At 71.9% G+C, this 222,261-nt stretch carries 209 protein-coding genes, 6 tRNA genes, 1 pseudogene and 1 riboswitch (1 of these 217 cut by a window edge); of the genes and pseudogenes, 95 read left to right on the top strand and 121 right to left on the bottom strand.

Features of this window, described 5'->3' with window-relative positions:
• Window positions 1-129: 129 nt before the first annotated feature.
• Complete coding sequence (locus tag ACGFRB_RS11895) at window positions 130-819, top strand: DNA-binding response regulator (protein WP_393242108.1); 690 nt, start codon at window positions 130-132, stop codon at window positions 817-819.
• A 50-nt stretch (window positions 820-869) separates the two neighbouring features.
• Here the strand turns inward: ACGFRB_RS11895 and ACGFRB_RS11890 are convergent, their stop codons facing one another.
• From ACGFRB_RS11890 to ACGFRB_RS11880, 3 genes are read right to left on the bottom strand one after another with little or no spacing between them, the layout of a single operon-like run.
• Window positions 870-1,550 carry a DUF4291 domain-containing protein gene (locus tag ACGFRB_RS11890; RefSeq protein ID WP_393242105.1) on the bottom strand — a complete coding sequence of 227 codons (681 nt, stop codon included), beginning with the start codon at window positions 1,548-1,550 and terminating at the stop codon, window positions 870-872.
• A gap of 57 nt (window positions 1,551-1,607) precedes the next feature.
• The gene (locus ACGFRB_RS11885) at window positions 1,608-1,814 is read right to left on the bottom strand and encodes a DUF397 domain-containing protein (RefSeq protein ID WP_393242102.1); all 207 of its coding nucleotides are present in this window, start codon (window positions 1,812-1,814) and stop codon (window positions 1,608-1,610) included.
• A 9-nt stretch (window positions 1,815-1,823) separates the two neighbouring features.
• Window positions 1,824-2,687 (bottom strand): helix-turn-helix domain-containing protein, encoded by an 864-nt coding sequence (locus ACGFRB_RS11880; RefSeq protein ID WP_393242099.1) that lies wholly within the window; start codon window positions 2,685-2,687, stop codon window positions 1,824-1,826.
• 261 nt (window positions 2,688-2,948) lie between these two features.
• On the opposite strand from ACGFRB_RS11880, the gene ACGFRB_RS11875 reads away from it, so the two are divergent.
• Window positions 2,949-3,209: a hypothetical protein gene (locus ACGFRB_RS11875; protein ID WP_393242096.1), complete on the top strand. Its 261-nt coding sequence runs from the start codon at window positions 2,949-2,951 to the stop codon at window positions 3,207-3,209.
• 74 nt (window positions 3,210-3,283) lie between these two features.
• Entirely contained in the window at window positions 3,284-3,646 is a 363-nt protein-coding gene (locus ACGFRB_RS11870) for an ATP-binding protein (protein WP_393242094.1), read from the top strand.
• A gap of 108 nt (window positions 3,647-3,754) precedes the next feature.
• Here the strand turns inward: ACGFRB_RS11870 and ACGFRB_RS11865 are convergent, their stop codons facing one another.
• The 11 genes from ACGFRB_RS11865 to ACGFRB_RS11815 form a co-directional block, all read right to left on the bottom strand.
• Complete coding sequence (locus tag ACGFRB_RS11865) at window positions 3,755-4,279, bottom strand: DUF6879 family protein (RefSeq protein WP_393242091.1); 525 nt, start codon at window positions 4,277-4,279, stop codon at window positions 3,755-3,757.
• A gap of 31 nt (window positions 4,280-4,310) precedes the next feature.
• Entirely contained in the window at window positions 4,311-4,727 is a 417-nt protein-coding gene (locus ACGFRB_RS11860; protein ID WP_393242088.1) for a hypothetical protein, read from the bottom strand.
• 75 nt (window positions 4,728-4,802) lie between these two features.
• Window positions 4,803-5,246, bottom strand: a complete 444-nt coding sequence (locus ACGFRB_RS11855) for a glycine-rich domain-containing protein (RefSeq protein WP_393242085.1) — start codon at window positions 5,244-5,246, stop codon at window positions 4,803-4,805.
• Window positions 5,247-5,479: 233 nt separating this feature from the next.
• A complete protein-coding gene (locus ACGFRB_RS11850; RefSeq protein WP_393242082.1) occupies window positions 5,480-5,944 on the bottom strand; it encodes a DUF5753 domain-containing protein in 465 nt (154 codons plus the stop codon).
• Window positions 5,941-6,243: a helix-turn-helix domain-containing protein gene (locus tag ACGFRB_RS11845; protein WP_393242079.1), complete on the bottom strand. Its 303-nt coding sequence runs from the start codon at window positions 6,241-6,243 to the stop codon at window positions 5,941-5,943. The genes ACGFRB_RS11850 and ACGFRB_RS11845 overlap by 4 nt, the downstream gene beginning before the upstream one ends.
• Before the next feature lie 65 nt (window positions 6,244-6,308).
• The gene (locus ACGFRB_RS11840) at window positions 6,309-6,833 is read right to left on the bottom strand and encodes a DUF6879 family protein (protein ID WP_393242076.1); all 525 of its coding nucleotides are present in this window, start codon (window positions 6,831-6,833) and stop codon (window positions 6,309-6,311) included.
• The gene (locus ACGFRB_RS11835; protein ID WP_363000491.1) at window positions 6,820-7,038 is read right to left on the bottom strand and encodes a hypothetical protein; all 219 of its coding nucleotides are present in this window, start codon (window positions 7,036-7,038) and stop codon (window positions 6,820-6,822) included. The genes ACGFRB_RS11840 and ACGFRB_RS11835 overlap by 14 nt, the downstream gene beginning before the upstream one ends.
• Before the next feature lie 375 nt (window positions 7,039-7,413).
• A complete protein-coding gene (gene mmsA / locus ACGFRB_RS11830; RefSeq protein WP_393242072.1) occupies window positions 7,414-8,916 on the bottom strand; it encodes a CoA-acylating methylmalonate-semialdehyde dehydrogenase in 1,503 nt (500 codons plus the stop codon).
• Between the two features lie 14 nt (window positions 8,917-8,930).
• Window positions 8,931-10,850, bottom strand: a complete 1,920-nt coding sequence (gene iolD / locus ACGFRB_RS11825; RefSeq protein ID WP_393242069.1) for a 3D-(3,5/4)-trihydroxycyclohexane-1,2-dione acylhydrolase (decyclizing) — start codon at window positions 10,848-10,850, stop codon at window positions 8,931-8,933.
• On the bottom strand, window positions 10,805-11,635 hold the full coding sequence (gene iolB, locus ACGFRB_RS11820; protein WP_363000497.1) for a 5-deoxy-glucuronate isomerase: 831 nt from the start codon (window positions 11,633-11,635) through the stop codon (window positions 10,805-10,807). Before iolB ends, iolD begins: the two co-directional genes overlap by 46 nt.
• A 31-nt stretch (window positions 11,636-11,666) precedes the next feature.
• A complete protein-coding gene (locus tag ACGFRB_RS11815) occupies window positions 11,667-12,878 on the bottom strand; it encodes a PfkB family carbohydrate kinase (RefSeq protein WP_393242541.1) in 1,212 nt (403 codons plus the stop codon).
• A gap of 378 nt (window positions 12,879-13,256) precedes the next feature.
• Here ACGFRB_RS11815 and ACGFRB_RS11810 point away from each other — a divergent pair, with 378 nt between their 5' ends.
• The 4 genes from ACGFRB_RS11810 (at window position 13,257) to ACGFRB_RS11795 (ending at window position 17,625) form a co-directional block, all read left to right on the top strand.
• A complete protein-coding gene (locus tag ACGFRB_RS11810) occupies window positions 13,257-14,174 on the top strand; it encodes a sugar phosphate isomerase/epimerase (RefSeq protein ID WP_363000499.1) in 918 nt (305 codons plus the stop codon).
• A gap of 255 nt (window positions 14,175-14,429) precedes the next feature.
• A complete protein-coding gene (locus ACGFRB_RS11805; protein ID WP_361231774.1) occupies window positions 14,430-14,630 on the top strand; it encodes a MarR family transcriptional regulator in 201 nt (66 codons plus the stop codon).
• Between the two features lie 267 nt (window positions 14,631-14,897).
• The gene (locus tag ACGFRB_RS11800) at window positions 14,898-15,215 is read left to right on the top strand and encodes a heavy-metal-associated domain-containing protein (RefSeq protein ID WP_393242065.1); all 318 of its coding nucleotides are present in this window, start codon (window positions 14,898-14,900) and stop codon (window positions 15,213-15,215) included.
• Window positions 15,216-15,357: 142 nt separating this feature from the next.
• Window positions 15,358-17,625 (top strand): heavy metal translocating P-type ATPase, encoded by a 2,268-nt coding sequence (locus ACGFRB_RS11795; RefSeq protein ID WP_393242062.1) that lies wholly within the window; start codon window positions 15,358-15,360, stop codon window positions 17,623-17,625.
• Between the two features lie 593 nt (window positions 17,626-18,218).
• Here ACGFRB_RS11795 and ACGFRB_RS11790 read toward each other — a convergent pair.
• From ACGFRB_RS11790 to ACGFRB_RS11780, 3 genes are all read right to left on the bottom strand, one after another.
• A complete protein-coding gene (locus ACGFRB_RS11790) occupies window positions 18,219-19,508 on the bottom strand; it encodes a citrate synthase (protein ID WP_363000507.1) in 1,290 nt (429 codons plus the stop codon).
• A gap of 179 nt (window positions 19,509-19,687) precedes the next feature.
• Window positions 19,688-21,901, bottom strand: coding sequence for an ATP-dependent RecD-like DNA helicase (locus tag ACGFRB_RS11785; protein ID WP_393242059.1), 2,214 nt, complete (start codon window positions 21,899-21,901; stop codon window positions 19,688-19,690).
• A 75-nt stretch (window positions 21,902-21,976) separates the two neighbouring features.
• Entirely contained in the window at window positions 21,977-22,915 is a 939-nt protein-coding gene (locus tag ACGFRB_RS11780; protein WP_393242056.1) for a LysR family transcriptional regulator, read from the bottom strand.
• A gap of 206 nt (window positions 22,916-23,121) precedes the next feature.
• On the opposite strand from ACGFRB_RS11780, the gene ACGFRB_RS11775 reads away from it, so the two are divergent.
• Window positions 23,122-24,387, top strand: coding sequence for an MFS transporter (locus ACGFRB_RS11775; protein ID WP_393242053.1), 1,266 nt, complete (start codon window positions 23,122-23,124; stop codon window positions 24,385-24,387).
• A gap of 114 nt (window positions 24,388-24,501) precedes the next feature.
• Here the strand turns inward: ACGFRB_RS11775 and ACGFRB_RS11770 are convergent, their stop codons facing one another.
• From ACGFRB_RS11770 to ACGFRB_RS11760, 3 genes are read right to left on the bottom strand one after another with little or no spacing between them, the layout of a single operon-like run.
• Window positions 24,502-25,311: a sugar phosphate isomerase/epimerase family protein gene (locus ACGFRB_RS11770; protein WP_393242539.1), complete on the bottom strand. Its 810-nt coding sequence runs from the start codon at window positions 25,309-25,311 to the stop codon at window positions 24,502-24,504.
• Window positions 25,312-25,337: 26 nt separating this feature from the next.
• On the bottom strand, window positions 25,338-26,546 hold the full coding sequence (locus tag ACGFRB_RS11765; protein ID WP_393242050.1) for a dihydrodipicolinate synthase family protein: 1,209 nt from the start codon (window positions 26,544-26,546) through the stop codon (window positions 25,338-25,340).
• Window positions 26,543-27,700: a Gfo/Idh/MocA family protein gene (locus ACGFRB_RS11760; RefSeq protein WP_393242047.1), complete on the bottom strand. Its 1,158-nt coding sequence runs from the start codon at window positions 27,698-27,700 to the stop codon at window positions 26,543-26,545. Before ACGFRB_RS11760 ends, ACGFRB_RS11765 begins: the two co-directional genes overlap by 4 nt.
• Window positions 27,701-27,915: 215 nt before the next feature.
• On the opposite strand from ACGFRB_RS11760, the gene ACGFRB_RS11755 reads away from it, so the two are divergent.
• Entirely contained in the window at window positions 27,916-29,031 is a 1,116-nt protein-coding gene (locus ACGFRB_RS11755) for a LacI family DNA-binding transcriptional regulator (protein ID WP_393242044.1), read from the top strand.
• A 41-nt stretch (window positions 29,032-29,072) separates the two neighbouring features.
• Window positions 29,073-29,639, top strand: a complete 567-nt coding sequence (locus ACGFRB_RS11750) for a Uma2 family endonuclease (protein ID WP_393242041.1) — start codon at window positions 29,073-29,075, stop codon at window positions 29,637-29,639.
• Between the two features lie 36 nt (window positions 29,640-29,675).
• On the opposite strand, the gene ACGFRB_RS11745 is transcribed toward ACGFRB_RS11750, so the two are convergent.
• The 4 genes from ACGFRB_RS11745 to ACGFRB_RS11730 form a co-directional block, all read right to left on the bottom strand.
• The gene (locus ACGFRB_RS11745; protein WP_393242038.1) at window positions 29,676-30,152 is read right to left on the bottom strand and encodes an SAM-dependent methyltransferase; all 477 of its coding nucleotides are present in this window, start codon (window positions 30,150-30,152) and stop codon (window positions 29,676-29,678) included.
• A gap of 77 nt (window positions 30,153-30,229) precedes the next feature.
• On the bottom strand, window positions 30,230-30,793 hold the full coding sequence (locus tag ACGFRB_RS11740) for an AAA family ATPase (protein ID WP_393242034.1): 564 nt from the start codon (window positions 30,791-30,793) through the stop codon (window positions 30,230-30,232).
• Window positions 30,794-30,856: 63 nt separating this feature from the next.
• Complete coding sequence (locus ACGFRB_RS11735; RefSeq protein ID WP_393242031.1) at window positions 30,857-31,306, bottom strand: hypothetical protein; 450 nt, start codon at window positions 31,304-31,306, stop codon at window positions 30,857-30,859.
• Window positions 31,307-31,763: 457 nt separating this feature from the next.
• Entirely contained in the window at window positions 31,764-32,729 is a 966-nt protein-coding gene (locus tag ACGFRB_RS11730) for an EamA family transporter (protein WP_393242028.1), read from the bottom strand.
• 150 nt (window positions 32,730-32,879) lie between these two features.
• Between ACGFRB_RS11730 and ACGFRB_RS11725 the strand changes: the two genes are divergently transcribed.
• Window positions 32,880-33,812 carry a LysR family transcriptional regulator gene (locus ACGFRB_RS11725; protein WP_393242025.1) on the top strand — a complete coding sequence of 311 codons (933 nt, stop codon included), beginning with the start codon at window positions 32,880-32,882 and terminating at the stop codon, window positions 33,810-33,812.
• A gap of 254 nt (window positions 33,813-34,066) precedes the next feature.
• A complete protein-coding gene (locus ACGFRB_RS11720; RefSeq protein ID WP_393242022.1) occupies window positions 34,067-35,956 on the top strand; it encodes a glycoside hydrolase family 3 protein in 1,890 nt (629 codons plus the stop codon).
• Window positions 35,957-36,095: 139 nt separating this feature from the next.
• Here ACGFRB_RS11720 and ACGFRB_RS11715 read toward each other — a convergent pair whose 3' ends face one another.
• The 4 genes from ACGFRB_RS11715 to ACGFRB_RS11700 all read right to left on the bottom strand — a co-directional run bounded on the left by ACGFRB_RS11715 (window position 36,096) and on the right by ACGFRB_RS11700 (window position 43,010).
• Window positions 36,096-37,556, bottom strand: a complete 1,461-nt coding sequence (locus ACGFRB_RS11715; RefSeq protein WP_393242019.1) for an aminopeptidase — start codon at window positions 37,554-37,556, stop codon at window positions 36,096-36,098.
• 173 nt (window positions 37,557-37,729) lie between these two features.
• Complete coding sequence (locus ACGFRB_RS11710) at window positions 37,730-38,140, bottom strand: hypothetical protein (RefSeq protein ID WP_393242017.1); 411 nt, start codon at window positions 38,138-38,140, stop codon at window positions 37,730-37,732.
• Between the two features lie 178 nt (window positions 38,141-38,318).
• Window positions 38,319-42,353 carry an ABC transporter ATP-binding protein gene (locus ACGFRB_RS11705; RefSeq protein ID WP_393242014.1) on the bottom strand — a complete coding sequence of 1,345 codons (4,035 nt, stop codon included), beginning with the start codon at window positions 42,351-42,353 and terminating at the stop codon, window positions 38,319-38,321.
• 159 nt (window positions 42,354-42,512) lie between these two features.
• A complete protein-coding gene (locus ACGFRB_RS11700) occupies window positions 42,513-43,010 on the bottom strand; it encodes a hypothetical protein (RefSeq protein WP_393242011.1) in 498 nt (165 codons plus the stop codon).
• Window positions 43,011-43,161: 151 nt separating this feature from the next.
• Between ACGFRB_RS11700 and ACGFRB_RS11695 the strand changes: the two genes are divergently transcribed.
• The gene (locus ACGFRB_RS11695; protein ID WP_393242008.1) at window positions 43,162-43,536 is read left to right on the top strand and encodes a hypothetical protein; all 375 of its coding nucleotides are present in this window, start codon (window positions 43,162-43,164) and stop codon (window positions 43,534-43,536) included.
• 163 nt (window positions 43,537-43,699) lie between these two features.
• On the opposite strand, the gene ACGFRB_RS11690 is transcribed toward ACGFRB_RS11695, so the two are convergent.
• Window positions 43,700-43,912, bottom strand: coding sequence for a hypothetical protein (locus tag ACGFRB_RS11690; RefSeq protein ID WP_393242005.1), 213 nt, complete (start codon window positions 43,910-43,912; stop codon window positions 43,700-43,702).
• Complete coding sequence (locus ACGFRB_RS11685) at window positions 43,909-44,478, bottom strand: ATP-binding protein (protein ID WP_393242002.1); 570 nt, start codon at window positions 44,476-44,478, stop codon at window positions 43,909-43,911. The genes ACGFRB_RS11690 and ACGFRB_RS11685 overlap by 4 nt, the downstream gene beginning before the upstream one ends.
• 349 nt (window positions 44,479-44,827) lie before the next feature.
• Here ACGFRB_RS11685 and ACGFRB_RS11680 point away from each other — a divergent pair, with 349 nt between their 5' ends.
• Window positions 44,828-45,691, top strand: a complete 864-nt coding sequence (locus ACGFRB_RS11680) for a helix-turn-helix domain-containing protein (RefSeq protein WP_393242000.1) — start codon at window positions 44,828-44,830, stop codon at window positions 45,689-45,691.
• The gene (locus tag ACGFRB_RS11675) at window positions 45,688-45,885 is read left to right on the top strand and encodes a DUF397 domain-containing protein (protein ID WP_393241997.1); all 198 of its coding nucleotides are present in this window, start codon (window positions 45,688-45,690) and stop codon (window positions 45,883-45,885) included. The genes ACGFRB_RS11680 and ACGFRB_RS11675 overlap by 4 nt, the downstream gene beginning before the upstream one ends.
• Window positions 45,886-46,016: 131 nt before the next feature.
• On the opposite strand, the gene speB is transcribed toward ACGFRB_RS11675, so the two are convergent.
• Window positions 46,017-47,006 carry an agmatinase gene (gene speB, locus ACGFRB_RS11670; RefSeq protein ID WP_363000549.1) on the bottom strand — a complete coding sequence of 330 codons (990 nt, stop codon included), beginning with the start codon at window positions 47,004-47,006 and terminating at the stop codon, window positions 46,017-46,019.
• Between the two features lie 133 nt (window positions 47,007-47,139).
• Here speB and ACGFRB_RS11665 point away from each other — a divergent pair, with 133 nt between their 5' ends.
• The 5 genes from ACGFRB_RS11665 (at window position 47,140) to ACGFRB_RS11645 (ending at window position 52,846) form a co-directional block, all read left to right on the top strand.
• The gene (locus ACGFRB_RS11665) at window positions 47,140-48,744 is read left to right on the top strand and encodes a PucR family transcriptional regulator (RefSeq protein ID WP_393241993.1); all 1,605 of its coding nucleotides are present in this window, start codon (window positions 47,140-47,142) and stop codon (window positions 48,742-48,744) included.
• A gap of 157 nt (window positions 48,745-48,901) precedes the next feature.
• Window positions 48,902-49,279: a VOC family protein gene (locus ACGFRB_RS11660; protein WP_393241990.1), complete on the top strand. Its 378-nt coding sequence runs from the start codon at window positions 48,902-48,904 to the stop codon at window positions 49,277-49,279.
• A gap of 259 nt (window positions 49,280-49,538) precedes the next feature.
• Window positions 49,539-50,696 carry an acyl-CoA dehydrogenase family protein gene (locus ACGFRB_RS11655; RefSeq protein ID WP_393241988.1) on the top strand — a complete coding sequence of 386 codons (1,158 nt, stop codon included), beginning with the start codon at window positions 49,539-49,541 and terminating at the stop codon, window positions 50,694-50,696.
• Window positions 50,697-50,776: 80 nt separating this feature from the next.
• Window positions 50,777-51,688: an acyl-CoA thioesterase gene (locus tag ACGFRB_RS11650; protein ID WP_393242537.1), complete on the top strand. Its 912-nt coding sequence runs from the start codon at window positions 50,777-50,779 to the stop codon at window positions 51,686-51,688.
• Window positions 51,689-51,712: 24 nt separating this feature from the next.
• The gene (locus tag ACGFRB_RS11645; RefSeq protein ID WP_393241985.1) at window positions 51,713-52,846 is read left to right on the top strand and encodes a cation diffusion facilitator family transporter; all 1,134 of its coding nucleotides are present in this window, start codon (window positions 51,713-51,715) and stop codon (window positions 52,844-52,846) included.
• Here ACGFRB_RS11645 and ACGFRB_RS11640 read toward each other — a convergent pair.
• Window positions 52,836-53,618, bottom strand: coding sequence for a phosphatase (locus ACGFRB_RS11640; protein WP_393241982.1), 783 nt, complete (start codon window positions 53,616-53,618; stop codon window positions 52,836-52,838). The two genes, ACGFRB_RS11645 and ACGFRB_RS11640, sit on opposite strands and share 11 nt — an antisense overlap.
• A gap of 218 nt (window positions 53,619-53,836) precedes the next feature.
• On the opposite strand from ACGFRB_RS11640, the gene ACGFRB_RS11635 reads away from it, so the two are divergent.
• Entirely contained in the window at window positions 53,837-54,316 is a 480-nt protein-coding gene (locus ACGFRB_RS11635; protein ID WP_393241979.1) for a hypothetical protein, read from the top strand.
• Window positions 54,317-54,396: 80 nt separating this feature from the next.
• Here ACGFRB_RS11635 and ACGFRB_RS11630 read toward each other — a convergent pair whose 3' ends face one another.
• Together ACGFRB_RS11630 and ACGFRB_RS11625 are read right to left on the bottom strand one after the other, a co-directional pair.
• Window positions 54,397-55,341, bottom strand: a complete 945-nt coding sequence (locus ACGFRB_RS11630; protein WP_393241976.1) for a DMT family transporter — start codon at window positions 55,339-55,341, stop codon at window positions 54,397-54,399.
• Window positions 55,342-55,505: 164 nt separating this feature from the next.
• Window positions 55,506-56,132, bottom strand: coding sequence for a TetR/AcrR family transcriptional regulator (locus ACGFRB_RS11625; RefSeq protein ID WP_393241973.1), 627 nt, complete (start codon window positions 56,130-56,132; stop codon window positions 55,506-55,508).
• Between the two features lie 91 nt (window positions 56,133-56,223).
• On the opposite strand from ACGFRB_RS11625, the gene ACGFRB_RS11620 reads away from it, so the two are divergent.
• The 12 genes and pseudogenes from ACGFRB_RS11620 (at window position 56,224) to glmS (ending at window position 72,036) form a co-directional block, all read left to right on the top strand.
• The gene (locus ACGFRB_RS11620) at window positions 56,224-57,831 is read left to right on the top strand and encodes a carboxyl transferase domain-containing protein (RefSeq protein WP_363000564.1); all 1,608 of its coding nucleotides are present in this window, start codon (window positions 56,224-56,226) and stop codon (window positions 57,829-57,831) included.
• A 75-nt stretch (window positions 57,832-57,906) separates the two neighbouring features.
• Window positions 57,907-59,844 carry a biotin carboxylase N-terminal domain-containing protein gene (locus ACGFRB_RS11615; protein WP_393241969.1) on the top strand — a complete coding sequence of 646 codons (1,938 nt, stop codon included), beginning with the start codon at window positions 57,907-57,909 and terminating at the stop codon, window positions 59,842-59,844.
• A gap of 83 nt (window positions 59,845-59,927) precedes the next feature.
• Window positions 59,928-60,857, top strand: coding sequence for a hydroxymethylglutaryl-CoA lyase (locus ACGFRB_RS11610; RefSeq protein ID WP_393242535.1), 930 nt, complete (start codon window positions 59,928-59,930; stop codon window positions 60,855-60,857).
• A gap of 2 nt (window positions 60,858-60,859) precedes the next feature.
• Entirely contained in the window at window positions 60,860-62,020 is a 1,161-nt protein-coding gene (locus tag ACGFRB_RS11605) for an acyl-CoA dehydrogenase family protein (RefSeq protein WP_363000568.1), read from the top strand.
• A gap of 267 nt (window positions 62,021-62,287) precedes the next feature.
• Window positions 62,288-63,340 (top strand): ABC transporter substrate-binding protein, encoded by a 1,053-nt coding sequence (locus ACGFRB_RS11600; protein WP_393241967.1) that lies wholly within the window; start codon window positions 62,288-62,290, stop codon window positions 63,338-63,340.
• 3 nt (window positions 63,341-63,343) lie between these two features.
• On the top strand, window positions 63,344-64,210 hold the full coding sequence (locus ACGFRB_RS11595) for a siderophore-interacting protein (protein ID WP_393241965.1): 867 nt from the start codon (window positions 63,344-63,346) through the stop codon (window positions 64,208-64,210).
• A 192-nt stretch (window positions 64,211-64,402) separates the two neighbouring features.
• Window positions 64,403-65,851 carry a pyridoxal phosphate-dependent decarboxylase family protein gene (locus tag ACGFRB_RS11590; protein ID WP_393241962.1) on the top strand — a complete coding sequence of 483 codons (1,449 nt, stop codon included), beginning with the start codon at window positions 64,403-64,405 and terminating at the stop codon, window positions 65,849-65,851.
• Complete coding sequence (locus ACGFRB_RS11585; RefSeq protein ID WP_393241959.1) at window positions 65,838-67,157, top strand: lysine N(6)-hydroxylase/L-ornithine N(5)-oxygenase family protein; 1,320 nt, start codon at window positions 65,838-65,840, stop codon at window positions 67,155-67,157. The genes ACGFRB_RS11590 and ACGFRB_RS11585 overlap by 14 nt, the downstream gene beginning before the upstream one ends.
• Window positions 67,154-67,609 (top strand): annotated as a pseudogene (locus ACGFRB_RS11580) (GNAT family N-acetyltransferase); the annotation flags it as partial. The gene ACGFRB_RS11585 and the pseudogene ACGFRB_RS11580, both read left to right, overlap by 4 nt.
• A gap of 219 nt (window positions 67,610-67,828) precedes the next feature.
• Window positions 67,829-69,544, top strand: coding sequence for an IucA/IucC family protein (locus ACGFRB_RS11575; protein ID WP_393242533.1), 1,716 nt, complete (start codon window positions 67,829-67,831; stop codon window positions 69,542-69,544).
• A 282-nt stretch (window positions 69,545-69,826) separates the two neighbouring features.
• Complete coding sequence (locus ACGFRB_RS11570) at window positions 69,827-70,102, top strand: hypothetical protein (protein ID WP_361237495.1); 276 nt, start codon at window positions 69,827-69,829, stop codon at window positions 70,100-70,102.
• A 116-nt stretch (window positions 70,103-70,218) separates the two neighbouring features.
• Window positions 70,219-72,036, top strand: a complete 1,818-nt coding sequence (gene glmS / locus ACGFRB_RS11565) for a glutamine--fructose-6-phosphate transaminase (isomerizing) (RefSeq protein WP_363000577.1) — start codon at window positions 70,219-70,221, stop codon at window positions 72,034-72,036.
• A gap of 424 nt (window positions 72,037-72,460) precedes the next feature.
• Here the strand turns inward: glmS and ACGFRB_RS11560 are convergent, their stop codons facing one another.
• On the bottom strand, window positions 72,461-72,982 hold the full coding sequence (locus ACGFRB_RS11560) for a universal stress protein (protein ID WP_361237489.1): 522 nt from the start codon (window positions 72,980-72,982) through the stop codon (window positions 72,461-72,463).
• A 971-nt stretch (window positions 72,983-73,953) separates the two neighbouring features.
• Here ACGFRB_RS11560 and ACGFRB_RS11555 point away from each other — a divergent pair.
• From ACGFRB_RS11555 to ACGFRB_RS11545, 3 genes are all read left to right on the top strand, one after another.
• Window positions 73,954-75,225 (top strand): helix-turn-helix domain-containing protein, encoded by a 1,272-nt coding sequence (locus ACGFRB_RS11555; RefSeq protein ID WP_393241954.1) that lies wholly within the window; start codon window positions 73,954-73,956, stop codon window positions 75,223-75,225.
• 108 nt (window positions 75,226-75,333) lie between these two features.
• Complete coding sequence (gene orn / locus ACGFRB_RS11550) at window positions 75,334-75,942, top strand: oligoribonuclease (RefSeq protein WP_393241951.1); 609 nt, start codon at window positions 75,334-75,336, stop codon at window positions 75,940-75,942.
• A gap of 188 nt (window positions 75,943-76,130) precedes the next feature.
• Window positions 76,131-76,203 (top strand) — tRNA-His (locus tag ACGFRB_RS11545).
• A 144-nt stretch (window positions 76,204-76,347) separates the two neighbouring features.
• Here the strand turns inward: ACGFRB_RS11545 and ACGFRB_RS11540 are convergent.
• From ACGFRB_RS11540 to ACGFRB_RS11525, 4 genes are read right to left on the bottom strand one after another with little or no spacing between them, the layout of a single operon-like run.
• Window positions 76,348-77,379, bottom strand: coding sequence for a UDP-N-acetylmuramate dehydrogenase (locus tag ACGFRB_RS11540; RefSeq protein ID WP_393241948.1), 1,032 nt, complete (start codon window positions 77,377-77,379; stop codon window positions 76,348-76,350).
• 16 nt (window positions 77,380-77,395) lie between these two features.
• Window positions 77,396-78,433, bottom strand: coding sequence for a serine hydrolase domain-containing protein (locus ACGFRB_RS11535; RefSeq protein WP_393241945.1), 1,038 nt, complete (start codon window positions 78,431-78,433; stop codon window positions 77,396-77,398).
• Window positions 78,424-79,740, bottom strand: coding sequence for a UDP-N-acetylglucosamine 1-carboxyvinyltransferase (locus ACGFRB_RS11530; RefSeq protein ID WP_393241943.1), 1,317 nt, complete (start codon window positions 79,738-79,740; stop codon window positions 78,424-78,426). Before ACGFRB_RS11530 ends, ACGFRB_RS11535 begins: the two co-directional genes overlap by 10 nt.
• Before the next feature lie 5 nt (window positions 79,741-79,745).
• Window positions 79,746-80,495, bottom strand: a complete 750-nt coding sequence (locus tag ACGFRB_RS11525; RefSeq protein ID WP_363000588.1) for a hypothetical protein — start codon at window positions 80,493-80,495, stop codon at window positions 79,746-79,748.
• Between the two features lie 192 nt (window positions 80,496-80,687).
• Between ACGFRB_RS11525 and ACGFRB_RS11520 the strand changes: the two genes are divergently transcribed.
• The 4 genes from ACGFRB_RS11520 to ACGFRB_RS11505 all read left to right on the top strand — a co-directional run bounded on the left by ACGFRB_RS11520 (window position 80,688) and on the right by ACGFRB_RS11505 (window position 83,851).
• Window positions 80,688-82,070 carry a helix-turn-helix domain-containing protein gene (locus ACGFRB_RS11520; protein WP_393241939.1) on the top strand — a complete coding sequence of 461 codons (1,383 nt, stop codon included), beginning with the start codon at window positions 80,688-80,690 and terminating at the stop codon, window positions 82,068-82,070.
• Between the two features lie 176 nt (window positions 82,071-82,246).
• Window positions 82,247-82,456: a hypothetical protein gene (locus ACGFRB_RS11515; RefSeq protein ID WP_393241937.1), complete on the top strand. Its 210-nt coding sequence runs from the start codon at window positions 82,247-82,249 to the stop codon at window positions 82,454-82,456.
• Window positions 82,457-82,494: 38 nt separating this feature from the next.
• The gene (locus ACGFRB_RS11510; RefSeq protein ID WP_393241934.1) at window positions 82,495-82,914 is read left to right on the top strand and encodes a hypothetical protein; all 420 of its coding nucleotides are present in this window, start codon (window positions 82,495-82,497) and stop codon (window positions 82,912-82,914) included.
• Between the two features lie 97 nt (window positions 82,915-83,011).
• Window positions 83,012-83,851 carry an alpha/beta fold hydrolase gene (locus tag ACGFRB_RS11505; protein ID WP_393241931.1) on the top strand — a complete coding sequence of 280 codons (840 nt, stop codon included), beginning with the start codon at window positions 83,012-83,014 and terminating at the stop codon, window positions 83,849-83,851.
• Window positions 83,852-83,916: 65 nt separating this feature from the next.
• On the opposite strand, the gene ACGFRB_RS11500 is transcribed toward ACGFRB_RS11505, so the two are convergent.
• Together ACGFRB_RS11500 and ACGFRB_RS11495 are read right to left on the bottom strand one after the other, a co-directional pair.
• On the bottom strand, window positions 83,917-84,735 hold the full coding sequence (locus tag ACGFRB_RS11500) for a fused MFS/spermidine synthase (protein ID WP_363001692.1): 819 nt from the start codon (window positions 84,733-84,735) through the stop codon (window positions 83,917-83,919).
• A gap of 208 nt (window positions 84,736-84,943) precedes the next feature.
• A complete protein-coding gene (locus ACGFRB_RS11495) occupies window positions 84,944-85,456 on the bottom strand; it encodes a hypothetical protein (RefSeq protein ID WP_393242531.1) in 513 nt (170 codons plus the stop codon).
• Between the two features lie 429 nt (window positions 85,457-85,885).
• On the opposite strand from ACGFRB_RS11495, the gene ACGFRB_RS11490 reads away from it, so the two are divergent.
• Complete coding sequence (locus tag ACGFRB_RS11490; protein ID WP_393241929.1) at window positions 85,886-87,163, top strand: tetratricopeptide repeat protein; 1,278 nt, start codon at window positions 85,886-85,888, stop codon at window positions 87,161-87,163.
• Window positions 87,164-87,278: 115 nt separating this feature from the next.
• Here ACGFRB_RS11490 and ACGFRB_RS11485 read toward each other — a convergent pair whose 3' ends face one another.
• The 4 genes from ACGFRB_RS11485 to ACGFRB_RS11470 form a co-directional block, all read right to left on the bottom strand.
• Window positions 87,279-88,733, bottom strand: a complete 1,455-nt coding sequence (locus ACGFRB_RS11485) for a tRNA-dependent cyclodipeptide synthase (protein WP_393241927.1) — start codon at window positions 88,731-88,733, stop codon at window positions 87,279-87,281.
• A gap of 18 nt (window positions 88,734-88,751) precedes the next feature.
• A complete protein-coding gene (locus ACGFRB_RS11480) occupies window positions 88,752-89,093 on the bottom strand; it encodes a DUF6092 family protein (protein WP_393241924.1) in 342 nt (113 codons plus the stop codon).
• Window positions 89,056-89,613 carry a nitroreductase family protein gene (locus ACGFRB_RS11475; RefSeq protein ID WP_393241921.1) on the bottom strand — a complete coding sequence of 186 codons (558 nt, stop codon included), beginning with the start codon at window positions 89,611-89,613 and terminating at the stop codon, window positions 89,056-89,058. The genes ACGFRB_RS11480 and ACGFRB_RS11475 overlap by 38 nt, the downstream gene beginning before the upstream one ends.
• Window positions 89,614-89,905: 292 nt before the next feature.
• Complete coding sequence (locus ACGFRB_RS11470; protein ID WP_393241918.1) at window positions 89,906-90,520, bottom strand: histidine phosphatase family protein; 615 nt, start codon at window positions 90,518-90,520, stop codon at window positions 89,906-89,908.
• Between the two features lie 183 nt (window positions 90,521-90,703).
• On the opposite strand from ACGFRB_RS11470, the gene ACGFRB_RS11465 reads away from it, so the two are divergent.
• The 13 genes from ACGFRB_RS11465 to ACGFRB_RS11405 all read left to right on the top strand — a co-directional run bounded on the left by ACGFRB_RS11465 (window position 90,704) and on the right by ACGFRB_RS11405 (window position 100,427).
• Window positions 90,704-91,618, top strand: coding sequence for a phosphatase PAP2 family protein (locus tag ACGFRB_RS11465; protein WP_393241914.1), 915 nt, complete (start codon window positions 90,704-90,706; stop codon window positions 91,616-91,618).
• Entirely contained in the window at window positions 91,551-92,741 is a 1,191-nt protein-coding gene (locus ACGFRB_RS11460) for a hypothetical protein (protein WP_393241911.1), read from the top strand. Before ACGFRB_RS11465 ends, ACGFRB_RS11460 begins: the two co-directional genes overlap by 68 nt.
• Window positions 92,732-94,324, top strand: coding sequence for a hypothetical protein (locus tag ACGFRB_RS11455; protein WP_363000612.1), 1,593 nt, complete (start codon window positions 92,732-92,734; stop codon window positions 94,322-94,324). The genes ACGFRB_RS11460 and ACGFRB_RS11455 overlap by 10 nt, the downstream gene beginning before the upstream one ends.
• A gap of 194 nt (window positions 94,325-94,518) precedes the next feature.
• Window positions 94,519-95,802 (top strand): AAA domain-containing protein, encoded by a 1,284-nt coding sequence (locus ACGFRB_RS11450; RefSeq protein WP_393242529.1) that lies wholly within the window; start codon window positions 94,519-94,521, stop codon window positions 95,800-95,802.
• A gap of 100 nt (window positions 95,803-95,902) precedes the next feature.
• Window positions 95,903-96,094 (top strand): hypothetical protein, encoded by a 192-nt coding sequence (locus ACGFRB_RS11445; protein WP_393241907.1) that lies wholly within the window; start codon window positions 95,903-95,905, stop codon window positions 96,092-96,094.
• A complete protein-coding gene (locus ACGFRB_RS11440) occupies window positions 96,078-96,605 on the top strand; it encodes a DUF6879 family protein (RefSeq protein ID WP_393241904.1) in 528 nt (175 codons plus the stop codon). The genes ACGFRB_RS11445 and ACGFRB_RS11440 overlap by 17 nt, the downstream gene beginning before the upstream one ends.
• Entirely contained in the window at window positions 96,602-97,432 is an 831-nt protein-coding gene (locus ACGFRB_RS11435) for a helix-turn-helix domain-containing protein (protein WP_393242527.1), read from the top strand. The genes ACGFRB_RS11440 and ACGFRB_RS11435 overlap by 4 nt, the downstream gene beginning before the upstream one ends.
• A 123-nt stretch (window positions 97,433-97,555) precedes the next feature.
• Window positions 97,556-97,831, top strand: a complete 276-nt coding sequence (locus tag ACGFRB_RS11430) for a hypothetical protein (RefSeq protein ID WP_393241901.1) — start codon at window positions 97,556-97,558, stop codon at window positions 97,829-97,831.
• A gap of 181 nt (window positions 97,832-98,012) precedes the next feature.
• On the top strand, window positions 98,013-98,144 hold the full coding sequence (locus ACGFRB_RS11425) for a hypothetical protein (protein ID WP_363000620.1): 132 nt from the start codon (window positions 98,013-98,015) through the stop codon (window positions 98,142-98,144).
• A gap of 71 nt (window positions 98,145-98,215) precedes the next feature.
• Window positions 98,216-98,956, top strand: coding sequence for a hypothetical protein (locus ACGFRB_RS11420; protein ID WP_393241898.1), 741 nt, complete (start codon window positions 98,216-98,218; stop codon window positions 98,954-98,956).
• 128 nt (window positions 98,957-99,084) lie between these two features.
• Window positions 99,085-99,438, top strand: a complete 354-nt coding sequence (locus tag ACGFRB_RS11415; protein ID WP_393241895.1) for a hypothetical protein — start codon at window positions 99,085-99,087, stop codon at window positions 99,436-99,438.
• Between the two features lie 117 nt (window positions 99,439-99,555).
• On the top strand, window positions 99,556-100,335 hold the full coding sequence (locus tag ACGFRB_RS11410; RefSeq protein ID WP_393241892.1) for a bifunctional DNA primase/polymerase: 780 nt from the start codon (window positions 99,556-99,558) through the stop codon (window positions 100,333-100,335).
• Between the two features lie 18 nt (window positions 100,336-100,353).
• Window positions 100,354-100,427, top strand: a tRNA-Lys gene (locus tag ACGFRB_RS11405).
• 75 nt (window positions 100,428-100,502) lie between these two features.
• Here ACGFRB_RS11405 and ACGFRB_RS11400 read toward each other — a convergent pair.
• Window positions 100,503-101,843 carry a M6 family metalloprotease domain-containing protein gene (locus ACGFRB_RS11400; RefSeq protein WP_393241889.1) on the bottom strand — a complete coding sequence of 447 codons (1,341 nt, stop codon included), beginning with the start codon at window positions 101,841-101,843 and terminating at the stop codon, window positions 100,503-100,505.
• A 720-nt stretch (window positions 101,844-102,563) separates the two neighbouring features.
• Between ACGFRB_RS11400 and ACGFRB_RS11395 the strand changes: the two genes are divergently transcribed.
• Entirely contained in the window at window positions 102,564-104,342 is a 1,779-nt protein-coding gene (locus tag ACGFRB_RS11395; RefSeq protein WP_393242525.1) for a putative bifunctional diguanylate cyclase/phosphodiesterase, read from the top strand.
• Window positions 104,343-104,567: 225 nt separating this feature from the next.
• Here the strand turns inward: ACGFRB_RS11395 and ACGFRB_RS11390 are convergent, their stop codons facing one another.
• Both ACGFRB_RS11390 and ACGFRB_RS11385 read right to left on the bottom strand, forming a co-directional pair.
• On the bottom strand, window positions 104,568-106,349 hold the full coding sequence (locus tag ACGFRB_RS11390; protein ID WP_393241886.1) for a glycosyl hydrolase family 18 protein: 1,782 nt from the start codon (window positions 106,347-106,349) through the stop codon (window positions 104,568-104,570).
• A gap of 281 nt (window positions 106,350-106,630) precedes the next feature.
• On the bottom strand, window positions 106,631-107,737 hold the full coding sequence (locus ACGFRB_RS11385; RefSeq protein ID WP_393242521.1) for an LLM class flavin-dependent oxidoreductase: 1,107 nt from the start codon (window positions 107,735-107,737) through the stop codon (window positions 106,631-106,633).
• A 511-nt stretch (window positions 107,738-108,248) separates the two neighbouring features.
• Between ACGFRB_RS11385 and ACGFRB_RS11380 the strand changes: the two genes are divergently transcribed.
• Both ACGFRB_RS11380 and ACGFRB_RS11375 read left to right on the top strand, forming a co-directional pair.
• Window positions 108,249-109,007 carry an IclR family transcriptional regulator C-terminal domain-containing protein gene (locus ACGFRB_RS11380; RefSeq protein WP_363000630.1) on the top strand — a complete coding sequence of 253 codons (759 nt, stop codon included), beginning with the start codon at window positions 108,249-108,251 and terminating at the stop codon, window positions 109,005-109,007.
• Between the two features lie 131 nt (window positions 109,008-109,138).
• Window positions 109,139-109,212 (top strand) — tRNA-Lys (locus ACGFRB_RS11375).
• Between the two features lie 102 nt (window positions 109,213-109,314).
• On the opposite strand, the gene ACGFRB_RS11370 is transcribed toward ACGFRB_RS11375, so the two are convergent.
• The 4 genes from ACGFRB_RS11370 to ACGFRB_RS11355 form a co-directional block, all read right to left on the bottom strand.
• Entirely contained in the window at window positions 109,315-109,788 is a 474-nt protein-coding gene (locus ACGFRB_RS11370; protein WP_363000632.1) for a carboxymuconolactone decarboxylase family protein, read from the bottom strand.
• A 200-nt stretch (window positions 109,789-109,988) separates the two neighbouring features.
• On the bottom strand, window positions 109,989-110,579 hold the full coding sequence (locus ACGFRB_RS11365) for a lytic polysaccharide monooxygenase (RefSeq protein WP_363000633.1): 591 nt from the start codon (window positions 110,577-110,579) through the stop codon (window positions 109,989-109,991).
• A 345-nt stretch (window positions 110,580-110,924) separates the two neighbouring features.
• On the bottom strand, window positions 110,925-112,949 hold the full coding sequence (locus tag ACGFRB_RS11360; RefSeq protein ID WP_393241881.1) for an SPFH domain-containing protein: 2,025 nt from the start codon (window positions 112,947-112,949) through the stop codon (window positions 110,925-110,927).
• 26 nt (window positions 112,950-112,975) lie between these two features.
• Complete coding sequence (locus ACGFRB_RS11355; protein WP_393241878.1) at window positions 112,976-114,427, bottom strand: peptidoglycan-binding protein; 1,452 nt, start codon at window positions 114,425-114,427, stop codon at window positions 112,976-112,978.
• Between the two features lie 183 nt (window positions 114,428-114,610).
• Here ACGFRB_RS11355 and ACGFRB_RS11350 point away from each other — a divergent pair.
• Window positions 114,611-114,684: transfer RNA gene (locus ACGFRB_RS11350), tRNA-Lys, on the top strand.
• Window positions 114,685-114,785: 101 nt separating this feature from the next.
• Here ACGFRB_RS11350 and ACGFRB_RS11345 read toward each other — a convergent pair.
• The 3 genes from ACGFRB_RS11345 to ACGFRB_RS11335 all read right to left on the bottom strand — a co-directional run bounded on the left by ACGFRB_RS11345 (window position 114,786) and on the right by ACGFRB_RS11335 (window position 117,093).
• Window positions 114,786-115,445, bottom strand: a complete 660-nt coding sequence (locus ACGFRB_RS11345; protein WP_393241875.1) for a class F sortase — start codon at window positions 115,443-115,445, stop codon at window positions 114,786-114,788.
• Between the two features lie 4 nt (window positions 115,446-115,449).
• Window positions 115,450-116,364, bottom strand: a complete 915-nt coding sequence (locus tag ACGFRB_RS11340; RefSeq protein WP_393241872.1) for a hypothetical protein — start codon at window positions 116,362-116,364, stop codon at window positions 115,450-115,452.
• 180 nt (window positions 116,365-116,544) lie between these two features.
• Window positions 116,545-117,093 carry a YceI family protein gene (locus ACGFRB_RS11335; protein ID WP_393241869.1) on the bottom strand — a complete coding sequence of 183 codons (549 nt, stop codon included), beginning with the start codon at window positions 117,091-117,093 and terminating at the stop codon, window positions 116,545-116,547.
• A gap of 213 nt (window positions 117,094-117,306) precedes the next feature.
• On the opposite strand from ACGFRB_RS11335, the gene ACGFRB_RS11330 reads away from it, so the two are divergent.
• The gene (locus tag ACGFRB_RS11330) at window positions 117,307-118,086 is read left to right on the top strand and encodes an HAD-IIA family hydrolase (protein ID WP_363000641.1); all 780 of its coding nucleotides are present in this window, start codon (window positions 117,307-117,309) and stop codon (window positions 118,084-118,086) included.
• Window positions 118,087-118,168: 82 nt separating this feature from the next.
• Here the strand turns inward: ACGFRB_RS11330 and ACGFRB_RS11325 are convergent, their stop codons facing one another.
• The 10 genes from ACGFRB_RS11325 to ACGFRB_RS11280 all read right to left on the bottom strand — a co-directional run bounded on the left by ACGFRB_RS11325 (window position 118,169) and on the right by ACGFRB_RS11280 (window position 129,690).
• Window positions 118,169-119,776 carry an alkaline phosphatase family protein gene (locus ACGFRB_RS11325; RefSeq protein ID WP_393241865.1) on the bottom strand — a complete coding sequence of 536 codons (1,608 nt, stop codon included), beginning with the start codon at window positions 119,774-119,776 and terminating at the stop codon, window positions 118,169-118,171.
• A 256-nt stretch (window positions 119,777-120,032) separates the two neighbouring features.
• Window positions 120,033-121,148 (bottom strand): oxygenase MpaB family protein, encoded by a 1,116-nt coding sequence (locus ACGFRB_RS11320; RefSeq protein WP_393241862.1) that lies wholly within the window; start codon window positions 121,146-121,148, stop codon window positions 120,033-120,035.
• 167 nt (window positions 121,149-121,315) lie between these two features.
• The gene (locus tag ACGFRB_RS11315) at window positions 121,316-122,404 is read right to left on the bottom strand and encodes a 2-aminoethylphosphonate ABC transporter substrate-binding protein (protein WP_363000647.1); all 1,089 of its coding nucleotides are present in this window, start codon (window positions 122,402-122,404) and stop codon (window positions 121,316-121,318) included.
• 111 nt (window positions 122,405-122,515) lie between these two features.
• Window positions 122,516-123,313 (bottom strand): ABC transporter permease subunit, encoded by a 798-nt coding sequence (locus tag ACGFRB_RS11310; RefSeq protein WP_363000649.1) that lies wholly within the window; start codon window positions 123,311-123,313, stop codon window positions 122,516-122,518.
• Window positions 123,300-124,280: a 2-aminoethylphosphonate ABC transporter permease subunit gene (locus ACGFRB_RS11305; protein WP_393242519.1), complete on the bottom strand. Its 981-nt coding sequence runs from the start codon at window positions 124,278-124,280 to the stop codon at window positions 123,300-123,302. The genes ACGFRB_RS11310 and ACGFRB_RS11305 overlap by 14 nt, the downstream gene beginning before the upstream one ends.
• A 166-nt stretch (window positions 124,281-124,446) precedes the next feature.
• Window positions 124,447-125,613: an ABC transporter ATP-binding protein gene (locus tag ACGFRB_RS11300; RefSeq protein ID WP_393241858.1), complete on the bottom strand. Its 1,167-nt coding sequence runs from the start codon at window positions 125,611-125,613 to the stop codon at window positions 124,447-124,449.
• Complete coding sequence (locus ACGFRB_RS11295) at window positions 125,610-126,257, bottom strand: HAD family hydrolase (protein WP_393242517.1); 648 nt, start codon at window positions 126,255-126,257, stop codon at window positions 125,610-125,612. Before ACGFRB_RS11295 ends, ACGFRB_RS11300 begins: the two co-directional genes overlap by 4 nt.
• 113 nt (window positions 126,258-126,370) lie before the next feature.
• Window positions 126,371-127,492: a TIGR03364 family FAD-dependent oxidoreductase gene (locus ACGFRB_RS11290; protein ID WP_393241855.1), complete on the bottom strand. Its 1,122-nt coding sequence runs from the start codon at window positions 127,490-127,492 to the stop codon at window positions 126,371-126,373.
• A 192-nt stretch (window positions 127,493-127,684) separates the two neighbouring features.
• Window positions 127,685-128,476, bottom strand: a complete 792-nt coding sequence (locus ACGFRB_RS11285) for a GntR family transcriptional regulator (RefSeq protein WP_393241852.1) — start codon at window positions 128,474-128,476, stop codon at window positions 127,685-127,687.
• Window positions 128,477-128,526: 50 nt separating this feature from the next.
• The gene (locus tag ACGFRB_RS11280) at window positions 128,527-129,690 is read right to left on the bottom strand and encodes a hypothetical protein (protein WP_393241849.1); all 1,164 of its coding nucleotides are present in this window, start codon (window positions 129,688-129,690) and stop codon (window positions 128,527-128,529) included.
• Between the two features lie 261 nt (window positions 129,691-129,951).
• On the opposite strand from ACGFRB_RS11280, the gene ACGFRB_RS11275 reads away from it, so the two are divergent.
• Both ACGFRB_RS11275 and ACGFRB_RS11270 read left to right on the top strand, forming a co-directional pair.
• Window positions 129,952-130,548, top strand: coding sequence for a hypothetical protein (locus tag ACGFRB_RS11275; protein WP_393241846.1), 597 nt, complete (start codon window positions 129,952-129,954; stop codon window positions 130,546-130,548).
• Window positions 130,549-130,663: 115 nt separating this feature from the next.
• Entirely contained in the window at window positions 130,664-131,782 is a 1,119-nt protein-coding gene (locus tag ACGFRB_RS11270) for a Gfo/Idh/MocA family oxidoreductase (RefSeq protein WP_393241843.1), read from the top strand.
• 68 nt (window positions 131,783-131,850) lie between these two features.
• On the opposite strand, the gene ACGFRB_RS11265 is transcribed toward ACGFRB_RS11270, so the two are convergent.
• The 5 genes from ACGFRB_RS11265 to ACGFRB_RS11245 form a co-directional block, all read right to left on the bottom strand.
• The gene (locus ACGFRB_RS11265; RefSeq protein ID WP_393241840.1) at window positions 131,851-133,506 is read right to left on the bottom strand and encodes a choice-of-anchor A family protein; all 1,656 of its coding nucleotides are present in this window, start codon (window positions 133,504-133,506) and stop codon (window positions 131,851-131,853) included.
• A 165-nt stretch (window positions 133,507-133,671) separates the two neighbouring features.
• On the bottom strand, window positions 133,672-134,529 hold the full coding sequence (locus tag ACGFRB_RS11260; RefSeq protein ID WP_393241837.1) for a fumarylacetoacetate hydrolase family protein: 858 nt from the start codon (window positions 134,527-134,529) through the stop codon (window positions 133,672-133,674).
• Window positions 134,530-134,757: 228 nt separating this feature from the next.
• Window positions 134,758-135,513, bottom strand: a complete 756-nt coding sequence (locus tag ACGFRB_RS11255; protein WP_393241834.1) for a YidC/Oxa1 family membrane protein insertase — start codon at window positions 135,511-135,513, stop codon at window positions 134,758-134,760.
• Window positions 135,514-135,798: 285 nt separating this feature from the next.
• A complete protein-coding gene (locus tag ACGFRB_RS11250; RefSeq protein ID WP_361234476.1) occupies window positions 135,799-136,116 on the bottom strand; it encodes a DUF6412 domain-containing protein in 318 nt (105 codons plus the stop codon).
• A 105-nt stretch (window positions 136,117-136,221) separates the two neighbouring features.
• Window positions 136,222-136,761: a winged helix-turn-helix transcriptional regulator gene (locus tag ACGFRB_RS11245; RefSeq protein WP_393241831.1), complete on the bottom strand. Its 540-nt coding sequence runs from the start codon at window positions 136,759-136,761 to the stop codon at window positions 136,222-136,224.
• A gap of 105 nt (window positions 136,762-136,866) precedes the next feature.
• Here ACGFRB_RS11245 and ACGFRB_RS11240 point away from each other — a divergent pair, with 105 nt between their 5' ends.
• Window positions 136,867-138,312, top strand: coding sequence for an MFS transporter (locus tag ACGFRB_RS11240; protein ID WP_393241828.1), 1,446 nt, complete (start codon window positions 136,867-136,869; stop codon window positions 138,310-138,312).
• On the opposite strand, the gene ACGFRB_RS11235 is transcribed toward ACGFRB_RS11240, so the two are convergent.
• Genes ACGFRB_RS11235 through ACGFRB_RS11225 form a run of 3 tightly spaced genes read right to left on the bottom strand, consistent with a single transcriptional unit; the run spans window position 138,284 to window position 140,927 of the window.
• Window positions 138,284-139,876, bottom strand: coding sequence for a sodium:solute symporter family protein (locus ACGFRB_RS11235; RefSeq protein ID WP_393242515.1), 1,593 nt, complete (start codon window positions 139,874-139,876; stop codon window positions 138,284-138,286). The two genes, ACGFRB_RS11240 and ACGFRB_RS11235, sit on opposite strands and share 29 nt — an antisense overlap.
• Window positions 139,877-139,905: 29 nt before the next feature.
• On the bottom strand, window positions 139,906-140,136 hold the full coding sequence (locus tag ACGFRB_RS11230; RefSeq protein ID WP_363000679.1) for a hypothetical protein: 231 nt from the start codon (window positions 140,134-140,136) through the stop codon (window positions 139,906-139,908).
• Window positions 140,133-140,927, bottom strand: a complete 795-nt coding sequence (locus ACGFRB_RS11225; protein ID WP_393241825.1) for a class E sortase — start codon at window positions 140,925-140,927, stop codon at window positions 140,133-140,135. The genes ACGFRB_RS11230 and ACGFRB_RS11225 overlap by 4 nt, the downstream gene beginning before the upstream one ends.
• Before the next feature lie 63 nt (window positions 140,928-140,990).
• Here ACGFRB_RS11225 and ACGFRB_RS11220 point away from each other — a divergent pair, with 63 nt between their 5' ends.
• Window positions 140,991-141,998 (top strand): SEC-C metal-binding domain-containing protein, encoded by a 1,008-nt coding sequence (locus ACGFRB_RS11220; protein ID WP_393241822.1) that lies wholly within the window; start codon window positions 140,991-140,993, stop codon window positions 141,996-141,998.
• A 28-nt stretch (window positions 141,999-142,026) separates the two neighbouring features.
• On the opposite strand, the gene ACGFRB_RS11215 is transcribed toward ACGFRB_RS11220, so the two are convergent.
• Window positions 142,027-143,136, bottom strand: coding sequence for an MrcB family domain-containing protein (locus ACGFRB_RS11215; RefSeq protein ID WP_393241819.1), 1,110 nt, complete (start codon window positions 143,134-143,136; stop codon window positions 142,027-142,029).
• A 72-nt stretch (window positions 143,137-143,208) separates the two neighbouring features.
• Window positions 143,209-143,832: an ATP-binding protein gene (locus ACGFRB_RS11210; protein ID WP_393241816.1), complete on the bottom strand. Its 624-nt coding sequence runs from the start codon at window positions 143,830-143,832 to the stop codon at window positions 143,209-143,211.
• 183 nt (window positions 143,833-144,015) lie between these two features.
• Between ACGFRB_RS11210 and ACGFRB_RS11205 the strand changes: the two genes are divergently transcribed.
• The 3 genes from ACGFRB_RS11205 (at window position 144,016) to ACGFRB_RS11195 (ending at window position 145,742) form a co-directional block, all read left to right on the top strand.
• On the top strand, window positions 144,016-144,864 hold the full coding sequence (locus ACGFRB_RS11205) for a helix-turn-helix domain-containing protein (protein WP_393241813.1): 849 nt from the start codon (window positions 144,016-144,018) through the stop codon (window positions 144,862-144,864).
• Window positions 144,861-145,067, top strand: coding sequence for a DUF397 domain-containing protein (locus ACGFRB_RS11200; protein ID WP_393241810.1), 207 nt, complete (start codon window positions 144,861-144,863; stop codon window positions 145,065-145,067). Before ACGFRB_RS11205 ends, ACGFRB_RS11200 begins: the two co-directional genes overlap by 4 nt.
• A 111-nt stretch (window positions 145,068-145,178) precedes the next feature.
• Window positions 145,179-145,742, top strand: coding sequence for an HD domain-containing protein (locus ACGFRB_RS11195; protein ID WP_393241807.1), 564 nt, complete (start codon window positions 145,179-145,181; stop codon window positions 145,740-145,742).
• Here ACGFRB_RS11195 and ACGFRB_RS11190 read toward each other — a convergent pair.
• Both ACGFRB_RS11190 and ACGFRB_RS11185 read right to left on the bottom strand, forming a co-directional pair.
• Complete coding sequence (locus tag ACGFRB_RS11190) at window positions 145,730-146,197, bottom strand: NUDIX hydrolase (protein WP_393241805.1); 468 nt, start codon at window positions 146,195-146,197, stop codon at window positions 145,730-145,732. The genes ACGFRB_RS11195 and ACGFRB_RS11190 overlap by 13 nt on opposite strands.
• The gene (locus tag ACGFRB_RS11185; RefSeq protein WP_393241802.1) at window positions 146,184-146,960 is read right to left on the bottom strand and encodes a helix-turn-helix domain-containing protein; all 777 of its coding nucleotides are present in this window, start codon (window positions 146,958-146,960) and stop codon (window positions 146,184-146,186) included. Before ACGFRB_RS11185 ends, ACGFRB_RS11190 begins: the two co-directional genes overlap by 14 nt.
• Window positions 146,961-147,365: 405 nt before the next feature.
• Between ACGFRB_RS11185 and ACGFRB_RS11180 the strand changes: the two genes are divergently transcribed.
• The 6 genes from ACGFRB_RS11180 (at window position 147,366) to ACGFRB_RS11155 (ending at window position 151,291) form a co-directional block, all read left to right on the top strand.
• The gene (locus ACGFRB_RS11180) at window positions 147,366-148,268 is read left to right on the top strand and encodes a radical SAM protein (protein ID WP_393241799.1); all 903 of its coding nucleotides are present in this window, start codon (window positions 147,366-147,368) and stop codon (window positions 148,266-148,268) included.
• Window positions 148,269-148,329: 61 nt separating this feature from the next.
• Window positions 148,330-148,899 (top strand): hypothetical protein, encoded by a 570-nt coding sequence (locus ACGFRB_RS11175; protein ID WP_393241796.1) that lies wholly within the window; start codon window positions 148,330-148,332, stop codon window positions 148,897-148,899.
• Window positions 148,900-149,467: 568 nt separating this feature from the next.
• Window positions 149,468-150,025 (top strand): class IV adenylate cyclase, encoded by a 558-nt coding sequence (locus ACGFRB_RS11170; RefSeq protein ID WP_393241793.1) that lies wholly within the window; start codon window positions 149,468-149,470, stop codon window positions 150,023-150,025.
• A gap of 1 nt (window position 150,026) precedes the next feature.
• On the top strand, window positions 150,027-150,440 hold the full coding sequence (locus ACGFRB_RS11165) for an NUDIX hydrolase (RefSeq protein ID WP_393241790.1): 414 nt from the start codon (window positions 150,027-150,029) through the stop codon (window positions 150,438-150,440).
• 87 nt (window positions 150,441-150,527) lie between these two features.
• The gene (locus ACGFRB_RS11160) at window positions 150,528-150,836 is read left to right on the top strand and encodes a hypothetical protein (protein ID WP_361234455.1); all 309 of its coding nucleotides are present in this window, start codon (window positions 150,528-150,530) and stop codon (window positions 150,834-150,836) included.
• 59 nt (window positions 150,837-150,895) lie between these two features.
• Window positions 150,896-151,291: an NUDIX hydrolase gene (locus tag ACGFRB_RS11155; protein WP_393241787.1), complete on the top strand. Its 396-nt coding sequence runs from the start codon at window positions 150,896-150,898 to the stop codon at window positions 151,289-151,291.
• Between the two features lie 34 nt (window positions 151,292-151,325).
• Here ACGFRB_RS11155 and ACGFRB_RS11150 read toward each other — a convergent pair whose 3' ends face one another.
• The 4 genes from ACGFRB_RS11150 to ACGFRB_RS11135 form a co-directional block, all read right to left on the bottom strand.
• Window positions 151,326-152,594, bottom strand: coding sequence for a DUF445 domain-containing protein (locus ACGFRB_RS11150; protein ID WP_393241784.1), 1,269 nt, complete (start codon window positions 152,592-152,594; stop codon window positions 151,326-151,328).
• Between the two features lie 12 nt (window positions 152,595-152,606).
• Window positions 152,607-153,584: an ATP-binding cassette domain-containing protein gene (locus ACGFRB_RS11145; RefSeq protein WP_393241781.1), complete on the bottom strand. Its 978-nt coding sequence runs from the start codon at window positions 153,582-153,584 to the stop codon at window positions 152,607-152,609.
• A 133-nt stretch (window positions 153,585-153,717) separates the two neighbouring features.
• Window positions 153,718-154,497: an ABC transporter permease gene (locus ACGFRB_RS11140; RefSeq protein WP_393242513.1), complete on the bottom strand. Its 780-nt coding sequence runs from the start codon at window positions 154,495-154,497 to the stop codon at window positions 153,718-153,720.
• A gap of 199 nt (window positions 154,498-154,696) precedes the next feature.
• On the bottom strand, window positions 154,697-155,497 hold the full coding sequence (locus tag ACGFRB_RS11135; protein WP_363001708.1) for an ABC-2 family transporter protein: 801 nt from the start codon (window positions 155,495-155,497) through the stop codon (window positions 154,697-154,699).
• A gap of 273 nt (window positions 155,498-155,770) precedes the next feature.
• Between ACGFRB_RS11135 and ACGFRB_RS11130 the strand changes: the two genes are divergently transcribed.
• Window positions 155,771-158,314, top strand: a complete 2,544-nt coding sequence (locus ACGFRB_RS11130) for a transglycosylase domain-containing protein (protein ID WP_393241778.1) — start codon at window positions 155,771-155,773, stop codon at window positions 158,312-158,314.
• Here the strand turns inward: ACGFRB_RS11130 and ACGFRB_RS11125 are convergent.
• The 3 genes from ACGFRB_RS11125 to ACGFRB_RS11115 form a co-directional block, all read right to left on the bottom strand.
• Complete coding sequence (locus tag ACGFRB_RS11125) at window positions 158,292-158,612, bottom strand: multidrug efflux SMR transporter (RefSeq protein ID WP_363001710.1); 321 nt, start codon at window positions 158,610-158,612, stop codon at window positions 158,292-158,294. The genes ACGFRB_RS11130 and ACGFRB_RS11125 overlap by 23 nt on opposite strands.
• A 35-nt stretch (window positions 158,613-158,647) precedes the next feature.
• Window positions 158,648-158,711: riboswitch (guanidine-III (ykkC-III) riboswitch) on the bottom strand.
• 111 nt (window positions 158,712-158,822) lie between these two features.
• Complete coding sequence (locus ACGFRB_RS11120; RefSeq protein WP_361234439.1) at window positions 158,823-159,161, bottom strand: co-chaperone GroES; 339 nt, start codon at window positions 159,159-159,161, stop codon at window positions 158,823-158,825.
• A gap of 107 nt (window positions 159,162-159,268) precedes the next feature.
• The gene (locus ACGFRB_RS11115) at window positions 159,269-159,586 is read right to left on the bottom strand and encodes a DUF3618 domain-containing protein (protein ID WP_393241775.1); all 318 of its coding nucleotides are present in this window, start codon (window positions 159,584-159,586) and stop codon (window positions 159,269-159,271) included.
• A gap of 140 nt (window positions 159,587-159,726) precedes the next feature.
• Here ACGFRB_RS11115 and bcp point away from each other — a divergent pair, with 140 nt between their 5' ends.
• The 3 genes from bcp to ACGFRB_RS11100 all read left to right on the top strand — a co-directional run bounded on the left by bcp (window position 159,727) and on the right by ACGFRB_RS11100 (window position 161,928).
• Window positions 159,727-160,194 carry a thioredoxin-dependent thiol peroxidase gene (bcp, locus tag ACGFRB_RS11110; RefSeq protein ID WP_363000716.1) on the top strand — a complete coding sequence of 156 codons (468 nt, stop codon included), beginning with the start codon at window positions 159,727-159,729 and terminating at the stop codon, window positions 160,192-160,194.
• A gap of 183 nt (window positions 160,195-160,377) precedes the next feature.
• On the top strand, window positions 160,378-161,007 hold the full coding sequence (locus ACGFRB_RS11105; RefSeq protein WP_363000718.1) for an HNH endonuclease: 630 nt from the start codon (window positions 160,378-160,380) through the stop codon (window positions 161,005-161,007).
• 845 nt (window positions 161,008-161,852) lie between these two features.
• Window positions 161,853-161,928 (top strand) — tRNA-Leu (locus ACGFRB_RS11100).
• Window positions 161,929-161,972: 44 nt separating this feature from the next.
• Here ACGFRB_RS11100 and rdgB read toward each other — a convergent pair.
• The 4 genes from rdgB to ACGFRB_RS11080 all read right to left on the bottom strand — a co-directional run bounded on the left by rdgB (window position 161,973) and on the right by ACGFRB_RS11080 (window position 164,364).
• Entirely contained in the window at window positions 161,973-162,575 is a 603-nt protein-coding gene (gene rdgB, locus ACGFRB_RS11095) for an RdgB/HAM1 family non-canonical purine NTP pyrophosphatase (RefSeq protein ID WP_363000720.1), read from the bottom strand.
• An 18-nt stretch (window positions 162,576-162,593) separates the two neighbouring features.
• A complete protein-coding gene (locus tag ACGFRB_RS11090; protein ID WP_393241770.1) occupies window positions 162,594-162,995 on the bottom strand; it encodes a hypothetical protein in 402 nt (133 codons plus the stop codon).
• A gap of 107 nt (window positions 162,996-163,102) precedes the next feature.
• Window positions 163,103-163,834: a ribonuclease PH gene (gene rph, locus ACGFRB_RS11085; RefSeq protein ID WP_393241767.1), complete on the bottom strand. Its 732-nt coding sequence runs from the start codon at window positions 163,832-163,834 to the stop codon at window positions 163,103-163,105.
• A gap of 233 nt (window positions 163,835-164,067) precedes the next feature.
• Complete coding sequence (locus ACGFRB_RS11080) at window positions 164,068-164,364, bottom strand: PTS glucose/sucrose transporter subunit IIB (RefSeq protein WP_363000726.1); 297 nt, start codon at window positions 164,362-164,364, stop codon at window positions 164,068-164,070.
• A gap of 140 nt (window positions 164,365-164,504) precedes the next feature.
• Between ACGFRB_RS11080 and ACGFRB_RS11075 the strand changes: the two genes are divergently transcribed.
• Complete coding sequence (locus ACGFRB_RS11075; protein WP_393241763.1) at window positions 164,505-165,800, top strand: PTS transporter subunit EIIC; 1,296 nt, start codon at window positions 164,505-164,507, stop codon at window positions 165,798-165,800.
• 155 nt (window positions 165,801-165,955) lie between these two features.
• On the opposite strand, the gene ACGFRB_RS11070 is transcribed toward ACGFRB_RS11075, so the two are convergent.
• The gene (locus ACGFRB_RS11070) at window positions 165,956-166,708 is read right to left on the bottom strand and encodes an MBL fold metallo-hydrolase (protein ID WP_363000730.1); all 753 of its coding nucleotides are present in this window, start codon (window positions 166,706-166,708) and stop codon (window positions 165,956-165,958) included.
• A 207-nt stretch (window positions 166,709-166,915) separates the two neighbouring features.
• Here ACGFRB_RS11070 and ACGFRB_RS11065 point away from each other — a divergent pair, with 207 nt between their 5' ends.
• Window positions 166,916-167,470, top strand: a complete 555-nt coding sequence (locus ACGFRB_RS11065) for a type II toxin-antitoxin system PemK/MazF family toxin (RefSeq protein ID WP_393241759.1) — start codon at window positions 166,916-166,918, stop codon at window positions 167,468-167,470.
• A 193-nt stretch (window positions 167,471-167,663) separates the two neighbouring features.
• Here the strand turns inward: ACGFRB_RS11065 and ACGFRB_RS11060 are convergent, their stop codons facing one another.
• From ACGFRB_RS11060 to clpS, 7 genes are all read right to left on the bottom strand, one after another.
• Window positions 167,664-168,614 (bottom strand): cysteine synthase, encoded by a 951-nt coding sequence (locus ACGFRB_RS11060; protein ID WP_361234403.1) that lies wholly within the window; start codon window positions 168,612-168,614, stop codon window positions 167,664-167,666.
• 14 nt (window positions 168,615-168,628) lie between these two features.
• The gene (locus ACGFRB_RS11055) at window positions 168,629-168,907 is read right to left on the bottom strand and encodes a MoaD/ThiS family protein (RefSeq protein WP_363000735.1); all 279 of its coding nucleotides are present in this window, start codon (window positions 168,905-168,907) and stop codon (window positions 168,629-168,631) included.
• A 225-nt stretch (window positions 168,908-169,132) separates the two neighbouring features.
• Entirely contained in the window at window positions 169,133-169,252 is a 120-nt protein-coding gene (locus ACGFRB_RS11050) for a putative leader peptide (protein WP_363000737.1), read from the bottom strand.
• Between the two features lie 211 nt (window positions 169,253-169,463).
• Window positions 169,464-169,889, bottom strand: coding sequence for a Mov34/MPN/PAD-1 family protein (locus ACGFRB_RS11045; RefSeq protein ID WP_393241755.1), 426 nt, complete (start codon window positions 169,887-169,889; stop codon window positions 169,464-169,466).
• Window positions 169,890-169,986: 97 nt separating this feature from the next.
• The gene (locus ACGFRB_RS11040) at window positions 169,987-171,417 is read right to left on the bottom strand and encodes an amino acid permease (RefSeq protein WP_393241752.1); all 1,431 of its coding nucleotides are present in this window, start codon (window positions 171,415-171,417) and stop codon (window positions 169,987-169,989) included.
• Between the two features lie 339 nt (window positions 171,418-171,756).
• Complete coding sequence (locus tag ACGFRB_RS11035) at window positions 171,757-172,434, bottom strand: DUF2017 domain-containing protein (RefSeq protein WP_393241749.1); 678 nt, start codon at window positions 172,432-172,434, stop codon at window positions 171,757-171,759.
• Window positions 172,434-172,748, bottom strand: a complete 315-nt coding sequence (gene clpS, locus ACGFRB_RS11030) for an ATP-dependent Clp protease adapter ClpS (protein WP_363000745.1) — start codon at window positions 172,746-172,748, stop codon at window positions 172,434-172,436. Before clpS ends, ACGFRB_RS11035 begins: the two co-directional genes overlap by 1 nt.
• Window positions 172,749-172,839: 91 nt before the next feature.
• On the opposite strand from clpS, the gene ACGFRB_RS11025 reads away from it, so the two are divergent.
• Together ACGFRB_RS11025 and ACGFRB_RS11020 are read left to right on the top strand one after the other, a co-directional pair.
• Window positions 172,840-174,219, top strand: a complete 1,380-nt coding sequence (locus ACGFRB_RS11025) for a nicotinate phosphoribosyltransferase (protein WP_393241745.1) — start codon at window positions 172,840-172,842, stop codon at window positions 174,217-174,219.
• A gap of 298 nt (window positions 174,220-174,517) precedes the next feature.
• Entirely contained in the window at window positions 174,518-175,108 is a 591-nt protein-coding gene (locus ACGFRB_RS11020) for an isochorismatase family protein (RefSeq protein WP_361234384.1), read from the top strand.
• Between the two features lie 93 nt (window positions 175,109-175,201).
• Here ACGFRB_RS11020 and ACGFRB_RS11015 read toward each other — a convergent pair whose 3' ends face one another.
• The 4 genes from ACGFRB_RS11015 to ACGFRB_RS11000 form a co-directional block, all read right to left on the bottom strand.
• On the bottom strand, window positions 175,202-175,504 hold the full coding sequence (locus tag ACGFRB_RS11015) for a hypothetical protein (RefSeq protein WP_361234381.1): 303 nt from the start codon (window positions 175,502-175,504) through the stop codon (window positions 175,202-175,204).
• A 167-nt stretch (window positions 175,505-175,671) separates the two neighbouring features.
• Window positions 175,672-178,047, bottom strand: coding sequence for an immune inhibitor A domain-containing protein (locus tag ACGFRB_RS11010; RefSeq protein WP_393241740.1), 2,376 nt, complete (start codon window positions 178,045-178,047; stop codon window positions 175,672-175,674).
• A 398-nt stretch (window positions 178,048-178,445) separates the two neighbouring features.
• Window positions 178,446-179,168, bottom strand: coding sequence for an RDD family protein (locus ACGFRB_RS11005; protein WP_393241737.1), 723 nt, complete (start codon window positions 179,166-179,168; stop codon window positions 178,446-178,448).
• Window positions 179,169-179,314: 146 nt separating this feature from the next.
• The gene (locus ACGFRB_RS11000) at window positions 179,315-180,952 is read right to left on the bottom strand and encodes an RDD family protein (RefSeq protein ID WP_393241734.1); all 1,638 of its coding nucleotides are present in this window, start codon (window positions 180,950-180,952) and stop codon (window positions 179,315-179,317) included.
• A gap of 408 nt (window positions 180,953-181,360) precedes the next feature.
• Between ACGFRB_RS11000 and ACGFRB_RS10995 the strand changes: the two genes are divergently transcribed.
• The gene (locus ACGFRB_RS10995) at window positions 181,361-181,852 is read left to right on the top strand and encodes an SsgA family sporulation/cell division regulator (RefSeq protein WP_363000754.1); all 492 of its coding nucleotides are present in this window, start codon (window positions 181,361-181,363) and stop codon (window positions 181,850-181,852) included.
• Window positions 181,853-182,013: 161 nt separating this feature from the next.
• Here ACGFRB_RS10995 and ACGFRB_RS10990 read toward each other — a convergent pair whose 3' ends face one another.
• Window positions 182,014-183,534 (bottom strand): FAD-binding oxidoreductase, encoded by a 1,521-nt coding sequence (locus ACGFRB_RS10990; RefSeq protein WP_393241731.1) that lies wholly within the window; start codon window positions 183,532-183,534, stop codon window positions 182,014-182,016.
• A gap of 97 nt (window positions 183,535-183,631) precedes the next feature.
• Between ACGFRB_RS10990 and ACGFRB_RS10985 the strand changes: the two genes are divergently transcribed.
• Entirely contained in the window at window positions 183,632-185,071 is a 1,440-nt protein-coding gene (locus tag ACGFRB_RS10985; protein WP_393241728.1) for a tetratricopeptide repeat protein, read from the top strand.
• Between the two features lie 533 nt (window positions 185,072-185,604).
• Here the strand turns inward: ACGFRB_RS10985 and hppD are convergent.
• On the bottom strand, window positions 185,605-186,750 hold the full coding sequence (gene hppD, locus ACGFRB_RS10980) for a 4-hydroxyphenylpyruvate dioxygenase (RefSeq protein WP_393241725.1): 1,146 nt from the start codon (window positions 186,748-186,750) through the stop codon (window positions 185,605-185,607).
• A 101-nt stretch (window positions 186,751-186,851) separates the two neighbouring features.
• On the opposite strand from hppD, the gene ACGFRB_RS10975 reads away from it, so the two are divergent.
• The 8 genes from ACGFRB_RS10975 to ACGFRB_RS10940 all read left to right on the top strand — a co-directional run bounded on the left by ACGFRB_RS10975 (window position 186,852) and on the right by ACGFRB_RS10940 (window position 194,256).
• On the top strand, window positions 186,852-187,352 hold the full coding sequence (locus tag ACGFRB_RS10975; RefSeq protein ID WP_361238790.1) for an Lrp/AsnC family transcriptional regulator: 501 nt from the start codon (window positions 186,852-186,854) through the stop codon (window positions 187,350-187,352).
• Window positions 187,353-187,369: 17 nt separating this feature from the next.
• A complete protein-coding gene (locus tag ACGFRB_RS10970; protein ID WP_363000762.1) occupies window positions 187,370-188,017 on the top strand; it encodes an ABC transporter permease in 648 nt (215 codons plus the stop codon).
• A 172-nt stretch (window positions 188,018-188,189) separates the two neighbouring features.
• Window positions 188,190-189,440: a betaine/proline/choline family ABC transporter ATP-binding protein gene (locus ACGFRB_RS10965; protein ID WP_393242510.1), complete on the top strand. Its 1,251-nt coding sequence runs from the start codon at window positions 188,190-188,192 to the stop codon at window positions 189,438-189,440.
• Window positions 189,437-190,399, top strand: coding sequence for an ABC transporter permease (locus ACGFRB_RS10960; protein ID WP_393241721.1), 963 nt, complete (start codon window positions 189,437-189,439; stop codon window positions 190,397-190,399). The genes ACGFRB_RS10965 and ACGFRB_RS10960 overlap by 4 nt, the downstream gene beginning before the upstream one ends.
• Before the next feature lie 152 nt (window positions 190,400-190,551).
• Window positions 190,552-191,442 (top strand): glycine betaine ABC transporter substrate-binding protein, encoded by an 891-nt coding sequence (locus tag ACGFRB_RS10955; protein WP_393242508.1) that lies wholly within the window; start codon window positions 190,552-190,554, stop codon window positions 191,440-191,442.
• Between the two features lie 86 nt (window positions 191,443-191,528).
• Complete coding sequence (locus ACGFRB_RS10950) at window positions 191,529-192,179, top strand: ArsR/SmtB family transcription factor (RefSeq protein ID WP_393241718.1); 651 nt, start codon at window positions 191,529-191,531, stop codon at window positions 192,177-192,179.
• 269 nt (window positions 192,180-192,448) lie between these two features.
• Window positions 192,449-192,661, top strand: a complete 213-nt coding sequence (locus ACGFRB_RS10945) for a hypothetical protein (RefSeq protein ID WP_393241715.1) — start codon at window positions 192,449-192,451, stop codon at window positions 192,659-192,661.
• Between the two features lie 173 nt (window positions 192,662-192,834).
• A complete protein-coding gene (locus ACGFRB_RS10940) occupies window positions 192,835-194,256 on the top strand; it encodes an MFS transporter (RefSeq protein WP_393241712.1) in 1,422 nt (473 codons plus the stop codon).
• Here ACGFRB_RS10940 and ACGFRB_RS10935 read toward each other — a convergent pair.
• The gene (locus ACGFRB_RS10935; protein ID WP_393241709.1) at window positions 194,189-194,992 is read right to left on the bottom strand and encodes a S16 family serine protease; all 804 of its coding nucleotides are present in this window, start codon (window positions 194,990-194,992) and stop codon (window positions 194,189-194,191) included. The two genes, ACGFRB_RS10940 and ACGFRB_RS10935, sit on opposite strands and share 68 nt — an antisense overlap.
• A 759-nt stretch (window positions 194,993-195,751) precedes the next feature.
• Window positions 195,752-196,864 carry an acetylhydrolase gene (locus ACGFRB_RS10930; protein WP_393241706.1) on the bottom strand — a complete coding sequence of 371 codons (1,113 nt, stop codon included), beginning with the start codon at window positions 196,862-196,864 and terminating at the stop codon, window positions 195,752-195,754.
• 79 nt (window positions 196,865-196,943) lie between these two features.
• On the opposite strand from ACGFRB_RS10930, the gene ACGFRB_RS10925 reads away from it, so the two are divergent.
• Entirely contained in the window at window positions 196,944-198,083 is a 1,140-nt protein-coding gene (locus ACGFRB_RS10925) for an ArsR family transcriptional regulator (RefSeq protein ID WP_393241703.1), read from the top strand.
• 158 nt (window positions 198,084-198,241) lie between these two features.
• Window positions 198,242-198,889, top strand: a complete 648-nt coding sequence (locus tag ACGFRB_RS10920; RefSeq protein WP_393241700.1) for a DUF998 domain-containing protein — start codon at window positions 198,242-198,244, stop codon at window positions 198,887-198,889.
• Window positions 198,890-199,043: 154 nt separating this feature from the next.
• Here the strand turns inward: ACGFRB_RS10920 and ACGFRB_RS10915 are convergent, their stop codons facing one another.
• The 5 genes from ACGFRB_RS10915 to ACGFRB_RS10895 form a co-directional block, all read right to left on the bottom strand.
• Window positions 199,044-199,685: a helix-turn-helix domain-containing protein gene (locus tag ACGFRB_RS10915; protein WP_361233829.1), complete on the bottom strand. Its 642-nt coding sequence runs from the start codon at window positions 199,683-199,685 to the stop codon at window positions 199,044-199,046.
• Window positions 199,686-200,174: 489 nt separating this feature from the next.
• Window positions 200,175-201,962 carry a DEAD/DEAH box helicase gene (locus tag ACGFRB_RS10910; RefSeq protein WP_363000779.1) on the bottom strand — a complete coding sequence of 596 codons (1,788 nt, stop codon included), beginning with the start codon at window positions 201,960-201,962 and terminating at the stop codon, window positions 200,175-200,177.
• Window positions 201,963-202,070: 108 nt separating this feature from the next.
• Window positions 202,071-202,517 (bottom strand): type II toxin-antitoxin system death-on-curing family toxin, encoded by a 447-nt coding sequence (locus ACGFRB_RS10905; protein ID WP_393242506.1) that lies wholly within the window; start codon window positions 202,515-202,517, stop codon window positions 202,071-202,073.
• 5 nt (window positions 202,518-202,522) lie between these two features.
• The gene (locus tag ACGFRB_RS10900; RefSeq protein WP_393241696.1) at window positions 202,523-202,732 is read right to left on the bottom strand and encodes a hypothetical protein; all 210 of its coding nucleotides are present in this window, start codon (window positions 202,730-202,732) and stop codon (window positions 202,523-202,525) included.
• 129 nt (window positions 202,733-202,861) lie between these two features.
• A complete protein-coding gene (locus ACGFRB_RS10895; RefSeq protein ID WP_393241693.1) occupies window positions 202,862-204,343 on the bottom strand; it encodes an MFS transporter in 1,482 nt (493 codons plus the stop codon).
• Between the two features lie 202 nt (window positions 204,344-204,545).
• Here ACGFRB_RS10895 and ACGFRB_RS10890 point away from each other — a divergent pair.
• A tRNA-Cys gene (locus tag ACGFRB_RS10890) sits at window positions 204,546-204,620 on the top strand.
• Between the two features lie 110 nt (window positions 204,621-204,730).
• Window positions 204,731-205,114 carry a phage holin family protein gene (locus ACGFRB_RS10885; RefSeq protein ID WP_393241690.1) on the top strand — a complete coding sequence of 128 codons (384 nt, stop codon included), beginning with the start codon at window positions 204,731-204,733 and terminating at the stop codon, window positions 205,112-205,114.
• A 17-nt stretch (window positions 205,115-205,131) separates the two neighbouring features.
• Here ACGFRB_RS10885 and ACGFRB_RS10880 read toward each other — a convergent pair whose 3' ends face one another.
• The 9 genes from ACGFRB_RS10880 to ACGFRB_RS10840 form a co-directional block, all read right to left on the bottom strand.
• Complete coding sequence (locus tag ACGFRB_RS10880) at window positions 205,132-205,821, bottom strand: hypothetical protein (RefSeq protein ID WP_393241687.1); 690 nt, start codon at window positions 205,819-205,821, stop codon at window positions 205,132-205,134.
• Window positions 205,818-208,163 carry a hypothetical protein gene (locus tag ACGFRB_RS10875; protein ID WP_393241684.1) on the bottom strand — a complete coding sequence of 782 codons (2,346 nt, stop codon included), beginning with the start codon at window positions 208,161-208,163 and terminating at the stop codon, window positions 205,818-205,820. The genes ACGFRB_RS10880 and ACGFRB_RS10875 overlap by 4 nt, the downstream gene beginning before the upstream one ends.
• Window positions 208,164-208,174: 11 nt before the next feature.
• Window positions 208,175-208,597, bottom strand: a complete 423-nt coding sequence (locus tag ACGFRB_RS10870; protein ID WP_393241681.1) for a hypothetical protein — start codon at window positions 208,595-208,597, stop codon at window positions 208,175-208,177.
• Window positions 208,598-208,994: 397 nt separating this feature from the next.
• On the bottom strand, window positions 208,995-211,259 hold the full coding sequence (locus ACGFRB_RS10865) for a molybdopterin cofactor-binding domain-containing protein (protein WP_363001720.1): 2,265 nt from the start codon (window positions 211,257-211,259) through the stop codon (window positions 208,995-208,997).
• A 17-nt stretch (window positions 211,260-211,276) separates the two neighbouring features.
• A complete protein-coding gene (locus ACGFRB_RS10860) occupies window positions 211,277-212,785 on the bottom strand; it encodes a 2Fe-2S iron-sulfur cluster-binding protein (protein ID WP_393241678.1) in 1,509 nt (502 codons plus the stop codon).
• Window positions 212,782-213,669 (bottom strand): FAD binding domain-containing protein, encoded by an 888-nt coding sequence (locus ACGFRB_RS10855; RefSeq protein WP_363000797.1) that lies wholly within the window; start codon window positions 213,667-213,669, stop codon window positions 212,782-212,784. Before ACGFRB_RS10855 ends, ACGFRB_RS10860 begins: the two co-directional genes overlap by 4 nt.
• A 241-nt stretch (window positions 213,670-213,910) precedes the next feature.
• Window positions 213,911-215,716, bottom strand: coding sequence for a beta-N-acetylhexosaminidase (locus ACGFRB_RS10850; RefSeq protein WP_393242504.1), 1,806 nt, complete (start codon window positions 215,714-215,716; stop codon window positions 213,911-213,913).
• A gap of 304 nt (window positions 215,717-216,020) precedes the next feature.
• Window positions 216,021-216,308, bottom strand: a complete 288-nt coding sequence (locus ACGFRB_RS10845) for a DUF3039 domain-containing protein (RefSeq protein WP_361233861.1) — start codon at window positions 216,306-216,308, stop codon at window positions 216,021-216,023.
• 208 nt (window positions 216,309-216,516) lie between these two features.
• Window positions 216,517-217,077, bottom strand: coding sequence for a YqgE/AlgH family protein (locus ACGFRB_RS10840; RefSeq protein ID WP_361233985.1), 561 nt, complete (start codon window positions 217,075-217,077; stop codon window positions 216,517-216,519).
• Between the two features lie 366 nt (window positions 217,078-217,443).
• Between ACGFRB_RS10840 and murA the strand changes: the two genes are divergently transcribed.
• Window positions 217,444-218,784: a UDP-N-acetylglucosamine 1-carboxyvinyltransferase gene (gene murA / locus ACGFRB_RS10835; protein ID WP_361233864.1), complete on the top strand. Its 1,341-nt coding sequence runs from the start codon at window positions 217,444-217,446 to the stop codon at window positions 218,782-218,784.
• Window positions 218,785-219,045: 261 nt separating this feature from the next.
• On the opposite strand, the gene ACGFRB_RS10830 is transcribed toward murA, so the two are convergent.
• From ACGFRB_RS10830 to ACGFRB_RS10820, 3 genes are all read right to left on the bottom strand, one after another.
• Window positions 219,046-219,327 carry an HU family DNA-binding protein gene (locus ACGFRB_RS10830; RefSeq protein ID WP_003968811.1) on the bottom strand — a complete coding sequence of 94 codons (282 nt, stop codon included), beginning with the start codon at window positions 219,325-219,327 and terminating at the stop codon, window positions 219,046-219,048.
• 636 nt (window positions 219,328-219,963) lie between these two features.
• Window positions 219,964-221,379 carry an NAD-dependent malic enzyme gene (locus ACGFRB_RS10825; protein WP_363000801.1) on the bottom strand — a complete coding sequence of 472 codons (1,416 nt, stop codon included), beginning with the start codon at window positions 221,377-221,379 and terminating at the stop codon, window positions 219,964-219,966.
• 589 nt (window positions 221,380-221,968) lie between these two features.
• A protein-coding gene (locus ACGFRB_RS10820; protein WP_393241671.1) for a HelD family protein crosses the window boundary here: on the bottom strand, window positions 221,969-222,261 show its end. 2,068 nt of this gene lie beyond the right edge of the window; 293 of the gene's 2,361 nt are visible here — the last part of the coding sequence; the start codon falls outside the window, past its right edge; it ends in the stop codon at window positions 221,969-221,971.

Genomic DNA, 222,261 nt, shown 5'->3' with positions numbered 1-222,261 from the left:
CACGCCGGTGTGGCAGGGACTCGCCATCCTTTTCAGCAGGGGTTGTCACCGTGTGAAGTCGCGTGCGTACATGGAGTGGCACAGTCAGGAGGGTGGGGGTGGTCGACGGTGACAGATACCGCGGGATCCGTGACTCTCGCCCGTTCGGCGATGGGGCGCGGCGGCCCTGAACCCCAGCGCCCGCCGGGGCGCCCGGTCCGCGGCACCCGCCGGGTCAGCGCCGCGCTGGCGGGCCTCGCCGCCTCGGTCCGGCAGGAGCTGCTGACCTTCGACGACCCGGTCGCCTCCATGAGCCGCGCGATCCCCGAGCCGTTCCTGGAGCTGGCGGGAGCGTGCATGCGCGCGGCGGTGGACCGGGCCGCGGAGGTCCGCAGGATCGTTCCCCGGCACGCCGTTCCCCATGTGGCGGGAGCGGCGCGGATCCCGGGGCGGGCGCGGGTCATCGACACCATCCCGTTCAAGATGATCGTCGTCGACCGCGTGATCGCGGCCGTCCCCCTGGATCTGGAGATCCTCTACAACGGTCTGCTGCTCATCCGCGACCCCATCGTGGTCCAGGCGCTGGTCCGCGCCCACCACACCTCCTGGGACACGGGTCAGGAGCTGGTGGGGCTCGCCCCGCCCGCCCGCAGTCTCTCCCCCCAACTGCGCCCGGTCCTCGAAGCCCTCCTCGCCGGCCTGACCGACGAGACCGCCGCGGCGCGCCTGGGCATGTCGCCGCGTACGTACAGCCGCCGGGTCGGCGAACTGATGGCCGCCCTGGGCACCACGAGCCGCTTCCGGGCGGGCGCGGAGGCGGCCCGGCGGGGGTGGGTCTGAGGGTGCCGGGCCGGCCGGCCCGACCTCTCCGGTCGGCCTGATCTCTCCGATCACCCGGCGGTGGGGCCGACGATCCGGTCGAGCAGCCCGTCTTCGGCCGGGTAGGGGCGCTCGTCGGGCAGCAGCCGCGCGGCCTCGTCGGTGCGGCCGTCACGGACCAGGCCGTGGATCTGGTGGACGAGAGGGGTGACGTCGCGGATCGCGACCGTCCACTCGTCCGCGTACCGGCGCGAGGCCTCCCCGGCCAGCCCCAGCTGAAGCGAACGGTGGGGCAGCGGCCGCAGACGCAGATCCCGCTCGGGGTCCCACTGCACCCGCGCGGGCGCCCGCTTCAGCTCCCGCTGCCAGGTCGCCGGTGCCGGGTGCAGGCCCCGGACGTAGTGGGACAGGCAGGCGTTCCGCAGCGCCCACTCGAATCCCTCGCGGGTGATCTCGACTGCGAGTACGGTCTCCTGTCCCTCCTTCAGGCCCCAGCCGCAGCGGTAGGCCATCCACAGGAACGACGGCTTGATCCACGTCATCCGGTCCCGCTTCCACGCCGCCGGAAATCGTCCGTCCCGAGCCGCCGGCAGCCCGATCGCGGGCGTGTAGGCCTGGTAGACGGTCACCGTCGTGTCGGTGTGGACGGCCCGGATCTGGTGTTGGGGGATCGGGGCGGGGGTCGGGGAGTCGGGCTCGGGCGCGGGCGCGGTGGGAGCCTGGGGAGCGGACGGCGGTGGAGAGACGTGCATGGCCCCAGGGTGCGTCGGGACGCGCTCCCGGGGCCAGTCGATTTCGCCTACCGGCGATCAGCGCGAACTCTGGTCCTTCAGCTCTCCGACGAACAGCGCCCAAGCGCTCGCCCCGAAGGCCAGCTGAGGCCCCGCGTCCAGCTTGCTGTCTCGCACCGGCACGACGCCCGGCAGGTGGTCGGCGACCTCGACGCACTGGCCGTTCGCGCTGCTGTAACTGCTCTTGCGCCATGCCGACGCAACAGAGTCATGCTGCACTCTCATCACTTCCTCTCACCATCTCGCTTCGGCCACCTTAGCCAGCAGGTCGGCGCTGTCGTTCGGCCCCAGAGCCACTGCCTGAAGGTGCTCGAACATCAACCTATAGCGCCGGATCTCTGCCTCGGACTCCAGAAAGAGGTCCCCGGCAGGCGTGTCCAGGTAGACGAGTTCCGGGTCGTCCGCATCCGGGAAGTCCATGTGAACGAAGCTTCCGGTCATCCCTACGTGCGCGCCCTTCTCGAAGGGAATCACCTGGAAGGTCACACTCGGCTCCTCGATGAGCCGGAGCAGGTGCTGCGCCTGCTCCCGCATGACCTGTGCCCCTCCGACCTGGCGGGTCAAGGCGGCCTCGTCCACGATGGACCACAACTGGAGTGGTCGATCTCTGGTCAGCACCGCCTGTCGCTCCATGCGCGCTTGAACGCGCTGCGCGATCTGCTTCTGACTGGCCGTGGGCATCCCGCCCTTGATCACCTCCAGTGCGTAGCGCTCCGTCTGGGCGAGACCGGGAATGAACAGCGACTCGTAGTTCCGGACCGTCCGCGCCTCGGCCTCGAACCCGATGTACGCGGTGTATTCCTCCGGCAGTTCGGAGTGGTAGGGCCGCAGCCAGCCCTGGTCGTTCGATCTGCTCTGAAGAGCCAGCAGGTCCGCCCGCTGCCGATCGTCGGCTTGGTACAGATCCAGCAGGCCGACCAGAGTTCGCTTCTGAGGCCGGGACCGCGACCGCTCGATGCGGTAGAGCGTCACCTCGTTTATCCCGGTCCGCTCCGCCACGTCCTCACGTGAGAGCCCGGCCGACGCGCGGAGCTTCCTCAACTCGGCTGCCAGGCGCCGAAGTCGGACAGTCGGCGGACGAGGTCGCTTCTCCGGCATGCCACGGTCCCTTCTCTGCCGGTCGGTACCCCGCGAGTGTGCGGGGTCAACACGCCGACGCTCAAACCGACTCGAACGCGTTGGGCATTTCGCAATCCTTGCATTCTCAGCGAATGCGTATGCAGACTGTACGCACGGTCACGCACAGCTCGCGCAACGCAACGGCATGCCGACCGCGCTCGCCTGGACGTGAAACAGGAAGACCCCCGCGACCGTTGCACCGGTCCGGGGGCGTGGCCAACGCTTCGAAGGAGCGTCAACATGAGCGACTCTATCGTCCACCTCATCGGACTACTCGTACGACGGCTATTCCCCCGCCGGGGTGCCATCGGACTGCCGCCGACGGCACCCCTCGGGCCCCGAGCTATCGCGCAGCACCCCACTACCCCGCTCGCCCGCCCCCGCTTCTCCCCGCTGCGAGGTGAGGACAGCAGGCTCGTCCGCCCCTATCTCCTCGCCCATGAGGAACGCGGCGCCGAGGTCGAGATCTGCCTGATCAGCACCATGGGGGTGGCCTGGTGACCTCACCGTCCCCCACTCCCTGCGCCGGCGAGCCGATCGTCCTGAGGTGGACGCAGGGATCGAAGAGTGTCCCGATGGCCCGGCGCGAGCTGCGCAAGACACTGGCCGACTGGGGGCTTCTCGACATCGAGGACGCCGCCTCCCTCGTGCTCTCCGAACTCCTGACCAATGCCGTCCGGCACGCACACGTGCCCGGGCGGGAGATCGAAACGCGCTTCTTCCCGCTGCGCGAGGGGCTCCGGATCGAGGTCCACGACTCCTCGGAGCAACGGCCGTTGATGGACCTGCCCGAGGCCGGAGCCGTCGGCGGGTGGGGACTTCCCCTCGTGGACACGCTCTCCGACCTCTGGGGCGTCTCGGACCGCCAAGGGCCGGGCAAACTCGTCTGGGCCCACGTGATCGGTGACCCGGCGGGCGGCGCTCCCCCACTCTCCTGAGCACCCCCGCACCCCAACACACCACCCCAAGCGGCCCCGGCCTTCCGTCTCCTTCCTTCTGACGGACGGCCGGGGCCTCCCCTACGGCCCCTCGGGCCGGCCGGCGCCTCAAGCTCGAAGGATGTCCTTCACGTACTCGGCGAACGGCACCGACTCGGCCACCGCGATCCGCTGGTACTCGATGAAGGGAGACACGTCCCCCTCGAAGACCTCCCGACTGATCTGCGCCCCGTCCTCCTCGTAACGCATAAGGACGGCTTCCCTACAGTCGAACATCCAGAAATCCGGGATGCCTTGGAGTGGGTTGGGGCGGTCGGTCACATCGAGGATGCGGATGTCGTCCCCGGCCTCGGCATGCACACCGTAGAAGTAGCCGAACTCGAAGCGCAGATAGTCGGACAGCGGCCGGGTCACGATGTGTACCCGCCCGTTGCGCTTGCCTTCGGCGCGCTGGCGCGACACCCGCTCCGAGTACGCCGATCCGGTGTACGGAGTCGGTGCCCGCCCCTCCCGGAAGGCGGCGAACTCCTCGGCCTCCTGCGGAACGAGATACTGCGGCAGCGCTTCGAGCCGCCATGCCTCCCGTTCGATCCCGTCGAACCGGCGGCTCCACTCTTCACCGTCCAGGAACACGAACAACCTCCCTCTGCGAATCTGCGCCCCATCAGACCGTGGGCCTGGGGGCCACCATGGCGGGTGTGGTGCCTTCGACGGTCAGGTTTCCGGTCCACAGTTCGTACCGGTTGAAGTAGGCGCCGCCGAAGTCCACGCGCCGGCCGCCGGGCTCCAGTTTCCAGCCCGCTTCATCCCAACGGGCGAGAAGAGCACCGCAGATGAAGGCCCGATGGGCCTGCAACATGATCCATTTCCCCTTGTCCGTCTCGGTGGCGGTCTCCTTGTTCATGTCGGCCGCCAGTTGCCACAGCCGGGACCAGTCGACGCCCGGCGTCAGGGGGCCGACGACGCCGACCTCGCCGAGACTCCGTTCGTTCCAGTGGTGCGTGGCGTAGCCGAAGACGATTCCGGACATGAGGAAGACGCAGGTGCGGGTGCGGCCTTCCGCGCCGCTGATGTGGTGCATATCGTCGACTCCGATAGCGGTGTGGCCCGAACGTCTTCTCCACGTCCGGGCCACACCTCGTTCGAGTGGGTCAGGTCAGCAGCACGGGCCGTCGGAGCAGCAGGCGGGCTCGTTGCAGTTCGCGGCGATGCCCCACAGCGACCGGTCGACCGCGAACCCGGCGGCGGCGATCGCGCCGGTGACGTCGTACATCAGGCCCCGCGTGCGGGTCTTGGAGTTCGGGGCGTGGTGCAGATAGCGGCCGAAGTGCTCCTCGCACCAGGCGGCGTACTCCTGGGTGTGGAGCATGAAGGTGTGCCAGGCGGGGTCCACGGCCTTGCTGGGCGCCATGACGTGCTCCCGCTCCGTGGTGCCGGCCACGTAGAGGAACGCCAGCGCCTCGTCCATGATCCGCGCGGCCATGCCGGCGTCGAGGTGGTACTCGTCGGCGCAGAACGCCGTGAGTTTGTCGAACAGTTCGGGGGACACGAGGTCCCGGCCCTGCCGCAGAGCGACCGGCCTTTCGGGTGCGACCGTCATCGGAAGTTCCTTCCATGAGGGTGATCGGCACGTGCGGCCGCCCCAACCCCGCTACGCACGCCGCTGCGCACGCCGGGACTACACCGGGACGGAGTGAAGGCAGGACAGACGCGCCCCGTGGCATGGGTGCCGAACTCATGGGCGATCACGCTCACGCTCGCCACCGTCGCCGCCATGGCCTCCGCCTCTCTGTCGCCTTCCCGGAGAGCCTGACTCTTGGCGCGGGTTGTGATCTAGGGGCTTTCCTGTTGCCGCAAGAGTTCGTCGCGGACATGCTCGACCAGGTCACGCATGGAGTCGCCGTAGAGCGCCACGGCAGCGAACCGGTCGAAGGTCTCTGCGTAGAGCTGCACATCCTTGGGGTCGGTCGTCGTGATCTCCGAGTGGAACGTCTCCACGATCACGAGCCTGTCGTCATGAAGGCTGAAGCACGTCATGGGGAAGTCCGGCATGCGTATCCCTGCCGGAACGATGCCCACGGATACGTGAGGAAGCCGGGATACGGACACCAGTCGGTCGAGCTGGAGCGCCATGACGGTCGGCTCGCTGACAAGCCATCGCAGAACGTGTTCACAAATCAGGAACCGAAAGGACCGGGCGCTGTCGTGCAGAGCGGCTTGCCGCTCGATGCGCGCGGCAACCGTGCGCGCTCGTGTCTCATCGGGGAGCGCTGGTGGGAGTCCGAACACGGCCGTCATGTACTCAGGGGTCTGAAGCAGACCCGGGAGAGCTGCCCCTGGAACAATCTGAGCACACTCGTCCCGGCTTCGATGGCCTTGATGGTGTTCTGGTGTTTCCACGGACCCATACGACTCAGGAAGCGCCAGGCTGTCTCTTCCGTCGCTTCGGCGCGGGCCGCCGTGATGAACTCCTCTTTCGCCCCATCGGAGACGCCGAGAGCGTTCAGGACAAGTTCCACGTCCTGAACGGAGGGGCGGACCTTCTCGTTCTCGATCTTCGAGAGCTTGCCCGAAGACATGGAAGCCCTGCGGGCCACGGTTTGGCCGGTCAGACCCGACGCCTCCCGCAATGCCCGCAGGGCTCTACCAAGGGACTGGCTGTTCAGCGGTGCCGCTCCCAATAGGCCGCGAACGGGACGGCGGCCGCCTGGGCCGCGGACCGGTAGGCCAGGTACTCGGGCAGCCGGTCGGTGGGCAGCAGCTCGGCACCCACGAACGCGCCTGCCTCCGTGTAGTGCATGCGGTACACGTCGCGGTCGTCGAACAGCCAGAAGTCGTGATCCGGCAGGCCCTCCGCCGCCTGCTCGGCCCGATCGACGATCCCGATGGACTCGCCGGCCTTGATGTTGCCCGGGTAAGCGGCGAGTTCGTAGCGCAGGTATTCAGTGAGTGGTGACGCGAGGACATGAACGCGGGACACCTGCTTGCCCTGGTCGGTCATAGAGCGCACCCATGGGTTGTCCTCCCATTCGGGCCCCATGTCTTCGCCCGCGAAGAAGCGGCTCATCTCTTCTCGCTCGTCCTCGACGTCGTACACGTCGAGGGTTTCCAGCCGAAATGCGGTGCGCTCGAAGATTTCGAAGAGCCTGCCGAATTCCTCACCGGTCACCAAGTCAGGCACGGCCACCGAAGTACTCCTCCAGCATGGCGGCGGGGACACGCACGGCGGTCTCTCCGGTCGGCAGATCGAGCATGGCCAGTTCGGCGGGGTCGGTGATCACGTAGCCCTGGACGACATAGTCGCCCGTGGCCGTCTTGGTCCACAGGGTCGGGCATGAGCCTTTCCTGCAGCCCTGATCTCCGGTGAGTTTGCGCAGCGGAGCAGCGGTCATAGCTTCCCCTCGGGTCGTAGTGAGTGCCCTGATCGATGCTTCCTTCCTTCGGTAATCAAGGTCAAGACACCCGGCTTTCCAGAACAGGAAAGGCTCCCGGTGGTGCCCCCATCAAGCGTCGAAGACTCGCACAAAGTCGCTCACGTGAACGAATATCAAGAGGCAGCCGTAACCCCGGTGGTGATCCAGTCCACGGCCAGGAAGGCTCGACCAGCCCTCGGGGCGTCGTCCGTGCTCCGGACGATGCTCCCGTCCGCCTGCGATCACGGTCAAGGCGCCCCGGCTCCGGGCAGCAACTCCCGTCCGCCGAACAGAAAAGCGCGAACCCCCGCCGGCCGGAGGCCGCGGGGGTCCGCGAAGGTGACGCCGAGGGCGTCAGTGGTTGCGGGGGAAGCCGAGGTCCACGCCCGTCGGGGCGTCCGCCGGGTCCGGCCAGCGGGTGGTGACGACCTTGCCGCGGGTGTAGAAGTGGACGCCGTCGTTGCCGTAGATGTGGTGGTCGCCGAAGAGCGAGTCCTTCCAGCCACCGAAGGAGTGGTAACCCACCGGCACCGGGATCGGCACGTTGACGCCGACCATGCCCGCCTCGACCTCCAGCTGGAAGCGGCGGGCGGCGCCGCCGTCGCGGGTGAAGATGGCGGTGCCGTTGCCGAACGGGGAGGCGTTGATGAGGGCCAGGCCCTCCTCGTACGTCTCGGCGCGCAGGACGCACAGCACCGGGCCGAAGATCTCGTCCTGGTACGCCTTGGCCGTGGTCGGGACGTGGTCGAGCAGGGAGAGGCCGATCCAGTGGCCGTTCTCGTAACCGTCGACGGTGTATCCGGTGCCATCGAGGACGACCTCGCAGCCCTCGGCCGCCGCGCCGTGCACGTAGGAGGCGACCTTGTCGCGGTGGACGGCCGTGATGAGCGGGCCCATCTCGGAGGTCGGGTCGTTGCCCGGGCCGATCTTGATCTTCTCGGCGCGCTCGCGGATCTTCTGGACCAGCTCGTCGCCGACCGAGCCGACGGCGACGACGGTGGAGATCGCCATGCAGCGCTCGCCGGCGGAGCCATAGGCCGCGGAGACGGCGGCGTCGGCCGCCGCGTCGAGGTCCGCGTCCGGCAGGACCAGCATGTGGTTCTTCGCGCCGCCGAGCGCCTGGACGCGCTTGCCGTTGGCCGAGGCCGTGGTGTGGATGTAGCGGGCGATCGGGGTCGAGCCGACGAAGGAGATCGCGGTGACGTCCGGGTGCTCCAGGAGACGGTCGACGGCGATCTTGTCACCGTGGACGATGTTGAAGACACCGTCCGGCAGGCCGGCCTCGGCCAGCAGCTCGGCGATCTTCATGGCCGGCGACGGGTCCTTCTCGCTCGGCTTCAGCACGAAGGTGTTGCCGCACGCGATGGCGATCGGGAACATCCACATCGGCACCATGGCCGGGAAGTTGAACGGCGTGATGCCCGCCACCACGCCCACCGGCTGGCGGATCGAGGCGACGTCGACGCGGCTGGACACCTGGGTGGACAGCTCGCCCTTGAGCTGGGTGGTGATGCCGCAGGCCAGTTCGACGATCTCCAGGCCGCGGGCGACCTCGCCGAGCGCGTCGGAGTGGACCTTGCCGTGCTCGGCGACGATCAGCTCGGCGATGGCGTCGCGGTTGGCGTCGAGCAGCGCGCGGAACTTGAAGAGGATCGTGGTGCGCTGGGCGAGCGAGGAGGTGCCCCAGGTCTCGAAGGCGGCCTTCGCCGCGGCGACGGCGGTGTCGACCTCCTCGGCGGACGCGAGCGCCACCCGCGTGGTGACGGCGCCCGTGGCCGGGTCGGTGACCGGGCCCCAGTTGCCCGACGTGCCCTCGACGGTCTTGCCACCGATCCAGTGGTGGACGGTCTTCGTCATGACGAGTTACTCCTTCAGAGATGGCGGCGCCGGGCGGTGACGTGCCGTTCGTACTCCTCGCGGGCCCCGACCGCCGACGGGCGGGTCGACGTCGCGGCCACGGGCACATCCCACCATGCCCCGCCGGAGGGCGCGCCCGACACACTGTCTGCCGTTTCGGTCTCCGCGTAGACACATGTGGGAACCGTCGCCTCCCGGGCGTCGGCGAGAGCTTCCCGCAGGTCACGCACGGTGTGGGCGCGCAGGACGCGCATCCCAAGGGAGGCGGCGTTGGCGGCCAGGTCGACAGGGAGCGGCGGGCCGGTGAAGCCGCCGTCCTCGTCGCGGCGGCGGTAGTCGGTGCCGTAGCGCTCGGCGCCGACCGCCTCGGACAGACCGCCGATGGAGGCGTAGCCGTGGTTCTGGAGGATCACGACCTTGATCGGCAGTTCCTCCTGGACGGCGGTGACGAGTTCGGTGGGGTTCATCAGATACGTGCCGTCGCCGACGAGCGCCCAGACGGGCCGGCCGGGCGCGGCGAGGGCGACGCCGATGGCCGCGGGGATCTCGTAGCCCATGCAGGAGTAGCCGTATTCGACGTGGTACTGGTCGGACGACCGGGCGCGCCATAGCCGGTGCAGGTCGCCGGGGAGCGAGCCGGCCGCGTTGATCAGGATGTCGTCGGCGGTGACCAGGCTGTCGAGGACGCCGAGCACCTGGGTCTGGGTGGGGCGGGCGCGCGGGTCGGGCGCGGCGTAGGCGGCGTCGGTGCGCTCCTGCCAGTCCTGCTTGGAGAAGGTCCACTGCGCAGCGTCTTGCCGATGGCCTTGCTGATAGTCGCCGAGGGCCTCGGTCAGCGCGGTCAGTCCCTCGCGGGCGTCGGCGACGAGTGGCAGCGTCGCGGCCTGCTTGTGGGCGTCGACGCCGGCGATGTTGAGATTGAGGAAGCGGGTGCCGGGGCGGAAGAGGGTGCCGGAGGCGGTGGTGAAGTCGGTGTAGCGGGTGCCGACGCCGATGACGAGGTCACTGGTGCGGGCGAGCGCGTTGGCGGTGCCGGTGCCGGTGTGGCCGATGCCGCCGGCGTCGCAGCGGTGGTCCCACGGCAGGACGCCCTTGCCCGCCTGGGTGGTGGCGACGGGCAGGTGGACCCGCTCGGCGAGGGTACGCAGGGCGCCCTCGGCGGCGCTGTGCTTCACGCCCCCGCCCGCGATGATCATCGGACGCCTGGCCGACCTCACCGCCTTGACGGCCGCGTCGAGTTCGGCGGTGTCGGGCCTCGGGCGGCGGACGGTCCAGGTGCGTTCGGCGAAGAACTCCTCCGGCCAGTCGTACGCCTCCGCCTGTACGTCCTGCGGCAGGGCGAGGGTGACGGCTCCGGTCTCGGCGGGGTCGGTGAGGACCCGCATGGCGGCGAGCGCGGCCGGGATCAGCGCCTCGGGGCGGGTGACGCGGTCGAAGTACTTCGAGACGGGGCGCAGACAGTCGTTGACGGAGACCTCGCCCGCGTAGGGGACTTCGAGCTGCTGGAGGACGGGGTCGGCGGGGCGGGTGGCGAAGGTGTCGCCGGGGAGCAGGAGGACGGGCAGCCGGTTGACGGTGGCGAGGGCCGCCCCGGTGACGAGGTTGGTGGCGCCGGGGCCGATGGAGGTGGTGACGGCGTGCGTCTGAAGGCGGTTCGACTGACGGGCGTAGCCGACGGCCGCGTGCACCATCGCCTGCTCGTTGCGGCCCTGGTGGTACGGCATGAGGCCGGGGTACTCGACGAGCGCCTGGCCGATCCCGGCGACGTTGCCGTGCCCGAAGATGCCCCAGGTGGCGGTGATCAGCCGGCGCCGGACGCCGTCGCGCTCGGTGTACTGCGCGGCGAGGAAACGCACCAGGGCCTGGGCGACGGTGGAGCGCGAGCGCGTCACTGGTATCCCTCCGTGTGGTCGGGGTGGAAGCGGATCCGCCACTCCCGCTCGGGGCCGGGGCCGGCCATGACGTTCAGGTAGTAGAGGTCGTGTCCGGGCTGGGCGACCGACGGGCCGTGCCAGCCGTCGGGGACGAGGACGGCGTCGCCGGTGCGGACCTCGGCGAGGAGCTCGGCGCCGCCCGGGCGGGAGGGGGTGACACGCTGGTAGGCGTAGCCGTGCGGCGGGCCGGCCACCTCGTAGTAGTAGATCTCCTCCAGGACGGACTCCTCGCCGGGGAGGTGCTCGTCGTGCTTGTGCGGCGGGTACGAGGACCAGTTGCCGCCCGGGGTGATCACCTCGACGGCGATCAGCCGGTCGCAGGGGAAGACACCCGCCGCCGCGAAGTTGCGCACCTCGCGGGCCTGGCCGCCGGTGCCGCGCGTCTCGACGGGGACCTCCGGCGCGGGGCCGTAGCGGGCGGGGAGTCTGCGCCCGCACCTCGCTCCTGCCAAAGCGAAGCGGCCTCCCGCGCCGGAGGCGATCTGGACGCGGGAGTCCACGGGCACATAGGCGAAGTCCGAGACACCGTCGAACACGCTCAAACGGCCCGCGAGTTCAAATTCCTCCCCGTCTGCGCGCACCGTACCGCTCCCGGACAGGGGAAGCACCACCCATTCACGGACACCTGTCTCGAACTCGTGCGTTCCGCCCGGCGGCAGGTCGAGCACGCGCAGCGAGCTGTACGTCCAGCCGGCCCGCGCGGGGTCGATGTCGACGGCGTACGGGCCGCGGGCGGCGCTCCCGGCGGGGAGGTGGAGGTGTGACGGGCGGGTCGTGGCGGTCATGGTGGTGTGCCTACCCGTTGTCCCGGCGCGCTCACCGGCGGCGGGCCGGGTTCCGGGTGATCTCGGGGGCGGGGCCCCGGGGCGGCTCGGGGGCTTCCCGGGGATCTTCCCGGAGGTCGTCCCGGGGCGCGGGGTCGGGGATCGGTTCGAGGGGCGCCCGGCTGGTGGAGGCCGGGGGCTGTTCTACGGGCGCCCGGCTGGTGGGGGCCGTGGGAGGTTCTACGGGCCCCTGGCCGGTGAGGGCCGGGATCGAGCCGGTGCCGGCGGCCAGGGCGCGGGCGATCTCGTCCCCGGACGGCATCGCGGCCGAGCAGGCGAGACGTCCCGCGACGATCGCGCCGGCCGCGTTCGCGTACCGCAGTGTCCGCTCCAGGTCCCAGCCGGCCAGCAGACCGTGGACGAGCGCGCCGCCGAACGCGTCGCCCGCGCCGAGGCCGTTGACCACGTCCACCGGGAGCGGCGGTACCTCGGCGCGGGTGCCGTCGGCGGCGAGCGCGAGGACCCCCTTGGGGCCCAGCTTCACGACGGCGAGGCGCACCCCCGTGGCGAGCAGGGCCCGGGCGGCGGCGTACGGCTCGTGCTCGCCGGTCGCGACGGCGCACTCGTCGGCGTTGCCGACGGCGACCGTGGCGTGACGCAGGGCCTCCCGGTAGAGCGGCCGGGCCTGGTCGGCGGGGGTGTCGCCGTCGTCCCAGAGGGCGGGGCGCCAGTCCAGGTCGAAGACGGTGAACCTCTCCCGGTCCTGGTCGTCCTGAACGGTTCTCCCACCCCCTTCGGGCGCCTCGCCCCCTTCGGCCCGGGCGCGGAGCGCGGTCAGGGTGGCCGTCCTGCTGGGCTCGGCGCTCAGTCCGGTGCCGGTCATCCAGAAGGCGCGGGCGGCCCGGAGGGCGGGCAGGTCGAGTTCGCGCGCGCGGATCTCCAGATCCGGGGCCTTCGGGCGGCGGTAGAAGTGGATCGGGAAGTGGTCGGGCGGGAAGATCTCGCAGAAGGTGATCGGCGTGGGCTGGTCCGCGACCTCGGTCACCCAGCGCGCGTCCACCCCGTACCCGCGCAGTTCGCGGCGGAGGTACGTGCCGAACGGGTCGGCCCCGGTCCGGCTCACGAGCGCGGTGCTGCGCCCGAGCCGCGCCGCCGCGACGGCGACGTTCGCCGGGGATCCGCCGAGGAACCGGCCGAAGGTCTCGACCCGGTCCAGGCCCACTCCGGCGCGCAGCGGATAGAGGTCCACGCCGAGCCGGCCCATGGTGATCAGGTCGTAGGGGCCGTCGTGCGGGATCGCCCGCGGGTCTCCGTACGGCCCCTCGCGCACGCCGGTCCCGTGCGGGCCATGGTGCGGGCCATTGCGCGACTGGGCATATGCCTCACTTGACTGACCCTCAGGACGGTCATATGCCCCGTACGGCCTACCCTCCAGCGGGGCATATGACCGCTCGTTCGGCTCCGACGCCATGTCTGCCACCTCTCGCCACGGCCCCGTCCGCCCCTTTGGGCCCAGGCCCCAGATCTATCCACGCCCCCGGGCCGTGTCAACGTCTTCCCCGCCCTTGTGGGCGCGTGCCGCACCGCCCGGTGTCCCCGGGGTGCTTGACGCTCCGTCGCGGACGGCGTCAGGGTGGCGTTCATGACGAATCCGACGAACCAGACGCCGTCGTCCCGCATCCGGGTCGGCTCCGCCCCGGACTCCTGGGGTGTCTGGTTCCCGGACGATCCGCGGCAGGTGCCGTGGCAGCGGTTCCTCGACGAGGTGGCGGGCGCCGGCTACCGGTGGATCGAACTCGGACCGTATGGCTATCTGCCCACCGACCCCGCCGTCCTCGCCGAGGAGACCGCCCACCGGGGGCTGCGAGTCTCGGCGGCGACCGTGTTCACGGGGCTGCACCACGGCCCGGACGTCTGGGACCGCACCTGGCTCCACGTCGCCGAGAACGCCGCGCTCGCCCAGGCGATGGGCGCCGAACACCTGGTCGTCATCCCGTCGTTCTGGCGCGACGACAAGACCGGCGCGGTCCTGGAGGACCGCACCCTCACGGCCGAGCAGTGGCGGCAGCTGACCCGGCTGACCGAGCGGCTCGGCCGCGAAGTCCGGGAGTGTTACGGCCTGCGGATCGTCGTCCATCCGCACGCCGACACGCATCTCGACACCGAGGAGAACGTGACCCGTTTCCTCGACGCGACCGACTCCCGTGACGTGTCCCTGTGCCTGGACACCGGGCACTACGCCTACTGCGGCGGCGACAGCGTCAAGCTGATCGAGACCTACGGCGAGCGGATCGGCTACCTCCACCTCAAGCAGGTCGACCCCGGGGTGCTGGCCCAGGTGGTCGCCGAGGAGCTGCCGTTCGGACCGGCGGTGGCGCGGGGCGTGATGTGCGAACCGCCGGCCGGGGTGCCGGCGCTCGAACCGGTGCTGGCCGCGGCCGAGGCCCTGGATGTCGATCTGTTCGCCATCGTGGAACAGGACATGTACCCGTGCGAGCCGGACCGGCCGTACCCGATCGCCGAACGCACCCGCCGCTTCCTCCGCTCCTGCGGAGTCTGACCCCCGAGGCCGGCCGGCCCCCGGCCCGCCTCGCCACACAGGCGGCCTCCGTACCGCCTTCGTCACACATGTCTCCCTTTCTCGGTGTTTCTGTCACAAACAGCCGACAGCCGCGGTCCTCCCGAGGTGAGGATCCGTTCCCCGGGCACAGGCTCGGTGATCGCCCGTGATCACCGGTGACTCCCGGCGGCCTTCCCCGCGACGGCCTCCCCCGCCGTCGTGGCCGCCGGGCAGCACGCAGGAGAGGTGCCACGCATGACGGACAGAAAGCTCTGGTCGTACAAGGACATCGCCGCGCACATCAGGGTGCAGCCGGACACCGTCCGCTCGTACCGGAAACACGGCCTGCTGCCGACGCCCGACCACGTCGAGTCGGGCAAGCCGTTCTGGTACGCGGACACGATCCGCTGCTGGGTCGCGAACCGCCCCGGCAACCGCAGCCGCCGGGAAGCCTGACACTCCCGCCTTCCCGCACCCGGCACCCCGCTCTCCCGAGGCCTCGAACCGCCCACCCCCGCGGCACGGGGCCTCGCCTGACATCCCCGACGATCCGGCGCCTGCCTCCCCGACCGTCCGGCATCCGCTCCCCCGACCGCCCGGCGCGCCCGGCCCGGCGCCGCGATACATACCCCCTAGGGGTACAGTGGATGGTAAGTACGGCGTGCGGCCCGCGTAGCGCGGATCCGCGCACCCCAGTGCACCGCCTCGAAGAGGAGAAAGCCCATGACCGCCGAGACCAGGACCGAACTCCCGCAGGCCACCGCTTCCTGCTGCTCCCCCGCCGGCTCGTGCCACGGCGATGCGGCCGAGGCGGCGGAGACGGCCGGCGGCGTCACCACCGTCTACCAGGTCAAGGGCATGACCTGCGGCCACTGCGAGGGCGCGATCAACAGCGAGATCTCCGAGATCGAGGGCGTGTCCTCGGTCGCCTCGGTCTCCGCCACCGGCCTGGTCACCGTGGTGTCCGCCGCCCCGCTCGACGAGGAGGCCGTCCGCGCCGCCGTCGACGAGGCCGGCTACGAGCTGGTGGGCCTCGCCTGAGACCCCGGTGCGGACCCGGGGGCCCGCACCCCGGCCCCCGGGCCGCACCCGGCCGGACCCGTCCGGCCCGAGGCGCTCCGCGTCTCGCCTCCGCAGGGCCGTACGGTGACTACGTACGGCCCTGCTCCTGTTTGGAACCGCTATGACCTCCACGATCACCGAGCTCACGATCGGCGGGATGACCTGCGCGTCCTGCGCGGCCCGCGTCGAGAAGAAGCTCAACCGGATGGAGGGGGTGACCGCGAGTGTCAACTACGCCACCGAGAAGGCCCGCGTCGAACACCCCGTGGACATCCCGGTCACCGATCTGATCGCCACCGTCGTCAAGACCGGCTACACCGCGACCGAACCGCCACCCCCGGAGCCCGAACCTGAACCGGAACCGGCACCGGAATCGGCACCACCGGCGGACTCCGGCCCCGAGGCCAAGGACGGCACCAAGGACGACACCGACCCCGAGACCGCCGCCCTGCGGCAGCGGCTCACCGTCTGCGCCGTGCTCGCGCTGCCGGTCGTCCTCCTCGCGATGGTCCCGGCCCTCCAGTTCGACCACTGGCAGTGGCTGAGCCTCACCCTCGCCGCGCCCGTCGTGGTCTGGGGCGGGCTGCCCTTCCACCGCGCCGCCTGGACCAATCTGCGGCACGGCGCCGCCACCATGGACACCCTCGTCTCGGTCGGCACCCTCGCCGCCTTCGGCTGGTCGCTGTGGGCGCTGTTCCTCGGCGACGCCGGCATGCCCGGGATGCGGCACGGCTTCGACCTCACCGCCTCGCGCGAGCACGCCTCCTCCACCATCTATCTGGAGGTCGCCGCCGGGGTCGTCACCTTCATCCTGCTCGGCCGCTATCTGGAGGCCCGCGCCAAGCGCCGGGCCGGTGCCGCCCTGCACGCCCTGCTGCGGCTCGGCGCCAAGGACGTGGCGGTGCTCCGGCAGGGTGGGGAGGTACGGGTCCCGGTCGGCGCGCTGCGGGTCGGGGACCGTTTCGTCGTCCGTCCGGGCGAGAAGATCGCCACCGACGGCACCGTCACAGCCGGCGCGTCCGCCGTGGACACGTCCATGCTCACCGGCGAGTCCGTCCCGGTCGACGTGAGCCCCGGCGACTTCGTCACCGGCGGCTGCGTCAACGCCTCGGGCCGGCTGGTCGTCGAGGCCACCCGGGTCGGCGCCGACACCCAGCTGGCCCGGATGGCCAGGCTGGTCGAGGACGCCCAGAACGGCAAGGCGGAGGTGCAGCGGCTCGCCGACCGGATCTCGGCCGTGTTCGTGCCCGTCGTCATGCTCATCGCGCTGGGCACCCTGGTCGCCTGGCTGCTGCTGACCGGGGAGGTCACGGCCGCGTTCACCGCCGCCGTCGCCGTCCTGATCATCGCCTGCCCCTGCGCGCTCGGCCTCGCCACCCCGACCGCCCTGATGGTCGGCACCGGCCGGGGCGCCCAGCTCGGCATCCTCATCAAGGGCCCGGAGGTCCTGGAGTCCACCCGCAAGGTCGACACCGTCGTACTCGACAAGACGGGCACCGTCACCACCGGCCGGATGGAGCTGACGGGGACGCATGTGTACGGGGGCGCGTACGGCTCCGGCGGTACGGACGAGGCGGAGCTGCTGCGTCTCGCGGGCGCCCTGGAGCACGCCTCGGAGCACCCGGTGGCGCGGGCCGTGGCGGCCGGCGCGGTCGCGGTGGTGGGCGAGCTGCCCGTACCGAAGACCTTCGAGAACGTGCCGGGGCTCGGGGTGCGCGGCTCCGTCGACGGTCATCTGGTCCTGGTCGGGCGGGCCGCACTGCTCGCCGCCGAGGGGATCGAGGTGCCGGGGCAGGGCGCGCCGGGCGTGGTGCACGTCGCCTGGGACGGGCGGGCGCGCGGCACGCTGACGGTCGCCGACGCCGTCAAGGAGACCAGCGCGGAGGCGGTCGAGCGGCTGCGGGCGCTCGGGCTGCGGCCGGTGCTGCTGACCGGGGACGCGCGGAGCGTGGCCGAGCGGGTGGCGGCGGAGGTCGGCATCGGCGAGGTGATCGCCGAGGTGCTGCCCGAGGACAAGGTGGACGTGGTCCGCCGGCTCCAGGCCGAGGGCCGGGTGGTCGCGATGGTCGGCGACGGGGTGAACGACGCCGCCGCGCTGGCCACGGCCGATCTCGGCCTGGCGATGGGCACCGGCACGGACGCCGCGATCGAGGCGAGCGATCTGACCCTGGTCCGCGGGGATCTGCGGGTCGCGGCCGACGCGATCCGGCTGTCCCGGCGCACCCTCGCGACGATCAAGGGGAACCTGGGCTGGGCCTTCGGCTACAACGTGGCGGCGCTGCCGCTGGCCGCCGCCGGGCTGCTCAACCCGATGATCGCGGGGCTCGCGATGGCCTTCTCGTCGGTGTTCGTGGTGACCAACAGCCTGCGGCTGCGGCGTTTTTCCTGAGCTGTCCGGCCATCGGCCGGGGCGGCGGGCGGGGGCGGGCGACCCCTCCGCGAAATTGACCCGCCCGTGACGCCGCGAGACCTTCCCAAAGAGATCTAGATCACAGATATTGGGGGGTAACCATCTGGGCCGTTCGCGAGTCTAAGTGGGCGATGCCAAGAACGTCTTGGGGGACGTTCATGGGATGTCTTGGGGGACGTCCCAGGCAAGCGCGGCCGGGGCACGTGCACAGGGGAGCTTTGAGCGGCCCTCCCGTACGTACCCCGGCAGACCGCGCCGACCGGCGCCCGGCCCGGATCCCGTGGGGGGAATCCGCACCGGGATATGGGAAGCGCCCCGTTCGTCGACCCGTGGGGGGATCGACGGCGGGGCGCTTCCGCTTGTACGGCGCGGGGCCGGACCCAGGTGGGGTCCGGCCCCGGAACCTCGAAGCCTCAAGCCTCAAGCCTCACAGCGTCAGGTCTCAGATCTCAGACCTCAAGAACCTTCACCGGATGACGAAAGCCGCCGGCCGCGGCACGGCGGGCCGGGCTCCGTCACAGCCGGCTTCAGCAGGCCTGACCTCAGCGGGCCTGACTTCAGCGGGCCTGACTTCAGCGGGCCTCGACCGGGACGAAGTCGCGCTCGACGACGCCGGTGTAGATCTGGCGCGGGCGACCGATACGGGAACCCGGCTCCTTGATCATCTCGTGCCACTGGGCGATCCAGCCGGGGAGGCGGCCGAGGGCGAAGAGGACCGTGAACATCTCGGTCGGGAAGCCCATGGCGCGGTAGATCAGACCCGTGTAGAAGTCCACGTTCGGGTAGAGGTTGCGCGAGACGAAGTAGTCGTCGGAGAGCGCGTGCTCCTCCAGCTTGAGCGCGATGTCCAGCAGCTCGTCGGACTTGCCGAGGGCCTTCAGGACGTCGTGCGCCGCCGCCTTGATGATCTTGGCGCGCGGGTCGAAGGACTTGTACACCCGGTGGCCGAAGCCCATCAGGCGGACGCCGTCCTCCTTGTTCTTCACCTTGGTGATGAAGGCGTCGACGTCGCCGCCGTTGGCCTTGATGCCCTCGAGCATCTCCAGGACGGACTGGTTGGCGCCACCGTGCAGCGGGCCCCACAGGGCCGAGATGCCGGCGGAGATCGAGGCGAACATGTTCGCCTGCGAGGAGCCGACCAGACGGACCGTGGAGGTCGAGCAGTTCTGCTCGTGGTCCGCGTGCAGGATCAGCAGCTTGTTGAGCGCCGAGACGACGACCGGGTCGAGGTCGTACTCCTGGGCCGGGACCGAGAAGGTCATGCGCAGGAAGTTCTCGACGTAGCCCAGGTCGTTACGCGGGTAGACGAACGGGTGACCGATCGACTTCTTGTACGCGTAGGCCGCGATCGTCGGCAGCTTGGCCAGCAGCCGGATCGTGGAGAGGTGACGCTGCTCCTCGTCGAACGGGTTGTGGCTGTCCTGGTAGAAGGTGGACAGCGCGGAGACCACGGAGGACAGCATGGCCATCGGGTGGGCGTCACGCGGGAAGCCGCGGAAGAAGTTCTTGACGTCCTCGTGGACCAGCGTGTGCTGGGTGATCTCGTTCTGGAAGACCGTGAGCTCGTCCCCGGTGGGGAGCTCGCCGTTGATCAGGAGGTAGGCCACCTCCAGGAAGCTCGACTGCTCGGCGAGCTGCTCGATGGGGTAACCGCGGTACCGCAGGATGCCCTGCTCGCCGTCCAGATAGGTGATGGCGGATTTATAGGCGGCGGTGTTGCCGTATCCGCTGTCCAGGGTGACCAGACCGGTCTGGGCTCGGAGCTTCCCGATGTCGAAGCCCTTGTCGCCGACGGTGCTCTCGACCACCGGGTAGGTGTATTCACCGTCCGCGTACCGCAGTACTACAGAGTTGTCGCTCACGTCATCCCTCACCGACGTAGTGCCTCTTCTTCGAGGTGCCCTGACTGTCTCTACCATCCCCCATTTGGCTCAGGAGAGTGCACTCGGGGTCGACCATTGGGCCAATTGGCGGCACTCAGTGCCGCCAACCTGCATATCCTGCCCCCTTCGCCCCGGTTCCGAAAGCCCCTCGTGATCTTTCACACGAGAGCACCCCCTGTGAGCCGGTACGCGAGTGCGGTAAAGCGCCGTCCGGCGGAGACCGTACGGACGGCCTGGGCGATCGCCCGACGGGAGCCGACCAGCACCACGAGCTTCCGGGCGCGGGTGACGGCCGTGTAGAGCAGATTGCGCTGGAGCATCGTCCAGGCGCTGGTGGTGACCGGGATCACCACGGCCGGGTACTCGCTGCCCTGCGAGCGGTGGATGGTCACAGCGTAGGCATGGGCCAGCTCGTCCAGCTCGTCGAAGTCGTACGGCACCTCCTCGTCCTCGTCCGTGCGGACGACGAGCCGCTGCTCGTCCGGGTCGAGGGAGATCACGACGCCGACCGTGCCGTTGAAGACGCCGTTGGCGCCCTTCTCGTAGTTGTTGCGGACCTGGGTGACCTTGTCGCCGACCCGGAAGACCCGGCCGCCGAACCGCTTCTCGGGCAGGTCGGGGCGGGCGGGGGTGACGGCCTGCTGGAGCAGTGCGTTGAGCGCGCCGGCGCCGGCGGGGCCCCGGTTCATGGGGGCGAGGACCTGTACGTCCCGGCGCGGGTCGAGCCCGAACTTCGCCGGGATCCGCCGGGCGGCGACCTCCACGGCGACCCGGGCGGCGTCCTCGGTTTCTTCCTCGGCGAAAAGGTAGAAGTCCGTCAGACCGGTGGTGACGGGCGGGACGCCCGCGTTGATCCGGTGCGCGTTGGTGACCACCCCGGACTGCTGGGCCTGCCGGAAGATCCGGGTCAGCCGGACCGCCGGGACGGGGCTGCCGGGCGTGAGCAGATCCCCCAGGACCTCGCCGGCGCCGACCGACGGCAGCTGGTCCACGTCCCCCACGAGCAGCAGATGGGCACCGGGTGCCACCGCCTTCACGAGTTTGTTCGCGAGCAGCAGGTCCAGCATGGACGCCTCGTCGACCACCACCAGGTCGGCGTCGAGGGGGCGGTCCCGGTCGTACGCCGCGTCCCCGCCCGGCTTCAGCTCCAGGAGCCGGTGCACGGTCGACGCCTCGGCGCCGGTCAGCTCCGCGAGCCGCTTCGCGGCCCGGCCGGTGGGCGCGGCGAGGACCACCTTGGCCCGCTTGGCCCGGGCCAGCTCCACGATCGAGCGGACCGTGAACGACTTGCCGCAGCCGGGGCCGCCGGTGAGCACCGCGACCTTGCGGGTCAGCGCGAGCCGTACCGCCTGCTCCTGCTCCGGGGCGAGCGACGCCCCGGTCCGCCGCGCCAGCCAGGCCAGCGCCTTGTCCCAGTCCACGTCCCCGAAGCCCGGCATCCGGTCCTCCTCGGCGCCCAGGAGCCGGCGGACCTGCCCGGCGAGGGACAGTTCGGCCCGGTGGAACGGGATCAGGTACACCCCCGTCACCGGCAGCCCCTCGGGGCCGGGGACCTTCTCCCGTACGACCCCTTCGGGGTCCTCGGCGAGCTCCCCCAGACAGTCGATGACCAGGCCCGTGTCCACCTGGAGCAGCTTCACCGCGTCGGCGATGAGGCGTTCCTCCGGCAGGAAGCAGTGGCCCTGGTCGGTGGACTGCGACAGCGCGTACTGAAGGCCGGCGCGCACCCGGTCGGGGCTGTCGTGCGGGATGCCGACGGCCTGGGCGATCCGGTCGGCGGTGAGGAAGCCGATGCCCCAGACGTCGGCGGCGAGCCGGTACGGGAGGTTCTTCACCACGGAGATCGAGGCGTCCCCGTACTTCTTGTAGATGCGGACGGCGATGGAGGTCGAGACGCCGACGCTCTGGAGGAAGACCATGACCTCCTTGATCGCCTTCTGCTCCTCCCAGGCCGTGCCGATCAGCTTCGTGCGCTTCGGGCCGAGGCCGGGCACCTCGACGAGCCGCTTCGGCTCGGTCTCGATGACGTCGAGGGTGTCCGTGCCGAAGTGGTCGACGATGCGCTCGGCGATCCGGGGGCCGATGCCCTTGATGAGACCGGAACCGAGATAGCGGCGGATGCCCTGGATGGTGGCGGGCAGGACCGTGGTGAAGTTCTCGCAGGTGAACTGTCTGCCGTACTGGGGATGGGAGCCCCAGCGGCCCTCCATCCGCAGCGACTCCCCCGGCTGGGCGCCGAGCAGCGAGCCGACGACCGTGAGCAGATCACCGGCGCCCCGGCCGGTGTCCACGCGGGCGACGGTGTACCCGCTCTCCTCGTTGGCGTAGGTGATCCGCTCCAGGACCCCTTCGACCACTGCCAGATGGGACATGTGCCGACCGTATCGGAGGTCTCGGACACCACGCGGGGCCTGTGGACAACTCCGTGGGGCCTCCGCGGTGGGGCCTCAGCTTGAGGGCGTCCAGGGCGGGACCCAGGTGCCGTCCGGGGCCTTCGGGGCCGGGGGCAGGGCGGCGAGGTGGGCGCGGAGGCCGGCCAGGGCCGGGTGCGGGTTGTCGCGGTGCCACAGGAGCGAGTGCGGGTAGACGGGGATGGGGCCGGTCACCGGGATCCGGCGCAGGCCGTGGCCGGTGGGCCAGACCAGGCGGGTCTGCTCGCTCATGAACGTGGCCAGGGCCGGGGTGTCGGCGATGGTGTCGAGGAGCGCGTCGGAGCCGAAGTTGGGGCCGGTCGACTCGATGGTGAGGCCGAACTGTGCGACGAGGTCGTCGTAGTAGGCGGCCCACTCGGTGCCGGGGGCGATGCCGGGCATCCAGATCCGGTGGCCGGCCAGCTCCGGCAGGGACACCGAGCGGGCGGACGCCAGCGCGTGGCCGGGGCCGGTGAGGAGCTGGAGCGGCTCGTCGAAGACCCGGACGGAGGCGATGTCCGCGGGGAGCGGGTGGCCGGGCGCGCCGACGGCGCGGAAGGTCGCGTCGATCGTGCCGGACCGGAGGGCGGCCACCGCCTCGTCGATGCCGAACAGTTTCAGCACGTCGAGTTCGACGTCGGGGTGGAGCCGGTGGAAGTCGCGCATCAGGCCGGAGGCGGCGCCGCGCAGGTTGATCACGTCGACGCGCAGCGGACGGCGTCCGACGCGGACGGACAGGGCCGCGCGGTCGGCGACTCTCAGCAGTTCGCGCGCGTGGGGCAGGAATGCCTGTCCGTCGATGGTCGGCGCGGCGCCGCGCGGCGTACGGGTGAACAGCCGCACCCCGAGTTCCCGCTCCAGCGCGGCGACGCGCTTGGAGACGGCCTGCTGGCTGACGGCCAGCTCGGCGGCGGCTTCCTGGAACTGTCCCGCGTCGGCGGCGGCGACGAAGGTCCGAACGGTTTCGAGGTCCATGCCCTCACCGTAGGGGCACAACCAGTGGTTGTGGCGAGGGGGTCATTTGGTTGTTTGATCCTGGCCGGTGCCGCTCGCTTGGATGCGATCGAACGCTGATTGGTTGTAAGGGCGGGTGTGAGCGGCGAGAGGGGCCGGACGTGGATCGTGGGCGGCGGCGGGGTCGGGGGCCGGGGTCCGGGCCGAGGGCGGGCCGGCGGCTGGGGTTGGGGCCGGGACGGGGTCCGGGGCTGGGGCGGCCGTTCGGGTGGCTCTGGGGCGCCTACGGGACCAGCGCGCTCGGGACGTGGCTCGCGTTCGGCGCGCTGCCGCTGATCGCCGTCCGGGTGCTGGACGCCGGGCCCGCCCAGGTCGCGGCGCTGTCCTCGGTGGGGGCGGCGGTGGGGGCGGTCGTGGCGGTGCCGCTCGGGCCGTGGGTGGAGTTCCGCCGCAAGCGACCGGTGCTGATCGGGATGGACCTGGCGCGCTGCGCGGCGCTGCTGACGGTTCCCGCCGCGTACGCGCTCGGGGTGCTCACCTTCGTCCAGCTGCTGCTGGTGTCCGTCACCGTCGCGGCGGCCGACATCACCTTCCGGGCCGCCTCGGGCGCGTATCTGAAGACGCTTCTGCCGGCCGGGGACCTGCTCGCCGCGAACGCGCGGTTCGAGTCCACCTCCTGGACGACCACGATCGTCGGGCCACCGCTGGGCGGGGCGATGATCGGACTGCTCGGGCCGGTGGCCACGGTGGTGGCCGACGCCGTCAGCTATCTGCTGTCGGCCCTGGGCATCCGCGCGATCGGGGGCGGGGAGGCGCGGCCCGCGGCGCGCCCGGAGGGCGGCCGGATGCGGGCCGGTGAGCTGCTCGACGGGTGGCGGCACATCCTCGGGGACCCGAAGCTGCGCCCTCTCTTCTTCCACACCGCCCTGTTCAACGGCCTGGTGATGGCCACCGAACCGCTTCTCGCGGTCCTGCTGCTCGGCCGGCTCGGCTTCACTCCCTGGCAGTACGGGCTCGCCTTCGCCGTGCCCGCGATCGGCGGGCTCGTCGGGGCGCGGCTGGCCCGGCCGCTGGCCACCCGGTTCGGGCGGCACCGGGTCCTGGTCGGCTCCGGGACGCTGCGCGCGCTGTGGCCCGTCGGCCTCGTCTTCGTCGGGCCGGGGACCGGCGGGCTGCTCCTGGTGATGGCCGTCGAACTCGGACTGATCTTCTGGTGCGCGGTCTTCAACCCGGTCTCCGCGACCTTCCGTCTGGAGCGCACCCCGGCCGACCGGGTCGCCCGCACACTGACCGCCTGGTCGGTGACGACCAAGGCCACCACCGCGCTTCTGACGGCGGTGTGGGGCGTGCTGGGCTCCCTGCTCGGTCCGCGTACGGCTCTCGGTCTCGCCGGGGTGATCGTCCTCGCGACCCCGTTGCTGCTTCCGCACCGGTCGGCGGCGTCGGCGCCGGATGACGCGCGGGCGGCGGACCCGGCGCCGAGGGGGGTGTGAGGGGGCGGTCATATGCCTGACGGCAGCGGCGCGAGGGTCGGCATATGCCCCGACGGCACCGCCGGCAGCCGGGCATATGACCCACCCGGCTGCCCCTCTGCCCTCCCTTGCCTCTCACACCGCCAGGAACGCCCCGACCGTCTGCTCCAGAACCTCCACGCCGTCCCGTTCCCACAGCTCGTCGTTGAAGATTTCGACCTCGACCGGGCCGGTGTACCCCGCCTCGGCGACGAGCGCGCACCACCCGGGCAGGTCGATCGACCCGGTGCCGAGCCGGCCGCGCCCATGGAGCACCCCGGCCGGGAGCGGGGTGATCCAGTCGGCGAGCTGGAAGGCGTGGATGCGGCCCGCCGCGCCCGCGCGGGCCACGGCGGCGGGAGCCCGGTCGTCCCACCACAGGTGGTACGTGTCGACGACCACGCCCACCTGATCCGCCGGGAACTCCTCGGCGATCGCCAGCGCCTGGTCCAGGGTGGAGACGGCGCAGCGGTCGGCGGCGAACATCGGGTGCAGGGGTTCGACGGCGAGCCGGACGCCGCGCTCCGCCGCGTACGGGGCGAGCCGCCCGATCGCGTCGGTGATCCGGGCCCGGGCGGCGGCCAGGTCGCGACTGCCGGCCGGGAGCCCGCCGGAGACCAGGACGAGGGTGTCGGTACCGAGGACCGCGCACAGGTCGACAGCCCTGCGGTTGTCGTCCCACCAGTCGCCGCCGTCGCCCTTGCCCTTACCGGTGCCGGTGCCGGTGCCGGTGAAGAAGCCGCCCCGGCACAGGGTGCTGACGGCGAGTCCCGCGTCCCGGACGAGCCGGGCGGCGGCGTCGGCGCCGTACTCCTCGACCGGCGCGCGCCACAGGCCGACGCCCGGGACGCCGAGCCGGACGCAGTGGGCGACCAGAGCGGGCAGCGGAAGCCGGCGGACGGTCATCTGATTGACGCTGAGGCGGTCGAGGTTCACTGCGGTACTCCGTACACCGTGAGCAGGGCCCGCATCCGGGCTTCGGCCCGGGCCGGATCGGGGAACAGGCCGAGCCCGTCGGCCAGTTCGTACGCCCGCGCGAGATGCGGCAGCGAGCGGGCGGACTGCAGTCCGCCGGGCATCGCGAAGTGGCCTTGGTGGCCGGCGAGCCAGGCGAGGAGGACCACACCCGTCTTGTAGAAGCGGGTCGGCGGTTCGAAGAGATGCCGGGAGAGGGCGACCGTGGGATCGAGGAGCGCGCGGAAGCCGTCGGGGTCGCCCGTGTCGAGGAGCTGTACGGCCTCGGCCGCCAGTGGGCCGAGCGGGTCGAAGATCCCGAGCAGCGCGTGGCTGAATCCCTGGTCGTCGCCCGCGATCAGCTCGGGGTAGTGGAAGTCGTCGCCGGTGTAGCAGCGCACACCGGCCGGGAGGCGGCGGCGCAGGGCGACCTCGCGGCCGGCGTCGAGCAGGGAGATCTTGACGCCGTCGACCTTGTCGGGGTGGGCGGCGACGATCTCCAGGAGGGTCTCGGTGGCGGCGTCGGGATCGGCCGAGCCCCAGTAGCCTTCGAGTGCCGGGTCGAACATCGGGCCGAGCCAGTGCAGGATCACCGGCTCGGCGGCCTGCCGCAGCAGATGCCCGTAGAGCTCCTGGTAGTCCTCCGGGCCGGTCGCGGTGGCGGCCAGGGCACGGGAGGCCAGGAGGACGGCCTGGGCGCCGGATTCCTCGGCGACGGCGAGTTGCTCCTCGTACGCCTGGCGAATCCTCAACGTATCGGCTGATCCGTCGAGTTGGTCGGTGCCGACGCCGCAGGCGATCCGTCCGCCGACCGCCTTGGCCTCGGCGCCGGAGCGGCGGATCAGCTCGGCCGCGCCCGCCCAGTCCAGTCCCATGCCGCGTTGCGCGGTGTCCATCGCCTCGGCGACGCAGAGTCCGTGCGACCACAGATGGCGGCGGAAGGCGAGGGTGGCATCCCAGTCGAGGACGGCGGGCCCGTCCGGGGTGGCGTCGGCGCGCGGATCGGCGACCACATGGGCGGCTGCGAAGACGGTACGAGAGGCCGGCGACCCGGTCCCGGCGACCCCGGTGGACCCCGCAGCCCCGGCGGTCCTGGTGGCTCCGACTGGACGCGGGTCCCGGGGTGCGGTGCGCGGCTCGTACGCCCGTACGCCTCCGCCGTCCCGCCGGGGAAGGAACAGGGTCACAGCCTCACCTCGGGGACGTCGAGACGGCGGCCCTCGGCGGCGGACCGCAGGCCGAGTTCGGCGAGCTGAACGCCTCGCGCGCCGGCGAGCAGGTCCCAGCGGTACGGCTCTCCGAGGTGGATGTGGCGGAGGAAGAGTTCCCACTGCGCCTTGAAGCCGTTGTCGAACTCCGCGTTGTCCGGGACCACTTGCCACTGGTCGCGGAAGGACGTGCCCGCGACGAGCGGAAGATCCGGGTTCCAGACCGGCTTGGGCGTGGTGGAGCGGTGCTGGACTCGGCAGCCGCGCAGGCCCGCGACGGCCGAGCCGTGGGTGCCGTCGACCTGGAACTCCACGAGCTCGTCGCGGTGGACTCGGACCGCCCAGGAAGAGTTGATCTGGGCGATCGCGCCGCTCTCCAACTGGAAGATGCCGTACGCGGAATCGTCGGCGGTCGCCGTGTACGCCCGGCCCCGCTCGTCCCAGCGGCGCGGGATGTGGGTGGAGACCTGGGCGGTGACGGAGGTGACCCGGCCGAAGAGTTCGTGGAGCACGTACTCCCAGTGCGGGAACATGTCGGTGACGATGCCGCCGCCGTCCTCGGCGCGGTAGTTCCAGCTGGGGCGCTGGGCTTCCTGCCAGTCGCCCTCGAAGACCCAGTAGCCGAACTCTCCGCGTACGGAGAGGATTTCGCCGAAGAAACCGCCGTCGACGAGGCGCTTCAGCTTGCGCAGCCCGGGCAGGAAGAGTTTGTCCTGGACGACGCCGTGCCGGATGCCCCGGGCCTCGGCGAGCCGGGCGAGCGCGAGGGCGCCGGCCAGATCACCGGCGGTGGGTTTCTCGGTGTAGACGTGCTTGCCCGCGGTGATGGCCTTGGTGAGTGCGGCCACCCGCGCCGAGGTCACCTGGGCGTCGAAGTAGAGGTCGACGGTGTCGTCGGCGAGGACGGCGTCGAGGTCGGTGGACCACGCGTCGAGCCCGTAGCGCTCGGCGAGCACGCGCAGGGCGGGTTCACGGCGGCCGACGAGCACCGGCTCGGGCCACAGGGTCTCGCCGTTCCCGAGGTCGAGGCCGCCCTGCTCGCGCAGCGCGAGGATCGAGCGGACGAGATGCTGACGGTGGCCCATACGGCCGGTGACACCGTTCATGGCGATGCGGACGGTCCTGCGCGTCACGGTCGAGTCCCCTCCCCGGCGGGGTGCTCCGCTCGTCCGGGGCGACGGACGGCCAAAGCGCCCGGCCGGAGAGGCCGTCCGTGGTGGCCGCCCCGACGCGCGCCTCTGACGTACGCCCCTGGTGAGGGTTCCCGCCGGATGGAAAGCGCTTTCAGTCCCTGATGACGCTAGCCTGCCGACATCACCGTCGACAAGGGCCCGGAGGTTCCCCCGCGATGACCGTCACCCTGGCGGAGGTGGCCACCCGCGCGGGGGTCTCCCCCGCGACCGTCTCCCGCGTCCTCAACGGCAATTACCCGGTCGCGGCGGCGACCCGCGAACGGGTGCTGCGCGCGGTCGACGAGCTGGACTACGTCCCCAACGGCCCGGCCAGTTCGCTCGCCGCCGCCACCTCCGACCTGGTCGGCATCCTCGTCAACGACATCGCCGACCCCTTCTTCGGGATCATCGCGGGGGCGGCACAGAGCGCGCTGGGCGAGGACGCGGCAAGCCGGGGCGGGGGCGGAGTCGGGGGCGGGAAGCTGGCCGTCGTCTGCAACACCGGTGGCTCCCCCGAGCGCGAACTGACCTATCTCACCCTGCTCCAGCGCCAGCGCGCCGCCGCCGTGATCCTCACCGGCGGCTCCCTGGAGAACGACGCGCACCAGGCGGCGGTGACAGCCAAACTGACCCGGCTCGCCGAGGCCGGCACCCGGGTGGTGCTGTGCGGGCGCCCGCCACTCGCCGCGACCGGGCCCGGCGGGGCCGGCGGGGCCGGGGGAGCCGACGGGGGGCCGGGTGCGGGGCTGCCCCCGTTCGCCACGCTCGCGTTCGACAACCGGGGCGGGGCCCGTCGCCTCACCGAGCATCTGCTCGCGCTCGGCCACCGGCGGATCGGGTACGCGGCGGGGCCGGCCGGCCACACGACGACCCGGCACCGACTCGAAGGCCACCGCGCGGCGCTGCGGGCGGCCGGGGTAACCGAAGGCCCCACGACCCACGGCCCGTACGACCGGACCACCGGCTACCGCGCCGCCCACGAATTCCTGAGCCGGACACCGGACTTGACGGCCGTCGTGGCCGCCAACGACACCATCGCCCTCGGCGTCTGCGCTGCGCTGCGCGAACGGGTTCTCGACATCCCCGGCGACATCTCGGTCGCGGGCTTCGACGACCTGCCGTTCTCGGCGGACGCGGTACCCGCGCTGACGACCGTACGTCTGCCGCTGCACGAGGCGGGCGCCCGCGCGGGACGGCTCGCCCTCGGCGTGGCACCCGTCCCGCCGGGCGGTCTGGCGACGGTCCCGGCGGAACTGGTGGTGCGGGGAACGACGGCGAGGCCGAGGGGCTAGCCGCCCGCTACGGTAGGAAGCGACGGCACTCGGAGGCCCTCATGACGGCGATGGAGATCGGCACCCCGAGCGCGTGGGACGTGCTCGAAAGCGCCAACCTGCCCAACGGCTACCGCGTGGAGATCACGGCAGGAAAGATCATCATGACGCCGCAGGGGGAGCACCAGTGGAAGGTCATCCCGCACGCGGCCTCGCAGATCGACCGACAGCTCGCCGGTCACGGCGACATCCTTTCGAACGTCATGATCGATTTTCCGTCGATCCTCTACGGTTACGCCCCCGACCTCGCGATCATCGCTCCCGGTGCCGAGCGCAACAGCCGCGGCCGGTACGCGTGGCACAGCCTGGAAGCCGTGATCGAAGTCGCCTCCGCGAGCACACGGGACAATGACTTCCAGAAGAAGTTCCGCATGTACGCGGAGTGCGGCATCCCTCTCTACGTCATCGTCGACCCCTCGGACGGTACGTGCACGACGCACAGCCGCCCCACCCGTACGGGCACCTACGCCGAGCAGGACCGGATCCCCTTCGGGGAGGATCTGGTCCTGCCTCTCGAAGGACGCGAGATCGTCGTCGCGACGGACGGGTTTCCGCGCGACCGGCGGTAGAGCCCGCCCAGGCTCGACCCGGCGCCGGGAGACCGATCAGTAGTAGCGACGCATGATCTCGGTGGACCAGGCGGGCTGGGCGGTCGGGCCCTGGGGGCCGAACTCGGCCATGTACGGCTTGAGATCGAGCACCGGGGTGCCGTCGACCGCGTCCAGACCCTGCACATGGACGTCGAGGCCGCTGACGCGCAGGAGGCGGCAGCGCGAGACGCCGAGACGGTTGGGCCGGTTCTTCCCGCGCTGGGCGAAGATGCCGACCAGTGGCCAGTCGGTGTTGCCGCGCGGATGACGGGCTCCGGTCTCCACGCGGTCCTCGGGCACCCGGTCGAAGTGGTAGACGACCTCCAGGTGCGAGAAGGCGTCGAGTCCGGCCAGCGCCTCGGGGCCGAAGCGCGTGGCGTCGAGCCGGATGACGGCGGTGACGTCCGCCCACGCGTCGTCCCGGACTTCGCTCCGGCCGCCGACGACATGGGCGACGGGGTGGGTGAGGATGCCTTCGGCGGGCTGCCGCATGACCTGCCTCTTCTCTCGGGCCGGACGGGGTGGGGTTCGACGGGGATGGGTCAGGGCCGAGGCCGGGCCCGGCTGGGTCAGGCCAGGCCCGTCGCGGCCAGGACCGCCGACACCGTCTCCTCGACCGTCTGCCGCGCGTTGTCGATCCAGACACCCTCCCCCGACAGCTCGGCGCGCATCGCCTCGTCGAGGAAGGTCCAGTCGGTGGTCAGCCGCTTGTCGCGGGCGTTGTTGCGCTCCCACGCCACCACCGGGCCGGGGGCCAGGACGACCAGGTGGAACGGGACCCCCGCCGGCGCGTGCCGCCGGTAGTAGTCGAGGTGCGAGCGGCGGACGACCACGTCGTCCACGACCGGAAGGAACCCGGCGGCCGCGTAACTCCCGGCCAGCAGACAGGCGTTGCGGGCCCTCAGCAGGATCTGCCGGTCGGCCTCCGGATCGCTCTCGGGGCCGGGCCATCGGCCGCCCCGGACGATCAGCTCCTGGAGCCCGTCCACCTCGATGCGCGCGGAACGCTCGAACCGCGCGGCGAGGGCCGCCGCCACGGTGCTCTTGCCACTGCCCGGGATGCCGGCCAGCAGGACGACCCCGGGGGCGGGTTCGGGAGCGTCGACGACGATGTCGGCGAAGGAGAAGGTCATCCGGGGGGCCTTTCAGCTGCGGGCGGATCAGTCGGATCAGTGGGATCAGTGGGATCAGTGGGATCAGTGGGGCTTCACGCAGTATGCGGATTCCCCGGCGCCAGCGCTCAGGTATTCCGTCCGCAGGAGGTAGTCGGACGGACCGCAGTCGGCCTTGGCGGCGACCTGGTAATCGGCGTCCGCCGAGGTGCAGTCCAGCTTCCACAGCTCTTGCTCGGGCCACCGTGAGTCGTTGTGGACGCAGTCGCCCGCCGACAGACCCCGCAGCACGGCGGCGGCGCCGTCCGCCCCGTGACTCCCCTGGCCGCTGCGGCCCTCCTCGCCGCCCGCGAACAGCCCGATCAGGAAGAGCACCCCGATCATGGCCGCGAACAGCGCGATCGGGGAAAGGATCAGCAGCGCGGGCCAACGGCGCAGGACACGCCGTCCGGGGTCGAGAGGCTGCCTCTGGGCACCGTACGGCTCGGGCAGCCGGCGTACGGCCGAGCGGGCGCCGACGACGTTGGCCAGCACGATGAACGGGGTGATGAAGAACGAGAACGGACCCCACCAGCCGCCGCCAGGGTGCCGGAGGTCATCTTCCGGTAGACGGCCAGGCCGCAGGTCCGGCACAGGACGGCGCGCCGGATGAGCGTGCGCATCACGATGAGCATGCCCTGGTGCGCCCGGACGGTCACCGGCGCCGCGGGCTGCGCGCCGCACGCCTCGCACCACAGGGGCGCGGCGGCATGCGGCGGGAAGGGCTGCTGCCCGTTGGGCTGTTGCCCGTACGGCGGCTGCCCGTAGGGCTGTTGCGGGATGGGACCCGGCGGCCCGTACGGCGGCTGCGGGGCGGGGCCCGGAGGGCCGTACGCCTGCGGATGCCGCTGCGGCGGCCCGAACGACTGGGGCGGGTACGGCTGTTGCGGGTGCGGCCCCGGCGGCGCGCCGTACGGTGCGGGTGGCTGGTAGGGCGGCTGCTGCGGATGAGTCATGGAGCGGTTCCCCCGTTCGGCGACGACACCGGAACCCTGGCCTTCCACCCCTCTCCGCCGGCCTCGGCCTCCTGCCCGCCCCGAGGCTCAACGGGCTTGCGCCGCACGGAAGTCAGCGCCACACCTCCGACCAGCAGGGCCGCCGCGCACCAGCGCAGCGGGGTCACCGACTCGCCGAGGAACAACGCCGCCGAGGAGACGCCGAAGACCGGGACGAGGAGCGAGAACGGCGCCACGGACGAGGCCGGGTGGCGGCGCAGCAGCCAGCCCCAGGCGCCGAAGCCGAAGACGGTGGTGATCCAGGCGACGTAGACGATGACCCCGACGCCGGTCCAATCGAGCGCCCGCAGCGCGTCGAGGTCCCGCCGCGGCCCTTCGATCAGGAGGGACAGGCCGAGGAGCGGCAGGACGGGCACGGTGCTGACCCACACCATGAAGTTGAGCGAGTCCGGCGGGGCGGCCTTGCGGGTGAGGACGTTGGAGACGCCCCAGCAGACGGCGGCGGCGATGACGAGGGCGAAGCCGGTGAGGGCGCCCTCGGCCCCGCCGTGGGCGGACGCCTCGTCGACGGCGGCGACCGCGATGCCGGCGAGGGCCACGCCCATGCCGATCAGCTTGGTCCGGCCGGGGCGCTCACCGAGGGCGAGGAAGGCGAACAGGGCGGTGAAGACCGCCTGGATCTGGAGGACCAGCGAGGACAGTCCGGCGGGCGCGCCCAGGCTCATGCCGGTGAAGAGCAGCCCGAACTTGGCGACGCCGAGGGCGAGTCCGACGCCCACGATCCACTTCCACGCCACCTTGGGGCGGCCGACGAAGAAGACGGCGGGCAGGGCCGCGACGAGGAAGCGGAGGGCGGAGAAGAGCAGCGGCGGGAAGTGGTCGAGGCCGATCTCGATGACGACGAAGTTGACTCCCCAGACGGCGGCGACCAGGGCGGCGAGAGCGATGTGTGCGGGGCGCATACGAAGGAGCATCACCCGGCGCGAACATGTAGCACCAGCACGGATTCCTTCATGGTTGGATGAAGTACTGCTTCATCGTCGCTGGAAGAACCGGACCGAGAACCGGACCGAGAACCGGGAAGAGAACCGGAGAGAAGAGGGGGCACCGCGGTGCTGGATCTGGGACGTCTTCGGGCGCTGCACGCCGTCGCCGTGCACGGCACGGTCGGCGCCGCTGCCGCCGCCCTCGGCTACACCCCCTCGGCGGTCTCGCAGCAGATCGCCAAACTGGAGCGGGAGACCCGCACGACCCTGCTGGAGCGCGAGGGCCGGGGCGTCCGGCTCACCGACGAGGCACGCGCGCTCGCCGACACCGCCGAGCGGCTGCTCGCGCTGGTGGAGGAGGCCGAGGTACGGCTGGAGGAGGGACGCGGGCAGCCGGCCGGACGGCTGCGGATCGGCTGCTTCGCGAGCGGCGCGCGCGGGCTGATGCCCCGGGTGCTCGCGGAACTGGCGCGCCGTCACCCGGCCCTGGACGCCCGCCTTTCGGAGGTGGATCCGCATGTCTCGGTGGATCTGGTCGCGCGGGGCGTGCTCGATCTTGCCGTGGCACACGACTGGGACATCGCGCCGCTGCCGGTGCCGCCGGAGGTGGAGCAGGCGGTGATCGGTCCCGACCGGTGCGACATCCTCGTGCCGCGCGGGCACCGGCTCGCGGAGCGGGACACCGTACGCCGGGAAGAGTTGGCGGAGGAGCGGTGGATCACCCAGCCGCCGGGCACGGTGTGCCACGACTGGCTGATCCGGACGCTGCGGGCGACCGGGTACGAGCCGCTCGTCGCCCATCAGGCCGAGGAGAACCACACTCAGGTCGCGCTGGTCGCGGCCGGGCTCGGGATCGCGCTGGTGCCCCGGCTCGGGCGCGGGGCGCTGCCGCCGGAGGTGGTACCGCTCCGGCTCGACCCGGTCCCGACTCGGTGGCTGCGGGCGCTGTGGCGAACGGGTGCGGCCCGTCGGCCGGCGATCACGGAGACGGTGCGCACGCTCCAGGAGCTGTGGCCGGAGGTGGCGGAGACGCACGCGGCGCCTGTGGCGGCGGCCTGACGGGCCTCCGGCCCCCTGACAGCGATCAGCGGTCGCCGGGGGCATCGGTCGTACGTACGCGCGGTGCGCCACCCACACGTACCTCAGCCGCCCCTCCCGTACCGCTCTCGCGCCGCCTCCGCACCGCCTCCGTATCGCCTCCGTGCCGCTCGCCGCCGGAAGGATCTTTCTTCTGCCGATCCGGATCATTCTTGTGCGGATCCTTGACCTGGCAGTTACTTTCCGGCTATCCGTGCACCTTGGAAGTTTCTTTCATGGAAGGAGCACGAGTGCAGCACCGCGCCCCATCCCCCTCCAGACGTACTCTCCTCACGGTGTCCGCCGCCGCGGCCGCCGCCGTCACCGGTGTGGCCGCCCCGATCGCCCAGGCCGACACCCCCACCGCGACCACGGCCGGCGCTCCAGCCGGAGCCACCGGAACCACTTCCACCGCCCACGACCGGACGCTCCGCGCCCTGATCTCCCGCATGTCGCTGGAGGAGAAGGTCGGGCAGCTCTTCGTCATGCGGGTCTACGGCCATTCGGCCACCGCCCCCGACCAGGCCGACATCGACTCCAACCTCCGGGAGCTCGGCGTCCGCACCGCCGCCGAACTCGTCGAGCGCTACCACGTCGGCGGCATCATCTACTTCGCGTGGGCGCACAACACCCGCGACCCGCACCAGATCGCCGAGCTGTCCAACGGCATCCAGCGGGCCGGGCTCGCCCAGTCCACCCCACTGCCGCTGCTGATCGCGACCGACCAGGAGCACGGCATCGTCTGCCGGGTGGGCAAGCCCGCCACCCTGATGCCCGGCGCGATGGCGCTCGGCGCGGGCGGCTCGCACGCCGACGCCCGCAAGGCGGCGCAGATCGCGGGCGCCGAACTGGCCGCGGTCGGCATCCGGCAGAACTACGCACCGGACGCCGACGTCAACGTCAACCCGGCCAACCCGGTCATCGGCGTACGTTCCTTCGGCGCCGATCCCGATTCCGTCGCCGCGATGGTGTCCGCGCAGGTCAAGGGCTACCAGCAGGGCGGGGTCGCGTCGACCGCGAAGCACTTCCCGGGCCACGGGGACACCGCCACCGACAGCCACTACGGGCTGCCGACCATCACCCACACCCGTGAGCAGTGGGGCGCGCTGGACGCGCCGCCGTTCCGTGCCGCCGTCGCCGCCGGCATCGACTCGATCATGACCGCGCACATCGTCGTGCCCGCGCTCGACCCGAGCGAGGATCCGGCGACCCTCTCCCGCCCGATCCTCACCGGGATCCTCCGCGAGCAGCTCGGCTACGACGGCGTGGTCGTCACCGACTCGCTCGGGATGGAAGGGGTACGGACGAAGTACGGCGACGCGCGGGTCGCCGTACTCGCGCTCAAGGCGGGCGTGGACCAACTCCTCAACCCGCCGGACCTGTCGGTCTCCTGGAACGCGGTGCTCGCCGCCGTGAAGAACGGCGAGCTGACCGAGGCCCGTCTCGACGAATCGATCCTGCGGATCCTGCGGCTCAAGACCAAGCTCGGCCTGTTCAAGGACCCGTACGTCACCCACGCGGGCGTCGACCGGACCGTGGGCACGGCCGCGCATCTCGCGCACGCCGACCGGATCGCCGAGCGGACCACGACCCTGCTGGTCAACGAGGGCGGTTTCCTGCCGGTCAGCCGGCGCAGCCACCCCAAGGTCCTCGTCGTCGGCGCCGACCCGGCCTCGCCGTCCGGCACCACCGGACCGCCGACCGCGACCCTGACCGGCGCGCTGAGCGAACTCGGCTTCTCGGCCAAGGCGTTGTCCACCGGCACCACACCGACGGCCGCGCAGATCGACCGGGCGGTGGCGGCCGCCGCCGGGCAGGACCTGATCCTCGTCGGCACGTACAACCTGTCGGCCACCAGTCCCCAGCGCACCCTGGTGGACCGCCTGGTGGCGACCGGGGTGCCGGTCGTGACGATCGCCATCCGCAACCCGTACGACGTGGCCCACACCCGGGGCCAGCGCGCCACGCTCGCCACCTACTCCTGGACCGACGTCGAACTCCAGGCAGCCGTACGGGTGTTGGCGGGCCGGGTCGCTCCGCGCGGTCGGCTTCCCGTACCCGTGCAGAGCGCGGCCGACCCGGCGAAGACGCTCTACCCGGTGGGCTACGGCCTGTCGTACGCGTAACCGCCGACCGGAAGCGGACGCCCCACGCGCCGCGCCCGCACGCGAGCCGGCCCTCCGTCCGCCGGGGACGGAGGGCCGGCTCGTCTCTTGCCTCTTCAACGCCGCGCGTTTTAGGCGCTCTTCACGCCCCGCGCGGGAGTCACGGACGCAGGCCGTGCTCCCGGGTGGCGTCCTCGTCGACCGGCTGGTCGAGTCGGGCGTCGTAGCGGGCCAGCGGCTTGGCGGCGGCGACGGCGGGCGCGTCGACGCCGGCCCAGGCGAGCACCCGGGCGGTCGCGTTGGCCTTCTCGGCGGGCACGAGACCGGCGATGTTGGCGCCGTGGTTCATGCCCGGCGCGACGTACACGTAGCTGTCGCGCGCGCTCTTGTCGAGGTGGAACTTCTCGGAGCCCCACGGGTCGTTACCGCCGTAGACGAACAGCATCTGGTCCGCGTTCTTCCGCACCCAGTTGTCGACGTCGCGCATGACCTGCGGCTTGAACTTCATCGGGATCTCCTTCGGCACGAAGGAGCTCGCGGGCTGGTAGCCGTAGCGGCTCAGCCCGGCCAGGTGCGGCTGCTTGATGCTGGGCGAGCCCAGCTCGGTGGCCGCCTGGTAGTAGTACGGGGTGTAGGACTCCAGGTCCTGGTCGGTGTACGCGGACCAGCCCGAGTAGGCGTCGATCGTGTCGTAGACCTCGTCGTCGCTCGCGGTGGCGGCGACCGGGATCTGGTCGCAGACGTCCTGGCCGTAGTACTGCCAAAAGCCCCACACGAAGTCGAGGACGACGGCCTCGTACGCCTTGTCGAGCGAGCCGAGCGTGTTGAAGGTGGCGCCCTCGGACGCCGCCCAGGCCGCGTACTTCTTCTCCAGCGGCCCCCGGCGCAGCAGCGCCTCGCGCTGCATGTTGTTCAGCCGGTCGCGGCAGTCCTTGGTGCCGACGGTCTCGAAGAACCGGTCGTAGGCCGAATCCTCCTGGTTGACCACGTCGTTGGGCGCCACGTACGCGACGACACCGTCCATGTCCCGCGGGTAGAAGCGTTCGTAGTAGGTGGCCGTCATGCCGCCCTTGGAGGCGCCGGTGGACAGCCACTTCTTCCCGTAGATCGACTTCAGCGCGGTGAAGATGCGGTGCTGGTCGCCGGCGGCCTGCCAGATGTCCAGCTTCGACCAGTCGGCCGGCTCGGGGCGGGACGGCGAGAAGAAGCGGTACTCCATGGAGATCTGGTTGCCGTCGATGATCCGCGTCGGCTCGGTGCGGCTCGGCGTGGTGCTCAGCCCGTAGCCGCTGGTGCGAAAGACAGTGGGGCGGTCGGTGTCCTTGTGGAGGACCGAGATCCGCTGCTGGAAGGTGCCCGCCCACGGGCGCTTGTGGTCGATCGGCTGCTCGTAGTTGAGGACGAAGTAGCGGTAACCCGCGTACGGCTTCTCCTCGATGAGGCTCATCCCCGGGATCGCCAGCAGGCGGTCCTTGATGTCGGCGCTGACGGCCGCGTCCGCGGTCGCGGTCCGCCCGGCATCGGCCGCCTGTGTGTCGGCGGCGGTGGCCACCGTGGCCGTCGGGCCGACGGTGCCTATGACCACCGACAGCGACACGAGCCATCTCAGCGACTTGCGCATTCACCCTCCCCTGGGTTCACAACGGTGACGTGAACCTAGCGGGGACGGTGTCCGCACCGCCAGACCCGACGGCCACTTACCTCTGTATCAGCAGAGGATCCGGCCCCGGCCCGTGACGGCGTCGGCGGTGGCGTGGGCGGCCGTATCGGCAGGAATGGTGTCGGCAGGAGGCGTCAGCAGAGGATCCAGCCCGTGGCCTTGGAGCGGCCGTCGAGCGTGGCGGAGGCGCGTACACAGCGATTGAGGGCGTGGATGGTGACCGGTCCGGCCTGGCGGGCGAAGCGGCCCTTGTCGACGACGGCCCGGCCGCCGCGCGCTTGCAGCGACACCGACATGGGCCGCGGCGCGCCGGGCCGCTTGGCGACGGCGAGGGCGCAGACGTACGAGCGGGTGCGGTAGAGCCGCAGCTCCCCGGTGGCGAAGCCGATCACGCGGGTGGGCCGGCCCTGGCAGCCGGAGGCCGCTTTGGCGCTCCCGGCCCCCGGGTCGCCGAGGACGAGGGTGCCGGCGGCGAGCAGCAGGGCGAGCGGATACGCGGCGGCGCGGCGCCCTGCTCCCCGTACGCCCCCCACGCGCCCGCGCACGCGCGTTTCCCTCCGCACCCCCGCATACCTCCCTGTCTCGTACACACAGATGACGCACAGGAAGGCGAATCGGTTGCGCTCCGTGCTCACGCCGGGGGTACGAGGAGGGCGGTGCGTACGCTCCGTACACACCGCCCCTACGCACCGCCCTCCTCGTGACCTGACCCCAGGGGCGGCCTCAGCCGGTCTCGGAGGCCATCGCCCGGTCCTTGCCGTGGCCTTCGCCACGTCGGCCTCCGGCGCCCTCGGTGTCGGCGTCCTCGGCGCCCGCGTGCTCGTCCTCGCCGATGAAGGTGCGCCACAGCGTCGCGTACCGGCCGCCTTGGGCCAGCAGCTCGTCGTGGGTGCCGTCCTCGGCGACCCGGCCGTGGTCCATGACGACCACCCGGTCGGCGCGGGCGGCCGTGGTGAGCCGGTGGGCGACGATCAGGGTGGTGCGGGGCCCCGTGCCGGGGGTCTCGCCGTCCGCCGTACGGCGCCCGGCGAGCCGGTCCGTCGCCGCGTTGACCTGCGCCTCGGTGGCCAGGTCGAGCGCGGCCGTCGCCTCGTCAAGGAGCAGGACGTCGGGGTCGACCAGCTCGGCGCGGGCCAGGGCGATCAGCTGGCGCTGGCCCGCCGAGAGGTTGCGGCCACGCTCGGCGACCTCGTGGAGGTAGCCGCCGTCGAGCCCGGCGATCATGTCGTGGGCGCCGACCGCGCGGGCCGCCGCCTCCACCTCGGCGTCGCTCGCCTCGGGCCGCCCGTACGCGATGGCGTCGCGGACCGTCCCGGGGAACAGATACGACTCCTGCGGCACCACGCCGAGCCGGTGGCGGTACTGGGTCATGTCGAGCTCGCGCAGGTCGGTGCCGTCGGCGGTGACCCGGCCCGAGGTCGGGTCGTAGAACCGGGCGACCAGCTTGACCAGCGTCGACTTGCCCGCGCCGGTCTCTCCGACGAAGGCGACGGTCTGGCCGGCGGGTATCCGCAGGTCGACCTTGGTGAGCGCGGCCCCGTTGGTCTTGGTTCCGGTCTTGGTTCCGGTCTCGGTACCGGCCTTGGCGCCGGCCTTGGCACCGGTCTCGGCACTCGCGGCCGCCTCGCCGGCCGCGCCGCCGCCCCCGTACGCGAAGGACACGTCCTCGAAGGCGAGGTCGCCGCGCAGCGCCCGCACCGGGCGCGGGGCGGCGACGGCGGCGGTGGAGGTGGGCTCCTGGAGGAGTTCCTGGATCCGCTTGAGGGAGACGGTGGCCTGCTGGTAGCCGTCGAAGACCTGGGAGAGCTGCTGCACGGGCGCGAAGAACAGGTCGATGTAGAGCAGGTACGCGACCAGCGCGCCGGTGGTCAGCGTGCCCGCCTCGATACGGTGCGCGCCGACGATGAGGACGGCGGCGGAGGCCACCGACGACAGCAGGGTGACGAACGGGAAGTAGACCGAGATCAGCCACTGGCCGCGCACCCGGGCCGCCCGGTACTCGACGCTGCGCGCCGTGAACCGCTCGGCACCCGTCCGCTCGCGCCGGAACGCCTGCACGATCCGCAGCCCCGCGACCGACTCCTGGAGATCGGCGTTGACGGAGCTGATCCGCTCACGGGCCAGCTCGTACGCCTTCACGCTGGCGCGGCGGAAGAAGTACGTGGCGACGGCGAGCACCGGCAGGGTCGCGAAGACGACCAGGGCGAGCTGGAGGTCGAGGACCAGCAGCGCGACCATGATGCCGAAGAAGGTGACGACGGAGACGAAGGCCGTGACCAGGCCGGTCTGGAGGAAGGTCGACAGGGCGTCGACGTCCGTGGTCATCCGGGTCATGATCCGCCCGGTCAGCTCGCGCTCGTAGTAGTCGAGACCGAGCCGCTGGAGCTGGGCGAAGATCTTCAGCCGCAGGGCGTAGAGGATCCGCTCGCCGGTACGGCCGGTGACCCGGGTCTCCGTCGTCTGCACCACCCACTGCACGAGCACCGTGAGCAGCGCGAGCAGCGAGGCGGCCCAGACGGCGCCGATCGCCATCTTGTCGACGCCCTGGTCGATGCCGTGCCGGATCAGGATCGGCAGCAGCAGACCGGCGCCCGCGTCGATGGCGACCAGGGCGAGGCTGAACAGCAGCGGACGGCCGAAGCCGTGCAGCAGACGGCGCAGTCCGTACGACTTCTCGGGGGCCACGGCCCGGGTCTCGTCGACGTCCGGGGTGTCGTTGGCGGGCGGCAGGGCGGCGACGGCGGCGAGGAGTTCCGGGGTGGCGCCGGGCGTGCTCGCCTCGCGCTCGGCGGTCTCGTCGCGTACCCACAGGGTGGGCGTGATGCCGCGCTCGGCGTCGAACTCGGCGTCCAGTTCGGCGCGCAGCGCGCGGTCCTCGGGCGTGCCCGCGCCCGCGTCCTCGGAGTCGTCCACGGCCGGGGGCAGAGTGTGGCCGGGCGAGACCCCGCCGAGTTCGTCGGGGTCGGTGAGCAGCCGGCGGTAGAGCGCGGAACGCTCCTGAAGCTCCTCGTGGGTGCCGATGTCGGCGAGCCGGCCGCCGTCGAGGACGGCGATGCGGTCAGCGAGGTTGAGGGTGGAGCGGCGGTGGGCGATGAGCAGGGTCGTACGGCCCGCCATCACCGAGGTCAGGGCCTCGTGGATCTCGTGCTCGACGCGGGCGTCGACGGCGGACGTGGCGTCGTCGAGGACCAGCAGCCGGGGGTCGGTGAGGATGGCGCGGGCGAGCGCGACGCGCTGGCGCTGGCCGCCGGAGAGGGTGAGCCCGTGCTCGCCGACCTTGGTGTCGTACCCCTCGGGAAGTTCGGCGATGAAACGGTCCGCCTGGGCGGCGCGGGCGGCCGTCTCGATCTGTTCGCGGGTGGCGCCGGGGACGCCGTACGCGATGTTCGCGGCGACCGTGTCGGAGAACAGGAAGCTGTCCTCGGGGACCATGCCGACGGCAGCGCGCAGCGAGTCGAGGGTGAGGTCGCGGACGTCGTGGCCGCCGACGCGGACGGCGCCGCGGGTCACGTCGTAGAAGCGGGGCAGGAGGAGGGAGACGGTGGACTTGCCGGATCCGGAGGCGCCGACGACGGCGACGGTCTCGCCGGGGCGTATCTCCTGGGAGAAGCGGTCGAGGACGGCCTTCGCGCCGACTTCCTCATCCGCTTCTTCGGTCCCGAGCTCGCCCGGCTTGCCGTACGCGAAGGAGACGTCGTCGAACTCGACGGTCGCGGGGGCGTCCGCCGGCAGCTCCGTGGTGCCGTCGGTCATGGTCGGCTCGGTGTCGATCAGCTCCAGGACCCGCTCGACGCCGGCCCGGGCCTGCTGGCCGACGGTGAGGACCATGGCGAGCATGCGGACCGGGCCGACGAGGGAGGCCAGGTAGGAGGAGAAGGCGACGAAGGTGCCGAGGGTGATCTGGCCCTGGTACGCGAGCCAGCCGCCGAGCGCGAGCACGCCGACCTGACCGAGGGCGGGCACCGCCTGGAGGGCGGGGGTGTAGCGGGCGTTCAGCCGGATCGTCCGCAGCCGGCCCGCGAACAGCTTGCGGCCGGCCTCGCGGATCTTGCCGGTCTCCTGCTCCTCCTGGCCGAAGCCCTTCACGACCCGGACGCCGGTGACGGCGCCGTCCACGACGGTCGCGACGGAGGCCGCCTGCGCCTGCGCGTACCAGGTGGCGGGGTGCAGCCGGGAACGGCTGCGGCGGGCGATCCACCACAGCGCGGGCGCCACGGCGAGGGCGATGAGGGTGAGCGGGAGCGAGAGCGCGGCCATCACGCCGAGCGAGATGAGGAAGAGCAGGATGTTCCCGATGGTCATCGGGAGCATGAAGAGCAGGCTCTGAATCAGCTGGAGGTCGCTGGTGGCGCGCCCGACGACCTGGCCGGTCGACAGCTCGTCCTGGCGCCGTCCGTCGAGCCGGACGATCGTCCCGTACATCTCGGTCCGCAGGTCGTGCTGGACGTCGAGGGCGAGGCGTCCGCCGTAGTAGCGGCGTATGTAGGTGAGTACGTAGACGACGACAGCGGCGGCTATGAGCAGGCCGGTCCACATCGCGAGGGAGCCGGTCTTGGCGCCGATGACGTCGTCGATGATCACCTTGGTGATGAGCGGGACGAGCGCGAGCACGGCCATGCCGGCCAGCGACGACCCGAGCGCGAGCACCACGTCGGTCTTGTAGCGCCAGGCGTACCCCCACAGCCTGCGCGCCCAGCCCTGTTGCCGCGGGCGGTCCCCCGCCCGCTCCTGTGTCCGTTCCTGCCCCACGACGGCCACGCGGCGCCTCCCATCCTTGCTGGTCTACCGCAAGGCCCAACACGGCCGGGTTGGCTTTTCATCCCATCTTAATAATTACGTGGGAAGACCGGTCGAAGGTCCTAGGACCGGGGCGGGGCGCGAGGGGCGACCGGGCCGGGGCCTCGCACCCGGACAGGGTCACAGACAGCCACAGTCGGTGCCGTAGAGCAGCAGGAAGACCGCTGTGCCGGCGACGGCGGTGAATACGGTGGCACCGGCGGCGGCGAACCACCGGTAGCGGCGCGGCTTCGCAGGGGTACGGAAGGCGGACAAGGCGCCGTACGCCAGAAAGGCGCCGAGCGCTCCGGCGCCCGCGAGGGTGAGATTCGGGCTGAAGGACCAACTGATGTAGGCGAGCAGCGCGAGGGCGACGAGCAGTGCGCAGGCGAGTGCCTGGAGGATCAGGTCGGCGAGGGTCTCGCCCACCGTCTCCGTCAGGAATTCCCCGACGCCCTTGGCGATGACCTTGAGGTTGCTCTCGCCGTCCGCCGGGCTGCTGGAACTACCGGGGCCTTCCGCCTCGTCCCACGCGGTCGGACCGCCCCCGGCGCCCGCACCGGCCGTCTCCGCCGGGCCGGTCGGGTCGGCCGCATCGGTCGCGCCTCTCGCGTCGCCCACATCGGTCACATCACTCACGCCCACGGCGCCCTCCCCTTCCGAACACCCCCGTCCGACCGAAGAGACCCGATCGGGGCCGGGAGGGTTGACCCGGCATGGGTAGGACCCCGGTGCGGTCGCCGGCCGGCGGGCGTACGGCGGGACGGGAACGTGGCGGGAGAGGAAGCCGATGGCGCGGGTCGAGGACGGGAAGCCGTACGGGTGGGGGCGGCTGCATGCCGCCTTCCGGGTGCTGGAGGGGCTGGCCGGGGGAACCGCCCGGCTCGCGGAGCCCGCGCGGCGCCGGGAGACGATCGACAAGCCGCGGGTCACGGTGGTCCGGCTGCTGCGCGACACGAGCGAGCACATTCTGCTCGCCCGGGAGAAGGGCGGCGATCACGCCAAGGCCGCGGCTCAGGTCTACGCCGACATCGCCGAGCTGATCGCACCGGAGCGGATGTACGCCAAGAACCCGACGAAGGAGGAGATCGCCGAGTTCGAACAGGGGTACGAGAGTCAGCTGGCCCGCTACCGCGACCGCTGGGGCGCCCTCGTAACCGACTGATCCCCGGTGGCCCGGCCTGGGCGACTCCGAGTCTCCGGCGGGGGCGGCGCTCAGGAGCCCGTCCGGCCGCATGTGCGGCGAACGGCCAGGGGTGCCAGGCTGGCTGGCCGGCGCCCCTGACGCGTATGGCGGACGGAAGAGCGAGCCACGCGGACCGCGCCACTCACTCCGTACGGGCGCCGGAGACCCGGCGCGGCAGGGGATCGCGCCCCGGCTCCGGCCCTGGCTCCCCACCGCCCTCGGGGGCGAGGAGCGCGCCCACCAAGTCGACCAGCCCCTCCTGAAGCGCTTCGAGCCGTGAGGCGGCCCACTGGTCGTACAGATCAGGGGTGACGGGCCTGTCGGGCCCATCGGGCTCGCGGTGGGGAGCGGTCACGGCTTCGCCGCCGTTCCGGCGTCCAGCCCTCCGGCGTCCAGCTCGCACCAGACGCGCTTGCCGGTGGCGACGTACTCGATGCCCCACCGGTCGGCCAGGGCGGCGACGAGGCAGAAGCCGCGGCCGGACTCCTCGTCGTCGGCCGGCGGCCGGGGCGCGGGCACTCTCGTCCGGCCGACGTCCAGCACCACGACGCGGACGGTGGTCTCGGTGGTCCGGGTGACCGCCACGCCGATCCGCCGCGAGTCCGTGTGGACCACGGCGTTCGTGACCAGCTCGGAGACGAGGAGCCGGGCCGTTTCGGCCAGTTGCCCCAGCCCCCACGCCTCAAGGGCGCGGACGGCGTCGCGCCGGGCCGCGCCGGGGGCCGTCGGCCGGGCCTTATACCGGGCGAGGTAACCGGGCGGCCCCATCGAGGCCGGTGAGAGGTGATTCACAGTCGCCCTCGCGACGGCCTGGATGCTCCAACGGGCGGCGGGAGCGGGGGCATGCTCGCACTCGTGCTCACAAGCCAAGGTCGCGTCGGGGTGGGGGGTCATGGTGGTGACGGGAAGGGGCGCGGTCATCGCCGTTCCTCTGCGTGTCCAGCTGAGACGTGGGGGGGGGGAGCGGCGGCCACCGACCAAGGCCCGGCGACCGCCCGGATCGGGCGGCATGGGGGTACGCCCGATCTTGGTGACGGAGCGCCCTACACACCTGTGTCGCGACGAACCGCCACTCCTTCGCGAGAGCTAGAGTGCTCCCGAATCCGAGGGGTGAGCAACTGGCGCACCTACTCGAATTCCTGTTCACCATCGATGAGTTGAACCCCTCGCGAGCACCCTGCGACCCCAGCGCGGAAGGCGCGAACCCCAGCGGGTAAGGCGACCACCCATGGGTGACATGACGTCACCCGGCAAGGGAGAATGAGGAGTCATGCCGAACCAGAGAGCCAGGCCCACCCTGCGACGCCGCAGGCTCGGCGAGCAGTTGGCGGCGAAGCGTGTCCAGGCCGGCCTCGGTGTCGACGCCGCCTCGACACTGATGGGCTGGGACAAGCCCACCCTGTCGAAGGTCGAGAACGCCCGACGCCATATCTCCGTCAAGGAAGTCCACGACCTCCTCGGCCATTACGGCGTCACCGACTCCGCGTTCATCGAGGCGATGACCGCTCTCGCCCGTGACGCGGGAAAGAAGGGCTGGTGGGCCGGATTCGGTGACGTCGCCGGCGCGTACCAGGATCTTCTGAGCGTGGAAACCGACGCGGAGGGCATGCGTTTCTTCTCCCCGTCTCTGGTCCCTGGCCTGCTCCAGCGCGGCGGCTACGCCCGCCAGGTCATCAACGCCGCCGCGATCACCCGGACCGACGAGGACAAGGAAGCGCTCGCCCGCCTCCGGCTGGCCCGGCAGTCCGTGCTCGAACGCTCACCGAACCCGCTGCGTCTGTGGGCGGTGATCGGCGAAGCGGCACTGCATCAGCGCTTCCCCGACCCCGGCGCCATGCGCGAGCAGCTCAGCTATCTGCTGGATGTCTCTCACTGCAAGGGCATCACGGTCCAGGTGATGCCGCTCGACTGCCATGGACACCCGGGCATGGTCGGGATGTTCAGCATCGTCAACTTCCCCTCGCCCTGGCCCACCGTGGTCAACCTGGAGAACATCCGGGGCGGCACCTTCGTGGAGGGGACCACCGACGTGGCGGTCTTCGAGGAAGCCTTCGACCAGATCGTCGCCACCGCGCTGTCGCCCGACGCGTCGCGCGAGACCATCAAGAAGATCCTGGAGGAGAAACACTCATGACCGCCCCCGCCCCGGACAGCCCCGCCTGGTTCAAGTCCTCGTTCAGTGGTGGTGAGCAGGACTGCGTCGAGGTCGCGGACATGCCCGGCACCCTGTACGTCCGCGACTCGAAGGACAAGACCGGCCCCAACCTCGCTTTCGGCCCTGCGGAGTTCTCCGCCTTCGTCGCCTACGCCTCGACGCTGGCCGCCTGACCGCACGACTGTCCGACCGTCCGCACGCGCGACAGGCCCGCCTCCCTCCGACCGGATCGGTTCGGGGGAGGCGGGCCTGTCGCGCGTGCGCCGGGAGGCCGCTGCCCTGGCGGCCCGCGACCCGGTGTCCGTCAGGCGCGGGCGTCGCGGGCGGCGGCGATCTGGCGGGACATGATCGTGGTCAGCTCGTACGCGGTGTGGGAGGCGGCCACGGCGGTGATCTCCGCGTGGTCGTACGCCGGCGCGACCTCCACCACGTCCGCCGAGACCAGGTTGCAGGAGGACAACCCCCGCAGGATCTCCAGGAGTTCGCGCGAGGTCATGCCGCCCGCCTCCGGGGTGCCGGTGCCGGGCGCGTGGGCCGGGTCGAGGCAGTCGATGTCGATGGAGATGTACAGCGGGCGGTCGCCGATGCGCTGCCGCAGCTGGTCGGCGACCTCGTCGGCACCGCGCCGGTAGACGTCGGCGGAGGTGACGATGCCGAAGCCCATCTTCTCGTCGTCGGTGAGGTCCTGCTTGCCGTACAGCGGGCCTCGGGTGCCGACGTGCGAGAGGGCCGAGGTGTCGAGGATCCCCTCCTCCACGGCCCGCCGGAACGGGGTGCCGTGCGTGTACTCGGCGCCGAAGTAGGTGTCCCAGGTGTCGAGATGCGCGTCGAAGTGGAGCAGGGCGACCGGGCCGTGCTTCTTGGCGACGGAACGCAGCAGCGGCAGGGCGATGGTGTGGTCGCCGCCCAGGGTCATCATCCGGGCGCCGGTGGCGAGCAGATCGTCGGCGGCGGCCTCGATGGTCTCGACGGCCTCGTGGATGTCGAACGGGTTGGCCGCGATGTCACCGGCGTCCGCGACCTGCGCGAGCGCGAACGGGGAGGCGTCCTGCGCCGGGTTGTACGGACGCAGCAGCCGGGACGCCTCACGGATCGCGTTGCCGCCGAAGCGGGCACCGGGGCGATAGGAGACACCGGTGTCGAAGGGGACGCCGACCACGGCGACGTCGGCGGTGCCGACCTCGTCGAGCCGCGGCAGCCGGGCGAACGTCGCGGGACCGGCGTACCGAGGAACGCGGGACGAGTCGATCGGGCCGCGCGGGGTGCTCGCGTTCTGGTCGCTGCTGCTGCTCACGTCCGGTCCTCCTGAGGATGTCGGGATGTCGGGATGTCGGGATGTCGGGATGTCGGGGATCTCGGTCGGCACGACAGTAGGACGCCGGAGAGCGGTACAGAAGTGTAGGTTTCCTCCACTCTGGTGCTCTGCGATGTACGAAGGATCCACTCACGTGAACGCTCCGGAAGCCCCGGCCGCCCCGCCGGCCCCTCTGGTTCCCCTGGTCCCGCCTGCCTTCCCGCTCCCCCGGATTCCGCTGTCGGCGCTGCTCGGCGAGGCCGGGCTGGGGCTGCGGCTGCTCGCGGGGCCGCAGGACGCGGCGGACACGCCCTTGCAGGGGGTGCACGCCTCCGAGATGGCCGACCCGTACCCGTATCTCCTCGGCGGCGAACTGCTGCTGACGGCCGGGGTGCAATTCCCGACGGGTCCGGTGGACTTGGCGGACCCGGGGGACTCGGCGGACCCGGCGCGCTATGCCGCACGGGTGCGGCAAGCGGGGGCGGCGGCGCTCGGGTTCGGGGTGACGCCGGTGTACGACACGGTGCCGGCGGACCTGGTCGAGGCCTGCGAGCGGCTCGGGCTGCCGCTGATCGAGGTGCCTCCGCGGACCCCGTTCACGGCGGTGGCGCGGGCGTTGTGGGGGCTGATGGCGCGGGCCCGGACGCGCGAACTGGGGCGGGTGAGCGAGGCCCAGCGGTCCCTGGCGGCGGCCGCGGCCCGGCCCGATCCGGTGCCGGCGGTCCTCGGCGCGCTGGCGGCGCGGCTCGACGGGCGGGCGGTGCTGTTCGGGGCGGACGGTACGGAGTCGGCCGCGGCCGGACGCGCGGTGCCGCCGGAGACGGCGCGGGCGCTCGCGGAACTGGCGGGGGTGGTGCGGTCCCGGCCGCGCGGCCCGTCGTCGGCGAGCGACGGCGGGGGCGGCGGGGCCGGGCCGAGACTCACGGCGTACGCGCTGGGCGGCGGCGAGGGCGGGCTGGCCCTGGGCGTGGCGGCGGAGCCCGGGGCGCCGGGCGACCGGACCATCACGGGCCTCGCCGTCGTCCTCCTCTCCCTGCTGACCGCGCCGTACGACCGGGCCGCCGGCACCGCGGCCCGCGACACGGCCCTGGTCCGGCTCCTGCTCGGGGCCGCCCCGGCCGACGCGGCCCGCACCCTCGGTCCGGGCCCGTGGACCGTGGTCCACGCGCGCGGCGGCGACGGCACCCCGTTCGCGGCGACGGCGCTGGCGTCGGCGCTGGGCACCTCGCTCGTGGACCCGGGGAATGCCGGGGTGGAGGGCGCCGGGCCGGAGGGGGCCGGGCCGGCCGCCCCCGCCTCCGCCTCCGTACGGCTCGTCCTCCCCGCCACGCCGGTCCTGCCCCAGCCCGGCTGGACCCTCGGGGTGAGCGCCCTCGCCGAGGCGGACGGTCTCGTCGCCGCCGACGCGCAGGCGGCGCGGGCGCTGCGGCGCGCCGAGGCCCGCCGGGTTCCGGTCCAGCGGCACGTCACCGGCGGGCTGGCGGCGCTGGTGGACCAAGACGAGGCGGCGGCGTACGCCCGCGACCTCCTCGCTCCCCTCTCCCCCGTCCTCGCCGAGACCCTGCGCACATGGCTGTCGCTGCACGGGAGTTGGGACCGGACGGCGACGGCCCTGGGTGTCCACCGCAACACCGTCCGCCAGCGCGTCGGCCGTATCGCCACCCTGCTCGGCGGGCGCGACCTGGACGACCCGGACGTCCGGATGGAGCTGTGGTTCGCCCTCGGCCGTACGCCTTGACCGCCACGGCCGCCCCGACCGCCCCGACCGCCGTGATCAGCACGCTCAACTCGCCGCGCCCACCGGCCGGTTCGCCGAAACCGGCCCGACCCCGCCCCGATCGGTGAAGACTGACCACCCAACGGACCGGACCGCACCTCTCGAAGGGAACCCCGCCGTGGACTACCGCCTCGAACTGATCCCGCTCCCGGTCGCCGACGTCGACCGCGCCAAGTCCTTCTACGCCGACCGGCTCGGTTTCGCGGTCGACCTCGACTACAGCCCGGACGAGTCGTTCCGCGTCGTCCAGCTGACGCCGCCGGGGTCGGCCTGCTCGATCGCCCTCGGCACCGTCGTCGGCACTCCCCCGGGCTCGGTCCAGGGCCTGCACCTCGTCGTCGACGACATCCACGCCGCCCGGGCCGAACTGGTCGGCAAGGGCGTCGACGTCGCCGAGGTCGAAGCCCTGGGGGCACCGGGCAAGCCGACCGTCTCGTACGCGGCCTTCACCGACCCGGACGGCAACGGCTGGACCCTGCAACAGCTCCCCCGCTGAGCCGCGCGCCCGCGCACCCCGGCGCACGCACCCACCCTGCCCGAGCCCCGCCCCGGCGCCCCTGAGGCACCCCCGGAACGGCCTCAGGGTGCCCCCGGAACGGCCCCGGAGCGCCCCCGAGGTGCCCCCAGAGTGCGCGGCATCACTCTGGACAGCCTCGACAACTGGTCGGTAACTTGGAGTGAGCAAGCGCTTAGGCACCTGGCATGTCGTGTTGCCCGGGGCCCGGTGACAGGACAGGACCACAAGGAGGCGGCTCGTGCGCCGTACCGTATTCAACGAGGACCACGAGGCATTCCGGGAGACCCTGCGCTCCTTCATCGAGGCCGAGGTCGTCCCGGTCTACGACGAGTGGTTCGCCGCCGGCCAGGCGCCCCGCGACTTCTACTACAAGCTCGGTGAGCTGGGCCTCTTCGGCATCAACGTGCCCGAGGAGTTCGGCGGCGCCGGCCTGGACACGCACAAGTTCGAGGCCGTCCTGTACGAGGAGACCTCCCGCGCCGGCGTCACCTTCGGCGGCTCCAACGTGCACGTGCTGCTCGCGCTCCCGTACATCAAGATGCTCGCCGACGAGGCGCAGAAGCAGCGCTACCTGCCGAAGTTCGTCACCGGCGAGGAGATGTGGGCCCTCGCGATGACCGAGCCGGGCACCGGCTCCGACGTCGCGGGCATGAAGACCACCGCCAAGCTCTCCGAGGACGGCACCCACTACGTCCTCAACGGCGCCAAGACCTTCATCACCGGTGGCGTCCACGCCGACCGCGTGATCGTCTGCGCCCGTACCTCCGCCCCGTCCGCCGAGGACCGCCGCTTCGGCATCTCCCTCTTCGCCGTGGACACCAAGTCCGAGGGCTACTCGATCGGCCGCAAGCTCGACAAGATGGGCCTGCGCACCTCCGACACCGCCGAGCTGGCGTTCGTCGACGTCAAGGTCCCGGTCGAGGACCTGCTGGGCGAGGAGGGCAAGGGCTTCTCCTACCTCGGCCACAACCTGGCCTCCGAGCGCTGGGGCATCGCCTTCGGCGCGTACGCGCAGGCCAAGGCCGCCATCCGGTTCGCGCAGGCGTACGTGACCGACCGCACCGTCTTCGGCAAGCCGGTCGCGCACTTCCAGAACACCAAGTTCGAGCTGGCCGCCTGCCAGGCCGAGGTGGACGCGGCCGAGGCCGTCGTCGACCGCGCCACGGACGCCCTGGACGCGGGCGAGCTGACCCCGGCCGAGGCCGCGAGCGCCAAGCTGTTCTGCACCGAGGTCGCGCACCGCGTCATCGACCGCTGCCTCCAGCTGCACGGCGGCTACGGCTACATGAACGAGTACCCGATCGCCCGCCTGTACGCGGACAACCGCGTCAACCGGATCTACGGCGGCACCAGCGAGATCATGAAGTCGATCATCGCCAAGTCGATGGGCCTGTAGGCGCTCCCGTGCCCGACACGCACCCCTCGGTGGACGGGCCGGCCGGCCCGTCCACCGGCGCCCCGGCCACCCCGGAGGCTCTGGACGCCCCGGAGGCCCAGGACGCCCAGGACGCCTCGGAAGCCTCGGTCACCCCGGACGCTCTGGACGACCTGCTCGATCTGCTCGACCTGGAGCGGATCGAGCGGGACATCTTCCGCGGCGAGTCCCGGTCCGCGCTCGTCCCCCGCGTCTTCGGCGGCCAGGTGGCCGCCCAGGCGCTGGTGGCGGCGGGCCGGACCGTGCCCGCGGACCGGCTCGCCCACTCCCTGCACGCGTACTTCCTGCGTCCCGGGGACGCCGGCGCGCCGATCGTCTACAACGTCGACCGGATCCGCGACGGCCGCTCCTTCACCACCCGCCGGGTGGTCGCGGTCCAGCACGGCCAGCCGATCTTCCATCTCTCGGCGTCCTTCCAGACGTACGAGGAGGGGCTCGACCACCAGGCGGACATGCCGGCCGCGCCCGACCCGGAGTCGCTGCCGACGGCCGCCGAGACGCTGCCGCTGCATCTGCCGAGGGAGGTCGCCGACCGGCTGATCGAGGCCCGCGCGGCGGTGGATCTGCGCTACGCCGAGGAGCCCCCGTGGGGGACGGTCGGGCAGCCGCGCGAACCGCGCTCGCAGGTGTGGTTCCGTACCAACGGCAAGCTCGCCGACGACCCGCTGCTGCACGTCGTCCTCGCCACCTACGTCTCCGACATGACGCTGCTCGACTCGGTCCTGCTCGCGCACGGGCGGGGCGGCTGGGCGGTCGGTGACGTGGTCGGGGCGTCGCTCGACCACGCGATGTGGTTCCACCGGCCGTTCCGGGCGGACGAGTGGCTGCTGTACGACCAGGAGTCGCCGACCGCCGCCGGCGGACGCGGACTCGGGCAGGCCCGGATCTACACGCGGGACGGGCGGCTCGCGATCTCCGTCATCCAGGAGGGTGTCGTTCGCGTCCCGCGCTGACGGCCGGCCCTACCGTCGCCTGTCATGACGGACAGCGGAGAGCGGGCCGGAGCCGACAGCGGACCCGGGGTGGGTGGCGGTGTCGGTCCCGGCACCAAAACCAGCCCTGGCACCGGCACCGGCACCGGCGAGAGCACCTTCACGGTCCTGGTGGCCGCGGCGGCGAATCTGGGGATCGCCGCCGCCAAGGCCGTCGCCGGTGTCGTCAGCGGATCCAGCGCGATGCTGTCGGAGGCGGCCCACTCGGTGGCCGACACCGTCACCGAGGGCATGCTGCTCGCCGCGCTGCGGCGCAGCGGGAAGCCCGCCGACGAGGACCATCCGGTCGGCTACGCGGGCGAACGTTACGTCTGGGCCCTGCTCGCCGCCGTCGCCACCTTCGTCGGCGGCGCGGTCTTCTCCCTCTACGACGGGATCCACACCCTCACCCATGGCGAGTCGCCGGGTGATCCGCTCGTCTCGTACATCGTGCTCGCCGTCGCCTTCCTCCTGGAGGGCTACTCGCTGCGCACCGGGGTGCGCCAGGTCGGCGCCGAGGCGGCCCGCACGGGCACGCCCTTCGCCCGCTATCTGCGTGTCATGCCGGACACCACCGTCAAGGCGGTGGTCATGGAGGACTCCGCCGCGCTCGTCGGTCTGCTGCTCGCGGCGGGCGGTCTGCTCGGCGGGCAGCTCACCGGTTCGGGCGTATGGGACGGCGCCGCGTCGATCCTGATCGGTCTGCTGCTTGGGTACGTGGCGTGGGTGCTGGCCCGGTCCAACGCGCGGCTGCTGGTCGGCCGCCCGCTGCCGCGCGCGCTGCGGGCGGCGGTGCGCGAGGAGCTGCTGTCCGTACCGCACGTCGTGGGGATCGTGGACCTGACGACGCTGATCCAGGGGCCGCGGGAGTTCATGGTCGCGGCGAAGATCGACTTCCGGGACCTGGCGTCGGCCGCCGACGTCGAGTGGGCCTGTGAACAGGCCGAGGCCCGGCTGCGGGCCCGGATCCCGGCGATCCGGCGCGTCTACCTGGACCCGACCCCGGGCGGCCTCGCCCCGGGCCCCGGCCCCGCCAAAGGCCCCGGCCCCGCCAAGGGTCCCGGCCCCGATCCCACCCCCGGCACCTCAGGCACCTCAGGCACCTCAGGCACCTCGGGCCCCACCGGCGTCAGCGCATGAGCCCGGCGGCGTCCAGCAGGTACGCGGTCATCGGCTCGTACGAACGCGGGTCCAGGACGTGGTCGTCCAGCGGGACCGTGACCTGCATGGTGCCCTCGGCCTCGGCCAGGAACAGCGCCGGGTCGTTGCAGTCCGCGTAACCGACCGTGTCCACACCCCGCTGCGCCGCGCGCCCCGCCCAGCCGTGGTCGGCGACCACCAGGTCCGGCGCGGGCTCGCCCAGCGCCTCCATGCCGTCGAGGATCGCGTTCATCGGCTCCGGCGAGTGGGTGTGCCACAGGCTCGCGCCCCGTTCGAAGACGGCGACGTCGGCGAACTGCACCACGTACCCCTCGTCGGTACTCAGCCCGCCCGGGATCCGTACGATCTCGCAGCCGCGCGCCCGCAGCGCGCCCGCGACCCGGCTGTGGACGTCGATCAGCGAGCCGGGGTGCCCGGTCGCGAACAGCACCCGCTCACGCCCGGCGGCGGCCTTCGCGAGCCGCGCGGCCATCCGGTCGAGCGCGCCGACCGTCAGCTCGGGGTCGATGGTGTCCTGACCGGCCCGGTGCGCCGGGTCGTCGACCACGCCGCACCGCTCGGCCATCACCGCGAGGACGTCCTGCTCGTCGCTCCACCGGTCGCCGAACTCCAGGCCGAACCAGTAGTGCCGGTCGCCGTTGGCGAGGCCGCGGTAGTGGCCGAGGTTGTTGTCACGGGGCGTGGCGACATCGCCGGCGATACGGGTGCGGACAAGGTGCTCGACGAGGGCGGCGCGGCTGAGTATCGGCATGGCCCACATTGTGCCGCCCCACCACCCCAACCCCCTACGGGTACGCCCCCGCCCGCCCGTGTCGTCCACCCCGACCGGACCGTGCCGACGCTCCCGCCATCCACGCCGTACGCCCCGGACCGCCCGCGCCGTACGCCCCGGACCGCCCGCGCCGCGCGCCCCCGCCCGGATCGCGCGCCGACGTCCCGTGCGGCGGCTGCTACAGCGTCTACCTCGCCGTGGAGAGCGCCAACGAGGACAGCCTGGTCGAGTCGGGCAAGCCGCGGCTCAACGCCTTCCAGAAGGCGACCGGCGAGATCGTGGAGATGTTCACCGAGTACGGCATCCAGGTCACCGGCGGCTTCATGCTCGGCTTCGTCAACCCGCCCGAACGGCCGGGCGACAAGCCGTACATCGAGTCGCTGGAGCAGATCGAGAAGACCATCGACTACGCGGTCACGCTCATGGGCCACGGCATGGCGTACGCCAACCCCTTCATCGTCACCCCGCTGCCGGGCACGAAGATGTGGGACTTCCAGAAGGACTACGTCGTACGCCACTACGACAACGGCTGGTCGCACGAGAAGGGAACCATGGCGACCGACCAGTGGAGCGCCGAGGACATCGAGCGCATGCGTCTGGAGCTGCTGGTCCGGGCCAACGGCGCCGACCGGGTGACCGAGATGGTCCGCCGGGGAACCTGGCCGGTGGACGCCTGACGCTCCCCTGCCGGGCCCCGCTCCTCGCGTGAGGGTGTGAGGGACGGGGCCCGGCAGGGCACCCCGTACGGTCCCCGCCCTCAGTTCCGGCGGCGGGCCGCGCGCAGGGTGTCCGCCGAGGCCAGCATGGCGCCGCCGGCGATCAGCACGCAGGCGGCGACGACGAGCCGGCTCGCTTCGGCCCGGCCGGCCGCGACCAGGAGCGCGGTCGAAAGCAGCGGGGCGAAGTACGAGAAGGTGCCGAGCAGCCGGATGTCCCCGTGCTTGGTGCCGTGGTCCCACACGTAGAACGCGCCGCCGACCGGGCCGAGCCCCAGGGCGAGGACGGCGAGCCACTGCCAGCCGTCGGGCCGCACCGTGGTCTCGAACAGCAGATGGGCCACGCCCGCGAGCGCCGCCGTGGCCAGGCAGAAGAAGGCGACCATCTCCGTGGGGACCTGCGGATAGCGGCGGTTGGCCACGGAGTACGCCGACCACACGAGCGCGCAGACGGCCGCCGCCAGGTAGCCGAGCAGATAGGTGCCGCGCAGGTGCAGCCCCTGACCGCCGGTGACCAGGAGGAACGTGCCGGCGAGCCCGAGCACCGCGCCCGCCGTGTGCCACCAGCGCAGCCGCTCGCCGGGCAGCAGCGCGGAGAACACGACGATGAGCAGCGGCCACAGATAGGCGATGAGGCCGGCGTCCACGGCGGGGGCGTTGCGCAGGGCCAGGAAGTAGAAGAAGTGGTAGCCGAACAGGCCGCCGATGCCGAGCGCCCAGGCGCCGGCGGGCAGCCCGCGGGTCAGCGCCCGGCCGGCGCCGAGCGCCCTGGGCAGCCCGATGATCCCGCCGACCGTGAAGGCCATCGCGGTGAGCTGGAAGGGGGGTATGTCTCCGGTCAAGGTGGTGAACAGCGCCAGCGACGCCCACAGCAGGACGGCCAGCGCGCCGATCCCGGTGGCTCTCAGCCGGCGGCCGGGCCGCGCCGTCTCGCCGGGTGCGGTCCCCGGCGCGGGGATCGCGGGTCGAGCGTCCCTCGTGGCCACATGCCCTCCCGTCCGCCGCGTCCCCCGTGTCCACCCCGTCCGGTGGCGACGATCCGTCAGCCCACGGCTACCGGGGCATCGTAGTGACGCGCGCCCCGGTCACCCGCGCTTTCCGGACAGCCCGGGAGAGGGGCCGCGGCCGCGGCCGCCGCCGGAGCCGGGAGCTACGCCTCCGCGAGGGCCGTCAGCGACGACAGCGCACCGTGCGCGAGGCCGCTGAGCAGCGATTCCATCTCCGTGCGCCCCAGCGGCCCGCCGAGCCGCGGCGTCGAGTTCAGCAGCCCGAACACCGCGTGGACCGCGGCCCTCGCCTCGGATTCGCCCGCCGCCGGGTACAGCTCGCGGACGACCGTGACCCACAGCTCGACGTACTGCCGCTGGAGCTGCCGGACCCGCTTGCGGTCCTCGTCCTTGAGCCGGTCGAGTTCGCGGTCGTGGAGGGTGATGAGGGGCCGGTCGTCGAGGGCGAAGTCGATGTGCCCGTCGATGAGCGAGCCGAGCAGGGCGCGCGGGTCGCCGGCGCAGGCGGCGGCGCGCAGCCGGCCGCCGTCGAGGAGGCGTTCGCTGATGCCGAGGAGCAGCTCGGCGAGCATCGCGTCCTTGCCGGGGAAGTGGCGGTAGAGCCCGGGGCCGCTGATGCCGACCGCGGCTCCTATCTCGTCGACGCCCACGCCGTGGAAGCCGCGCTCGGCGAAGAGCCGGGCGGCTTCGCGCAGGATCTGCTCGCGGCGCGTCGGCCCGCCGGTCCGGGCGGGGGTCGCGGGCGGGGTCGTGGCGGAAGGCGGGGTCATGGAATCGATTCTAGACAACCCGGTTAGCGGTCGTTAACCTGGCGAGGAGATGAACGTTAACGCTCATTAACCGAGCAGAGGAGCTCGTGGAATGCAGCAGGCACCTGTGCTGACGAGCGCGGCGGACCCCGCGTCCGCGGCCTGGCAGGCCAATGAGGCGGCGCACCAGGAACTGGTCGCCACCCTCCGCGCCAAACTGGCCGCCGCCGCGCTCGGCGGCGGCGAGAAGTCCCGCGCCCGGCACACCGCGCGGGGCAAGCTGCTGCCGCGCGACCGCGTGGACACGCTCCTCGACCCGGGCTCGCCCTTCCTGGAGCTGGCCCCGCTCGCGGCGAACGGGATGTACGGCGACCAGGCCCCGGCGGCCGGGGTGATCGCGGGCATCGGCCGGGTCAGCGGCCGCGAGTGCGTGATCGTCGCCAACGACGCGACCGTCAAGGGCGGCACGTACTACCCGATGACCGTCAAGAAGCACCTGCGCGCCCAGGAGGTGGCGCTGGAGAACCGGCTCCCCTGCCTCTACCTGGTCGACTCCGGCGGCGCCTTCCTGCCCATGCAGGACGAGGTCTTCCCGGACCGCGAGCACTTCGGGCGGATCTTCTACAACCAGGCCCGGATGTCCGGCGCCGGCATCCCGCAGATCGCGGCGGTCATGGGCTCCTGCACGGCGGGCGGCGCGTACGTCCCGGCGATGAGCGACGAGGCCGTGATCGTCCGCGAGCAGGGCACGATCTTCCTCGGCGGCCCGCCGCTGGTGAAGGCCGCGACCGGCGAGGTCGTCACGGCCGAGGAGCTGGGCGGCGGCGAGGTCCACTCGCGGATCTCCGGCGTCACCGACCACCTCGCCGAGGACGACGCGCACGCGCTGCGCATCGTCCGCAACATCGTCGCCACGCTCCCCGAGCGCGGTCCGCTGCCGTGGAAGGTCGAGCCGGTCGAGGAGCCGAAGACCGACCCCTACGGGCTGTACGGGGCGGTGCCGGTCGACTCGCGCACGCCGTACGACGTACGCGAGGTGATCGCCCGCGTCGTGGACGGCTCACGCTTCCAGGAGTTCAAGTCCGAGTACGGGCAGACCCTGGTCACCGGCTTCGCCCGGATCCACGGCCACCCGGTCGGCATCGTCGCCAACAACGGCATCCTGTTCGCGGAGTCGGCCCAGAAGGGCGCGCACTTCATCGAGCTGTGCGACCAGCGCGGCATCCCGCTGGTGTTCCTCCAGAACATCACCGGCTTCATGGTCGGCAAGGCGTACGAGCACGGCGGCATCGCCAAGCACGGCGCGAAGATGGTGACGGCCGTCGCCACCACGCGCGTGCCGAAGCTGACGGTGGTCGTCGGCGGTTCGTACGGCGCGGGCAACTACTCGATGTGCGGCCGGGCTTACTCGCCGCGCTTCCTGTGGATGTGGCCCAACGCCAAGATCTCGGTCATGGGCGGCGAGCAGGCCGCGTCCGTCCTCGCGACGGTCAAGCGCGACCAGCTCGGGGACGCGTGGAGCGCCGAGGAGGAAGAGGCGTTCAAGGCCCCGATCCGCGAGCAGTACGAGACGCAGGGCAGCGCCTACTACGCGTCGGCCCGGCTGTGGGACGACGGGGTCATCGACCCGCTGGAGACCCGGCAGGTGCTGGGTCTGGCTCTGACCGCGTGCGCCAACGCGCCACTGGGCGACCCCCAGTTCGGCGTCTTCCGGATGTAAGGGGACACCGACACCATGCAGCAGACGCAGACGCAGAAAACAACGCAAGCGCCCGCGCGGACGGAGACACCCCTCATGTTCGACACCGTCCTCGTCGCCAACCGGGGCGAGATCGCCGTCCGGGTCATCCGCACGCTGCGCGCGATGGGCGTGCGCTCGGTGGCCGTGTACAGCGACGCGGACGCCGACGCCCGGCATGTACGGGAGGCGGACACGGCGGTACGGATCGGGCCGGCGCCGGCCTCGGAGTCGTATCTCTCCGTCCCCGCCCTGCTCGACGCGGCCCGCCGCACCGGCGCGCAGGCCGTGCACCCCGGTTACGGCTTCCTCGCCGAGAACGCGGGCTTCGCGCGCGCGTGCGCCGAGGCCGGACTGGTCTTCATCGGGCCGTCGGCCGACGCGATCGCGCTGATGGGCGACAAGATCCGGGCGAAGGCCACCGTCAAGGCGGCCGGGGTGCCGGTCGTCCCGGGCGCCGCCGACCCCGAGATCGCCGAGGCCGCCCGCGAGCTGGGCGCGCCCGTCCTGCTGAAGCCCAGCGCGGGCGGCGGCGGCAAGGGCATGCGGCTGGTGCGGGACCTCGCGGTCCTGGAAGAGGAGATCGCGGCGGCGCGGCGCGAGGCGCGGTCCTCGTTCGGCGACGACACGCTGCTCGTGGAGCGGTGGATCGACCGGCCGAGGCACATCGAGATCCAGGTCCTCGCGGACGCGCACGGCAACGTGGTGCACCTGGGCGAGCGCGAGTGCTCGCTCCAGCGCCGCCACCAGAAGATCATCGAGGAGGCGCCGAGCGTCCTGCTGACTCCGGAGATCCGCGAGGCGATGGGCGCGGCGGCGGTCGAGGCGGCGCGGTCCTGCGGCTATGTGGGCGCGGGTACGGTCGAGTTCATCGTGCCGGGCGGCGACCCAGCCTCGTACTACTTCATGGAGATGAACACCCGTCTCCAAGTCGAGCACCCGGTCACCGAGTTGATCACCGGCCTGGACCTGGTGGAGTGGCAGCTGCGGGTCGCGGCGGGTGAGCCGCTGGACTTCGGCCAGGACGACGTCCGGCTGGACGGCTGGGCGATCGAGGCCCGGATCTGCGCCGAGGACCCCTCGCGCGGCTTCCTGCCGTCCGGCGGTACGGTCCTCGCGCTCGACGAGCCGCAGGGCGACGGGGTCCGTACAGACTCCGGTCTCGCCGAGGGCACGGAGGTCTCGTCCCTCTACGACCCGATGCTGTCGAAGGTGATCGCGCACGGCCCGGACCGGGCGACGGCGCTGCGCAAGCTGCGCGCCGCGCTCGCCGGGACGGTCACCCTCGGCGTACCGACGAACGCGGGCTTCCTGCGGCGGCTGCTCGCCCACCCGGACGTGGTCGCGGGCGACCTGGACACGGGTCTGGTCGAGCGCGAGGCCGAGGGGCTGGTGCCGGACGGGGTTCCGGACGAGGTGTACGCGGCGGCGGCCGCCGTACGGGCCGAGGGTCTGGCGCCCCGGCCGACGGGCGAGGGCTGGACGGACCCGTTCGCGGTGCCGAGCGGCTGGCGCCTCGGCGGCACCCCGAAGCCGCTCGCGGTGCCGTTGCGGGTGCCGGGCGCCGAGCCGGTGACGGTCGAAGTCCCGGCCGCTGGCGCACGGGTGACGGACCGTTCGGTCACGGTGACCGTGGATGGCATCGCCCACCGCTTTCGCCGGGCCGGCGACTGGCTCGGCCGGGACGGCGACTCCTGGCATGTCATGGACCACGACCCGGTCGCCGCCGCGCTGTCCGGGGCCCGGCACGGCGGGGCCGACACGCTGGCCGCGCCGATGCCCGGCACGGTGACCGTGGTGAAGGTGGCGGTCGGCGACGAGGTGGCCGCCGGGCAGAGCCTGCTGGTGGTGGAGGCGATGAAGATGGAGCACGTCATCTCCGCGCCGCACGCCGGCACCGTCACCGAGCTGGACGTCACACCCGGCACCACCGTCGCCATGGACCAGATCCTGGCCGTGGTGACCCCGCTGGAGAAGGAGGAGGACGCCTCATGAGTGCCGAAGGCACGACCGGCGCCACCGACCCGACCGGTACCGCCGCCACGACCGGCGCCGTCGAAGGCCCCGCCGGTCTCCCGATGACCGTCCCGACCTCCGACCTTCCGGAGCGGGTCCGGATCCACGAAGTCGGCCCGCGCGACGGTCTGCAGAACGAGAAGACGACCGTACCGACCGAGGTGAAGGCCGAGTTCGTACGGCGGCTCGCCGCGGCCGGTCTCGACACGGTCGAGGCGACCAGCTTCGTCCACCCCAAGTGGGTGCCCCAACTCGCCGACGCGGAGCAGCTGTTCCCGCTGGTGAAGGAGTTGTCGGCACAGGGCGTGCGGCTGCCCGTCCTGGTGCCGAACGAGCGCGGCCTGGACCGGGCGCTCGCGCTCGGCGCCCGGGAGGTCGCCGTCTTCGCGTCGGCCACCGAGTCCTTCGCCAAGGCCAATCTCAACCGGACCGTCGACGAGTCGCTCGCGATGTTCGCCCCGGTCGTGGCCCAGGCCAAGGAGGCGGGGCTGCGGGTGCGCGGCTATGTGTCGATGTGCTTCGGCGACCCCTGGGAGGGCGCCGTACCGCTGCACCAGGTGGCGCGGGTGTGCACGGCGCTGCGCGCGATGGGCTGCGATGAGCTGAGCCTCGGCGACACCATCGGCGTGGCCACCCCCGGCCATGTCCTCGAACTGCTGTCGCTTCTCAATGAGGAGGGCGTCCCGACGCCCGCCCTCGCCGTGCACTTCCACGACACCTACGGGCAGGCCCTGGCCAACGCGTATGCGGCCCTGGAGCACGGTGTCACCGTCTTCGACGCGTCCGCCGGCGGCCTCGGCGGCTGCCCGTACGCCAAGTCCGCGACCGGCAACCTCGCCACCGAGGACCTGGTGTGGATGCTCCGCGGTCTCGGCATCGAGACCGGGGTCGACCTGGCCGCCCTGACCGCCACGAGTGTGTGGATGGCCGAGCGGCTCGGCCGCCCGAGCCCGTCCCGTACCGTCCGCGCGCTTTCTCCCAAGGAGTCCTGAGCATGTCCCTCGACCACCGGCTCTCCGAAGAGCACGAGGAACTCCGCCGTACCGTGGAGGAGTTCGCCCACGACGTCATCGCCCCGAAGATCGGCGACCTCTACGAGCGGCACGAGTTCCCCTACGAGATCGTCGCCGAGATGGGCCGCATGGGCCTGTTCGGTCTGCCGTTCCCCGAGGAGTACGGCGGCATGGGCGGCGACTACCTCGCCCTCGGCATCGCCCTGGAGGAGCTGGCGCGGGTCGATTCCTCCGTCGCCATCACCCTGGAGGCGGGCGTCTCGCTGGGCGCGATGCCGGTCTACCGGTTCGGCACCGAGGAGCAAAAGCGCCAGTGGCTGCCGAAGCTGTGCTCCGGCGAGATGCTGGGCGCGTTCGGTCTGACCGAGCCGGGCGCCGGCTCGGACGCCGGCGGCACCCGGACGACGGCCGTGCGCGAGGGCGACGAGTGGGTCATCAACGGCTCGAAGTGCTTCATCACCAACTCCGGCACGGACATCACGGGCCTGGTGACGGTCACGGCGGTCACCGGCCGCAAGCCCGACGGCCGGCCGCTGATCTCCTCGATCATCGTCCCGTCCGGCACGCCCGGCTTCACGGTCGCCGCCCCGTACTCGAAGGTCGGCTGGAACTCCTCCGACACCCGTGAGCTGTCGTTCTCCGACGTGCGGGTGCCGGTGGGGAACCTGCTGGGCGAGGAGGGCCGCGGCTACGCGCAGTTCCTGCGGATCCTGGACGAGGGCCGGGTCGCGATCGCGGCGCTCGCCACGGGTCTGGCGCAGGGCTGTGTCGACGAGTCGGTGAAGTACGCGAAGGAGCGCCACTCCTTCGGACGGCCGATCGCCGAGTACCAGGCCATCCAGTTCAAGATCGCCGACATGGAGATGCGCGCCCACATGGCCCGCGTCGGCTGGCGTGACGCGGCCTCGCGGCTGGTCAACGGCGAGTCGTTCAAGAAGGAGGCGGCGATGGCGAAGCTGTACTCCTCGACGGTCGCCGTCGACAACGCCCGCGAGGCCACCCAGGTGCACGGCGGCTACGGCTTCATGAACGAGTACCCGGTGGCCCGGATGTGGCGCGACTCCAAGATCCTGGAGATCGGCGAGGGTACGAGCGAGGTCCAGCGGATGCTGATCGCACGGGAGTTGGGGCTCGGGGGCTGATCCCCGGCACCTGACGGACAAGGCGAGGTGGGGGGGGGGGGGGGGGGGGGGGGGGGGGGGGGGGCGCCCGCGGGGGGGGGGGGGGGGGGGGGGGGGGGGGGGGGCCCCCCCCCCCCCCCCCCCCCCCCCCCCCCCGCCCCTTTTTCGTGGGGGCCAGGGGCTGCCGCGGGAACGGTTCCCCCTGCCCGACGACAGATAACTGAGGTTAGGCTAACCTAACGTCAACCCGCCAGGCCGGCCTCCGGCACGCACGAAAGCGACTTCGCCATGCCCCGTTCCGCCCGAGCCACCTCCCTCACCCGCCGCGGTCTGCTCGCCGCGGGCGGCGCCGTCGGGCTCGGCGCCGCGCTCGCCGCCTGCGGCGGCGGGGACGACAAGGGGTCCGGGAAGCCCGCCGACGGCGGCGGCAAGGGCGGCACGTGGAGCTTCACGGACGACCGCGGCACCAAGGTGAAGCTCGACCAGACCCCGAAGAACATCGTGGCCTTCACCGGCACCGCCGCCGCCCTCAAGGACTTCGGCGTCGAGGTGAAGGGCGTCTTCGGCCCGACCACGGTCAAGGACGCGAAGACCGGCGCGATGACGGCGGACGTCCAGGCCGGCGACCTCGACATCGACAAGGTCAAGGTCATCGGCAACGTCTGGGGCGAGTTCAAGATCGAGGAGTATCTGAAGCTCGACCCGGACGTCCTCGTCACCGACATGTGGGAGAAGGACGCCCTCTGGTACGTGCCGGAGGAGCAGAAGGACAAGATCCTCAAGATCGCCCCGAGCGTCGCCCTGTGGGCCGCCGGCAAGTCGATGCCCTTCGTCCTCCAGCGCCACGCCGACCTCGCCGCCTCGCTCGGCGCCGACGTGAACGGCGAGCGGATCAAGTCCGACAAGGCCCGCTTCGAAGCGGCCGCCGAGCGGGTCCGCAAGGCCGCCAAGGCGAAGAAGGGCGTCAAGGTCCTCATCGGCTCCGGCTCGCCCGACACCTTCTACGTCTCCGCCCCGGCCCGCCCCACCGACACCCTCTTCTTCCAGGAGCTGGGCGTCGACCTCGTCGTCCCGGACAAGCTGGACCCCTCGGGCTGGTTCGAGCTGCTGAGCTGGGAGAACGTCGACAAGTACCAGGCCGACGTCATCCTGCTCGACAACCGCACCTCCGCCCTCCAGCCCGAGGCCCTCAAGGCCAAGCCGACCTGGGCCGCGCTGCCCGCCGTCAAGGCCGGCCAGGTCTTCCCGCGGGTCACCGAGCCCGTCTACTCGTACGCCAAGTGCGCCCCGCTCCTGGAGGACCTCGCGAAGGCCCTGGAGAACGCGAAGAAGGTGGCCTGACCCATGACCCGCGCCGAGACCGCCCCGTTCCGGTTCTTCCCCCTCCAGGTCGACCGGACGCGGCGGCTCGGCCGGTCGCTGGTCCGGGTCACCTTCACCGGTGAGGCGACGAAGGGCTTCCGCTCCGGGGGCCACGACCAGTCGCTCTCCCTCTTCCTGCCGCACCCGGGCCAGGACGCGCCCGTCCTGCCGCCGCTGGACACCCCGGACATGTACGCGATCCTGGGCGCGTGGCGCGCGATGCCGCACGCGGAGCGGGCGGTGATGCGCTCGTACACCGTCCGCGCCCAGCGCACCGCGCCGGACGGGACCGCCGAGATCGACATCGACTTCGCCGTCCACGCCGGCGGCGGGCCCGCCTGCCGCTGGGCCGAGACGGCCCGGCCCGGGGACCGGGTGGTCGTCCTGGGTCCGGCCGCGGCCGACAACACCGGGGTACGCTTCCGGCCCCCCACCGACGCCGACGCCGCCCTGCTCTGGGGCGACGAGACCGCCCTGCCGGCCGTCGCCGGAATCCTGGAGCGGCTGCCCGCCGGCTTCCCCGTCCGCGTCTTCCTTGAAGTCCCGCACACCGAGGACCGGTTGGAGCTGGAGACGGCGGCCGACGCCACCGTTTCCTGGCTCGTACGGGACGAGGGCGCGCCGTCCGCCGTGGCGGCGGTCGCGGCGGCCGAACTGCCGGGCTCCGCGCCGTACGTCTGGCTCTCGGGCGAGTCCGGCTCGGTGAAGGCGCTGCGCCGCCACTTCGTCCGCGAGCGCGGGCTCGACCGGCGGCGGGTCACCTTCGTCGGCTACTGGCGCAAGGGCCTGTCCGAGGACGCGCTGCGCGACGTCCCGGACGAGACGGCCGAAGAGGCGCGGGCCGAATAGACCTCCCCGGAAGAAGGGCGGGCCGGCGCGTAGCGGACCGCCCGCGCGGCACCGCAAAGACCACCACTCCCCCGCCACACCCCCCGAAAGCCCCTCGATTCCACGGAATTGAGGGGCTTTCGCTTATTCAAGGTTAGGTTAGGCTAACCTAACTAAAACCGACCGAGTCCGCTCCCGGAAGGGCCACCCCCCATGCGCTCCCACCTGCTCAACGACACGACGGCGGACGTCTACCGACGCTCCACCACCGAAGGAGTCGAGCGAGTGGCCCGCCGGCTCGCCGCGACGCGCGGCCCGTTCAGCGGGGTCACGCCCGCCGCACTCGCCCCCGTGGTCGACGCCGTGGACCTCGACCGGCCGTTGGGCGACGTCCGCGCCGCGCTCGACGAGCTGGAGGACGTCTATCTGCGGGACGCGGTCTACTTCCACCACCCTCGCTACCTCGCGCACCTCAACTGCCCGGTGGTGATCCCCGCCCTCGTCGGCGAGGCCGTCCTGTCCGCCGTCAACTCCTCCCTGGACACCTGGGACCAGAGCGCCGGCGGCACCCTCATCGAGCGCCGGCTGATCGACTGGACGACCTCCCGGATCGGCCTCGGCCCGCTCGCCGACGGCGTGTTCACCAGCGGCGGCAGCCAGTCCAACCTCCAGGCGCTGCTGCTCGCCCGCGAGGAGGCGGGCGCGGTCGACACCTCCCGGCTGCGGATCTTCGCCTCCGAGTGCGGACACTTCAGCGTCCAGAAGTCGGCCAAGCTGCTCGGCCTCGGCCCGGACGCCGTCGTCACCATCCCCGTCGACGGCGAGCGCCGGATGCGGTCGGTGGTCCTCGCCGCCGAACTCGCGGCCTGCCGCGCCGAGGGCCTGATCCCGATGGCCGTCGTCGCCACCGCCGGCACCACCGACTTCGGCTCGATCGACCCGCTGCCGGAGATCGCCGCGCTGGCCGCAGAGTACGGCGCCTGGACGCACGTCGACGCCGCCTACGGCTGCGGACTGCTCGCCTCGCCGACCCGCCGCCACCTCCTGGACGGCATCGAGCGGGCCGACTCGGTCACCGTCGACTACCACAAGTCCTTCTTCCAGCCGGTGAGTTCGTCCGCCGTACTGGTCCGCGACGGAGCGACGCTGCGGCACGCCACGTACCACGCGGACTACCTCAACCCGCGGCGCGCGGTCGCCGAGCGGATACCCAACCAGGTCGACAAGTCCCTCCAGACCACCCGCCGTTTCGACGCCCTCAAACTGTGGATGACGCTGCGCGTCATGGGCGCCGACGGCATCGGCGGACTCTTCGACGAGGTCTGCGCGCTGGCCCGGGAGGGCTACGAGCTGCTCGCCGCCGACTCCCGCTACGAGGTGGTCACCGCGCCCAGCCTGTCCACCCTCGTCTACCGCTACATCCCCACGCCGTCCGGCGCCGGCGTGTCCCCAAAGGACGTCGACCGCGCCAACCTGCACGCCCGCAAGGCCCTGTTCGCCTCCGGCGAGGCCGTGGTCGCGGGCACGAAGGTCGACGGCCGCCAGTACCTGAAGTTCACCCTGCTCAACCCCGAGACCACCACGGCCGACATCGCCGCCGTCCTCGATCTGATCGCCGGCCACGCCGAGCAGCACCTGGGAGAGAACCTTGTCCACGCCTGAGACGCGTCAGTCGCCCGAGCCGCCCGCCACGGCCCCGACGCCCGGCCGTTACGACTTCATCGGCATCGGGCTCGGCCCCTTCAACCTGGGCCTCGCCTGCCTGACCGAGCCGATCGCCGAACTCAACGGCCTCTTCCTGGAGTCCAAGCCGGACTTCGAGTGGCACTCGGGCATGTTCCTGGACGGCGCCCACCTCCAGACGCCGTTCCTGTCGGACCTCGTCACCCTCGCCGACCCGACCTCCCCGTACACCTTCCTCAACTACCTGAAGGAGAAGGGCCGGCTCTACTCCTTCTACATCCGCGAGAACTTCTACCCGCTGCGCACCGAGTACAACGACTACTGCCGCTGGGCCGCCGCACGGCTGTCCTCGATCCGGTTCAACGCCACGGTCGCCTCCGTCTCCTTCGACGAGGCCGCCGAGGAGTACGTGGTGACCACCGAGGCCGGCGGCGCCTACCGGGCCCGCCGGATCGTGCTCGGCACCGGCACCACCCCGGTCGTCCCCGAGTCCTGCCGGGACCTCGGCGGCGACGTCCTGCACACCTCACGCTACATGCGAAGCCGCGAGGCGCTGCTGAAGAAGAAGTCCATCACCCTGGTCGGCAGCGGCCAGAGCGCCGCCGAGATCTACTACGACCTGCTCGGTGGCATCCACGAGCACGGCTACCGGCTGAACTGGGTGACCCGCTCCCCGCGCTTCTTCCCGCTGGAGTACACCAAGCTCACCCTGGAGATGACCTCGCCCGAGTACGTGGACTACTTCCACGAGCTCCCCGAGGACACCCGCCACCGCCTGGAGAAGGAACAGAAGGGCCTGTTCAAGGGCATCGACGGCGCGCTCGTCGACGCCATCTTCGATCTGCTCTACCAGAAGAACCTGGACGGCCCCGTCCCCACCCGGCTGCTCACCAACTCCGCGCTGACCTCGGCCCGTTACGACGAGGCTGCGGGCACGTACTCCCTCGGCTTCCGCCAGGAGGAGACGGGCAAGGACTTCGACCTTGAGAGCGAGGGCCTGATCCTCGCCACCGGTTACGGCTACGAGCCGCCCGCCTTCCTCGTGCCGATCGCCGACCGGCTGCGCCGGGACTCGCGCGGCCGCTTCGACATCGCCCGCAACTACGCGATCGACGTCACCGGCCACGGCGTCTACCTCCAGAACGCCGGCACCCACACCCACTCGGTGACCTCGCCGGACCTGGGCATGGGCCCGTACCGCAACGCCTACATCATCGGCGACATGCTCGGCGCCGAGTACTACCCGGTCGAGAAGACCATCGCGTTCCAGGAGTTCGGCATATGACCACCACCGCAGGCATCGGCCTCCGCCCCCTCGACCCCGCCCGGGACGCGGAACTCGTCCACGCCTGGGTCACCCACCCCAAGGCCGCCTTCTGGATGATGGGGGACGCGTCGGTCCAAGAGGTCGAGCAGGCCTACGCGGAGATCACCGCGCACCCGCACCACGACGCCTTCATCGGCCTCGTCGACGGAGCGCCCGCCTTCCTCATGGAGCGCTACGACCCCGCCCACGTCGAACTCGTCGGCCTGTACGACCCGTTGCCCGGCGACGTCGGCATGCACTTCCTCGTCGCACCGACCGACACCCCCATGCGCGGCTTCACCCGCCGGGTCATCACCGGGGTGATGCGCGAACTCTTCGCCGACCCGGCCACCGCCCGCGTGGTCGTCGAGCCGGACGTCCGCAACGCCGCCGTGCACACGCTCAACAAGGCCGTCGGCTTCGTTCCCGAGCGGGAGATCCGCAAGCCGGAGAAGAACGCCCTGCTGAGCTTCTGCACCCGCGCGGCCTTCGAGACGGCGACCGGAACCGGGACCGGGACGCCGACCGCCGCGACCGCGACCGCGACCGCGACCGGGAAGCGGACCGAGGCCGCGGCCGGAACGCCGTCCGGGGCCGGTGCCGCCGTCGCCCACCTCACCCCCGCCCGCTGGGCCGACGCCACCCGCGCGCTGATCCGCAAGGGCCTCGCCGAGTTCACCCACGAGCGGCTGCTGACCCCGCGCGAGGCGGGCGACGGGCGCTACGAGGTGCTCAGCGACGACGAGCGCACCACGTACGGCTTCACCGCCGACCGCTACGCGCTCGACCACTGGGACATTCACCCCGAGTCGATCAGCCGCCGCCGTGACGGCGCCGAACTCCCCCTCGACGCGCTCGCGTTCATCACGGAACTGCGCGGCTGCCTCGGCCTGTCGGACACCGTCCTGCCGGTGTACCTGGAGGAGATCTCCGCGACCCTCGCCGGTACGGCGTTCAAGGCGACGAAGCCGGAAGTGAGCGCCGCCACGCTGGCCCGCTCCGGCTTCCAGGACATCGAGACCGGGATGACGGAGGGCCACCCCTGCTTCGTCGCGAACAACGGCCGGCTCGGCTTCGGCGTCGACGAGTTCCGCGCGTACGCCCCCGAGGCCGCCACGCCCGTCCATCTCGTCTGGCTGGCCGCGCACCGGGACCGGACCACGTTCACCGCCGGGGCGGGCATCGACTACGAGCGCTTCATCCGCGCCGAGCTGGGCGACACGGCCGTGGACGGCTTCGCCGCCGCCCTCGCCGCTCGCGGCCTGGACCTCGCGGACTACCTCCTCGTGCCCGTGCACCCCTGGCAGTGGGGGAACAAGCTGAGCGTCACGTTCTCCGCCGAAGTCGCCCAGGAGCGGCTGGTGTTCCTGGGCGAGGGCGACGACGCCTATCTGGCCCAGCAGTCCATCCGCACCTTCTTCAACACCTCCGACCCGGCGAAGCACTATGTGAAGACGGCCCTGTCCGTCCTCAACATGGGCTTCATGCGCGGGCTTTCGGCGGCCTACATGGCGGCGACGCCCGTCATCAACGACTGGCTGGCCGAACTGATCGCGGCGGACCCGGTATTCACGGCGGTCCGGTTCTCGATCATCCGCGAGCGGGCGGCCGTCGGCTACCGGCACCTGGAGTTCGAGGCGGCCACCGACCGCCACTCCCCCTACCGCAAGATGCTGGCCGCGCTGTGGCGCGAGTCGCCGGTGGCCTCGCTCGCCGAGGGCGAGCGGCTCGCCACCATGGCCTCGCTGCTGCACACCGACCACGCCGGCGCGTCCTTCGCGGGCGCGCTGATCAAGGACTCGGGCCTGACCCCGGCCGACTGGCTGCGCCGCTACCTCGACGCGTATCTGCTGCCGGTGCTGCACAGCTTCTACGCGTACGACCTGGCGTACATGCCGCACGGCGAGAACGTGATCCTCGTCCTCGACGAGCGCGGCGCGGTCGTACGGGCGGTGTTCAAGGACATCGCCGAGGAGATCGTGGTCATGGACCCGGAGGCGGTGCTGCCGCCGACGGTGGACCGGATCCGCGCCGACGTACCCGAGGACATGCGGCTCCTGTCGGTCTTCACGGACGTCTTCGACTGCTTCTTCCGCTTCCTCGGCGCCACCCTGGCCGCCGAGGGCGTGCTCGGCGAGGACGACTTCTGGCGGACGGTCGCCGCCTGTGTACGGGACTACCAGGCGGCCCACCCCGAGCTCGCCGAGCGCTTCGCCCGGTACGACATGTTCACGCCCACCTTCGCGCTGTCCGCGCTGAACCGGCTCCAGCTGCGGGACAACAAGCAGATGGTGGACCTGGCGGACCCGTCGGGAGCGCTTCAGCTGGTCGGCGAGCTGGAGAACCCGATCGCCCGGTTCGCCTGACCGGGACCGGGAGCGGACGCGGAAGGCGGACGTACGAAAGAGAGGAAGACAGGGGCCCGAGTGCGGGCCCCGGCGGAGTACGGCCCTCCACCGGGGCCCACACACCCTTGCATTCACGCCCAGACGCCGCGCGACCGCCTGGCCACTCTCCGTATCGAAAACCCCCTCTTCCGATCAAGGTTCAGACCAATCGGCCCGTTCGAGGGTGTGATCATGGCGGCACTTGCCCGTTTTCGGGCAAGATTCTTGCATTGCCCATCGATCAAGCCGCAAGATTCACGGGTGCTCGAACGCCGACCGTCGCACGACGACCTCATCGACCATCTGGTCCGCAGCACCGCGCTCCGGCGCGGTGAGGCCGCCCGGGTGGTGCTCGACGTGCTGGCGTACTTCGACGAGTCGACCGAGGAGTTCGTGCGGCGTCGCCACCGCGAGCTCCAGGCCGGCGGTTCCGTGAACGCGCAGATCTTCGAACAGATCGCGTCCGAACTGCCACACCGCGCCGTGGCGCCACCGGAGCTCTCCCTCCGGCAGCTGCGCCGCATCGTGTACGGCTGACAGCCGGCCGGCAGCGGCCAGCGACGGCCGGACCGGCCCGCACGGGCCGGCGAACGGAACGAAACGAAGCGAAGCGACCGGGCATCACCACCGGACTTTGGAGGGTCAACACTCATATGTGCGGAATCGTCGGTTACATCGGCAAGCGTGACGTCGCCCCCCTGCTGCTCGAAGGGCTGCAGCGCCTGGAGTACCGGGGTTACGACTCCGCCGGCATCGTCGTCACCAGCCCCAAGGCCGCCGGCCTGAAGATGGTCAAGGCCAAGGGCCGGGTCCGCGACCTGGAGGCCCGGGTCCCCAAGCGCTTCGCGGGCACCACCGGTATCGCGCACACCCGCTGGGCCACCCACGGCGCCCCGAGCGACGTCAACGCCCACCCGCACCTCGACCCCGAGAACAAGGTCGCCGTCGTCCACAACGGCATCGTCGACAACGCGGCCGAGCTGCGCGTCCGCCTGGAGGCGGAGGGCGTCGTCTTCGCGTCCGAGACCGACACCGAGGTCATCACCCACCTCATCGCCCGCTCCCAGGCCGACACCCTGGAGGAGAAGGTCCGCGAGGCGCTGAAGAGCATCGAGGGCACGTACGGCATCGCCGTCATGCACGCCGACTTCAACGACCGCATCGTGGTGGCCCGCAACGGCTCCCCGGTCGTCCTCGGCATCGGCGAGAAGGAGATGTTCGTCGCCTCCGACGTCGCCGCCCTGGTCGCCCACACCCGCCAGGTCGTCACCCTCGACGACGGCGAGATGGCCACCCTCAAGGCCGACGACTTCCGCACGTACACGACGACCGGCGCGTCCACCCAGGCCACGCCCGAGACCGTGGAGTGGGAGGCCGCCTCGTACGACATGGGCGGCCACGACACGTACATGCACAAGGAGATCAGCGAGCAGCCCGACGCGGTCGACCGCGTGCTGCGCGGCCGGATCGACGACCGCTTCTCCACCGTGCACCTCGGCGGCCTGAACCTGGACGCCCGCGAGGCCCGCTCCATCCGCCGCATCAAGATCCTCGGCTGCGGCACCTCGTACCACGCCGGTCTCATCGGCGCCGGTCTCATCGAGGGCATGGCCCGTATCCCGGCCGACGCCGAGCCGGCCTCCGAGTTCCGCTACCGCAACCCGGTGGTCGACCCGGACACCCTCTACATCGCCGTCTCCCAGTCCGGTGAGACGTACGACGTGCTCGCCGCCGTCCAGGAGCTGAAGCGCAAGGGCGCCCGCGTCCTCGGCGTGGTCAACGTGGTCGGCTCCGCGATCGCCCGCGCGGCGGACGGCGGCATGTACGTGCACGCCGGCCCCGAGGTCTGCGTCGTCTCCACCAAGTGCTTCACCAACACGGTCGTCGCCTTCGCGCTGCTCGCGCTGCACCTCGGCCGGATCCGCGATCTGTCGGTCACCGACGGCAAGCGGATCATCGAGGGTCTGCGCCGGCTGCCCGGCCAGATCGAGGAGATCCTCAAGAACGAGGACGACATCAAGAAGCTGGCGCAGCAGTACGCGGGCGCGCAGTCGATGATGTTCATCGGCCGTGTCCGGGGCTACCCGGTCGCGCTGGAAGCCTCCCTCAAGCTGAAGGAGATCTCCTACATCCACGCCGAGGCCTACCCGGCCTCCGAGCTGAAGCACGGTCCGCTGGCCCTCATCGAGCCGGCCCTGCCGACGGTCGCGATCGTCCCGGACGACGCCCTGCTGGAGAAGAACCGCGCCGCCCTCGAGGAGATCAAGGCCCGCAGCGGCCCGATCCTCGCGGTCGCGCACCAGCCGCAGGAGAAGGCCGACCACACCATCGTCGTGCCGAAGAACGAGGACGAGCTCGACCCCATCCTGATGGGCATCCCGCTCCAGCTCCTCGCGTACCACACGGCGCTCGCCATGGGCCGCGACATCGACAAGCCGCGCAACCTGGCGAAGTCCGTCACGGTCGAGTAGCGAGGCCGTCCGGGCCTGTCTCCCGGACCCCCGGCCGCGGGCCTGTCCCCCGCGGCCGACTGGACACAGCGGAGCCCCCGCGCATCCCAGGTGCGCGGGGGCTCCGCGCTTTTTGGCGGGCGGGGCGCCTGTGCGGGCGTACGGGGTCTACGGGGCGTACGGAGCCCTTACGAGCCCCGTCCCGGCGGGAGTTGGGACTTACAGTCCGTCAGCTCGCCGTACAGGGGCCTGGGTTGGGGAGGACTGCCGGGCCAGGGCCCGGCAACCGTGCCCCGCCCCCCTCCTCCGCACCCCTCCCCCTCGCCCGTTCTCCGACGTGCGGGGTCCGGCATCCGGTACGCCGCGTCCGGCGCGCGTGGCGTGAAACGCCCCTGCCGGACCGCCCGGGTGTTACGGAGCAGGGGTTACGGAGTGCCCCCGGGTGTCACGGGATGACGACGACGGGACGCTGGGCGCGGCGGGCGAGCCGGCCGGCGACCGAGCCGAAGATCCGGCCCACGATGCCGTGGGTGGAGCCCACGACGATCGCGTCCGCCGCGTACTCCTTGCCGACCTCCTCCAGTTCGTGACAGATGTCCCCGCCGCGTTCGACGAGGATCCAGGGGACCTCGGACAGGTAGTCGGCGCAGGCGAGTTCGAGCCCGAGCACTTCGGTGCGGTGGTCCGGCACGTCCACGAAGACCGGTGGTTCGCAGCCGGCCCACACGGTGGTGGGGAGTCGGTTGGCGACGTGCACGATGATCAGGGCGGAGCCTGACCTGCGTGCCATGCCAATGGCGTACGCGAGTGCGCGTTCACTGGATGTCGAGCCGTCGAAGCCCACGACGACTCCGTGCCGGAAGGCCGGATCGCAGGCGTGACGGGGCTGTTCCACCGCGAGGGGGTCGACCGTGGAGTCGGCGACGCGCTTGCGGTCCGCGGGTTCGGGGAATTCGTGACCGGCCATCGGTGTCTCGGCGAAGAGAGTCCTCTGTGGAGGAGCGGAAAGGACGGGGAGCGGAACAACGGTTGGCGGCGGAGCTGTGTCCGGGAATCATCTTCCCAAGCCCATACCCCCAAGGGTACGGCGGCACTCCTCTCGTGCCCAGGTACGCCACCGCGGGCGTTCGGACGGTTCCAGGGAGCATGCACGAGGCCCGTGCCGCTGCGCAATGCCGGAAAGGCCCTCTCCGCGTCCGTTCGGCCCCGGAGCGCGACCCCGGCGGGTCCCGTCTCCGGCGAACGGAGCGTCCCGTTCCCCGTTTGCCCAGGTCAGCACCGGTGTCTCGGAATCAACCCGGGCTCCCGCCGTCACCCGTCGGCCGTCAGCTCGACGTCCACCCGACGCCCCGTGTGTCAGCCGGGACGGTGATGGCCGGCCCCGCGCCGTCCACCCGCACCGGCGCGCGCCGCGGGGGTGAAGGGGTGCGCCGGGCGCTCGTAGGCGCGCGTCGTGAAGGTCGGGTCCCGGCCGTGATCGGTTGCGCGCCGGGCCCGCGCCGGAGCCGTACCGAGCGGGCGGCCAGGCCGTGTTCCCCCGCTTCCCACCCGTCCCGGCGGCCACGAGGGCCGCCCGGCGCCCGTGTTGTGCCGGCCGGCGCCTACGACGCGGTAACTTCCGCGGAAGTTGACAGGATGGGCCGCCAGGCTGCGTATGTTTTCAGCCAACTTCCAAAGATCAGCCAATCCCTGGCCGAAGAGCGGTCAACCCGCGTACGCCCAGGCATGACGGCGTTACGGCGCGCCACACGATCGAACGCTTCGCGCCAAGTTGTCATGTCGACAATGTGCCGGAAGGAGAAGTTGTCACGTCGGCGCCATGGGACACAGTAGATTCGATCATGGGTACCGAAGACTGGGGTCTCGCGCAAAACCAAGGGGAAACGTGGCAATCCGACACGACCAGGGAGACGCCAACACCGAGGGGGGCTTAGCGTCATGAGCCAGGACTCCGCCGCACCGGAGGCGGCGGTACGGAAACTGTCCGGGCGCCGCCGTCGCGAAGTCGTCGCGGTACTGCTGTTCAGCGGCGGCCCCATCTTCGAGAGCTCGATTCCGCTCTCCGTATTCGGCATCGACCGCCAGGACGCGGGAGTTCCGCGTTACCGGCTGCTCGTCTGCGCCGGCGAAGAGGGTCCGCTGCGGACCACGGGCGGACTCGAACTCTCCGCGCCCTACGGCCTGGAGGCGATCAGCCGTGCCGGCACGGTCGTCGTACCGGCCTGGCGCTCGATCACCTCGCCGCCGCCGCCGGAAGCGCTCGAAGCGCTCCGCCGGGCGCACGAGGAAGGAGCACGCATCGTCGGTCTGTGCACCGGCGCGTTCGTGCTCGCCGCCGCCGGGCTGCTCGACGGCCGTCCGGCGACCACGCACTGGATGTACGCGCCGACGCTCGCCAAGCGCTACCCGTCGGTCCATGTGGACCCGCGGGAGCTCTTCGTCGACGACGGCGACGTGCTGACCTCGGCCGGCACCGCGGCCGGAATCGATCTGTGTCTGCACATCGTGCGGACCGACCACGGCACGGAGGCCGCGGGCGCCCTGGCGCGCCGGCTGGTCGTCCCGCCGCGGCGCAGTGGCGGTCAGGAGCGCTACCTCGACAGGTCTTTACCTGAGGAGATCGGCGCCGACCCGCTGGCCGAGGTCGTCGCCTGGGCGCTGGAGCACCTCCACGAGCAGTTCGACGTGGAGACGCTCGCGGCGCGCGCGTACATGTCACGGCGGACCTTCGACCGCCGCTTCCGCTCGCTGACCGGTTCGGCTCCGCTCCAGTGGCTGATCACCCAGCGGGTGCTCCAGGCGCAGCGGCTCCTGGAGACCTCCGACTACTCGGTCGACGAGGTCGCCGGGCGCTGCGGCTTCCGCTCGCCGGTGGCCCTGCGCGGGCACTTCCGGCGCCAGCTGGGCTCGTCGCCGGCCGCGTACCGGGCGGCGTACCGCGCCCGGCGTCCGCAGGGCGACGGCGGTCCGGCACTGCTCGACGCGGCCGTCCCGGTGGCCCAGGTGCCCGCCCAGGCGCAGGCCGGCATGGGAGCGGGGATGGGGAGCATGCCGGGGATGTCCGGCGGCATGCCGGGGGCGATGCAGGCCCAGGCGGGTCCGCCGCCGGTGCTGCGCCGTCCCGGTGGGCCGATGGAGCCGGGCAAACCGGCTTCGGACGCCTTCACCCCGGGCCGCCCGGCCCTGCCGGGCCAGCGCAGCGCCCCCTAGGTGAAGCCGGGCCCCTACGGCCCGCGCCGAGATCGACCGAACGAAGGGTTTCCCGGGATCGCCTCCCGGGAAGCCCTTCGTTCGTCTTACGGCCATAAGGTAGGACGCATGAACGATCGCATGGTGTGGATCGACTGCGAGATGACCGGGCTCTCGCTGACGGACGACGCACTCATCGAGGTGGCCGCACTGGTCACCGACTCGGAACTGAACGTACTCGGCAAAGGGGTGGACGTCGTGATCCGCCCGCCGGACGCGGCCCTGGAGACCATGCCGGAGATCGTGCGCGACATGCACACGAAGTCCGGGCTGCTCGACGCGCTCGCCGGGGGCACCACCCTCGCCGACGCGGAGGCCCAGGTGCTCGCGTACATCCGCGAGCACGTCAAGGAGCCCGGGAAGGCTCCGCTGTGCGGAAACTCGGTCGGCACCGACCGGGGCTTCCTCGCGCGGGACATGCCGGCCCTGGAGGGGCACCTCCACTACCGGATCGTCGATGTCTCCTCGATCAAGGAACTGGCCCGCCGCTGGTACCCGAGGGCGTACTTCAACAGTCCGGAGAAGAACGGCAACCACCGGGCCCTCGCCGACATCCGCGATTCCATCGCGGAGCTGCGGTACTACCGGGAGGCGGTCTTCGTCCCCCAGCCCGGCCCCGACTCGGAGACCGCGAAGCAGATCGCGGCGCGCCACACCGTCCCGGCCGACCCGGCCTGACCGTCCTCTCAGGGGGCGCCCCGGATCCCCCGGGACGCCCCCGCTCGCGCCCGCCGGAATCCCGGCCGGATCGCCTCCGGAACCCCGCCGGAACGCCGCTCGGAAAACGTGTGCGCGAGCACCCCCAAAAACCCTGTAGACTTCTTCTCGGCCGGTCAGGGAAGCCCTCGGGCAGAAGACCGGACATGGTGGGTGTAGCTCAGCTGGTAGAGCACCTGGTTGTGGTCCAGGATGCCGCGGGTTCGAGTCCCGTCACTCACCCTGAAGATGAAGGGCCGGTTCGCGAAAGCGGACCGGCCCTTCATCGTTTCCGCCCCCTCCTCGCCCCCTCCCCCACCCCTTCGACCGAGGGGCCGGGGCGACTGCGGGAACCGTACGGTGACGACACGAAGACTGTGACGTGCATCACCCCTTCAGGATCGGCTCATGCAGCGACACGGGCTCCTGGTGAAGCTCAACGCCGGTCGTCCGGGCCACGTCTCGCGCCATACGCCTCAGGGCAGCCATGACACCGCTCGCCGTCGCACCGTCGCGGGCGGTCAGTGTCAGCACCCGCCGGGAGGAGCAGACCACGCCGGGTTCCATCTGGAGGCCGGGCGTGTACCCGCAGTTCTCCAGCAGCCATCCTGCGCTGGCCCGGGTCACACCGTCTGGGTCCTGGTGGACCGGGCCGCCGGCGGCTCGCAAGGCGGCGGCCTGGGCTGCCGTCACCGGCGGGTTCATGAAGACGCTCCCCGCTTGTCGCACATCCGGGCCCGCCGTCGGCAGCGTGAGGCCGCGGGCGCGCCGATCGGCGATCACTCCGGCTGCGGCTTCTGCGAGTGGCGGGCGCGCGCCGAGGGGGATGTCGAGGGCGCAGGCGAGATGGCTGTAGGTCACCGGCGCCGCGCTACGACTGCGGGTCAATCGCAGGGTCACGGCGAGGATGGTCCAACGGCCCGGCTGACGCTTGAAGAGGGAGGAGCGGTACCGGAATCCGCACTGCGTGGCGTCGAGACGCGTGAGTCGGCGGTGGGTCCAGTCGTAGGCCGTGATCGTGGTGAGGCAGTCGCTGATCTGCTGCCCGTAGGCGCCCGCGTTCTGCACCGGTGCCGCGCCGACCGTGCCGGGCATTCCGCCGAGGTACTCGACGCCGGACAGCCCCTCGGCCACGGCGTGGCGCACGAGGTCGCACAGCGGTTCGCCGGCCTGCGCGGTGACGTCGACCGTGTCCGCGCCCACCGGGTGGGTGGTGATGCCACGGGTGGCCATGCGGATCACCGTCCCCCGGTAGCCGGCGTCGTCGGCGAGGGTGTTGCTGCCGCCGCCGAGGATGAACGGCCGCTCCCCGGCGGCCTGGACGGTGTCGGTCCAGCCGTCCGGGTCGTGGTGGGTGAGCAGCTGGTCGGCGGGGCCGCCGAGGCGGAAGGTCGTATGCGTCGACAGCAGCTCACCCACGGAAGCCTCCTTCGGGTCAGACGGTGGAAATGGTCTTGAGGGCCAGGGCGCGCAGCGGGGCGATCCGCGTGCGGGCGGTTCCGGAGTACACGGCGTTGGTGCAGATGACGGTGTAGCGGCCGGTCTCCGGCGCGAGGTAGAGGCTGGTACCGGTCCAGCCGTGGTGGTAGGCGATCCCGCCGGGGGCGAGGATCCAGCCCAGCCCGCGGTCGAGGCCGGGTTCGATCGGGGCGTGGGGGGTGAGGCCGGCGCGCAGCCAGTCGCCCAGCGCGCCCTCGTCCTGCCGGTAGGCCGCCAGCAGGAATTCGGCGTACGTCGCGAGGTCGGCCGAGGCGGAGAAGGCACCGGCGTGGCCCGCTACGCCGCCCAGCTGGGCGGCGTTCTCATCGTGCACCGAGCCCCAGATCCTCGGGGCGCCGAGCAGGCGCTGCTCGGTCGGCGCGACGGTGGGGCCGCGGCCGACCGGCCCGTACAGGGTGCCGCCCATGCCCATCTCCCGCCACATGTTCGCCGCGAGGACGTCGAGCGGCTGTCCGTGGACGTGCGCGAGCGCCAGGCCGAGGAGGATGAACCCGCGGTTGATGTATCGGTGCCGGCCTGGCACGTCCTCCAGCGGCTCCCGGCACAGCAGCTCGTACAGCGGCCGGTCGGCGCCGCGGTAGTGGTCGAGGCGGGTCGAAGCGCGCAGCCCGGAGGTGTGGGCGAGGAGCTGCCGGATGGTGGCCTGCCCACTGGGCGCCTCGCCGGTCATGGCCGGAAGTACGTCCCGGACCGGTGCGTCGAGGTCCAGCAGGCCGTCGGCGACCGCACGTCCGACGAGCGGCCAGGTGGCGACGATTTTCGTCAGCGAGGCGATGTCGTACGTGGTCGTCTCATTGGGGGCCGCGTCCCCGGCCTCGGGGGCGATGACGCCGGCGGTCAGCGTGCGGCGGGGGCCGTCGAGGGTGCCGGTGATGACGACGCCGCCGGGGGTGGCGCCGTCGACGACGACCTCGTCAAGGGCGGCCTGGAGCCGGGTCTGATCGTCGGAGGAGAACGGGGTGATCACGGGCATGGGGGCGCCTCCGGGTAGGTGGTGATGTCGGCGCCCAGCCTGGCCAAATGGGTCAGCATGTGGCCGTAGCCGCGCCGCAGGTGGTGCATGCCGCGGATCGTAGAGGTCCCGTCGGCGACGAGGGCGGCCAGTAGTAGAGCTGTGACAGCCCTGATGTCGCGCGCTCCGACGTCCGCCGCACGCAGGGGCGTTACGCCGCTCACGAAGATCTCGGGCCCCCTGGAGGAGACGGCGGCGCCGAACGCCGCAAGGCCGTCGATGTGGGTGTCACGCCGGGGGTAGATCCGCTCGGCGATGACGGACGTGCCGTGCGCCTGGGTGAGCATCGCGGCCAGTTGCGGCGCTGTGTCCGTCGGCAGGCCCGGGTGGGGACCGGTGGCGGTCTCGATGGCCTGTAGGGGGCCGGTGACCGCCATGCAGATCCCCTCCGGCTGGTCTGCCAGGAGAATCCCGGCCTCGGCAAGGGGCGAGGTCAGACCTCGGGGGAGGTCGTGGGTGGTGATGCCGCCGAGGGTGACGGAGCCTCCGGTCGAGGCTGCCGCCATGATCATGGTGGCAGCCTCGATCCGGTCTCCGAGCACGGTATAGGCGCCGCCGGCCAGGTGCTTGGTGCCGGTGACGTGCAGCCCGGCATGGTCCGCGTGGATGTCGACACCCCGCTCCCACAGGAATCGGCTGACCTGGGCCACTTCGGGCTCGATCGACGGGCTCGTGATCAGGCTCGTGCCGGGCGCCCGCGCCGCGAGTAGCAGCGCGGTGACGGTGGCGCCCAGGCTCGGCCCGTACGGGGTGCCGACGTCGACCGTGAACGGGCGGACGCCGCGCGCCCCGCAGCGCGCTTCGAATCCGGCTTCGGTGCTGTGGATCACGGCTCCGGCCGCTTCCATCGCGGCGAGGTGCCGGTCTATCAGCCGCTCGCAGAACGCGTCGCCGCCCGGACGCGGGAACCGTACCCGGCCGTGGCGGGCGAGGGCGGCGGCGGCCAGTACGCACGTCGTGCGCACGCGGCGCCCGAGGTCCGGGTGGATCTCCGGGTGGACGCGCTCGGCCGGGGTGACCGCGAACTCGTCGCCGGTGACGGTGGTTTCCGCGCCGGTGTGGGTGAGGATCTGCGCGCATACGTCGGTGTCGAGGATCGCCGGCACCCCGTGGAGGACGACGGGTTCGTCGGCCAGGAGCGTGGCGGCGTACAGGTGCAGGGCGATGTTCTTGCTGCCCTGGACGGTGATCCGTCCCTTCAGGGGCTGGCCGCCGGTGACCCGTACGACAACCTCGTCCCCCGGGAGTACCGCGTGCCTGTCGGTCATCGCGCTCACCGAACCCTCGATCCGACCGGGAGGAACCCGCCGATCTGGTTGTGGGGGTAGATCACCGTTCGGGGGCCGATCAGGGTCCCGGGGGACAGTACGGTCCCGGCCGGGAGCGCGACGCCGTCGCCGATGACCGCGCCGAACTTGGTCTGCCCGGTACGGATGCGGTCGCCGTCGAGGACGACCGTGATCTCGTCGACCGCCGGCTCGACGACGGGACCGCGGTCACAGCGCAGTCCGGTGGTGGAGCAGAACGACCCCACGTTCACGCCGCTGCCGAGGATCGAGTCACCGATGAAGCTCGGGTGCTTCACGAAGCACCCGCCCGCGAGCAGGCTGCGGGTGATCTCCGCGCCGAAGCCGATCTGGCAGCCGGGCCCGATCACGCTGTGGTCGCGAACGAGAGCACCGGCCGCCACGGTGGTGCCCACGCAGATCAGCACGGGCCCGACGACCCGGGCACCGGCCTCGATGCGGGCACCCGCTTCGACGATGACGGTGCCGACGATGTCCGCACCGGGTTCGATCACCCCGCGGGTGGCCGGCAGGCCGTACGCCTCGGGCGCGTCGAGCGCCCGGGTGATGGCGGCCTTGATGTCGAAGACCGAGCCGCAGGATGCGAGCAGGTTCTCGACGTAGTGGCCGAGGCCGCCCGGCTCGATGTAGTAGCGCGGGGTCAGCCGGGCATCCGCTGCGGGGGCGGGGACGATCTCGACGTTCACGGAGCGGGTGTGCGTGGAGAGCTGTTGCATCAGTACCTCCTGGGTGCTGACGGAGACGGCCCAAGCGGCCGTCGTGCTCCCAGGGCACCGCACACGGGCATCGCGAGGTAGCCCGAGGCACATGAGGTGCAAGGTCTTTGCATCTCATGCAAAACGGGCGCGCGGGGGATTGACCGGGCCTACTCTGGGGGACCCCACACGGCCTCGACAGCGGGACGGGGTATGGAACTTCGACCACCACAGTCAGACGAGCCGGGCACGGTGCCGCCCGGCGAGGTCATCCGCAGGGCGCGCCGTACGCAGGGCATGAGCCTGGTCAAGCTGGGCACCCTCACCGGCTACTCGGCGTCCCAGCTCTCCCGACTCGAACGCGGCGCGTCCGCTCTGACCGACATCACGGTGCTGGCCCGCTTCGCCCGAGCGCTCGCCATCCCTCCCCAGGCCCTCGGTCTCGCGCCGACCCCGAGCACCTCTGCCGACGACTGGCACAGCCGGCGCACACACTCCGCTTCTCGCCCGCCCGCCCCTACCCTGGGCCCAGAGCCTGAGGACGGGGAGGACGCGATGAGACGACGGACCGTACTCTCAGGGCTCGCCGCGACTGCCGCCGCCGCCATGGGTGCCCCGGTCACCGGTGCCGGCCCGGCGGACCTGTCCGGGCCGCAGGTTGCCGACAGGATCACTGCGGGTCTGAGAGACGCGATGCTCGGCCTCGGCCCACCGGTCCCCGAGCAGCCGCTCGCTCACCTCGCAGCGGAACTGCGCCGCGCCACCGAGGCGTTCGACGCATGCGCCTACTCCCGTCTCGCCATCCGCCTCCCCTGCCTGCTCCAAGCCGGGCACCAGGCGACAAGTCCGAGCCACCGGCTGGTCCTGGCACAGAGCTATCTCCTGGCCACCCGCGTTCTCATCAAAATGGACGCGCCCGAGCTGTCGTGGCTGGCCGCCGACCGGGCCCAGCAGCACGCCGCCTCGGCCGGCGCGCCCCTCGTCGTCGCCGAGGCGGCCCGACAGCGGGCCGTACTCGCCCGCAAGGCCGGGTGGCACGACCAGGCCGTCACCCTGGCGCTCACCGCTGCCGACGACTCCGCCCTCCGTGACGCGGGCCCCCTGGGGACGGCGCAACGCGGGCTCCTTCTCCAGTGCGCCGCGTACACCGTCGCGCACCAACGCGACCGGACCGGCATGCGAGAACTCACAGCGGAAGCCGCCGCCATCGCCCACACCCTCGGGCCCGGAGCCCGCCTCCGGGACACGAGCAGCGGCGGCTTCACTCCTGCCACCGTGCAGCTGCACCTCATCTCGGCGGAGACCGCCGCCGGCGACCCCTCCACGGCCGTCGCCGCCGCCGACGCCCTCCCCCCGCAGCTCCTTCCGACCGCCGAGCGCCGATCGATGTACTTCACGGACAGGGCTCGCGCGTACGCGCAGTGGGGGCGCCGGGACGACTGCATCAAGTCCCTGCTCCAGGCTGAGCGGCAAGCGCCGGAGGAGACCCATTCACGCCCGGCTGTACGGGCGCTCGTCTCGGGCCTCCTGCTGTCCGGACGTACGACCCCTGACCTGCGAGGCCTCGCCGCTCGTGCGGGCGCACTCGGGGGCTAGCTCCGCCCGAGGGTGTGCCCCGGACCAGAGCCGTCCCAGTCGGCCCCGCGTCCCGCGTCCCGCCGGAGGCTCCGCACAGGTGCCCGTGGGAATCGCCCATGTGGGTGATCAAGTGGCTTCGGCCCCCCTCGCGGCGGGCCCGCGCGCCAGGCTGGTCTCTCCCGGAAGGAGACGCCATGGCGCCCATGCCCCCGCCCTGCCCCCGGTGCACGCCCGCGCCGATGCTCTGGAAGGACACCACCCGCGCCGTCCCGGCCACGCCGGACCGGTGGACCTGGTTCTGCGCCTCCTGCCGCCGCCACTGGGAGCCGACCGCCCAGGAGAAGCGGGAGCTCACCCACGCGCCGGGAGAACAGCGCGGCCCTCTGCACCCGCTCAGCGCCTGACCTTCGAGCCCCGGGCCCGTGAAAGGACACCACCCCGTATGCGCCCCCACCGCTTCACCGACCTCGTGCGCGACCTCGCCGCCGACGACCCCGCCGTCAGCCGCGCGCGGACGCTCGCCGAGGACGGCGACACGAAGCACCCGTTCGGCCTGTCCCTCACCCTGACGTCGAGCGGCGAGAGCCGCTGGCAGTTCGCCGGCCAGCTGCCCGACGGGGCGAAGCACGAGGGCTTCACCGACGAACCCGTGACGGGCGCCCCGGCCCCGGCGATGGGGGCTCCGGGCACCGCCGACGTTCCCGAGGCATGGTTCGCGGCCGTCCTCACCGCCGCGGAGTGCCCCGAGATCAAGGCGGTCGAACGGTGGTCCACCCGCCCCGCGGAGGCGGGCGAGTCGGGCCGCAGCGGCCTCACCGTCACCTTCCACAACGGCGCCCGCATCTTCGCGCGCCAGATGTAGAGCCCCCCACCGGACCGCCTCCCCGCCGGGCCCCTGTGCCCGGCCCCGAGCGCGGGTTACCTTCGGCGCGACGGGCGTCGACGCAGGGGGAGCGCACATGATCACCACGGATGACGGAGTACGGCTCTGGGCCCGGCGGACGGGCTCCGGGGCGACCCCCCTGGTGCTGTGTCACGGCGGGCCCGGCATCCGGGACACCTTCGGCGAGCTCGCGGACCGGCTCGGCGACCGGCACACGGTGTACCGCTGGGACCAGCGCGGCTGCGGGCGCTCCGAGGGGCGGGACGGCGGCGCGGAGGCGTACACGCTCGCCCGCGCGGTCGCCGATCTGGAGGCCGTACGACGGGGGTTCGGGCTTGAGCGGATGGTTCTGCTCGGGCATTCCTGGGGCGCGTACCTCGCCCTCCGCTACGCCCTCGACCACCCCCGGCGGGTCGAACGGCTGGTGTACGTCTCCGGTGTCGGCGTCGGCCCGGAGGAAGAGTGGCGTCCGGCATATGCCGAGAATTTCCTCCGCGCCCTCGGGCCGCGCCGCCGCCGCTGGGAGGAACTGGCCGCGCTCCCCGACCCGTCGCCGGCACAGGAGCGGAAGCAGTGCGTGCTGCGCTGGGCGACCGACTTCGCGGATCCGGACCGGGCGCTCCAGCAGGCGGCGCGGATGGCGACCCCCTGGTACGCGGGCGGTATCCACACCGACGCGGGCCGGTGGCTCGGGGCCGCCAAGCGCGCCGAGGATCCGGCGGCTCTGCTCGCGCGGTGCGCGCGGCTCGATGTGGAGACGGTCGTCGTGGACGGCGCTCTCGACCTGCGCCCCCGGTCGGCGGTCGACTCGCTGGTGGCGGCGCTGCCCCGGGTGCGGCGGGTGACCCTGGCGGACGCCGGGCATATGCCGTGGGAGGAGGACTGGCACGGGTTCCGGGCCGCCGTGACCGGGTGACACGGACGTACGGACAGGGGAAGGGCGGGCGGGGGCGTCCAGGCATATGCCCGGATGCCCGTGGCTCAGCGGAAGACCGACGGCGGCGGTACGGGCGAGGGCTTGGCGCTCGCGTCGGTGACCGGGACCGCGCCTCCGGTGAAGTCGGCGAGGGCGCGGCCGTGTTCGACCCGGCCCGGGTGCGGGTCGGTCGCCACCCGCCGGGTCAGTTCGGCCACCGGCAGTTCCCGGTCCGCGGCGAGCAGTACGGCGTTGCCGAAGCGCCGCCCGCGCAGCACGGTCGGGTCGGCGGCGAGCGCGAGTTCGGGGAAGACGGTCGCGGCGGTCGCGATCTGGCCGCGCAGATGAGCCAGCGGCGGACCATCGGCGAGGTTGGCCGCGTACCAGCCGTCCGGCCGCAGCACGCGCCGTACCTCGTGCAGGAACTCCGTACTGGTCAGATGCGCGGGCGTACGGGCTCCGCTGAAGACGTCCGCGATGATCAGATCGGCCCAGCCGTCCGGTATCTTCCCGAGCCCGGCGCGGGCGTCGCCGGCGCGCACCCGGATCCGGGCGCCCGGGTCGAGCGGCAGCGCGCGGCGGACGAGCCGGACCAGCGGTTCGTCCAGTTCGACGATCTGCTGGGTGGAGCGGGGCCGGGTGGCGGCGACGTACCGGGCGAGGGTGAAGGCGCCGCCGCCGAGGTGCACGGCCTGGATGGGCCGGTTCGGCGGGGCGACGAGGTCGGCGATGTGGCCGAGGCGCCGCTGGTACTCGAAGGAGAGATACGCGGGGTCGTCGAGGTCGACGTGCGACTGCGGGGCGCCGTCGATGAGGAGCGTCCACGCGTGGGCGCGGTCCCGGTCGGGGACGATCTCGGCGAGCCCTCCGTCGACGGTCTCCACGACCGCCTCGGTTCCCGCCGGACGTTCCCGCTCCCGGTCGCGGTCGCGGTCCCTCCCCCGTTCCTTCTGCTTGTTCCTGGCCACGCCCCCATTATCGGCGCGGGCGGCCGGGCCCTGCCCCACGGGCCCCACCTGTCCCCCGAGCCCCGGGCCTCCTGGGTCCCCCGAGCCCCCGGGTCGCGTCGGGGGCGAGACCTACCGCCGGCGCCTACCGGCTGCCGTCCACCGCCTTGATGAGCCGGGCGGCCTGCCCCAGGGCCTCGCGCAGCATCACCGGGTCGGTCACCGCGCCGTCCTCGCCGGGCGGCAGCAGCCAGTCCGCCGGGCGCGTGGCGGCGCCGTCCGGGCCGGGGAGCCAGGGCGGCCCCGGGAGGCGCAGACCGCGCCCGTCGGTCCGCGTGCAGGCGCTGCCCGGCATGTCCCAGGCCGCCGCCGTGCCGGCAGGCACCAGGAAGCCGAGGGTGTCGCACGCGCCGTCGTGCAGCACCGGGCCGACGGCCGGTGCGCCGCCCCGGCGCAGGATGTCCACCGCCTCCAGGCCCTGCCGGGCCGGAACGGTCACGAGATCGCAAGGCTCGTCCGGCGCCGCCGGGGACGGGTCGGCGTCGGCGTCCTGGGTGGGCGCATGCCCCTCGGGCGACGGCGAAGACGACTCGGACCGGGGCCGGGTGGGGGGAGGAGGCTGGTGCCGGGACGCCGGCCGCGCGTGCGCCGACGGCACCGGAGCCGGCGGCGGCTGAAGGGACGGCACCGGCCGCGGCGGCGCCGGGGCCGTCGTGCTCATCGGTGGTGACGGCGGCATCGGCGGCGACGGAATCGCGGGCATCGGCGGCATCGAGGACAGCGGCAGCGCGGGTGCCGCCGACGACAGTGACGCGGTGTGGTCGACGGCTCCGATGGCTCCGGTGGCTCCGGCCTCCATCATGGGACCCTCCTCATGGGCGCGGAGGAGACGCGTTCGGTCTCTCCGCCCGGTTCAACGCCCTGCCGCGTCAACGGCAACGGCGGCGCGCCGCGCCAAAGGATGGCAGTTCATGGCAGATCACCGGCGAGATATCCGGTTTGTTGGCAAACTCCGCGTGAGCGACCGGTAACAGCGGGTACGTTCGTGCCCGCCGGAACACCGGCAGCACCAGGAGAGGGCTCGGCCATGGCGTTGTCACGGGCAGTTCCCAATCTCGCTTTCCGCCAGCTGCGCGGGGGGCGTTCGCCGGCCGAGTTCGCGGCGCTCGTCCGCCGCTCGGCACGCGAGATCGGCGAGCGGGTCGCCTGCGACGCCCGCTACATCGGGCGCGTGGAGGCAGGCGAGATCCGCTGCCCGAACTACGCGTACGAGCGGGTTTTCCTGCACATGTTCCCCGGGCTGAGCCTCGCGGACCTGGGGTTCTCGGCGAGGGAGGCCGTCCGCGGCCGCGGCGCGGCCATGTCGCCCTCCCCCGCCCTCACCACCCGGAACGATGAGGAGAGCGACGTGCTGCGTCGCGCATTCATGACCGGCGGCACCGCCACCCTTGCGGCCGCCTCCCTGGGACTGGACGACGGCCCCGCCGTCGCGGTCCCCGCGCCCCGCGGCCCCCGCCGCGTCGGCGACACCGAGGTCCGCGCCGTCGAGGACGCCGTACGGAGGATCCGGCTGCTCGACGACCGGCACGGCGCCGAACGCCTCTACCAGCGGGCCACTCAGCCGCTGCGGGCCGCGTACGCCCTGCTCGACGCCGGCGGCACGACCCGCCGGGACACCGCCGGACGGCTGCACAACAGCGCCGGTGAACTGGCCATCTCCGTCGGCTGGCTGGCCCATGACTCGGGCCGGCTGGAGGACGCCCGCTCGCACTACGCCGAGGCCCTGGCCACCGCCCGGGTGGCCGGGGACGCGGCCCTGGAGGCGCACGCCTTCTGCAACACCTCGTTCCTGGCCCGGGATTCACACCGGTACCACGAGGCGGTACGGGCCGCGGAGGCCGGGCTGCGGGCCGCGCAGTCGCTCGGCTCGGCCCGGCTGCTCGCCCTGCTCAGTCTGCGGCTGGCCGGGGCATGGGCCGGGCTCGGCGACCGGGCCGCCTGCGTACGGGCCCTGACCCGCGCGCACACGTTCTTCGGGCGGGGCAGCGCCGACCAGGATCCGGAGTGGATGTCCTTCTTCGGCGAACCGGAGATGGAGGCGCTGGAGGCGAAGAGCTGGTCGCTGCTCGGCGACTGGTCGCGGGCCGCCCGGCACGCCCAGCGGGCCACCCTCCGCCAGGATCCGCACTTCGCCCGCAATCTCGCCCTCTACCGGGCCCAGTTGGCGATCGATCTGGCGCACGCGGGGCGGCCCGACGAGGCGACGGCCGAGGTACGCCGGGTCGAAGCGGCCCTGGACGGCGTGGAGTCGGCGCGCATCCGCCGGATACTGACGGAGACCCGCCGGGTCCTCGCCGGGCGCTGACCCGGCCGACGAGGGCCCGCACGGATGACACCGCCGACTCCCATACGGGGAGTGGGAGTCGGCTTCATGGTGCGCGAACCACCGTGCGAGCGGGACCGGTTCGACACACCGGGCGTCACGCCCCGACGGGCTCCGCGCGGGCGCTGAGCAGGAGGTTCACCGGCTCCCATCCCTCCGCCGGAATGCCCTTCACCGGCTCCCACGCCACGTGGCCGAAGCCGTTCTCCCGGAGGACCTCCTCCATGGTCTCGCAACTCCAGTAGCGGGCCGGGAGGGTGGTGGGCGGGATGGTGGGGATGGTGAGCGGGGAGGGGTCCCCGTCGCGGGGGTCGTCCGGGCGGTTGACGACGAGGCCGTTCATCTGCGCGACGCCGGACGGCAGTCGGGGGTTGCCGACGTAGGCGAGGAAGCGCCCCCCGGTGACGAGATTGGCCCGTGCCCGCCGGAGCATCCTGGCGAGCGCCTCCCTGCTGTCCGCGTAGTGCAGGACCGCGACCGCCACGGCGACGTCGAACGCGCCGAGGACGGGCATGTCGATGGCGTCGTGGACCTCGTACCGCACGCCCAGCGGCTCCGCTTCCTCCAGCCGCCGCGCGGTCTCGACCATGCCCGGGGACAGGTCCACCCCCAGGACCCGGTCCGCGCCCCGCTGTCGCAGCAGCCGGGTATAGGCGCCGGATCCGCAGCCGATGTCGAGGACGGAGTTCCCCTCGACCGGTCCCAGGGCGTGCAGGAGCGAAGGGATCTCGATCAGACCGCGATAGGTGCTGAACACCCGTTCGACATCGGTGTAGTCGGACGCGATCTCGTCGTACTGCTCGGTGAGCGTCACCGGGTTCCTCCGGGGAAGTGGGGGCGCCGGCCGCGGGTCGGCGGCGGGGGGTTCGGTTGCCGGGGGACGGACCACGAGGAAGCCCTGCCGCGGATTGCGGTCGAGGCTGCCGAGGCCCTGGAACAACTCCCGTACGACGGGCATCTCCTTGTGGTAACAGGTGATCGAGGAGGGCACGTCGATGATGGCGGGCGTGTTCAGCAGGAAGGGCAACTCTGCGCGGAGATAGGCGAGTCCCGCCGCCCACTGCGCCTCGGACGCCCCCTCGGGCAGGCTCGGCGCGTGGGACGTCAGCAGGTCGCGGACCTGCTCCTCGGCGGCCCGCGCGAGGAACCCGCGCCCGCCGAGGTCCGGGTCGATTCCGCGCAGGACCTCCTGATAGCTCGGCAGGGCCTCGTACTCCGACAGCGGCCGGACGCGGAAGCGTTCGGACCCGGCGTCGGCGGTCCGTTCCAGCGCGCGCCGGAGTCTGCGCCGGACGTCCTTGAGTATCCGGCGGGTCCGGCCCCGCGCCTCGTCCGGGGTGCACCCCTGCGCCATGAGCATGGTGTCGATGTGGGTGTCGACGTACATCACGTCGATCAGGGAGAAGTGCCGCTCCGCCCAGCCGAGGAGGGCGCTCAACCGGTCCTGGCTGAAGTAGCTGTTGCCCGTACTGACCCCGATCAGTACGTGGTCGCCACGCTCGAAGACCCTGCGGCACATGGCCGTGACGGGCAGCACGTCGAACTGGTTCATGACGTCGTTTCCCTCACGTCACGCGAGCACGACGGACGGGGGTTCCCGCGGGATCAGATCGGAATCCCTCAGGTGGAGCGTGAGCCGCAGGCACACCTCGTCGAGGAAGCCGGCGACATCCCGCTGGATCATCGGACCGCACATGAAATCCTCCAGCCGGCCGTGCAGCGTGAGGAGTTCACCGTCGTCGAGCCCCCGGTCCTTGAGCAGGACCAGGACGCGGCGGGCGGCGTCGATGCACCGGAAGGTGCCGTACAGCTGCGGTTCGTCGATGAGCCCCCGTCCGCTGCTGAGCAGATACGCGGCCAAGAGGACCAGTTCCTCATCGACCGGACGGGGAGATGTTTCCCCAGACTTCATGACTGACCACCTCGCTTCGGTCTCGACGCGGGGGAGATACGAGGTCCCTCTTCGGGTATCCGAGAGTCACCATGAGCAGCGGTTCGAGATGTTCGGGCAGCCGCAGCAGGGTCTGGACGGGCTTGCGGCGGAAACTGGCGGCGGGGCATCCCCCAAGGCCCATGGAGTGCGCGGCGAGCAGCAGGTTCTGTACGGCCATGGCCACGCACAGCAGTCCCTCGTCCCAGAACTCGCCGTCGTCCTTCACGGCCCGGGACCGGTCGAAGCACGCGACGACCACCAGCGGGGACGGCTCGATGAGTCCCGGGGAAAAGGCCCGGAGCACCCGGAGGTTGCGCGGCTCGCGTACGGCCACGAACGCCCAGGCCTGTTTGTTGCCGCCGGTGGGGGCGGCCAGCATGGCGTCGAGCAGGGTGTCCAGCCGGTCGTCGTCCACCGGCTCGGCGGTGAACTGCCGCACCACGCTGCGGGTGCGGATCACTTGCAAGGCGGCTGACGAGGACGCCAGTGACGTGGCCAAGTCCATCCTCTCCGAACCCCGGGAAACGATCACGAGTCGGATGCGCGTGAACCGTAGCCGGAAATGGCAATTGTCCCGATTCGGGAAGGTAGCAGGTCGTCCGCGCGCGGCCGTGGACATCCACGCCCGGATCCGAGAACCACTCGGGCGACCGGGAGCGCCGCCGCTGGGGCCGGCACTGGTACCGGCCCCCGTTTGGGCCGCGCTCTTCGCCTCTGCCGCCTCCGCCCGCCTCCGCCGCCTCCGCCGCGCACGTCCTCCGCCACCGAGGACGTGCGCCGAGACGATCCCGCTAGCCGGCCTGCTCCAGGTGCCCCGTGTCGTTCCAGCGCTCGATCGCCGGGTCCCCGTACGCCCACCCGAGCACCGACAGACTCGTCGGGTCGAGGCGCAGCCGGGCCGCGAAGGAGACGTCCTCACCCAGCCAACGGGCCGCGATCGTACGGAGGATGTGGCCGTGCGCGAAGATCAGGACGTCGCGGCCGGCCTCGCGGGCCCACTGGACGACCCGGTCGGCGCGGTCCGAGAGTTCGGCCATGCTCTCGCCGTCGGGGACGCCGTCGCGCCAGATGAACCAGCCCGGCTGGACGTCCTGGATCTGCGCCGGGGTCATCCCCTCGTAGGCGCCGTAGTCCCACTCCATCAGTTCGTCCCAGTCCCGGGCCCGTTCGCCGAAGCCGGCCAGGTCGCAGGTCTCGCGGGCGCGCACCAGCGGGCTGGTGCGCACCTCGACGCCGTCGAGCCCGCCCCACGGCGTACGGGCGAGGCGGGCGCCGAGCAGCTTGGCGCCGCGCCGGCCCTCGTCGAGCAGCGGGATGTCGGTCCTGCCGGTGTGCCGGCCGAGCAGCGACCACTCGGTCTGGCCGTGCCGGGCGAGGAGGATGCGCGGTGCCGATGCCGGTGCCATTCGGGCTCTCCTGGGATGCGGGGACAAGGGGGACAGCTGTGTTCCCATCATCGCCCACCGTGATCACCCGGTCGGTTCCGGCCATCCGGCGTCGCCCGGACGAATTCGGGGTGCTGTCCGGGCAACCGACCACCCCCTTCGCGCGTCCTCCTTCGATCAAGGACGAGTGGGGGGACACGTCATATGCGTCGGCCACGCTGGTGGGTGGAGCTCATACTGATCGCCGCGGTCTACGCGGCGTACTCCGGCGGACGGCTGCTGGCCCGCGGCGACGCGAGCACCGCCGTCGGCCACGGGCTCGCCCTGCTGCGGGCCGAGGACGCGCTCGGTCTCGCCGCCGAGCGCCCGCTCAACCGGCTCTTCACCGACGTCCCCTGGCTCGGCGTCCCGGCCGACTTCGTCTACGCCTCCCTGCACTATCTGGTCACCCCGCTCGTGCTGGTCTGGCTCTTCCGCCGCCGCCCGGTCCGCTACCGCGCCGCCCGCGCCTGGCTGATGACCTCCACCCTGCTCGGCCTCGTCGGCTTCGTCCTGCTGCCGACCTGCCCGCCCCGGCTGCTCGACCCGGTCCATGGGTTCACCGACACGATGGCCCACTTCAGCGCGTACGGCTGGTGGGGCGCGGAAGCGAGCGCGCCGCGCGGGCTCGGCGGGCTGACCAACCAGTACGCGGCGATGCCCAGCCTGCACGTGGGGTGGGCGCTGTGGTGCGGGGTGATGCTGTGGCGGTACGGGCGGACTCCCCTGCCACGGACGCTGGGCGTGGCGTATCCGCTGCTCACCACGGTGGTGGTGATGGGCACGGCCAACCACTATCTGCTCGACGCGGTCGCGGGCGCTGCGGTGATGGGCGCGGGGCTGCTGCTCACTCCGTACGTGCTCCGGTTCCTCGACCGGCTCCGCGGGCTCACCGGTCTCACCGGTCTCACCGGGCCTGGCGGGCCTGGCGGGCGGCTCGGCGAAGGGGTGATCGGGGGCGAATCCCCGCGAAATTCCCCGGTTGTCGGTGGCGGATGGGAGACTTCCGCGGGTGAGCGCATCCCTGGACAGCGGTCCGCACCGGCCGCCGCAGACGACACTCCGGCATCGGCTCGCTGAGCTGCGCGGACCGGCCACCGTGCCGCGTCCGCTCGACGCGCGGGCGCTGGCCGCCCTGGCCGCGAACCCGGGCTGCCGGCGGCGGGCGATCCTCGACGGCGCGGGGGTCGACAAGACCGCGCTCGCCGAGAAGCTGGGCGCGCCGTCCGGGTTCGGCCAGTCGCAGTTCGCGATCGCCCGGGGCAACGCGTTCGAGGCGAAGGTCAAGGCAGACGGCGGCCGGGAGCTGCTCGCGCTGCTCGGGATCGAGGATCCGGGCACGGTGGACCAGCCGGAGCTCGCGGCGGCCGGGCCCGAGGGCCGCGCTGCCCGGACGGCGCTCGCGCTGCGGGAGGCGACGGCGGCGGGCCGCTGGGCGCTGCTCGACCATCCGATGCTGGCCCTGGAGGTGGCCGGTTCGCCGGTCTATCTGGAGCCGGACGCGGTCGTGGTGCATCCGGACGGCCGGTGGACGGTCGTGGAGATCAAGTCGTTCCCGATGATCGACGGTTCGGCCGACGCGGCGAAGGTGGGCGCGGCGGCCCGCCAGGCGGCGGTGTACGTGCTGGCGCTCGCGCGGACCGCGGCCGTCACGGACGGCGCGGAGGTGGCGCACCGGGTGCTCCTGGTCTGCCCGAAGGACTTCTCCAATCTGCCGACGGCGTCGGCGGTGGACGTACGCAAGCAGGTGGCGGTCACCCGGCGGCAACTGGCGCGGCTGACCCGGATCGAGGACATCGCGGCGGCGCTGCCGCCGGAGGTCACCTTCGACGTGGCGGAGCGCTCGCCCGAGGAGCTGGCGTCGGCGGTGGAGCGCGTCCCGCACGCGTACGCGCCGGACTGCCTGTCCGCGTGCGAACTGGCCTTCCACTGCCGGGAGCGGGCGCGGGCGGCGGACGTCGTGACGGCGCTGGGGCGTTCGGTACGGGGTGAGCTGGGCGGACTGACGACGATCGGCGCGGTCCTGGCGGCGGCGCGCGGCGAGGCGGGTGATCCGGACGATCCGGCGGTGGAGGCGCTGCGGCGGGCGAGAGCGCTGCGCGGGGAGGCGCTGGCCGGGGCCGCCGGCGTGACAGGCCGGGGCGCGGGCTTCGGCGCGGGTGCGGGTGCGGGCTTCGGCGAGGGGGTGGCGGCGTGTCGCTGATCTCCACGCTGGCCCGGATGGAGGCCGTCGAGGCGGGCCGGGCCCAGCCGCTGGCCACGGTCCGGCACCGGCATCTGTCGTCGCGCCCGCTGGTGTTCGTCCCGCTGACGACGTCCGGCGAGGCGGGCGCGCCGCTCGGCGCGCTGGTGGGCACCGACCCGGAGGAGCCGCGGCTGCTGGTCGTACCGCAGCCGCGCGACCGGGATCTGCGGTTCGCGTTCCTCGCCGAACTGGCCGACGCGATCCTGCCGTACATCGACTCCTTCACCGAGGCGGTGGAAACGGCGGAGCGCTCCGAGACCGACCCGGAGACCGGGAAGAAGGTCAAGGTCGAGGTCGCGCTGTGCGCGGACGCGCCGCAGCTGGTGGTGCCGAGCCGGGCGGGTGTGGCGTACGTACGGCTGCTCGGGCGGTCGACGCGGTTTCGGCGGACGGCCGAACAGGATCCGGAGACGCCGTTCCCGGCGCCGCCCCGGGTGCCGCTCCTCGGCCGCTGGCTGACGCACTTCGGCGAGCGCGCGCGGGTGCCGGGGTCCTCGCTGCTCGTGGCGGCGACGGATCTGCTGAACCGGCACTGGGCGACCGGCCAGTCGTCCCTGGAGGACCAGCACCTCGGGGCGCTGCTCGCGTGGATCGACCCGCCGGCGGGCGAGAGCGGCGCCGCGGCCGCGCTGCGGGCCGAGCTGGCGCGCGACGCGCGGGGGCAGCTGGAGTGCCCGCCGGCCGGTCCGGCGACGGACCCGGCGTTCGACAACCGGCTGCTGGCGCCCGCGATCGAGGCATATGACCGGGCGCGGCAGGCGATCGGCGCGGCCGAGGACGGTGAGGCGGCGGAGGACGGGCTCGCCGCGCTGCACCGGGCCGAGCGGGAGATCCGGCGGCTGGTCGCCGAGCAGCTGAGGCCGACCTGGTACGGGGTGTGGCAGGCGCTCGGCCTGCTGCGGGAGCTGCCCGAGGGCGCGCGGGTGGCCGAGCGCTGGACCCGGGACCGCTGGTCGTTCACCGGCCAGCGGGACCGGATCGCGGCGGGCGAGCCGCCGCAGCCGCGCCGGGACGACGCGGTCACGGCGGCGCACAAGCTGGCGGCGCGCGAGCAGGCGCAGGGGCAGTTGGAGGCACAGGAGGCGCTGGACGATCCGCTGGTCCTGGCGGGGCGGCGGCTGGCGGGCGAGGCGTTCGTCGGGGAGGTGGCGGAGGTGACGATGGCCTGGTCGGAGTCGAAACGCCCGGCACCCCGGCCGCTTCTGACGGTCCGTACGGACGACCGGCCGCATCTGAACGAGGGCGGCGTGAAGGTGTACCGCACGCTCGACGGCCGGCCGCAGTCGGCGGAGTTCGTGGCCCGGGAGGACGACGGGGCGCTGGTGCTGCGGCTGCTCGACAAGATGGGCCGGTCGAAGGAGCCGGCCGAGGGGACGGTTCCGGAGAAGGGCGAGCGGATCGCCTGGACGCTGTTCGAACACGACCAGCGGCCGGGTGCCAAGCTGCCGGACCCGGAGGAGACCCCGTGGACGCACGGCGGCCCGCCGCGCTCCGACGCCGCCGAACTGCCCGACGCCGTGACCCCGGAGGACATCCTGTGATCATTCGCGATGCCGATGCCGATGCCGGCTCTGGCGCCGATGCCGATGCCGGTACCCGTGACGGGAAGGCGGGGCGGGGGGCGGCCTCGGGTTCCGCCTTCGGGTCCTCTTCCGGTTCCGCTGTCTCGGGGTCCGCCGCCTCGGGTTCCGCCGTATTCGACCCGTCCGCCGAGGCGGCGCGGGCGACGGCCGAGATCCTGGAGAGCACCCTGCACGGCACCGCGAGCGGGGTGGTCGTCGACTCTCCGCCGGGCGCCGGCAAGTCGACGCTCGTGGTGCGGGCGGCGCTCGAACTGGCTGCCGCAGGACGCCCGTTGATGGTTATCGCGCAGACCAACGCCCAGGTGGACGACCTGGTGCTGCGGCTCGCCGAGAAGCAGCCCGACCTCCCGGTGGGCCGGCTGCACTCCAGCGACACGGACCCGTACGACAAGGCGCTCGACGCGCTGGAACACGTACGGAAGTCGTCGAAGCCGGCCGATCTGGCCGGACTGCCGGTGGTGATCTCGACCGCCGCGAAGTGGGCGCACGTGAAGAACGTGGAGCCGTGGGAGCACGCGATCGTCGACGAGGCGTACCAGATGCGCTCGGACGCGCTGCTCGCCGTCGCGGGGCTGTTCCAGCGGGCGCTGTTCGTGGGCGACCCGGGGCAGCTCGACCCGTTCTCGGTGGTGGGCGCCGAGCAGTGGGCCGGTCTGTCCTACGACCCGTCGGCGTCGGCCGTCTCCACGCTGCTCGCCCACAACCCGGAACTGCCGCAGCACCGGCTGCCCGTGTCGTGGCGGCTGCCCGCGTCAGCGGCGCCGCTGGTGTCGGACGCCTTCTATCCGTACACCCGGTTCCGCAGCGGCACGGACCACGGTGACCGGCGGCTCGCCTTCGGTGTCGGCTCGGACGGCTCGGGCCCGGACCGGGTCCTGGACGAGGCGGCCGAGTCCGGCTGGGGCCTGCTCGAACTGCCCGCGCGGCACACCCCGCGCACCGACCCCGAGGCGGTCTCGGCCGTGGCGCTGGTGGTGCGGCGCATGCTCGCCCGGGGCGGGGTGACCGTCAGCGAGCGGTCCCCCGATCCGGCGCCGCTCACTGCCGAGCGGATCGCTGTCGGCACCGCCCACCGCGACCAGGCGGCGGCGATCCGCGCGGCCCTGGCCGGACTCGGCGTGACGGGCGTGACGGTGGACACCGCCAACCGGCTGCAGGGCCGCGAGTACGACGTGACGGTCGTCCTCCACCCGCTGTCCGGCCGCCCCGACGCCACCGCCTTCCACTTGGAGACCGGCCGGCTGTGCGTCCTGGCCTCCCGCCATCGCCACGCGTGCGTGGTGGTGTGCCGCGCGGGCGTCGCCGAACTCCTGGACGAACACCCGTCGACGGAACCGGTCCAGCTCGGCGTGACGATGAAGTTCCCGGACGGCTGGGAGGCGAACCACGCGGTGCTGTCGCACTTGGCGGAGCACCGGGTGAGCTGGGCGCCGTGAGAAGCGGGGACGGTTTCCAGTTCCGGAAACCAGTACCCCTTGTTCCTTGACCGTGGGACCGCGAGCATCGGACGCAGCCCCCTACGAGGAAAGGCAGGCCATGAAGCTGACGCGGCTGGTGGGCCAGTGCGACGAGGGAGATTGCCCGACCATCTACGCGACGGACCGGGGAACAATCGCCGTTCAAGGGGACCGCGTGGTCGACCACGGACTGGATCTCCCGCTCCGGGAGGCCTTGGTCGAAATTCCCGTCGAGCTCATCCGAAAGGCCATCCGTGACAACCTCTTCTAAAACCTTGGGAGACTGGTTCGAGGACTTCAGCCGGGAGGCCTTCCGGCTGGAGACCCTGGACGATTACAGCAAGTCCGGCAGCGTCGACGCTTATCACGCCTTCCTGGCAGGCGAGCCGCAGCCGGAGAGTTTCGTCACTTCCGGGTGGGTGAAGACGGTAGGGGATGCCGTCCGGTCCGGGAGACGGATGTACCGGGTACACATCCTCACCCGTCCGCTGTCGGATTATCTGCGATTCGAACTCTCCTGGGGCTACCGTCGCAACATGACGGCCGGCGAGGAGTTCTTCATCCTGGACACGACCACCCAGGAGAACCCCATTCCGTCCGCTCCCGACTTCTGGCTCTTCGACGAGCGAACCGTCGGATCCATGAGCTACGACGGCCAGGGGAAGTACCTGGGTACCGAGTTCCTCGAAGAAGACCAGCTGGCCAGGTTCCTGGAATACAGGGATGCGGCCATGGCCCAGGCCGTACCGTTTCCCGAATGGTGGGCGAAGTACGGGGAGTGAACAGGCCCAACCTTGGTGCTGCGCTGCGGGAACTGCGGGAAGCTTCCGGACTGGAGGCCAAGGCAGTGGCCCGCGGCGCTGTCATGTCTCGATCCAAGCTCTCCAAGATCGAGACCGGCAGCACGGCCCCGAGCGTGACCGATGTCGACTGCATCCTCACAGCCATAGGCGTGTCGGATGAGGTGAAGGCCGAGTACATGGCCGCCGCCAGGGAAGCCACCGCGGAGGTCACGGCGTGGCGGCTTGTTCGACGCCTGGGATACAGCAGGAAGCAACAGCAGATTCAGGCTGTCGAATCGCAGACGACCCAGCTGCGCCTCTTCCAGCCCGCACTCGTCCCCGGCCTGCTCCAGACGCCCGAATATGTGCGCGCGGTCTTCGCCCGGCGAGATATCTCGGAAGCGCAGTTGGAGCGCACCATCGGCGCACGACTCGCGCGACAGAACATCCTCTACTCGGAAGGAAAGACCTTCCGCTTCATCATCACGGAATCGGTTCTCCGGTGGCGCATCGTGCCACCCCTCGTGCTGGTCGGTCAGCTCGATCGACTGATCTCCGTCTCCCGGCTACCCAACGTGGACATCCGCGTCGTCGCGCTGTCGACCCGCCAGACGGACTTCCCCAGCCATTCGTTCTCGATCAAGGACGAGCGCACGGTGACCGTGGAGATGGTGCACGCCGAAATGGTGATGACCGATCCGAGGGACATCGCCCTGTACGTATCGAAATTCGAACGCTTCGGCGAGAACGCTCTCTCAGGGGACGCTATGCGATCCCTGATCGAGAGCATTCGGGACGACCTGTTGCGGGAACAGGAAACCGGCTAGCACCCCGCCCCGCCTCGGTGGAGCATGTCTCCGCACCCAGTCAGTCGAGCCGAGACGGGAGACAGCAATGTCCGGTCCCCATGCGCCCGTTTATCCGCACCGCCCCACACGAGGAAGAATTTCGTGACCGTGTTCGGGGTGCCGGAGTGGGCGCCCCGGAGGGGCTTCTTCGCCGTGGACGACCTGGGCAAGGTCGGCGAGGTGGTCGGCATCCGTGAGGACGTCGTGTACCTGTGTCCGCCGGGCGGCGGCCGGGAGTGGGGGAAGCGGCCGTCCGAGCTGCGCCCGCCGAACGAGACCGAGCTGGAGTGGGCACGCGTGTTGACGACTCCCGTGGTGCGCACGCACGACGTTCCGGGGATACCGGATGGCGGCACCCGGCCTCGGCCCCGCAAGTAACACCCGTCGACCCCTCGCCCCACGAGGGCGGGAGCGACACAGACTCCCGCTTCCCGCGGGAAGTCGGGGCAGGTCCCGCCCCGGCGGGCGTTGCTTTGGAAGGGCCCGCACGCCGGGACGGGTGCAAGTGCACGACGGCCCAGGGGAGTTCCCTCGGCCGTGACTTGAGGAGGCGTAAGCCGTGACGCTCAAGCAGGCACTCACTCGAAAGGCTACCCCGAGGGGTGGCGAGGACAACGGCGGCCACGGGTCCGACAACACGGACATCGAGGACGGCGACGGCCAGGGCGGCTCCGGCTCCCCCGGCCACTGACAACCACCCCACCCCCGACAGGCGTCCCCCGGCTCCGGCCGGGGGACGCCCCACGCGCGAGGTACGAGACCATGCATCTCCTGGTGGTGGACTGGGACTTCTTCTTCCCCACACCGACGGCCGGCGGACCGCTCGATGCGCACGCGGACCTGTACGCCTGGCCGACCGCCGAAACCCACACCTACGTCGAGGTCATCTGGCTCCGCCGCGTCCGGGCCTTCCTCGCCGCCGGCGTACCCCTCCCCTTCTGCCAGGGATTCGACGGCTTCTGGGACCGGTTCACCCTCGCCCCGCACGCGAAGGTGTTCTACGCCGACTCGAACGCCTGGGCAGGCCAGCTGTTCCCGTCCAACCTCGGCGGCACCGGCCCCTGGGAATCGGTCCACCTCTACGACGCCCACCACGACTGCGGCTACCCGCCCAACCACCGCACCTTCGAGGACTGGCGGACCAAAGGCGTGATCAGCGCGGAGAACTGGCTCCTCGCGCACTACTGGAACGGCTCGAAGGTGTTCGTACGCTTCCCTCCGTGGCGCGAGTCCCTCACCCGGCCATCCGAGCGGCCCCTGATCCCCGTCGCCATGACCATCGACGACGGCCGGGCCCCCGACGTGGTCTTCGACGCGGTGTTCCTCTGCCGGTCCGGGGCCTGGGTGCCCCCGTGGTGCGACCGGGACTTCTCGGCGTTCCTCGCCGCCTGCCCGGCCGCAGCCGTCGAGGTGCCCCAGAACCGGTGGAACCACCCCCGCCCGGATGTGCGGCGCATGGCCGAACTGGATCAGCGAGCCAAGGTCGCGGGCACTGGACGGTGAGTGGCGCGTCCTCGGGTGACCCGCCCCCGCCGGGGCCGGCCCGCCCGCGACCGGCCCCCTCTTGCCAGGCGCGGGAGAATGGAACCGGCCCGGGTGTCCGGGCCGCCTGTGCGAAGAGGAGAGCGAGCATGGCGGAACCTGCGGAGCAGAGCGGGCAGCGGCGGGTCAGGCCGGCCCCGCTGATCTTCGAGCCTGCCGAGGCGACCGCCGATCCCGAGCACTTCTTCGGCCTGGAGGCGATGGCGGACCCGCGCGAGCTGCTGGCGCGGGCGACGGAGCTGACCCTCGCGTTCCGGGCGGCGGCGGACCGGGCGGTCGAGTACCAGGCGGTCGCGGCGGCGCAGCTCGCGGACCCGGGCCGGTTCGACCGGCTGACGGAGGCGGAGATCGCGGCGCGCGCCGAGTGGACCGAGGACTACGCCCGCAAGATGATCGAGTTCGGCCGTGGCCTCACGCGCGCGAACGGCCGCGACCAGGAGTGAGCCCCTGGACTCACCATCCGGCATATGCCGGGGCAAGATACTCCCCGCCTCGCCGCCCTGTCCGGGTTTTCCGCAACTCACGGAAGCCGAGGAGTCACGGCCGGTAGATCTTCTCGTATGACGACGTGGCTGCTCGACCAGACGACCCCGCAGGACTTCGGCCGCTACCAGGCCGCCCGGGTCACCGACGAGGGTGCCGCGTGGCTCGCCTCGGCCACCGCCCGCCCGGCCGTCGCGTTCGCCCACTGGATGCGGCGGCCCACCGCGCCCGCCGTCCTGCCCTGCGGCACCGTCTTCGACGTGGTGAACGTCGAGCCCACCTTCGGCCGCCGGATGTTGGACACCCTGTGGGCCGAGGGCCCCGGGTGCGGGCCGGTCGCCACCCACCGGGGCCGGATGCTGCTGTTCGCCGCCCCCGGCACCGCCCAGCGGCTGCCGTCGCTGCTCCGCTGGGAGGAGTGGGGCGACACCGTGCCCCGGCCGCTCTGCCACGGCCCCGGGGACGCGGTGACCGTCCCGCCGCTGACCCCGCCGTCCCCGTTCCGCCCCCGTCCCGACGGCCCCGCCCGCGCCGCCGGTGCCGCCGGTGCCGTCAGCGCGTCCGGGGCGGGTGGCACGTACGAAGTGAGCGGGGCGAGCGGGGCGAGTGGGCGTGACGTGACACACGAGGCCTGCGAGGTCTGTGAGGCCCGGGAAGCCCGTGAGGCCCGTGAGGCGTACGAGCACCGTGATTCCGCCCAGCCCCGTTGGCTCGTCGCCCCCGACGCCCGGCAGCCGTGGCTGCCCGGCCCCGAGGTTCTGCTGTGGGCCTGCGTCCGGGCCGCGCGGGCCCACCGGACCCCTTCAGGGCTCCGACGTGCGGCGATCGATTTCTCGTCCGAGGGATCCGGGTGCTAATGTCTACGACGTCAGCAGGCGCCGCTAGCTCAGTTGGTTAGAGCAGCTGACTCTTAATCAGCGGGTCCGGGGTTCGAGTCCCTGGCGGCGCACCGACCGGAAGGCCCCTCGCGAAAGCGAGGGGCCTTCTGTTATGCCCGCGCCTTATGCCCGCGCGTCCGCATCGGTCAGCGGTCGCGCGTCCGCGCGGTGCTCGCGCTCCGTACCTCCAGCCGCGGCCCTGTGACCCGTACCGTCCACACCCCCGACGCGGACCGGTCGCCCACCTCCACCCGTACCCCCGCGCCCGGCACGGTGTACGACTCCCCCTCCCGCAGCGGCGCGTCCGCGAGCGGCGGATAGACGGAGCGCTGCGCGCACGCCCCGGTCCCCGGGTGGGTGTCGATCACCTCCACCGGGCCGTCGCCGGACGCCGCCTCGTTGCGGACCCGGTAGAGCAGGATGCCCTCGGCGCAGGTGCCCCGGTCGTTGCCGGTCGCCGAGCGGGCTTCGATCGCGAGGACGCTCTCGCCGCCGGTGCGGACCACCGCGAGCCGGGTGCCGAGGGTGCCGCCCGCCACCGGGGCGGCGGCGACCGGCTCCAGACCGATGACCCGGGTGCCGGGACCGCGTACGCAGACCACCTGGGCGCGGTCGAGCCAGCCCAGCTTCCACTTGTGCCAGGCGAAGAGATCCGGCGCGAGGCCGAACTGGCTGCCCATGACGTCCCAGTCCCCGACATAGGTGTCCCAGTCGCCCTTGCCGTCCACGGGCCGGTGGTAGAGGTCCGGCAGGTCGAAGACATGGCCGGTCTCGTGCGCGAGCACGTTGTGGTCCGGCGGATGGCGCTCGAAGACCGTCACGACCCGCCTGATCTCCGCGCCGTCGGCCTCCAGCGGGTGTTCCAGGTTGACCACCTTGGTCGCGTCGGAGTCCACGCCGGGCGCGTCAGGGTCGGCGACCAGGTAGACGAGGTCGTAGCGGGAGAAGTCCACCGTGTCGTCGGCCGCCGCGATCGCGTCGCGCAGATAGGCCGCGCGGTGCTCGCTGCTCCAGTCGCGCCGTATGGCGTACGACACGGAGGAGTGCGGCATCCGGGTCCAGCCGCGCTGCGGATGGACGCGCAGGTGGAAGCGGCCGTAGGAGGCGCGGGTGAAGAAGTCCGAGGTGGCGGGGAAGTGGTCGGCGGCCAGTTCGTCGGGGGTGGTCATCGGGACGGAGTCCGGGAAGGACAGGAAGATCATGACCGCGTCCAGGCCCCGGGTGGGCCGGGGGTAGGACGGATTCCAGCTGTCGAGGCCGAGGGAGTGGTGGGCGGCGGTACGCGGCAGGGCGCAGGGGCCCGCCGAGCCGGCCGCGACGGCGGGGCCCGCGAACAGCCCGGCCGCGGCCAGGGCGCCCAGCGACGTGGCGACGGCCGCGCCGGACCTCAGGCGGGCACGGTGCACTCCCCCGGGTGGCTGCTGACCCCTCACGTGGACCTCCCGCTCCCGACTGCGCGCCTCCTCACCCACCTTGTGGGTGTTCATCTCCTTTCGCCCTCTTCTGCTGCCCCGGTCGAGTGAGACGGGTACGCCAGGTCGACGCGACACGGGCACGAACAAGCTCACGGAAAGTCACATTCGGTCAGCTCTTCGTCGACTCAGATCAGACTCGCGCACAAACGATCGCGCGCCGGCGCGACGACATCCGGCCCATGGGCCCCCAGGGCCCGGTCACGGGCCTGGGAGCTGGAACGTCGCCCGCGACAGCATCTATGATCGGCACGCTTTCCCGGCCGACCCCTTGGCCGACTTTTCCGACCACATCTGTACGGCCCGAACGCACTACGGGAGCGAGCGGTGAGCGGAACCTCCGAAGAACCGGTCCATTCCCGGCACCCGGCCCGCTCCACGGCCGAGCCGACGCTCACGGAGCGTGGCGGATCAGAGCCGGAAGCAGGGACGGGAACGGGAACGGAATCCGAACCGGAGCCGGGAGCCGATCCCGGTCCGGATCCCGGGCGGGATGCCGGGCGGGATGCCGGGCGGGATGCCGGACCGGGCAGCGGGCCGGGCAGCGGGCCGGGCAGCGGGCCGGCCCACCGGCCCGAGCGTTCCTCCGAGCGCCTGCCCGAACACCTTCCCCAGCCCCCGCCGGGATCCCGGCCCGAATCCGTGGCGGATCCCCGGCCGGAATCACGGCTGGAGTCGCTGCTGGAGTCCGAGCTCCGGGACTACCGCGCCGCCTTCCGTACCGCCCGGCTCGCCATGGCCATGGTCGACCCGGACGGTGTCGTCGTCGCCGCCAACGACTCCTTCGGCCGTCTCCTCGGCACCGAGGCCTCGGCCCTGCGCGAGCAGGCCGCCGCCGACCTCGTCGACCTGTCCGCCGACTGCCACACCCGGGACGCCTACCGCGAGGTCCTGAGCGGCCGGCGGGCCCGCTTCCGCTGCACCCGCCGGCTGAAGCGGCCCGACGGACGCTCGCTGTGGACCGAGGTCACGGTCGCCCCCGTACCCAACAGCCGGCGCGTGCTCCTGTCGGTCGCGGACATCAGCGACCAGCGCGATCTCCAGGCCCGGCTGCGGCACCTCCAGATGCACGACCCGGTGACCCGGCTGCCCAACCGCGCCCTGTTCTTCGAACGGCTGACCGCCGCCCTGGAAAGCGTCGCCACCGCGCCGGGCCCGGACGGCGGGCACGACGAGGAGGCGGAACGGAACGAGCGGAACGAACGGAACGAGCGGGACGGGGCGTACCGGTCGTTCCGCCGGGGCGGGACCGGGACCGGGCGGATCGGCATCTGCTACCTCGACATCGACGGCTTCAAGGCCGTCAACGACACCCTCGGCCACCGGGTCGGCGACCGGCTGCTCGCCGCCGTCGCCGACCGGCTCACCGCCTGCGCCGACAGCTACGGCTACACCCGCGACGGCGGCCACCTGGTGGCCCGGCTCGGCGGCGACGAGTTCGCGATCCTGGTCGAGGACTCCACCGGCACCGACCAACTGGCCGATCTCGCCCGGTCGGTGCTGACCGTCCTCCAGGAACCCTTCGACCTGTCCGGGCACCGGCTCTCGGTCTCCGCCTCGATCGGCATCGTGGAGCGGCCCGCCCGCGGGTCCTCCGCCACCTGTCTCATGCAGGCCGCCGACACCACGCTGTACTGGGCGAAGGCCGACGGCAAGGCCCGCTGGGCACTGTTCGACCCCGAGCGCAACGCCCACCTCATGACCCGGCAGGCGCTCAGTTCGACCCTTCGTCCCGCTGTCGACCGGGGCGAGTTCGCGCTCGAATACCAGCCGCTGGTCGATCTCACCGACGGCTCGGTGCGTGGGGTGGAGGCGCTGGTGCGCTGGAACCACCCGCAGTTCGGCTTGCTGACGCCGAATCGGTTCATCTCGATCGCAGAGGAGGACGGTTCGATCGTCGAGCTGGGGCGATGGGTGCTGCGCACCGCCTGCCGCCAGGCCCGGCGGTGGCAGCGGGAACACCCGGGCGAGCGGCCTCTGTTCGTGAGCGTCAACGTGGCCGTACGGCAGGTCTGGGACTCCGATCTGGTGGCGGACGTGGCCGGGATCCTCACCGAGACCGGGCTCGCGCCCCGGCTGCTCCAGATCGAACTGACCGAGTCCGCCGTCATGGGCTCGGCCGGCCGTCCGTTGCGGGCCCTCCAGGCCCTCAGCGACATGGGCGTACGGATCGCGATCGACGACTTCGGCACCGGCTACTCGAACCTCGCCTATCTGAGCCGGCTGCCGGTCTCCGTCCTCAAGCTGGACGGCTCCTTCGTCCGCGGCTTCCAGGACGCCGAACCCGCCAACCCGGCCGACGAGGTGATCGTCGAGGCCCTGGTGCAGCTCGCCCACCGGCTGGGCCTCACGGTCACCGCCGAGTGCGTGGAGAGCGCGGGCCAGGCCAGCCGGCTGCGCCGGATCGGCTGCGACACCGGACAGGGCTGGCTCTACTCGCGGGCGGTCGCCCCCGAGCGCATCGCCGAACTGATCGGGGTCGCCTCCCTGCCCGTCCAGTCGATGCCCGCGTAGCCGCCCGGGGCCGCCTCGGGCCTCTCGGGCCTCCTCGGGCCCGGCCGGCCCCTGGGCGACAGCAAGGCTGCCCCCGCCCGGTGGGACATACCGGGCGGGGGCAGCCGTCTGTGGGGACGCTGGGCTACGGGGAACGGAGGTACCGGGGTACGGGATACGTATGGGGGCCGGGCCGCCGGGTCACCGGGTCACGGGCTCCGTACGGCCTTCAGCGAGCCGGCGTCGTCAGCAGGTGCCGAGGTCCTGCCAGACGCCCCAGTCGCCGGTCGTGCCCGGCTCCTCGTTCTGGGTCCACCACTTGGCCTTCCAGGTGTGGCCCTTGTGGGAGACGGTCTGGCCCGCGTTGTAGACCGTGCCGGCCGTGTACGCCGCCGCGGCGCAGCCCGCGGGCGGAGTGGTCGGCGGGGTCGTGGGCGGCGTCGGAGGGGTGGTCGGCGGAGTCGTCGGCGGGGTGGTGGGAGGCGTCGTCGGCGTGGTCGGGGAGGAGCCCACGGCGTCGGTGATCTGGTTGAACAGCGTGGCCTTGGCGTCCAGTCCGAGCAGCGAGTACATCATCGCGCCCGCGAGGCCGCGCTGGTGGCCGTAGTCGGCGCGGGCCTGGATGGTGCGCTTGTCCAGGCCGGTGAAGAACTCGCCGTCCTTGTAGAAGTACGCGGACTTGGCCTGGTCGTCCCAGAAGGTGGTGGCCGGGTTGTCGACGATGCCGCCCAGCTCCTTGTAGTACGCGATCCCGGCCGCCTGGCTCAGCGGGCGGGCACCGGAGCCGCCGGTCGCGGGCTGCGCGAGGCCGTTCGCCGTACCGGCCGGAACGCCCTTCCAGCCTCGGTAGTAGAACTCGTAGCCGAGCGTCAGCTTGTTCGCGGGAAAGCCGCCGGTGATGCCGTAGGCGGGCTTGCCGTCGATCCAGGAGTCGATGGCGTTCTCGATCGAGTATTTCTCGGTGCCCGGCTTCACGGCGTCGGTCGGGTCGCCGGCGCCGGAGTGGAGCGGGGACTGGTGGTACGTCGGCCCGTTGCCGTTCCAGGCGCCGTGCATGTCGTACGTCATGATGTTGGCGTAGTCGAGGTACGCGCCGATCTTGTCCGTCTCGATGTTCTTGATCTTGTCCTGGCCGGCCGGCAGGGCGGCGGTCAGCAGGTACTTCTTCCCGCCGTGGGCGGCGCCGTACTCGTCGAGCTGCTTGCGGAACTCGGCGAGCAGGAGAGTGAAGTTCTGCTTGTCCTCGGCGGCGTAGTGGTTGCCGAGGTGCCCGTCGGGCGAGCCGGGGTACTCCCAGTCGATGTCGATGCCGTCGAAGATGCCGGCGGCGGTGCCGGGGCCGCCGAAGCCGCCGTCGACGGGCAGGTCGCCCTGGATGTACTGCTTGATACAGGAGGACACGAGCTTCTTGCGGCTCGCGTCGGTCTTGGCCGCGTCGGAGAAGTACTTGGAGTAGCTCCAGCCGCCGAGCGAGATGTTGATCTTCAGGTGCGGATACTTCGCCTTCAGTTCCTTGAACTGGTTGAAGACGCCCACGATCGGCTGGTTCCAGGTGTCGGCCACGCCGTCGACGCTGTCCGCCGCGGAGAAGGACTTCTGGTAGTCGGCGTACGAGTCGCCCGCGCCGTCGCCGGCGTTCGGGTTGTTGTCGTCGCCGGCCGCCTTGTTGGCCTCGAAGCAGGTGAGGTCGGTGGGGTGGATGTTGCCGAACGAGTAGTTGATGACGTCCAACTTGGCGGCGATGCCGCGCTCGTCGAGGTGCTTGGGGTAGAAGGCGTTCCCGTACACGCTCCACTGGTCGTAGTAGGCGATCTTGACCCCGCCGGTGGACGGCGCGGCGGCGCTCGCGCCGGCGGCGGCCTGCGCGGAGCCGAGCCCGGCGGTGACGGCGAGGGCGCCGGCGACGAGGGTCGAGCCGAGCAGGGCGGCGAGGAGGGGCCGGCCGGCGGAGCGGGAGGCCGGTCGGGACCCAGGGCGGAGCGAGGAGCGGGGCTCGGGGCGGGGGGTGCGCGGTTCACGGGGGTGCATGGTGCGGCCTCCGGAAGTGGGGGTGACGGCGGGGAAGTTGGAGCAGTGATATCCGCCGCGTGAACAGTGCGTCAATGGTCTGAACCAAATTGAGGACTAGACCAATTCGCGCGGAAACCCCCTCGTCAGGGGCGCGACACGGCACGCGAAACCGCCCGCCACCCTTGGTGACGAGCGGTTTAAGGTTCACGTACCCCTCCCCCGGACCCGTCGGTCCGGCGAGGAACCAACGCGCCGGGATTTCCCTCCGCTTCCCCGCTCTCCCCTTCGCTCTTGGCGCGCTACGCCGTCGCGAGCCCCTCTTCCGGAGCGCCCGGCGAGACCGCGCCCGGAGAGTGCGCGCCCGGCAGTCCGTACACGTCGGCGATCAGTTCGTAACTCCGCAGCCGCGCGTCCCCGCCGTGCGCGTTGGCGGTGATCATCAGCTCGTCGGCGCCGGTCCGCTTCTGGAGCGCGTCCAGGCCTTCGCGTACCTCGTCGGGCGTGCCGTGCACGACGTTCGACATCCAGCCGTCCACGAGTTCCCGCTCCATGTGGCTGAATTCATACGCCTCGGCCTCTTCCGGCGTCGGGATGAGCCCGGGGCGGCCGGTGCGCAGCCGCAGCATCGACAGGGCGCTGGTCCGCACCTGGCGGCGGGCCTCGCGGGCCTCGTCGGCGGCGAGCGCGGCGACGCCGATCAGGGCGTACGGCGCGTCGAGCACGGCCGAGGGCCGGAAGCTCTGCCGGTACAGCTCAAGGGCGGGCAGGGTGTTGCGCGCCGAGAAGTGGTGGGCGAAGGCGAAGGGCAGGCCGAGCATGCCGGCGAGGCGGGCGCTGAAGCCGGAGGAGCCGAGCAGCCAGATCGGCGGCCGGCCCTTCGGGCCCTGCACCGGGCCCGGGACGGCGTGGATTCGGGCGTATGGATGGCCGTCCGGGAAGTCGTCGTCGAGGAACCGGGTCAGTTCGGAGAGCTGCTCCGGGAAGTCGTCGGCGCCCTCGCCCAGCCGGTCGGTACGGCGCAGCGCGGCGGCGGTCGCGCCGTCGGTGCCGGGCGCGCGGCCGAGCCCGAGGTCGATCCGGCCCGGGGCCAGCGCCTCCAGGGTGCCGAACTGCTCGGCGATCACCAGCGGCGCGTGGTTCGGCAGCATGACGCCGCCGGAGCCCAGCCGGATGCGGCGGGTGTGGGCGGCGAGGTGGGCGAGGATCACGGCGGGCGAGGAGGAGGCGACGCCCGGCATGGAGTGGTGCTCGGCCACCCAGTGGCGGTGGTAGCCGCGCCGCTCGGCGAGCCGGCTGAGGGCGACGCTGGTGGCGAGCGCCTGGCTCGCGGTCCGGCCGCTGCCGACGGTGACCAGGTCGAGCACCGAAAGCGGTACGGGCGCGGAGCCGAGCACCTCGCCCCTGATGCCGCTCCCGGGCCGGGGCCCGGTCCCGTTCCCGCTGCCGGCCCCGTTCCCGTTCTCGGTCCCGGCGGGCGTCGGCGCGGGCGTCACCTCCGCGTCCCGTTCCCCGCCCCGCTCCGTGTTCCGTGTCGTGTCACTCACCGTGTGGCCGGCCTTCCTGCGCTGCGCCGATGTGCTCGCGCGCTGACGTACTGACATCAGGGGTACGGACCGCCCGGTGCGCGGGGGCTGGTCCGGCGTGCTCCCAGAGAGCAACTGGAGGGGGTCTCCGGTTATTCCCACAGAAAAATCTTCACGTCCGGAACCCGCTCGAACGGCCGTACGGGCGCCCTCATCCGCGGCGCTGACCTCCGACTCTCCCCGGGGGCTGTGACCATGGCATATGCCAAAGTGGCGCGGCCCAGACCAGACATCGTGCACACCGCATCAATCTCGCCAACGGCCGCCCCGCCACGCCTCCTTGGCGGCTATCGTGGTACGGAAGCTTGCGGTCACAACCTGGTAGGGGGACACCGTGGCGCTGAAGCCCGAGCCCACCGCGCCGTTCCATTCGGTGCAATACGCACTGCGTGTACTCGAGACCATCTCTCGGCACGGCGGCGGCGTGACGGACGTGCAGATCGCACGGGACACCGGCCTGCCCGTCGCGCACCTGACGCCCCTGCTGCTGATGCTCCGGCGCGAGGGCTACGTCGAGCAGGTCTCCGACGGCGCCTACGTGGTCGGCGACTCCCTGGTCCTGCTCGGGTCCGGCACCACCCGCCGCGAGGCCCTGGAGCTCAGGCTCCAGGAAGAGCTGACCGAGCTGCGCGACTCGCTCGGCGCCGCCGTCTACATCAGCCGCTACATCGACGGCGAGGTGAAGATCACCCAGTGGGCCGACGGCCCGCGCACCCCCAAGGTCAACGAGTGGGTGGACTTCCGCTCCGCCGCCCACGCCAGCGCCGTCGGCAAGTGCCTGCTGACCCAGCTCGACCTGAACGGACGCCGCGACCACCTGGCCCGGCACCGGATCGCACGGCTGACCTCGCGCACGATCACCAACGAGAAGGTGCTGTTCTCGAAGCTGGACAGCCAGCCGCCGACCGTCCCCGTGCTCGACCTCCAGGAGTACGCGGTGGGCACGGTCTGCGCCGCGGTGCCGCTGACGGCGGGCGCGGCCGTGGGCTGCCTGGCCATCTCGCTGCCGATCGAGGACGCGCACCGGCTCCGTTCGGCGGCCGACACCCTCAACCGGCGGGCCGCGCCGGTGGTGCTCTCGCTGGCGCTCTGAGCGGGGGCGGGGCTGGAACGGGACTGGACCACCCTCGTCCCGGCCAGGCGCTGACCGGGGCCGGTGCCCGGCCGGGGCGAGGGTGGTCACGAGCACCCCTCGGAACCAGGTAGTATTTTCTTTGTCAGCAGGCGCCGCTAGCTCAGTTGGTTAGAGCAGCTGACTCTTAATCAGCGGGTCCGGGGTTCGAGTCCCTGGCGGCGCACCGACCGGAAGGCCCCTTGCGAAAGCAAGGGGCCTTCTGTATTGCCCCGCGCTTCCCGCGCTTCCCCCGCATCCCCCGTGCTACCCCCGTGGAGGCAGGGGACTACAGGCCGGCGAACGCGCCGGGCTCGTAGGAGCCGCCCGGGGTGTGCACGATCACGCCCATCCGTGTGGCCGCGTTGATCAGGGAGACCAGACAGACCAGCGCCCCGACCTCGTCGTCGTCGAAGTGCTTCCGCACCTCGGCCCAGGTCTCGTCCGTCACCCCGCGCTCGCCGAGCGACGTGCCTTCCTCCGCGAGCGCGAGCGCGGCCCGCTCGGCCTCGGTGAACACGGTGGTGTGCCGCCAGGTGGCGACCAGACCGAGCCGGACCGCGCTCTCCCCGGCGGCCGCGGCCTCCTTGTTGTGGACATCGGCGCAGAAGCCGCAGCCGTTGATCTGGCTGACGCGCAGCTGCACCAGCTCTCGCAGGGTCTTCGGCAGCGTCGACTCCTCCAGGGCCATCGCCGTGTGGAAGAACCGCTTGGCGACCTTCGCGGCGGTCGGGCTGTCGAACAGGCGGAAACGGGGTTCCATGACGTCGTCCTCACTTCTCGCTACTTCTCGCTGATGGCATCGCGCCGGTGCGGTCGCGGCGGCTGTTTACCGCCGCGCCGCGCCGAACACACACAAGATGCCGCCACCCCGGCCGCTGTGACATGGCGCCATTGTGAGCCGCGTCACAGGGTGATGAGAGTGAGGGTGCGAGGAGGAGGGGAGGAGGGGAGGTCCCTGGGTCAGAACTGGACATCCGAGCACGCGTAGAAGGCGTTGCCGGTATCCGCGATCGTCCACACCCCGAGGATCATGTGGCGGCCGGTCTTGCCCGCCGGGATGACACCGGTGTGGGAGAGGGTCGCGGGCGGCTGCTGGTTGTTGTAGGGGACGACCAGGAAGGGCTGCGGGTCGAGCGCCGCCCTGGTCAGCGGCTGGTTCGGGTTCCAACCGTTCTTGGTGATGTAGTAGCGGAAGTCCGTGGTCGCGTGGCGGGCGGTGAACTGCCAGCGGAAGGTGTAGCTCTGGCCCGCGGTGAGCCGGGTGGCCGGCCAGGCGCCGGACCGCTGGTCGTCGAGCTGGGCGAAGCGGGAGTTCCCGCCGGCGCAGATCGTGCCGTCGGAGGGCCCGCCGGACGGGAAGCCCTTGGGCCCCTCGACCGACTGCGGCTCCCACTGGATGTCGCCGCAGTTCTTCACGGTGCCGTCGGCGCAGAGCTTTTGGCGGCTGATCGGGGCGTCGGTGTAACCGTGGCCGCTCGCGCCGCCGGTGGAGAGGACGAAGGCGGCGGCGACGCCGAGCGCCACGGCCGCGATGCCTGACTTCTTTCGCATGCTGTCGCTCCAGGAGGACGTGGGGGAGTTCCGGAGGCCGGGCGGGGTGGGGCAGGTCGGGCCGGCCGGGGTGCACGCGTGCGAGGAGATGGGGACGGGGGAAGGCGGAAGGGGTGGGGATACGGACCCTTCAGGTCTAGACCAAGCTCCACGGTAGGGAGGGAGACTGGTCATGTCCAGACCAACGACGGTGGTACGGGAGCCATACGACGGCGGTACGGGTCATGTCCCGTACCGCCGTCGTCATCGCGTCGTCGTCAGCGCGCCGTCATCGCCGGGTCGTCATCGCCTGCGGCGCCGGCGGTCCACCGCTCTCGCGGACGTACCGCTCTCACCGCGCGCCGCTCAGACAGCCTCGCCCGACGCCGTCCGGCCGGTGGAGAACGCCACCGTCAGGTCCTTCACCAGCGCCTTCCGCTCGTCGTCGTCGAGTTCCACCAGACCACGGGAGGTCAGCCGGTGGACCACGTCGTCGACCGCGTCCACGACCGAGGTGAGCACGCTGTCCCGGTGCTTGGCGTCGATCGCCGCGATCCGGCGGCGCTGCATCGCCGCCGCGACCGCGGGGGCGTACTCGATCCGGGTCGGCTGCGCCGAGTACACGTCGATGCCGACCGGTGCGCACTCCGCCGACAGCGTCCGGGTCAGCGCCTCACCGACCGCCTCGGCGTCGCGCAGCGTCGGCGCGTCCTCGTGGAACGCGTCCGCCGGCAGCTGCGACAGGACCCGGGCCATCGCCGCCTCCACCTGCTCGCGCAGGTACTCCTCGTGCCGGTCCACCCCGAGCGCGGCACGCACGGTGTCACGGACCCGCCAGACCACGAGGACCACGACATCGAGCGCCGTGCCCTTCGCGTCGACGGCGGGCAGCGGTTCGCTGCGCCAGTGCCGCAGCCGTACGTCCACCCGGCGGCGCAGCAGGAGCGGGCTCACCCAGAGCAGACCGGTCCGGCGGACGGTGCCGCGATAGTCGCCGAAGAGGGTGAGGACCAGGGCGTAACCGACCCGTCCGCGGCCGATCCCGCCCAGGAAGAACAGGGTGACGACGCTGCCGAGCGCGAGCAGGGACCACTGGCCGAGGCCGATGCCGTCGTACGGCCGAGGCGGCAGCCCCAGCACGCGCGCCGCCTCCCGGGGCACGGCGCCCATCCACCACACGAGCACCGCGCACCCGAACAGCGCCAGCAGCCCGCCGGTCACACCGACCCAGCCGGGCAGCACCGGACCGGGGCGTTCCACCAGCTTCGGGTCGGCGGCTGGCACCGGCCGCCCGGCGGAAGCGGCGGTGGAGCGCGCGCGGGTGGTGGCCACGGGGGTGGGGGTGAGCGTGGGTCGGAGTGCGACCGGGCCGGCGGGGTCCGGGGGTGTGGGGAAGCCGGTCTGCCGGGTTTTGATCAGGGAGGGCCTGGACGTGCCCGGTGATGCGGGTGCGGATGCGGTGGCCGGGGTTCCGTCGTCGGGGCCGGGCGCCGGCTCGTCCCGGAAGAGCAGATGTACCGGGATCGTCCCGGTCGTCTCGACCCCGATCACCGCCCGGCGCCGCCCGCCGCTCCCCCGCGTCGCCACCCCGTCGGAGGAAGGAAGGGAAGGAACCGGAGCGGAAGGGGTGGGAGCGGAAAGGGTGGGAGCGGAAGGGGCGGACGGGGCACCGCTCTTGGCGGGCCGCTGGTCGGCGGAGGCCGCGGGGACGGACACCATCGTGAAGTGCGCCCCGGCCATCCATGCGAAGCCGACCCCGACGGGGGTGGGGGTGAGGGTGCGGACAGGGTCGGGCTCGGGGTCGGGCGCAGGGGTTGGAGGTGTGTCCAGGACCTGCGGCTCTTCGGTCACAGCGGCGGAAGGCTCGGGGACGGACGGCGGCTGGGGTGTGGGCCCGGCGGGAGGTGCCGCCTGGTCCGCCGCCGAGGTGTCCGCCTCGGCGGCGACCGCCTTGTCCGAGTCCTCCGGGTCACCCGTGCCGCCCTCGGCCTCCGCGTCGGCCGAGGCCACCGGATCGAGGACGGCGTCGGCAGCCTTCTCCTCCTCGGCCCGCGCGGGCTCCGGAGCCTGCCCCACGGCCTCCGACTCTGCGGCCTCCGGTTCGGCGGCCTCCGACGCGGTGACCTCTGCCTCGGTGACCTCCGGCGGCAGCGGCGTCCTGTCGGAGGCGCCCGCCCCGGTCGCGCCCCCGGCCCCCGGCTCCGAGTCCCGCTCTGGCTCCGACTCCGGCCCTGCCTCCGGCCCGTCGCCCGGCGGCGCGGTGCTCGCGCGCAGCCTGCCGTCGGTGAGCCGGCGGGCGGTGCGGGCCGCGTCACGACTGGCGGCCGCGCCGGAATCGGCCAGGGCGGCCGGGCCCGGAGGCGCGGGGCTCATCGGGGTCGATGCCTTCATTCGGTCGTCACCTCATGTCGTCGTGATCATCGGAACAGGCGCCGCCAGGTCTCCGGGCCCGGATAACCGTCGGCCGCCGAGCCGCGCCAGCCCTGGGCCCGCTGGAAGGACTCGACGTTGCGCCGGTCCGCCTCCGTCCAGCGGGGGCCGGGGCCCGACGTGTAGTGCTTGCCGAAGCCCCGCTTGACCAGCTGCTTGCCCAGCTTCTCCACATATGCGTGGGACTGGCCCGGACGGAAGGAGCCACGCCCGGGGAACGCGGTCGCAGATCCGCTCGACCCGCTCGACCCGCCGGAACCGCCCGCGCCGCCGATGTCCTTGCCCTGTCCCGTCACCAGGAGCGACCAGGTCCGCGGCCCCGGCAGCCCGTCGGCCGCACCGCCCTTCCAGCCCTGCGCCCGCTGGAACGCCTCGGTCGCCCGCCGGTCCGCCTCGCCCCACCGCGGGCCCGGCCCCTGCCGGTAGAAGCTCTTGCCGCCGCGCGCCACGAGCAGTTTCCCGAGGCGTGTGACGTACGCGTTGTCCGCGCCCGGCCCGAACTTCGCCGCCCCGGGGTACGGCGTGGCCGCGCTGCCCGTACCGCCTCCCGCTCCACCGCCCTGGACCGAGGGTGCGCCGGTCAGGCCCTTGTAGCGGTAGGCGACGTAATGCTCCGAGTCCTGCCAGTACGCCATCGGCGTCGTCCGTGTCCGGGTGTACGGCTTGGTCTGCTCGTACGCGGTGTAGGAGGTGCGCGTGGAGTCCGTCCAGCCGCCGAAGACCGTCACGTGCGAGCCGCGCGTCGGGCCGGCCGGGTTGTGGAAGAGCAGGATGTCACCGGGCTGGAGATCGGCGCGCGAGATCCGGTCGGCGAAGCGGGTCAGGCTGCCCGTCCACTCGTTGGAGGGCAGGTTCCAGACCATCGAGACATAGCCGGAGCAGTCCTGGCGGTAGCCGTCGCCCCAGTAGCGGTTCATGTCGTACGGGACCCTGGCCGTCACCCACTTCTCGGCGCGGCGGACGATGTCGGCGCGGGTCGTCGCGCGCAGGGCCGGGACGGGGCCGCGCGGGGCCGCCGCCGGGAGCGCGGCCGGAGCCGACACCGGCGTGGCCGATACCGGACCCCGGCCGGACACGGCGCGCAACGGCTCCTGTCCGCCCTGCGGGTTCTCGGGCTCCGCCTCGTGGTCGGTGACGCCGATGCCGCCGACGCCGATGCCGGGGGCGGAGACCCGGGATCCCGTCGCCTCGACGGCTGCCCCACTCACCCCGCCCACCCCGTCCGCCGTCCGCGTCGCGCCGGCCGGGCCCACGCCCCCGGTGCCGAGCACCGCTCCAGTGGCCGTGACCAGGACCAACGCGCGCCGCACGCCATGGGCGGCCGGGTGGCCCCCGGCCCGTACCGGCACACCGAGCGCGCGGGCCCTCCGCTGCCCGGCACAGCCCGCGCAACCGCAGTCGGCCTCGGGTTCGAACTCCTCGAAAACCGGCACACTCATGTGTTCCCCTCCACAGCCGTCAAGATCTCCTGGCGCTCCGACACGGGCGCCAATGTCTCGACTGTCCTAACAAATGGCATTTTGACGGATCGATTCCCCAGTACGACCATCCGACAGGCCGGAGGGGGCGGGAAATGGTCAGGGGCACCCCCGGAAGTCCTGTAGAGTTATCTCTGTCAGCAGGCGCCGCTAGCTCAGTTGGTTAGAGCAGCTGACTCTTAATCAGCGGGTCCGGGGTTCGAGTCCCTGGCGGCGCACGCGAAGACTGAGGCCCTTCACCATCAGGTGAAGGGCCTCAGTCGTATGTCCGGCGCGTCTCGGCCTGGCCCCCCGGTGTATCTCCGCGCCTCTTCGCAGGTCAGCGGCCCGAGCCGTCGGTGGAGGCATCGGACAGGTAGGCGGAGACGACGACGTTCGCCGTGTACGCGCCGGACGCGCGGTCGAAGGCTCCGCCGCAGGTGATCAGCCGCAGCTCGGCGCGGCCGGGCAGCCGCCGGCCGTACGCCGCCCGCGGGTCGAACCCGTCCCTCGGCAGGACCTGGACGTCGTCGACGGTGAAGCGGGCGACGCTGCCGTCCGACCGGGTCACGGCCACCTCCGCGCCGGGACGGACCGCGCTCAGCCCGTAGAAGACGGCCGGGCCGGTCTCGGTGTCGACATGGCCGACGAGGAGCGCCGCGCCGGGGGCGCCGGGCGGCGTGCCGTCCTCGTACCAGCCGACGGTCTCCGGCGTCTCGTACGACGGAGGCTCGATCGCCCCGTCGTCGTCGAGCCCCCGGGGCACGACCGGCGCCGCCACCCCGATCGACGGGATCTCGACACGGCGCGGCTCCAGCGCGGCGAGCGGGGAGTGCGCCGGGGGCAGCGGGATACCCGGCGGGCGGCCGGCCGCGGCGATGTCGCCGGTGGTCGGCGCCGCCGCGGTGCCGGGCGGCGGGGCTCCGTCCTGACCCCAGATCCAGAGGCTGAGTACGAGGGCCGCCCAGGCCGCCCCGGTCAGTGCCCGCCCGGACGGCACGCGCTCAGTCCGCGCCCTGGCCGGCCCCGCCCCCGGGCTTCTCCCCGGCGACCGCCCCTCCCCCGGCACCGGAGTCGGTGCGGCGCCGGGCGTTGCCGCGGAGGGCGAGGGCCGCCGCCGCGAGGGCGGCCAGGCCGAAGCCGAGGACGGTGTACGGGGTGCCCAGGCCCTCCTCGCTCGCCGTCTGCGCCACCCCGGGCGCGGCGGGCGCGGCGAACACGGCCGTCCCGCCGCCGCCCGCGTGGACCGGGGCGACCGGGGACGGGTGGGAGGTGGGACGCGAGGGCGGCTGCTCGCTCCGCCGGACCCTGAGGGTCCCGGCGTCGCGGTGGTCGTGGCCGTCGCAGGACACGCTGATCGGGTAGGTGCCCTCGTCGAGGCGCTGCTTCAGGCGGACGCCACCCGACAGCTCACCCGCTTTGCCGTCCCCCTCGTCATCCCCCTTGTCATCCCCCTTGTCGTCCCCTTTGCCGTCTCCTTTGCCACTCCCCTGACCGCCACCCCGCCCGCCCGCGTGGCCCCACCACTGCCCCTGCCCCCGGTCCTGTCCCCACTCCCGGCCCTGGTCCCAGCTCCGCCCGTCCTCGCGCCCCTGGCCGTGGTCCTGGTCGCGACCTTGGCCGTGGTCTCGACCGTGGTCCTGGTCGTGGTCTCGACCGTGGTCCTGGTCGTGTTTCGGGGGCGGGCCCTCACCCCGACCGCTGAGCCGCGCCTCTTTGGCGAAGGCCGGGGACACGGCGGTCCCGGCGCGGCCCGCGCAGCCGGTGACCCGCAGATCGACCCCGGCACCGGGCGGGGCCGTGCCGGGGGTGGCCGTGACCCGGACCCCGTCGTGGGCCTGGGCGACGCCCGCCTCGGGCGTGAGCACCAGCACCATGGCCGCCGTGGCGGCACCCAGCGCGATGGAACCTGAACGCATGGTGACCTCCTGGTACTGGCAGGGTCACCCGAATCGCCCCCTCCCGCATCCCGGGAGGGCCGGTGGGACGAGCCGACAAGCGGATGGGCGGACGAGCAGACAAACGGACGAGCGAGGCCCCGCCCGGTCCCGGGTCCGGGACAGGGCGGAGGCGAACGGGGCCGAACCGGCCCGGGACCGCTACTGCTTGATCGCGGAGATGTCGAACTCCAGGACGATCTTGTCGCCGACCAGCACGCCCCCGCCCTCCAGGGCCGCGTTCCACGTCACGCCGAACTCCTTGCGGGAGATCGTCACCGCCCCCTCCAGGCCGACCCGGAGGTTGCCGTAGGGGTCGACGGCGTTGCCCGTGTACTCGAAGTCGATGCTCACGGGGCGGGTGACGTCCTTGACCGTGAGATCGCCGGTGACGCGATAGTCGGTGTCGGACTTCACCTCGACCGAGGTGGTGCGGAAGGTGATGTCGGGGAAGTTGGGCGCGTCGAGGAAGTCGTTGGTACGCAGATGCTGGTCACGCTGCTCGACGCCGGTGTCGATGCTCTCGGTCTTGATCACCACCTGGGCGGTGGACTTCGCCGGGTCCGCGCCGTCCAGATGCGCGGTGCCCTCGAACTGGTGGAAGGCACCGCGGACCTTGGTCACCATGGCGTGGCGGGCGACGAAGCCGATCCGGGTGTGGGCGGGGTCGAGGACATAGTCCCCGGTGAGTTCGGAGAGGGGCATGGTCATCGGGTCTCCCAGGGCTGCTCTGGATCCCGGCGGCAGTCCGCTTGGATCATTTCGGATCATTACCGATCACTGTTGATCATTACCGATGATTACCGATCTTTCCGGTTCGCGCCAGACCGCGACCGGCCCTTGAATGGACACGGCCTAGGCTGGGGCCGTCGGTACAGCGTCGTCCCGGCGCCACCGCAAGCCATCCGACAGGAGACCGGCCCCATGGCAGACCGCAAGCCCATCGAATCGTGGCTCACCGACATGGACGGCGTGCTCATGCACGAGGGCATCCCGGTGCCGGGAGCCGACGCGTTCATCACCAAGCTGCGGGACTCCGGCCGGCCCTTCCTGGTCCTCACGAACAACTCCATCTACACCGCCCGCGACCTGCACGCCCGGCTCAGCCGGATCGGCCTGGACGTGCCCGCCGAGAACATCTGGACGTCGGCGCTCGCCACCGCCAAGTTCCTCGAGACCCAGCACCCGGGCGGCTCCGCGTACGTCATCGGCGAGGCCGGTCTGACCACCGCGCTGCACGAGGTGGGGTACATCCTCACCGACACCGAGCCCGACTTCGTGATCCTGGGCGAGACCCGGACGTACTCCTTCGAGGCCATGACGAAGGCGGTACGGCTGATCAACAACGGGGCCCGGTTCATCGCCACGAACCCCGACGAGACCGGCCCCTCCGCCGAGGGCGCGCTGCCCGCGACGGGCGCGGTCGCCGCGCTCATCACCAAGGCGACGGGCAAGGAGCCCTACTTCGTCGGCAAGCCGAACCCGCTGATGATGCGTACCGGCCTCAACGCGATCGGGGCCCACTCCGAGTCCAGCGCGATGATCGGCGACCGGATGGACACCGACATCCTGGCGGGGCTTGAAGCGGGCATGGAGACCTTCCTCGTGCTGACGGGCCTGACGGCGCCGGAGGACATCGGCAAGTTCCCGTACCGGCCGACGCATGTGAAGGACTCGATCGCGGACCTGGTCGAGTACATCTGACCTTCGGCGTCAGTCGTCCGGCGGCCGGTTCCCGCCCGGACGCCCTCCGGGCGGGAACCGGCCGCTTTGGCGTGATACGCGATCAGGACGTGGTGACCGCGACCCCGTCGACCACCCAGTACCAGTTGTTCGAGCCGGTGTAGCGGAACCGGAAGGAGACGCTGGACGCGCCCGCGGGCACGGGGACCGTGACCGTCTGCGGCTGGGAGAGCACGTCCGCCGTGTAGCTCTTGACGACGGTCGGGGTGCCACCGTTGAACGAGGCCAGGATCTGGGCGCTCTGGGCGCCCTCCTGGCGGTAGAGCGTGGCGAAGGACAGGCTGACGCGGGCGGCACCGGAGACCGCGTACGCCGGGCTGACCAGCGTCGAGTCGTACGTACCCGAGAAGCTCTTGTCCGCCCACTCGTCGGAGTCGGCGACGGCGAACACGCCCCGGGAGCGGACGTTCAGCTCGCGCCACTGGTCGCGCTGGGAGCGGGACCAGAACTCGTCGGTGGCGAAGGACCAGCCGCGCCACTCGGTCACTCCGCCCGTGCCCATGGCGTTGTTGATGACGGACCAGCCGCTCGGCGCGGTGTGGGTGAAGCCGAGGACGCCGGCGGGGATGCCGGTCTCGTCGACGCGGCCGGCAAGGACGGGCAGCAGGGTGTCGAACGCGTCCGCGGAACGCTGCTGGACCGGCTTGCCGTCCAGGCCCCAGGCCGGGTCGGGGACGATGCCGAGCTGGTGGAAGACGGTGGCGGCGACGTCGACGAGGCGGGTGTCGGCGGGCCGGGCGCCGGCCTCGATGCCCGGGCCCTGGGCGAGTACGAACGTACGCCGTTCCTCGACGCTGGAGCCGCCGTGCCCGCCCGCGTCGGTGTGACCGTGGTCGGTGGCGACGACGACCGTCCACTCCTCGGCCGCGCGGGTCGGGCGGGCCTCGATGGCGGCGAGGAGCCGGCCGAGGTAGCCGTCCTGGACGTCGATGGCCGCGAGGTAACGGGGGTCGGCGGCACCGTTGTTGTGGCCGATCTCGTCGGTCTCGCCGAAGTAGACGAAGAGGACGTCGGGGTTCTGCTCGCGCAGCACGGCCTCGGTGACCTCGGTGATCGTGAGGTCGTTGACGGCGTAGTCGTTGTTGTAGACCACCTTGGCGTCCGCGCCGGGGGTCACGGTGCCGTACGTGTCGAGCTCGGGCCAGTCGACGGCGGCGAACAGCGAGAGTTCCGGGCGCACTTGGTGCAGCCGGGCCAGGAAGCCGGGGTAGGCGGTGTAGTTGCGGCCGGTGAAGGTGTTGTCCTTCACGCCGTGCTTGTCGGGCCAGACGCCGGTGGAGATCGTCGACCAGCCGGGGCCGGAGGAAGTGGCGGCCATCGGGCTGGAGTAGAGCAGCGAGCGACCGTATGTGCCGTTCGCCATCAGCGACTTGAGGTGGGGAGCCGAGGCGGCGTCGATGCGGTCGTGGCGCAGGCCGTCCATGCCGACGACGAGCACCTTGCGGGTACTGGTGCCGTTCGGGAGGGTCGGGACGGCGGCACCGGAGGCGGTGGTCGCGGTGGGCGCACCGGGGGTGGCGGCCGAGGCGGTGGGCGCGGTGGCCAGGCCGCCGACGGTGACGGCCACGGCGGCCGAGGCGCCGACGGCGAGCACACCGCGGCGGGTCGGGGTCGCGGGGCCGGTGGGGCGGGACGGGCCGGGGGTGGGCATGCGAGAGCCTCCAGAAGGGGGTATGCGGGCATGCCAACGCCCCTGGCGTACCAGGGGCGTTGGGCTGTGGTCCGTACCCGTTATCCTTCCGCGACCCTCCCGCGTGGGAAAGTGTCGCCCGGTGGTCGTCCGGTGAACTCTCCGCTGCCGGTCGCGGACGTCCAGGCGTCGGCGCGCGCGACCGGATTCCCAGCCGGTGCGGGGCCGTTCGGGCGGGGGGAGGGCGTCGAGGAGGTCGTCACGGCAAGGCGGCGGATCAGGACGGCGCGTCGGTCAGGCCCGTGGGGACCTGCCAGTCGCGGCGGCGGCCCTTGTTGGCCAGCAGCAGCCCCTCCTTGAAGATCAGCAGCCCCAGTTGGCTCGCCACCTTCGCGGCCGGCGGGAGGGTGTCGCCCGTCTTGCCGTAGCCGAAGGCGGGCAGGCTCGCGGCGCTCAGTCCGAGCTGGGTGAGGCTGTCCGACGGGGGCACCTTGATGACGTCGGCGGACTTGTCGCCGATCAGGGTCCGGATCAGGGTGGGCCCCACTCCCGGCGGGGCCGGCAGCAGCTCGCGGATGAAGTCCAGGACGCCCTTGGTCAGCACAGTGCCGGCTTCCGAGGGGCGTTGCTGCCGGGCGATGACGCGGTCCACGAGGGCCGAACCGTCCCCGAATTTCTCGGGGTTGAGCTCCTCGCGCACCCCCAGCACATGCCCGACCACCCGCCAGATGTGGAAGTAGGCGTCCCGGTCCTCGGTCGTCAGCTGGACACCCAGCTTGGCGAGGCCGTTCGGGATCACCACCGAGAAGCTCATCAGCGTGCCCGCCAGATCCTCCTGGTTGACCGGCACCCCGAGTTTCGCGGCGTCCCAGTCGCCCAGCTGGGACACGTGATAGCGCATGGTGGCATGCAGCAGGCGGATCTTCTGGGCGGAGCGGAGCCCGCGGCCGGTCGGTCCGAGGCCGTCGTTGTCGAGCACGTCCACGATGAACTGCGAGGTCTCCGAGAGCCGTCGGTACACCCCGGAGGTGAGCCGCTGGGAACGGGCGAGCACCTCGGCCCCGTTGCCGCACGTGTAGCAGCTCGGGAGCGAGCCGCAGAGCAGGATCGTGGCGATGAGCGGCTGGTAGCGGCCGAGGAGATCGTGGCCGCGCGCCATCCGCGCCTGATCCGCCCAGGGCGGCAGGTCGGCGGTCCGCGCGAAGTACTCCTGGAGTTTGGGCGGCAGTCCGGCAGGGACGGCGTCGCTGTTGCGGCCGAAGCCGAGCAGGGTCTGGCGGACCTGCTCCTGTTGCCCCAGCTCGTACGTCTCGGCGATGGCGGCGTCCCCGAGCGGGTCGCCGGTGGTGCGCATGCGGTCGAGCAGGTCGTCGGTCCAGCCGTTGGCAGCCATGGGAACCTCCGTCGGGGGTGCGGATGACCTTCACCCGTATCACCGCGCTTCGCACGACGGCCGTATCCCCACTCGAACGAGGGCGGGTCCGGCGCGTCGCCACGTCCGACCGGCCCCGGCCCCGTCCCCGTCCCCGGGCGGGCCCGGGGCCGGGGGCGGGCGCACGCTCAGCTGCCGGTCGCGGCCTTCCACGCGTCGACGTACGTGGTCAGGTTCTTGTCGATGTCGGCCCAGTCCGGCTGGAAGACGTCGACACCCACCAGCAGCTTCGCCAGCTCGATCGCGTTGGCGTCGGTGGGCCGGATGTCCGTGCGGGCGGGGAAGCCGCCGCCGATGGCGCTGACCTGGCGCTGCGCCTCGTCGCTCAGCATGAAGTCGAGGAGCTTCTTGCCGTTCGCGGTGTGCGGGGCGCCCTTCACCAGACCGGCCGCGTACGGCAGGGCGAAGGTCGACGGCGTGCCGCCCTGCTTCGCGGGGAACCAGATCGAGAGGTTCGGCATGGACTTGGCCTGCGCGAAGTTCATCTGGACGTCGCCGTTGGCGACCAGGATCTCGCCCTTGTCGACCTTGGGGGCGAGCTTGGAGGTGGAGGAGGACGGGCCGACGTTGTTGGCCTGGAGCTTCTTCAGGTACTCCATGGCCTGGTCCTTGCCGCCGAAGTCATGCATGGCCTTGATGAGCACGGCGGTGCCGTCGCCCGCGACGCCCGGGGTGGAGTACTGGACCTTGTTCTTGTACTTCCCGTCGAGCAGCTGCTCCCAGGTCGTCGGCGCCGGGTTCAGCTCCTTCTTGTTCTGGATGAAGCCGAAGTAGTTGTTGACGACGGAGACCCAGGTGCCGTCGCCCGCCTTGTCGGCGCCGTCCACCCGGTCGGAGTTCTCCGGCTTGTACGCGGCCAGCAGGCCCTTGGAGCCCGCCTGCTGGATGAACGGGGGCAGGGTGACGAGGACGTCGGCCTGGGTGTTGCTCTTCTCGCGGGCGGCGCGCTGCACCATCTCGCCGGAGCCGCCCTCGACGTACTTCACCTTGATGCCGGTCTTCTTCTCGAAGTCCTTGAAGACCTGGTCGTACCAGCCGTCGCCCGCCTCGCCCTTGAGGCCGTCGGCGCTGTAGACGGTGACGACCTTCTCGTCGGCCGCGGCACCCCCGCCGCAGGCGGTGAGGGTGCCGGCGAGGACCAGGCAGCCGGCGACGGCGGCGACCGGCTTGACGTAGGACACGCGGGAACGGCGGGCGGGGAGGGAGGTGGTGCGCATGGGGTTTCTTCTCCAGGGAGAGGGACGTCGGGAGGCTCGGGGCCAGGCGGACCGCATGGACTGTGCGGACTGTGTCGACAGCGCGGACTGTGCCGACAGCGCGGCCAGCGCTTAGCGGTAGGTGGCCTTGGTGCGGATCCGGGACACGGCGAGCAGGACGAGGAGGGTGGCCGTCATCAGGACCACCGCGAGCGCGGAGCCGGTGAACAGCGAACCCCGGTCGGTGGCCGTGAAGATCCGCACGGGCAGCGGCAGCCAGTCCGGCGGGTAGAGCATCATCGTGGCGCTCAACTCGCCCATGGACAGGGCGAAGCAGAGACCGGCCGCCGCGTTCAGCGACGGCAGCAGAAGCGGCAGCCGCACCCGGAGCAGTACGTACGAGGGGCGGGCGCCGAGGCTGGCCGCCGCCTGTTCGTACATCGGGTCGAGACGCAGGATGGCAGCCGAAACCGACTGATAGGCGAACGCCGTGACAAGAATGGTGTGCGCCAGGATCACGATCCAGCGCGTTCCGTTCAGCAGGAACGGCGGCTGGGAGAAGGCGACCAGGACGGCGAGTCCGACGACGACCGAGGGCACCGCCACCGGCAGGACGAACAGCGCGTCGAGGATCCGGCGGCCCCGGGTGCGCAGCGCGGCGGCCGTGAGGGCGGCCCAGGTGCCGAGGACGAGCGCGAGCACGCTGGCGGTGAGGGCGGTGACCAGGCTGGTGGTGAGGGCCTGGAGGGACTCGCCCCGCACCGCGGCCGTGTAGTGCTCGGTGGTCGGGCCGGAGGGGAAGGCGCCGGACCAGTTGGTGCTGAACGAGGCGGTGAGGATGACGAGGAGGGGGAGGGCGAACAGCGGGACGAAGAGGACCGCGAACAGGGCCCAGGCGCCCCAGCGTCCGGCGCGGCTATGCACCAGCACGGCGACCGCCTCCCGTCAGGGATCGGGACAGGGACCCCGACCGGGACCGGGCGCGGGACTCGGACCCGGCCCCGGACCGGGTGCGGGACTGGGCGCGGGCGGCTCCGGTACGGGAGACCAGGACGCGGTAGAGGGTGTAGAGACCCACGGAGATCACCACGTTGACGACGGCGACGACACAGGCCGCCGCGTAGTCGGATTCGAGGATGGCCTTGCCGTAGACGAGCATCGGCAGGGTCGTGACGCCCTTGGCGCCGGTGAAGAGCACGATGCCGAACTCGTTGAGGCACATGACGAGGACGAGGCTGCCGCCGGCGGCGAGCGCGGGCAGCACCTCGGGCAGGATCACCTGCCGGACGACGCGCGGCGCGCGGGCGCCGAGGGAAGAGGCGACCTCCAGCTGCGCGGTGTCGAGCTGTGAGAAGGCGGCGAGCAGGGGCCGTATCACGAACGGGGTGAAGTACGTGATCTCGGCGAGCAGCACGCCCCACGGCGTGGAGAGGAAGGCGAAGGGGCCGCCGGCGGCGCCGGTGACGTCCGTCCACAGTCCGTTGGCCATGCCCGCCGAGCCGTAGAGGAACAGCAGCGCGAGCGTGATCAGGAAAGACGGGAAGGAGAGGAAGACGTCGATGAACTTCGACACCGCCCGGGCCCCGGGGAACGGGACGAACGCGATCACCAGGGCGAGGACGAAACCGAGGACGAGGCAGCCGGCGGTGGCGGCGACGGCGAGCCACACGGTGGTGCCGAGCGCGTCGCGGAACGAGGCGGAGGCGAAGACCTGGGCGTACGCGCCGGGGGCGAGGGACTCGCGGACGACGAGCGCGAGCGGGTAGAGGAAGACGAGCCCGAGGGCGAGGACGGGCGGCAGGGCCCAGACCCAGGCCGGGACGGTGCGCCGTGCGGGAGGGGTCGGGGTGGTCGGGGTGGTCGGGGTGTCCCGTACGGGATCCGCCGCTTCCCCCACGGGCTCCGCCCCGTCCCGTACGGACGCGGTCGTGACCCCTACGGGCTTCGCCGCTTTCCCCACGGGTGCGGTCGCGGGCACGGGAGCCGGGGAGGGGTCCGGGTCCCGCGGGGACGCCGCTACGGCTTCGGGCACGGCAGGCTCCTTGGTGAGCGCGGGGACCCGGCTAGCCATCGTTCACTCCCGCCGCCAGGAGGACGGCGTCCTCGCGGGCGAAGTGCAGCGTCACCTCGTCCCCGACGGCCGGGGTCTCGCGCAGTTCGCGTACGTCCGCCTTCACCCGGTGGCCGGCAGCGCCAACCGCCACGTCCAGGCGGTGGGTGGCGCCGCGCCACTGGACCTCGGCGATCTTGCCGGTGAGCGCGTTGGGGCCGGGGCCGAGACCGACGAGGTGGGGGCGTACGCACAGGGTGGCGGCGGCGCCGGGGGCGATGCCGTCCACCGGGACGTCGAGCGCGATGTCGTCGAGCAGGACGCCGTCCGCGCCACCCGCGCCGTCCGAACGGACCGTCACCGGCAGCAGGTTGGCGTTGCCGACGAAGGAGGCGGTGAACTCGCTGCGCGGGTTGCGGTACAGCTCGCACGGTGTGCCGCAGTCCCGCAGCCGGGCCCGGTCCATGACGGCGATCCGGTCGGCGAGCGTCAGCGCCTCGACCTGGTCGTGGGTCACGTACAGCATCGAGACATGCGGCAACTCGCGGTGCAGCCGGGCGAGTTCGGTGAGCATGCCGGAGCGGAGCCGGGCGTCCAGCGCGGACAGCGGCTCGTCGAGCAACAGCACGTCCGGGCGGATGGCGAGGGCGCGGGCGATGGCCACACGCTGCTGCTGGCCGCCGGACAACTCGCGCGGGTAGCGCTGCGCGTAGGCCGCCATGCCGGTCATCTCCAGGGCTTCGGCGACCCGTTCGGGGATCCGCGCCTTGGGAAGCTTGTGCGCCTTCAGGCCGAAGGCGACGTTGTCGGCGACCCGCATGTGCGGGAAGAGGGCGTACTGCTGCACGACCATGCCGATGCCGCGCCGGTACGGCGGGAGGTCGGTGACGTCCCGGCCGCCGATGTGGATCCGCCCGGCGGCCGGCCGGACGAAGCCCGCGACGGCGCGCAGAGCGGTGGTCTTGCCCGAGCCGGAGGGGCCGAGCAGGGCCATGACCTCGCCGGGCTCGACGGTCAGGTCGAGGTGGTCGAGAACGGTGTTGCCGTGGTACGCGACCGACACGCCGTCGAACCGGATGCCCGAGGCGGCTCCCGGGGCACCCCCCGGAGCGGCGCCCGCGCCGGGCGCCGCGGACACCGCGGGCGCGCCGGCCGGGGCCGCGGGGGCGGGGGCGGTCATCCCTCGTACTCCGCGAGGAGCGCGGGCAGTTCGGCGACCGAGGGCAGGACGCGGGTGGCGCCGTGGTCGGTGAGGGCGTCCTCGCCGTGGGCGCCGGTGAGCACGCCCGCGACGATCCCGGCACCGGCCCGGACCCCGCTGAGCATGTCGTACGAGGTGTCGCCCGCGACCACGATCCGCCGGACGTCGTCGACGGCTCCGGTGCGCAGGAACGCGGCGAGGACCATGTCCGGGTAGGGCCGGCCTCGGCCGCCCGCGTCGCCGGGGCACAGGGTGAGCGCGACGAGGTCGCGCCAGCCGAGGGCGTCCAGGATGGCGTCCTGGGTGACCCGGGCGAAGCCGGTGGTGAGGACGACGGTCCGGCCCTGTTCGGTGAGCGTGCCGATGGCCTCGGCGGCGCCGGGGAGGGCGGCGATCCGTCCGGCCGAGACCAGCTCGCCGTACGCGCTCTCGAAGGCCTGGTTGGCCTGCTGGGCGCGGTTCTCATCGCCGCCGAAGAGGTGCCGGAAGACGGAGATCTTGGATTCGCCCATGGTGGCGCGGACGTAGTCGATCATCGTCGACGGGTCCTCGCCGAGGCGCTCGGCGGCGGTGGCGAAGGCCTGCTCGACGAGACCGCCGTCGGCGACGGTGGTGCCGGCCATGTCGAGGACGACGAGGTCGTGGCGCTGCCCGCGACCCGCGATCGGGGAGGCCGGGGAGACGACGGCGTTCGAGGGGGTCGACGGGTTCAAGGAGTTCGCGAAGCTCATGAGGATTACCAGCCCAGTTCGTTGGCGGTGGTCTCGGCGATGGCGGGCGAGCAGGTCATGCCGCGCCCGCCGGGCCCGGTCACCAGCCAGACGCCGTCGCGCACCCGCTGGCGGTGGACGACCCGGCTGGTGTCGACGCACTGCGCGTACACGCCGGCCCAGCGGCGGCGGATCCTCGGCAGCGGGCGGCCGAGGAAGGACTCGACCACGCGCGTGAGGTGCTCGTAGGGCTCCTCGACGGTGTCGAAGGCGAAGGGGTGCTCGTACTCGTGGGTGTCACCGATGGTCAGCCCGCCGTCGAGGCGCTGCACCATGAGCAGCTGCATCTTGTGGGCGGCGGCCGTCGGGTCCTGGGCCTGGGAGGCGTTGAGTTCGTCGAGCGCCAAGGAGGCGTACGCCGGGTAGTAGCGGAAGGAGTCCGCGTCGGCGACGGAGGTGGTGAGGGCCTCGCCGAGCGGGTCGGTCTGCATCATCTGGAGCCGGACGCGGCGGACCGGGATGTCGCCCGCGACCTCGCGGACCAGACCGGAGAGCCAGGCGCCGGTGCACAGCACGACGGCGTCGCCGCTGTGGAGGTCGCCGTGGTCGTCGCGGACCGCGTTCTCGCCGACGACCTCGCGGACCTCGCGGTTCGGCAGGAAGGTGTAGCGACCGGAGGCCAGCAGGGCCTCGCGGAGGGCGAGTTGGGCGGTGCGGGGCTCGACGGCGGCGTCACGCTCGCACCACAGGGCGGCGTCGAAGGTGCCGCGCAGAGCCGGGTTGATCGCGCGGGCCTCGTCGGCGGTGAGCAGCTTGTAGCCGCGGGCGGCGGCGTCCTCGCGGGCCACGGCGGCCTCGGCGACGGCGCGTTCGAGGTCGCCGCGGATCGGGGTGAGCGAACCGATCGCCCGGAAGCCGAGCTTGGGGACGCGGGCGCCGATGCCCTCCCACAACTCACGGGCGCGCAGGGCGGTGTCGAGCTCCTCGCCACCCGCGCGGCCACTGACCCAGATCTGCCCGAAGTTGCGCAGCGAGGCGCCGCGCGCCTCCGCCTCACGCTCGATGTGTACGACCTCGTGGCCGCGTTCCACTGCCTGCCAGGCGTGCATGGCACCCACCACGCCTGCTCCAACGACGATGACCTTCATGACGCCTACGGTCGTGTCGGCGGGTTGCCCGGACCGGTCCGGTGGGCGACGGGATGGTGAACGGCCCGACAAACCTGGCCTAGACCCGTTACCTTCCCGTGATCGCCCGTGGGTGGGCAGAAGTGTGCGGGTCGGGCGATAACGGCCGGTCATACGACCACGGGCGGGCGACCCTGGGCGGGCCGATCGGGGTCACTCCGACGGGTTCGCCTGGCGGCCCAGGTGGGTGGTGAAGCTGAACCGGTCCCCCCGGTAGAGGGTGCGCACCCGCTCCAGCGGCCGGCCGCCGGTGTCCCGCGAGACGCGATGGATCAGCAGCATGGGCAGCGCGGGCGGGGTGCCGACGAGCAGCGCCTCGCGCGGGGTGGCGAGCACGGTCTCGATCCGCTCGTCGGCCCCGCCGAACGACACCCCGAGCCGGTCGCGCAGATAGGCGTAGAAGGAGGAGTCCGGGTCGAACTCGGTTCCCAGGCGCGGGACTCGGGCCTCGGAGACATAGGTGCTCTCCAGTCCGACCCGCTCGTCGTCGGCGAGCAGCACCCGCTCCATGTGCCACACCGGGTCGCCGGGCACCACGCCGACCTCGGGCGCGAGGGCGCGCGGGCAGGGGAAGCGGTCGAGGGAGATGAGCGTACGGCCGGGGCGGCGGCCCTGCCGGCGCACGCCCTCGGTGTAACTGGCGAGCGACAGCGGCTGTTCCAGCTTGGGCCCGGCGACCACGGTCCCCCGGCCCTGCCTCCGCAGCCGTCCTTCCAGGAGCAGTTCGCGCAGCGCCTGCCGGACGGTCTCTCGGGACACCTCGTGGCGCACGGCGAGATCCCGCTCGGTGGGCAGCAGCCCGCCCTCGCCCAACTCGTCGATGAGCGCGGCGACTTTCGCCTTGACCGCGTAGTACTTCGGGATCCGGCCGTGCTCGGGGATGCCGGATCTGACGGGCGCGCCGGGCTCTGGCCGCAGGGCCGGGGCGGTGCTCTGGTTCTCCACGCGGTGATCGTCGCAGACGCGGGTGAACGGGAGGGTGTACGGAGCGTGGCCTACGCGTGCCGGGCGGGCCGGCCCGGGCGGGGGCCGCTGCCCTGGGGGCGGGAGCGGGAGCGGCTTCCGGGCCGTCGGCGGGTCAGGGCCAGGAGCGCGGCGCCCGCGGCGAGCAGGGCGGCACAGACGGGGGCGAGGCGGTCGGCGGACTCCGGTCCTGTACGGGCGAGTTCAGGGTCGTCGGGGTCGGCGGATTCGTCGGGGTTCTCGGCGCCGGGGCCGAGGGCGGAGTCGGGGTCCGTCTCGGGGTCCGTCTCGGGGTCGGTCTCCGGGGTGGGCGGCGGTTTCGGGGCGGCGGGCGCGGTGGGAGTGGTCTTCGGGACGGCGGGCACGGCGCTGGTGCGGGGGTCGGGGGAGGCGTCCTGTTCGGTGGGGCGGGTGGCGGCCGGGGCGGAGGGCTGGGCGGCCGGGTCCGGGCGGGCGGTGACCGGTTCGGTGTCCGGGGCGATCCCGGCGTCCGGGTCACCGGAGCCGATCGTCAGCCGGTAGCCGCCGGTCTCGCCGACCCAGTCGCCGTCGTCGCCCCGCTTGCGTACGACGGCGGCGCTGACCACCACCTCCTCGGAGGCGGCGCCGGCGCTGAACGCGAGCCGCACGGGGACGGTGAGCGTCGCGCCCGGGGGCAGCGTGAACCCGGTGAACCCCCGCCCCTCGCCGGGCGTGGCCGGGACCTCGCCGAACACCCCGACGCTCTCGTCCTGGTCGGTGCCCTCGAAGGCGATCCGCCGCCACCGCCGGGCCTCCGCGTCGTGGAACTCGGCCCGGATCCGGGCCGGCCGCAGGGCCCGGTCGCGGTCGGCGAGGACGAGGACCGGGTGAAGGTCCCGGCAGGGCGCGGTGGTGGTGTTGGTGAGTTCCAGGTCCCAGGTCCGAAAGCCGCCGCCGGGTGGGTAGTCCACGGGCCCGCCCCGGATGATCGCCACGACGGGGAAGTCGCGGGCGTTCGCCGCGCCGCAGCCGGCCGTGACGGCGGGCGCGGACGCCGCCGGGGCCGGGACCGGGACCGGGACCGGTGGCGCCGAGACGGCGGGCGCGGACGCCGCCGGGGCCGGGACCGGGACCGGGACCGGTGGCGCCGAGACGGCGGGGGCGGCCGACAGCGCCGGAACGGCGGGAACGACGGCGGTCAGGGCGGCGAGGGCGAGGGCGTTGCGCAATCGCATGGGACGGGTCCCTTTGTGCGGCTGGGTGGTGCGGCGTGGTCGTGCTGATGGTGGGGCGCGTGGACGTACGGCTCGTGGGCGTGCGGTTGTCCGTGACGCTGTCACTCCGGGCGCATCGGGCCGGGCCGCGACGCGCGGCGGCGCGGGGACGCCCTCCGTACGCGCCGCCCCTTCCGCCCGATCAGCGTATGGTCCGCTTTCCCGTTCGTCCGATCGCTATCCGGTGTCCGAGGACGGGGTGGCCCCCGTACGCTCCCCTCCATGCCTCGCAGTGGGAAGAAACCTCGCCGGCTCGTCGCCGACGGACACGTCTATCTGTGGCGGCTCGCCCACCGCCACGACGTCCCGGACGGGTCCGCCGGCCGGCCCGAGAACTGTCGCGAGATCCTCACCCTGCGCCCCGAGGAGGAGTCGGGCGCGGGCAGCCCCACCGCGCTGCGCGTCGTGTTCGCCGAGGAACCGGGCCGGTACGTCCCGGGTGGCGCTTATCTGGGCTCCGGCGATGTCGGCTTCGTCCACGGCGACGTCGATCTCAACCTGCACGAACCCGGTGCCGTGCGCGCCCTGCTCGACGAGGCGCTGGCCCGCGGGTGGCGGCCGGGGTGCCGCCGGGTGGAGGAGATCGACGGCTGGACCCTGCTGGCGGCGGCGGTCGAGCGGCGGGCCGCGGGGCAGGCTGTGGGGCCGAGTACGGGGCGGGGCGCAGGACAGGACACGGCGCCGAGTGTGGGGCGGGGCGCGGGCGCGGCTCAGGGCGCGATGCCGAGTGTGGGGCGGGGCGGGGCTCAGGGCATGATGCCGGTCGCCGCTCGGGGCGTCGCCGGGAACACCGCGCCGGCCGAGGCCGCAGGCCCGTAACTCCGCATGTGCCGGGCCCGTCGGGCCCGCGCGCCGCACCCGCCCCGGACCCGCCCCGGACCCGTGCGTGGGCGACGGTTCGCACTCCGGCCTCGGCATTGCCACAGTGGGGACCATGATCTCCCCCGCCTCGCCCGCCTCCCCCGTGTCCGCCTCCGGCGCGCCCCCGCTGCGTGTCGGACTCGTCGGCTACGGACTCGCCGGTTCCGTCTTCCACGCCCCGCTCATCGCCGCCTCCCCCGAACTCGTCCTCGACACGGTCACCACCGGCAACCCCGAGCGCGCCGACCGGGCCCGTGCCGAACACCCCGGCGTCCATGTCGTGGACTCGCCCGACGCGCTCCTGGACCGGGCCGGCCGGCTCGACCTGGTCGTGGTCGCCTCCCCCAACAAGTCCCATGTCCCTCTCGCCACCGCCGCCTTGGACGCGGGTCTGCCGGTCGTCGTCGACAAGCCGCTCGCCGCCACCGCCGCCGAGGCCCGCGCCCTCGGTGACCTCGCCGACCGGCGCGGACTGCTGCTCTCGGTCTTCCAGAACCGCCGCTGGGACGGCGACTTCCTCACCCTGCGGGCGCTGCTCGCCGACGGCGCGCTCGGCGAGGTTCAGCGCTTCGAGTCCCGCTTCGAACGCTGGCGTCCGCAGCCGAAGGGCGGCTGGCGCGAGTCCGGCGACCCGGCGGAGGTGGGCGGGCTGCTGTACGACCTCGGCAGCCATGTCGTCGACCAGGCGCTGGTCCTCTTCGGCCCGATCGTCCGCGTCTACGCCGAGTCCGACGTACGCCGCCCGGGGGCCGAGGCGGACGACGACACGTTCCTCGCGCTCACCCACGCCGGCGGCGTCCGTTCCCATCTGTGGGTGAGCGCCACCGCCGCCCAGCTCGGGCCGAGGTTCCGGGTCCTCGGGCAGGAGTCCGGGTTCGTGACGTACGGACTCGACCCGCAGGAGGCCGCCCTCCGCGAGGGCCTGCGTCCCGGCCCGGGCCACGACGGGACATGGGGCGTCGAGCCGGAGAGCCGGTGGGGCCGGATCGGCTCCGGCGAGTCGCCGCTCACCGGCGGCGGTACGGCGGTGCGGACCCTGCCGGGCGACTACCCCGCCTTCTACGCGGCCGTCGCCGCCGCCCTGCACGGCACCGGCCCGAACCCGGTGCCGGCGAGCGAGGCCGCCGCCGCGCTCGACGTCCTGGAGGCGGCCCGGAAGTCGGCCCGGGAGGGCGTCACGGTCACGCTGTGACGCCCTCCGGGCGAAGCGGTCGACGCGGCGCTGCGGCTACGGCTGCCGCTGCCTCGCCGACGGTCTGATCAGCTCACCCAGCGGCGTCGCCGGGTGAGCACCACCAGGACCCCGCCGGCGAGGGCGAGTCCGGTGGCCGTCGCGCCCATCACGATCTTGCCGGTCGTCGAGCCGGAGCCGGTGTTCGGCAGGTGGCCACGCGGTACGGGGCGCGCGCGTACGCCGTATCCACTGCCGTATCCGCCACCGGAGCCGTATCCGCCGTCGTGGCCGCCGGAGCCGTATCCGCCGGTCGATTCTCCTGGGTGGGGGTGCGGGTGCGGACGCGTGTACGTGGGGGACGGCACGGGGATGGCGGTCGGGGTCACAGTCGGCATCGTTGGGGTCGGGGTCGGCCTCGTCGGCGTCACGGTCGGCATCGTGGGAGTCGGAGTCGGCCTCGTCGGCGTCACCGTGGGCGCCGTCGGGGTCGGGGTCGTCACCGTCGGCGTCACCGTGGGCATCGTCGGAGTGGGCGTCGGCCTCGTCGGCGTCACCGTCGGCATCGTCGGAGTCGGCGTCGGCCTCGTCGGCGTCACCGTCGGCATCGTCGGAGTCGGCGTCGGCACCGTCGGCGTCACCGTCGGCATCGTCGGAGTCGGGATCGGCACCGGCTCCTCGGCACAGGACGGCAGGTCGCCCTCGAAGGGATACGCGTGCAACTCCTGCCCGCCCCCGCCCGGCTGGGAGGTGTGGAGGAGCGAACCACTCGTATAGAAACGCCCGTCCATGCCGGGCATCGTCACCCTCGCCGTGCTGGCCGGGTTGCCGATGAGCACACTGCCCGCGAACTGGGCGCCGCCCTCGAAGGTCACCTCCATCGCGTCGGGGAAGTTCCACAGCACCCGCTCGCGCAGCCCGTCCGGGAGCCCGTTGACGTAGGAGTCGATGGTCCGGCTCGGGCCGCCGACGAGATTGACGAGCACGGTCGCGCCGGCCGGAATGCCGTGGAAGGCCAGCCCCTCCGAACCGCCGCTCCGCGACTCGATGTCGAAGTCGACGTTGAAGACCTGGAGGGCGGAGTGCCCGTCGCCGGTGAAGACCGTCTCGCTTCCGTTGTTCACGGCGGTGCCGGTCGCGGTGCGCGGTGCCCCGTCCTCGTAGGCGTAGCAGAGGCTGGCGGCGGTGAGCTGCCACCGCAGCGCCTCGTACGGGAAAGCGGCCTCCGGGTCGTGTTCGGTCCGGGGGACGACCGTGCCGCTGAGCGCGCCCGCGTACCGGACGACTCCGTTGACCGTGCCCTCCTCGGCGAGCAGGCGCTGACCGGCGGCGATGGTGACATCGCCGCCGGCCGTGAGGAAGTCGGTGCGGTTGTCGGGCGGGACCCGCGAACCGACGCCCGCGACACCGACGTTGTAGACCTGTGAGCCTCCGGCCCGTTTGTTCATGTCGAAGTCGCCGAGGGTCACGACCTTGCCCTCGGCCTCGGCCGCGCCCTCGCGGACGAGGAAGTCGCCTCCGACGAAGACGTTGATGTTGTCGTCCCGGCCGGCGATGGGCCCGTTGTGGACCGGCGGATACGGGTCGGGACAGCTTCCCGGCAGACAGGGGCCGAGACCGCCGGGCAGGGGGTCGGCGAAGGCCAGGGCGGCGAGAGGGCCCAAGAGCGCGGCGGCGACCACGGTCGCCGCCGCGGCCGTGGTTCTCGCTCTTCGGCGAGGACGGCCTGTTGCATGTGCGTACATGTGCGGCAATATGCAGAACGCGGCCCCCTGAAATGGTGTCGACGCGCGGGAAAATCGGGACATACCGGAAAACGCCAGGGCAGGATGAACGCCCTGGGCGCACGGCTCGGCCGGGAGAGTGAGCAGTCGGCCGATGGTGCGGAGTCCCTCGCTCCCAGGGAGCGGTTACGCGCTCTTCAGCTCCTGCCGCTGCCGCCCCAGCCCCTCGATCTCCAGCTCCACGACGTCCCCGGGCCGCAGATACGGCTTGGGCTCCGGCTGTCCGAGGGCGACGCCCGCCGGCGTGCCGGTGCTGACGACGTCTCCGGGGTGGAGCGTCATGAAGTGGCTGATGTACCGGACGACCTGGGCCACCGGGAAGATCTGGTCGGAGGTGTGGCCGTCCTGCCGCAGTTCGCCGTTGACCCACAGCCGCAGGGACAGATCCTGCGGGTCGGGGACGTCGTCGGCGGTGACCAGCCACGGTCCGAGCGGGTTGAAGGTCTCGCAGTTCTTGCCCTTGTCCCAGGTGCCGCCGTGCTCGAACTGGAAGGCGCGCTCGGAGAGATCGTGGGCGATCGTGTACCCGGCGATGTGCGCGCGGGCCTCCTCGTCGCTCTCCAGATAGCGGGCGGTACGGCCGATGACGACGGCGAGTTCGATCTCCCAGTCGGTCTTCTCCGCACCGCGCGGCACGAGCACGGTGTCCTCCGGGCCGACGACGGTGTCGGCGGCCTTGAGGAAGAGGACGGGTTCGGCGGGCGAGGCGGCGCCGGTCTCGGCGGCGTGGGCGTGGTAGTTCAGACCGACGCACACGACCTTGCCGATCCGGCCGACCGGCGGACCGATCCGCAGCCCGGTCGCGTCGAGCGCGGGCAGCACGCCCGCGCCGAGCGCGGCGCGGACCCGGTCGAGCGTGGCACTGTCACCGAGCAGCCGGCCGTCGATGTCGTCGACCAGCGCGGACAGGTCGCGCAGGGTCCCGTCCTGGTCGAGGAGGGCGGGCCGTTCGGCGCCCGCCGGACCGACGCGCAGCAGCTTCATGCTCTTCTCCCTCTGATCGGACGGGCCGCGGGAGCGGACCGCCGGGCACCCCGCCCGATGGAGTGCGGCCATCGGAGGATCACTCGATCCTCCACCGGGACCGGGACGCCCGGCAAGACCCTTCCCAGCCCCTGGACCCTTACGCGACAGCGGTGTGCGCGCGGGGACGGACCGGGGGTACGCGGTCCGGGGGCACACGCGCGTACCTCCGGACCGGCACGGACCTCCCTACGCCGACGCGGCCGGCGCGGCCAGGGCCCCCGCGGGCATGTCCTGGTACAGGAACGCCCTTTCGACTGCCGTCCAGACGGTACTGGTGACGACGTAGAGCGCGGCCGCGAGCGGCACCACGGCCACGGTGATCAGGGTCGCGAAGGACAGCAGCGGAAGGTGCCGGGTCAGCGCCATGACGGCCCCGGCGCCGGGCTGGGCCGGGCCCGCGACGGGGGCCGCCGGGGACGCGGCGGCCTGCTGCCGCCGGGTGCGCACGAAGGTGTACGTGGCGGTGGCGGCGACGATCGCGAACAGCGCGAGGTAGGTGAGACCGGCCGGTCCGAACGGGCCCGCCTGCCCGAAGGCGTCGGCCGCGCGGCCGGTGAGCGAGGCGCCGAACAGGTCGTGTCCGGCCATCCGGCCGCTGGAGAAGAGGTGGTACATCAGGAAGAACGCGGGTGCCTGGAGCAGGCTCGGCAGACAGCCCGCGAACGGCGAGACCTTCTCCTTGGCGTGCAGTTCCATGACCGCCTTCTGGAGACGCTCGGGGTTCTTGGCGTGCTTGCGGCGCAGCTCGGCGAGTTGCGGGGCGAGCCGGGTGCGGGCCTTCTGGCCGCGGGCGGCGGCACGGGAGAGGGGGTGCACCGCGAGCCGTACGGCCATCGTGAACAGCACGATGGCGGCAGCCGCGGACGCGCCGGCGAACAACGGGGTGAGCAGGCCGGCGCAGCGCTCGATCAGATCGGCGAAGGTGTCGAAGAACAGGGACATGGGAACCCTCCGAGGGGTCTCATCGTGCCGGAAGAGGTCGGTGATCTCGGCATGACGGAACCGCGCGGGACTCCGGAGGGGGGCGAGGCGATGCGGGGTACGGGGTGCGGGAGATACGGGCACGGGGCACTGGGGTACGCAGGTACGCGGGAGGTACGGGGGCGCGCGCCCCGAGCGGGGGCGTCACGGCGTACCGGAATCCATGGGTGTCCACGTACCGATGTACCGGCCGTACTGGCGTACCGACGCACCGGAGTACCTGACGTACGAGTGGTCCGGGGTCCTTTACGCGGCCGTCTGGAGGCCCCGGCCGGGTGCCCTGGGCCGGCGGCGGCCCCGGGCGTCCGGGTCGCGTTGCGGCAGGAAGGCGGTGCGCCGGGCGCGGTCGCGCAGGGCGGTACGGACCCGGGTGGGCGGTACCGGCAGGGCCGCGCGGGCCCCGCCGAGCAGCGCGCAGACGGCGGAGGCCGCCGCCAGGGCGAAGGCGGCGGACAGGGTCACGCCACCGCCCGCGCCGTCGGTGAAGAGCGGGACGATCAGATCGGCGAGGGCGAGGAGGAAGAAGACCGGCGCGAGGACGCGCAACAGGTAGCCACGAGTCATTTCGCCGTCCCCCTCTCGCGCGCTCGCCTTCCCGACGCTTCTCTCAGCCGTCCACTGAGATTTCGTCGGGTCTTCAGTCAGGTCTTCAGTCAGGCCTTCCGACCGTTATACCGGATTACCCTCCAGCGGGACGAGCAGTCGGCGGGGCCGCAGCAGCGCGCGGCTAACCGGATCGGCCGGGTCCGGATCGAGTCCGGCGCCGGGCCGCATCTCGACGTCGGCGGGCGGTACGGAGACCCCGCAGGCCGGGCACTCGCCGTACGAGCCCAGCTCCGTGCCGCAGACGGCGTGGTGGAAGAGACGCAGGGGCGGCACGGCGGCCTCGCCGGGCCCGGTCTCGCGGCCCCACAGGCCGAGCGAGCGCAGCACGGGCCACAGGGCGAGGCCGCGCTCGGTGAGCACGTACTCGTCGCGCGGCGGGGACTCCTGGTAGCGCCGCTTGTCGAGGACCCCGGCCTCGACGAGGGACTGGAGGCGGGCGGCGAGGACGGCGCGGGGGGCGCCGAGGTGGACGAGGAAGTCGCTGTAGCGGCGAATGCCGTAGAAGGCGTCGCGCACCACGAGGAGGGTCCAGCGCTCGCCGACCACTTCGAGGGCGCGGGCGATGGAGCACTGCTGGGTCGCGTAGTCCTTGCCGAGAGCCATGAAACCGAGTGTACCCCTGAGAGTTCAATGATTGAACTTTGACTGCTACGGTAAGCACCCGCTCAAGGTTCAGTGAACGAACCTACCGGAAGCCGAGGTTCCGCCATGCGCCCGCCCGACACCGCCGACACCGACACCGACACCGACGACACCGCCGCCCCCGCCGGTTCCGAGGCGAGAGGGACGGGCCGGCCGCGCCCCTCCCGTACCTCGGGCACATCCCGTACCCCCGGCACCCCCCGCCCCGGTGCCACCCTGGCCGTCACCAGCGCCGCCACCGCGTTCACGCTGATGAACTACACGGCCCCGATGCTCACCCTGCCGTCCATGAGCCACGCCTTCAACACCCCCGCCTCCCTCCAGGCGTGGCTGCTCAACGGCACCCCGCTCGGCCTCGCCGTCCTGCTCCTGGTGGCCGGCAGCCTCGCCGACGACCACGGCCGGCGCCGGGTCTTCCTGCTCGGCACCCTCGCGCTGGGCATCACCACCGGGCTCGGCGCCTTCGCCTCCTCCACCCTCGCCTTCACCCTCGCGCGCGTGGCGCAGGGCGCGGCGAGCGCCGCCGTCCTCGCCGCCAGCCTCGGCCTGCTCGCCCATGCCTATCCGGCGGGGGCGGACCGGATCCGGGCGACCGGGGTGTGGGGTGCGTTCGTCAGCGCGGGCATCGCGCTCGGCCCGCTGCTCGCGGGCGGCCTGAGCACGGCCGACTGGCGGCTGACGTACGAGGTGATCGCCGTCGGCCTCCTCGTGATGGCCGCACTCGGCACCCGTACCCTCGCCGAGTCCCGCGCCCCGCGCGACGGCCGCCCGGACATCGCGGGCGCGCTCACCCTCGGTCTCGCCCTGGCGGCCCTGCTCACCGCGCTCACCCTGGGCCGGGGCGGCTGGCTGCGCCCGAGCGTGGGACTGCTGCTGCTCGCGGCGGTGGCCCTGACGACGGTGTTCGCGGTCGTCGAGCGGCGCAGCCGGACGCCCATGATCGATCTGACACTGCTGCGGCACCCGTCGTTCCGGGCGTCCGTGGTCGGGGCGCTGTTCACCGGCCTCGCGGTGATCGGCTTCTTCAGCGTGCTGCCCTCGCTGCTCCAGCGCGAGGGCGGTGTCTCGCCGCTCACCGGCGCGTGGCTGTTCCTGGCCTGGTCGGGCACGTCGTTCGTGGTGGCGTTGCAGACCCGCCGACTGGCGGGCCGGCTGTCCGCTCCGTACCAACTGGCCGTCGGCTTCGTGCTGTCGGCGGCGGGCGTGCTCGCCTTCCTCGGGTCCCTGGACAGCGGTTCGGTGCCGCGGCTGCTGCCGGGCCTGATCGTGGCGGGCACGGGCAGCGGGCTGCTGAACGCCGCGCTGCCGCGCCTCGCCGTGGACTCCGTACCGAGGGAGCGGGCGGCGATGGGCTCCGGGGCCAACAACACCGCCCGCTACATCGGCTCCTCGGCCGGCGTCGCCGTCATGCTGGCCCTGGTGACGGCCGGCCCGGACGTGGCGGCCGTCGCCTCGGCGGTGCTCGCGGGGGTGGGAGCGGTGCTCACCCTCGCCGTGGGGCGGGGGCGCTGACCTTCGGGGCGGCGGGCCCGGTGGGCTCGGGGGACCTGGTGGACCTGGTGGGCTCGGCGGCTTCGCCGGGCCCGACGGACTGGTCGGGCCCGACGGGCTGGTCGGGCCCGACGGGCTGGTCGGGTTCGTCGAGTTCCGCGAGGTCGACGGGCTCCGCGGACCCGGCGGGAGCGCCGCTCCGCGACCCGTACAGGCTGACGGGGATCGCGACGGCCAGGTTCGCGGCGAGCGCGAGCAGCCCGGCGTTCACTCCCCAGAGCGGGTCGTGCCCGGTGAAGACCAGGGCGCAGACGATACCGACGCCGACCGTGAGGCCGCCGAGCGCCCCGTACAGCGTCATCCGCCGCCACACCAGACCGAGCAGCAGCAGGGGGACGAACTGCGCCATCCCCTCGTACGAGATGAGGGACAGCCGGACGAGGGTGTTGGGCGCGGTGTACGTCAGGACGAGCGCGAGCGCTCCGGCGACGACCACGACGAGCTGGGAAATCCCCTTCTCCCGGCGCTTCAGCTTCGGTACGAGGGAGAGCACGCTGCGGCCCCACATGGTGCCGATGACCAGCATGAACACCGCCATCGGCACGATCGAGGAGAGCGCCGCCGCGACCCCGACCACACCCACCGCCCACTCGGGCAGGGCGTCGATGACGAGCTTGAACAAGGCCAGGTTCGACTCGGCGCCGACCAGGCCCGGGACGACGAAGAGCGCGGCCATGCCGAGCAGCATGGGGATGAACAGCAGGACGTTGTACGCGGGCAGCCAGACGGCGTTGCGGCGCAGGGTCCCGGCGTCGCGGGCGCCGAGGTAGCCGGCGACGGTGGTCGGGAAGATGACCACGGTGAGGGAGTTGAGGACGGTGGTGGAGGCGAACCAGCCCACCCCGTAGCCGCTGGTCGCGCCGGAGTGGCCGGGCAGGCTCAGCCACTCCGCCTTGTCGGTGACGACGCGGTGCGCGAAGTCGCCGAGGCCGTCGAAGTAGTGCAGCGGGATGTAGACGGCGAGGAAGCCGAGGGTGCAGATGACCAGCGCGTCCTTGAGGACGGACACCCAGGCGCTGCCGCGCAGTCCGCTGACCACGACGAAGGCGGTGGTGACGGCGAAGGCGAGGATGTAGGCGAGGTCGAGGCCGATGTCGCCGTACGAGATCGTCGACACGACCACGCCCATGCCGGTGATCTGGAGCTGGATGTACGGCAGCAGGAAGACGGTCGCGAGGACGGCGACGAGGGCGCCGAGCCAGGGGCGGCGGTAGCGGTGGGCGGCGATGTCGCTGATGGAGACGAGGCCGTGGCGGCGGGCGTACCCCCACAGCATGGGGCCGACGAGATAGCCGAGGGCGTAGCCGCAGGACATGTAGGCGACGACGTAGAGGACGGGCGCGCCGTAGTTGTAGCCCCAGCCGGCGGCGCCGAGATAGCTGAAGCTGGTGTAGCCCTCACCGGCCATCAGCACCCAGATGAACACCGGTCCGAGCGACCGGCCGCCGACCGACCACTCGGCGAGCCCGCCGCCGCGTTCCTGGCGGCGCACGGCGAGGAGGCCGAGGGCGACGGTGAGGACCATGAAGCCGGCCAGGATCCACAGGGCGGTACTCACGAGCGCCTCCCGGCGGCGGAGTCGGTGCCAGTACCGGCATATGCCCCGGCAGCGGCCTCACGGCGGCGGTCGCCGCGGTGGGCGAGGGCGACGGAGAGGGGCGTGAGGACGGTCGCGCCCAGCAGCCAGAAGAAGAGGAAGACGCCACGGTTGACGAAGGGGAGGGCGGCGACGAACAGCACATACGGAACGAGCAGCCAGAGAAGGTGGGGCCGGCGTTTTATCACTCGGACGAGATTAGCTTCGCCCAGACGACCAGGCGGTACGCGGACGAGAACTCGGGCGTGCAGGTGGTGAGGGTGAGATACGCGCCGGGGCGGTCGTAACCGGCGGCGGGGTGCGTCAGGGAGCGGGGGACGGGGGCGATGACGCCGGTGTCGCGGGGCGAGGTCCGGGCGAGGACCCGGTCGACGCGGTAGGTGTACGTGCCCTGCCGGGTCCGCACGGTGACATCGTCGCCGGGGCGCAGCCGGTCGAGCCGGCGGAAGGGTTCGCCGTGGGTGTTGCGGTGGCCGGCGAGGGCGAGGTTCCCGGTGCGGCCGGGGGCGGCGGAGCCCGGGTACTGGCCGACGTAGCCCTGGTCGAGGACGCGGTGCTTGTCGGTGCCGGGGGCGATGGGGGCGGCGAGGTGGAGGCGGGGGATGCGCAGGACGGCGTAGGGGGTGGCGGAGACGGAAGCCGAGTCCGAGCCTGAGCCCGGGTCCAGTCCCCCGCCCGAATCCGCGTCCCCGCCCGAGCCCAGGTCCGGCATAGGCCCATCCGCCACGGGCACCGGCACCGCCGTCGCCACCGCCGTCGGCGCGGCTCCCCATCGCTCCTCAAGGTGACGCACTTGTCCCTGGGCCCGGGCCTGGGCCTGCCGGTTGGTCCACCAGAGCTGGTGGACGACGAGGAGCAGAACGACGAGCCCGCAGGTGATCAGGGTCTCGGCAGCGGCCCGCAGCGCGCGGACGGCGCACGGGCGCCGCCGGCGCGCCTGGAGGACGACCGGCACCCGCCCGCGCACCCTGGCTCGCACGGCGGGCACGATATGCGCCCATGCGCCAACTCTCCAGGGGCGTACAGCAGTACGGTGGACGACATGCGCCCCGACACGCCTGCCGAGCACATCACCGAAGCCGAGCGTCTGCTCCGTACCGCGGGGCAGTACCCCGAGGACCGTGAACCACTGCTGCTGCGCGCGGCGGCGCACCTCGAACTGGCGGGTGAGCGCGCACGCGCGACGACCCTCTACGACGACCTGCTGTCCGACCCCGACCCCGCCTCGCCGTACCTGATCAGGGCGCTGAAGGCGGCGAACCTCTGGGAGTACGGCCACGAGGCCGAGGCCCGCGCCATCATCACCGGCGTCCGGACCGCCCGCCCCGCGGAGCCGGGCCCGTGGGAGATCGCGGCGGAGACCCTGGAGGCGCACGACGAGCTGGAGGACGCGGAGGCGACGTTCACGGAGGCGGCCCGCCTGCTCGTGGGCCCGGCCCAGGAGATCACGTACGCCCTCCAGTCCCTGGTCACCGGCCGCCACCGGGTCCGCCGGCTCCTCGCCCTCCCGCACGACGACCACGACACCCTCGCGGACCGCCTCCACACGGGGGCCGTCCCGCTGGACGAACTGCACGACCCCAAGCGCCTGTGGGCCCTCGGCTCCTCGGACCCGGCCGAACTCCAGGCCGAGATCGCCCGCCTGCGCAGCGAACTGGGCTCCTACCGCACGGCCCTGTCCCGCCCCTTCCCGGTGGCGGTGCTGCACTGGCCGGAGCCGGAGCTGGACGAACTGCTCGCCGCGTACCCGGAACTGGAGGCCGAGTACCCCACGTACCGGGCCCATCTGACGGACATCGAGGCCTCGCTGCGCGAACTCGCCCAGTCCGGCACCCCGAACCTGGGCATCGTCCCGGCGACGGTCCCCTCCTACGAGGCCTTCGCGGCCTCCGAAGCCACCTCCCCGGCGACCCCGGCCCTGCTCCCCCAGTTCACCACCACCCTGGCCGCCCGCGGCCTCGCCACCCCCTGGCCCCCGCCGCGCACGGCCCCGTGCTGGTGCGGCTCGAAGGCGATGTACGGGGACTGCCACGGGGGCGACAGGGGCTGAGGCGGCGATCTCGGTTGTTAAGCGGCGGTCACGAGGTCATGCCCCACTCCTGCGCCCTGGAGGAGCCGTCCCAACCGTCCCCGTCTCGCCATATCGAGGCGATTCCCCGCTTCTCCAGGTACGGGGCGTAGGCGCCGATCTCCTCGGAGAAGAGCCCTACCAAGAAGGGCTCGGGCTTCTTCAGATAGAGGAAATGCTGGTACTCGAAGAGCTGTCCAAGAGCCTCGCGAACCGCCTGAGTCGGGTTCCCGTTACGCACGACCTTCGCCTCGACCAGCCATTCCCCTGACTCTCCCGACGCACCCTGAGGACGCAAGACCAGGTCCTTGGGGTGCTGAAGGCGGGTGATCGGCTCGTACCCGCGCGCGGCGACGTGCAGGCCGAAGTCCTTGATCAGCGCCTCATGGGTCCGCCGCTTGACCTGCTGGCGAGCACGGATCTGCACCTCGTAGTCGCCGCTGTCCTTCGGCAGGAAGTTGGCCAGGGGGTCGTCCACCGGCGGGACGGCGTGCTCGCCCGGATCGTAAGAGATCTCAGGGCTGTCGGGACTGTCCCCCTCCCACACGATCTGATTGACCATTTCGGTGAGCCTCAGGAACTCCATGCCCCGAAGCAGGTCTTCCATCAGCGCGACATCGCTGGGCAGAGCGGACGTGTCGTAGGTCTTGGCGATGACACTGGCCGCCTCGTACGCCCTGGGGCGATCCGCCTTGTCTCGAAAACGCGGCTCGTCGATCCAGCCTTGTCGTTCCTGCCGCTGGAGAGCCCGACGCAGTCGGGCGGCTTCACGTCGAAGGTGCTGTTCGCGCGCCTTGCCCTTGCCGAGCCGTTCTTCCAGCCAGGTGATGCCCTGTTGCAGGGTCAACGAGACGTTCTTCAAGTCAGCGCTGAAGATATAGGCGAGATACAACCCATGCTTCGGGTCGCTCTGCCCCTTCTCTTCGAAGATGCCGATCCACGGGGTCGCGGCTGGCGTGGTCTGTCCCCCGTGGCCCTTCGCCCGAAAGCCCGGCGGCAGCGCGAGGTCCGTACGCCCCGCGACGGCTCGCAGGACCTGCTGTCCCTTCACATCACGGCCTGAACCGGCGTTCCTGTCGTACGTGCGGGCGACCTCGCTGAGCATGTCTTGAATCCCCATGCGTGAAATCTAGATCACGAGGCCGCACGTCACCGCAGACTTTTCGCCACTCCTCGCGCAACTCACCGCAGCTCAGAGGCCGGATTCGAATCGCGCCGTCGCCATGTCCAGCACATCGTCGGGGTCGTAGCCGTGAGCGTCCATCCAATGCAGGAGGTCGACGATCACGTCGATGGCCGCGTCCTTGGCCACGGCGATGGCCAAACGACTCGCGCCGACCGCACGCGGGGAGGCGACAGCTCCGTAGAGGGAGATCATGGCCTCGGCTCGCGTGACGCGCGTGCCTCCGGTGTGACCGTTGGGGGTGCGGAGATCGGTAGCGATCTCGCACCAGGTCACCTTGCGGTCCGCTCCCAGCAGGACGCCCCACCGGTCGGCCATGGCGTCCACGAGCGCCAGCCCTCTCCCCGACTCGGCATCAGGGGTGGCGGCCATGAGCGTCGGCAGGTTCTGGCTGTCGGGGTCGCGCACCTCGATGCGCAGGTACGTGCCGTTCATCGACAACCGGAGGGACGTGGGTGTCCCCGGGCCCACATGTCGGATCACGTTCGAGACGAGTTCGCTCACGCAGAGCTGAGCTGTTCCCATCTGTCGCGGCAGACCCCAGGCCTTGAGGTGCAGCTTCACGATCCGCCGCAGCCCGGCTACCTCCTCCGCCTCGGCCACGAACGGAAGCTCCCACGGCCGCCTGATCATGCACCCGTCCTCATTCATGCCGTCCTCCACACCTCTCACCTCGATGACAGATCGTGACGACTCACTAGCATTGCGTCGCACATCCCGTTATGCAATGTGCACGGAGGGATTCCCACCATCGAGTGATTGGCAGCCCTGACGAGTACGTAGAGACTGAACACCCGTGAGAAAGAAGGGACTGGGATGGCCGGCTCACCCACCGCCCGCCGTCGGCGGCTATCGATCGAACTGAAGAAGCTCCGCGAGAAGAGCGGCTTCACCTGCGCGCACGTCGGCAGCGCCCTCGACTGGAGCGGCTCCAAGGTCAACCGCATGGAGACCGGGACGGGCAGAATCCAGCCGTCGGACATCGAAGCGCTCTGCCGCTTCTACGGGGTAGACGACGAGCTACGCGAGTTCCTCAAGTCGCTCGCGAGGCAGGCGAAGACCAAGGGTTGGTGGCAAGCCCACGGCGACGGCGTTCCCGACTGGTTCTCGATCTACATCGGCCTGGAAGAAGACGCATCCACATTCCGCCAGTACCAGGGCGAGTTCATCCCGGGGCTCATGCAGACTCCCTCGTACGCCGCCGAACTTCACCGCGCGACCAACCAGATGTCCGAGGAGGCCATCGACCGCGCGGTACGGGTCCGGATGGAACGCCAAGCCAAGCTCCAAGCCGCCCATGGACTCGACGCCTGGTTCGTGGTGCACGAGGGGGCCTTGCGATCCGTCATCGGCGATCGAGCCGTGATGCGGGAACAGCTGGAGAAGATGCTGGAGATGGCCGAACTCCCCAGCGTCACGCTGCAAGTACTCACCTTCGACGCGGGCCGCTACCCCGCCACCGGCACGTTCACCATGCTGGGCTTCCCCGACCCCGAAGACCCGGACATCGTGTACCGAGACGGCATCACCGACGCCATCTACCTTGAGGGGACGGAAGAGGTTCGCGCCTACACCCGAGCCTTCGACAACCTGCGCGCCGCGGCGGCGAGCCCGCACCACTCGGCCACGCTCATCAGGTCTCTACTGAAGGAATATGCGACATGAGTGACCCCATACCGACAGCCCCCCACTGGTTCACGTCTTCCTACAGCAACGGGTCGGGAGGAGAGTGCGTGGAGTGCGCCCACACACCCACGACGACCTTGGTACGGGACTCGAAGCGTCCGAGCCTGCCCGGCCTCGTCGTAGCGGCGGAAAGCTGGAAAGCCTTCATCGACGGCGTGGCCGCCAACCGACTCGCCGCATAGTCGTGCTTCCCGGCAGTACTGAGCGTGCCCGGCGAGCCTGACGCGAAGATGCGTCGACGCCGTTAACGAGATCATTCCGCCCGTCTTCGTCCGAGGAGAGTCGTACAGAAGGTGGATCCTCAACTTGTGTCATGGGCGTCTCGACTCGCAGAGTCTGAACTCAGCGGCACCTTGCCGAGGCGATGGGCGCACACATTGGGGGTGGCCAACCGGGCTACCGAACTTCAGCACATCCTTGGCGCGGACGCTGAACTACTTGTCGCTGCCGCCACATTGCACGACATCGGGTATGCGCCGCGGCTTGCCCTCACCGGGTTCCACCCGCTGGACGGCGCTCGATTCCTCCGGGACGAGCATGGGGCGGACGAACGACTGGTGCGGCTCGTGGCGAACCACTCGTTCGCACTCTTGGAAGCGGAGGAGCGTGGGATCCGCAACGTCCTGGAGGAAGAGTTTCCTTTGCTCGGCGAGCCCTGGCTCGTCGACGCTCTCGTGTACTGCGACATGACGACCTCGCCGGAAGGCGAGCGGATGACCGCGAATGACCGTGTTGCTGAGATCATCAACCGTTATGAGGAGACCGGGCCGGTCGGGCGGTTCATCCGGCGAGCGGCCCCACACGTGTCCGCTGCCGTGGCGCGGATCGAGGCCGCCCTGGCGGCTCAGCCGAGGTAGGGGTAGGTGCCAGCGAGGTAGTCGCCGATCTGCTGGCGCATACTCGCGTGGATGTCGTAGTGGTCAAGGTCGGCCGGCTGGATGAAACGGACCCCGTCGGCCTCGTCATTGATCGTGGGCTCGCCACCGACGGGGCGGCCGATGTAGGTGTTCTCGTACTGCTGGCGGATCTCACCATCCGTGTACGCGACGATGTGGCGCGGGTTGGTATAGACGCCGAGGAAGCCCGTAATCTCGGCGACGATCCCCGTCTCCTCCAGGCATTCCCGGACCGCGCACTCGGCCGCTGTCTCACCGATATCCTGCGCCCCGCCCGGCAGCGCCCACTGACCAGTGTCACGACGACGCTGGAACAGAATGGCACCGCTTTCGTCGACGACCAGCAGGTTGCTCGCCGGGATGAGGGTGTTGGCCTTGGGGGCGTCAGGGTCGTTGTAGTACTCAGTCCTGCCCATGTGTGGCTGTCTCCTCCTGATCGGGCGTCCAGGGCCGTGCCCCAGCCCAGACTGCGTCGAAACTCTGAGCGTAATGGTCGAACCAGCCGGTGGCATCGACTCGTCGCAGATGAAGCAGGGGGTTGGCGCTCGCGGGCTGTCCCCAGACGTGCGGATTGACCAACAGGTCATCGTCGTACCGGAAGAGGGAGTTGTAGAGCGTGGTGTCATGAAGTCGCACAGCGCACCCAGCGATGGGCAGGAGTGGCCGGTAGTAGGTGAAGGAGGCACAGATCTTGGCCGGAAGGGTGTCACCAATCCCTTCCTCGCGACCCCTGAGTTCGGCAGCGCGACCGCCGGGGTCGCCAAAGCAGAGACGTACACGGACGCCTGCGGCCGCACGCTCCGCCAGCATCTTGGCTACGTGCGGATTGGACTGGGCGAAGAAGGTGCCCGAGAAGACGAGGACATCGATCTGCCTCTGAGCGCCTTGGAGGAGGGCAAGCCAGGTGTCGCGGGGGACGCACGCCCGGTTCTGGTACGCGCCCACAATCTCGCCGCTGCCCGCACCGCCGCCGGTTCGACCGCTACGCGACAGCGGCGCGGGCCACAGGAATGTCTCCTCGACACGCAGATGCCTCGCGACCCGAAAGCGGTGCCGTGGATGGGGAATGCGTCCGCCAAGCCATCGGCCCACAGTCTTGGGATCCACATCACAGACTTCAGCGAGCGCTTCGGGGGACACGTCACGCTGGGCGAGTACAGAGTGAAGTCGCTCGTTCACGGAGGTCATACAAGCTCAGCCGCAAGGCCCGTGACAAGCGCGCGGAGGGCGTTCGGACGGCTCGCGGCGCGCAACGCACCAATCTGGTGACCGCGGCAGAGCGGATCCGGCGCAGCTACGGGACGGATCGGGATGTCCCGCTCGTACTCATCGGGACACCCTCGGGATGCCGAAGCCACCCTCCCCACGGGGGCGCAGATCATCGCGATCGCCACAGGCATTCGCAGCCAGGAGGAACTGGCCGCAGCCGGCCCGGCACCTGTCCTGCCGATCTCCTGGGGAGCATCGCAAGGCGCTAAAACGTCCCAGGACGTCCTTGGGCCGTCCGCTTACGCGGTGATGCCGTCCCATCCCGCCCGGACAGGATCGACCCGTCTCTGACAGTTCGCTGCCCCGGAGGTCGGCTTGATCCGTGACGTCACTGGAATCCAAAAGATCCGGATGCTGTATCTGCAACTGCTCTACCGCTGCAACTTCTCTTGCCTCCACTGCTTTCACGGCGAACGGCTGAAGCACGCCGACTCATTCAGCGGTGAGGAAGCAGTGGGTCTCATCCGCCTCATGCGCGAGGAGTACGGCACCGAGGCCGTGACCCTGCTCGGAGGCGAGCCCTTCCTCTACAAGGAGCTCGCCGAGGTCGTCCAGTACACCCGGCAAGAGCTTGGCATGCGGGTCGAGATCTGCACCAATGGATACCGCGTCGAGCGGCGCCTCACCGAACTCGCCCCCCACCTCGATCTGCTCCGGGTATCCCTGGAAGGGCTCTCCGGCACCAACGATGGCATGCGCAGGCAGGGCAGCTACCAAGCCGCGCTGAGCACGCCGAATCTCGCTCGGGAACTCGGCGTCAGAACGGCGGCGACCATGACCGTGACATCGCGGAACATCGACGAGGTGCTTCCGCTGGCACGGATCATGGAACGCTTCGGTGCCCGCCAGCTCAAACTCCATTGTCTGCGCTCTGTCGGCAACGCTGCTCGTCACCCAGAGCTTCTGGTCAGCGACACGACCGCGTACTCCCGCCTTCGCGATGCGCTACGGGCAGCCAACCTGTCCATCGAAGTCGTCCTCGACGAAGACCTCTCCGAAGGAGGGGCTCCGAAAATCTGCGCTCCCTCCGACAGCCCACGGGTGATCGAACGGATCGAAGCCGACCCGCGTGGCGCGCTCAGCATGTCCTGCAAGGCCGTCGGCAACGACTCGCACGCCTTCTGGTACGAGAAGGAATCGGGCCGCATCATCCACCAACCCACCGCGACGGACGAACTCACCCTGGCTGTGCCAGGGGTGATCTATAACCATGTCTGACAGCCCAGTCTTCGAAGCGCTTGAAGGCTTACGGGGCAGCGGGAAATCGACCGTCGCGCCCATGCTGGCAGCAGCCAGGGGAGCCGTGCTGGTCCCCACGGTGCCGCCCTCGCATCAGCCCTTGCGGCAGCAGGTGGATCAGGGGGAGAACGTCGAGGCGCGCCTGTGCTTCTACCTATCCGCTCTCTTCACGGCCGCCGAGGAGATCCGGCGCCACCTCGCCGCAGGCACCCCGGTTGTCGTCGAGAGCTACTTCGCCCGCTGCATCACAAACCACGACGCCTTCGGGGCGCGACTGCGCATCGCGCTACCGCCCGACCTGCCACAGCCCGTCACCTACTACCTGTGCTGCGCGGAGAAGGAACGAGGGCGACGCCTCGCCCGGCGCGCCAAGCCAACGTCGCGCTGGGATGTCCTGAGTGAGACACTCGCGCCCCGGATCGCAGCCGCGTACGCGCAGTTCCCCATGCGGCAGATCGACAGCACAGGCCGCACGCCGGAGCAAGTGGTCCAGGAGATCCTCACCGCCGAGCCGGCAGGGAGGCACGGCGTGGACACGAAGCCTCTGGGGACACAGCCCCACGTTCTCCCCGTACTTCCTCGCCGTCGCGAAGGATCGGATGCCTCCTGACGCCACCATCCCTACGGTCGGCACGAGCTACGACGGATACGCTTCATCGCCACCCGCTCGCCGCTACTGCCGCCGCCGGACAGCCTCGCCCCGATGAGGGGCGAGGTCAGTCTTCCGAGTGACAGCCGCCCCAGGGCTCCCGACCTCTTCAGCGGCTCACTACCGGGGAACTTCGCGGCCAGGTACAGGGAAGCTGGAGGCAACTTCCTCACGAAGGCCCTTCCCCTGGTGACCTGACGAGGTCGGGACGAGTCACCTCTGGCACTACAGTGCCAACAGCCCTCGTGTGCCCGGCACTTCATTCATCTCAAAGCCATCGTTCGCAGAGAATGGGCATCCAGTGCGGCGTTCACGATGCCCGGCGAGTAGCACCGACAGCAGAGGCCCACGACACCTCATCCGAAGCCCATTCCCGCTATTTCATCGATAGTCGGGCTTTCAACTCTCGCTAGACATCGAGCAGTTCACCGCGCGCTTCCGCATCGGACAGCCGGACCACACGGGCCCACCTGGGCCTGCTCATCGCAACCCGCGCCAAGGCCTCACCGAACCTGGCAAGGAGACGGATATGAAGCACGAGTACGAAGCCACATTCCTGAACATCGACGTGCCGGCCCTCAAGGACAAGCTCATCGCCCTGGGCGCCACGCAAGCCCTCCCGCGCACCCTTCTCACTCGCAAGATCTTCGAGAATGACGCCCTCGACAGCGGCGCCTGGCTCCGGCTGCGCAACGAAGGCCCCCGATCGACCCTCACCCTCAAACAGGTCACCGACGCGACCACGATCAACGGCACCACCGAGATCGAGACCGAGATCGGCGACCTCCACGCCATGGCCGATATCCTCCGCCATCTCGGGCTCGCCGAAGTCCGCTACCAGGAGAACTACCGGGAGGAGTGGCGTCTGGGCGAGATCGCCTTCGACTTCGACACCTGGCCCGATCTCCCCACCTTCATCGAGATCGAAGGCCCCGACGAAGCGTCCGTCCGCCGGGCCGCGAGCATGCTCGGCCTCAACTACAGCGAGGCGCGCTTCGGCAGTGTCGACGAGATCTACAAGAGCGAGATGGGCCGCGACATCCTCGCCGAACCCACGCTGCTGTTCTCTGGCTCAAGCACGGTCTGACGTGACACGGCAGAAGGTAGACGAGCGCCCGGGCATCGCCGCCGCCATCGTCGTGAACGAGGGGCGCGTACTCATGGTCCGCCGCCGGGTCAGCGAGGGACAGCTCTCCTGGCAGTTCCCGGCCGGAGAGGTCGAGCCCGGCGAGTCCCGCGAGGACGCCGCCGTGCGGGAGACCCAGGAGGAGACCGGGCTGACCGTGGCGGCCGTGAAGCTGCTCGGCGAGCGCGTCCACCCGAAGACGGGCCGGTTGATGTCGTACACCGCGTGCGAGGTACTGGGTGGAACGGCCCACGTCGCGGACACCGAGGAGCTGGCTGAGCTGGCGTGGGTCACCCATGACGAAATCCGGGAGTACGTGCCGTACGGAGTGTTCGAGCCGGTACAGGACTACCTCGACGCCGCGCTGCTCTCCTGACCCGAAGCCCACCGCGACCCCCGCCCGCTCCCGCCCCCTCGTTAGGCTCAAAGGGTCAGACCACCGCCGTGAGGAAGGCTCACCACCATGCCCAGCACCCGTACCCTCTCCCCCGCCATCGCCGCCGCCGGGCTCGTCGGCGGTTATGCCGTCGCGCGGTGGACGAAGAAGCGGCCGCTCGGTGGGGTGGTGCTGGCCGTGGCCGGTGGGGTGGCCGGGCGGGAGTGGTACCGGGTCGCCGGGGTGAAGGGCGCCGCCGGGCTCGGAGCCGGGTACGTGGCCGCGTTCGCCGGGTCGCATCCGCTCGCGAAGAAGATCGGGGCCTGGCCCGCGGTGTTCTCGGTGGCCGGGGCGATGGCCGGGGCCTCGTACGCCGTGGCCCGCAAGGCCGGCTGACGGCCGGCTGACGGCCCCGCCTCGACCGCCCGGATCATCCGTTTCCGTACGATCCGGGCATGACACAGCAGGGGATCGCCGTCGCCGTCGTCGTCCATGAGCACCGCGCGCTCCTCGTGCGCGGGCAGATGGCCGGCGGGGAGCCGTTCTGGCAGTTCCCCGTCGGGCCGTTCCCCGTCGGCGGGATCGAGACCGGCGAGGCTGTCGAGGACGCGGCCGTCCGCGCGACCCTGGCCGGGGCCGGGATCGCCGTCACCGCCACGGGGCTGCTCGGTGCGCGGACGCATCCGCACACGGGCGCCCCGATGACGTACGTCGCCTGCGTGCCCTCCGGCAAGCCCGCCGAGGACCCCGCCGCCGGCATCGTCTGGGCCGGGCGGGACGAGATCCGGCGGTACGTGCCCTACGACGAGCTGTTCGCGCCGGTACGGGAGTATCTCGACGCCCGCCTGTGACCCCGTCCTCCAGGCAGCCGCCGAGCCCACACGGTCAGGCGCCCAGCGCGTGGCTGACCGTGTAGATCATCAGACCCGCCAGGGCACCCACCACCGTGCCGTTGATCCGGATGAACTGCAGATCGCGGCCGATGTTGGCCTCGATCTTCTTCGAGGTCTGGGTGGCGTCCCAGCTCGCGACCGTGTCCGTGATCAGCGAGGTGATCTCGGACCGATAGGTCGTCACCACATACGCCGCCGCGTCCTCCACCCACCGCTCCACCTTCGCCTGCAGCCGGGTGTCGCCGGCCAGGCGGTTCCCGAGCGAGATCAGCGAGGCACGGGCCCGGCGCCGCAGCTGGCTCTGGTCGTCGTCGGCCGCCGCCAGTATCAGCGTCCGCACGGACGACCAGGCGGACGCGATGATGTCCTGCACCTCCGGCCGGGCGAGAAGCTCCGACTTCAGCCGCTCCACCCGCGCCCGCGTCTCCGTGTCCGACTGCAGATCGGCGGCGAAGTCCCGCAGGAACCGGTCGATCGCACCACGCGCCGGATGATCCGGCATGTCCCGCATCTCCGTCACGAAGCGCAGCAGCTCCTTGTACACGCGCTCGCCGATCCTGCGGTCCACGAACCGCGGCGTCCAGCCCGGCGCACCGCCCTGGACCGCGTCCATGACCGAGTCCCCGTGCCGCACCAGCCAGTCGTATCCCCGCCCGCACACCAGGTCCACCGCCCGGTGGTGCGCCCCGTCGGCGACGACCCGCTCCAACGTCTTGCCGAGACCGGGCCCGATCTCCGCCGCCTCCGCCCGCCGGGTGATCGCCTCGCCCACGACCGCCTGTACGTCGGAGTCGCGCAGCACCGTCAGCGCCCCGCGCAGGGCCGTCGCCAGTTCGGCGGTCACCCGCTCCGCGTGCGCCGGGTCGGCCAGCCAGACGCCGAGGCGCCGCGCGATGCCAAAGCCGCGCAGCCGGCCCCGTACGACATCGGCCGACAGGAAGTTCTCCCCGACGAAGTCGCCGAGCGACGCTCCGAGCTGGTCCTTCTTCGTCGGGATGATCGCGGTGTGCGGGATCGGCAGCCCGAGCGGACGGCGGAACAGCGCCGTCACCGCGAACCAGTCCGCGAGCGCGCCGACCATGCCCGCCTCCGCCGCCGCCGCGACATAGCCCGCCCAGCCGCCCCAGCCCGCGTTCCGGGCCCAGGTCGCCAGGGCGTACACCGCCGCGACACCGAGCAGCAGCCCGGTGGCCAGGCGTTTCATCCGTCTGACGCCACGGCTCTTCTCTTCGTCGGCTGCCGTGTACGTGAAGCTGACCATCGCTTCACCTCCCTACCTGACAGACTCCCGGTCCGCACCACGAGTTCCCTCGTACATCTTCGCGATCACCGCCTCGATGTCCGGCTCCCGCACCGAGAGATCCGCCAGCGGGTACGCGGCGGCCACCGCCGCCACCACCGGAGCCGCCGACGCGGAGGCCGGGAACGCGAGCCACTGCCTCGGCCCCTCGGCCCGTACGAACCGGGCGCCAGGCACGTCGATCGGCCCCGTCTCGTGCGCCAGGTCGACCACGAGCAGCCGCTCCCCCTCGCCGGCGGTGTGCAGTCCGGTCAGATCCCCGTCGTACATCAACCGCCCGTGATCAATGACCATCACCCGCGAACACAACTGCTCGATATCGGTCAGATCATGGGTCGTCAGCAGCACCGTCGTGCCATGCGTGGTGTTGAGATCCCGCAGGAACCCCCGCACCTTCGCCTTGGACACGACATCCAGACCGATCGTCGGCTCGTCGAGATACAACACGTCCGGATCATGCAGCAGCGCCGCCGCGATGTCCCCGCGCATCCGCTGGCCGAGCGACAACTGACGCACCGGCACCTCCAGCAGATCGCCCAGGTCGAGCAGCTCCACACAGCGGGCCAGATTCGCCCGGAAACGGTCGTCGGGAATCCGGTACATCCGATGGACGAGCGTGTACGAGTCACGCAGCGGCAGATCCCACCACAGCGTGGTGCGCTGACCGAACACCACCCCGATACGGCGGGCCAGCCGCGCCCGCTCCCGCGCCGGATCGATCCCGGCCACCCGCAGCCGGCCACCGGACGGGGTGAGGATGCCGGTCAGCATCTTGATGGTGGTGGACTTCCCCGCGCCGTTCGGACCGATATAGCCGACCATCTCGCCCCGCTCCACCGCGAACGAGATCCCGTCGACCGCCCTGACCTCCCGCTTCTCCCGACGCAGCAGCCCCGCCCGGCGGCGCGTCGTGAACACCTTCTCCAGACCGTCCAGCTCGATGAACGCCATCGCCCGACGCCTCCCGCCTCTTCGTCTCCCGGTCGCCCGGTCTCTCCGTCTTTACGGCTGTACGGCTGTACGGCTGTACGGCTCTCGGCCTCTACGGCTTACGTCCCCGCACGCCCACGCCACTCGTGGCCCTTCAGCTCCCCGTCGACCGGTACGCGCGCAGCCCCACCCGCCACGCCCACCCGGCCACCGCGCAACACCCCACCGCCACCAGCGGCGACGCGAACGCCAGCCACCCCGGCACCCCGGCCGGCGCCGGCCGGCCCAGGACGTACAGCGCGGGCAGCCAGTTCACGAACGCCAGCGGCACCACGTACACCACCCCGCGCACCAGGTCCTGGGCGAAGATCGTCGGCGGGTAGCCGAGCAGCGTGTTCCCGCCGTACGTGAAGGAGTTCGTGACCTCGGCCGCGTCCTGCATCCAGAACAGCACCGACGCCCCCAGGACCATCAGCGCCGCGAAGATCACCGCCCCGCTCACCAGCATCACCGGCACCAGCAGCACCTTCACCGGCGTCCACACCACACCGTCGAGCAGCAGCAGCCCCCACACCAGGACGATCAGTCCCTGGATCACCCGCCCGAGCCGGCGCAACGCGAACCGGTCGGCCGCCACCTGCGCCAGCACCGGCACCGGCCGCAGCAGGAACAGGTCGAACGAACCGTCCCGCACCCGCCGCCCCATCCTCGGCAGCCTGCCCATCACCAGGTCCGCGAGCCCGAACGACGTCCCCGACGTCCCGTACAACAGCGCCACCTCGGCGAACGAGAACCCGCCAAGACCCCGCACCTGACCGAACATCAGCAGGATCACGACGAAGTCGAAGAACGTCACGACCAGACTGGCCAGCAGATCCAGCGCGAAGGACACGCGGTACGTGAGGGTGGAGCGGATCCACATACCCGCCACCATCCGGTACGTACGCCAGGACTCGGCCGGGTGTGCCCACCACACACCGGAAGCCCCCTCGGCCTGGGTACGCCACACAGCCGCGGCCCCCACCTCCCCGGCGCCCGCCATATGCCCCGCACCCACCACGGCCCTCGCGGCCCCCGCGGCCCCCACGTCCTCCGCGGCCCCCGCGTCCTTCACACCCCCGGCGTCCTTCGCGTCAGCCACCCTGGACCACTACCTTCCGCGTCGCCGCCGCCTGCACGGCCCGCCCCGCCGCCAGCAGCGCGACCGCCCAGCCGAGCTGGAAGCCGTACGCCCGCACCAGCCCCCACCCCGCGTACCGCCCCAGATACACATCCACCGGCACCTGGAGCATCGACGCCCACGGCAGCAGCCGGGCCACCTCTCCGAGCGCGCCCGGGAAGACGTTCAGCGGCAGCAGCATCCCGGAGAAGAACAGCCCGCTCAGCCACGCCACCTGCACCACGCCCTGCCCGTCGAGCAGCCAGAACGCGCTCATCGCGACCAGGTACCAGACCGCGAACCCGACCACCGAGCCGCACGCCACCGACGCGACGAACGCGAGCCAGGTCCACGGCCGGGCCGGCAGGGTCACATCGAACACGAACGCGCCGAACAGCATCGGGACCACGCCCCGGCCGAGCAGCTGATAGCCCGACCGGCCCAGGTTCGCGGCGAACCACCAGGCCTGGAGGTCGACGGGCCGGTAGAGGTCGACGGCGATGTCGCCGGTGCGGATCCGTTCGATCAGCTCGTCCTCGAACCCGCCGCCCATCAGCCCGCACACGGTGATCAGGGCCTGTCCGATCCACACATAGGCGAGGGCGTCCCCCTGGTCGTAGCCGCCGAGCCCGGGGCGCGCGTCCCAGAGCGCCATATAGGTGTACGACAGGACGAAGCCGAAAACGGTGTTGGTGAACACCCCGGCCACCGTCGCCACCCGATAGGTGGCATGGCGCCGGAAACCACCCGCGGCGACCGTCGCGTACAGCCGCAGCATCCTCGTTCCCTCCTCTTGATGGACACCCCGGACGCCCCGGACACGCCGACGCCCCGGACATCGCGGGCACGGGCGTGGGGCGCGGGCGCTCCCGACGCGGGACCCGCCCTCCCCGAGGCCCGCCCCGCCTGCGTCCGGGAACACGGGGCGAGGGACACGCGGGCGCACTCGCCCGTCGGAGCCGAAGCGCACGACCTTAGGGGGATTTCCCGTGCCGACGCGACCGGTTTTCCCGCTTCACCGGACCTCACAGGGGCAGGATGTGATGTTATGTCCTCTTCATTCGGTATGACCTTCGGAATGGCCGGCGACGGGTCACCCCCCGAACCCGGCTGGGAACCCCGCGACCCCACCGCGGCCACCCCGCCCGACGGTCCCGCCCCCAAGAGACCCTGGACCCGCACGAAGCCCGGGAGCACCGGGGGCCCCGGTCAGCCCGCGAACGGCCGGAACCGCACACCGATCAGCCGCCGGCGCCGGATCCTGTACCGCCTCCTCGGCACCACCGGCCTCGCAGCCCTGCTCGTCCTCGGCGCCCTCGTCGCCGGCTACTTCCTCGTCGACATCCCCACCGCCAACGCCGGCGCCGTCGCCCAGTCCAACCTCTACCTCTACCGGGACGGCTCCCCCCTCGCCCGCTCCGGCGACATCGACCGCGAGAGCGTCAGCCTCAAGCACGTCCCCCGCACCGTCCAGCAAGCCGTCCTCGCCGCCGAGGAACGCGACTTCCGCGACGCCCCCGCCGTCGACCCCCGCGCCATGCTCCGCGCCACCTGGAACACCCTCAGCGGCAAGGGCCGTCAATCCGGCTCCACCATCACCCAGCAGTACGTCAAGAACTACTACCTCGGCCAGGAACAGACCCTCACCCGCAAGGCCAAGGAACTCTTCATCTCCCTGCGCGTCGGCAACGAGAAGAGCAAGGACGAGATCCTCGAGGGCTACCTCAACACCAGCTACTTCGGCCGCAACGCCTACGGCATCCAGGCCGCCGCCCAGGCCTACTACAACAAGAACGCCAAGGACCTCGACACCGCCGAAGGCGCCTACCTCGCCTCACTCCTCAACTCCCCCAACGCCTACGACGTCGCCAGCCACCCCGAGAACCGCGCCCGCGCCCTCGCCCGCTGGCACTACGTCCTCGACGGCATGGTCAAGGAGGGCTGGCTGACCCCCGCCGCCCGCGACGCCGCCGTCTTCCCCACCCCCCGCCCCCTCCGGATCACCACCGGACTCTCGGGACAGCGCGGCTACCTCGTCCAGGCCGTCGAGCAGTACCTCACCGACCACGGAGTCGTCGACGAGAAGACCCTGGCCGGCGGCGGCTTCCGCATCACCACCACCCTCGACCCCGACCGCCAGCAGGCCCTCGCCGAGGCCGTCGAGGACCGCGTCATCTCCCGCCTGGACCCCGACCGCAACCCCGCCGACCGCTGGGTACGCGTCGGCGGCGCCGCCATCGACCCGGCCACCGGCGACGTCGTCGCCCTCTACGGCGGCATCGACTACACCCGGCAGTTCGTCAACAACGCGACCCGTCGCGACTATCAGGTCGGCTCCACCTTCAAGCCCTTCGTCCTCGCCGCCGCCCTCCAGCACGAAGCCCGGACCCAGGACGGCGAGACCATCACCCCCAACACCACCTACAACGGCGACAACAAGCGCCCCGTACGCGGCTGGACCGGGCCTCTCTACAACCCCGCCAACGAGGACGACCACAACTACGGCGACATCACCCTGCGCGAGGCCACCGACAAGTCGGTCAACGCCGTCTACGCCCAGCTCGCCGTCGACGTCGGCCCCGCACGCGTCCGCCAGACCGCCATCGACCTCGGCCTGCCGGCCCGTACCCCCGACCTCACCGCCTCCCCCTCGATCGCCCTCGGCCCCGCCACCGCCAGCGTCCTCGACCTCGCCCAGGCATATGCCACCCTCGCCAACCACGGCAGCCACGGCACGTACACCCTCGTCGCCCAGGTCACCCGCGACGGCACCGACCTCCCCCTCCCCCGCGCCAAAAACCCGGCCCCCGTCCAGGCACTCGACCGCGAAGCCGCCGACACCACCACCTCCGTGCTGCGCGGAGTCGTCGACGGCGGCACCGGAACCGCCGCACTCGCCGCCGGACGCCCCGCCGCCGGAAAGACCGGCACCGCCGAGGACGACAAGGCCGCCTGGTTCGCCGGCTACACCCCCGACCTCGCCACCGTCATCGCGATGATGGGCCAGGACCCCAAGACCGGCCGCCAGCTCCCCCTCTACGGGGCCCTCGGGCAGCGCCGTATCAACGGCAGCGGCCCACCCGCCGAGATCTGGGCCCGGTTCACCCGCGAGGCACTCGCCGACACACCGGTCCAGGACTTCGACCTCGACCTCCTGGACGGCGCCGAACCGCTCCCCACGACCTCCCCGTCACGACCGGGCCAGGGGCAAGGGAACGAAGGGCCGCCACGCGGACACGGGCCCTTCGGCCAACCGGGTCTGCCGGGACAACCGGGGCAGTTCGGCCGACCGGGTCTGCCGGGCATGCCGGGACTGCCCGGACAATACGCACCGGGCACTACGCCGAACGGGGGGCCCGGAAGCCAGAACCCGAGCAACCACCCGCCCGTACCGGCCCCCGCTCCCGTACCCCGGCCGGGCATGCCGGTACCGGTACCCCTGCCTCAGAGACCCCAGCAGCCCGCACCGGACCTGCCGTACACACCGTTCCCGCCCGCCATGCCGGACGAACCCGGCACCTCGGACACCCCCGGCTCACCCGGCCGGCCACCGCGGCAGCAAGTGCCCGTCAATGACCCGACGTGGCTTTGAGGCCGACCACGGCCACCAGCAGGAGACAGACGAAGAAGATCCGGGCGGCGGTCGCCGGCTCCCCCAGCATGAGCATGCCGTACACCGTCGCCCCCGCCGCGCCGATCCCGACCCACACCCCGTACGCCGTGCCGATCGGCAGCGTCTTCGTCGCCTGCGCCAGCAACAGCATCGACGCGACGATCCCGCCGACCGTGAACACCGTCGGCCACAGACGAGTGAAACCGTCCGTGTACTTCATCCCGACCGACCAGCCGACTTCCAGCAGACCAGCGACAACGAGAACAACCCAGGCCATGACGACCAGCACCTCCACGAGACGAATCCGGAACAGGTGCGTCGTCTTGTCGAAAACCCGGTACGGCGCGTCTCGTCGGGTGGTCCACTCAGGCTAGCAAAAAACAGAAAAAGGCCTGGTGACCAGGGTCACCAGGCCCTCACCCAAGAGAACCGGCCGCCGCAAAGACCGGCACAGACCAGCGCAGAGGCTCAAAGACAGCGCGAAGGCTCAGAGATACAGCCCCGTCGCACCCGACGAATCCTGGAAACGGTCCGCCGCCACCGCGTGCAGATCCCGCTCCCGCATCAGCACGTAAGCGGTGCCCCGCACCTCGACCTCGGCACGGTCCTCAGGGTCGTACAGCACCCGGTCGCCGATCTCGACGGTACGGACGTTCTGCCCGACCGCCACGACCTCGGCCCAGGCGAGCCGGCGGCCGACGGCGGCCGTCGCCGGAATCAGGATGCCACCGCCCGAACGCCGCTCCCCCTCGGGAGAGTCGGTCCGGACCAGGACCCGGTCGTGAAGCATCCGGATGGGCAGCTTGTCGTGCGTGTTCTCGCTCACGGTCCGAACCTACCTGCCCCGGCGTGGCGCCCGTACCCCGGACCGTATTCCGGGCCGCACCGGGCCCCGGCGGCCCGCACGCGCCGCCGCCGCTCCCGCCGCTCCCGCTACTTCTTCTCCTTGCAGGACACCGCGATCAGCCCCACCACCGCCACCGCGACCAGCGCGGCCGGCACCACCCGCTCCATGCGGGGCGCGCCGTCGGCGTGCGTGAAACGCGCCTTCACATCCGAGACGACCCGGTTCACGGCGACGAACGCCCGCCCGGCGGTCTGGTCGACCTGAGCCGCGACCTTCGCCTTGGCGTCGCCGACGATCGTCTTCGGGTGCAGCCGAATGCCGATCTCGTCGAGAGTGACGGCGAGCTGCTCGCGCCGGCGGACGATGTCCGCCTCGATCTGCGCAGGGGTCCTGGCCTCCGACACCGCGCTGCCTCCGTAGTCCTGTTTTCCGGTCGTTTTTCCGGTCGTCGAGAGACAGTCTGTCAGCTCGACCGCCGTCGGGGAGCCCCCGACCCCTACTAGGCTCTCATCGCGTACGCGAACATTCCCGAGGAGAGACAGCCATGAGCGAGCGACTGCAGCCCGGCGACACCGCCCCCGCCTTCACCCTGCCCGACGCGGACGGCAACGAGGTCTCCCTCGCGGACCACAAGGGCCGCAAGGTCATCGTCTACTTCTACCCCGCCGCGCTGACCCCCGGCTGCACCAAGCAGGCCTGCGACTTCACCGACAACCTCGACCTGCTGACCGGGGCCGGCTACGACGTCATCGGCGTGTCCCCGGACAAGCCGGAGAAGCTCGCGAAGTTCCGCGAGAAGGAGAACCTCAAGGTCACCCTGGTCGGCGACCCGGAGAAGAAGGTCCTGGAGGAGTACGGCGCCTTCGGCGAGAAGAAGCTCTACGGCAAGACGGTGACGGGCGTCATCCGCTCCACGATCGTCGTCGACGAGGACGGCAAGGTCGAGCGCGCCCTCTACAACGTGAAGGCCACGGGCCACGTCGCCAAGATCATCCGCGACCTGGGCATCTGACGAGCCGGGGGGGCTTCACGCACCCCACGCACCCCACGCGCACCCCATCGGGCGACCCGCTCCACTTCGAACAAGTGGAGCGGGTCGTTCCATTTCTCGAACGCGATATGACGTGACCGTCCGATATGCGGGTCGTTAGTCCGTACGAGGCCGGGAACACGCGGCCGGAAGCGGAGGGGCCCGATGGGGACGAGCGCGTACACGAAGGAACGTCTGGAGGAGGCTGCGCGGGGAGCGCGGACGCTGACGGAGGCGCTGGAGCGGCTGGGGGTCGATCCGAAGAGTTCGACGCGGGCGTACGTGTCCACGCTGCTACGGAAACTCGACGTGGACACCTCCCACTTCGAGCGGGAGGGTGTGCGCTGGACCCGAGAGGTGCTGGAGGAGGCGGTGGCGGCGTCCACGAGCGTTCGGGAAGTGCTGCGCCGTCTAGGGATCGACACCGTCGGCGGACACCACACGCACATCAGCCGACGCCTCGTCGCCCTGGGCATCGACACGTCCCACTTCACCTCCACACGACGGGAGCGGTCACGCGCGCCGCAAGGGAGCCCGCTCCGGCTGGGGACGCCGGAAAACGGCAGGGTTCCCGGGCAGCGCCTTCGCCGCCACCTTCTCCGCTTGGGGATGGAGGAGCGCTGTGCGGAGTGTGGCCAGGGGCTGGAGTGGAACGGCGCACCGCTCCAGCTCGAAGTTGATCACGTCAACGCCGAGTGGTGGGACAACCGCTTGGAGAACCTGCGGTTCCTCTGCCCCAACTGCCACGCCTCGACGGACACATACCGGGGCCGCAAGCGGAGGGCCCGGCCGTGACCGCGCAGCCTTACACCCGCGACCTGCTCGCCCGGACGGCGGCGGTGGCGACGAGCATGGTCGATCTGATGCGCAGGCTGGACACACCGCTGGCCAGCGGCCCATGCCGCTATCTGAAACAACGACTTGAGCACTACGGCATCGACACCTCCCACTTCAAGGAGGAAAGCCTGCCCGAGCGGCCGCGCCGCTCGTATTCCAGGGAAGTGCTGGAAGAGGCCGCTGCACACTCCCACAGCATCCGCGAAATGATCGAGTTCATGGGCTACTCCCCACGCGACAGCCCCTACGGGCACATTCGCAAGAGGCTCGACCAGTTCGGCATCGATACATCCCACTTCCGAAGCGGACGGAGATACGGCACCCCCACTCCCTCTCGCGCCGAACTCGTCCGAGCTGTGTCGAGTTCGCAAAGCTTCGCGGGAGTGCTGAAACAACTCGGACTACCCGTCACCGGGGCAGCCCGGACCCGTGTGCAGCGTGGCATCGCCGCGTACGGCATCTCTTGTGAGCACTTCGTGGGGCAGGCGCACCGACGCGGACTTCCCGCTCAGAGCCGCAAGTCCGCGGCCGAGATCCTTGTCCTCCTGAAAACCGGGGCTCCGCGCACGAGGACCGCTCAGCTCCGCAGAGCCCTCGACGAACTCGGGGTGCCCCATGTCTGTGCGGCATGCGGCATCAGCGACACCTGGCGAGGCAGACGACTCGTCCTCGAGATCGATCACACCAACGGCGACCCTCTCGACAACCGCGCCGAGAACCTTCGGTATTTGTGCCCGTCGTGCCATAGCCAGACCGGCACTTTCTCGAATCGGCGCGGCGGAGCACAGTACAGTGGGCGCCGCGGGTCCGTACCCCAGCTGGCCAAGAGGGCGCCGGTTTAGGTCCGGTGTGTCGTGGGTTCGAGTCCCACCGGGCCCACGTCAAGGGCGCGGCACCTCATGGTGCCGCGCCCTCGTTCATTGTCAGCCCACCAACTCCCGCACCACCGGCACCAGCGCCCGGAACGCCTTGCCGCGGTGGCTGATGGCGTTCTTCTCGGCCGGGGTCAGTTCCGCGCAGGTCACGGAGTAGCCGTCGGGCTGGAGGATGGGGTCGTAGCCGAAGCCGTTCGTGCCGGCCGGGGTGTGGCGAAGGGTGCCGGTGAGGCGGCCTTCGACGACGCGTTCCGTGCCGTCGGGGAGGGCGAGGGCCGCGGCGCAGGCGAAGTGGGCCGCGCGGTGGGGGGCGTCGATGTCGCCGAGCTGGGCGAGGAGCAGGTCGAGGTTGGCCTTGTCGTCGCCGTGGCGGCCGGCCCAGCGGGCGGAGAAGATGCCGGGGGCGCCGCCGAGGACGTCGACGCAGAGGCCGGAGTCGTCGGCGATGGCCGGGAGGCCGGTGGCCTGGGCGAGGGCGTGGGCCTTGAGGAGGGCGTTCTCGGCGAAGGTGACGCCGGTTTCCTTGACGTCGGGGATGTCGGGGTAGGCGTCCGCGCCGACGAGTTCGTGGTCGAGGCCTGCGTCGGCGAGGATCGCGTGGAGTTCGGTGATCTTGCCCGCGTTGCGGGTGGCGAGGATCAGACGGGTCATGTCCCGATTATCCGGGGGCTATCCGGGGGTGCAGACCTTGCCTATCTCGGCGGCCGCGTCGGTGAGGGGCTTGAGGTCGGGGGTGGTGTCGCCCTTGTCGACGGCGGTGTGGACGGAGTCGACGCTCTTGCCGAGGTCGTCGATGGCCTTGGCGAGGTCGGCGTTGTCGGTGGTGTCCTTGAGTTTGCCGAGCTCGGTGTCGATGTCGTCGAGGGCCTGGTCGATCCGGGTCGGGTCGTCGGTGGCGTCGCCGACGGCCTGCTGGAGCTTGTCGACGGAGGCCGCTATGGCGTCGGCGGTGTGGACGCAGTCCACGGCTTTGTCGAGGGCGCCGCAGCCGGTGAGTGCGGCGAGTGCGGCTGTGGTGGTGAGGGCGGCCGCGAGAGCGGTGGTACGGCGGCTGCGGCGGTGGCGCTTCACTGTTTCGGGTCCTCCCCCAACCTGACCGGTGCATGGCCTGACCGGTACATGGACGGGGCGCACGGTTTCGACCCGTGCGCCCGTACTGTCTACGACGTCTTGAAGGCTCAGAGGGTTCCTTCGAGCGCCTTGCGCTGGAGGTCGGCGAGTTCGGCGCAGCCGGCGGAGGCGAGGTCGAGGAGCTTGTTGAGCTCGTCGCGGTCGAAGGGCTCGGCTTCGGCGGTGCCCTGGACCTCGACGAAGCGGCCGTCGCCGGTGCAGACGACGTTCATGTCGGTGTCGGCGCGGACGTCTTCCTCGTAGCAGAGGTCGAGGAGGGGGGTGCCGTCGACGATGCCGACGGAGACGGCGGAGACGGTGCCGGTGAGGGGCTTGCGGCCGGCCTTGACGAGCTTCTTGGTCTGGGCCCAGCTGATGGCGTCGGCGAGGGCGACGTAGGCGCCGGTGATGGCGGCGGTGCGGGTGCCGCCGTCGGCCTGGAGGACGTCGCAGTCGAGGACGATGGTGTTCTCGCCGAGGGCCTTGTAGTCGATGACGGCGCGCAGGGAGCGGCCGATGAGGCGGGAGATCTCGTGGGTGCGGCCGCCGATCTTGCCGCGGACGGATTCGCGGTCGCCGCGGGTGTTGGTGGCGCGGGGGAGCATGGAGTATTCGCCGGTGACCCAGCCTTCGCCGCTGCCCTTGCGCCAGCGGGGGACGCCTTCGGTGACGGAGGCGGTGCAGAAGACCTTGGTGTCGCCGAAGGAGATGAGGACGGAGCCTTCGGCGTGCTTGCTCCAGCCGCGTTCGATGGTGACGGGGCGGAGCTGTTGGGGGGTACGGCCGTCGATGCGAGACATGGGGTCGAGCCTAGTGGCATGAGGCGAGGGGCCCGTTCCCTGCCGGAACGGGCCCTTGGTGACGCTGTTCTCGGGTCCGCGTCACGTATGCCGTACGCCGTCTGCCGTACGCCGCTGCTGTACGCCGTCTGTCGTATGCCGTCTGCTGTACGCCGCCCGTGATCTGCCGCCTGCCGTCTCTCATCCGTCGGAGGGCGGAAAGCGGAAGACGGGAAGCGGCTGTCAGACGGTTGTCACATCATGTCTTCGATCTCGCCGGCGATGGGGTCGGCGTCGGTGCCGATGACGACCTGGATGGCGGTGCCCATCTTGACGACGCCGTGGGCGCCGGCGGCCTTGAGGGCCGCTTCGTCGACGAGGGAGGCGTCGGCGACCTCGGTGCGGAGGCGGGTGATGCAGCCTTCGACTTCTTCGATGTTGTCGATGCCGCCGAGCCCGGCGACGATCTTCTCAGCCTTGCTGGCCATGACGATTCTCCCTGTCCGTTCCGCGTACCGACGGTTCGCGTCCGCTTTGTCACGGTAGCCCACGGTTGGCGCAACTTCGCGCGCGCATACCGTCGTTCTGCCGAATGATGTCGATCACCAGCGGGTTGCCCCTTGTGCGGCTTTTCCGGAGCCACCGACTGGTCTACACCAGTGTGCATCGACAGCCGCCCGGGAGGACGCCGATGAGCAGCGCGAGCGCCGCCGCCGCCGCCACACCGAGGAAGCCGAGGTGGAGCTCCTTCTTCCAGGGGCTGCAGAAGATGGGGCGCAGCCTTCAGCTGCCCATCGCGGTGCTTCCGGCGGCGGGGATCATCAACCGGCTCGGTCAGCCGGACGTCTTCGGCGACGAGGGTCTGGGGTGGACGAACGTCGCCAAGGTGATGAACGGGGCGGGCGGGGCGCTGCTGGACGCGGACCTGGGTCTGCCGCTGCTGTTCTGCATCGGTGTGGCCATCGGGATGGCGAAGAAGGCGGACGGTTCGACGGCGCTGGCGGCGGTGGCGGGGTTCCTGGTCTACCGGGGGGTGCTGCACCAGTTCCCGAAGGCGTGCGCGGTGGACGCGAAGACGGTCCCGGGCGGCTGTCTCGATCTGAAGGGCGCGTTCTCGGCCGACACGTTCCAGAATCCGGGGGTGTTCGGCGGCATCGTGATGGGCCTGCTGGCGGCGTGGTTCTGGCAGCGGTATCACCGGGTGAAGCTGGTGGACTGGCTGGGGTTCTTCAACGGCCGCCGGCTGGTGCCGATCATCATGGCGTTCGTCGGCATCCTGTTCGCCGCCCTGTGTCTGTGGATCTGGCCGCCGATCGGCAACGGGCTGGCGCACTTCAGCGACTGGCTGACGGGGCTCGGGGCGTGGGGTTCGGGCATCTTCGGTGTGGCCAACCGGGCGCTGCTGGTGATCGGTCTGCATCAGTTCCTGAACGTGCCGATCTGGTTCCAGTTCGGGTCGTACACGAAGCCGGACGGCACGGTGGTGCACGGTGACATCTCGATGTTCCTGGCGGGTGACCCGAACGCGGGGCAGTTCCTCTCCGGCTTCTTCCCGATCATGATGTTCGCGCTGCCGGCGGCGGCCCTGGCGATCACCCACTGTGCGAAGCCGCACCGGCGCAAGGAGATCGGCGGGCTGATGCTGTCGGTGGCCCTGACGTCGTTCGTGACGGGCATCACCGAGCCGATCGAGTACTCGTTCATGTTCATCGCGCCGGTGCTGTACGCGATCCACGCGTTGCTGACGGGCGTGTCGATGGCGGTGACCTGGGCACTCGGCGTGCACGACGGTTTCAGCTTCTCGGCCGGTCTGATCGACTACGTGATCAACTGGGGCCTCGCGACCAAGCCCTGGCTGATCATTCCGATCGGTCTCGCCTTCGCGGTCGTCTATTACGCGATCTTCCGCTTCGCGATCACGAAGTTCGACCTCGCCACCCCGGGCCGTGAGCCCGAGGAGGAGACCGAGGACCTCACCAAGGCGTGAGCGCCCGGCGGGCTCGGTGCGCTCGTACCCCGTTGTACGCACCCGGCGACTGCCGCACGCCATCCCCCGTACGAGTGAAGGCCCCGGACCCCGCGCAAGAGGCGGCGGGTTCCGGGGCCTTCCCCTTACTCGCTACGGAAAGGGAATCAGGCGGCTCAGAGCTCGTAGACCGCGCCCGTCCGGGCCAGTTCCGCCGGGCCGTCGAACATCTCGCGCGCGTCCGCGAGGTTCCGCTCGCCGTCCGTCCACGGCGGGATGTGGGTGAGGACCAGCCGGCCCGCCTTGGCGCGGGCGGCGTGGGCGCCGGCCTCGCGGCCGTTGAGGTGGAGGGCCGGGACGTCCTCCTTGCCGTGGGTGAAGGACGCCTCGCACAGCAGGAGGTCGGTGCCCTCGGCCAGTTCGTGGAGGGCGTCGCAGACGCCGGTGTCGCCGGAGTAGGTGAGCGCACGGCCGCCGTGCTCGACGCGGATGCCGTACGCCTCGACCGGGTGGCACACCTTCTCCGTGCGGACCGTGAAGGGGCCGATCCCGAAGGTGCCCGGCTTCAGCGTCCGGAAGTCGAAGACCTCGCCCATCGCGCCGGGGGTCGGCGTGTCCGCGTACGCCGTGGTCAGCCGCTCCTCCGCGCCCTCCGGGGCGTACACGGGGATCGCCGGGCAGCGGCCGCCGTCGTGGCGGTAGTAACGGGCGACGAAGTAGCCGCACATGTCGATGCAGTGGTCGGCGTGCAGATGGCTGAGGAAGATCGCGTCGAGGTCGTACAGACCGATGTGGCGCTGCAGCTCGCCCAGGGCTCCGTTGCCCATGTCGAGGAGCAGCCGGAAGCCGTCGGCTTCGACGAGATAGCTCGAGCAGGGTGATTCCGCGGACGGGAACGACCCGGAGCAGCCGACGACGGTGAGCTTCATGAAGCGTGAACCTCCGGAGACGGGAGCGGAAGGCGCGCGGGGGGAGGTCGTGCGGGTCTTGCGGGTCTGACGAGGGTACGGCGCGTGGCGGCCGGCCGGTCCTTCGTGACGGCCCGTTGTGGGCGAACTCACGGGCTCTGTCACCGGTTCGGATGGTTGACGGGGCGGCGCGGTGTCATGGCCTGGTGACGGGTACGGTCCTGCGGTATGGACACGATGGGGTGGCTCGCGCTGGCCGGAGTGGTACTGCTCGCGTTCGTCGTGGCGCTGACCGACGGGCGGCGGCGGCTGGGCCGCCGGCCCCCGGATCGCGGGCGCGAACGGGGACGTGAGCGGGAGCGTACGCGGGGGCCGGAGCGTGGCCGGGGCCCGGCGGGTGACCGGGGGCCGGGGCGGACCCGGCCGCCCGGCAGACCGGCGGGCGGCGGCAGGACCGGCCGGGCGGCGGTGCGGCCGCCGCGGGCGGGCGAGATCTGGTGGGCCGAGGTGCCGTACGAGGACGGGCCGGGTGCCAAGGACCGGCCGTGTCTGGTGCTCGCGCGGCGCGGCGACCGGGTGCTGGTCGCGAAGATCACCAGCAAGCCGCACGCGGAGCGGCCGGGGGTGATCGCGCTGCCGCCGGGCGTGGTGGGGGACGCGCGGGGGCGGCAGAGTTTCCTGGAGACGGACGAGCTGCGGGAGGTCCCGGTGTCGGGTTTCCGGCGGCACGCGGGGAAGGCGGACCCGGCCCTGTGGGGGCGGGTCCGCCATCTGGCCCGCTGACGCCGGGGCCGGAGCCGGGGCCCGAATGTCACCGGCGCCTGGGCCGGGGCCGGGGCCGGGGCCACGGCCCGAAGGTCACCGGCGCCCGGGCCGAAAGGCAGCCACAGCCACAGCCACAGCCACAGCCACAAAAGCTGACACCCGCACCGAAGCGGGTGTCAGCCTGGCCCGCCGTCCATCCCGCCGTCCGGGCTCAGGCCCAGAGCTGGTCCCGCATGGTGGCGATCGCCTCTTCCGTCGTGGCGGCGGTGTAGACGCCGGTCGACAGGTACTTCCAGCCGCCGTCGGCGACGACGAAGACGATGTCGGCGCTCTCGCCGGCCTTGACCGCCTTCCGGCCGACCCCGATGGCGGCGTGCAGGGCCGCGCCGGTGGAGACGCCGGCGAAGATGCCCTCCTGCTGGAGGAGTTCGCGGGTGCGGGTGACGGCGTCGGCGGAGCCGACGGAGAAGCGGGTGGTGAGGACGGAGGCGTCGTACAGCTCGGGGACGAAGCCCTCGTCGAGGTTGCGCAGCCCGTAGACGAGGTCGTCGTAGCGCGGTTCGGCGGCGACGATCTTGATGTCGGGCTTGTGCTCGCGCAGGTAGCGGCCGACGCCCATGAGGGTGCCGGTGGTGCCGAGGCCCGCGACGAAGTGGGTGATGGAGGGCAGGTCGGCGAGGATCTCGGGGCCGGTGGTGGCGTAGTGGGCGCCCGCGTTGTCGGGGTTGCCGTACTGGTAGAGCATCACCCAGTCCGGGTGCTCCGCCGCGAGTTCCTTGGCGACGCGGACGGCGGTGTTGGAGCCGCCGGCCGCGGGGGACGAGACGATCTCGGCTCCCCACATGGCGAGCAGCTGGCGGCGCTCCTCGCTGGTGTTCTCCGGCATGACGCACACGATGCGGTAGCCCTTGAGCTTGGCCGCCATGGCGAGCGAGATGCCGGTGTTGCCGCTGGTGGGTTCGAGGATGGTGCAGCCGGGGGTGAGCCGGCCGTCCTTCTCGGCCTGTTCGATCATGTGGAGCGCGGGGCGGTCCTTGACCGAGCCGGTGGGGTTGCGGTCCTCCAGCTTGGCCCAGATGCGGACGTCGTCCGACGGGGAGAGGCGGGGCAGCCGGACGAGGGGCGTGTTGCCGACCGCCGCCAGCGGGGAGTCGTAACGCATGGGGATCGGTCCGATCAGGCCATGCCGCCGGCGACGGCCGGGAGGATGGTGATGCTGTCGCCGTCGGAGAGCTTGGTGTCGATGCCGTCGAGGAAGCGGACGTCCTCGTCGTTGAGGTAGACGTTGACGAAGCGGCGGAGCTTGGCGTCCTCGACGATGCGGTCCTCGATGCCGGCGTGGCGGGTCTCCAGGTCGGCGAAGAGCTGGGCGAGGGTGTCGCCGTTGCCCTCGACGGTCTTGGCGCCGTCCGTGTAGGTGCGGAGGATGGTCGGGATGCGGACCTCGATGGCCATGATGTGGACTCCTGTCGGGAGAGCGGGGCAGGTGCCGGGCGGGTGCCGCGTGCGGTGGGGCGGGCGCGCGGCGTGGCTCCCGCGGGGCGGGGCGTGGTGCCGGGGTGCGGGAGCCGGGGTGCGAAGTACGGAGTACGGGGTGCTGCGGGGTCTTCCTGGGGCGCGCCGTTCGCGGATCGGGTCCGGTCGGGCGCGGTGGTGGCGCTCAGGGGCGCCGTACGGCGGTCAGAGCGCGGCGCGCGGCGGACACATCGCGCTGGCGAGACGGCACAAGTCGACGTGCAGACGGGCGACGAGCAGCAGGGGGGCGCTGGGCGTCTTTTCTCTCACGTCGTCGGCAACCATGCGGACATCGTATCGATTCCAGGTCCGGGTTTCGGAATGTGATCTCACATGGCGGACTGATCGCGTTCGCCTGGCGGACCGGACGGGCGATCGGGCTGGTGGGGGCGGGGTGGAGCGGCCACTGCGGCCCCGCCCGCCCCGGCCCCCGTCCGGGTCGTACGCACCCGGGCCGTACCCGCGCCCCCGCCCCCGCGTCCGCGTCCGCGTCCGGTCAGGCGTACGTCTCGACGATCTCGACGCCCTCCTCCGTCACCACGCCCTCGACGATCCGGAAGGAGCGGAACTGGAAGGGCCCCGCGTCGTCGGCGTCGGCGGTGGAGACGAGGACGTAGTGGGCCTCGGGCTCGTTGGCGTAGCTGATGTCGGTACGGGACGGGTAGGCCTCGGTCGCCGTGTGCGAGTGGTAGACGATCACGGGCTCCTCGTCCCGGTCGTCCATCTCGCGGTAGAGCTTCAGCAGGTCCGCGGAGTCGAACTCGTAGAAGGTGGGCGAGCGCGCCGCGTTCAGCATCGAGATGAACCGCTCGGGGCGGCCCGTGCCGGCCGGTCCCGCGACCACGCCGCATGCCTCGTCGGGGTGGTCCGCGCGGGAGTGTTCCACGATCTGGTCGTACAGGGCCCGGGTGATGGTCAGCATGCCGACAGGATAAGCCGACGGGCCGTTCCGTACCGGAGAGTGGTACGAAACGGCCCGCATGCTGAGAAAGGCCAGGTCAGCGCAGCCAGCGGGGCGTCTAGGACCGCTTGGCGAAGGAGGCGGCCTCGGGGTTGCGGGCCTTGAGGACCAGGTACGAGACCAGGAGCAGCAGGGCCCACAGCGGTGCGCAGTAGAGCGAGATCCGGGCGTCCTTGTCGAGGGCCATCATCACGATCACCATGCCGATGAAGCAGAGGGAGGCGACGCTGGCCCAGATGCCGCCCGGGGCCTTGAAGCTGGACTCGGGCAGCAGGCCCTGGTCGGCCTTGCGGCGGTAGCGGATGTGGCAGAAGAGGATGACGATCCACGCCCACATACCGGAGATGGTGGCGAAGGAGACGACGTAGGTGAAGGCGTCGCCGGGCCACTCGTAGTTGACCCAGACGCCGACCATCATCAGCGCGGCGGAGACGGTGGTGCCTATCAGCGGGGTGCCGCTCTTCGTCAGCTTGGTGAAGACGGCCGGTCCCTGGCCGTTGAGCGCGAGGTCGCGCAGCATGCGGCCGGTGGAGTACATGCCGGAGTTGCAGGACGAGAGCGCGGCCGTGAGGACGACGAAGTTGACGATGGCCGCGCCGATCCCGAGGCCCATCTTCTCGAAGGAGCGGACGAACGGGGAGACGCCCGGCTGGAACTCGGTCCACGGGACGACCGAGAGGATCATGATCAGCGCGCCGACGTAGAAGACGGCGATGCGCCACGGCACGGTGTTGATGGCCTTGGGCAGGACGGTCTTCGGGTCCTTGGACTCGCCCGCCGTGACACCGACGAGCTCGACGGCGAGGAAGGCGAACATGACCATCTGGAGGGTCATGAGGGTGCTGCCGATTCCGTGCGGGAAGAAGCCGCCCTGGTCCCACAGGTGGGTCATCGAGGCGGTGTCGCCGGCGTCGGAGAAGCCGAGGGTGAGGATGCCGGCGCAGATCAGGATCATGCCGACGATCGCGGTGACCTTGACCATGGAGAACCAGAACTCCAGCTCACCGAAGAGCTTCACGGAGATGAGGTTCGCGCCGTAGAGGATGAAGGTGAAGACGAGGGCGGACAGCCACTGCGGGATGTTCCACCAGTACGTCATATAGGTGGCCGCGGCGGTGACCTCGGTGATGCCGGTGACGACCCAGAACAGCCAGTACGTCCAGCCGGTCACGAAGCCCGCGAAGGGGCCGATGAACTCCCGCGCGTACTCCGAGAAGGAGCCGGCGACGGGGCGGTACATGAGCAGCTCGCCGAGCGCTCGCATGATGAGGAAGATGACCAGGCCCGCGATCGCGTACGCGAGGATGAGACTCGGTCCCGCTTTGGCGATGCCCTTGCCCGCGCCCAGGAAGAGGCCGGTGCCGATGGCGCCGCCGATGGCGATCATCTGGATCTGCCGGGCGCCGAGTGCCCGGTGGTACCCCTCGCCCGCCGCGGAGTCCGCGGCCTCCTGGCCGTCGTGCTGCGTGCCGACCTGCGCTGAGGTCATGGTGGTGCGCCTTTCTCCATGCTGATCCGCGTGGCGGCGCAATCGCGTGCGCCGTGCCGCGGACCAGGTCCTGATCCCCCCGGATATGGATGGAGTGCCACCGGCGGTCAGCCGGCCAAAGCGCCCCCGGGGACAAGGGTGGCGTCCCCGGGCGGTCGTGAAGATTTATCACGGAGTCGACATGGAGTTGCCGTGAGCGACGATCGATCATGTGACCCGCGCCACATTTATATGCGGACGGAAGTGACCCAACACGGCAAACAGGGTCGCTTCGATAACGTATTCGTTATCCGGATTTGAGCGTCCGCTGAGCGAACGCGCCAGGCGGAGGCGGGCTCGCTAGGCCATCAGGGTCTCGACGAGGGTCTCCTGGAGACCGCCGAGCCAGAGATACGCCATCACCATCGGCTTGCGCGGGTCGGAGTCGGGCAGCCGGTACAGCAGCTCGCTCTCCTCGTCCGCGGTGATCTCCAGCCGGGAGGCGATGGTCAGCCGCAGGTCGTTGAGGGTGCCGAGCCAGGCGCGGGAACCCTCCGGAGCGAGAGTGAGGATCCCGCCGCCCTCACCCCCATCCTGACCCTCGGCTTCAGCGGCGCCGTCACCGGCCGCGCCGGACGCACCGGACGCACCGGACGCACCGGACGCACCGGACGCACCGGACGCACCGGAGGAGGACAGCTCGTCGAGGCTGCGGACCACGGCGAGCGCGTCCTGGCGCTTGCGCGCCCGCAGGTCGTTCTCGGTGAAGCGGCGGAAGTCGGCGGCGGCCTGCCGCAGTTCGTCGGTGTCGTTCCCGTACGCGTCGGGGAAGAGCCGGCGCAGCGCCGGGTCGGCGGGCGGCTCGCTCGGCCCCTCGGCGAACAGCGCGGCCAGCGGGTCCTCGCCCTGAGCGGGCTCGTCACCGGGGCCGATCAGCTCCAGGAGCTGGACCGCGAGCGAGCGCAGGATGGAGATCTCGACCTCGTCGAGCGCGACGGCCGCGCCGCCGCCCGGGCGCGCCTCGAAGTGCCCCGCCATCAGCCGCGGTCCTGCGAGAGGGTCGCCCACAGGCCGTAGCCGTGCATCGCCTGCACGTCGCGTTCCATCTCCTCGCGGGTGCCGCTGGAGACCACCGCGCGGCCCTTGTTGTGCACGTCGAGCATCAGCTTGTGCGCCTTGTCCTTGGAGTAACCGAAGTACGCCTGGAAGACGTAGGTGACATAGCTCATCAGGTTCACCGGGTCGTTGTGCACGAGGGTCACCCACGGCACGTCCGGTTCGACGACTGTGGAGACCTCCTCGGCCGACTGGGTACGTTCGATCTCGATAGGCGCGACGCTCACGTGGCCCATGCTGCCACTAGCGACGGCCCGTCGCACAAACGGGTCACCCGTACCGCACCACTATTCGTCAGAATGACGAATAGTGCGCTAGCATCATCCTATGAACGCTGCGGACCTTGGGCTGCGAAACGACGAAGCGCGCGACGCGCGCGCGCTGAAGAGCGGCATCGGCCTGCCGGTGGACGTCCCGTCGACCGCGCTCTTCACCGACCAGTACGAGCTGACCATGCTCCAGGCCGCCCTCCGGGCCGGCACCGCGGACCGCCGGTCCGTCTTCGAGATCTTCACCCGCCGGCTGCCCGAAGGGCGGCGCTACGGGGTGCTCGCCGGAGTGGGACGCGTCCTCGACGCCGTCGAGAACTTCCGCTTCGACGCCGACGTGATCGGCTTCCTGCGCGAGCGCGGGATCGTCGACGAGCCGACCCTCCAGTGGCTGGCCGGCTATCGCTTCTCCGGCGACATCTGGGGCTACCCCGAGGGCGAGGTGTACTTCCCCGGCTCGCCCGTGCTGCGCGTGGAGGGCACCTTCGCCGAGTGCGTGCTCCTGGAGACGGTAATCCTCTCCATCCTCAACCACGACTCGGCCATCGCCGCCGCCGCGTCCCGGATGTCGGCCGCCGCCGGCGGGCGCCGGCTCATCGAGATGGGCGCCCGGCGCACCCACGAACTCGGCGCCGTCGCCTGCGCCCGCGCCGCGTTCGTGGGCGGCTTCGACTCCACCTCCGACCTCGCGGCGGGCTTCCGCTACGGCATCCCGACCGTCGGCACCTCCGCCCACGCCTTCACCCTGCTGCACGACACCGAGCGCGACGCCTTCCGGGCCCAGGTCGACTCGCTGGGCTCCGGCACCACCCTGCTCGTCGACACCTACGACGTGGCCGAGGCCGTCCGCACCGCCGTCGAGGTGGCGGGCACCGGCCTCGGCGCCGTCCGCGTCGACTCCGGCGATCTGCTGCTCGTCGCCCACCGGGTCCGGGCGCAGCTGAACGAGCTGGGCGCGCACGACACCCGGATCGTGGTCACCTCCGACCTCGACGAGTACGCCATCGCCTCGCTGGCCGCCGCGCCGGTCGACGCGTACGGAGTGGGCACCCAGCTCGTCACCGGCAGCGGGCACCCGACCTGCTCGATGGTCTACAAGCTGGTCGCGCGGGCCGCGTCGGCGGACCCGAAGGCGCCGCTGACGCCGGTCGCCAAGAAGTCCGTGGGCGGCAAGGTGTCCGTGGGCGGGCGCAAGTGGGCCGCCCGCCGGGTGGACGGCGACGGGATCGCCGAGGCCGAGGTGATCGGCACCGGTCCGGTGCCGCCCGAGCTGGTCGACCGGCAGCTGCTGGTTCCGCTGGTCAAGGCGGGTGACGTGGTGGCCCGCGAGCCCCTGGAGACGGCCCGCGCCCGGCACATCGCGGCCCGCGCGGGGCTGCCGATGTCGGCGATCCAGCTGTCGCGGGGCGAGCCGGTGCTGCCGACGGAGTACGTCTGAGAGAGGCGGGGTGCGGAGGAGGGCGTCCGGCGGACTCGGACTTCGGTCCGTACGTCCGTACGGACCGACGAGGCGCGCCGCGCCTGAACGGGGCGCCCCTCCGGCGCTCCCTCGGCGCCCCTCCGCCCTGTCCCGCCCGCCCCGGGCGGTCCCGTCCCGTCCCGGCCGATCCGGGGTGTCCTCCCCCTCCCGCCGGACGGGGGAAGTACCTAGGCTCGGATTCGGCCGCCGACCTCCGGCTTCGGCCCCTGGCTTCGGCCCCGATCTCCCCTCCCCCACACCGCTAAGGACACCCGCCATGCACCGCGCTTTGATCGTTGTGGACGTTCAGAACGACTTCTGCGAGGGCGGCAGCCTCGCGGTGACGGGCGGCGGCGATGTCGCGGCCGCCGTCACCGAACTGGTCGGCGAGACGGCCGGGTCCGCGTACAGACACGTCGTCGCCACCCGCGACCACCATGTCGCCCCGGGCGATCACTTCTCCGCGCACCCGGACTACGTCGCCTCCTGGCCCGACCACTGCGTGGCCGGCACCGAGGGCGTCGGCTTCCACCCGAACTTCGCGCCCGCCGTCGCGGGCGGCGCGATCGACGCGGTCTTCGACAAGGGCGCCTACGAGGCCGCGTACAGCGGATTCGAGGGGCGCGACGAGAACGGCAGCACGCTCGCCGAGTGGCTGCGCGCCCGGGACATCGCCGAGGTCGACGTCGTCGGCATCGCCACCGACCACTGTGTGCGCGCGACCGCCCTGGACGCGGTCCGCGAGGGCTTTCGCACCCGGGTCCTGCTCGATCTGACGGCGGGCGTCGCGCGGGAGACCACGGACCGGGCCCTGGAGGAGCTGCGCGCGGCGGGCGTGGAGCTGACCGGCAGCCCCGTCGTCGCGTAACCGCACGACCGGACGACCCCACGGCCGGGCAGCTGGGCAGCCGGGCACGCGGACGACTGCCGGTGAGAACCGGAGCCCCGGCCCCTCAGCCCCTCAGCCCACCGGCGCCTTCGGCAGCATCCGTATGGAGTGCCACAGCTCCTGCGCGGTGATCCGCCACAGCAGCCCGTCCGGGTGGTGCAGCACGGCCGTGATCTCGTCGGGCGTGGGCGGCTCGGTGTTGCCGCGCAGATAGACGGACCGCAGTCCGAGGTTGCGCAGCCGGGTCAGGGCGCGGGCGCGGTTCGCGGCGTGCACCAGGAAGCGGACGGTGGAGCCGTCGCCGGCCGGGCTGGGCAGCCCTATGGCGACGACGACACTGCCTCCGGGCAGGCGGCAGAAGCCTCCTGTGGACATGCGGAACCACTCCCCCGTGGAACGACTGTCAATAACAGCGGACGGCCCGAGGTCGGCTCAGGCCGTACGACGCACCTAAACACGATCGGCCGCCGCCCGCTAGGGGGCGACGGCCGATCATGCTCTGACCTGCGGTGATGCTCAGGCTTTCGCCATCACGTCACGGATTACCGCACGGACGGGCCGACCTCGACGGTGACCGTTCCGGCGTTCGGCTGCTCCTTGACCACCTGGATCTTGGTGTTGGTGTCAGTGGTCTTGACGCCGGAGGCCGGGTCCTCGGGGGTCCAGTAGGTGCCGGCGTGGTCGTCGAAGACCGGGTTGCCCGGGAGCGACGGGACCGTGGTGGCCTGGTCGCGCCGGTGCAGCACCATGCCGTCGGTCTTGGCGAGGGTGAACGGCGAGTCGTACGCCTGGATGCGACCGCGCATCAGGGTGCCGTCGTTCCACTTCAGCGGCGTCGGGTGCGAGTCGATCGGCAGGACGCGGCCCTGGCCCGGGTGCTTGGAGGTGTTGTTGTCCTTCTGAGACAGGTCCCACTTCCAGATCAGCAGGCCGTTCTGGTACGCGTAGTGCTCGACCCAGCTCGCCTTGTCACCGGTGAAGCCGAAGTTGTACGGGCCGACCTGGAGGGTCTTGTCGTACGACACGTACTGGCGGTTCTCGGCGATGTAGTACTGCTCGTACTCCTTGGAGAACGAGGCACCGACCCGCGAGAAGCCGTTGGAGACCCAGCCGTTGTCACCGTTCTCGGCGTTGTCCGAGAAGACCGGCGCACCGTCGGCGGTCAGCGTGATGGCGTCGGCCGTGAAGCCCTTGCCACCGGCGCCGCCGTCCGTCTGGTAGCGGAAGCGGAGGTCGATCTTCTTGCCCGCGTAGGCGCTCAAGTCGAACGAGAGCTTCTTGTGCGTCTTGGACTCGCCGGTGAGCGCCGAGGCGCCGGAGGCGTCCTTGGGCAGCGGCTGGCCGTCGGCGGTGCCGTCGAGGGCGGTCCAGTTGGCGCCGCCGTCGGTGGAGACCTCCGTGTAGAGGAAGTCGTAGTCCTGCTCGATGTCCCACCAGCCCTGGAGGTCCAGGGAGGCCGAGGACTTGCCGGTGAGGTCGACCGGGCGGGTCAGGGTGTTCTTGAGGTCGTCACCCATGTCGCTCCACCACTGGTTCGCACCCTCGGCGGGGGCGACGACGTCGGTGGTGACGTGCTCCTTCGGCAGCTCGACGACGAGCGCCTGCGGAAGCTTGGTGTTGTACTCCGACACGCCCAGCTTGTGGGTGGTCTTGGTGGCGCGCTGCGCGTCGCTGACCTTGTCGTAGTCCAGCCAGCCGAGCTGCAGCTTGTCCCAGGCGTTCATGTCGCCGGGCATGTCGCCGATCGAGTCCTTGCCGGTGCCGAGCCACGAACCCGAGGACATGAGGGTCCAGAAGCCGGTCGAGTTCTCGCCGCCGGAGGTGTCGTAGTGGTCCGGCAGACCGAGGTCGTGACCGTACTCGTGGGCGTAGACGCCGAGGCCGCCGTTCTCCGGCTGCATCGTATAGTCGCCGACCCAGATGCCAGTGTTGCCGATCTGCGTGCCGCCGGCCTTGTTCTCGGCCGGACCGGTCTTGCCGTTGTCCGTGCCGTAGGCGTACCAGCGGTGCGCCCACAGCGCGTCCCCGCCCTGCGCGCCGCCGCCGGCCGACTCGTCCTCGCCCGCGTGGACGATCTGGAAGTGGTCGATGTAGCCGTCGGGCTCGTTGAAGTCGCCGTCGTTGTCGTAGTCGTAGCGGTCCCACTGGTCGTAGGAGGCCAGGACCGACTTGATGTCCGCGTCGGACTTGCCCTGGGCCTTCTGGTCGGCGACCCAGGCGTTGACGCCATCGCGGACCGTGTCCCAGACGTTGATGCAGTTGGACTGGCCGCAGTAGTTCGAGCCGTAGCGGGCCTCGTTGTACGGGACCTTCACCCAGTCGGTGACGGTGCCGTCGACCGAGTAGCGGCCGGACGAGGTCTGCTCGTAGTACGTCTTCAGCGACTGCTTCGGCTGGCCGGTGGCCTTGTCCTTGCCGGTGCCGAAGTACAGGTCCTGGAAGTGCGCCTGGTTGTAATCGGCCTGCCAGGCGGTCGAGTTGTCGGCCTTGCGGTCCGGCTTGGCTATGGAGTTGTGCAGCGGGCCGGGCTCGCCACCGTACTTCGGGTGCACCTGGTCGCCGAACTCGACGAGGATCGTGAAGATCTTGTCGGTCTTCTCGCGCCCCAGCTCGACGTACTTCTTGTTGCCGAGCTTGACGACGTCGGAACCGTTGCGCTTCTCGACCTTGGCGTCGCCCTTGAGGACGGCGTCGACAGCGGCCTTGCGCTGCTGGTCCTGCTTCTTGCTGAACGGGCCGTCGAGGTTGTGGTCGACCGCCGTCTTGTCGACGGCCTGGGCCCGGTTGGCGGCCACGGCCGCCGGGGTGTCGTTCGAGTCGGCGGCCCACGCCGTACCGAAGGTCGAGGCGGTGGCGGCAGTGGCCGCGAGCGCCACGACGACTGCGGACGCCATGATCGTCCGTCGTCTGTTGGTCACTTGTTTTCGTCCTCCCCGGCGCGCTCACCCGGCGGAAATCGGTGGGGTGCCCGCCCAGGCGGTTGTGCGCGTCACAAGTGACGACATTCGATCGGAGTTGACGAAGAAAAACCAGATCTTGACTTGGACAGGCCAAGTGCACTATGCAGGACCGATTCTTCAATAGTCGGACCCTCCTGAGCCTCTGACGAGCCCCCAGATAGATGCGCGAGCGGTGTACGGGCAGGTGGCGTGGGGTGCCGGGGAGCGCGCCCGGGTCGGCATATGCCTGTCGTACGGCGACGGGGCTCCGGCTGCGGGCCGGAGCCCCGGATATCGGGCGGTGAGGGCGCGGGGCTTGGAGCCTGGGGCGCCCTCGCGCGGGTGCGGGCGGCGGTGTGGGACGGACGGCCGCCACGTCACCGCCGCTCGGGAACGGTCACCACGACCGTCTTGGCCGCCTTGTCGTGCAGGCCCTGCTTGTACGGCTTGTCCAGCAGGATCAGGATCAGGATGAGCAGCGGCCACAGGCAGGCGCAGCAGATCAGCGCGGGCAGCCAGAGCACGAACGCGCGGACGAGGGAAGCGTTCATCGGCGGTGTGGAACCGTCGTTGAGCATCGCGACCCGTAGCTTCAGCCACTTCTTGCCGAGGGTCTGACCGTTGCGCGCGATCATGACCGTGTCGTAGCCGACGTACGCGACGATCGTGATCAGCTGGAAGATCAACTGGCTGCCGCCGTTGAGGCTGTTGACCGTGTTGTTCCAGTCGTCGTTCTCGGTGATCCGCTCGTAGATGTGGAACGGGATGCCGATGATGGCGAGCGGGATGGCGACGATCAGCCAGTCGAGGACGCGGGCCGCGATCCGGCGCACCGGATCGCCGAGCGGGGGCATCCCGGCGAGGGGGTCGGCGCCGAAACCGCCGTAGCCCCCGGGGTCGCCGTACGGCGGTGGGGGTGGCATATGCCTGTCGTACGGGTTGCCTGGAGGAGGCCCGCCCCCCGGCGGAGGTCCGCCGAAAGGGGGTCCCGAGGGCGGGGGTTCGCCGGGGGGCGGGCCGGCCGGCGGGCCCGGGGGCTTCTTGCCGAAGGGGTCGTCCTCCGGGGGCGGTCCCGGGGGCGGCGGCTGATCGTTGCTCATGGGGGCAGTGCATCCCGCGCCCCCGGACCCCGCAACGAATCGGCCCCCGTCCGGGTGACACCCCGAGTGACACCCCGGCGGACGGACCCGAGGGTCGGCCTTCGGCCGGCTCTTTGACCGGCCGAAGGGGCCCTGACCGCCGGTGGCTAGCCGGCGGCGACGAAGGTACGAGCGGCCTTGTCGTGCCAGCACTGCCGCCACGGCCGGTCGAACAGACACCAGAGCACGTTGAACACGCCGATCAGGAGCAGCCCGAGCACGCTGTAGACCAGCCATCGGCGCAGGGCCGTGCCGAACGTGGGCGGTTCGTGCGCCTCGATGTCCCGGACCTGGATCCCGCACAGCTTCTTGCCGAGGGTGCGGCCCCACTTGGCGGTGGGCAGCACCTCGTAGAGCACACCGAGGAGGAGGAAGGCCGCGAGGATGACGCCGAACTGCCCGGCGGTCGTGGAGTCGACGAGCCAGACCCGCACGGTGACACCGGACTGACGGGCCGCCTCGATCTTGTCGTCGATATGGGCGAGGGCGGCGCTGCCCAGCGGGTAGGCGACGGCCCCGAGGACCGCGCCGACGAGCACGCCGTCGATGATCCGGGCCAGCAGCCGGCGGCCCAGCCCGGCGGGCCGGGCGGCGGTCTGGTCGCGCATCGCCGCCAGGAACGGGTCCTCGACCGGCGGCTTCCAGGGGGTGACGGGCGGTTGCCCGGCGTCCTGGGCGGGCCGCGCCGCCTGGGCCACGGGTGCGGGCTGCGCGGGCCGCGTCTGCTGAGGCGGCGGGGAGGACTGCTGGGCCCAGGGTGAGGGCGCGGGTGCGGAGTTGACGGCTCCGCCGGCGCCGAGCGGTCCGAGCGGGCCGGCCGGTCCGGGCACGGCGGTCCGGCGGTCCTCGGGCCAGGCCGGGGCGGGGGCCGGGGCGGCTTCCTGACGGGCGGGGGCCGGGGCCGCGGCGGCGGGCCGGTCCTGCGCGCCGGCCACCGGGCGGCCACCCTGAGGCGGCACCGTGCCCGTACCGCGCGCGGGATCGGAAGCGGCTGCGGCCGGGGCGGCTTCGGCGACGGGCCAGGAAGGCGCGTGGGGCGCCTGAGGCGCCTGGGGCGCCTGGGGCGGTTGCGGCGGTTGCGGCACATGGGGTGCGGCGGGTGCCGCCACCGGAGAAGCGGCGGGCCGGGCGCCGTAGGCCGCGGGTGCGCCGGTGGCCTTCAGGGTGGTGGTGGCCTGGTCGCGTACGGTCTCGGGCGACGGCATCGGCGACGGGGCCTGGGCCGGGGAGGGAACGGGCATGGGGGCGGGCGCGGGCGCCGGTACGGACGCGGGCGGCTCGGCGTGGCCGCCGGACGCGGGCCAGGCGGAGGACGCCGCCGCGCGCGGGTCGGCACCGCCGGTGTGACCCCAGGACACCTTCTGGTCCATCTCGCCGCCGAAGCCGGTCTGGCCGGAGGTGGTGGCCTGCCAGGAGGAGGCGGGTTCGGGGTCCTCGTCGAAGAAGAGCGGGCCGGTCTCCTCGACCGTGGGGACCGGGGGGACCGCAGAGGCAGCCGGGACCGCCGGGGCAGCGGGAACCACCGGGGTCGCGGGGGCCTCCGCCTCCGCGGGGGCGGCCGGGCCGGGCATCGGCGTGCCGGAGACCGGCGGGGCCGGCGGGGTCTCGCCCTCCTGGGGAGCCGGCCGGCTGGTCCCGGGGACCCACGCGCCCCCGTTCCAGTAGCGGATGTACCCGGGAATGGACGGGTCGGGGTAGTAGCCCGCCTGCGGTACGTCCCCGCCGCCTCCAGGTGGAGTAGCCACTGCCCCGACTCCGTTCAGTCACAAGGTCTTGATCCGCGCGGGCGCCTGGCGCCCCAGAGAGGACAGTAACGAAGAACGCCCCCGCGGGGACAAGGAGCCCGCCAGAAAGCCCGCTTCCGGGGGACGCCATCAAAGAAATGTGACGCAGAGTGATACTCGGGCCTGTGGCTCTTCGTTGGCCTGGTCCCGGCCGGCGACCGGCCGGCCCGGTCCGTCCCCGTCCCACCCCCATCGCGCACCCGGTCCGCCCCCGGTCGGCCCCCGATCCGGCCCGGTCCACCCCCGTCCCCGGAGGCCCGGAAAAATTTCTTCGGAAACTTCTCCGAAGTCGCGTCATAGTCCGGCCCGACCCCGCTCTCTCCTGGTGACGGCCCGCCGCGGGCCGCGCGGGAGAGAGGCGAAACCATCATGCAGAACACCGACAACACCGTGGTCGAGCGCGAGCTGGAGATGCGGCTCGTCCTGTCGCCCGAGTGCTCCGTCCCCGTCCCCGCCCGGCTCGCCTATCTGACCGGCGACCCGTACGCGGTCCACATCGAGTTCCACGTCGGCTCCGAGTACCCGGTCGACTGGACCTTCGCCCGTGAACTCCTCGTCGAGGGCGTGTTCCGGCCCTGCGGCCACGGTGACGTCCGGATCTGGCCGACCAAGGTCGACGGCCGCAACGTCATCCTGATGGCCCTGTCCTCCCCCGACGGCGACGCCCTTCTGGAGGCCCCGTCCGCGCAGGTGTCCGCCTGGCTGGAGCGGACCCTGCGCGCCGTCCCGCCGGGCACCGAGGGCGACCGGCTCGGCATCGACGACGGGCTCGCCGAACTCCTCGCCACCACGGTCGTGGCGGACGACCTGTGGCCGCGCGACCCGTGGGGCTCGGACGAGTCCGCCGAGGACGACCGGTGAGGCGCCGACCGGTGCGACACGCCGGCGCGTATCCGCCTGCCCTGCCCGCCCGGACCGCCCGGGCTCCCGGAACCGCCCACCCGCGCGTACGGCGGGCATCGGGAACGGGTGCGGGCACGACTGCCACCCCGGTGCCGGGCACGGCGCCGAACCGGGGTACGTCAGAAGAGCTTGCCCGGGTTCAGCAGGCCCAGCGGGTCGAAGGTGCGCTTGATGCCGCGCTGGAGTTCGAGCCCCACCGGCCCGAGTTCGCGCGCCAGCCACTCCTTCTTCAGCACGCCCACTCCGTGCTCGCCGGTGATCGTGCCGCCGAGCGCGAGTCCGAGCGCCATGATCTCGTCGAAGGACTCCCGCGCCCGCCGCGACTCGTCCTCGTCGGCCGGGTCGAAGCAGACGACCGGGTGGGTGTTGCCGTCGCCCGCGTGCGCGCAGACGCCGATGGTCAGCCCGTACTTCCCGGCGATCGCGTCCGTGCCGGTGAGCATCGCGGCGAGCTTGGTGCGCGGCACGCAGACGTCGTCGATCATCGTGGCGGGTTTGATGGTCTCCAGCGCGTTCAGCGAGAGCCGGCGGGCCTGGAGCAGGAGTTCGGACTCGGCGGCGTCCTCGGCGGGGACGACCTCGGTCGCCCCGGCGGCCCGGCACAGCTCCCCCACCGCGGCCAGATCGGCGGCCGGGTCCGGGGTGTCGAAGGCGCACAGCAGCAGCGCCTCGGTGGTGTCGGGCAGACCCATGTGCGCGAGCCGGTTGACGGCCCGGACGGTGGTGCCGTCCATCAGTTCGAGGAGGGACGGGGTGTGGCCCCGCTCCATGATGGCGCAGACGGCTTCGCAGGCCGCCTCCGCCGAGGGGAACTCGGCGGCGAGCGCGAGCTGCGCGGGCGGCTGCGGCTTGAGCGCGAGGACCGCCCCGACGACGATGCCGAGGCTGCCCTCGGAGCCGACGAAGAGCCGGGTCAGGTCGTATCCGGCGACGCCCTTCGCGGTGCGGCGGCCGGTGCGCAGCAGCCGCCCGTCGGCGAGGACGACGTCGAGACCGAGGACGTACTCGGCGGTCACCCCGTACTTCACGCAGCACAGGCCGCCGGACGCGGTGCCGATGTTGCCGCCGATGGTGCACATCTCCCAGCTGGAGGGGTCCGGCGGGTAGTACAGGCCGTGTTCGGCGACGGCGCGGGACAGCACGGCGTTGATCACACCGGGTTCGACGACGGCGATCCGGTCGACGGGGTCGATCTCCAGGATCCGGTCCATCTTGACCAGGGACAGCACGACGCAGCCGTCGGAGGCGTTGGCGGCGCCGGACAGGCCGGTGCGGGCACCCTGGGGGACCACGGGAACACGGAGCGCGGTCGCGGTGCGCAGGACGTGCTGGACCTGTTCGACGGTACGCGGGAGCACGACGGCAGCGGGGGCGCCGGCCGTGCAGAAGCTCGCCATGTCATGGGCGTAGGAGGCCATGACGTCGGGGTCGGTGAGCACGGCTTCGGCGGGGAGTCCGGCGCGCAGCCGCGCGTGAAGTTCCTCCGGCCGCGCGCCAAACTCCCCGCCGGCCCCCTCGGACCGGGCGTCGTCGTGACGGGCGTCGTCGTGACCGGCATCGTCGTGACGGGCGTCGCCGCGACGGGCGTCGGATTCATCGCCGGAGAGATCGCCGGAAAGAGCCTCGTGAAGATCGTCCATGTCTCCAGCCTGACACTCGGGGCCATCGGTGTGAACCCGCCGGAACGGCCCTCGGCGCGCTCCGCGCCCGGCGGTGGGCGGCTGCACAGTGAGCGCCATGAGACCCGAGAACGTGTCGCGGACGGTCCTCGCCTCGGGCGTGGGCGCGGTGCTCGCGGCGGCGGCGCTGGTGTACGTGCCCGAGCCGGCCGGCCGGCCCGCGGCGCTCCCGCCCGGACCGACGGAGCGGGCGGGACGGGCGGCGGAGGCGGGCGCCCCGGCGGCGCTGCCCGATCTGGCGGCGCTGATCGGCGACCGCGAACGGTGGGTGGCCGGGCATCCCGGTGACGACACCTCGTGGGCGCTGCTCGGTACGGCATATGCCGAGCGGGGGCTGCGGCGCGCGGATCCGGCGGACTTCACGCGCGCGGAGCGGGCGCTGAAACGTTCCCTGACGGTCCGGCCCGCGGCCCGGGGCAACCTGGACGCGCAAGCGGGCCTCGCGGCGCTCGCGAACGCGCGCGGCGACTGGGCCGCGGGCCGCCAGTGGGGCGAGCGGGTGCGCGCGGCGGCCCCCAAGCGCTGGTCGGTGTACCCGGTTCTGATCGACGCGTACGACGGGCTCGGCGACTACAAGGCGGCGCGGCGGGCCGGCGAGACGCTGACGGAGCTGCACGGGGGCTCGGCGGCCGGCGCGGCCCGTTCGGCCGCGCTCTATCGCGTGCGGGGCTGGCGGGAGGACGCGGGAGCGGCGGCGCTGGACGCGGTGGCGCTGGCCGAGACGCCCGCGCAGAAGGCGGACGCGCTGTCCGGGGCGGGGGATCTGGCCGGGGAGCGGGGCGAGCCGGCGGAGGCGCTGGCGCGGTACGGGGCGGCGCTGGAGCTCGTAGCGGATCACGGGCCGTCGCTCGCCGGGCAGGCGCGGGCCAAGGCGGCGCTCGGCCGGACGGCGGAGGCGCTGCGCGACTGGCGGGCGGCGGTGGCCCGGCTGCCGCTGCCCGAGTACGTCCTGGAGGCGGGCGAGCTGGCCGAGGCGCTGGGGCGGGACGCGGAGGCCGAGGCGTCGTACCGGCGGCTGCGGACCGGGGCGTGGGTGCGGGCGGAGGTGACGCTGGGACGGCTGGAGGCGGATCACGGCGATCCGGCCCGGGCGGTACGGGGGCTGCGCGCGGCGTGGGCGCGGGGGCATCGGTCGCTGGAGGTGGCGGACGCGCTGGGCTGGGCGCTGCTGCGGGCCGGGGAGCCGAAGGAGGCCCTGCCGTACGCCAAGCGGGCCACGGAGGAGGGGCTGCGCAGCGCGCTGTTCTCGTACCACCGGGGGGAGATCGAGCGGGCGCTCGGCGAGAGCGGGGCGGCCCGGCGGCATCTGTCGGAGGCGCTGCGGACCGATCCGGAGTTCTCGCCGCTGTTCGCGCCGCGGGCGCGGGAGGCGCTGGCGGAGCTCGGGGAGCCGCCGGACGAGCTGCCGGAGCTGTTGCCGGGGGCGGGGGCGCCGGGGGCGGGGAAGCCGGACGTGGTGCGCAGGGGGCCGTCGAGGCCGGCGGGGCGGGCGCGGTGAGGTGGCGGGGCGTGGGGGGCGCGGTCGGGGTTGCGGGGCGTGGGGGGGCGCGGTCGGGGTTGCGGGGTGGTGCGCTGGGGGTTCGTGGGTGGTGCGCGTGGGCCGGTCCGGGGGCTCGTGTTCCGCACTGCATGATTTACGGCGCGGGAGCCTTGGTAGTGCGTGAAGCGTTGCTGTCTCCGCGCCACAAATCACGCTTTACGTTTCGAACACGACCCCCTCCCCGTCCCCCGCTCCCGTCCGTCGTCCGTGCACCACCCCGCACCCCTCCCGCTTGGGTGGGGGGTGGGGGTGGGCACCGGCCGCCAGTGGGTGGTGGGTGGGACAGGGGATGGGATGGGGATGGGGATGGGCGGGGGAAGTGGGTGGGTGGCACCCCGGGCGAGCCCCCCGTTGGTGCCCGCCCGGGGTGCACGAAGGCCTGCCCGGTGCGGGGAAACGCCCGGGCAGGCCCTCGTACGGGACGCGCCGGTCGGGGAAGGAGGACGGCGGCGCGGCGGGGTGCCGGGTGGGGCACCCCTTTTCGGTTGCGGTCAGAGGTTGCCGCGGCGCTCCTGCTCGCGCTCGATGGCCTCGAACAGGGCCTTGAAGTTGCCCTTGCCGAAGCCCAGGGAGCCGTGGCGCTCGATCATCTCGAAGAAGACGGTCGGTCGGTCCTGGACCGGCTTGGTGAAGATCTGGAGCAGGTAGCCGTCCTCGTCGCGGTCGGCGAGGATCTTCAGCTCGCGCAGGGTCTCGATCGGGACCCGGGTGTCGCCGACCCACTCGCCGAGCGTGTCGTAGTACGTGTCCGGGGTGTCGAGGAACTCGACGCCGGCGGCGCGCATCGCGCGCACGGAGGCGACGATGTCGTTGGTGGCGAGGGCGATGTGCTGCACGCCGGCGCCGTTGTAGAACTCCAGGTACTCGTCGATCTGCGACTTCTTCTTCGCGATCGCCGGCTCGTTGATCGGGAACTTCACCTTGAGGGTGCCGTCCGCGACGACCTTCGACATCAGCGCCGAGTACTCGGTCGCGATGTCGTCGCCCACGAACTCCTTCATGTTCGTGAAGCCCATGACCTTGTTGTAGAAGCCGACCCACTCGTTCATGTGGCCGAGTTCGACGTTGCCGACGCAGTGGTCGATCGCCTGGAAGTAGCGCTTGGCCGGCGGCTCGACCATCGGCTTGGCGGCGATGTAACCGGGCAGGTAGGGGCCGTCGTAGTCCGAGCGCTCGACGAGCGTGTGCCGGGTCTTGCCGTAGGTGGCGATGGCGGCGAGGACGACGGTGCCGTGCTCGTCCTTCAGCTCGTACGGCTCGGTGACGCTGGTCGCGCCCCGCGCGATGGCGTACTCGTACGCGGCACGCGCGTCCGGGACCTGGATCGCCAGGTCGATCACGCCGTCGCCGTGCTCGGCGACGTGGTCGCCGAGGAAGCGGCCCCAGTCGGTGGAGGGCTTGATGACGGAGGTGAACACGAAGCGGGCGCCACCGCTGGACAGCACGTAGCTGGCGGTCTCGCGGGAGCCGGTCTCGGGTCCGGAGTAGGCCACGAGCCGCATACCGAAGGCCGTGGAGTAGTAGTGCGCGGCCTGCTTGGCGTTGCCGACGGCGAAGACGACGGCGTCCATTCCCTTCACCGGGAAGGGATCGGCCTCACGCGCGGTACCGGGGATGTGGTCCAGGGTCTCAGTCATGACAGCAGAGTCCCGCCGACCTGCAAGCTGCGCAATAGTTTGCAGTTTCTCTGGTCAATCTGCGCAGCCACGGGCCAGGATGGGCAGGCGACTTGTACATGATGACCATCAAGGAGGCCGTCGTGGCGATCGATCATCTGGACGGGCGGCTCATCGTGCTCCTGGCCCGGGAGCCCCGGATCGGGGTGCTGGAGGCGTCGCGGCGGCTCGGCGTGGCCCGCGGCACGGTGCAGGCGCGGCTCGACCGGCTTCAGTCGAACGGAGTCATCCGCGGATTCGGCCCGCAGGTCGAGCCGGCGGCCCTCGGCTATCCGGTCACGGCCTTCGCCACCCTGGAGATCAAACAGGGTCAAGGCGCTGACGTACGCGGCCACTTGGCGACCGTGCCGGAGGTCCTGGAACTGCACACGACCACCGGCCACGGGGACATGCTGTGCCGGCTCGTGGCCCGTTCCAACGCCGATCTCCAACGGGTGATCGACCGGGTCGTCGGTTTTGATGGCATCGTCCGGGCCTCCACGGCGATCGTCATGGAGAACCCGGTCCCCCTGCGGATCATCCCGCTGGTGGAACAGGCCGCGGAGGACCAGCCGCCGCGGTGACCCCGCGGAGGGGGCGCGTGAGCTTCTGGGAGTACCTCGGCAGCCGCCATCAGCAGCTGATCACGGACGCGTTCCAGCACGTCAGCGCCGTCTTCCAGTGCATGGTGATCGCCACCGCGCTCGGGGTGCTCCTCAGCGTCCTCACGTACCGCAGCGGCTGGGCGGGCAATCTGGCGATCCTGTCCACCGCCTCGCTGCTCACGATCCCGTCGCTCGCGGCGATCGGTCTGCTGATCCCGCTCGTCGGCCTCGGCGTGCCCCCCACCGTGATCACCCTGACGCTGTACGGGCTGCTGCCGGTCGTCCGCAACGCGGTCGTCGGCCTGCGCGGGGTCGACCCGAACCTGGTGGACGCGGCGACGGGCATCGGGATGTCCCGCGCGGCGCGGCTGCTGCGTATCGAACTGCCGCTCGCCTGGCCGCCGATCCTGACCGGGATCCGGGTGTCGACCCAGATGCTGATGGGGATCGCCGCCGTCGCGGCATATGCCTCGGGTCCGGGGCTCGGCAACGAGATCTTCCGCGGGATCGCGTCCCTGGGCAGCGCCAACGCGATCAACCAGGTGCTGGCGGGGACGCTCGGGATCGTGATCCTCGCGCTTCTCTTCGACGCGGCGTATGTCCTGCTCGGCCGGCTGACGATTCCGAGGGGGATCCGTGTCTGACACCTCCGCCGCGCGGGCGGCGGGAGCCGAAGGGGCCGAAGGGGCCGCGCCGGGCGGCGCGCGGCCGGATGGGCAGCGTCCGGACGGGGCGCAGCGGGACGGGTCGGACCGGGACGGGTCGCGCCGGGACGGGTCGCGCCGGGCGCCGGATTCCGCGCGCTCCGCACCGGGCGTGGCGGGTGCGGGCTCCGCGCCGGGATCCGCCTCAAGCTCCACCGCGGGCGCGTCCATCGAGCTGGAGGAGCTGACCAAGAGCTATCCGGGCAACCCGTACCCCTCCGTCGAGAACGTCTCCATGGAGATCAAGGCGGGCGAGACGGTGATCCTCGTCGGTCCGTCCGGCTGCGGGAAGTCCACCACCCTGAAGATGATCAACCGGCTGATCGAGCCGACCAGCGGCCGGATCCGGATCGGCGACGAGGACGTCACCGGCATCGATCCGGTGAAGCTGCGCCGCAAGGTGGGTTATGCCATTCAGTCCTCCGGTCTGTTCCCGCATATGACCGTCGCGGAGAACATCGCGCTCGTCCCGAAGATGGTCGGCTGGTCCAAGTCCCGGGTGAAGGACCGGGTGGAGGAGATGCTGGACCTGGTCGGGCTCGACCCGCGCGAGTTCCACGACCGGTATCCGCGCCGGCTCTCCGGCGGCCAGCAGCAACGGGTGGGCGTGGCGCGGGCGCTGGCGGCCGACCCGCCCGTGCTGCTCATGGACGAGCCTTTCGGGGCGGTCGACCCGATCACCCGCGACCATCTCCAGGACGAGCTGATCCGGCTCCAGCACGAGCTGCACAAGACGATCGTCTTCGTCACGCACGACTTCGACGAGGCCATCAAGCTGGGCGACCGGATCGCGGTGCTGCGCGAGCGCTCGCACATCGCGCAGTTCGACACCCCGGAGGCCATCCTCACCAACCCGACGGACGACTTCGTCTCCGGGTTCGTCGGCGCGGGCGCGGCGCTCAAGCGGCTCAATCTGACCCGGGTGCGGGACGTGGGTGTCGCCGACTTCCCGACGGTGACCGTGGACGACCCGCTCCAGTCGATCTTCAACGCGCTGCGCAACGGCCGTCACAACGAGCTGCTGATGCTGGACCGGCGCGGCCGGCCGTACAAGTGGCTGCGGCGCGGCGATCTGATGCGGGCGAAGGGGTCCCTGGCGCGGGCCGGGACGCTCGTCCACGACACGGTGACGCGGGACGCCACGCTGCACGACGCGCTGGAGGCGGTGCTGACCGACAGCGGCGGGCGGGTCGCGGTGACGGGGCGGCGCGGGGAGTTCACCGGGGTGGTGGACATGGAAACCCTGATGAACTCCGTCCACGAGCTCCTGGAGGCCGACCGGCTGACGGCGATCGAGCACCAGCACGAGCTGGAGGAACAGCGGGCCCACCAGACGGGGCAGGAGCTGGAGGGCGGCGAGTGAACAACGGCGGTGGCCTCGGCGGACTCGACGACGGGACGACGGGGACGGGACCGGGAGCCGCGGCGGCGCCCGGGGGCGGGACCGGTGCCCGGCCGGGGGGCGGGCGGCCGCCGGGCGAACACGAGGTCCAGGGGCAGGCGTTCCGGGACGGGGCGCACGCGGCCGTGGTGGTCGAGAGCCATGCCGAGGAGGAGCCGGCCCCGCGGCCGGCCGTACCCCGGCGCCGGATCACCTGGCGCAAGCTCGTCCTGGTGCCCTCGTTCGTGGCGGCGATGGTGCTCGCCACCACCCTGTGGATCTCCCGGGCGGACCTGGACTCCATCGCCCGCAACGCGCTCGTCGGCGGCACTGTGCAGCTGCGGCTGTGGCAGCACGTACGCCTGACCGCGATCTCCACCTTCTGGGTGCTGGTCATCGCGATCCCGCTCGGTATCGCGCTCACCCGCCGGCGCCTGCGCCGGGCCGCCCCCGTCGTCACGACGATCGCCAACATCGGGCAGGCGACCCCGGCGATCGGCCTGCTGGCGCTCCTGGTGATCTGGCTGGGCATCGGCTCGTCGACGGCGGTCCTCGGCATGGTGATCTACGCGGTGCTGCCGGTGCTCTCCAACACGGTGGCCGGGCTGCGGTCGATCGATCCGCAGCTGGTGGAGGCCTCGCGGGGCATCGGGATGTCGGCGCTCGGCACCCTCGGCCGAGTCGAACTGCCGCTCGCGGTCCCGCTGATCCTCGCCGGGGTGCGCACGGCCCTCGTCCTCAATGTGGGGACGGCGACGCTGGCGACCTTCGGCGGGGGCGGCGGCCTTGGCGATCTGATCACCTCGGGCATCCAGACCCACCGGATGCCGGTGCTGGTGCTCGGTTCGGTCCTGACGGTGGCGCTCGCGCTGATCGTGGACTGGCTGGCCTCGCTCGCGGAAGTGGTGCTGACGCCGCGGGGGCTGGAGGCCGGGGCGTGAGGGGGGCGCGGCGGGTGCGGGGACGGGCGGAGGTACGGCGGGCGCGGGGGCGTGTGTACGGGCGGGCGGGGGTGCCGGGGGCGCGGGCGGCGGGGGCGCTGTTTCTGTTCGTGTTCGCGGCCTCGGGCTGCGGGCTGAAGAGCGGTTCGCCGATGGTGGACCATGTGACACCGGGCAAGCTCGGGCAGGGCGAGCCGCTGAAGGGCGCCTCGCTGACGGTCACGTCCAAGAACTTCAGCGAGAACATCATCCTGGGCCAGATGATCGGTCTCGTCTTCAAGGCGGCGGGCGCCGAGGTTCTGGACCGGACGAACCTGCCGGGTTCGATCAGTGCGCGCGAGGCGATCGTGAAGGGCGACGCCGACGCGATGTACGAGTACACGGGCACCGGCTGGATCACGTACCTCGGCAACTCCGAGCCGATTCCCGACCCGGAGAAGCAGTGGCGGGCGGTGCGCGACGCGGACCGGAAGAACGGGGTGGTGTGGCTGCCGCAGGCCGCGATGGACAACACGTACGCGCTGGCCGTGAGCAGGAAGAACAACGAGAAGTACCACCTGAGGACGCTCTCGGACGCGGCGGCGCTCTCGAAGAAGGACCCGTCGGCGGTGACGGTGTGCGTGGAGAACGAGTTCGCCTCCCGTGACGACGGGCTGCCGGGGATGGTGAAGGCGTACGGGATGAACCTGCCCGCGTCGAACATCGAGAAGATGGACGCCGGGATCATCTACACGCAGGTGTCGCAGTCGAACTCGTGCCTGCTGGGCGAGGTGTACACGACGGACGGCCGGATCCGGGCGATGGACCTGACGGTCCTGGAGGACGACCGGCACTTCTTCCCCAACTACAACGCGGCGCCGGTGGTGCACGCGGCGACGTTCGAGAAGTACCCGGTCATCGCGAAGCTGCTCGACCCGGTGACGGCGAAGCTGTCGACGGAGGTGGCGCGGGAGCTGAACGCGCAGGTGGACGTGGACGGGCGGGACCCGCACGACGTGGCCAAGGACTGGCTGGTCAAGGAGGGCTTCATCAAGGCGGATTGAGCCGGCGGGCCTCTCCCGGCCAAGTTGCAAAGAACTCTCTGCAAAAAACCCTTGCAGAGAGTTCTTTGCAACTCTACTGTGGTGTCATGCCCGAGATCGAGAAGGCGAAAGAGACCCCGCACGCACCGGGGGGTGAGCGCGAGGAGTCCGCCCCCGGCGGTGCGCCCGCCCCGTCGGAGAACCACGTCCTCAACCCGCGCTCCCTGCGGGCCCTCGCCCACCCCCTGCGCATCCAGATGCTGCGCGCCCTGCGCCACCACGGACCGGCCACCGCCTCGCAACTCGCCGAGAAACTGGGCGAGTCCAGCGGCGCCACCAGCTACCACCTGCGCCAGCTCGCCACCCACGGCTTCGTCGAGGACGCGCCGGAACTCGGCAAGGGCCGGGAGCGCTGGTGGAAGGCGACCGCGGGGGGCACCATCTTCGACGGGAACCTCTACAACGACCCCAGCCCCGAGGTGCAGGGCGCCGTCGAGGTCTACCTCCACGAGATCTCGAACATCCACACCCAGGAGCTCAACACCTACCTGGGCACCCGCCACCAGTGGGACGAGATCTGGCGGGAGTCCTCCGACATGAGCGACTTCACGCTCCATCTCTCGGCCGAGCACGCGAGTGAGCTCAACCAGAAGATCCACGACCTGATCGAGGAGTACCGCGGAGCCGGCGCCGGTGACGCGGAGACCCAGCGGATACGGATGCACCTGCACACCTTCCCGCAGCACGGCGCCAACTGACGCTCCCCGCCATGGCGTTCGCCTGGCGGGCCCGCCCGTCCGGCACGCCACGGCGCCCACCTCGCGGCGCCCCTCCCCCGCGCGTTCATTCCCCGCGCCTTCGCGCCCTCGCCCCCCTACGGGCCCTCTCGTCTCGCGCCGCTCGCCTCCCCGCACCCCCTTCGGGCCCTCTCGCGCCCTCGCGCGCCCCCTCGCCGCCCTCTCATGCCCTCGCGCGTCCGATCCACCACACCCCTGGCACCCCAGCCGACCGGAAGGGTCATTCAGCCATGCACTCCGACGTCCACCTCACCCTGCACCACCTGACCGCCGCCGAGCTCCGGCAGGCCGCCGCCGGGGCCGCCCACACCGACACCACTCCGACGACTCCCCGCACCCCGATACGCGTCCAACTGGGCTGGAAGCTCGTAGAGTTCGGCCTGAAGCTCGCCGCCCCCGGCGTGTCCCGCGCCGCTCTCGCCTGCCGCTCGGCGTCCGTCTGACATCCGTCCGGACACCCCCACCGGCACCGCCGCCTCCACCATCCGAACCGACCGCGCCACCCACACTGCCCGCACTGCCCCACCATCCGCACCGTCTCTGCCATCCACACCGCACTCTTCCGAGCCGTCCATCCGGCCGAGCCGCACATCCATCGCATCCGGGGGGAAGCACCGTGCGCACACTCACCCACGCCCGCGCGCCACTGGCCACCGTCCTGGCGGCCAACGCCGTGTCCATCAGCGGTAATTCGCTCACGCTCATCGGCGTCCCGTGGTTCGCGCTGGAGACCACCGGAAGCGCCGGGAAAGCCGGCCTGGTCGCCTTCTGCGCCGCCGCCCCGGTCGTCGTCTCCGCCATCGCCGGCGGCCCGGTCATCGACCGGATCGGCCGACGGCGGGTCTCCGTCGTCTCCGACCTGGTCTGCGCCCTCGCGCTCGCCGCGATCCCGCTGCTCAACCATGTGGGGTTGCTGCGCTTCTGGATGCTGTGCGCGCTGATGGCGGTCACCGGCCTCTTCCACGCACCCGGCGAGACCGCACGCAATGCTCTCGTCCCCGACCTCGCCGGGCGCGCCGGTACCCCGCTCAGCCGCGCCGCGAGCCTCTACGACGCCGTCTCGCGCGGCGCCCGGATGACCGGCGCGGCCGTCGGCGGACTGCTCGTGGCCCTGATAGGGGCCGACACCGTGCTGTACGTCGACGGCGCCACGTTCCTGACCTCGTCGCTGCTCGTCCTCGCGGGCCTGCGAGGCATCCCCTCGGCCGAACCCCAGCGCGACGCGCCGACGTTGAACCTCGCCACCTACCGGGCGGACCTGCGCGAGGGCTACTCCTTCCTGCTGCGCACCCGCCTTCTGCTCGCCGTCGACCTGATGGTGATGATCACCAACGGGCTCTCGATGAGCTGGAGTTCGGTACTGCTGCCGATCCACGCCCGCGAGGAGCTGGGCGGCTCGGCCGCGCAGGGGCTGCTGGTCGCCGTCTTCGGCGGCAGCGCCCTGGCGGGCGCACTGCTCTACGGCGCGATAGGCCACCGCTTCCGGCGCCGGCCGGTCTACACCGTCGGCTTCCTGATATCCACCGCGCCGATCCTCACGGCGGCCTTCACCCACACCACCCCGCCGCTCGTCGTGGCGGCGGCCTTCGGCGGGCTCGGCGCCGGGGTGCTCAACCCGATCCTCGGCACCGTCTTCTACGAGGTGGTACCCGACGAGCTGCGCACCCGCGTCGGCGGCGCCAGTACGGCGGCTGTCCTGCTCACCACCCCGCTCGGCGGTCTGGCCGCCGGCTTCCTGGTCGACAGCGCGGGCATCACGGCGGCGCTGCTCTGGGTCGGCGGGGCGTTCTTCCTGGCCACCTTGTCACCGCTGGTGTTCCCGGTCTGGCGGGAGCTGGACGACCCGCCCAGGCCCGCCGACGACGGCGACGCCGACAGCGACGGTGCCAGGGGCAGGGACAGGACCAGGGGCGGGACCGGGGACGAGAACGGGGTCGACGTGAAGTCCGGCCCGGCGGCCCGTACGGGCCCTAGCAGCTCGGGACCTTCGACTCCTGCTTCTGGTCGAGGGCGCGGAGCGACGACACCGCGTCGCTGAGCGCGGTGACGGGGACGAGCCGCAGGCCCTTCGGCAGTTCGGCCTGGGCCTGGGAGCACTCGCTCTTCGGCACCAGGAAGACAGTGGCGCCGTCGCGGGCGGCGGCCTGGGTCTTCAGAGCGACACCGCCGACGGCGCCGACCGTCCCGTCCGGGGAGATGGTGCCCGTGCCGGCGATGGTCCGGCCGCCGGTCAGATCGCCGCCGTCGCCGTTCCCGTGGATCTTGTCGACGATGCCGAGGGAGAAGAGCAGTCCGGCGCTGGGGCCGCCGACATCGGCGAGGTTCAGGTCCACCTTCACCTTGGCCGGGTCCAGCTTGAGATAGCCGAGGGCGGCGAGGGCGGCGGCGTCCTGCGACTCCTTCATCTCGCCGAGGTTGTGCTGCTGGATCTCCTGGTCGGACTCCCCGGTCGGGTAGACGGAGGACTTCGGCAGCACCGCCCGGTCGGTGCGGAACCAGGCGTCGGCCACTTCGGAGAAACCGATGGACGCGGACGGCCCGGTCGCCAGGATCGTGGTCATCCTCAGCTGTCCCTCGGTCGCGCGGACCGGGGCGCCGGAGACTGTGATCACCTCACGCCCCTGGTCCTTGCCGAGCACGTCGGCGGTCGTGCCGGGCTGCGCGATGGCGAACGGCAGCGGCGCGATTCCGGCGGCGGCGAACAGTCCGGCGACGGGCAGGGCACACAGCGCGAGGGCTCGGGTGCGCGGGAGACGGGCGAGTGGGGAGAACACGCCCCCAATCTACTGGTCGCCCGCCCATGACGGCCCGTGCACCCGCCAGGACCCGGCGGGTGCACGGGCGGGGCCCGGCAGTTCGGGGGGCGGTACCAGCTCGCGAAGCCGATCCCGGCGGGTGCACGGATGGGGGCAGGCGGGCGGGTCCCCGGCCGCCTGCCCATAGAGGGTCGGGGGCGGCCCGGTCGGCCGGGGCCGTGCGGGCGTCGGCCCCACCGCCGGGACGGCCGAGGCCGGCGGGGCGGTCGGAGGCGGTGCGGGCGTCAGCCTCACTGCCGGGGCGGCCGAGGCCGCTCGGATGGGTCGGGGCGGTGCGGGCGTCAGCCGGTGGTCCGGGGGTACGCCCCCGCGCCCTGACCGGGGGCTGGATGTGGTCCGGGGGCACCTTCGCACTCCGCCCGGTGGCCCGAGTGGTCCGAACACGCCGCAGCACCCGGCCGGTGGCAGGTGGGGCCAGGGAGGGGCCAGGTTGGCCGGAAGAAGGGGAGAGGAGGAGGTGGGGGGTGGGGGTGGGAGGGAATCCAGTGGGGCCGCACGGTCGAGAAGAGCAGGGCGGGTCGGCAAGCCGGGGCGAACGAAGCCGCCCGTAATAGCGCCGGGACGGGCGGCTGAGACCAGAGCCGAGACCTCCGCCTGGGGCAGTCAGGGAAGACAGGACATCCGAAGAGGCGGCCGGGTAGTCGGCAGCCGGAGCCCTCGGTAGCCACAACGTCTGCCGGGGCGGGCCGTCGGCAGGCCCCGCCCCGGCAGGCCCCCTCAGAGCCCGGTGCCCGACCCCGGTCCGGTGTGGTGGGCGAAGAAGGCGCGCAGGCGGTGGCGGAGCGCGGCCAGTCGTGCGGTCGGCGGGGCGGTGCCGACGAGCGCGGTGCGGGTGGTGGGGGTCACGAGTCCGGCGGCCTGGAGCGCGGGGACGAGGGAGGCGTAGTCGGTGAACGCCCAGTGGCCACTGTCGGCCAGCAGGACCCGTTCGCCGGTGAGGCCTGTCCAGGAGCGGGTCAGCCGCTCGGCGCCGGCGAAGCCGTCGGTGCGGCAGAGCAGGAGGGGCCGGCCGAAGCCGTCCAGGGGGTCGAGATCGAGGTAGCCCTCCAGGTTCGCCACCGCGCGGACCCAGGGGTCGGCGTGGGCGGTGGAGACGGCGGCGGTGCCGCCCGCCGAGTGTCCGTAGATCCCGGCCGCCGGGGCCGGGGGCAGGCCGCCGAGCCCTTCGCCGAGGGCCCGGTCGAGAACGAGCCGGAGGTCCCCGACACGTGTGTCGATCAAGGTGCGGAAGGTCGCCGGGTCGGGTTCCCCGCGCAGCGCCGTGATCCGTACCCCGCCCGGCAGTTCCACCTGACTGGCGTCGCCGGGGTGGTCGACGAGGACCACCGTCCAGCCGTGGCCGGCCAGGTCCTCGGCGAGGCTCGTGCCCAGCGTGCGGGAGTCGCCGCCGCCGGGGCTGTACAGCAGCACGGGGCGGCGGCCGGGCAGCGGCGGCGCTTCGAGGTGGCCGTGGGTGAGGACGGCTCCCCAGTCGACCGTTCCGGCTGGGGGCAGGCCGGAGTGCACCGCGGGTGCGAGTTCGGCGAACGCCCGGGCGGCGGCCGGGGTGAGCTGGGGGACGCGGGGGCGGCCCCGGACGTCGCGGGCCGGGTACAGGACGGTGAGCATCACCTCCCGTACGCCGCCCTCCCAGGGGTCGGTACGGGAGGGGTCGGTGAGGTGGACGGTGCGCAGGCCGACGGGGTGGGGTCCGGTGGGCGCGGGCAGCCGGATCGCGGTACGCCCCGGCGTGACGGCCCGCGCGGTGGCGGGCAGGGAGCCGGTGGCGGGCAGGAGTGCGGTGGCGGCGCCGAGCAGGGCGCCGCGAAGGAGAGTACGTCGTGAGGTCATACCGGCATGCTGGAAGCGGGGGCCGCCACGGCGCGAAGCTTCAGGCCTGGGCCGAAAGGCTGGCGGGAGAAGGGGAGTTGTGCGGGTGTTGTGTGTCCACTTCACGACGGAGGATCTGTCCCGGGTCCGCTTCGCGCCGCGTCCGGCGCCGCTCCAGGAGCTGCACGCGGCCCTGACGACGGCGGTCGCGCCGGGGCGGGACCCGTTGTTCGGCCGCTGGCGCGGCCGGGTCCTGCGCGCCCTGCCGGCGACCGCCGGGCCGCTCGCCGATCTGGTGCCGGCCGGTCGTCCGCCGGCGTTCCTCGACGTCCTCGCCGACACGCTCGACGAGAGCTTCGAGCTGATCCGGACGGCCTGCCCGGAGACCGTCCGCGCGGAGCTGGAGCGGGTGTACGGGGCCGGGGTGCCGCCCCGCTGGGTCCGGGGGCTGCACGCGGGCGAGGAGGCGTCCTGGCGCGTCGTGCGGCGCGCCCAGCGGGCCGCGTACGAGGCAGTGCTCGCGCCGGTCTGGCCACTGGTACGGGATCTGCACCGCGAGGAGTTCGCCCGGCACGCCCTGACGGTCGCCGAACACGGTCTGGGAGCCGCGCTGACGGCGCTCGCACCGGGCTCGGTGTTCGACGGGAGCGTCTGGCGATGGCCGGCGCCTCCGGATGCCACCACCCTTACATCTCAAGGGAGTCGGGGATCCTGGGAGCGGCCTACGGGCGGCCCAGTGGGCGGGCGCGCGGTCCGGCTCGGTGGGCGGGGCCTGGTGCTGGTGCCGACCTTCCACCACCCGGCGGGTCCCCTGCTCCAGGACCTGCCCGCCCGCCCCGTGGTGCTCACTTACCCGGCGGGCTCCGGCCACCCGCCCGCCCCGCTCGCACCCGACGGCCCGGATGGCTCGGACGGCTCGGACGGCTCGGACGGCTCGGACGGCTCGGACGACCCGCTCACTCCCGTACTGGGGCGCACCCGGGCCGAGTTGCTGCGGTTGCTCGCCGAGCCTCGCTCGACCACGGAGCTGGCCCGCGCGCTGCGGGTGAGCAGCGCGACGGCATCCGGGCACGCGACGGGGTTACGGACGGCCGGCCTGATACGTACGGTCCGCGCCGGTAGATCCGTACGCCATGAGCGGACCGCGCTCGGCGACCTGGTCGTGGGCCCGCAACCGGCCCCGCGACTCACCCCACACCCCACTCCACGCCCCACCCCGCCCCCGCGCCCGACCCCCTGACCGGCACCAGCCCGCCCCGCCCCCGAGGGGGGTGGCCCGCCCTCAGGGGCGGGTGAACTCCACTCGTCCCAGGGGGTTTACCTCAGTGCCGCGTACCGGGCCCGCGTGATCGACTGTGCGCTCGGGATACGGCCGAGGGATACGACCGAGGGGGTCGGATGAGAGTCCGGATCGGGTACGCGGCGTGGATCGTGGGCGTGGTGCAGTTCTTCGTCGTCCACGCGATCGTCGAGTCGGCGTGGGCCACGCCGTACAGCTGGGCACGGAACAACATCAGCGACCTGGGGAACGCGCTGTGCGCCGTACAGCGGCAGCCCGAGCCCCGGTACATCTGCTCGCCCGAACACGCCCTGATGAACGGGTCGTTCATCGCACTGGGTGTGCTCTTCCTGGCCGGCGGAGTCCTGATGGGCGGGGCGCCGTGGCGTCGGGGGCCGCTCGCCGCCGTGTCCCGGGTGCTGCTGGCCGCAGCGGGCGTGGGGTTCGCGCTGGCCGGACTGTTTCCCGCCGACGCCCATGAGAACCAGCACGTCCTGGGCGCCCTCTTGATCATGGTGTTGGGCAACACCGGTCTGGTGCTGGCGGGTTACGCCCTGGAGCGGAGCACTCCAGCGGCGCTGCGGTGGGGCAGCACGGCGCTGGGCGTCGTGGCGATCACAGGGTTCGGGCTGTTCCTGTCCCGCCACTACCTGGGCCTAGGCCTCGGCGGCATGGAACGGGTCGCCGCGCTGCCCCTGCTGGTCTGGACGGTGGCGATCGGCGTCCACGGCCTCACCCGCCGCGCGACGGATCCGCGCGGGCGATGACGGCGGGGCGATGACCGCCTGGGCCTGACCACCGCCCGGGCGCCGGTCTTCACCCCTCTAGAGAGACATCCGGGGCATACGCCGGGAGGCGAGGCCCGTCCCCGGAACCGTCGCCTCCCGCCAACCCGCCGCCCCGAAGCGGCCGTTCCGTCGTCTAGCGCAGGGCTTCGGCGACCTCGCGGGCGGCGTCCACGACCCGAGGGCCGACTCGTTCCGGCACCGCGTCCGTGAGCATGACGACGCCGACGCTGCCCTCGATGCCGGTCACGCCGAGCAGCGGGGCGGCGGCGCCGCTCGCGCCCGCCTCCAGTTCGCCGTGGGTGAGGGTGAAGCCGGACTCGGCGAGTTCGCCCTGCCGGGCGGAGAGGATCGCGCGGCCGGCCGCGCCCCGGTCCAGCGGGTGGCGGAAGCCCGCCCGGTAGGCCACGTGGTAGTCGGTCCACGTCGGCTCGACGACGGCGACGGCGAGCGCCTCCGCCCCGTCGACCAGGGTCAGATGGGCCGTCGCCCCGATGTCCTCGGCGAGCGAGCGCAGCGCGGGCAGCGCGGCCTCGCGCACCAGGGGGTGCACCTGGCGCCCGAGGCGCAGGACCCCCAGGCCGACCCGGGCGCGGCCGCCGAGGTCGCGGCGGACGAGGGCGTGCTGTTCGAGCGTGGCCAGCAGACGGTAGACGACGGTGCGGTTGACGCCGAGTCGGTTGGACAACTCGGTGACGGTCAGGCCGTGGTCGGTGTCGGCGAGCAGTTTGAGGACTCGAAGTCCCCGGTCGAGCGTCTGGGAGGTCTCCGCGGTCACGACGCCCTCTCCTTCGGAGTGAGTGACAGCGGGCGGCGCTCACGGGGGCGCGGCACCGGTCCCATCGGCGACGCACGTCAGCGGCCGCCGGCAGGACGGGTGTACACCGGCTGCGCTCCGTGGCGGCGTTGCCACGGGGCGGTTGCTTGAGCCGGGAGAGTAGCGATCCGCTCCGCTCAGCGGAAGACCTCGTCCAGAATCCGGGCGTGTGCGACCTGATACGCGCGGTTCGGGACCTAAGTCGCCCGAACAAGGGACTTTGGCGGACAACGGCGCCCGGTTTGACCTCGTAACGTAGGGGTTGTGCGAGGCCGACCGTGGGGGCCGTGCCTTGCCATGAGTGAGGCCCGTACGCCATCGGCGTACGGGCCTCACTCGCTGTTCGTGGAGGGGGTCGCCACGAGGTCTCCGCCCCGGGGATCACCCCACAGGCCACCCGGCGGATCACCCCGGGGCCTCCCCGCGGATCACCCCGGGATCACCCTGGGCTCACCGCATCCGGGTGGCCCACTCCTGCACCTTCTTGATCCGTTCCCGGATCTGCCCGGCGGTCGCCTCCGCGCTCGGCGGGCCGCCGCACACCCGGCGCAGCTCGGTGTGGATCACCCCGTGCGGCTTGCCGCTCTGGTGCACATACGCGCCGACCATGGTGTTGAGCTGCTTGCGCAGTTCGAGCAGCTCCTTGTGGGAGACGATGGGCCGCCGTTCCGCCGGGAGTTCGATCAGGTCGGCCTCGCTGTCCGGCTTCTTGCGGCTGTGCGCGATCTGCCGGGCCTGCCGCTTCTGGAGGAGCAGCTGCACCTGGTCGGGTTCGAGCAGCCCGGGGATACCGAGGTAGTCCTGCTCCTCCTCGCTGCCGGGGTGGGCCTGCATGCCGAACTCGGCGGCGTTGTAGAGCACCCGGTCGAAGACGGCGTCGGACTCCAGCGCCTCGAAGGGCAGCATGTCCTGCTCGCCGGTGTCCTCGTCCTGCTGCCGCTCGGCCTCGGCCATCTCCTTCTCGGACTCGGCGTACGGGTCCTCCTCGCCCTCCTTCTTCGGCCGGTCGAGGACGTGGTCGCGCTCGACCTCCATCTCGGTGGCGAAGCCGAGCAGGCTGGGGATGGTGGGCAGGAACACGGACGCGGTCTCGCCGCGCCGGCGGGAACGCACGAAGCGGCCGACGGCCTGGGCGAAGAACAGCGGGGTCGAGATCGTCGTCGCGTACACGCCGACCGCGAGCCGGGGTACGTCGACGCCTTCCGACACCATCCGGACCGCGACCATCCAGCGGTCGGTGTTCTCGCTGAACTCGTCGATGCGGTTCGAGGCGCCGGTGTCGTCGGAGAGCACGACGGTGGCCTTGGTGCCGGTGATCTCGCGGATCAGCTTGGCGTAGGCCCGCGCGGAGTCCTGGTCGGAGGCGATGACCAGGCCGCCGGCGTCCGGGATCGACTTCCTGACCTCGGTCAGCCGCTGGTCGGCGGCGCGCAGCACATTGGGCATCCAGTCGCCGCGCGGGTCCAGGGCGGTACGCCAGGCCTGCGAGACGGCGTCCTTGGTCAGCGGCTCGCCGAGGCGGGCCTCGATCTCGTCGCCGGCCTTGGTGCGCCAGCGCATGTTGCCGCTGTAGGAGAGGAAGATGACCGGCCGGACGACTCCGTCGCCCAGGGCGTTGCCGTATCCGTACGTGTAGTCCGCGGACGAACGCCGGATGCCGTCGTTGCCCTCCTCGTAGGTCACGAAGGGGATCGGGTTGGTGTCGGAGCGGAAGGGCGTGCCGGTGAGGGCGAGCCGCCGGGAGGCGGGTTCGAACGCTTCCAGGCAGGCCTCACCCCACGACTTGGAGTCGCCGGCGTGGTGGATCTCGTCGAGGATGACGAGGGTCTTGCGCTGCTCGCAGCGGTTGCGGTGGAGCATGGGGCGCACACCGACACCGGCGTAGGTGATCGCGACCCCGTCGTATTCCTTGCTGAGCGGCCCGGCGCTGTAGTCCGGGTCGAGCTTGATGCCGACGCGCGCCGCCGCGGCCGCCCACTGCTTCTTCAGATGCTCGGTGGGGGCGACGACCGTGATCTGCTGCACCACATGGTGGTGCAGCAGCCACGACGCGAGGGTCAGGGCGAAGGTGGTCTTGCCGGCGCCGGGCGTGGCGACCGCGAGGAAGTCACGGGGTTGCTCCTGGATGTACTTCTCCATCGCGCCCTGCTGCCAGGCACGCAGCTTGTTGGCGGTGCCCCAGGGGGCTCGTCCGGGGAAGGCGGGAGAGAGGTGATGGGAGGCGGTGGTAGTAGTCACGATCTCCGGTTCGACGCTCGTCCAGATATGACAACCGGGCCACCTTACCGGTGCCGCCACCCCGATCCGGAACGCGCGAGCCGGTGCCGCGGGCTCTTGAGAGAGTCCTCACATGGCCGGGCAAAGGCCTTGCAATCGCCCCGCTATGTCCTCTATATCCGCCACTTTTCCGCTCGCTACACCCACGACCAGGTCATATGCCTCATCGAGGTCCGCGTGCCGGAGATCGATCCCGTTGACGGCGAGGAAGGTGGCCGCCGCGAGCCAGGCGGCGCGCTTGTTCCCGTCGACGAAGGGGTGGTTCGAGGCGAGGGCGTGCAAGAGGACGGCGGCCTGCTCGTACGGGCCGGTGTACGCGCTCTCGCCGAACATGCGGGCTCGGGGGCGGTGCACCGCGGACTCCAGCAGCCCGGGCGCGCGCAGTTCCGGGTCGCCCTCGCCGGTGAAGGCGAGCCGGGCGATGTCCCGTACCTCGGCGACGGTGAGGAAGCGGGTCGTGTCCGGTGTCACGCTCCGGGTCGGGGTCGTGTCCGGCGTCGTGTTCCGCGTCGGCATCGTGCTCATTCCCCGAGCCTCCGCAGCAGGCTCTGGTGGCGCTGCGCGAGCCCCGTCGCCGCGACGCGCGTGCGCGTGGCCTCGTCGGCCACGTAGCGCCGCAGGGCCTCGGCGGCCAGCTCCTCGACGCCGGCACCGCGGGCGTCGGCGAGATCGGCGAGGGCGGGGGTGACGGTCAGCGTCACGGTGTCAGGGTTTATCCGGTCACGGTTCACCCGTCGATCGTAGGCGGGGGTACGGGCCGGGAGCGACGGGGTTTCCGGGCGGGGTGCGGTACCCGGCCCGGGCTTCCGCCGCAGGTCAGGGCCGGGTCGGGGCCCGTCCCTGGCCCGCTCTGGGCCCGCTCAGGCCTCCGCCGGTACGGCCCGCAGCCGGGTCGCGACCCATACACCGACCGCCGCCACGGCGGCCATGGGCAGGAAGACGGCCACGAAGGCCCCGGGGTGCGACGCGAAATCACTGGATGCGAAGTGGACGTTCCCCGCCGCTCCCCCGCCGAGCGCCACGAAGGCCGCGCCGCCCGCCACCAGAAGCAGGACGTTGGACAGACCGTCGGAGATCTGGAGGGCGGCGGAGTTCGTGCCCGCCTCCTCCGGCGGCGACAACTTCAGCAACAGCACGCTGGTGGAGGAGATCGCGATGCCCATGCCGAAGCAGCCGAAGGCCCAGGCGACCGCCACCACCCAGGCCGGCACACCGTCGATGAGCACGCTCGGCGCCGCCAGGATGCCCAGCGCGATCAGCACCATGCCGCCGACGACCATCGGCTCCCGGTACGGCTCGGTGCGCGGCCGGGACTGCACCCACGAGCCCAGCGCCCAGGTCACACCGCCGAGCGCGAGCGAGAGTCCGGCGAGCGTGGGACTGAGGCCCCGCTCGGTGACCAGCATCAGCGGGATGAAGGACTCGGCCGCGATGAACGAACCGGCGGCGATGCCGCGCAGCAGGATCACGGACGGCAGCCCGCGCGCGGCCCGGGCGGTGCCGCGCGGCAGCAGCCCTCGGATGGCGGGGACGAGCAGCGCCACACCGGCGGCGGCCGGCAGCAGCGACAGCCAGCCGAGTTCCTGCCCCGCGTACTGGAGCAGCCCCGCGCCGAGCGAGATCGCGAACGCGAGGCGGATCCGCCGCCGGTCCCAGCCGGGGACGGGGGCCGTGGGGTCGGCGGGCCCGGACGCGGTCCGGCGTATCGCGGGCAGCGCGAGGGCCAGCGGGAAGACGACGAGGGCGGGGATGCCGACGAACACCCAGCGCCAGCCGAGCTGCTCGGTGATCGTGCCGGAGGCCAGCGGGCCGACGACGGACGGCACGACCCAGCCGGCCGCGAACGCCGCGATCATCGCGGGCCGCAGATGTTCCTCGTACGCCCTGCTGATCACCACGTACAGCGCGACGATCACCAGCCCGCCGCCGAGGCCCTGCACCGCCCGTCCGAGGATGAACAGCCACATCGTCGCGGCCGTGCCGGACATCAGCAGTCCGGCCGCGAAGCAGCTCATGCCGACCGCGAGGGGGGCGAGGGGGCCGGAGCGGTCGGACCACTGGCCGGCGAGGACCATGCCGAAGAGGCTGGTCGTGAAGTACGCGGAGAAGGCGAAGGCGTAGAGGGAGACGCCGTCCAGCTCCTGGGCGGCGACGGGCATGGCGGTGCCGACGGCGGTCGCCTCGAAGGCGATCAGCAGGACGACGGACACGATGCCGATGCTGAGCGCCCGATGAGCCCGGTCCAGCACGGAGCCGCCGCCTTCCGGGAGGGGCGGCAGGGCGGCGGGGGCGGGTGCGACGTCGGCGTCCGCGCCGGCGTCGCGTGGTTCAAGGGCGCTCATACGCCAAGAGTAAGGGGCATATGACGCGATGGCCCCTGTCGGGAGTCGGATCCTCGTCCCCCCGATGGTCGTACGACCTCCGGCCCGCGCGACCTGGCCTTATGGCGGGCGCATGGCGAGCGTATGACGGCCCTGTGGCAGCCCGCCCGGATCCGTTGAACGCCCCGTGCCGGGCCCGTAGCGTCGTTCCCGTCACCACCGCGACCGTGTACCCGAGTGGTTCAGGGACTCGCCTGCAAAGCGAGCAACGTCGGTTCGAATCCGATCACGGTCTCCACGCGCCCGGACTCCTGGGCAGGCTCCCTCGAAAGCGGGGAACCCGGGAGTCCGGAACGCCCCCGTCTACGGCTCTTCCCACCCGTCCCGCCGCCGTGCCACAGTCCGGGCATGATCGATGAAGGAAGACGCAAGCTGGGCGGCGCCCTCGGCGTCGGCATCGCTGTCGGAGTCCTGCCCGGCATCAGCCTGGGAGCGGAGACCTCCGACGCGTTCCTCTCCTACGGCTACGCGGCCGTCGTCCTCGTCATCCTCACCCAGCTGATCTTCATCGGCCCCTCCCGCCGCGTCCCACCGCTCGCGCTCCTGTTCTTCGGCGCGCTCGGCTTCGTGGAGGACGCGCTGATCTGGTGGCTGCTGTCCTGGCTGGGCCCGAAGATCTCCGACCTCCACGTCGAGGGCCTCGGCACGATCCTCCTCGCGGCCCTGATCACCCGCGCGGCGACGCTGCTGGCCTCCCAGCTGACCCGGGGCGGGGAGGCCGCCGAAGGCTGAGGGCACGCGAGCAGCCGTCAGAACGCCTTCGAGGACGGAGGTTTGGGAAGCGAGAGCCTGTCGGGGATCCGAGGGGAGTCCTTGCACCCCAGGAGTTTCTGAGCATCCCGCGCCAAGGAGGCCACTACCCGGCCCGGCAGCCCCGGCTCTTCCTCGCTGGCCCTGTTGCCCACGAACTCAATCTCCAAGGGCAGGCCCGCGCGCTGACCCGGCGGGGAGCCGGCCACGCGGCAAGGGAAAATAATCGAATAGCTGTCGCGCGTGAGAGGATCCGAGTAAATACCATCCGCGATCTCGCGCATGCCGGATACCCCCTGATCCGCCATATCCATGGTGAAGTACGACCATCTCATGTGGGCCCGGATATTCAGGGCCACCTTCTCGCTCTTATACCAGGTCAACAGGCAGCGCTCATAGAGGTGAGGAAGCTTGAACTCTGTCGGCTTTGATTCCCAGCGGCGCGCATCTTCGAGCATGGCGTGACGCAAGCTGGAGGAAGGCGCCGCCGACACCCTCACATCATCCCCCAAGCCTCGCTTCAGCGCCTCTACATCTTTGGCACCGAGAGCATCTCGGCACACCTTCATCGATTTCTGCGACGCGCTCTCTCCACCTTGCTCGCCGGGCGCGCTTTCACACGCCACAGCCAGAAGGACCGCCGATATCACCGCGGTCGCCTTGACCGCCCCCGGAAGAGTCAGCCTCACCGGACCTTCCCTTCGGCGCCAGCGATGTCAGCGGCCCCGGCCTTGTAAGAGGACTCCAGGTCTCGGATGAGATCCGCCTTCTGCGGGGCGCTCAAGTCGAGCGAATCGGCGTAATTCACGAGTGGCCGGACGGCACCCTCCCGCCCTGCCGCATAGAGGCCCTCAATGCCTTTCCGAGCCTCCTCGTCATTCTCGTATTCGTTGTCCTTGAGATATTGAAGCGTGTCCGTGGCGTACGAAGTGTTGACCGCCCCACCCACGTTCTCCACGATCATCGGCACCACCGTGGCCGTGACGACTCCGGCGGCCGGACCCACCAGTGCCCCGGTACCCAAGCCGACCGCCGCACCGACCAAGCCGCCCACGGCGGCCTTTCGCCATTCGGCGGTCTTCTCCATCTCCAGGTTCTTGGCATCCTCGATGTCCGTGAACTCGACCCCGATCGCCGTCGCTCTCGACTCGTCGAGGATCCCGTGGACCTTGGCACCGTTGTTCGCGAACTCAATGGCCTTTTCGCTGTCGTCCGCCATCGCATGGATGCCGCCGGCCGTGAACAGCTGCTGGGCCATCGTCATCGTGCGGTACCCCTCACTGTCGCCCGCGACGACCCTCATGAAGTTGACACTCGCCCCCTGCCCGAAGTCGGTCCGCGCACTCCCGTCGCTGCTGTGGGGGAAGAATTCGTCCCGCCCGACGAAGTCCGCCGAGTTGCCGAAATTCATCGTGGAGTAGTTGAGGTCGTCGATGTACGCGGCGCCCATGCGGCCCAGGCTGTCGGTCAGCGCCTCGTGCCGTTTCATCAGGTCGCCGCCGGAGCCGTAGTCCTCGACCACTTCCTTCATGATCTTCGCGGTGTCGGCGTCGCGGTGCAGGCCCGCACTCGCGTCGTCCCACGCGTGCCCCGTCGTGGCCGCCTCCAGCGCGTGGCCCAGGGCGTCGGGCAGGTAGGTCGCCGAGTCGCCGCCGGGGGCCCGCCCCGGGGTGTCGGGGAAGGACTCGTAGTGGTCGTCCTGGAAGAAGTCCAGGTAGCTGGTGAAGGACTTGTCCGGGTCGTCCGGGTAGAGGTCCACCGGGGACGTGGACGGGGTGACGGCGGTGTGGTTCACCGAGCCGTCCTCGTTGTAGGCCGTCGGCGGGTCCGCCAGGAAGAACTGCTTCGCCGCCTCCGGGCTGTGGCCGAGGGCCTCCAGGACCGAGACCATCGGGTCGAAGCCGGAGCCGTTGACCCCGGACGGGTTGTACGGGTTCTTCATCCCGTCGTTCAGCGTGTTGTTGCCGAACATGTACGGGTCCTTGGCGTGCAGCTGCGTGACGTGTTCGGCGATCGGCTTGAGGAACGCGGGGCTGTACTCGCCGTTGCGCAGAATGCCGCCGAGCAGCTGGTATCCGTAGGGCGGGTGGTAGTCGTTCTTGCCGAGCGGGATGGGCTCGGTGCCGAGCTTCCGCAGATCCCTGGACCAGCGTTCGGCCCACTGGTCACCGCCCTGGGTGGCCTGGGCCAGGTTGAGGCCGAGGTTCTTCTGCAGGTCCTGCACATCGGCGACCCGCTGTTTGTCCGGCCCACCGTCGGGGCCCGTGGTGTCCACCGACAGCTGCCCGAAGAACTCCAGCGCCCGCTTCGGGCCCAGCCCGTCGTAGAACGCCCGCGCGAACACCTTGGAACCGCTGTTGTCCGCCAGCAGTTCGTTGAGGCGCTCCAGCTCCGCGTGCGAGAGACCCTTGCCCTTCTTGGCGAGAGCGAGAGCACGGTCGGCCTCTTCGGCGTCGAGGCTGGTGTACTTCGGGGCGCTGAAGTCGTGCGGGTCGGTGGTGGCGTCCGCCTTCAGCGCGTTGGAGCAGGCGACGTCGGCCTCGTCGCAGGTGTCGAGGATGGCGTCGATGCGCCGTCGTAAGGCGCCGATGGCCTGTTCCTCTTTGTGGACCAGGGCGCGGTGGTCCGGGTCGTTCCGCGCCTCCGGGCCGGCCGTCTCCGCGACCGGGTGAGCCGCTTCCACGGTTCCGTTGAAGCGCACGACCAGCCCCTGGGCCGGAGCCTCGCTGTCGGTGATCCTCTTCAGCTCGTCCTGGGCCTTCTTGAAGGCCTCGTACCCCTCGTGAAGGACCTTGTGGATGCCGTCGGCTGACTTGGCCGCGTCGCCGAACTCCTTGGCGGTCTTGTCGATGAAGGGCTTGGCGACCCCGGCATTCGTACCCTGCCAGTCCTCGTCCTTGGCCTTCGCGGCCATTGTGGTGCGCGCGTCCTCGGCGAGACGGTCCAGCCTGGACTTCATCTCCGCCCAGTCCTCGACCGCCGCCTTGAGTGTGGCGAGCGACGCCCGCATGACACTGGCGTACGTCAGCATGACCGTCCCCCCTACTTCAGGTACTCGTCGATCTTCGACCGGCTGATCGAGGTACGGATGTCCTGGTCATCCCGGGCATGCAGGGCCGCGCTGTAGTCGAGATGGTTGGAGATGTGAGCGCACGCGTCGACCAGCGTGCGCAGCTGGGAACTCCAGGTCCGCTGCACGGTGTTCATCGCGATGCCCGTGAGGAAGCCGTTGTCCGTCAGATCGCCGCCCGCCTCCTCGGTGGTGGCACTCGCGTGCTTGCCGTCCCGGGCGAGACGGCCGTGCAGTTCGTAGGCGGCGCGCCCGATGGCGCCGAGGTGGTCCTGCCGGACCTTCAGATCCGCGTCACTGGCGCCGCCTCGGGAAGGGTCCGCCTGATTCAGACGCATCGCGATGCGTTCTCGCGCCGCCTCGCGGGCGGACGCCCATTCCTCGTCGAAAGACATGCTGCTACTCCCCCGTCCGGCGAACCGTCGCCGTCCGCCGGCGCCCTTCCCCCGGGCGACCGCGCGCGCCACCCACGCTAATGCAAAGAAATGGAGCGCCAGTTGCCGTCGGAGCGGCGCAGGGAAGGTCTGGCTGAATCCATGAGTCTCGCGAACGCCTCGGACCCTGATTTCGCACGGTCGTTCCCCACTGTGAGCAGGGCACCAGGCCGACCAACCGTCGTATGCGAAACGTCAACTTTCATAAAAGTCTGACCGAATCAGGCTCTCGACTTTGCAACTGAAACAAGCCAGATGGCGAAACACGACGGAGTGCGACGGGAGCACAACTAAAAACGCTCCGCCCCGGGCCTTCGACAGGCCCGGGGCGGAGCGTGTAATTCAGGACATCAGGGCGTCAAGAGGTGACCACCGCCGCCTGCGGGCGGATCGGGAGGCGGTTGACCGGGCGGCCCGTGGCCGCGCGGACCGCCGAGGCGACCGCGGCCGGCGAGGTGACGACCGGAACCGCGCTCGCGGGCTTGGCGCCGAAGGGGGCGACGACGTCACGCTCCTCGACCAGCTTGACGATGCGGATCTCCGGGGCGTCCAGGGCGGTCGGCAGGGCGTAGCCCGTCAGGTCGGGGTGCCGGACGATGCCCCGGGAGGTGCGGAGGTTCTCGGTGAGGGCCGCGCCGACGCCCTGGGTGACGCCCGCCTCGATCCGGGTGGCGAGCTGGGCCGGGTTGAGGACCCGGCCCACGTCCTGGGCGACGGCCATCTCCACGACCCGTACGGTGCCCAGTTCCACGTCCACGTCCACGACGGCGCGGATGGCGCAGAACGCGAGGCCGACGAAGGCGTCGCCCTGGCCGGAGTCGTCCAGCGGCTCGGTGGGGTGCGGGCGGCACTGGGCGGTGGCCCAGAGTTCCTTGCCCTCCAGCGTCTCGGCGACGGTGGTGGACAGCACCCCGTCGTACGAGGTGATGCGGCCGTCGCTGATCTGGAGGAGTTCGGTGGACATGCCGAACGTGTGGGCCAGCGGCTGGAGCAGTTGCGTACGGACCATCTTCGCCGCGCGTTCGACCGCGCCGCCCGAGACCCAGGTGTGCCGGCCGTGCGTGGCCGGTCCGGCCGGGGGCTGGTCGGTGTCGACGGCGGCCACATGGACCTCCTCGACGCCCAGCGTCTCCTGGACGATCTGGCGGGCCAGGGTCGCGAAGCCGGAGCCCGCGTCGACGGCGGCGCAGATGACGGTGGCGATGCCGTCGTGGACCCGGACGGTGGCCGTGGAGACCTCGTCGGTGCCCTCGGCGCCGAGCATGTGCACCATGCCGAGGGCGTAGCCGACGCCCCGCCGCACCGCGCCGGGATCCCCCGCGCCGTCCGGGCCGCCGGGCAGCAGCCAGTCCTCCTCGGGGGCGTCCATGGGGAGTTCGGGCAGCGGGAAGTCCCGTACGGCGGCCAGGAGTTCGGCGACCGGGGCCGGACAGGTGACGGTCTGGCCGATGGGCAGGATGTCACCGGTGGCCAGGACGTTGCGCATGCGCAGTTCGACCGGGTCGAGGCCGAGCTTGCCGGCCAGCTTGTCCATCTGCGCCTCGTACGCGGCGCACACCTGCATCGCGCCCTCGCCCCGCACATGGCCGGACGGCGGGTTGTTGGTGCGAACCGCCCAGCCCTCGACGAAGGCGTGCGGGACGACGTACGGACCGCAGGCGAAGGAGACGGCGGCGGCCAGCGACTCCGACGAGGAGTCGGCGTAGGCGCCGGCGTCGAGCAGGATCTGCGCCTCCACCTTCACCAGCCGCCCCTCGGCGTCGGCGTGGTGGCGGTAGCGCAGCAGGGCGGGGTGGCGGTGGGCGTGGCCGAGGAAGGACTCCTCGCGGGTGGCGGTGAGCTTGACCGGGCAGCCGGTGCGCAGCGCGAGCAGCCCGAGCGGAAGCTGGAAGCCGGGGTCGTCGCGGTCGCCGGTGGCGCCGGGGACACCGGTCACGACCACCTTGACCTGCTCGGGCGGCAGGCCGAAGCAGGCGGCGGCGAGGTCGCGGTCGGTGTGCGGGTCGGTCGAGGAGGTGTAGATCTCGACGCCGCCGCCGGGGCGCGGGACGGCGAGCGCGGCCTCCGCGCCGACCGTGCCGGTGTCCTGACGGCCGATCCGGTACAGCCCCTCGACGACGATCTCGCCGACGGCCTCCTGGTCGCCGAAGCGGAGCGGGATGTGCCGGATCAGATTGCCGTCGGGGTGCAGCGGCTGCGCGGCGAACGCGGCCTCCGGGTCGGTGACCGGTTCGAGCACCTCGTACTGGACCGCGATGGCCGCCGCCGCGAGCCGGGCCGTGTCGGGGTGGTCGGCGGCGACGGCGGCGATCGCCTCGCCGTGGTGGCGGACCAGGTCGGAGGCGAAGACGGGGCGGTCGGCGACCCGCCGGCCGTAGGTGGTGGCGCCGGGCACGTCGGCGTGGGTGATCACAGCCCGTACGCCCGGCATCTCGGCCGCCGCCGACGTGTCGATCGACACGATCCGCGCGTGCGGGTGCGGGGAGCGCAGGATCGCCGCCCACAGCAGGCCCTCGGCCCACAGGTCGGAGGCGTAGGGGAAGGTGCCCTCGGTCTTGGCCCGCGCGTCGGCCTGCGGGAGCGAGACGCCGATCCCGTGGACGCGCGGGCCCTCGGGGTCCATGGTCGTCGGGTCGCTGCTCACGCCGTGCCTCCGTCGTACGGGTGCGGGATCTGGTGCGGGATCCGGGCGGCCTCGTCGCCGCCGGCGCCGGCCTGCGGGTCGGGGTCGGCCGCGCGGGCTTCGACGACTTCGCGGACCGCTTCGAGGACGCCCCGGTAGCCGGAGCAGCGGCACAGGTTGCCGCTCAGCGCCTGCCGGGTCTCCAGCTCGGTCGGGGCGTGGTTGCCCTCGAGCAGGTCGTGGACGGTCATCGCCATGCCGGGGATGCAGAAACCGCACTGCACACCGCACGCGGCGAGGGCCCGCTGGACGTCGGACGGCTCGCCGCCCGCGGCCAGGCCCTCGACGGTCCGCACCTCGCTGCCGGCCGCCGTGGCCGCCGGGACCAGGCAGGACGCGACGAGCCTGCCGTCGACCTGCACGTTGCAGGCGCCGCACTCGCCCTGCGAGCAGCCGTCCTTGGCGCCGGCGAGGCCGAGCCGCTCGCGCAGCACGTAGAGCAGCGACTCGCCGACCCAGGCGTCGGTGACGGGGCGGTCGGCGCCGTTGACGCGCAGCACGTAGGAGGTGTGCGGGTGTTCGTCGTTGCCCATCGGGGGGCCGGCGGGCACGCCGAGCTCGTCCATGGCGGGCTCGACCGCGACGGCCGGTTCCGCGAGTGCGGCGGGTACGGGGGGTTCTGCGGGTACGGCGGGTTCCGCGGCCGCGGCGGGCGCGTCCGTCACGGGCGGCCGGGCCTGCTCCGGTACGAACGCCACGCCGGGCGCCGGGACCGCGCCGGCCTCGGCCTCAGGCTCGTGCTCGGGTACGGGGGCGGATGCGGGAACGGATGCGGGGACGGGCTCCGGTACGTGCTCCGCCGCCGGCTCCGGGACGAACTCCGCCACGGGCGCCGGGACCGGCACCTGCTCGGACATCGGTTCCGACTCGGGCTCCGGCATCTGCTCCGGCCCCGGACCGGGGGCGTGCACCGGCTCGGGAGCGTACTCCGGCGCGTACTCCCCGACGTGCTCGTGGAGGTGCTCCTGGACGTGTTCCTGAACGTGCTCTTGAACGTGTTCCTGGACGTGCTGTTCCTGCGCGTACTCCCGTACGTGCTCCGCCCAGGGCGCGAGAGCGCCCCCCGGCAGTGTGTCCGACGCCCCCGCGTACGTGACCGGCCCCGGCCCGGCCGCCCCCGGCTGCTGGTGCTGCTGCGCCCAGGACTCGTACGGCGTCTGCTCCGCCACCACCGGCGGCTGGACCTCCCAGCTGCCGGCCGCCACGGGACCCGTCGCCGGATCCGCCGCCGGGTCCCCCGTCGTGAACGGGGTCAGCGGCGTCGTCGGCGTGTGGGGGGCGAGGGGGGTGAGCGGGGTGATCATCGGCGGCACGTACCCGTGGCCGGGCGCCTCCAGGGGCGTGCCCTCCAGCATGAACTCGGGCGGCAGCTGGACGAACGCCGTGGCGTCGCCGTCGTACCCCTCGCTCTGCGGGACCGGTTCCCATCCGCTCGTACGGTTGTCGTCCTTGTGTGCGTCGCTCACGACAGCGCCCTCCCCAGTGCCCGTCGGGCCAGCGCGGCGACCGTGCGCCGCAGGTGCAGTACGGTCGGCGGCACCTTCTCGTCGCCTTGCGGGTCCGGCACGCAGGCGGCGCCCACGTACTCGCCGAACGCCGTCAGCGCCTCCGGCGCGAGACCCCGCTCGCCGTCCCAGTCCACCAGCGAGGCGATCCACTGCTCGGCCTCCAGCGGCCGCAGCGGCATCGGCGCGATCGCGCCGACCGCGCAGCGCACCCCGCGGCGCGCCGGGTCGAGCACGACGGCGACGGAGGCGGTGGCGCGGGCCGGACCGGTGCGGCCGGTGGCCTTGAGGAAGACCTGCGGGGCGTGCAGCAGCGGGACCCGGACGAAGGCGACCAGCTCACCGGGGGCCAGCAGGTCCCGGCCGGCCAGCAGATGACTGACCGGCATCTCACGGGTGCCGAGCGGGCCGACGACGACCAGCTCGGCTTCCAGCGCGGCGAGCACGGGCAGCGAGTCGCCGGTGGGCGCGGCGGAGACGATGTTGCCGCCGAGGGTGCCCGCGTTGCGGATCTGCGGCGGGCCGGCGGCGCGCGCGGCGGCGGCCAGCGCCGGGATCAGCGCCGCGAAGTCGGGGCGTCCCATGCGGGCGTGGGTGAGTCCGGCGCCGAGCAGGGCGTGGCCGTCCTGGTACTGCCAGCCGCGGATCTCGTTGATCCGGCCGAGGCCGACGAGCCCCGCGGGGCGCAGCCGGCCGCGGTTGACGGCGGCCATGAGGTCGGTGCCGCCGGCCACGGGCACGGCGGCCGGCATGGCGGTGAGCGCCCCCACGGCCTCGTCGAGCGACACGGGCAACGTCACGGACCGCGCCGTGTGTGGTGCCGTCTGTGGTGCGTGCGTGGTCAACCCGCTGCCCCTTCCCGGTGTCCCGGAGTTCCCCGACCGTCCCGGCGCTCACGCCTGTGTGGGCGTACGGTACGTCCTCCCAGCCTGGACGTTGCAACTCTGGCACATCTTCCGAACCGTACGTCGCGAGGGTCCGTGAAGCGGAGGTTCCGGGTGCGGCGGCCCCAAGGCCCCGTTTCACCGTGGCACGGAGGCGCGGTGGCGCGGGGCGGGGCGCGGCGGGTCGCCGGGCGGGCGGGTCTCACACGTTCGGGGGCGTTCCCTCCAGAGGGCGACCCGGCACGCCCGGGCGACGCTGCCAGGGGCGGGGCCCGCCGGGCGGGCGGTACTCCACGCCGAGCGCGTCGAGGCGCCGGTAGTGGGCGGTCATCCGGCGTTCGAATCCGGCCAGGTCGCGGGCGTCGGGGGCGGGCAGCCGGGACCAGGCGACCTCGGCGAAGGCGGCGAGCCGGGGCTGGGTCTGGTAGTCGACGCGGGCCCGGTTCTCCATCACCTCGGTCCACACGTTGGCCTGGGTGCCGAGGACATGGGCGGCGGCCGCCTCGGAGAGGCCCGGCGGGACCGGGTCGAATCGGTAGACGTCGGCCAGGGTGCGCACGTAGCCGATGGGCATCGGCTCGTCCTCGCCCGGGTCTTGACGGTAGTCCAGGTACACCTGCTGCTCGGGGCACATGACGACGTCGTGGCCCGCCTCGGCGGCGGCGATCCCGCCCGCGTAGCCGCGCCAGGAGGAGACGGTCGCGCCGGGGGTGAGGCCGAGCCCGGTCGTCCCGCCCGCCGTGTCCGCGAGGGGTGCCCCGCCGGCCGCCGGTCCGCCCTCCAGGATCTCGTCCCAGCCGACGAGCCGGCGGCCGCGCGCGGCGAGCCAGCGGTCGAAGTGGCGGACGAACCACGCCTGGAGCCCGTCCTCGTCGCCCACGCCCAGCTCCGCGATCCTGGCCTGGGCCGTGGCCGACGCCTTCCACTGGTCCTTGGGGCACTCGTCGCCGCCGATGTGGACGAAGGGCGAGGGGAAGAGTTCCAGGATCTCCTCGAAGACGTCCTCGTAGAACCGGAGTACGGCCTCGGTGGGGGCGAGCACGTTCGGGTTGACGCCCCAGGTGTCCCAGACGCCGAGGGCGGCGGTGTCGACGACGTCGGTGTTGCCGAGTTCGGGGTACGCGGCGATGGCGGCCTGCGAGTGGCCGGGGACGTCGATCTCGGGAACGACCGTGATGTGCCGGTCGGCGGCGTAGGCGACGATCTCGCGGAGGTCGTCGTGGGTGTAGTACCCGCCGTGCGGGGTCTCGTTCCACTGCGACGAGAGCCGGTGGCCCCACTTGCTGCGGGGCCGCCAGGAGCCGACCTCGGTGAGCCGGGGGTGGCGCCGGATCTCCACCCGCCAGCCCTGGTCGTCGGTGAGGTGGAGGTGGAGGACGTTCAGTTTGTGCGCGGCCATCAGGTCGACCTGACGCAGTACGTCGGTCTTCGGCATGAAATGGCGGGCGACGTCGAGCATGAGACCGCGCCAGCGGAAACGGGGGCTGTCGGTGACGGTGAGACACGGGAGGTCCCAGGTGTGCCCGGCGGGCGCCACGGGTGCCGCGCGGTACGCCTCGGGCCCGAGTAGCTGACGGAGTGTCTGGGCGGCCCAGAACACCCCGGCGGGGCCGCCGCCCTCGATGACGACGGCGGTGTCAGTGGCGGGCGCTCCGGCGGCGTCGGGCGCTCCGGCGGGACCGGCGAGGGAACCCTCCGCGGGCAGGACGGACAGGACGTAGCCCTCCGGTCCGTGCTCCCGTTCCACGTCCGCGCTGATCCGCAGCCTGATGGCGCGCGGCCCCGTGCCGTCGGGCAGCGGCAGACCGGTCGCGGCGCCGAGTGCGGACCGCAGCCAGCGGGCGGCGCGGTGGGTGCCGGGGCCCGCGTCGAGGGTGGTGCGCTCGTCGAGCGTGACGTACCCCGGGGCGGCGCCCCGGCGCACCGCCTCCCGGGGCGCCGGGATCAGGTCGAGGCCGGGGTACGCGGGGCGGTCACCCGCCGAGTCCGCCGAGGCTGCCGAGCCCATCCGATCCGCCGAGTCCACCGGGTTCGCCGAGCCCACCGGGTCCATTCGGTCCATCGGGTCCACCAGATCCGCCCTTCACCGTGCCGCCGAGCCCGGGTATCGAGGTCACCGCTGTTGCAGCATGCGCAACGGTCGTTCCACATGGCACAACACGCGTGAGCGTAGACGCGGGCCGGAGGCGCCACAAGTACTCCCGCCACCACCACCGCCACCGGTCGGCATATGACAAACGGCCCCCGGCGGGTCCGCCCCATAAGGGGCGCCCGCCGGGGGCCGTACGGCCTTCCGGCCTGGCGTCGGAGGACTACTTCTTGTCCTTGCCGCCCTTGTCCTTGTCGCCGCCCGCGCCCATGGATTCGTAGATCTCCTTGCACATCGGGCAGACCGGGTACTTCTTCGGATCGCGGCCCGGCACCCAGACCTTGCCGCACAGCGCCACCACGGGAGTGCCGTCGAGGGCGCTCGCCATGATCTTGTCCTTCTGGACGTAATGGGCGTAGCGCTCGTGGTCGCCGTCACCGTTGGACACCTGCGGCGTCGGCTCGACGAGGGTCCCCGTACCTGCCCCGCGCTCGGGCTCGAGAGTGCTCATGGCACCCAAGGGTACTGGGTGGGCAGCGCCCCCAGGCCCGCCCGCGTACGCCCCTCTTTCGGCCGCGCGCGACCCCGCGCCCACCCGCGTTCGCGCGCCGGTCCGCACCCCGACCACACCCCCGTCGCACCCGCCGCCGCGCGCCACCACGGACCGCCACGGACCGCCGCACGCGCCCGCCCCGAGGTCCGTACGACCCGGAAGCGGCTCAGTTGAGGGAGGGGTCGTCCGGGTACGTGGCCACCATCGCCAGCTCGCCGCGCTGCCGGCGCAGCACCTGCCGCCACAGCGTCTCGGGACGCGGGGCGGAGACGTCGCCGGGCTCGGACTCGACGACGTACCAGGCGCCGTCGCGCAGCTCGGTCTCCAGCTGCCCCGGCCCCCACCCCGCGTACCCGGCGAAGATCCGCAGGGCGCCGAGGGCCGGGCCGACGAGTTCGGGCGGGGCCTCCAGGTCGACGAGGCCGATCGCCCCGTGCACCCGGCGCCAGCCCAGCGGGCCCTCGTCGCCGGGGATGACGGCGATGCCGAGGGCGGCGTCGAGCGAGACGGGCCCGCCCTGGAAGACGACGCCGGGCTCGCCCGCGAGAGCGGCCCAGGAGGCGAGGACGTCGCCGACGGTCACAGGGGTGGGCCGGTTGAGGACCACGCCGAGGGAGCCCTCGTCGTCGTGATCGAGCAGCAGGACCACCGTGCGGTCGAAATTGGGGTCCGCGAGCGCGGGGGTGGCGACGAGCAGCCGGCCTGTGAGCGAGGACACCTCCGTCATGCGAGCCATGATCCCGCATCTTCGCCGGCGGCGTTCGGGTATCGCCGGGATCGCCGGATCGCCGGAGGCCTCCGGGATCCCGGAGGAACGACGGGGAACGACGGGCACCGACGGGGATCGACGGGGTTGCCCCGCCCGGTCCGGGGCAGACGTACGCCACCACAGGTCAAGCCGTGCACCGTCGCGGCCCCCCTTGAGGAGGAACCGGAAGAAGCGGACGGTGACACTCCGCAAGATCACGAGAGCGGAGGGTGTTGTGCCGAATTCATTACATTCGCGAGCCCCCCTCACCCACCCGAGTGGGGTCCCCGCGCCCCTTACTCTTTTGACTGGCCCATCCGACCTACGACCCGGAACGCGAGATTCATGACCGGCACTGACGATGTCCTGCTTGTCCACGGCGGCACCCCGCTGGAGGGCGAGATCCGCGTCCGCGGCGCGAAGAACCTCGTGCCCAAGGCGATGGTCGCCGCGCTGCTCGGCAGCGCGCCGAGCCGCCTGCGCAACGTGCCCGACATCCGTGACGTCCGCGTGGTCCGCGGACTGCTCCAGCTGCACGGTGTGACGGTCCGCCCCGGCGAGGAGCCGGGTGAGCTGATCATGGACCCGACGCACGTCGAGTCCGCCAACGTGGCCGACATCGACGCCCACGCCGGATCGTCCCGCATCCCCATCCTCTTCTGCGGCCCGCTGCTGCACCGCCTCGGCCACGCCTTCATACCCGGCCTCGGCGGCTGCGACATCGGCGGCCGGCCGATCGACTTCCACTTCGACGTGCTGCGCAAGTTCGGCGCCACGATCGAGAAGCGGGCCGACGGGCAGTACCTGGAGGCCCCGCAGCGGCTGCGCGGCACCAAGATCGCCCTCCCGTACCCCTCCGTGGGCGCGACCGAGCAGGTCCTGCTCACCGCCGTCCTCGCCGAGGGCGTCACCGAGCTGTCCAACGCGGCCGTGGAGCCGGAGATCGAGGACCTCATCTGCGTACTGCAGAAGATGGGCGCGATCATCGCCATGGACACCGACCGGACCATCCGGATCACCGGTGTCGACCAGCTCGGCGGCTACAACCACCACGCCCTGTCCGACCGCCTGGAGGCGGCGTCCTGGGCGTCGGCGGCGCTGGCGACCGAGGGCGACATCTACGTGCGCGGCGCGCAGCAGCGTTCGATGATGACCTTCCTCAACACGTACCGGAAGGTCGGCGGCGCCTTCGAGATCGACGACGAGGGCATCCGCTTCTGGCACCCGGGCGGTTCGCTGAACGCGATCGCGCTGGAGACGGACGTGCACCCCGGCTTCCAGACCGACTGGCAGCAGCCGCTGGTGGTAGCGCTGACGCAGGCGTCCGGTCTGTCGATCGTGCACGAGACGGTGTACGAGTCGCGGCTCGGCTTCACCTCCGCGCTCAACCAGATGGGCGCCCACATCCAGCTGTACCGCGAGTGCCTGGGCGGCTCCGCCTGCCGCTTCGGCCAGCGCAACTTCCTGCACTCGGCGGTCGTCAGCGGCCCGACCAAGCTGCAGGGCGCCGACCTGGTCATCCCCGACCTGCGCGGCGGCTTCTCGTACCTGATCGCCGCTCTGGCGGCGCAGGGCACCAGCCGGGTCCACGGCATCGACCTGATCAACCGCGGCTACGAGAACTTCATGGAGAAGCTCGTGGAACTGGGTGCCAAGGTCGAGCTGCCGGGCAGCGCGCTCGTCTGACCGGCTCGCCCGGACGGGCGGAAGCCGGCCCGGTAAGGGGCCTGGCAAGGGCCCGGCAAGGGCCCTGAACCGGCCCGGAACCGGCTGAAAACCGGCTTGGAATCGACACGGAAGCCCCTTCTCCGCCCGCACGGGCCCGGAGAAGGGGCTTCCGCTTGTTTCTGAGGCACGAAAAAGAGGGCGGCCACCCCCTGACAGGGTGGCCGCCCTCTTCGCCCGCCTGAGCCGCTTCCGCGGCCTTCGGCGTGCTGCCTCCAGGCCTTACTTGCCCTTGGCGGCTTCCTTGAGCTTCGAGCCCGCGGAGACCTTCACGCTGTAACCGGCCGGGATGTTGATCGGGTCGCCGGTCTGCGGGTTGCGGGCGGTGCGAGCGGCACGGTGGGTGCGCTCGAAGGTCAGGAAGCCGGGGATGGTGACCTTCTCGTCGCCCTTGGCGACGATCTCGCCGACGGTCTCGGCGAGCGCGGCCAGAACGGCGTCGGCGTCCTTGCGGGTCACCTCGGCGCGGTCGGCCAGGGCGGCCACCAGCTCACTGCGGTTCATTTCGTTACTCCCGTGTTTCTTCTTGCCTGTGAGGCGGGTTGCCTGTGAGGCGGGCCATGCGGCGCGAGGCCGCATGAGTGGGCACTGCGAAGCATGCTGCCAGGGCCCTCGGACACTCCCTGGACCCGGGTCCGGTCCCAGACCCGCGCGCCCAGACCGCATCCTGCCCCCACCAGCGGCGGGAACGCCAATCCGGCACCCCCTGGGGTCACACGAAAAGCGCCGGTTCCCACCCTGGTGACGTCGCGTCGCCCCCGTCCGGCGGACGCGCCGGTACGGAGCCGAACTACCACCCTAAAGGCGGGTTTGGGGTGCGCCGACCCGCGACACGCACCCCAGGGGCCCCTCGGGTCCGGTCACGGTCCGTGCAGGGCTCCGCCGACCCGTCCAAGGCCCTGGCGGGGGCCGTCGGGGCCGGAGCGCGCCCGTGCGCGACGAGCCCGGCCGTACGCGGCCGGGAGGCCGGCCACGCGCCAAAGCCGGGAGCCGGGAGCCGGGAGCCGGGCAGACTCCGGCGCGCCACCCGCCGGGCAGCGGACGCCGGCGGGCGACAGCGGGCGGCCACCGGAGGGCTACCCGGCCGGGCGCCGTACGCGGAAGTCGCCCAAGCCCCTGTCAGGAGCCGCTCGGGCGCGGTCAGGCGCCGGCGGCCGCCGCCTTCGCCGCCTCGCGGACGGCACCGGCGACGGCGCCGGCGACCTTGTCGTTGAAGACCGAGGGGATGATGTAGTTCGGGTTCAGCTCGTCCCGGGTGACGACATCGGCGAGCGCGGTGGCGGCCGCCAGCATCATCTCGGTGTTCACGGTCCTGGACTGGGCGTCCAGGAGACCGCGGAAGACACCGGGGAAGACCAGCACGTTGTTGATCTGGTTGGGGAAGTCCGAACGGCCGGTGGCCACGACGGCGGCCGTACGGCGAGCCTCGGCCGGGTCGACCTCCGGGTCCGGATTCGCGAGCGCGAACACGATGGCGTCGTCCGCCATGGCGGCGATGTCGTCCCCGTCGAGGACGTTCGGGGCGGAGACGCCGATGAAGACGTCGGCGCCGGCGACGGCCTCCTTGAGGGTGCCGGTGACGCCCTCGGGGTTGGTGTTGTCGGCGATCCAGCGCAGCGGCGAGTCCGGGGCGGCGTCCACGAGGTCGGCGCGGTCCGCGTGCACGACACCGTGGATGTCGGCGACGACGGCCTGCTTGACGCCGGCCGCGATGAGCAGCTTGAGGATGGCCGTACCGGCGGCGCCGGCACCGGACATGACGACCCGTACGCCGCTGATGTCCTTGCCCACCACGCGCAGGGCGTTGGTCAGCGCGGCGAGCACGACGATGGCGGTGCCGTGCTGGTCGTCGTGGAAGACGGGGATGTCGAGGGCCTCGCGCAGCCTGGCCTCGATCTCGAAGCAGCGGGGCGCGGAGATGTCCTCCAGATTGATGCCCGCGAAGCCGGGGGCGATCGCCTTGACGATGGCGACGATCTCGTCGGTGTCCTGGGTGTCCAGGCAAAGCGGCCAGGCGTCGATGCCGGCGAAGCGCTTGAAGAGGGCCGCCTTGCCCTCCATGACGGGCAGCGCGGCCTTCGGGCCGATGTTGCCGAGGCCGAGGACGGCGGAACCGTCCGTCACGACTGCGACGGAGTTGCGCTTGATGGTGAGGCGGCGGGCGTCCTCGGGGTTCTGGGCGATGGCCATGCACACGCGGGCGACGCCCGGGGTGTAGATCATGGACAGGTCGTCACGGTTGCGGATGGGGTGCTTGGACGCCATCTCGATCTTGCCGCCGAGGTGCATCAGGAACGTACGGTCGGAGACCTTGCCCAGCACGACGCCCTCGATGCCGCGCAGCTGCTCGACGATCTCCTCGGCGTGGGCGGTCGAGGTCGCGGCGATGGTGACGTCGATACGCAGCTTCTCGTGGCCGGAGGCGGTCACGTCGAGGCCGGTGACGGAACCGCCGTGGGTCTCGACCGCCGTGGTGAGCTGAGAGACCGCGGTGCCGCTCGCGGGCACCTCCAGGCGGACCGTCATCGAATACGAGACGCTGGGCGCCGTTGCCATGACCGTGTTCCTCTGCTTTCCCTGTTAACGCTGCTACGCCGCCCAGGCTGGTCGCCCGGCGGCATCCTTCGATCGTCGCACCTACCTGCCAGTAGCAGGTAACTGCGGTCATTTCGTTTCCGGAAAACTTCTTCCATCATTCGAGAGACCGGAAGGAAGCAGAAGAGGCCCCGGTCACCTGGAGGTGACCGGGGCCTCGACTGTGTATCGAGTTCAAGTGGCACCGACCCGCCATGCTCGCCTCGCGGCAAGTGGTCCCTCTAAGGGACGAAGGTTGGGCCCGGGGGCTTGGATCGAGCCGGTGCCACCGACAAGGCTAACAAACCACCTTGGTACGTGATTCCCGAAGTGCGTGTCGACGTTCGAACCGGCCCCGGACGGCCGCAGGGGCGGGGTCGCTCGGGGTCGTAGAGCGCTCGTGGAGGGCTGTCGTGGACGGCGGCCGCGGGGAGGCGGGGCCAGGCCCGTACGACCGGACATGACCGGGTGCGACCGCCCCGCCCGTACGCCCCGGCCGGCCCCGACCCTGCCACCCGCCCCGGTCCGCCCCGGCCCCGCCTCGGTTCGACCCGGCCCCGCCTCGTACGCCTCAGTCCCGGAGCAGGTCCGGCACGCCGTCCTCGTCCGGCAGGTCGCGCTCGCCGGAGATCACCGTGAGCGCCTGCGTGGACCGGGTCAGGGCCACGTAGAGCACCCGCAGTCCGGCCGGCGACTCGTCGGCGATCTCGGCGGGCGACACGACCACCGTCGCGTCGTACTCCAGCCCCTTGGCCTCCAGGGAGCCGAGCGCGACGACCCGGTCGCCGAGCCCGTCGAGCCAGCCCGCCGCCTGCTTGCGGCGGTCCATGGCGACGACCACGCCGACCGTGCCGTCCACCTCGC

The organism is Streptomyces sp. NPDC048718 (assembly GCF_043198875.1).
GTDB lineage: Bacteria > Actinomycetota > Actinomycetes > Streptomycetales > Streptomycetaceae > Streptomyces.
Note: the sequence above shows the minus strand (reverse complement) of the source record. Positions and strands in the feature narration are given on the sequence as shown.

What these genes read in the sequence shown, in the direction of transcription:
- ACGFRB_RS11890 (WP_393242105.1), bottom strand. Translation starts at nt 1,550, where the DNA reads ATGCACGTCTCTCCACCGCCGTCCGCTCCCCAGGCTCCCACCGCGCCC.
- ACGFRB_RS11885 (WP_393242102.1), bottom strand. Translation starts at nt 1,814, where the DNA reads ATGAGAGTGCAGCATGACTCTGTTGCGTCGGCATGGCGCAAGAGCAGT.
- ACGFRB_RS11880 (WP_393242099.1), bottom strand. Translation starts at nt 2,687, where the DNA reads ATGCCGGAGAAGCGACCTCGTCCGCCGACTGTCCGACTTCGGCGCCTG.
- ACGFRB_RS11875 (WP_393242096.1), top strand. Translation starts at nt 2,949, where the DNA reads ATGAGCGACTCTATCGTCCACCTCATCGGACTACTCGTACGACGGCTA.
- ACGFRB_RS11870 (WP_393242094.1), top strand. Translation starts at nt 3,284, where the DNA reads ATGGCCCGGCGCGAGCTGCGCAAGACACTGGCCGACTGGGGGCTTCTC.
- ACGFRB_RS11860 (WP_393242088.1), bottom strand. Translation starts at nt 4,727, where the DNA reads ATGCACCACATCAGCGGCGCGGAAGGCCGCACCCGCACCTGCGTCTTC.
- ACGFRB_RS11855 (WP_393242085.1), bottom strand. Translation starts at nt 5,246, where the DNA reads ATGACGGTCGCACCCGAAAGGCCGGTCGCTCTGCGGCAGGGCCGGGAC.
- ACGFRB_RS11850 (WP_393242082.1), bottom strand. Translation starts at nt 5,944, where the DNA reads ATGACGGCCGTGTTCGGACTCCCACCAGCGCTCCCCGATGAGACACGA.
- ACGFRB_RS11835 (WP_363000491.1), bottom strand. Translation starts at nt 7,038, where the DNA reads ATGACCGCTGCTCCGCTGCGCAAACTCACCGGAGATCAGGGCTGCAGG.
- mmsA (WP_393242072.1), bottom strand. Translation starts at nt 8,916, where the DNA reads ATGACGAAGACCGTCCACCACTGGATCGGTGGCAAGACCGTCGAGGGC.
- iolB (WP_363000497.1), bottom strand. Translation starts at nt 11,635, where the DNA reads ATGACCGCCACGACCCGCCCGTCACACCTCCACCTCCCCGCCGGGAGC.
- ACGFRB_RS11815 (WP_393242541.1), bottom strand. Translation starts at nt 12,878, where the DNA reads ATGGGCCGGCTCGGCGTGGACCTCTATCCGCTGCGCGCCGGAGTGGGC.
- ACGFRB_RS11810 (WP_363000499.1), top strand. Translation starts at nt 13,257, where the DNA reads ATGACGAATCCGACGAACCAGACGCCGTCGTCCCGCATCCGGGTCGGC.
- ACGFRB_RS11805 (WP_361231774.1), top strand. Translation starts at nt 14,430, where the DNA reads ATGACGGACAGAAAGCTCTGGTCGTACAAGGACATCGCCGCGCACATC.
- ACGFRB_RS11800 (WP_393242065.1), top strand. Translation starts at nt 14,898, where the DNA reads ATGACCGCCGAGACCAGGACCGAACTCCCGCAGGCCACCGCTTCCTGC.
- ACGFRB_RS11795 (WP_393242062.1), top strand. Translation starts at nt 15,358, where the DNA reads ATGACCTCCACGATCACCGAGCTCACGATCGGCGGGATGACCTGCGCG.
- ACGFRB_RS11785 (WP_393242059.1), bottom strand. Translation starts at nt 21,901, where the DNA reads ATGTCCCATCTGGCAGTGGTCGAAGGGGTCCTGGAGCGGATCACCTAC.
- ACGFRB_RS11780 (WP_393242056.1), bottom strand. Translation starts at nt 22,915, where the DNA reads ATGGACCTCGAAACCGTTCGGACCTTCGTCGCCGCCGCCGACGCGGGA.
- ACGFRB_RS11770 (WP_393242539.1), bottom strand. Translation starts at nt 25,311, where the DNA reads ATGACCGTCCGCCGGCTTCCGCTGCCCGCTCTGGTCGCCCACTGCGTC.
- ACGFRB_RS11755 (WP_393242044.1), top strand. Translation starts at nt 27,916, where the DNA reads ATGACCGTCACCCTGGCGGAGGTGGCCACCCGCGCGGGGGTCTCCCCC.
- ACGFRB_RS11750 (WP_393242041.1), top strand. Translation starts at nt 29,073, where the DNA reads ATGACGGCGATGGAGATCGGCACCCCGAGCGCGTGGGACGTGCTCGAA.
- ACGFRB_RS11745 (WP_393242038.1), bottom strand. Translation starts at nt 30,152, where the DNA reads ATGCGGCAGCCCGCCGAAGGCATCCTCACCCACCCCGTCGCCCATGTC.
- ACGFRB_RS11740 (WP_393242034.1), bottom strand. Translation starts at nt 30,793, where the DNA reads ATGACCTTCTCCTTCGCCGACATCGTCGTCGACGCTCCCGAACCCGCC.
- ACGFRB_RS11730 (WP_393242028.1), bottom strand. Translation starts at nt 32,729, where the DNA reads ATGCGCCCCGCACACATCGCTCTCGCCGCCCTGGTCGCCGCCGTCTGG.
- ACGFRB_RS11720 (WP_393242022.1), top strand. Translation starts at nt 34,067, where the DNA reads ATGGAAGGAGCACGAGTGCAGCACCGCGCCCCATCCCCCTCCAGACGT.
- ACGFRB_RS11715 (WP_393242019.1), bottom strand. Translation starts at nt 37,556, where the DNA reads ATGCGCAAGTCGCTGAGATGGCTCGTGTCGCTGTCGGTGGTCATAGGC.
- ACGFRB_RS11695 (WP_393242008.1), top strand. Translation starts at nt 43,162, where the DNA reads ATGGCGCGGGTCGAGGACGGGAAGCCGTACGGGTGGGGGCGGCTGCAT.
- ACGFRB_RS11685 (WP_393242002.1), bottom strand. Translation starts at nt 44,478, where the DNA reads ATGACCGCGCCCCTTCCCGTCACCACCATGACCCCCCACCCCGACGCG.
- ACGFRB_RS11680 (WP_393242000.1), top strand. Translation starts at nt 44,828, where the DNA reads ATGCCGAACCAGAGAGCCAGGCCCACCCTGCGACGCCGCAGGCTCGGC.
- ACGFRB_RS11675 (WP_393241997.1), top strand. Translation starts at nt 45,688, where the DNA reads ATGACCGCCCCCGCCCCGGACAGCCCCGCCTGGTTCAAGTCCTCGTTC.
- ACGFRB_RS11665 (WP_393241993.1), top strand. Translation starts at nt 47,140, where the DNA reads ATGTACGAAGGATCCACTCACGTGAACGCTCCGGAAGCCCCGGCCGCC.
- ACGFRB_RS11645 (WP_393241985.1), top strand. Translation starts at nt 51,713, where the DNA reads ATGACGGACAGCGGAGAGCGGGCCGGAGCCGACAGCGGACCCGGGGTG.
- ACGFRB_RS11640 (WP_393241982.1), bottom strand. Translation starts at nt 53,618, where the DNA reads ATGCCGATACTCAGCCGCGCCGCCCTCGTCGAGCACCTTGTCCGCACC.
- ACGFRB_RS11625 (WP_393241973.1), bottom strand. Translation starts at nt 56,132, where the DNA reads ATGACCCCGCCTTCCGCCACGACCCCGCCCGCGACCCCCGCCCGGACC.
- ACGFRB_RS11620 (WP_363000564.1), top strand. Translation starts at nt 56,224, where the DNA reads ATGCAGCAGGCACCTGTGCTGACGAGCGCGGCGGACCCCGCGTCCGCG.
- ACGFRB_RS11615 (WP_393241969.1), top strand. Translation starts at nt 57,907, where the DNA reads ATGTTCGACACCGTCCTCGTCGCCAACCGGGGCGAGATCGCCGTCCGG.
- ACGFRB_RS11610 (WP_393242535.1), top strand. Translation starts at nt 59,928, where the DNA reads ATGACCGTCCCGACCTCCGACCTTCCGGAGCGGGTCCGGATCCACGAA.
- ACGFRB_RS11605 (WP_363000568.1), top strand. Translation starts at nt 60,860, where the DNA reads ATGTCCCTCGACCACCGGCTCTCCGAAGAGCACGAGGAACTCCGCCGT.
- ACGFRB_RS11600 (WP_393241967.1), top strand. Translation starts at nt 62,288, where the DNA reads ATGCCCCGTTCCGCCCGAGCCACCTCCCTCACCCGCCGCGGTCTGCTC.
- ACGFRB_RS11595 (WP_393241965.1), top strand. Translation starts at nt 63,344, where the DNA reads ATGACCCGCGCCGAGACCGCCCCGTTCCGGTTCTTCCCCCTCCAGGTC.
- ACGFRB_RS11590 (WP_393241962.1), top strand. Translation starts at nt 64,403, where the DNA reads ATGCGCTCCCACCTGCTCAACGACACGACGGCGGACGTCTACCGACGC.
- glmS (WP_363000577.1), top strand. Translation starts at nt 70,219, where the DNA reads ATGTGCGGAATCGTCGGTTACATCGGCAAGCGTGACGTCGCCCCCCTG.
- ACGFRB_RS11560 (WP_361237489.1), bottom strand. Translation starts at nt 72,982, where the DNA reads ATGGCCGGTCACGAATTCCCCGAACCCGCGGACCGCAAGCGCGTCGCC.
- ACGFRB_RS11555 (WP_393241954.1), top strand. Translation starts at nt 73,954, where the DNA reads ATGAGCCAGGACTCCGCCGCACCGGAGGCGGCGGTACGGAAACTGTCC.
- orn (WP_393241951.1), top strand. Translation starts at nt 75,334, where the DNA reads ATGAACGATCGCATGGTGTGGATCGACTGCGAGATGACCGGGCTCTCG.
- ACGFRB_RS11535 (WP_393241945.1), bottom strand. Translation starts at nt 78,433, where the DNA reads ATGCCCGTGATCACCCCGTTCTCCTCCGACGATCAGACCCGGCTCCAG.
- ACGFRB_RS11530 (WP_393241943.1), bottom strand. Translation starts at nt 79,740, where the DNA reads ATGACCGACAGGCACGCGGTACTCCCGGGGGACGAGGTTGTCGTACGG.
- ACGFRB_RS11525 (WP_363000588.1), bottom strand. Translation starts at nt 80,495, where the DNA reads ATGCAACAGCTCTCCACGCACACCCGCTCCGTGAACGTCGAGATCGTC.
- ACGFRB_RS11520 (WP_393241939.1), top strand. Translation starts at nt 80,688, where the DNA reads ATGGAACTTCGACCACCACAGTCAGACGAGCCGGGCACGGTGCCGCCC.
- ACGFRB_RS11515 (WP_393241937.1), top strand. Translation starts at nt 82,247, where the DNA reads ATGGCGCCCATGCCCCCGCCCTGCCCCCGGTGCACGCCCGCGCCGATG.
- ACGFRB_RS11510 (WP_393241934.1), top strand. Translation starts at nt 82,495, where the DNA reads ATGCGCCCCCACCGCTTCACCGACCTCGTGCGCGACCTCGCCGCCGAC.
- ACGFRB_RS11505 (WP_393241931.1), top strand. Translation starts at nt 83,012, where the DNA reads ATGATCACCACGGATGACGGAGTACGGCTCTGGGCCCGGCGGACGGGC.
- ACGFRB_RS11490 (WP_393241929.1), top strand. Translation starts at nt 85,886, where the DNA reads ATGGCGTTGTCACGGGCAGTTCCCAATCTCGCTTTCCGCCAGCTGCGC.
- ACGFRB_RS11485 (WP_393241927.1), bottom strand. Translation starts at nt 88,733, where the DNA reads ATGAACCAGTTCGACGTGCTGCCCGTCACGGCCATGTGCCGCAGGGTC.
- ACGFRB_RS11480 (WP_393241924.1), bottom strand. Translation starts at nt 89,093, where the DNA reads ATGAAGTCTGGGGAAACATCTCCCCGTCCGGTCGATGAGGAACTGGTC.
- ACGFRB_RS11470 (WP_393241918.1), bottom strand. Translation starts at nt 90,520, where the DNA reads ATGGCACCGGCATCGGCACCGCGCATCCTCCTCGCCCGGCACGGCCAG.
- ACGFRB_RS11465 (WP_393241914.1), top strand. Translation starts at nt 90,704, where the DNA reads ATGCGTCGGCCACGCTGGTGGGTGGAGCTCATACTGATCGCCGCGGTC.
- ACGFRB_RS11445 (WP_393241907.1), top strand. Translation starts at nt 95,903, where the DNA reads ATGAAGCTGACGCGGCTGGTGGGCCAGTGCGACGAGGGAGATTGCCCG.
- ACGFRB_RS11420 (WP_393241898.1), top strand. Translation starts at nt 98,216, where the DNA reads ATGCATCTCCTGGTGGTGGACTGGGACTTCTTCTTCCCCACACCGACG.
- ACGFRB_RS11415 (WP_393241895.1), top strand. Translation starts at nt 99,085, where the DNA reads ATGGCGGAACCTGCGGAGCAGAGCGGGCAGCGGCGGGTCAGGCCGGCC.
- ACGFRB_RS11410 (WP_393241892.1), top strand. Translation starts at nt 99,556, where the DNA reads ATGACGACGTGGCTGCTCGACCAGACGACCCCGCAGGACTTCGGCCGC.
- ACGFRB_RS11400 (WP_393241889.1), bottom strand. Translation starts at nt 101,843, where the DNA reads ATGAACACCCACAAGGTGGGTGAGGAGGCGCGCAGTCGGGAGCGGGAG.
- ACGFRB_RS11395 (WP_393242525.1), top strand. Translation starts at nt 102,564, where the DNA reads ATGGCCATGGTCGACCCGGACGGTGTCGTCGTCGCCGCCAACGACTCC.
- ACGFRB_RS11390 (WP_393241886.1), bottom strand. Translation starts at nt 106,349, where the DNA reads ATGCACCCCCGTGAACCGCGCACCCCCCGCCCCGAGCCCCGCTCCTCG.
- ACGFRB_RS11370 (WP_363000632.1), bottom strand. Translation starts at nt 109,788, where the DNA reads ATGGAACCCCGTTTCCGCCTGTTCGACAGCCCGACCGCCGCGAAGGTC.
- ACGFRB_RS11365 (WP_363000633.1), bottom strand. Translation starts at nt 110,579, where the DNA reads ATGCGAAAGAAGTCAGGCATCGCGGCCGTGGCGCTCGGCGTCGCCGCC.
- ACGFRB_RS11360 (WP_393241881.1), bottom strand. Translation starts at nt 112,949, where the DNA reads ATGAAGGCATCGACCCCGATGAGCCCCGCGCCTCCGGGCCCGGCCGCC.
- ACGFRB_RS11355 (WP_393241878.1), bottom strand. Translation starts at nt 114,427, where the DNA reads ATGAGTGTGCCGGTTTTCGAGGAGTTCGAACCCGAGGCCGACTGCGGT.
- ACGFRB_RS11340 (WP_393241872.1), bottom strand. Translation starts at nt 116,364, where the DNA reads ATGCGTTCAGGTTCCATCGCGCTGGGTGCCGCCACGGCGGCCATGGTG.
- ACGFRB_RS11335 (WP_393241869.1), bottom strand. Translation starts at nt 117,093, where the DNA reads ATGACCATGCCCCTCTCCGAACTCACCGGGGACTATGTCCTCGACCCC.
- ACGFRB_RS11330 (WP_363000641.1), top strand. Translation starts at nt 117,307, where the DNA reads ATGGCAGACCGCAAGCCCATCGAATCGTGGCTCACCGACATGGACGGC.
- ACGFRB_RS11325 (WP_393241865.1), bottom strand. Translation starts at nt 119,776, where the DNA reads ATGCCCACCCCCGGCCCGTCCCGCCCCACCGGCCCCGCGACCCCGACC.
- ACGFRB_RS11320 (WP_393241862.1), bottom strand. Translation starts at nt 121,148, where the DNA reads ATGGCTGCCAACGGCTGGACCGACGACCTGCTCGACCGCATGCGCACC.
- ACGFRB_RS11315 (WP_363000647.1), bottom strand. Translation starts at nt 122,404, where the DNA reads ATGCGCACCACCTCCCTCCCCGCCCGCCGTTCCCGCGTGTCCTACGTC.
- ACGFRB_RS11300 (WP_393241858.1), bottom strand. Translation starts at nt 125,613, where the DNA reads ATGACCGCCCCCGCCCCCGCGGCCCCGGCCGGCGCGCCCGCGGTGTCC.
- ACGFRB_RS11295 (WP_393242517.1), bottom strand. Translation starts at nt 126,257, where the DNA reads ATGGCCGGCACCACCGTCGCCGACGGCGGTCTCGTCGAGCAGGCCTTC.
- ACGFRB_RS11290 (WP_393241855.1), bottom strand. Translation starts at nt 127,492, where the DNA reads ATGAAGGTCATCGTCGTTGGAGCAGGCGTGGTGGGTGCCATGCACGCC.
- ACGFRB_RS11280 (WP_393241849.1), bottom strand. Translation starts at nt 129,690, where the DNA reads ATGCGATTGCGCAACGCCCTCGCCCTCGCCGCCCTGACCGCCGTCGTT.
- ACGFRB_RS11275 (WP_393241846.1), top strand. Translation starts at nt 129,952, where the DNA reads ATGCCTCGCAGTGGGAAGAAACCTCGCCGGCTCGTCGCCGACGGACAC.
- ACGFRB_RS11270 (WP_393241843.1), top strand. Translation starts at nt 130,664, where the DNA reads ATGATCTCCCCCGCCTCGCCCGCCTCCCCCGTGTCCGCCTCCGGCGCG.
- ACGFRB_RS11265 (WP_393241840.1), bottom strand. Translation starts at nt 133,506, where the DNA reads ATGTACGCACATGCAACAGGCCGTCCTCGCCGAAGAGCGAGAACCACG.
- ACGFRB_RS11260 (WP_393241837.1), bottom strand. Translation starts at nt 134,529, where the DNA reads ATGAAGCTGCTGCGCGTCGGTCCGGCGGGCGCCGAACGGCCCGCCCTC.
- ACGFRB_RS11255 (WP_393241834.1), bottom strand. Translation starts at nt 135,513, where the DNA reads ATGTCCCTGTTCTTCGACACCTTCGCCGATCTGATCGAGCGCTGCGCC.
- ACGFRB_RS11250 (WP_361234476.1), bottom strand. Translation starts at nt 136,116, where the DNA reads ATGACTCGTGGCTACCTGTTGCGCGTCCTCGCGCCGGTCTTCTTCCTC.
- ACGFRB_RS11245 (WP_393241831.1), bottom strand. Translation starts at nt 136,761, where the DNA reads ATGGCTCTCGGCAAGGACTACGCGACCCAGCAGTGCTCCATCGCCCGC.
- ACGFRB_RS11240 (WP_393241828.1), top strand. Translation starts at nt 136,867, where the DNA reads ATGCGCCCGCCCGACACCGCCGACACCGACACCGACACCGACGACACC.
- ACGFRB_RS11235 (WP_393242515.1), bottom strand. Translation starts at nt 139,876, where the DNA reads ATGGTCCTCACCGTCGCCCTCGGCCTCCTCGCCGTGCGCCGCCAGGAA.
- ACGFRB_RS11220 (WP_393241822.1), top strand. Translation starts at nt 140,991, where the DNA reads ATGCGCCCCGACACGCCTGCCGAGCACATCACCGAAGCCGAGCGTCTG.
- ACGFRB_RS11215 (WP_393241819.1), bottom strand. Translation starts at nt 143,136, where the DNA reads ATGGGGATTCAAGACATGCTCAGCGAGGTCGCCCGCACGTACGACAGG.
- ACGFRB_RS11210 (WP_393241816.1), bottom strand. Translation starts at nt 143,832, where the DNA reads ATGATCAGGCGGCCGTGGGAGCTTCCGTTCGTGGCCGAGGCGGAGGAG.
- ACGFRB_RS11205 (WP_393241813.1), top strand. Translation starts at nt 144,016, where the DNA reads ATGGCCGGCTCACCCACCGCCCGCCGTCGGCGGCTATCGATCGAACTG.
- ACGFRB_RS11200 (WP_393241810.1), top strand. Translation starts at nt 144,861, where the DNA reads ATGAGTGACCCCATACCGACAGCCCCCCACTGGTTCACGTCTTCCTAC.
- ACGFRB_RS11190 (WP_393241805.1), bottom strand. Translation starts at nt 146,197, where the DNA reads ATGGGCAGGACTGAGTACTACAACGACCCTGACGCCCCCAAGGCCAAC.
- ACGFRB_RS11175 (WP_393241796.1), top strand. Translation starts at nt 148,330, where the DNA reads ATGCTGGCAGCAGCCAGGGGAGCCGTGCTGGTCCCCACGGTGCCGCCC.
- ACGFRB_RS11170 (WP_393241793.1), top strand. Translation starts at nt 149,468, where the DNA reads ATGAAGCACGAGTACGAAGCCACATTCCTGAACATCGACGTGCCGGCC.
- ACGFRB_RS11160 (WP_361234455.1), top strand. Translation starts at nt 150,528, where the DNA reads ATGCCCAGCACCCGTACCCTCTCCCCCGCCATCGCCGCCGCCGGGCTC.
- ACGFRB_RS11155 (WP_393241787.1), top strand. Translation starts at nt 150,896, where the DNA reads ATGACACAGCAGGGGATCGCCGTCGCCGTCGTCGTCCATGAGCACCGC.
- ACGFRB_RS11150 (WP_393241784.1), bottom strand. Translation starts at nt 152,594, where the DNA reads ATGGTCAGCTTCACGTACACGGCAGCCGACGAAGAGAAGAGCCGTGGC.
- ACGFRB_RS11145 (WP_393241781.1), bottom strand. Translation starts at nt 153,584, where the DNA reads ATGGCGTTCATCGAGCTGGACGGTCTGGAGAAGGTGTTCACGACGCGC.
- ACGFRB_RS11140 (WP_393242513.1), bottom strand. Translation starts at nt 154,497, where the DNA reads ATGGTGGCGGGTATGTGGATCCGCTCCACCCTCACGTACCGCGTGTCC.
- ACGFRB_RS11130 (WP_393241778.1), top strand. Translation starts at nt 155,771, where the DNA reads ATGTCCTCTTCATTCGGTATGACCTTCGGAATGGCCGGCGACGGGTCA.
- ACGFRB_RS11125 (WP_363001710.1), bottom strand. Translation starts at nt 158,612, where the DNA reads ATGGCCTGGGTTGTTCTCGTTGTCGCTGGTCTGCTGGAAGTCGGCTGG.
- bcp (WP_363000716.1), top strand. Translation starts at nt 159,727, where the DNA reads ATGAGCGAGCGACTGCAGCCCGGCGACACCGCCCCCGCCTTCACCCTG.
- ACGFRB_RS11105 (WP_363000718.1), top strand. Translation starts at nt 160,378, where the DNA reads ATGGGGACGAGCGCGTACACGAAGGAACGTCTGGAGGAGGCTGCGCGG.
- rdgB (WP_363000720.1), bottom strand. Translation starts at nt 162,575, where the DNA reads ATGACCCGTCTGATCCTCGCCACCCGCAACGCGGGCAAGATCACCGAA.
- rph (WP_393241767.1), bottom strand. Translation starts at nt 163,834, where the DNA reads ATGTCTCGCATCGACGGCCGTACCCCCCAACAGCTCCGCCCCGTCACC.
- ACGFRB_RS11075 (WP_393241763.1), top strand. Translation starts at nt 164,505, where the DNA reads ATGAGCAGCGCGAGCGCCGCCGCCGCCGCCACACCGAGGAAGCCGAGG.
- ACGFRB_RS11070 (WP_363000730.1), bottom strand. Translation starts at nt 166,708, where the DNA reads ATGAAGCTCACCGTCGTCGGCTGCTCCGGGTCGTTCCCGTCCGCGGAA.
- ACGFRB_RS11065 (WP_393241759.1), top strand. Translation starts at nt 166,916, where the DNA reads ATGGACACGATGGGGTGGCTCGCGCTGGCCGGAGTGGTACTGCTCGCG.
- ACGFRB_RS11060 (WP_361234403.1), bottom strand. Translation starts at nt 168,614, where the DNA reads ATGCGTTACGACTCCCCGCTGGCGGCGGTCGGCAACACGCCCCTCGTC.
- ACGFRB_RS11055 (WP_363000735.1), bottom strand. Translation starts at nt 168,907, where the DNA reads ATGGCCATCGAGGTCCGCATCCCGACCATCCTCCGCACCTACACGGAC.
- ACGFRB_RS11050 (WP_363000737.1), bottom strand. Translation starts at nt 169,252, where the DNA reads ATGGTTGCCGACGACGTGAGAGAAAAGACGCCCAGCGCCCCCCTGCTG.
- ACGFRB_RS11045 (WP_393241755.1), bottom strand. Translation starts at nt 169,889, where the DNA reads ATGCTGACCATCACCCGGGCCCTGTACGACCAGATCGTGGAACACTCC.
- ACGFRB_RS11040 (WP_393241752.1), bottom strand. Translation starts at nt 171,417, where the DNA reads ATGACCTCAGCGCAGGTCGGCACGCAGCACGACGGCCAGGAGGCCGCG.
- ACGFRB_RS11035 (WP_393241749.1), bottom strand. Translation starts at nt 172,434, where the DNA reads ATGGCGGGGCACTTCGAGGCGCGCCCGGGCGGCGGCGCGGCCGTCGCG.
- clpS (WP_363000745.1), bottom strand. Translation starts at nt 172,748, where the DNA reads ATGGGCCACGTGAGCGTCGCGCCTATCGAGATCGAACGTACCCAGTCG.
- ACGFRB_RS11025 (WP_393241745.1), top strand. Translation starts at nt 172,840, where the DNA reads ATGAACGCTGCGGACCTTGGGCTGCGAAACGACGAAGCGCGCGACGCG.
- ACGFRB_RS11020 (WP_361234384.1), top strand. Translation starts at nt 174,518, where the DNA reads ATGCACCGCGCTTTGATCGTTGTGGACGTTCAGAACGACTTCTGCGAG.
- ACGFRB_RS11015 (WP_361234381.1), bottom strand. Translation starts at nt 175,504, where the DNA reads ATGTCCACAGGAGGCTTCTGCCGCCTGCCCGGAGGCAGTGTCGTCGTC.
- ACGFRB_RS11005 (WP_393241737.1), bottom strand. Translation starts at nt 179,168, where the DNA reads ATGAGCAACGATCAGCCGCCGCCCCCGGGACCGCCCCCGGAGGACGAC.
- ACGFRB_RS10995 (WP_363000754.1), top strand. Translation starts at nt 181,361, where the DNA reads ATGCAGAACACCGACAACACCGTGGTCGAGCGCGAGCTGGAGATGCGG.
- ACGFRB_RS10990 (WP_393241731.1), bottom strand. Translation starts at nt 183,534, where the DNA reads ATGGACGATCTTCACGAGGCTCTTTCCGGCGATCTCTCCGGCGATGAA.
- ACGFRB_RS10985 (WP_393241728.1), top strand. Translation starts at nt 183,632, where the DNA reads ATGAGACCCGAGAACGTGTCGCGGACGGTCCTCGCCTCGGGCGTGGGC.
- hppD (WP_393241725.1), bottom strand. Translation starts at nt 186,750, where the DNA reads ATGACTGAGACCCTGGACCACATCCCCGGTACCGCGCGTGAGGCCGAT.
- ACGFRB_RS10975 (WP_361238790.1), top strand. Translation starts at nt 186,852, where the DNA reads ATGACCATCAAGGAGGCCGTCGTGGCGATCGATCATCTGGACGGGCGG.
- ACGFRB_RS10955 (WP_393242508.1), top strand. Translation starts at nt 190,552, where the DNA reads ATGGTGGACCATGTGACACCGGGCAAGCTCGGGCAGGGCGAGCCGCTG.
- ACGFRB_RS10950 (WP_393241718.1), top strand. Translation starts at nt 191,529, where the DNA reads ATGCCCGAGATCGAGAAGGCGAAAGAGACCCCGCACGCACCGGGGGGT.
- ACGFRB_RS10945 (WP_393241715.1), top strand. Translation starts at nt 192,449, where the DNA reads ATGCACTCCGACGTCCACCTCACCCTGCACCACCTGACCGCCGCCGAG.
- ACGFRB_RS10930 (WP_393241706.1), bottom strand. Translation starts at nt 196,864, where the DNA reads ATGACCTCACGACGTACTCTCCTTCGCGGCGCCCTGCTCGGCGCCGCC.
- ACGFRB_RS10920 (WP_393241700.1), top strand. Translation starts at nt 198,242, where the DNA reads ATGAGAGTCCGGATCGGGTACGCGGCGTGGATCGTGGGCGTGGTGCAG.
- ACGFRB_RS10905 (WP_393242506.1), bottom strand. Translation starts at nt 202,517, where the DNA reads ATGCCGACGCGGAACACGACGCCGGACACGACCCCGACCCGGAGCGTG.
- ACGFRB_RS10895 (WP_393241693.1), bottom strand. Translation starts at nt 204,343, where the DNA reads ATGAGCGCCCTTGAACCACGCGACGCCGGCGCGGACGCCGACGTCGCA.
- ACGFRB_RS10885 (WP_393241690.1), top strand. Translation starts at nt 204,731, where the DNA reads ATGATCGATGAAGGAAGACGCAAGCTGGGCGGCGCCCTCGGCGTCGGC.
- ACGFRB_RS10875 (WP_393241684.1), bottom strand. Translation starts at nt 208,163, where the DNA reads ATGCTGACGTACGCCAGTGTCATGCGGGCGTCGCTCGCCACACTCAAG.
- ACGFRB_RS10870 (WP_393241681.1), bottom strand. Translation starts at nt 208,597, where the DNA reads ATGTCTTTCGACGAGGAATGGGCGTCCGCCCGCGAGGCGGCGCGAGAA.
- ACGFRB_RS10865 (WP_363001720.1), bottom strand. Translation starts at nt 211,259, where the DNA reads ATGGACCCCGAGGGCCCGCGCGTCCACGGGATCGGCGTCTCGCTCCCG.
- ACGFRB_RS10850 (WP_393242504.1), bottom strand. Translation starts at nt 215,716, where the DNA reads ATGGGCTCGGCAGCCTCGGCGGACTCGGCGGGTGACCGCCCCGCGTAC.
- ACGFRB_RS10845 (WP_361233861.1), bottom strand. Translation starts at nt 216,308, where the DNA reads ATGAGCACTCTCGAGCCCGAGCGCGGGGCAGGTACGGGGACCCTCGTC.
- ACGFRB_RS10840 (WP_361233985.1), bottom strand. Translation starts at nt 217,077, where the DNA reads ATGACGGAGGTGTCCTCGCTCACAGGCCGGCTGCTCGTCGCCACCCCC.
- murA (WP_361233864.1), top strand. Translation starts at nt 217,444, where the DNA reads ATGACCGGCACTGACGATGTCCTGCTTGTCCACGGCGGCACCCCGCTG.
- ACGFRB_RS10830 (WP_003968811.1), bottom strand. Translation starts at nt 219,327, where the DNA reads ATGAACCGCAGTGAGCTGGTGGCCGCCCTGGCCGACCGCGCCGAGGTG.
- ACGFRB_RS10825 (WP_363000801.1), bottom strand. Translation starts at nt 221,379, where the DNA reads ATGGCAACGGCGCCCAGCGTCTCGTATTCGATGACGGTCCGCCTGGAG.